Source organism: Ruegeria sp. BG9 (assembly GCF_056538305.1).
Genome location: NZ_JBQFSY010000004.1, coordinates 1 through 230686 on the forward strand (window position 1 = coordinate 1; position 230686 = coordinate 230686).

The 230686-nt window shown below is 56.4% G+C and carries 186 protein-coding genes and 1 tRNA gene (1 of these 187 cut by a window edge); 99 read left to right on the top strand and 88 right to left on the bottom strand.

Annotated elements, in window-relative coordinates:
* Positions 1–421: 421 nt before the first annotated feature.
* The 8 genes from ACR0I8_RS07910 to ACR0I8_RS07945 all read right to left on the bottom strand — a co-directional run bounded on the left by ACR0I8_RS07910 (position 422) and on the right by ACR0I8_RS07945 (position 20939).
* Entirely contained in the window at positions 422–931 is a 510-nt protein-coding gene (locus tag ACR0I8_RS07910) for a hypothetical protein (RefSeq protein ID WP_170693032.1), read from the bottom strand.
* 183 nt (positions 932–1114) lie between these two features.
* A complete protein-coding gene (locus tag ACR0I8_RS07915; RefSeq protein ID WP_170693033.1) occupies positions 1115–1744 on the bottom strand; it encodes a M35 family metallo-endopeptidase in 630 nt (209 codons plus the stop codon).
* Positions 1741–2226, bottom strand: coding sequence for a hypothetical protein (locus tag ACR0I8_RS07920; RefSeq protein ID WP_170693036.1), 486 nt, complete (start codon positions 2224–2226; stop codon positions 1741–1743). The genes ACR0I8_RS07915 and ACR0I8_RS07920 overlap by 4 nt, the downstream gene beginning before the upstream one ends.
* Positions 2227–2625: 399 nt before the next feature.
* The gene (locus tag ACR0I8_RS07925) at positions 2626–8574 is read right to left on the bottom strand and encodes a hypothetical protein (protein WP_480702991.1); all 5949 of its coding nucleotides are present in this window, start codon (positions 8572–8574) and stop codon (positions 2626–2628) included.
* A complete protein-coding gene (locus tag ACR0I8_RS07930) occupies positions 8574–18266 on the bottom strand; it encodes a hypothetical protein (RefSeq protein ID WP_170693039.1) in 9693 nt (3230 codons plus the stop codon). Before ACR0I8_RS07930 ends, ACR0I8_RS07925 begins: the two co-directional genes overlap by 1 nt.
* Positions 18267–18414: 148 nt before the next feature.
* Positions 18415–18975, bottom strand: a complete 561-nt coding sequence (locus tag ACR0I8_RS07935; protein WP_170693041.1) for a hypothetical protein — start codon at positions 18973–18975, stop codon at positions 18415–18417.
* Between the two features lie 825 nt (positions 18976–19800).
* Positions 19801–20259 (bottom strand): putative molybdenum carrier protein, encoded by a 459-nt coding sequence (locus ACR0I8_RS07940; RefSeq protein WP_480702993.1) that lies wholly within the window; start codon positions 20257–20259, stop codon positions 19801–19803.
* On the bottom strand, positions 20256–20939 hold the full coding sequence (locus ACR0I8_RS07945; protein ID WP_480703072.1) for an SOS response-associated peptidase: 684 nt from the start codon (positions 20937–20939) through the stop codon (positions 20256–20258). Before ACR0I8_RS07945 ends, ACR0I8_RS07940 begins: the two co-directional genes overlap by 4 nt.
* Before the next feature lie 201 nt (positions 20940–21140).
* Here ACR0I8_RS07945 and ACR0I8_RS07950 point away from each other — a divergent pair, with 201 nt between their 5' ends.
* Entirely contained in the window at positions 21141–22454 is a 1314-nt protein-coding gene (locus ACR0I8_RS07950) for a hypothetical protein (RefSeq protein ID WP_170690937.1), read from the top strand.
* Positions 22447–23037, top strand: coding sequence for a hypothetical protein (locus ACR0I8_RS07955; RefSeq protein WP_170690935.1), 591 nt, complete (start codon positions 22447–22449; stop codon positions 23035–23037). Before ACR0I8_RS07950 ends, ACR0I8_RS07955 begins: the two co-directional genes overlap by 8 nt.
* A 93-nt stretch (positions 23038–23130) precedes the next feature.
* Here the strand turns inward: ACR0I8_RS07955 and ACR0I8_RS07960 are convergent, their stop codons facing one another.
* Both ACR0I8_RS07960 and ACR0I8_RS07965 read right to left on the bottom strand, forming a co-directional pair.
* Complete coding sequence (locus ACR0I8_RS07960; protein ID WP_170690933.1) at positions 23131–23622, bottom strand: hypothetical protein; 492 nt, start codon at positions 23620–23622, stop codon at positions 23131–23133.
* 54 nt (positions 23623–23676) lie between these two features.
* On the bottom strand, positions 23677–24114 hold the full coding sequence (locus tag ACR0I8_RS07965; protein WP_170690931.1) for a hypothetical protein: 438 nt from the start codon (positions 24112–24114) through the stop codon (positions 23677–23679).
* An 85-nt stretch (positions 24115–24199) separates the two neighbouring features.
* Between ACR0I8_RS07965 and ACR0I8_RS07970 the strand changes: the two genes are divergently transcribed.
* Positions 24200–24424, top strand: coding sequence for a helix-turn-helix domain-containing protein (locus ACR0I8_RS07970; protein ID WP_170690929.1), 225 nt, complete (start codon positions 24200–24202; stop codon positions 24422–24424).
* 61 nt (positions 24425–24485) lie between these two features.
* Here the strand turns inward: ACR0I8_RS07970 and ACR0I8_RS07975 are convergent, their stop codons facing one another.
* The 4 genes from ACR0I8_RS07975 to ACR0I8_RS07990 all read right to left on the bottom strand — a co-directional run bounded on the left by ACR0I8_RS07975 (position 24486) and on the right by ACR0I8_RS07990 (position 28973).
* Positions 24486–24932 carry a helix-turn-helix domain-containing protein gene (locus ACR0I8_RS07975; RefSeq protein ID WP_170690928.1) on the bottom strand — a complete coding sequence of 149 codons (447 nt, stop codon included), beginning with the start codon at positions 24930–24932 and terminating at the stop codon, positions 24486–24488.
* The gene (locus tag ACR0I8_RS07980; protein ID WP_480702996.1) at positions 24929–25330 is read right to left on the bottom strand and encodes a DUF4258 domain-containing protein; all 402 of its coding nucleotides are present in this window, start codon (positions 25328–25330) and stop codon (positions 24929–24931) included. The genes ACR0I8_RS07975 and ACR0I8_RS07980 overlap by 4 nt, the downstream gene beginning before the upstream one ends.
* Positions 25331–26751: 1421 nt before the next feature.
* Positions 26752–28581 (bottom strand): hypothetical protein, encoded by a 1830-nt coding sequence (locus tag ACR0I8_RS07985; RefSeq protein ID WP_170690582.1) that lies wholly within the window; start codon positions 28579–28581, stop codon positions 26752–26754.
* On the bottom strand, positions 28581–28973 hold the full coding sequence (locus ACR0I8_RS07990) for a hypothetical protein (RefSeq protein WP_170690924.1): 393 nt from the start codon (positions 28971–28973) through the stop codon (positions 28581–28583). Before ACR0I8_RS07990 ends, ACR0I8_RS07985 begins: the two co-directional genes overlap by 1 nt.
* Positions 28974–29538: 565 nt before the next feature.
* Between ACR0I8_RS07990 and ACR0I8_RS07995 the strand changes: the two genes are divergently transcribed.
* Positions 29539–29661, top strand: coding sequence for a hypothetical protein (locus ACR0I8_RS07995; protein ID WP_480702999.1), 123 nt, complete (start codon positions 29539–29541; stop codon positions 29659–29661).
* A gap of 616 nt (positions 29662–30277) precedes the next feature.
* Here the strand turns inward: ACR0I8_RS07995 and ACR0I8_RS08000 are convergent.
* The 5 genes from ACR0I8_RS08000 to ACR0I8_RS08020 all read right to left on the bottom strand — a co-directional run bounded on the left by ACR0I8_RS08000 (position 30278) and on the right by ACR0I8_RS08020 (position 33673).
* Positions 30278–30469, bottom strand: a complete 192-nt coding sequence (locus tag ACR0I8_RS08000; protein WP_170690923.1) for a MerR family transcriptional regulator — start codon at positions 30467–30469, stop codon at positions 30278–30280.
* Between the two features lie 75 nt (positions 30470–30544).
* Entirely contained in the window at positions 30545–31174 is a 630-nt protein-coding gene (locus ACR0I8_RS08005) for a hypothetical protein (RefSeq protein ID WP_170690921.1), read from the bottom strand.
* Positions 31171–32454, bottom strand: a complete 1284-nt coding sequence (locus tag ACR0I8_RS08010; protein WP_170690920.1) for a site-specific integrase — start codon at positions 32452–32454, stop codon at positions 31171–31173. Before ACR0I8_RS08010 ends, ACR0I8_RS08005 begins: the two co-directional genes overlap by 4 nt.
* Before the next feature lie 289 nt (positions 32455–32743).
* The gene (locus tag ACR0I8_RS08015) at positions 32744–33034 is read right to left on the bottom strand and encodes a hypothetical protein (RefSeq protein ID WP_170690917.1); all 291 of its coding nucleotides are present in this window, start codon (positions 33032–33034) and stop codon (positions 32744–32746) included.
* A 243-nt stretch (positions 33035–33277) separates the two neighbouring features.
* The gene (locus ACR0I8_RS08020) at positions 33278–33673 is read right to left on the bottom strand and encodes a hypothetical protein (RefSeq protein WP_170690916.1); all 396 of its coding nucleotides are present in this window, start codon (positions 33671–33673) and stop codon (positions 33278–33280) included.
* 363 nt (positions 33674–34036) lie between these two features.
* Between ACR0I8_RS08020 and ACR0I8_RS08025 the strand changes: the two genes are divergently transcribed.
* Together ACR0I8_RS08025 and ACR0I8_RS08030 are read left to right on the top strand one after the other, a co-directional pair.
* Positions 34037–34330: a hypothetical protein gene (locus ACR0I8_RS08025; RefSeq protein ID WP_170690915.1), complete on the top strand. Its 294-nt coding sequence runs from the start codon at positions 34037–34039 to the stop codon at positions 34328–34330.
* Between the two features lie 40 nt (positions 34331–34370).
* Entirely contained in the window at positions 34371–34829 is a 459-nt protein-coding gene (locus ACR0I8_RS08030) for a GFA family protein (protein WP_170690913.1), read from the top strand.
* Between the two features lie 201 nt (positions 34830–35030).
* Here the strand turns inward: ACR0I8_RS08030 and ACR0I8_RS08035 are convergent, their stop codons facing one another.
* Positions 35031–35534 (bottom strand): cupin domain-containing protein, encoded by a 504-nt coding sequence (locus ACR0I8_RS08035; protein ID WP_170690911.1) that lies wholly within the window; start codon positions 35532–35534, stop codon positions 35031–35033.
* A gap of 42 nt (positions 35535–35576) precedes the next feature.
* Between ACR0I8_RS08035 and ACR0I8_RS08040 the strand changes: the two genes are divergently transcribed.
* Entirely contained in the window at positions 35577–36158 is a 582-nt protein-coding gene (locus ACR0I8_RS08040; protein WP_170690909.1) for a TetR/AcrR family transcriptional regulator, read from the top strand.
* A gap of 284 nt (positions 36159–36442) precedes the next feature.
* Here the strand turns inward: ACR0I8_RS08040 and ACR0I8_RS08045 are convergent, their stop codons facing one another.
* On the bottom strand, positions 36443–37126 hold the full coding sequence (locus tag ACR0I8_RS08045; RefSeq protein WP_170642894.1) for a GntR family transcriptional regulator: 684 nt from the start codon (positions 37124–37126) through the stop codon (positions 36443–36445).
* A 238-nt stretch (positions 37127–37364) separates the two neighbouring features.
* Here ACR0I8_RS08045 and ACR0I8_RS08050 point away from each other — a divergent pair, with 238 nt between their 5' ends.
* From ACR0I8_RS08050 to ACR0I8_RS08085, 8 genes are all read left to right on the top strand, one after another.
* Positions 37365–38402, top strand: a complete 1038-nt coding sequence (locus ACR0I8_RS08050) for a TRAP transporter substrate-binding protein (protein WP_425083723.1) — start codon at positions 37365–37367, stop codon at positions 38400–38402.
* A gap of 80 nt (positions 38403–38482) precedes the next feature.
* Positions 38483–39016 (top strand): TRAP transporter small permease, encoded by a 534-nt coding sequence (locus ACR0I8_RS08055; protein ID WP_170375922.1) that lies wholly within the window; start codon positions 38483–38485, stop codon positions 39014–39016.
* A gap of 2 nt (positions 39017–39018) precedes the next feature.
* Positions 39019–40305, top strand: a complete 1287-nt coding sequence (locus tag ACR0I8_RS08060; protein WP_170375920.1) for a TRAP transporter large permease — start codon at positions 39019–39021, stop codon at positions 40303–40305.
* 18 nt (positions 40306–40323) lie between these two features.
* On the top strand, positions 40324–40758 hold the full coding sequence (locus tag ACR0I8_RS08065) for a heme-binding protein (RefSeq protein ID WP_170662655.1): 435 nt from the start codon (positions 40324–40326) through the stop codon (positions 40756–40758).
* 9 nt (positions 40759–40767) lie between these two features.
* On the top strand, positions 40768–41649 hold the full coding sequence (locus ACR0I8_RS08070) for an NAD(P)-dependent oxidoreductase (protein WP_170662653.1): 882 nt from the start codon (positions 40768–40770) through the stop codon (positions 41647–41649).
* Positions 41650–41705: 56 nt separating this feature from the next.
* Positions 41706–42449, top strand: a complete 744-nt coding sequence (locus ACR0I8_RS08075) for a glucose 1-dehydrogenase (RefSeq protein ID WP_170474672.1) — start codon at positions 41706–41708, stop codon at positions 42447–42449.
* Between the two features lie 17 nt (positions 42450–42466).
* Positions 42467–42778 carry a cupin domain-containing protein gene (locus ACR0I8_RS08080; RefSeq protein ID WP_170662651.1) on the top strand — a complete coding sequence of 104 codons (312 nt, stop codon included), beginning with the start codon at positions 42467–42469 and terminating at the stop codon, positions 42776–42778.
* A gap of 5 nt (positions 42779–42783) precedes the next feature.
* The gene (locus ACR0I8_RS08085; protein ID WP_170690907.1) at positions 42784–43695 is read left to right on the top strand and encodes a sugar kinase; all 912 of its coding nucleotides are present in this window, start codon (positions 42784–42786) and stop codon (positions 43693–43695) included.
* A 159-nt stretch (positions 43696–43854) separates the two neighbouring features.
* Here the strand turns inward: ACR0I8_RS08085 and ACR0I8_RS08090 are convergent, their stop codons facing one another.
* The 3 genes from ACR0I8_RS08090 to ACR0I8_RS08100 all read right to left on the bottom strand — a co-directional run bounded on the left by ACR0I8_RS08090 (position 43855) and on the right by ACR0I8_RS08100 (position 45028).
* The gene (locus ACR0I8_RS08090) at positions 43855–44262 is read right to left on the bottom strand and encodes an N-acetyltransferase family protein (protein ID WP_480703004.1); all 408 of its coding nucleotides are present in this window, start codon (positions 44260–44262) and stop codon (positions 43855–43857) included.
* A 324-nt stretch (positions 44263–44586) separates the two neighbouring features.
* A complete protein-coding gene (locus tag ACR0I8_RS08095; protein ID WP_170642888.1) occupies positions 44587–44814 on the bottom strand; it encodes a DUF1127 domain-containing protein in 228 nt (75 codons plus the stop codon).
* Positions 44804–45028, bottom strand: coding sequence for a DUF1127 domain-containing protein (locus ACR0I8_RS08100; RefSeq protein WP_170375908.1), 225 nt, complete (start codon positions 45026–45028; stop codon positions 44804–44806). Before ACR0I8_RS08100 ends, ACR0I8_RS08095 begins: the two co-directional genes overlap by 11 nt.
* Before the next feature lie 131 nt (positions 45029–45159).
* Between ACR0I8_RS08100 and ACR0I8_RS08105 the strand changes: the two genes are divergently transcribed.
* On the top strand, positions 45160–46071 hold the full coding sequence (locus ACR0I8_RS08105; RefSeq protein WP_170375906.1) for a LysR family transcriptional regulator: 912 nt from the start codon (positions 45160–45162) through the stop codon (positions 46069–46071).
* A gap of 268 nt (positions 46072–46339) precedes the next feature.
* On the opposite strand, the gene yghX is transcribed toward ACR0I8_RS08105, so the two are convergent.
* Positions 46340–47227 (bottom strand): YghX family hydrolase, encoded by an 888-nt coding sequence (gene yghX / locus ACR0I8_RS08110; protein WP_170690904.1) that lies wholly within the window; start codon positions 47225–47227, stop codon positions 46340–46342.
* Positions 47228–47317: 90 nt separating this feature from the next.
* Positions 47318–48481: an aminotransferase class V-fold PLP-dependent enzyme gene (locus ACR0I8_RS08115; protein ID WP_170690902.1), complete on the bottom strand. Its 1164-nt coding sequence runs from the start codon at positions 48479–48481 to the stop codon at positions 47318–47320.
* Between the two features lie 132 nt (positions 48482–48613).
* Between ACR0I8_RS08115 and ACR0I8_RS08120 the strand changes: the two genes are divergently transcribed.
* On the top strand, positions 48614–51490 hold the full coding sequence (locus ACR0I8_RS08120) for an FAD-binding and (Fe-S)-binding domain-containing protein (protein WP_170690900.1): 2877 nt from the start codon (positions 48614–48616) through the stop codon (positions 51488–51490).
* Positions 51491–51499: 9 nt separating this feature from the next.
* A complete protein-coding gene (locus ACR0I8_RS08125; RefSeq protein WP_170690898.1) occupies positions 51500–52177 on the top strand; it encodes a GntR family transcriptional regulator in 678 nt (225 codons plus the stop codon).
* A 42-nt stretch (positions 52178–52219) separates the two neighbouring features.
* On the opposite strand, the gene ACR0I8_RS08130 is transcribed toward ACR0I8_RS08125, so the two are convergent.
* The 5 genes from ACR0I8_RS08130 to ACR0I8_RS08150 all read right to left on the bottom strand — a co-directional run bounded on the left by ACR0I8_RS08130 (position 52220) and on the right by ACR0I8_RS08150 (position 56962).
* Positions 52220–53296: an Ldh family oxidoreductase gene (locus ACR0I8_RS08130; RefSeq protein ID WP_170690896.1), complete on the bottom strand. Its 1077-nt coding sequence runs from the start codon at positions 53294–53296 to the stop codon at positions 52220–52222.
* Positions 53286–54158 carry an ABC transporter permease gene (locus ACR0I8_RS08135; RefSeq protein ID WP_170375895.1) on the bottom strand — a complete coding sequence of 291 codons (873 nt, stop codon included), beginning with the start codon at positions 54156–54158 and terminating at the stop codon, positions 53286–53288. Before ACR0I8_RS08135 ends, ACR0I8_RS08130 begins: the two co-directional genes overlap by 11 nt.
* A complete protein-coding gene (locus ACR0I8_RS08140) occupies positions 54155–54964 on the bottom strand; it encodes an ABC transporter ATP-binding protein (protein ID WP_170467807.1) in 810 nt (269 codons plus the stop codon). Before ACR0I8_RS08140 ends, ACR0I8_RS08135 begins: the two co-directional genes overlap by 4 nt.
* Entirely contained in the window at positions 54961–55929 is a 969-nt protein-coding gene (locus ACR0I8_RS08145; protein WP_480514259.1) for an ABC transporter substrate-binding protein, read from the bottom strand. Before ACR0I8_RS08145 ends, ACR0I8_RS08140 begins: the two co-directional genes overlap by 4 nt.
* A 118-nt stretch (positions 55930–56047) precedes the next feature.
* Positions 56048–56962: a fumarylacetoacetate hydrolase family protein gene (locus ACR0I8_RS08150; protein WP_170642883.1), complete on the bottom strand. Its 915-nt coding sequence runs from the start codon at positions 56960–56962 to the stop codon at positions 56048–56050.
* Between the two features lie 141 nt (positions 56963–57103).
* Between ACR0I8_RS08150 and ACR0I8_RS08155 the strand changes: the two genes are divergently transcribed.
* From ACR0I8_RS08155 to ACR0I8_RS08175, 5 genes are all read left to right on the top strand, one after another.
* The gene (locus ACR0I8_RS08155) at positions 57104–57784 is read left to right on the top strand and encodes a FadR/GntR family transcriptional regulator (RefSeq protein ID WP_170375889.1); all 681 of its coding nucleotides are present in this window, start codon (positions 57104–57106) and stop codon (positions 57782–57784) included.
* 194 nt (positions 57785–57978) lie between these two features.
* A complete protein-coding gene (locus tag ACR0I8_RS08160) occupies positions 57979–58662 on the top strand; it encodes a fumarylacetoacetate hydrolase family protein (RefSeq protein WP_170690895.1) in 684 nt (227 codons plus the stop codon).
* Positions 58663–58722: 60 nt separating this feature from the next.
* Positions 58723–60258 (top strand): acyl--CoA ligase, encoded by a 1536-nt coding sequence (locus ACR0I8_RS08165; RefSeq protein WP_170690894.1) that lies wholly within the window; start codon positions 58723–58725, stop codon positions 60256–60258.
* A 4-nt stretch (positions 60259–60262) separates the two neighbouring features.
* On the top strand, positions 60263–61240 hold the full coding sequence (locus ACR0I8_RS08170) for a 2-dehydropantoate 2-reductase (protein WP_170690892.1): 978 nt from the start codon (positions 60263–60265) through the stop codon (positions 61238–61240).
* A gap of 190 nt (positions 61241–61430) precedes the next feature.
* Positions 61431–62099 carry an IS6 family transposase gene (locus tag ACR0I8_RS08175; RefSeq protein ID WP_480703074.1) on the top strand — a complete coding sequence of 223 codons (669 nt, stop codon included), beginning with the start codon at positions 61431–61433 and terminating at the stop codon, positions 62097–62099.
* A 70-nt stretch (positions 62100–62169) separates the two neighbouring features.
* Here ACR0I8_RS08175 and ACR0I8_RS08180 read toward each other — a convergent pair whose 3' ends face one another.
* Entirely contained in the window at positions 62170–63891 is a 1722-nt protein-coding gene (locus ACR0I8_RS08180; protein WP_170690891.1) for an adenylate/guanylate cyclase domain-containing protein, read from the bottom strand.
* Positions 63892–64320: 429 nt separating this feature from the next.
* Here ACR0I8_RS08180 and ACR0I8_RS08185 point away from each other — a divergent pair, with 429 nt between their 5' ends.
* Both ACR0I8_RS08185 and ACR0I8_RS08190 read left to right on the top strand, forming a co-directional pair.
* Positions 64321–64839 (top strand): redoxin domain-containing protein, encoded by a 519-nt coding sequence (locus tag ACR0I8_RS08185; RefSeq protein ID WP_170690889.1) that lies wholly within the window; start codon positions 64321–64323, stop codon positions 64837–64839.
* A 15-nt stretch (positions 64840–64854) separates the two neighbouring features.
* Positions 64855–65592: a hypothetical protein gene (locus ACR0I8_RS08190; protein WP_170690887.1), complete on the top strand. Its 738-nt coding sequence runs from the start codon at positions 64855–64857 to the stop codon at positions 65590–65592.
* 624 nt (positions 65593–66216) lie between these two features.
* Here ACR0I8_RS08190 and ACR0I8_RS08195 read toward each other — a convergent pair.
* Complete coding sequence (locus ACR0I8_RS08195) at positions 66217–66798, bottom strand: TetR/AcrR family transcriptional regulator (protein ID WP_170375877.1); 582 nt, start codon at positions 66796–66798, stop codon at positions 66217–66219.
* Positions 66799–66923: 125 nt separating this feature from the next.
* On the opposite strand from ACR0I8_RS08195, the gene ACR0I8_RS08200 reads away from it, so the two are divergent.
* The 4 genes from ACR0I8_RS08200 to ACR0I8_RS08215 all read left to right on the top strand — a co-directional run bounded on the left by ACR0I8_RS08200 (position 66924) and on the right by ACR0I8_RS08215 (position 71213).
* Positions 66924–67169 carry a hypothetical protein gene (locus ACR0I8_RS08200; protein WP_170690886.1) on the top strand — a complete coding sequence of 82 codons (246 nt, stop codon included), beginning with the start codon at positions 66924–66926 and terminating at the stop codon, positions 67167–67169.
* Positions 67154–68116, top strand: a complete 963-nt coding sequence (gene gntH, locus ACR0I8_RS08205; RefSeq protein ID WP_480703076.1) for a guanitoxin biosynthesis MBL fold metallo-hydrolase GntH — start codon at positions 67154–67156, stop codon at positions 68114–68116. The genes ACR0I8_RS08200 and gntH overlap by 16 nt, the downstream gene beginning before the upstream one ends.
* Positions 68117–68170: 54 nt before the next feature.
* The gene (locus tag ACR0I8_RS08210) at positions 68171–69937 is read left to right on the top strand and encodes a hypothetical protein (protein ID WP_170690884.1); all 1767 of its coding nucleotides are present in this window, start codon (positions 68171–68173) and stop codon (positions 69935–69937) included.
* 85 nt (positions 69938–70022) lie between these two features.
* A complete protein-coding gene (locus ACR0I8_RS08215) occupies positions 70023–71213 on the top strand; it encodes a HupE/UreJ family protein (protein ID WP_170690882.1) in 1191 nt (396 codons plus the stop codon).
* A 310-nt stretch (positions 71214–71523) separates the two neighbouring features.
* On the opposite strand, the gene ACR0I8_RS08220 is transcribed toward ACR0I8_RS08215, so the two are convergent.
* Together ACR0I8_RS08220 and ACR0I8_RS08225 are read right to left on the bottom strand one after the other, a co-directional pair.
* Positions 71524–73167, bottom strand: coding sequence for a N,N-dimethylformamidase beta subunit family domain-containing protein (locus ACR0I8_RS08220; protein WP_170690880.1), 1644 nt, complete (start codon positions 73165–73167; stop codon positions 71524–71526).
* Positions 73168–73171: 4 nt separating this feature from the next.
* Complete coding sequence (locus ACR0I8_RS08225; RefSeq protein ID WP_170690878.1) at positions 73172–75652, bottom strand: CoA transferase; 2481 nt, start codon at positions 75650–75652, stop codon at positions 73172–73174.
* Between the two features lie 286 nt (positions 75653–75938).
* Between ACR0I8_RS08225 and ACR0I8_RS08230 the strand changes: the two genes are divergently transcribed.
* A complete protein-coding gene (locus tag ACR0I8_RS08230; protein ID WP_170690877.1) occupies positions 75939–78071 on the top strand; it encodes an adenylate/guanylate cyclase domain-containing protein in 2133 nt (710 codons plus the stop codon).
* A gap of 138 nt (positions 78072–78209) precedes the next feature.
* Here ACR0I8_RS08230 and ACR0I8_RS08235 read toward each other — a convergent pair whose 3' ends face one another.
* The 11 genes from ACR0I8_RS08235 to ACR0I8_RS08285 form a co-directional block, all read right to left on the bottom strand.
* Positions 78210–79136 carry a DMT family transporter gene (locus ACR0I8_RS08235; protein WP_170690875.1) on the bottom strand — a complete coding sequence of 309 codons (927 nt, stop codon included), beginning with the start codon at positions 79134–79136 and terminating at the stop codon, positions 78210–78212.
* Between the two features lie 130 nt (positions 79137–79266).
* The gene (locus ACR0I8_RS08240; RefSeq protein WP_480703008.1) at positions 79267–80421 is read right to left on the bottom strand and encodes a Gfo/Idh/MocA family protein; all 1155 of its coding nucleotides are present in this window, start codon (positions 80419–80421) and stop codon (positions 79267–79269) included.
* Positions 80421–81476: a sugar phosphate isomerase/epimerase family protein gene (locus tag ACR0I8_RS08245; protein ID WP_170375860.1), complete on the bottom strand. Its 1056-nt coding sequence runs from the start codon at positions 81474–81476 to the stop codon at positions 80421–80423. The genes ACR0I8_RS08240 and ACR0I8_RS08245 overlap by 1 nt, the downstream gene beginning before the upstream one ends.
* Before the next feature lie 27 nt (positions 81477–81503).
* A complete protein-coding gene (locus ACR0I8_RS08250; RefSeq protein WP_170375858.1) occupies positions 81504–82562 on the bottom strand; it encodes a LacI family DNA-binding transcriptional regulator in 1059 nt (352 codons plus the stop codon).
* A gap of 7 nt (positions 82563–82569) precedes the next feature.
* Positions 82570–84192: a dihydroxyacetone kinase subunit DhaK gene (locus tag ACR0I8_RS08255; protein ID WP_170690873.1), complete on the bottom strand. Its 1623-nt coding sequence runs from the start codon at positions 84190–84192 to the stop codon at positions 82570–82572.
* 11 nt (positions 84193–84203) lie between these two features.
* A complete protein-coding gene (locus ACR0I8_RS08260) occupies positions 84204–85196 on the bottom strand; it encodes an ABC transporter ATP-binding protein (RefSeq protein ID WP_170690871.1) in 993 nt (330 codons plus the stop codon).
* Complete coding sequence (locus ACR0I8_RS08265) at positions 85189–86286, bottom strand: ABC transporter ATP-binding protein (RefSeq protein ID WP_170690869.1); 1098 nt, start codon at positions 86284–86286, stop codon at positions 85189–85191. The genes ACR0I8_RS08260 and ACR0I8_RS08265 overlap by 8 nt, the downstream gene beginning before the upstream one ends.
* A 2-nt stretch (positions 86287–86288) precedes the next feature.
* Positions 86289–86477 carry a hypothetical protein gene (locus tag ACR0I8_RS08270; protein ID WP_155150119.1) on the bottom strand — a complete coding sequence of 63 codons (189 nt, stop codon included), beginning with the start codon at positions 86475–86477 and terminating at the stop codon, positions 86289–86291.
* Positions 86474–87412, bottom strand: a complete 939-nt coding sequence (locus ACR0I8_RS08275) for a carbohydrate ABC transporter permease (RefSeq protein ID WP_170690868.1) — start codon at positions 87410–87412, stop codon at positions 86474–86476. The genes ACR0I8_RS08270 and ACR0I8_RS08275 overlap by 4 nt, the downstream gene beginning before the upstream one ends.
* Positions 87409–88356, bottom strand: a complete 948-nt coding sequence (locus tag ACR0I8_RS08280) for a carbohydrate ABC transporter permease (protein WP_170690866.1) — start codon at positions 88354–88356, stop codon at positions 87409–87411. The genes ACR0I8_RS08275 and ACR0I8_RS08280 overlap by 4 nt, the downstream gene beginning before the upstream one ends.
* A 79-nt stretch (positions 88357–88435) precedes the next feature.
* Positions 88436–89755 carry an extracellular solute-binding protein gene (locus ACR0I8_RS08285; RefSeq protein WP_170690864.1) on the bottom strand — a complete coding sequence of 440 codons (1320 nt, stop codon included), beginning with the start codon at positions 89753–89755 and terminating at the stop codon, positions 88436–88438.
* Between the two features lie 396 nt (positions 89756–90151).
* Between ACR0I8_RS08285 and ACR0I8_RS08290 the strand changes: the two genes are divergently transcribed.
* Together ACR0I8_RS08290 and ACR0I8_RS08295 are read left to right on the top strand one after the other, a co-directional pair.
* On the top strand, positions 90152–90931 hold the full coding sequence (locus ACR0I8_RS08290) for an MOSC domain-containing protein (RefSeq protein WP_170375846.1): 780 nt from the start codon (positions 90152–90154) through the stop codon (positions 90929–90931).
* A 798-nt stretch (positions 90932–91729) separates the two neighbouring features.
* Positions 91730–92491 (top strand): YbaY family lipoprotein, encoded by a 762-nt coding sequence (locus ACR0I8_RS08295; RefSeq protein WP_480525557.1) that lies wholly within the window; start codon positions 91730–91732, stop codon positions 92489–92491.
* A gap of 55 nt (positions 92492–92546) precedes the next feature.
* Here ACR0I8_RS08295 and ACR0I8_RS08300 read toward each other — a convergent pair whose 3' ends face one another.
* Positions 92547–94508 carry an amidohydrolase gene (locus tag ACR0I8_RS08300; protein ID WP_170690861.1) on the bottom strand — a complete coding sequence of 654 codons (1962 nt, stop codon included), beginning with the start codon at positions 94506–94508 and terminating at the stop codon, positions 92547–92549.
* Between the two features lie 363 nt (positions 94509–94871).
* Between ACR0I8_RS08300 and ACR0I8_RS08305 the strand changes: the two genes are divergently transcribed.
* On the top strand, positions 94872–96212 hold the full coding sequence (locus tag ACR0I8_RS08305; RefSeq protein WP_170690859.1) for a serine hydrolase domain-containing protein: 1341 nt from the start codon (positions 94872–94874) through the stop codon (positions 96210–96212).
* 59 nt (positions 96213–96271) lie between these two features.
* Here ACR0I8_RS08305 and ACR0I8_RS08310 read toward each other — a convergent pair whose 3' ends face one another.
* The 8 genes from ACR0I8_RS08310 to ACR0I8_RS08345 all read right to left on the bottom strand — a co-directional run bounded on the left by ACR0I8_RS08310 (position 96272) and on the right by ACR0I8_RS08345 (position 107692).
* The gene (locus tag ACR0I8_RS08310; RefSeq protein WP_170690858.1) at positions 96272–97813 is read right to left on the bottom strand and encodes a phospholipase D family protein; all 1542 of its coding nucleotides are present in this window, start codon (positions 97811–97813) and stop codon (positions 96272–96274) included.
* Between the two features lie 614 nt (positions 97814–98427).
* Positions 98428–99849 carry an AMP-binding protein gene (locus tag ACR0I8_RS08315; RefSeq protein WP_170690856.1) on the bottom strand — a complete coding sequence of 474 codons (1422 nt, stop codon included), beginning with the start codon at positions 99847–99849 and terminating at the stop codon, positions 98428–98430.
* On the bottom strand, positions 99842–100687 hold the full coding sequence (locus ACR0I8_RS08320; RefSeq protein WP_170690854.1) for a hypothetical protein: 846 nt from the start codon (positions 100685–100687) through the stop codon (positions 99842–99844). Before ACR0I8_RS08320 ends, ACR0I8_RS08315 begins: the two co-directional genes overlap by 8 nt.
* Complete coding sequence (locus ACR0I8_RS08325) at positions 100684–102003, bottom strand: hypothetical protein (RefSeq protein ID WP_170690852.1); 1320 nt, start codon at positions 102001–102003, stop codon at positions 100684–100686. The genes ACR0I8_RS08320 and ACR0I8_RS08325 overlap by 4 nt, the downstream gene beginning before the upstream one ends.
* Positions 102000–103100 (bottom strand): DUF3419 family protein, encoded by a 1101-nt coding sequence (locus tag ACR0I8_RS08330; protein WP_170690851.1) that lies wholly within the window; start codon positions 103098–103100, stop codon positions 102000–102002. The genes ACR0I8_RS08325 and ACR0I8_RS08330 overlap by 4 nt, the downstream gene beginning before the upstream one ends.
* Positions 103093–105549, bottom strand: a complete 2457-nt coding sequence (locus ACR0I8_RS08335; protein ID WP_170690849.1) for a PEP/pyruvate-binding domain-containing protein — start codon at positions 105547–105549, stop codon at positions 103093–103095. The genes ACR0I8_RS08330 and ACR0I8_RS08335 overlap by 8 nt, the downstream gene beginning before the upstream one ends.
* Positions 105546–106457, bottom strand: a complete 912-nt coding sequence (locus ACR0I8_RS08340; RefSeq protein ID WP_170690847.1) for a UbiA family prenyltransferase — start codon at positions 106455–106457, stop codon at positions 105546–105548. The genes ACR0I8_RS08335 and ACR0I8_RS08340 overlap by 4 nt, the downstream gene beginning before the upstream one ends.
* Positions 106454–107692 carry a hydroxymethylglutaryl-CoA reductase gene (locus tag ACR0I8_RS08345; protein WP_170690845.1) on the bottom strand — a complete coding sequence of 413 codons (1239 nt, stop codon included), beginning with the start codon at positions 107690–107692 and terminating at the stop codon, positions 106454–106456. Before ACR0I8_RS08345 ends, ACR0I8_RS08340 begins: the two co-directional genes overlap by 4 nt.
* 384 nt (positions 107693–108076) lie before the next feature.
* On the opposite strand from ACR0I8_RS08345, the gene ACR0I8_RS08350 reads away from it, so the two are divergent.
* From ACR0I8_RS08350 to ACR0I8_RS08365, 4 genes are read left to right on the top strand one after another with little or no spacing between them, the layout of a single operon-like run.
* Positions 108077–109495 carry a circularly permuted type 2 ATP-grasp protein gene (locus ACR0I8_RS08350; protein WP_170375820.1) on the top strand — a complete coding sequence of 473 codons (1419 nt, stop codon included), beginning with the start codon at positions 108077–108079 and terminating at the stop codon, positions 109493–109495.
* A gap of 2 nt (positions 109496–109497) precedes the next feature.
* Positions 109498–110439: an alpha-E domain-containing protein gene (locus ACR0I8_RS08355; protein ID WP_170690843.1), complete on the top strand. Its 942-nt coding sequence runs from the start codon at positions 109498–109500 to the stop codon at positions 110437–110439.
* Between the two features lie 3 nt (positions 110440–110442).
* Positions 110443–111240 (top strand): transglutaminase-like domain-containing protein, encoded by a 798-nt coding sequence (locus ACR0I8_RS08360; protein WP_170690841.1) that lies wholly within the window; start codon positions 110443–110445, stop codon positions 111238–111240.
* A gap of 11 nt (positions 111241–111251) precedes the next feature.
* Positions 111252–111986: a proteasome-type protease gene (locus tag ACR0I8_RS08365; protein ID WP_170375812.1), complete on the top strand. Its 735-nt coding sequence runs from the start codon at positions 111252–111254 to the stop codon at positions 111984–111986.
* A gap of 534 nt (positions 111987–112520) precedes the next feature.
* On the opposite strand, the gene ACR0I8_RS08370 is transcribed toward ACR0I8_RS08365, so the two are convergent.
* Positions 112521–112808, bottom strand: coding sequence for a hypothetical protein (locus ACR0I8_RS08370; protein ID WP_170552044.1), 288 nt, complete (start codon positions 112806–112808; stop codon positions 112521–112523).
* A 57-nt stretch (positions 112809–112865) separates the two neighbouring features.
* On the opposite strand from ACR0I8_RS08370, the gene ACR0I8_RS08375 reads away from it, so the two are divergent.
* From ACR0I8_RS08375 to aspT, 6 genes are all read left to right on the top strand, one after another.
* Entirely contained in the window at positions 112866–116246 is a 3381-nt protein-coding gene (locus ACR0I8_RS08375; RefSeq protein WP_170690839.1) for a hypothetical protein, read from the top strand.
* 232 nt (positions 116247–116478) lie between these two features.
* Entirely contained in the window at positions 116479–117933 is a 1455-nt protein-coding gene (gene xrtT, locus ACR0I8_RS08380; RefSeq protein WP_170690838.1) for an exosortase T, read from the top strand.
* A complete protein-coding gene (locus tag ACR0I8_RS08385; protein ID WP_170690836.1) occupies positions 117930–120014 on the top strand; it encodes a VIT and vWA domain-containing protein in 2085 nt (694 codons plus the stop codon). Before xrtT ends, ACR0I8_RS08385 begins: the two co-directional genes overlap by 4 nt.
* A gap of 153 nt (positions 120015–120167) precedes the next feature.
* Positions 120168–120851: a response regulator transcription factor gene (locus ACR0I8_RS08390; RefSeq protein WP_170690834.1), complete on the top strand. Its 684-nt coding sequence runs from the start codon at positions 120168–120170 to the stop codon at positions 120849–120851.
* Positions 120852–121615: 764 nt separating this feature from the next.
* Positions 121616–122401, top strand: a complete 786-nt coding sequence (locus tag ACR0I8_RS08395) for an ATP-binding protein (RefSeq protein WP_480703078.1) — start codon at positions 121616–121618, stop codon at positions 122399–122401.
* Between the two features lie 587 nt (positions 122402–122988).
* Positions 122989–124689 carry an aspartate-alanine antiporter gene (gene aspT, locus ACR0I8_RS08400; RefSeq protein WP_170690831.1) on the top strand — a complete coding sequence of 567 codons (1701 nt, stop codon included), beginning with the start codon at positions 122989–122991 and terminating at the stop codon, positions 124687–124689.
* Between the two features lie 99 nt (positions 124690–124788).
* On the opposite strand, the gene ACR0I8_RS08405 is transcribed toward aspT, so the two are convergent.
* Both ACR0I8_RS08405 and ACR0I8_RS08410 read right to left on the bottom strand, forming a co-directional pair.
* The gene (locus tag ACR0I8_RS08405; protein WP_170690829.1) at positions 124789–126420 is read right to left on the bottom strand and encodes a bifunctional aspartate transaminase/aspartate 4-decarboxylase; all 1632 of its coding nucleotides are present in this window, start codon (positions 126418–126420) and stop codon (positions 124789–124791) included.
* A gap of 521 nt (positions 126421–126941) precedes the next feature.
* Positions 126942–127568, bottom strand: a complete 627-nt coding sequence (locus tag ACR0I8_RS08410) for a GntR family transcriptional regulator (protein WP_480703015.1) — start codon at positions 127566–127568, stop codon at positions 126942–126944.
* Between ACR0I8_RS08410 and ACR0I8_RS08415 the strand changes: the two genes are divergently transcribed.
* The 5 genes from ACR0I8_RS08415 (at position 127558) to ACR0I8_RS08435 (ending at position 130737) form a co-directional block, all read left to right on the top strand.
* On the top strand, positions 127558–128016 hold the full coding sequence (locus ACR0I8_RS08415; protein ID WP_170690826.1) for an amidase family protein: 459 nt from the start codon (positions 127558–127560) through the stop codon (positions 128014–128016). The genes ACR0I8_RS08410 and ACR0I8_RS08415 overlap by 11 nt on opposite strands.
* Positions 128017–128018: 2 nt before the next feature.
* On the top strand, positions 128019–128828 hold the full coding sequence (locus tag ACR0I8_RS08420; protein ID WP_170690824.1) for a PhzF family phenazine biosynthesis protein: 810 nt from the start codon (positions 128019–128021) through the stop codon (positions 128826–128828).
* Positions 128829–129025: 197 nt separating this feature from the next.
* Positions 129026–129346: a hypothetical protein gene (locus tag ACR0I8_RS08425; RefSeq protein WP_170690822.1), complete on the top strand. Its 321-nt coding sequence runs from the start codon at positions 129026–129028 to the stop codon at positions 129344–129346.
* 49 nt (positions 129347–129395) lie between these two features.
* A complete protein-coding gene (locus ACR0I8_RS08430; RefSeq protein WP_170690821.1) occupies positions 129396–130112 on the top strand; it encodes a HupE/UreJ family protein in 717 nt (238 codons plus the stop codon).
* A 13-nt stretch (positions 130113–130125) separates the two neighbouring features.
* The gene (locus tag ACR0I8_RS08435) at positions 130126–130737 is read left to right on the top strand and encodes a transmembrane anchor protein (RefSeq protein ID WP_170690819.1); all 612 of its coding nucleotides are present in this window, start codon (positions 130126–130128) and stop codon (positions 130735–130737) included.
* Between the two features lie 264 nt (positions 130738–131001).
* Here ACR0I8_RS08435 and ACR0I8_RS08440 read toward each other — a convergent pair whose 3' ends face one another.
* The 3 genes from ACR0I8_RS08440 to ACR0I8_RS08450 all read right to left on the bottom strand — a co-directional run bounded on the left by ACR0I8_RS08440 (position 131002) and on the right by ACR0I8_RS08450 (position 134507).
* Positions 131002–132297 (bottom strand): O-antigen ligase domain-containing protein, encoded by a 1296-nt coding sequence (locus tag ACR0I8_RS08440; protein WP_170690817.1) that lies wholly within the window; start codon positions 132295–132297, stop codon positions 131002–131004.
* Positions 132297–133778, bottom strand: coding sequence for a GumC domain-containing protein (locus tag ACR0I8_RS08445; protein WP_170690815.1), 1482 nt, complete (start codon positions 133776–133778; stop codon positions 132297–132299). The genes ACR0I8_RS08440 and ACR0I8_RS08445 overlap by 1 nt, the downstream gene beginning before the upstream one ends.
* A gap of 114 nt (positions 133779–133892) precedes the next feature.
* Positions 133893–134507, bottom strand: a complete 615-nt coding sequence (locus ACR0I8_RS08450; RefSeq protein WP_170375793.1) for a response regulator transcription factor — start codon at positions 134505–134507, stop codon at positions 133893–133895.
* Between the two features lie 252 nt (positions 134508–134759).
* Here ACR0I8_RS08450 and ACR0I8_RS08455 point away from each other — a divergent pair, with 252 nt between their 5' ends.
* The 4 genes from ACR0I8_RS08455 (at position 134760) to ACR0I8_RS08470 (ending at position 140226) form a co-directional block, all read left to right on the top strand.
* A complete protein-coding gene (locus tag ACR0I8_RS08455; RefSeq protein ID WP_480703018.1) occupies positions 134760–136133 on the top strand; it encodes a WecB/TagA/CpsF family glycosyltransferase in 1374 nt (457 codons plus the stop codon).
* A 20-nt stretch (positions 136134–136153) separates the two neighbouring features.
* Positions 136154–137035, top strand: coding sequence for a UTP--glucose-1-phosphate uridylyltransferase (locus ACR0I8_RS08460; RefSeq protein WP_170690814.1), 882 nt, complete (start codon positions 136154–136156; stop codon positions 137033–137035).
* Positions 137036–137136: 101 nt separating this feature from the next.
* Positions 137137–137643: a molybdopterin-dependent oxidoreductase gene (locus tag ACR0I8_RS08465; RefSeq protein WP_170690812.1), complete on the top strand. Its 507-nt coding sequence runs from the start codon at positions 137137–137139 to the stop codon at positions 137641–137643.
* Between the two features lie 45 nt (positions 137644–137688).
* On the top strand, positions 137689–140226 hold the full coding sequence (locus ACR0I8_RS08470; protein WP_170690810.1) for an ATP-binding protein: 2538 nt from the start codon (positions 137689–137691) through the stop codon (positions 140224–140226).
* A gap of 1 nt (position 140227) precedes the next feature.
* Here the strand turns inward: ACR0I8_RS08470 and ACR0I8_RS08475 are convergent, their stop codons facing one another.
* Positions 140228–141457 carry a polysaccharide biosynthesis/export family protein gene (locus tag ACR0I8_RS08475; protein WP_170690808.1) on the bottom strand — a complete coding sequence of 410 codons (1230 nt, stop codon included), beginning with the start codon at positions 141455–141457 and terminating at the stop codon, positions 140228–140230.
* Between the two features lie 194 nt (positions 141458–141651).
* On the opposite strand from ACR0I8_RS08475, the gene ACR0I8_RS08480 reads away from it, so the two are divergent.
* Genes ACR0I8_RS08480 through ACR0I8_RS08495 form a run of 4 tightly spaced genes read left to right on the top strand, consistent with a single transcriptional unit; the run spans position 141652 to position 145733 of the window.
* On the top strand, positions 141652–142890 hold the full coding sequence (locus ACR0I8_RS08480) for an oligosaccharide flippase family protein (RefSeq protein ID WP_170690807.1): 1239 nt from the start codon (positions 141652–141654) through the stop codon (positions 142888–142890).
* Complete coding sequence (locus ACR0I8_RS08485; protein WP_170690805.1) at positions 142887–143801, top strand: glycosyltransferase; 915 nt, start codon at positions 142887–142889, stop codon at positions 143799–143801. Before ACR0I8_RS08480 ends, ACR0I8_RS08485 begins: the two co-directional genes overlap by 4 nt.
* Positions 143802–143821: 20 nt before the next feature.
* On the top strand, positions 143822–144808 hold the full coding sequence (locus tag ACR0I8_RS08490) for a glycosyltransferase family 2 protein (protein ID WP_170690803.1): 987 nt from the start codon (positions 143822–143824) through the stop codon (positions 144806–144808).
* A 13-nt stretch (positions 144809–144821) separates the two neighbouring features.
* A complete protein-coding gene (locus ACR0I8_RS08495; protein ID WP_170690801.1) occupies positions 144822–145733 on the top strand; it encodes a glycosyltransferase family 4 protein in 912 nt (303 codons plus the stop codon).
* Positions 145734–145894: 161 nt separating this feature from the next.
* Here the strand turns inward: ACR0I8_RS08495 and ACR0I8_RS08500 are convergent, their stop codons facing one another.
* The 3 genes from ACR0I8_RS08500 to ACR0I8_RS08510 form a co-directional block, all read right to left on the bottom strand.
* Positions 145895–147163, bottom strand: a complete 1269-nt coding sequence (locus ACR0I8_RS08500) for a sensor histidine kinase (protein WP_170690799.1) — start codon at positions 147161–147163, stop codon at positions 145895–145897.
* A 74-nt stretch (positions 147164–147237) separates the two neighbouring features.
* Entirely contained in the window at positions 147238–147897 is a 660-nt protein-coding gene (locus ACR0I8_RS08505) for a response regulator transcription factor (RefSeq protein ID WP_170642565.1), read from the bottom strand.
* A gap of 37 nt (positions 147898–147934) precedes the next feature.
* Positions 147935–148552 (bottom strand): PepSY domain-containing protein, encoded by a 618-nt coding sequence (locus ACR0I8_RS08510; protein WP_480525624.1) that lies wholly within the window; start codon positions 148550–148552, stop codon positions 147935–147937.
* 179 nt (positions 148553–148731) lie between these two features.
* On the opposite strand from ACR0I8_RS08510, the gene ACR0I8_RS08515 reads away from it, so the two are divergent.
* Positions 148732–149847 (top strand): hypothetical protein, encoded by a 1116-nt coding sequence (locus ACR0I8_RS08515; RefSeq protein ID WP_170690580.1) that lies wholly within the window; start codon positions 148732–148734, stop codon positions 149845–149847.
* A 239-nt stretch (positions 149848–150086) separates the two neighbouring features.
* Here the strand turns inward: ACR0I8_RS08515 and ACR0I8_RS08520 are convergent, their stop codons facing one another.
* Positions 150087–150275: a hypothetical protein gene (locus ACR0I8_RS08520; RefSeq protein WP_170375770.1), complete on the bottom strand. Its 189-nt coding sequence runs from the start codon at positions 150273–150275 to the stop codon at positions 150087–150089.
* Between the two features lie 302 nt (positions 150276–150577).
* Here ACR0I8_RS08520 and ACR0I8_RS08525 point away from each other — a divergent pair, with 302 nt between their 5' ends.
* The 5 genes from ACR0I8_RS08525 to ACR0I8_RS08545 all read left to right on the top strand — a co-directional run bounded on the left by ACR0I8_RS08525 (position 150578) and on the right by ACR0I8_RS08545 (position 155786).
* Positions 150578–150997: a hypothetical protein gene (locus ACR0I8_RS08525; protein ID WP_480525628.1), complete on the top strand. Its 420-nt coding sequence runs from the start codon at positions 150578–150580 to the stop codon at positions 150995–150997.
* A gap of 363 nt (positions 150998–151360) precedes the next feature.
* On the top strand, positions 151361–152899 hold the full coding sequence (locus tag ACR0I8_RS08530) for an FAD-binding domain-containing protein (protein ID WP_170690796.1): 1539 nt from the start codon (positions 151361–151363) through the stop codon (positions 152897–152899).
* Between the two features lie 2 nt (positions 152900–152901).
* On the top strand, positions 152902–153033 hold the full coding sequence (locus tag ACR0I8_RS08535) for a DUF2256 domain-containing protein (RefSeq protein WP_170376052.1): 132 nt from the start codon (positions 152902–152904) through the stop codon (positions 153031–153033).
* Positions 153034–153224: 191 nt separating this feature from the next.
* The gene (locus tag ACR0I8_RS08540; protein WP_480703023.1) at positions 153225–154265 is read left to right on the top strand and encodes an FAD-binding domain-containing protein; all 1041 of its coding nucleotides are present in this window, start codon (positions 153225–153227) and stop codon (positions 154263–154265) included.
* A gap of 27 nt (positions 154266–154292) precedes the next feature.
* Positions 154293–155786: a cryptochrome/photolyase family protein gene (locus ACR0I8_RS08545; RefSeq protein ID WP_170690793.1), complete on the top strand. Its 1494-nt coding sequence runs from the start codon at positions 154293–154295 to the stop codon at positions 155784–155786.
* 75 nt (positions 155787–155861) lie between these two features.
* Here ACR0I8_RS08545 and ACR0I8_RS08550 read toward each other — a convergent pair whose 3' ends face one another.
* The 7 genes from ACR0I8_RS08550 to ACR0I8_RS08580 form a co-directional block, all read right to left on the bottom strand.
* Complete coding sequence (locus tag ACR0I8_RS08550) at positions 155862–157358, bottom strand: mannitol dehydrogenase family protein (protein ID WP_170690791.1); 1497 nt, start codon at positions 157356–157358, stop codon at positions 155862–155864.
* Positions 157358–158131: an L-iditol 2-dehydrogenase gene (locus ACR0I8_RS08555; RefSeq protein WP_170690789.1), complete on the bottom strand. Its 774-nt coding sequence runs from the start codon at positions 158129–158131 to the stop codon at positions 157358–157360. The genes ACR0I8_RS08550 and ACR0I8_RS08555 overlap by 1 nt, the downstream gene beginning before the upstream one ends.
* Positions 158128–159132: an ABC transporter ATP-binding protein gene (locus tag ACR0I8_RS08560; protein WP_170375758.1), complete on the bottom strand. Its 1005-nt coding sequence runs from the start codon at positions 159130–159132 to the stop codon at positions 158128–158130. Before ACR0I8_RS08560 ends, ACR0I8_RS08555 begins: the two co-directional genes overlap by 4 nt.
* A gap of 12 nt (positions 159133–159144) precedes the next feature.
* Entirely contained in the window at positions 159145–159975 is an 831-nt protein-coding gene (locus ACR0I8_RS08565) for a carbohydrate ABC transporter permease (RefSeq protein WP_068333782.1), read from the bottom strand.
* A 12-nt stretch (positions 159976–159987) separates the two neighbouring features.
* Positions 159988–160854, bottom strand: coding sequence for a carbohydrate ABC transporter permease (locus ACR0I8_RS08570; RefSeq protein ID WP_170375757.1), 867 nt, complete (start codon positions 160852–160854; stop codon positions 159988–159990).
* Positions 160855–160963: 109 nt separating this feature from the next.
* Complete coding sequence (locus tag ACR0I8_RS08575; protein ID WP_170690787.1) at positions 160964–162265, bottom strand: ABC transporter substrate-binding protein; 1302 nt, start codon at positions 162263–162265, stop codon at positions 160964–160966.
* Positions 162266–162359: 94 nt separating this feature from the next.
* Positions 162360–163385 (bottom strand): LacI family DNA-binding transcriptional regulator, encoded by a 1026-nt coding sequence (locus tag ACR0I8_RS08580; RefSeq protein WP_170552113.1) that lies wholly within the window; start codon positions 163383–163385, stop codon positions 162360–162362.
* Between the two features lie 925 nt (positions 163386–164310).
* Here ACR0I8_RS08580 and ACR0I8_RS08585 point away from each other — a divergent pair.
* On the top strand, positions 164311–164721 hold the full coding sequence (locus tag ACR0I8_RS08585) for a Rap1a/Tai family immunity protein (protein ID WP_170690786.1): 411 nt from the start codon (positions 164311–164313) through the stop codon (positions 164719–164721).
* Between the two features lie 929 nt (positions 164722–165650).
* Here ACR0I8_RS08585 and ACR0I8_RS08590 read toward each other — a convergent pair.
* Positions 165651–166292 carry an NADPH-dependent F420 reductase gene (locus ACR0I8_RS08590; RefSeq protein ID WP_480525637.1) on the bottom strand — a complete coding sequence of 214 codons (642 nt, stop codon included), beginning with the start codon at positions 166290–166292 and terminating at the stop codon, positions 165651–165653.
* Between the two features lie 172 nt (positions 166293–166464).
* Between ACR0I8_RS08590 and ACR0I8_RS08595 the strand changes: the two genes are divergently transcribed.
* The 4 genes from ACR0I8_RS08595 to ACR0I8_RS08610 all read left to right on the top strand — a co-directional run bounded on the left by ACR0I8_RS08595 (position 166465) and on the right by ACR0I8_RS08610 (position 172492).
* The gene (locus tag ACR0I8_RS08595; RefSeq protein ID WP_170690784.1) at positions 166465–169755 is read left to right on the top strand and encodes an adenylate/guanylate cyclase domain-containing protein; all 3291 of its coding nucleotides are present in this window, start codon (positions 166465–166467) and stop codon (positions 169753–169755) included.
* A 102-nt stretch (positions 169756–169857) separates the two neighbouring features.
* Complete coding sequence (locus ACR0I8_RS08600; protein ID WP_419739375.1) at positions 169858–170154, top strand: hypothetical protein; 297 nt, start codon at positions 169858–169860, stop codon at positions 170152–170154.
* Positions 170155–170249: 95 nt separating this feature from the next.
* Positions 170250–171383 (top strand): YcaO-like family protein, encoded by a 1134-nt coding sequence (locus ACR0I8_RS08605; protein ID WP_170678147.1) that lies wholly within the window; start codon positions 170250–170252, stop codon positions 171381–171383.
* Complete coding sequence (locus ACR0I8_RS08610; RefSeq protein ID WP_170690782.1) at positions 171380–172492, top strand: TfuA-like protein; 1113 nt, start codon at positions 171380–171382, stop codon at positions 172490–172492. The genes ACR0I8_RS08605 and ACR0I8_RS08610 overlap by 4 nt, the downstream gene beginning before the upstream one ends.
* On the opposite strand, the gene rnr is transcribed toward ACR0I8_RS08610, so the two are convergent.
* Both rnr and dapE read right to left on the bottom strand, forming a co-directional pair.
* Complete coding sequence (gene rnr / locus ACR0I8_RS08615) at positions 172489–174747, bottom strand: ribonuclease R (protein ID WP_480703028.1); 2259 nt, start codon at positions 174745–174747, stop codon at positions 172489–172491. The genes ACR0I8_RS08610 and rnr overlap by 4 nt on opposite strands.
* A gap of 62 nt (positions 174748–174809) precedes the next feature.
* A complete protein-coding gene (dapE, locus tag ACR0I8_RS08620; RefSeq protein ID WP_170690779.1) occupies positions 174810–175949 on the bottom strand; it encodes a succinyl-diaminopimelate desuccinylase in 1140 nt (379 codons plus the stop codon).
* Between the two features lie 208 nt (positions 175950–176157).
* On the opposite strand from dapE, the gene ACR0I8_RS08625 reads away from it, so the two are divergent.
* A complete protein-coding gene (locus ACR0I8_RS08625) occupies positions 176158–177216 on the top strand; it encodes a transporter substrate-binding domain-containing protein (protein WP_170690777.1) in 1059 nt (352 codons plus the stop codon).
* 80 nt (positions 177217–177296) lie between these two features.
* On the opposite strand, the gene ACR0I8_RS08630 is transcribed toward ACR0I8_RS08625, so the two are convergent.
* Positions 177297–177381, bottom strand: a tRNA-Leu gene (locus ACR0I8_RS08630).
* A gap of 416 nt (positions 177382–177797) precedes the next feature.
* Here ACR0I8_RS08630 and ACR0I8_RS08635 point away from each other — a divergent pair.
* The 14 genes from ACR0I8_RS08635 to ACR0I8_RS08700 all read left to right on the top strand — a co-directional run bounded on the left by ACR0I8_RS08635 (position 177798) and on the right by ACR0I8_RS08700 (position 196249).
* Positions 177798–178220 (top strand): hypothetical protein, encoded by a 423-nt coding sequence (locus ACR0I8_RS08635; protein WP_170375737.1) that lies wholly within the window; start codon positions 177798–177800, stop codon positions 178218–178220.
* A 2-nt stretch (positions 178221–178222) separates the two neighbouring features.
* Positions 178223–180235, top strand: coding sequence for a dynamin family protein (locus tag ACR0I8_RS08640; RefSeq protein WP_170375735.1), 2013 nt, complete (start codon positions 178223–178225; stop codon positions 180233–180235).
* Positions 180236–180243: 8 nt separating this feature from the next.
* Entirely contained in the window at positions 180244–181974 is a 1731-nt protein-coding gene (locus ACR0I8_RS08645; RefSeq protein WP_170690775.1) for a dynamin family protein, read from the top strand.
* Positions 181975–182005: 31 nt separating this feature from the next.
* On the top strand, positions 182006–182407 hold the full coding sequence (locus tag ACR0I8_RS08650) for a hypothetical protein (RefSeq protein WP_170690773.1): 402 nt from the start codon (positions 182006–182008) through the stop codon (positions 182405–182407).
* Between the two features lie 23 nt (positions 182408–182430).
* The gene (locus ACR0I8_RS08655) at positions 182431–183261 is read left to right on the top strand and encodes a hypothetical protein (RefSeq protein WP_170690771.1); all 831 of its coding nucleotides are present in this window, start codon (positions 182431–182433) and stop codon (positions 183259–183261) included.
* Between the two features lie 68 nt (positions 183262–183329).
* Positions 183330–185372 (top strand): dynamin family protein, encoded by a 2043-nt coding sequence (locus ACR0I8_RS08660; protein WP_170690770.1) that lies wholly within the window; start codon positions 183330–183332, stop codon positions 185370–185372.
* Entirely contained in the window at positions 185369–186652 is a 1284-nt protein-coding gene (locus ACR0I8_RS08665) for a dynamin family protein (protein ID WP_170690768.1), read from the top strand. The genes ACR0I8_RS08660 and ACR0I8_RS08665 overlap by 4 nt, the downstream gene beginning before the upstream one ends.
* A 340-nt stretch (positions 186653–186992) precedes the next feature.
* A complete protein-coding gene (locus tag ACR0I8_RS08670) occupies positions 186993–189188 on the top strand; it encodes a serine/threonine protein kinase (RefSeq protein WP_170690766.1) in 2196 nt (731 codons plus the stop codon).
* Positions 189189–189391: 203 nt separating this feature from the next.
* Positions 189392–190468, top strand: a complete 1077-nt coding sequence (locus ACR0I8_RS08675; protein WP_170690764.1) for an FHA domain-containing protein — start codon at positions 189392–189394, stop codon at positions 190466–190468.
* 3 nt (positions 190469–190471) lie between these two features.
* Positions 190472–191257 carry a protein phosphatase 2C domain-containing protein gene (locus tag ACR0I8_RS08680; protein WP_170690762.1) on the top strand — a complete coding sequence of 262 codons (786 nt, stop codon included), beginning with the start codon at positions 190472–190474 and terminating at the stop codon, positions 191255–191257.
* 21 nt (positions 191258–191278) lie between these two features.
* Entirely contained in the window at positions 191279–192541 is a 1263-nt protein-coding gene (locus ACR0I8_RS08685; protein ID WP_170690760.1) for a transporter substrate-binding domain-containing protein, read from the top strand.
* A gap of 45 nt (positions 192542–192586) precedes the next feature.
* Positions 192587–193696 (top strand): LysM peptidoglycan-binding domain-containing protein, encoded by a 1110-nt coding sequence (locus ACR0I8_RS08690; protein ID WP_170375715.1) that lies wholly within the window; start codon positions 192587–192589, stop codon positions 193694–193696.
* Between the two features lie 40 nt (positions 193697–193736).
* Positions 193737–194843: a LysM peptidoglycan-binding domain-containing protein gene (locus ACR0I8_RS08695; RefSeq protein WP_170471522.1), complete on the top strand. Its 1107-nt coding sequence runs from the start codon at positions 193737–193739 to the stop codon at positions 194841–194843.
* A 146-nt stretch (positions 194844–194989) separates the two neighbouring features.
* Positions 194990–196249, top strand: coding sequence for an aminotransferase class V-fold PLP-dependent enzyme (locus ACR0I8_RS08700; protein ID WP_170690758.1), 1260 nt, complete (start codon positions 194990–194992; stop codon positions 196247–196249).
* A gap of 2 nt (positions 196250–196251) precedes the next feature.
* Here ACR0I8_RS08700 and ACR0I8_RS08705 read toward each other — a convergent pair whose 3' ends face one another.
* From ACR0I8_RS08705 to ACR0I8_RS08730, 6 genes are all read right to left on the bottom strand, one after another.
* Positions 196252–197247 carry an ABC transporter ATP-binding protein gene (locus ACR0I8_RS08705; RefSeq protein WP_170471518.1) on the bottom strand — a complete coding sequence of 332 codons (996 nt, stop codon included), beginning with the start codon at positions 197245–197247 and terminating at the stop codon, positions 196252–196254.
* Between the two features lies 1 nt (position 197248).
* Positions 197249–198277 carry a Gfo/Idh/MocA family protein gene (locus ACR0I8_RS08710; protein ID WP_170690756.1) on the bottom strand — a complete coding sequence of 343 codons (1029 nt, stop codon included), beginning with the start codon at positions 198275–198277 and terminating at the stop codon, positions 197249–197251.
* Positions 198274–199113 (bottom strand): carbohydrate ABC transporter permease, encoded by an 840-nt coding sequence (locus ACR0I8_RS08715; protein ID WP_170375704.1) that lies wholly within the window; start codon positions 199111–199113, stop codon positions 198274–198276. The genes ACR0I8_RS08710 and ACR0I8_RS08715 overlap by 4 nt, the downstream gene beginning before the upstream one ends.
* Positions 199114–199123: 10 nt before the next feature.
* Positions 199124–200038, bottom strand: a complete 915-nt coding sequence (locus tag ACR0I8_RS08720) for a carbohydrate ABC transporter permease (RefSeq protein WP_170690755.1) — start codon at positions 200036–200038, stop codon at positions 199124–199126.
* Between the two features lie 64 nt (positions 200039–200102).
* Entirely contained in the window at positions 200103–201353 is a 1251-nt protein-coding gene (locus ACR0I8_RS08725; RefSeq protein WP_170690753.1) for an ABC transporter substrate-binding protein, read from the bottom strand.
* 29 nt (positions 201354–201382) lie between these two features.
* Positions 201383–202264, bottom strand: a complete 882-nt coding sequence (locus tag ACR0I8_RS08730) for an N-acetylmuramic acid 6-phosphate etherase (protein ID WP_480703034.1) — start codon at positions 202262–202264, stop codon at positions 201383–201385.
* 156 nt (positions 202265–202420) lie between these two features.
* On the opposite strand from ACR0I8_RS08730, the gene ACR0I8_RS08735 reads away from it, so the two are divergent.
* The 5 genes from ACR0I8_RS08735 to ACR0I8_RS08755 all read left to right on the top strand — a co-directional run bounded on the left by ACR0I8_RS08735 (position 202421) and on the right by ACR0I8_RS08755 (position 207669).
* Positions 202421–203308 (top strand): BadF/BadG/BcrA/BcrD ATPase family protein, encoded by an 888-nt coding sequence (locus ACR0I8_RS08735; RefSeq protein WP_170690750.1) that lies wholly within the window; start codon positions 202421–202423, stop codon positions 203306–203308.
* Complete coding sequence (locus tag ACR0I8_RS08740; RefSeq protein WP_170638126.1) at positions 203308–204072, top strand: GntR family transcriptional regulator; 765 nt, start codon at positions 203308–203310, stop codon at positions 204070–204072. Before ACR0I8_RS08735 ends, ACR0I8_RS08740 begins: the two co-directional genes overlap by 1 nt.
* 8 nt (positions 204073–204080) lie before the next feature.
* Entirely contained in the window at positions 204081–205112 is a 1032-nt protein-coding gene (locus ACR0I8_RS08745) for an SIS domain-containing protein (RefSeq protein WP_170690749.1), read from the top strand.
* Positions 205109–206266 (top strand): N-acetylglucosamine-6-phosphate deacetylase, encoded by a 1158-nt coding sequence (gene nagA / locus ACR0I8_RS08750; RefSeq protein WP_170690748.1) that lies wholly within the window; start codon positions 205109–205111, stop codon positions 206264–206266. The genes ACR0I8_RS08745 and nagA overlap by 4 nt, the downstream gene beginning before the upstream one ends.
* 86 nt (positions 206267–206352) lie before the next feature.
* Positions 206353–207669: a lytic murein transglycosylase gene (locus ACR0I8_RS08755; protein ID WP_170690746.1), complete on the top strand. Its 1317-nt coding sequence runs from the start codon at positions 206353–206355 to the stop codon at positions 207667–207669.
* A 71-nt stretch (positions 207670–207740) separates the two neighbouring features.
* Here ACR0I8_RS08755 and ACR0I8_RS08760 read toward each other — a convergent pair whose 3' ends face one another.
* Together ACR0I8_RS08760 and ACR0I8_RS08765 are read right to left on the bottom strand one after the other, a co-directional pair.
* Positions 207741–209138, bottom strand: coding sequence for an aspartate aminotransferase family protein (locus ACR0I8_RS08760; protein ID WP_170690744.1), 1398 nt, complete (start codon positions 209136–209138; stop codon positions 207741–207743).
* 75 nt (positions 209139–209213) lie between these two features.
* Positions 209214–209897, bottom strand: a complete 684-nt coding sequence (locus tag ACR0I8_RS08765; protein WP_170690743.1) for a GntR family transcriptional regulator — start codon at positions 209895–209897, stop codon at positions 209214–209216.
* Positions 209898–210039: 142 nt separating this feature from the next.
* On the opposite strand from ACR0I8_RS08765, the gene ACR0I8_RS08770 reads away from it, so the two are divergent.
* The 7 genes from ACR0I8_RS08770 to ACR0I8_RS08800 all read left to right on the top strand — a co-directional run bounded on the left by ACR0I8_RS08770 (position 210040) and on the right by ACR0I8_RS08800 (position 218590).
* Positions 210040–211125 (top strand): polyamine ABC transporter substrate-binding protein, encoded by a 1086-nt coding sequence (locus ACR0I8_RS08770; protein WP_170375682.1) that lies wholly within the window; start codon positions 210040–210042, stop codon positions 211123–211125.
* Positions 211126–211192: 67 nt separating this feature from the next.
* Positions 211193–212320, top strand: coding sequence for an ABC transporter ATP-binding protein (locus tag ACR0I8_RS08775; RefSeq protein ID WP_170375680.1), 1128 nt, complete (start codon positions 211193–211195; stop codon positions 212318–212320).
* Complete coding sequence (locus tag ACR0I8_RS08780; protein ID WP_170376046.1) at positions 212320–213210, top strand: ABC transporter permease subunit; 891 nt, start codon at positions 212320–212322, stop codon at positions 213208–213210. Before ACR0I8_RS08775 ends, ACR0I8_RS08780 begins: the two co-directional genes overlap by 1 nt.
* Positions 213207–214025: an ABC transporter permease gene (locus ACR0I8_RS08785; RefSeq protein WP_170375678.1), complete on the top strand. Its 819-nt coding sequence runs from the start codon at positions 213207–213209 to the stop codon at positions 214023–214025. Before ACR0I8_RS08780 ends, ACR0I8_RS08785 begins: the two co-directional genes overlap by 4 nt.
* The gene (locus ACR0I8_RS08790) at positions 214022–215323 is read left to right on the top strand and encodes an NAD(P)/FAD-dependent oxidoreductase (RefSeq protein ID WP_170375676.1); all 1302 of its coding nucleotides are present in this window, start codon (positions 214022–214024) and stop codon (positions 215321–215323) included. The genes ACR0I8_RS08785 and ACR0I8_RS08790 overlap by 4 nt, the downstream gene beginning before the upstream one ends.
* Before the next feature lie 105 nt (positions 215324–215428).
* Positions 215429–216529 carry an S-methyl-5-thioribose-1-phosphate isomerase gene (mtnA, locus tag ACR0I8_RS08795; RefSeq protein ID WP_170375674.1) on the top strand — a complete coding sequence of 367 codons (1101 nt, stop codon included), beginning with the start codon at positions 215429–215431 and terminating at the stop codon, positions 216527–216529.
* Positions 216530–216556: 27 nt separating this feature from the next.
* Positions 216557–218590: a bifunctional aldolase/short-chain dehydrogenase gene (locus ACR0I8_RS08800; RefSeq protein ID WP_170690741.1), complete on the top strand. Its 2034-nt coding sequence runs from the start codon at positions 216557–216559 to the stop codon at positions 218588–218590.
* A 73-nt stretch (positions 218591–218663) separates the two neighbouring features.
* Here ACR0I8_RS08800 and ACR0I8_RS08805 read toward each other — a convergent pair whose 3' ends face one another.
* The 3 genes from ACR0I8_RS08805 to ACR0I8_RS08815 form a co-directional block, all read right to left on the bottom strand.
* Complete coding sequence (locus ACR0I8_RS08805; protein WP_170690739.1) at positions 218664–221453, bottom strand: bifunctional aconitate hydratase 2/2-methylisocitrate dehydratase; 2790 nt, start codon at positions 221451–221453, stop codon at positions 218664–218666.
* A gap of 154 nt (positions 221454–221607) precedes the next feature.
* On the bottom strand, positions 221608–222915 hold the full coding sequence (locus tag ACR0I8_RS08810) for an HlyD family type I secretion periplasmic adaptor subunit (RefSeq protein WP_170690738.1): 1308 nt from the start codon (positions 222913–222915) through the stop codon (positions 221608–221610).
* Positions 222912–224654 carry a type I secretion system permease/ATPase gene (locus tag ACR0I8_RS08815; RefSeq protein WP_170690736.1) on the bottom strand — a complete coding sequence of 581 codons (1743 nt, stop codon included), beginning with the start codon at positions 224652–224654 and terminating at the stop codon, positions 222912–222914. Before ACR0I8_RS08815 ends, ACR0I8_RS08810 begins: the two co-directional genes overlap by 4 nt.
* Positions 224655–224928: 274 nt before the next feature.
* Here ACR0I8_RS08815 and ACR0I8_RS08820 point away from each other — a divergent pair, with 274 nt between their 5' ends.
* The 5 genes from ACR0I8_RS08820 to ACR0I8_RS08840 form a co-directional block, all read left to right on the top strand.
* Positions 224929–226509, top strand: coding sequence for an ABC transporter substrate-binding protein (locus ACR0I8_RS08820; protein WP_170375664.1), 1581 nt, complete (start codon positions 224929–224931; stop codon positions 226507–226509).
* Positions 226510–226600: 91 nt separating this feature from the next.
* On the top strand, positions 226601–228166 hold the full coding sequence (locus ACR0I8_RS08825) for an ABC transporter substrate-binding protein (protein ID WP_170690734.1): 1566 nt from the start codon (positions 226601–226603) through the stop codon (positions 228164–228166).
* A gap of 106 nt (positions 228167–228272) precedes the next feature.
* Complete coding sequence (locus tag ACR0I8_RS08830) at positions 228273–229250, top strand: ABC transporter permease (RefSeq protein WP_170375660.1); 978 nt, start codon at positions 228273–228275, stop codon at positions 229248–229250.
* Positions 229247–230197 carry an ABC transporter permease gene (locus tag ACR0I8_RS08835; RefSeq protein WP_170375658.1) on the top strand — a complete coding sequence of 317 codons (951 nt, stop codon included), beginning with the start codon at positions 229247–229249 and terminating at the stop codon, positions 230195–230197. Before ACR0I8_RS08830 ends, ACR0I8_RS08835 begins: the two co-directional genes overlap by 4 nt.
* 4 nt (positions 230198–230201) lie before the next feature.
* Positions 230202–230686 carry the start of an ABC transporter ATP-binding protein gene (locus ACR0I8_RS08840; RefSeq protein WP_170375655.1) on the top strand. 1219 nt of this gene lie beyond the right edge of the window, so the window shows 485 of its 1704 coding nt (coding positions 1–485); it begins with the start codon at positions 230202–230204; its stop codon lies off the right edge, out of view.

Below are 230686 nucleotides of genomic sequence, written 5' to 3' on the forward strand. Positions count from 1 at the left end.
AAACCGCGCAGACAGGCCGGACACATGACTGCTTCTGACAAATGCGCAAATCAGATCAAAAATGTCTTGCTAGGAAGGAGCCATCCACACACGCCATTCGCTGCGCAGTGCATCAGTGACCGCTGTGCGGACAAATCGTAAATTCGCTGCGTTTGCGCAAGTGACTGCTTTCGATTGCATTGCGGACCCTCGCTTTGGTCTGAACATGAATCGCACACCTGCAGCGGTTTCGATCTTGATCCGGTGGGTCAGACGGTCCACTCCTCCATCAAAGAAGCGGTGGGGCAATAACTCGCCACTTTTTCTTAGACCATTGTTGGCATCACCATCTCGGGATTGGTCCGCACCGGTCCCATCTCCGACGCCCTATCCGCCCTAGGGCCAACTTTTAGCGCTTCGATCTTGGGCGCGAGCCGCTCGACTATGAAAGCGCCGACGCCCGGTCCAGCACCCAAAATCCGTGCATGCATCCCAACGAGAAGGCAAGCAGTGAAAGAGCCGCGCAATTCACCGAAACGGCTGACCAGCGTCTCACTTTCCCTCTTATATGCTGCAACTCACGAGACTGGCCAGCAGCGGCTGGAAAATAGCTAACATGGCTGTTCAGAAGTAAAATCTTTCCTCTACTTCTTGAGAATGCACCCACCATGAAAGCGATACACCCCAAGACGAACCAAAGCGTGAAAGTCAAACTTTCAAAGCCTTTTCCAATGCCTTCCGTAGTAAGAATCGCCAGCAGTGCTCCACCGTTCAATAGTACGGCGGACCTTGCAAAGGATTCATACGACCTTTCCGACGCTTCATATCTCTGCGCATGTAGCTGCAAAGTAGTCTCTGGTTTCTCTATGAATTCATTGAATTTTCGATTCGCTTCTTCAAGATTCGCTTCATCGGACGTCGGTTCAATCCCTCGTTTCTTTATATCGTTCATTGTCATGCTCCTAATCGTCGTAGAGCGACAAGTTTAGCATCAATGTGCAGCTTCAATGCAGCGTCAGCCGGTTTGCACAATACAGGCTTATCTTGCCACTTCACGGCATTTGAGGGCCCCTCGCAAGCCGTCGATGACCGGAGGGGATTGATCCGCGCGGTACGCAGATGCGCCGCGCCTAGGTCAGATGCCGAACGCGAGGTCTTCGGCGAAGTACTGATAGTTGTCCGCCGTGCTTCGCGCGCGGTCGGCATCGACGCGGGCCAGTTGCTCGGCATTCTCGATCCCGTAATCGGCTTCATTGTCTCCGGTGACGTCGGAGTCGACGACATCGGAGACCGCCGACAAGTGGGACGCCTCGTGGATGATGACACCGGCCCGGCTATCAGCCCCGCTTGTTCCAAGATCGAAGAATGGCGCCATCAGGAACATCTCGTCGACGGCATCGCCTGGCACGAAGGCCCATGTGCCGGGATCGATATCGGGGTCCGGCAGGCTCGTGTTCGGGCACCAGATGCTGGAAAACGAAAGCGAGACCAGAATCCCGGCATATACGTCATGCACCACGGCGTCATACTCGCCATCTGCCCCACCGAACCACCGCTGGAAGCGCGCTCCGCCTTCTGAATTGACCGGGGGTAGGGCATCGAGCGCAGCACCCACGAGGTCACGTGCACGCGCGACAGCAGCCTGGGCCGCGGTTTCCTCTGCCGCCGTGCAGGCGACGCGATATTCGTCGTAGTCATCCGCAACCGCGCCGCCGGCCCAAAGGTAAAGCAACAACGCACATATGCCGCTCCGACCCACCCTCATGATCCGTCTCCCGGAAAGGCCAGCATGCAATCGCCGCAGCGAATGGCCAGGTCCGAATTGACCTCTTCCGCGGCAATCCAGTCGTCCCTCTGGTCATGTGGCCTGTCGCCGTCACAGGCAAAGGCGCGGCTGGTGTGCAGAAGCCAGAAATGGCTGATCTCGCCCGACGTCAGTCGGCCTTTCGAGATACGAAATGCGTCGGTGTCAAGTGGCACGGTCTGCCAGTCGCCGTTGGCCTTGACCTCCTTTATGGTAAAGATGTCGGGCGACTGCTTGATCCGAGCCACGCACATCGAGCCGCGGTCGAGCAGGGCGACAAGCTCGGCAGGGAATTCCTTGGCCAGACGTGCTTTCTTCTCAGCAAGCAGTTCTGTGATGCGCGGATCGTCCTTGCAGAAATCCGGCCCCGAACCGCATGCCGCCATCGCCTGAGTAGAGGCGGTGATGGCCGAGAATGTGATAAACAGAATTAGTCGTTTCATGGCAATATCCTTCAATTTGAACTGTCGCCAAGCATACAACAGGCGGGTCCATCCGCCTAATGCCAAGCGTCCTGTCGGGTTCGTTGCAATATTTGTAGAGGCGCAGACTGAGCCGGGAGTTTTGTCGGTCAAGCTGGCGTTTTCGCTTGGTCGAACAGCGCCCGGACGAAGGCCATCTCGCTTGCGACGCCGGGCTCGTTGCCTGCAATTGGCCTTTGCGAATCGCTCGAAGTGTCTCAGCGCCTTTGAGAGGGCTTCGATGGTGTGTCCGCCCCCCGACGGTATCCTGCGGCAGTCCAAACCGTCAGAGCGCGACGCCGAAACCAACTGGCTGGCGAACAACCTTTCCCGCGCCGGGGACCACGCGTCGGTACACCCGGGCGATAAGGTGCAAGCCACCTAGAGATCTCGCACGCGGCCCAGCGTCACCTTGGCGCTGTATGTCGGACCGGCAGGGCTGAAGATATCTACGTCACCGATATGGAGCTTGTCAGCCGGTAGGGGTTCGATGGGATAGCTCGACACCCGGCGCCATGTGACTTCCTCGAGGAAGAGCACAAGCATATCGTCACCGTCGAGCCCCTCAGGCAGCGTGTACTGCGTTTGCCAACGCGAGAGCCACGCGTGATCTGTTGGGCCCAACCCCTTGAACGGCTTAAGCTTTCGTTCTTCCACTTCGCGATTGTCCCCGATTAGGGCCGGATCGTGCCGCAAACAGGTCAGCAAGTCGGCCTCCGATAGGTCTTCGGCATCGATCGGTGCAGGCTCACCAAGCGGCGTCCGCGTCTTGACGCCGTTTGGCAGCGTCCGTTCGGCATAGAGCCGGACGAGCACCTTGGGCCTTTCGTTCTCGGCATCACGGGCAGCGATGAGCTGTTTGACGTCGTCGGTGTTGCCGACGCTTTCATCGAACGAAACCTCGCCATCCAGACTGTCGTCCAGCAACCGCTTCGCTCCACGTGACGCGATGCCCAGCAGGTCGACCGACAGTTCACGATCATCAAGGTGTACGCTCAGGTGGCGGTCCGGCAGAATCTGCGCCTGCTGGATCACTGGCTGCGACACCTGTAATGCGCGCGTTGTGTTGGGCTGGTACCGGACAAGGCCGAACCGCACGAACGCCTGCGGCATGCCGTGAGTATCAAGGTCTATCTCGACGTACCACTCCTCGTCTTCTGGATCGAAGCGCGGCTCGTAACAGACAAGACCGACCGTTAGCGTCTTGTCGGGTGTCAGCGCGCCCTGTTCTTCCGCATCACCCACCACCGGCATCAGGACGTTGTCGACATACCGCGCTTTCCGAGGATCGGTGTCGGGCCGCTCGAGATCACGATGGAAAGCGTAAGGCGCCAGAAACGGTCCGGGCAGATGCGGCGCGAGAGAGAAGTTCCGCGGCAAACTGTCGAGGACGCCCTCGAGTGCAAGACGGTGCGCCTGTTCTTCTTCAGCCAAGGCGGGATTTTGCCGGATGGTCGGGTCCGCCCCAAGACGAGTTACGAATGCACCGCCGGGGCCGAGATCGCTGTCCTCAAAGTCACTTAGGTCGAGCGTCACCTTCGACTGTTCACTCTGCATTCCCTTGAAAGGCACTTTGAACGCGTGAAACGGCTTCTTCAGGCTCGGATCGATCTCAGGCGGCCAGAGGACGACGCCGAGCTTCTCGCCTTCGCCAGTTGAGTACCACTCTCGGCCCAACCGGATGCGCGTGACGATACGTCGTGACAAGGACAGCCCGCCGGACCGTGTCCGCACGGGATCGTTCTGCACGAACTCCGGCTCAGGCGCCAACGCGTCACAGGCCGCCGGGCGGCGTGTCGCGGGTAGCGCGACCTTCAGACGGTCGCCATCCATACCACGATAAGACAGCCGCGCCGGCATCTCCTCCGCATCGCGGGCGCGGTTCAGACGGTCGATAAAGCGAACTGTCCGCATCAATCCGCTGGTGCGCGAGAACGCCCGGACTTCGAGGTCAAGGAACCGGGCTTTGCCATCCGGAAACACATGTCGCTTGGTGACACGCCATGTGCCCGTCGGATCAATGTCGCTCAAATAGAACTGGCGTAGGTCCAGTGTTGCGTATCCATCGTCTGACCTGACAACGGGACGCCCGATTTGTTCGACACGCAGCAAGGTAAACTCCGCGTCATCGAAACCCACCTGCCCGTTCTCGGCCAGCTTGAACCCGAAGAGATCTCGCGCGGATTGGTAGTAGTCTTCATTGTCCAGCAACTTAAAGCGCGGCCAGTACCCCGCCAAACGCGCCGCAACGCTTCTCCCGCGCGAGCGGTTGTCGAAATCGGAACTCGACGGCAACGCTCCGCGCGCCACGACCTCAAAGCCGTCCGCCGTATCGAGCGCGAGGCGCAGTACGCCGTCCAAAACAAACTCGCGGCTCTCGAAATCGATGGGATCGGAACCCGTGATGAACCCCGTTGGCTCTGGACCAGCGCCCTCAGGAACAACTTGCGCCGCTGTCAACCGATCGCGGGAGGGGCGCAAAACCCTGAGCGGATGGACGTGCCCCACATCGACACCGGAGCGCACTTTCGCCTCGAACGGCTCGAAATCAGCGGGGCGGTTGTCAACCAGAACCGGCGGTCGGACTGGCCGATTGGTGGCGTGGGTAATCTCCAACGTGCGAACGGCCGCGATCTCGGGCAAAGGACGCGTCTTCATCAATTGATGAATGATCTCAGCCAGACATGTCAGGATCGGCTTCGGCGGTGCTAAATGCCCGCCCGGGCCGACGAAAGAGCTTTGCGACGCGGCCGCCTTCAGGCTCTCTTCGGTCAATGCATCCGGGACTTTGGCCAGAGCGGCCTGCATCTTATCGTAGAGTGTTTCGCCCATCAGGGTGCGCAGTCCCGCGAGGATGCCCGTCACATCGACATGCGATGACGCCTCACCGTTCAAGCTGCAATAGATACCGAGCATCTGAAGAAGTGAGAAATTCCGCGCAAGTTTCTCGGCACTTGGTACTGACCAAACGTCAAGAAGATAGCTCTCTCCCGGTGCCAGCCGGGCCACAATGCGCCACACGCGCTCATTTACGGGATCGCCCGGGCTGCGCCCGCCCGTTTCGATGAAGATGCCATTTCGGGGCTTCGACAGAATGTCGTCAAGTTTGGGATTGGCGCGCGGGGTCAACCGGGTGTCGGCCTGCACATCAAGAACAGCCGGAACAAGCCGGGGATAAGGTCGAACGATCGACGACAGCGGGCGCCGGTCGTGCCGCACAGTCAGGTCGGTTTCGCCGGGATTAAGGTAACAATTCGTCCCTGTGCGGCGAAGGCCGAATGCCATCAGATCGGCCGAGGGATCGGGGTAGTAGCGCCCCTGTCCAAATGACCCACCGTTCCGCAAAACCGGGTCGCCATACTCAGTCGTCGTGCTCGGATCCGGCGCGCTCGGCGCTTGCCGGACAGCCCGTCCGGTCAGATAACGCTCGTCGTTGGGCCCTTTGCGGGTTGTCGACACTGTTACCGGAAAGCCGGTCTTTGCGGTGTTTTCGGCGCGGGGAAACATACCGCGCGGGCGGGTTGGCGCGATGTCATCGAAGACGCCGTGCCGCTCCGCTTCCTCGAAGGACGTCGCAGCGGGCATCAGAACGCGGCGCGCCGTTCTTGGACGCGCGCGGTTCTGGAAGGCCGCCAGCTCATCGCCATCACCGTTCTCAGTCAGTGAGCGCACGACGACGCGCGTCCCTCGTTCGGGCGCCATCGGCAGGTTGCGCCGCTCTGCCATCACCCTTTCCAAAAGAACAGTCGGCGGATCTATCCGGTGCTGGCGCAGGAACCGTGAATACGGTCTGCCGTTTGTCGGAACCGCGGGTAGGTGGAGTTGACCGTCCAACCGTGCATCCGACGTCCCGCCAGTGTCCAGCGGCACCGACAGACCGCCTTGATAGACGGTTCTCAACTTGAAGCGGTAGGGCAGCCCGTATCGCAGGCGGGGAGCGAGCAAATCGCGGGCATTCTGACCCGCCCGCGGCAGGGAAATCTCACGCCCGAAGTCGAACGTGTCGAGCGTCACATCCGACGCGGTCACATCGGGCGAGGACGTGTCCGCCCCCATGGGCGATCCGTCCCACTGAACGAAGGCCTCTTCGACCACAGCTTCGACATTCTGCTTGTCGAGCCCTGGGCCCACATTGGCGAGCGGACTGAGCCGGGCCGGCAGCGATTGCAGCGCGCTGTCGAGGCTGATCCGGTAGGCGCCACCAAACCCACCCGTCAGTCCCGGAAGAAGGTCGTCGATGACCGTTCGGGCCACGGGATCACCCGTCGTGCCATAATCGACGATCCGCGCCGTGAGTGATCTCCAGACCGTCTCCGACTGACCGACGACCGGCAAGCCCACATCCATGCGCGTGCCAATGGCGAGATCTTCGGCGTCGAGCACAATATGGGTTTCATGCTCGCATATCAGTTTGGCGTCGACGTCCGGAGTACATGCCCGGGGGCCGTCGCTTGCGGTGACGGTCTTGCTGATGCGCCGCGCCGCTTTCCGCGCCGCTTGGCGCAGCGCCCCCCGATCCAGCAGGGCTAGACCTGCCGTCTGGAACGTTGAGTTGTCCTCGAGGTCAGGCCAATGCCCGGCCTCAATCTGTGAGCTCAATTCGGCGCGCGCGGTCGCATGCTCGGGATGATCCGGGTCCATGAGACGTTCGTCTTCATGCCAGACATCCAGCGATTGCAGGTTCGCCAACCGGGTCTTGCGGCGCTGCAACTCCAACTCGGTCGCAGTCCGGATATCAAGGCTCGTCACTTCAAAACGACGCACCAATGGCCCGCTCTTGTTAGTCATGTTCGACGGCGTCCCGGCACCCATGACCCGGTGCCCGTCAAACTCCGTGAGAGAGTTGGCGTTACAGGGAATGTTGGGGCCAAGATTTACTTCGGCTTCCGTTGCGGGCCAGAACCAAAGATCGTCTTCGTCGATGCGGACTTTCGTGAGCGTCCACGGCAAGGGTCGGTTCGGCGCGGCGGGGCAACTGATGTACAGGAACCCCTCCGACTTCCCGCCGAGGCAGGTTTCGATGCTGGCGCGCATCTCGTCGAGATCAATCTCCACATCGACCGCCAGGCCGAAAAGGCGCGAGATTGCAGGCGTTGATTGCGCGGTAAAGAAGGTGCGGATGCCCTCCTGCCGAATGGCTTTTGCCTCGTCGGTCTCCTGCCTCTGAACACGCGCTTTTTGTCCGAACGTGCCACGCTCTTCACTGTACGTTGGCCATGACGCCAGATCGTGAGCGTCGGCTGCAGCGTCGAAGGCCGCGTCACCTGCCCCGTTGATCGGGGCTACGACACCCTCCGACAGATCGGCCACCTGATCGGTCGCACTACATTCGACCTGGTCGGCCTCTTCCAGCGCGCTATCGAAGTACGACTTGCCCTTTTCTCGAAGCCCCGTGGCCGCCTTCCGAAGCCGTGCGTGCTCTTTAATCTTGGCCTCGCGCAGTTTGCCCTGTACGTCTGGCTCTTGCTCGGCGATCTGCGCTTGAAGCGTTTCCTCATCGAAGCCGGGACTTTCGATATTGTAGGTGTCGGGTTGCGGTACAAAAGCGCCCCGGTCATCATCGGCGTCCTTCTGAACCGCCAACACCTTGTCGACCATGCGGTTGAGTTCTGCCTTCTTGCGCGCGTCTAGATCACCGCAGGCGCAGGAAATAGAGCAGAGCAGTTCTTCGACACGTTGAAACTCAAGGCAGACGGACAAGTCCGCCTGCGGGACGGTGAACATCGAACGCAAGCGGCGGCGGCTTTCCTCAACCACTGGCTTGTCGACCTGGCCATGATCACCGAAAAGCGCTGCATCATGAGGTATCTTGTCCGCCTCTAGTAGATCGGCTTCCATCGCCCCCTGATCGAGAGAGGCGGCAATCGCAGCCGCAAGCGCGGCCCAGTTTTCCCGCGTCGGGTTCTCAAAGATGCCCTTTCGCCAAAGCTCTCCCACGCGCGCGATATCGCGGTCGCGCCTGAGCGTCCGCCCGGCCAGCCGCGCCTTTCCCCGCACAAGAACGGCATCGCCGCAATTTGCGGGCCGGGGCTTCATAAACGTCCCACCATTGCCCTCGACATATGTCACAGGAAGAACAGCCAACGGCAGCGACCATGTCTCAGCAGGGAAGTTCGGCGCACCTACGCCGGTTTTCAGTACCGTGAAGATGTCACTCGTCCAATCGTTGAGCGTGAGGCCTGTGGCTGTTTCCGATCGGTCCGGCGAGAAAAGGAGCGTCGCGCGCAATGTCCCGCCATCTGAACCTGCGGGCACCACGCGTGCGTAGGGCTCGACATGGATGTCTTCTGATTCGGTAGATATCGCGGAATTGGGTGATGTTCTGGCCATCAGAAGACCTCCTCGACCCGGAGGCGATTGTCGAAGTAGCGCCTGTATTCACGCCAACTCTGGGATTTCGGGACCACATCCACCTCAACCTGCGGGACGCGGTCAGTGATGATCAGATCGCTTGCATCGCGTGAAACGAAACTTGCCCCCGCGATAAGGTGCCCGGCAAGTCGCGTTCCCGGCGGAGGCAGCGATGCTTGGCTGCTGGACTCGAAGCCCTTGCCCTCTTGCCGCCAGACCTCCACGGAGAACTCGAAGTCCTTAATTCCCATCGAAAATGAGAAGGTGAAGACCGCCTCGCCCGACATGTCCCCATTGACCATGCCGAGCCGAACATAAAGCGAGGAGCCGAACGAAAAAATCCAGATATTTGCCGAGCCACCGGCGAAAAACGTGCCCGAGATCTCGGTCACCTTTCCTCGGCCCGGCACCTGTGTTTGGCGAACATAGACACCGGCCATCAAACGGCCCTGCCCAGTCAGCGGACCGAATGCGAAGGCCCCCGCGCCGCCGAATTCAAAGGACGCCTCGAAGCCCACGATTCCTTTGGTGTTGGCTTCGATAGCGAAAAAGCCGGAACCGCCATAAGGTGCGATCGAAACCGTGAAGGGCGCGCTCCGTCGCGAGAGCGATCCGCGGAACCGAGCCTCGTCATTGTCGAATGGCAAGCGCGCTGCGGCCGAAATAGCCACGTTGAAAAACGACGCCGTCCCGATGCTGATTGTCCCGAGAGGTAGATCGTATCCCGCCTCGATGCCGATGGGCGAAAACAGCGGCTCGAGATAGAAGCCGGATCCGTCCTTGGGCGTGAAGTAGGATTGTAGTTGCTGAACGAACTCCAGTTCCTTGCCGATCACGTAATCCGAGTAATCCACGTCGAAACGCGGGTCCGCCCCGTTCTCTGTGACGAACCTCGCGCCGTTGAACTTGAGCTTGATCGCGTCGAAGCTGCCGACAAGGTTGATGTCGAACTTGCCCAGCACGCCCTCCGAACGGAAACTAACCTCCGGCCGGCCGCTCCCGATGTCGATGGCTATGACGCTGTTGACGGTAAAGCTCGACCCTTTAAGTGGCTCGAATATACCGGCGGTTGCAGCCTTCATCCCCGGGTTCAGCTTGGCGCCGAACGCATATTTCATCTCGACCTTGGTCGGCACGAGCGCGCGCAACTCCTCCTCGATCTGATCGCGGATCTGGTCGAAGGGGAATTGTTGGATGATGTTGCCGCGAATGAGGTCGGCAAACACTTCTTGCACACCGCGCAGGATCAGAAGCGGTGTACTGTTGCCTTGCGTCCATTCGGTGACGAACGCCTTGAGGAACGCTCGATGCGTTGCATTTGACACAGGCGTCGCACCATCGCCTGCATCGGTGAACGCCGCCTGCAACAAGCGCACATCCTCGGCCAGCCGGTCGTCAAATGTGACGTCGTCGGCAGGTGTCCCGTCACGCTTGTCAACCAGTAGCACCGGCTTCAACAGTGCCGCCGCCGCTTCGTTGTCCTGGAGCACCTTGTTGCGCAAGTCTTGCAGACAGAGGTAAAGTGCCCAGACGAGGCCAAACTTGGCATCCTTGTAGTCCTGACCGAGGCTCGGCTTATCGATAAGCAGCACGTCGCGAAGACCATCAGCCGGGTTTCCGATGACAAAGGTCACCAGCCTGTCCAACTGTTGCTCGATCTCGGCCGTTAGCACGCCGAATGCGCGATCGACGGCTTCCGAATAGGACAGGATGAACTCGGTAATCTGTTCTTCGACCCGATAGAAGATCGAGCGCAGTTCGTCCTCGTCAACGGGCACCCTTTGAACGAAGTTCACCTGCACCCAAAAGGTGGGTACGTCGAGACTCGGCGCAGTCTTGCGTTCGGCCTGTGCCAGCAACAGGTCCATAGCCCTGTCCGGATTCGCCCGCGCCGCCGTTACGTCCCGCTGAAGTGCTGCTTCCAACGCCGTGAAGAACGTCTGAAGTCCGCTGGCAGTCAGGATGATTTCAGCGAACGCGTTCGTTTCGATCTGCACAAACCGGCGAAGGTCCTGGCTGATCGCGTCATACCTGTCCTGAATCTCGCGCGCATGCAGGTTCAACTGCACGACGAGCGCGCGCATTTTCATCGCCAGTTGCAACATCGCCTCAAGCGCGCGAGTCGCATAGTCGGCGATGACCGCATCCACCTGCTCCCGGATGGTTGTGAAGCGCTTCTCGGCTTCGGCCAGAAACGCGTTCAGTTCCGCCACCTGACCACCGGGCGGAACCCGCGCGATGACCGCTTCGATGACTTCCTTGACCAGTCCCGCGATGCCACCCGCGGCTGCGACGGTCTGAACGTTCGGATCCGCTGCCAGTCCTTCCAGCGCCTGCGAAACCTCTGCAAGGTTCCGCATCGTGCGGTCCAGCATCTGACGCCGTCCCCTGAGGAATGCAGCCGTCTGTTTGCTGAGGCGCTGAACGACCGCCGTCGGATCGGTACAAAGGTCGGCGAGGTCGGCAAGTGCGGTCTGAAACGCCTCGCCGAGCCCCTTCAATCGGACCGCATCATCAACCAGATCACAGTGCAAATCAGTCAGCGCGCCGAGCAAGTCATCCGCTGTTTCGTCGATCTTGTCAGCGGCGCGGAGCGCAGTTGCGTTCGCGGCGCGAATGAGTGGCTCAATCTCTGACTTCTGAGCATCGGGGATATCGTCAAATTCGTCGCTCTCAAGGATACCATCGAACGATTCTTGGATCGGGCCTGGAGCAACGGCCGCCTTCACCTCCGCAATCTTGTCGTTCCACCCTTTGAGAGCGGAGAACAGCTCCGGAGAAACAACAGTGAAATTGGGATCATCGAACCCTTCGCAAGGCTCGACCGGAATGGTCCCGATGCTGATCTGATAGAATGCAAGGCGCGACGGATCGAAGGCCTTCGCGACGCTTTCAAGTGCGTCGGCCACGGGCTTCGGTCGACAGATTGACGCGACATCGAAGTTCAGGTCGCCGGTTAGAACCTCCACCGCCTCAAGCGCGTGTTGAAGCGCGAGTTCCACGTTGATCGGCGTCGTCTCCAATGTGTTGGCGACTTTCTGAACGGCGTCGGCAAACCGAAGCAGCGGGTCAAGCTCGCGAACCAGGTGGTCCACGAGGATGTCGAAATACCTGTTGGCTTCCGCCTCGATCAGCGACTGAAGACCGGCAATGGTGCGGGCGTATTCGGCAGCCGTGTCGGTTGCGAACTCCTCAAGCTTCGTTTGCGCGGCCTCCAGACGCTCGTCCAGATGCTCCCGAACCTGATTAACCAAATCCTCCCCTGCCGTTGAGGTGAGTATCTGCTCGAGGTCCAACTTTTGATCGTTTTGTAAGCGCGTGTCTTGCAGGCGCGTCAGGACGATACCCACGAACTCTTCGATAACGCCCCGCACGAAACCGCGCGTCGGGAATGCCAATTCAAACGCTTCCTGAAGGGCCACGTCGGGCGGCCTCGGCAACAGGATCGGAAAGGCGGTGAACGGCGCGTTCGCTTCTTCTCGTCGGAGCGCGACCGCTCCACGCCCGCTCGCTCGCGTTTCAGGCGGTGGAATAAGGAAGAGTGCGATGCGTTGGGCCACCTCGTCTTTCAAGGGATCAAGAACATCTTCAGCAAGCTTCGGCAGCGCATCCGCAAAGTCTACCGTCAGCGCTTGAATGACGTTGACCCGGCTGACAAAGGCGTTCTCGAACCGCTCGACCGGGTTGGTGGCCGTCGCCTGTACAGCATTCAGGAAGCGCTGGCCCGCTTCGTAGACTTCGGACAACGACAGCGCGAACTCGATCCCGTCTTCGATCTCAAGCGATGACTGGACAGCCGCTTGCAACGACCGAAGCCCCGCAAACAGTTCTGGGAAAAGTTCCTGTAGGGTCACGGGTTGAATGACGGCACTGCTTACGTTCTGCAACCGGTGCAAATCCTCATCGATGTCGGTCCAGCTTTCCCGGATGACCGTCAATGCACGGTCCACCGGCCTGAGAACGCTGTCCTTCAGAAAGTTCGTTGCATCGTCGGCCGCTTCGCCCAGTTGCCCAGCCCCATACTGGACCTGTTCGACCAGTTCGGGCGGCCCGTCCTTGCCGTCGCCGCTGAGTTCCATCAAGAGTTTCAGCAGGTCCTTGATCGAGACGAGACCAAGGATCTTCGCATCGCTGTCGAAGATCTCCTGGAAGAATTCGCGAAGCTTCTTCAAGTCTTCCGTCACACCTGCGATCGGGTCTGCCGAACGCGTGGCGGGCACATCTTCGGGACGGGCAATCGGCTTCTTTTGCGGCTTCGCTGTCGGAGGCAGCGCGTCAAAGGCGGCCGCGAGGCTCGGTTGAGCGACATCGGCAATGTAGGCGTTCCCACCGGGTGGCGGGGGTACCGCATGCCGACGCAAGTCAAACGCCGCCACCGTCTTGTCACCGAGAGTGACCGCGCCCTTCGACCTCGAGAGTGCGACGACCTCCCCTTTTGGTCGAAAAACACCGCCGGAATTGTCCCCTTGTGCGCCCATATCCTGAAGCTTCGGGTCGGCGTTGATCAGGAAGATTTGCGAACCGTTGCCGATCGCACGGGATGCGTTTTCGATATCGGCGGCGATCTTTTCCTCCGAAACCTCCGCATCCGGGATGGCAAGCGGCAGACCGTTGGCGATGTAGTGACCGTCAAAGCGCACCCGGACCGAACCGAGCGCCTTGCCTGTCAGCCGCTCGACCTGCCGCAACTGGACGCGCGCAGTGTCGAGCACCGGATAGAACGGCGGCTGATCGACACCCTGAAGCAGCGGTGTAAATGCGTAAGAGGTGTTGTCGAACCCGAAGATGCGAACCTTGCTGCCAGCGGCACCGCCCTTAAACGCTAGATCGGTAGGGGCAAGCCGGTTCTCCCGACCCTCGACCGCCAGCGTCCACGCGTCGGTTTCGATGCTTGCCGACCCCGATGTGATCTCATCGGCGTAACGGATTTTGCTTCCATCGAACCGGATACTCCGCTTGTGACGGATCGGGGCGATGTCCTCGCCCTCGATATCGGGCGAAGGGATTCCGCCTGCAATCTTGGCATTGTAGTAGGACTGCAGAAGCGCCAGCGCCTCCCGGCTGTTGGCCGCAGTGTTGTCAACGAAGATGAGCGGCATGTCGGTGAAGTGCCCAGCGATATCCAACTCGAACCGCACTTCGGCCCCATCGATCAGGGCGGTGCGCGGGAAGAAAGCGAGCCCGGCGAAAGAGCCTAACGTAATCCGCCCGCTCGGCAGCAGCGTCGCCTCGGTGGCGGAGCCCGATTGACCGCCCTGCCCATAATACGGGTCGACGATATCGGGGGTTTGCACGGTCAGCACGCTGATCCGATCGGCTGGCATGCTGCGCCCGCCGTTGGGTTGGCCCACCGCCGGGAACACCTTGAGCGGTTTGCTGCACCTTATGAACATCCGCTGGCGCAGATAAGCCCGCTGGACCCCGTCCGCAGGGTCCACGAAATAAGTCCGTTCTGTTACCTTGATCAGCGACGCACGATGCCCAAGCGGATAAAGGAACCCCTTGTAGACGATCTCTGTAAAGACATCGCGTCCAAGCACTGTCCATTGCTGCCACTTCTCGACAGAAAGCGTGTCGAATAGCTCCGTTCCGTCCAGTTGAAGAGCGGCGACAGGCGGCTCGAACGACGTGTCGAGGCGCAACGAACCGCCAAGCGTCGACAAGGACAGTTCCGACACCTCAAGCGGCGCGGGCCGATAGATCGCGTCGCCGGGCAGCAGGTCCGAAATTGCGAACCCTTCCGACACATCGATCTGCCCGGAATTCGCGATAACCTTCCGATCCTGGGCGAGGCGTCCCGTCACCGGCAGGCCATAGGCGGAACTGAGTACTACCAGTTGATGCCGGTCGTTGGCAGAAAGCGGCGCACGGAAATGGCGGAGATGTTCGAACAGCGCATTCGCCACGGTCCGGTCGAACGTGTCGCCCACGGCACTCCAGCGGCGTAGATAGGGACTGCGCCGACACAACAGCTCAATCAGGCGGGGCATCACGTAGGGCTTGGCGTCGGCTTGCTCGATCACCGCCTTGCAGAAAGCACGCTCGTCCGGGTCCATCGCGAGCAGCGTGTCGAGGCGGGAGAAATTTACCTCGTCCTCATCTGCGCTCCACTCATCCGCGTCATTCGGGTTGCGCGCGATCACGTCCTTTGTGACCTGCAGTGCCTCGGGCGTGATCCCGAGCCCTTCCGTCGAACCGATCATCCAGGGAGCGATATTACCAGCCGGCGGTGGGCTGCCACCGGGCAAGCGATACTTGTCTTCGGACAGTAGTTTGCCTTGCCGCAGCCGCGCGCCGCCCCAGACAAAATCCGGTCTGAAATCCTGGCTGTGGATCGCCCTCAGACCGGGATTGAGCCCATCGGTGTGCAGTCGTGCGGTCCAGAGCCGCCCGTTTTCGGATCGGACGAAATCCGTCTCGGACGCTTCGGTGACCTTGACGTTCGTCTCTTCAAAAATCGCACGGATCACGCCGCGGCGGTTCAGGAAAACCGCCGTGTCCGACGGTGAAAGCTGCAGCCGCGCGGGGATCTCGATCGCTGTCTCGTAGGCGCCCGGCGGGTCCTTCATCGACCGCTCTATGTCGCCAAGCCGGGTGGCGGCATCCACCGAACCACCCTCCCCGGCCTCCGTGTAGCCCAGCGACCGAAGCCGTGCCGCCTCGGAGAGATCGATGGTCCGGCCGCTCCGCGCGTCGAGCCGTCCGCCCGGACCCGGCGAATAGACGTTTGCCGCGCGCTTGACGACCGAGAGTTCCATCGCCGACCAGTCTGTCAGCGCGCGCATCGTGAAGGGCATGCGCGAGCGCCCTAGCCCGAGCGTCTCCTCCGGCACCTGATCAAGCGCGTCGACCAAACGATCGGCTTCGGCGTTGACACGCGCGCGCGCCGCCGCAACCCGGTCCCGGCACGACACCCGGAACGCCAGTCTTGAGGGCGACGCGTTGCGCGCATGTGCGAGGCCAGTCGGGCGCCGGCTGAGCGTCAGGAATTCGCCGAATGCCGCGATCACGCCGTCGACGTGATCGGGCGTCCACAGCGGATGCGGCGCAGCCGCCCAACGGCGCATGTTGTAGGTGGCCCCGTCCCCGTTCTTGACGGGCACGGCATCAACCCCGAACTCGATATTCAATGGGTCCGGTGTGAAGCTCTCAAACCCCGAACTCGCGCTTTGCAAGGCATCGAGCGTCTGATCTCGATAGAAGGAGCGGAACAATTGATAGGACGGCACGGCGGCTTCCAATCGGCCCTCAAGCGCGAGGGCGGCCGAAAAATTCGTCTCGAACCCGCGAATGTCGTCCTCACCCGCTGCGGCGAGGCGACTCGCCTGCTCTCTGACCGCCGCGAACATCGCCGTGACAAGCTCGTCGATCACCGCCGCCTGCAAGTCGCGCTGGATCTGGCGCAGCACGATAGAGGTATCGGGATCGAGCGCGATCGGCCCGATATAGACCTTCTGATCGGCGGGCAACGTGCGCGTGTCGATCCCGAGGAACAAAAGCCTACGCGACATCCCGGGCGCGGTCGCCTTTGACAACTTCGAGTCGATTGCCAAAAACGCCTCGGTATCGTCGGCGGTATCCTTGATCTTGACCTTCGCAACCTCCTCTCGGAAGAGCTTGCGGTCGTTCACGCGCACAAGACGCGACAACGCGACCGAGATCGCCGATTTGTCGAAGGGGTCGACGAGCCATCTTTCGTTGGTGAAATCGCTCTTGGTGTCGGAAGGCATTTGAACCTGGGTCAGCGCGCCATCTCTGCGGTCAAGGAAGGTGCGCTCACTGAGTTGTCCGTCGGGCGTCAGATCGGGCAGCGGCGGCGGCGCGGGCACGAAACATGCCTCTTCCAGCACGTGTTGCGGCGGGAACTCGGCAACCAGGAGCGGCCGCGTGTCGCGAGGACCTTGTTGCGGATCGACCACACCGCCGGTCAAGTCCGGCGCGGTTTCCGTTCCGCAAACCGCCTGTTCCATCACGATTTCATGGTCGCTATCCGTGATGGCGAGCCCAAGGCCCTGAAAGCGGAAATTCATACACGCCATGTCATCGGCGCGCGCCGCGTATAGCTTCGCGCGCGACAGTCCGAAATACCCGCGCAACGAGTTCAGTCCGACCGGCCCAAGCGCAAGGAACGAGCCCTGATATTGCCCGGTCTCCGTCGCGACGGGATTATCCTCGCGGTTGTCCGGCGCTTCGTAGAGAACGCGGAACTCGGTCGGATCAAAGATCAGACGGCTGTAATGGGCATCTGGCAACGCGAAAGCCGCCTCGACCAGTTCAAGGTTCGCTTCCAGCCACTGAAGGATCGGCGCATTCGATGCCCCGATCGTCTGCGAGCGAAGCGCGGCGCGGAATTGCCCGCCGGACAGGTTTCGGAAGAGCGGCTGAACGACGCCTTCCTCCTCCGCCTCGGCCCTGAGACCCAGTGCCACAATGGTGCCGAGTGCAGAGTTGAAACGCACTACATCACGAGCCGTGAAATCGGCACTGAACTCGACCGCATTGTCGAACCGCACCGGATCGCCCGAAATGCCGGAGATCGGCAGCGCAGCGCGCCGCGCAAGTATCCCCCGAAGTCCTTTGAAAGGCCCTGTTTCGACTCCATCGATCTCGACGCGCGCGGTCCAGACAGCCTCGATTCGCATTTCGGACACGCGGGGATAAACGGCTGTGCCCCGTCCCTCGTCCCGGTCAGCCGTCCGCATCACGGCGCGAAGGGGTGACGCGTCCGGGTTCTCCGCCGTTAAACGCAGACTTCGGCCACTGCCATAGGTGATATCGACATCCCCGAAGACGTCGCCGAAGGCAACCACGGCGGACGCGCTGGCATCGCCAAGAGCCACGCACATCGGGTCGTCGTCCGTTTCGCCATCGCTGGTGCCAAGGCACCAACCGACCCGCACCCGTCCGAGCGTCAGGTTGCCGTTCATCGCGCGCACGAACGGCAGGTTCGGCGCGCCACCATAGGTCCAGTCGCCGTTGGGATGCAGACGGAGGAGCGTGTCATCGCCAATCGGCGCGATCAAAGTGTTCGACACGCGGCGGAAAAACCCGGTGGCCCGACTGCGTCTGATGGTCTGCAGGAACGGCGCGTCCTCTCGGACAAAGGCGCGAAAATCCAGGAACCGCCCCGTCGTCGTGGCACCCAGATCAAAGAAAGCGCCGGTCTGGCTGCCGGACCAAACGTTGGTCTCTCCAAGAATGGCCCAGGTCCGTCGACCACCGCGAACGAACCGCTTGAAGCTGATGGTCAGCGTACGGTTGGCCTCGCGACCGTAGCGGATGCCGAGGACCTCCAGCCGGTATTCGGGGCTGGTCTCGATCCCCTCTACACGCACCTCGAACCGGGCCTCCGGGCCGAACTTGCGGGCATCCACCGTCCAGACGACGTCGTCAGCAAACAACCCTTGGCGAAAACGTTGCCATGCTTCGAAACGTTCGCGATCCGTCTTGGCGGTCTGCAAACTCGCCCGAAGCGTCGCCAGATCGCCCATGATGATGCTGACGGTCAGATAGCGCCGATCTTCAGAGAAATCGAAGCTCAGATCAAAATCTTCAGGAATTCCTTGCGCGCCAAGACCGGTAGCCGCCAATCCCCCCGCGGTCGTTCCCAGAAAGGCGCGCCGCGTCAGCGGCAGAGCGCGCGCGACGAACTGCGGGTCTTCATCCTTCATGGAATATGACGCAAGGAAACATTGCCGTCTCCGGACAACCAGTCAAATAAACAGACACTACAAATCCCCCCCGATTTAAAAACGTCAGGCCATACGGCCGATTACTTCTCCCTCAAATACGGATCCCTCAAATACGGATCGGCGCGCATCATGCGCCGTTAGCCTTGGCAAGCTCCGGTATGTAGTCCACTGGCCGCTTCGCGCCCCGATCCGGGACCTTCAAACCGATCTGACCAGCGATGGATTGCACGAACGTGATGCAGTCGTTCTCAAGCAAACGGTACACCGAAAACCGTTCGGCGAGTTGGTCGATATCCCCTTCGAACACCTCTTCGAAGTCAACCTCGCGGGCGGCATCGAGCGCAGTTTGCCAGGCCTCGGAATTGACCAGAACCGGCAGGCAATTCTGGCTGCGATCAGTGAGGATTTCCTCAGAAAATGCGCCGACGGCTGCGTTCGTCGTGAACTTCTTGCCCGCAGCCGGGGCCCAGCCAGTCGCCAGCATGAAATCGGCAGACTTCCCCGGCTCGGCGCGTGTGTAGACGACGAACGCGTGGGTTGGTAGGATATTTCCGTCGGAAAGGCGGGAGCAAAACGCGATGCGGTAGTCGAGAGGTTCCGTTCGTACCCGCTTGTCCACCGCCGCATAGTCAGCAAATGCGGCAGACACTGATCCGATCGAGAAAACAAGGGCTAGAACAAATTTCATCAAATATGACCTAAGAATTTTCAACCTAACGTTAAGCTAGCGGTGTCGATTCGCGCAAGGCCTCTGCGGCTATTACAACTTACCTGGGGACGCGACGAAAGACGGGCATGCTTGCCTTCGGACGACCGGACCGCCGCGATGGACATAACAAGTAGTTGCCGGTCCAAGCCCTCGCCGACACGCATTGTCGCCGTCTAAGCCTCCGTCTACAACCACTTCAACGTCGAGCGCTGCCTTTCTTCGAGATAAATTTGGAAGCTGAACCGAACCACCGCTTTGGTTGAGTCGTGGCAACTTGGTTCTGCGTAAGGGCGTTGATAATGTGATCGCCCCCCGGTGGCATCGGTGTACCAAGCGACACAATCCAAAAGACATGATACATCATAGTGATAAGGGGTCTGAAAGTACGTCCTAGGCGTTCGGGCATCGTTGCCGTGCTTTCGAACATCGGCGCGGGCTTGAGACGCGGTCTCCCAGACGTGTAAATATGCCAAACCAAAAACCGCCCGACAGAGCGCGCCAAAAGGCAACTTAATGTTGCACACACAGTACACACGACACCATTTAACTATTTGACACTAAGCATAAAACCGTCCAATCCATCACGTGATAGCCTTAGTGCCAAAATGAACGGCAGCTTTCACGCGGCCTCGAACACTCATGCGCTCTGCAGCATCTGTCATAGTGGACTCAATATGGTCGTTCGCTGCGCCAGGTTCGATTGCCTGCTTCGCGGACTTTTCGGTCATTGGACCGCAGGAGTTGTTAATACCGTCGGGTTTACCGGTCAGCCCTTTAAGAACTTCGGGCGTGTGAGAAACTGGCCTAGGAGGTCGAAAGTGCGTCGCTCAGGAAAGCAAACGCTTTCGAACATACCCCAGGTGCCTCAGATTCACGTGGTCCGGCAACGTTGAGAACCGAAGGCTTGATCGATGCGACCCATTGCCGAACCCGCTCAGTTTCTAGACGGTTTTTATCTGCAAGCGCGATACGCAAAACCGGTTTTCCTACCTCAATTGCGACTTGATGAGTATAGTTCGTGCCGGGGCTTTCTGATCCATCTGTCAGAATAAGCGCCGCGTCGCTTGAACCGACGTTGAGCCGGGTTCTGACGTCTGGTTTTGGCGAAGGTGCTTCCGTTAGACCTGTGTATCGCTCTGGAATGCGGCCAGCTTCGTTGATGCGACCCTTGGGGACCCAGTCGCCGTAGCTCAAACCGCGTTGGATAGCGAACTCAAGTGCAGCCAAGTCTACGCCAGTTTGCCCACCTGATACGATTTTCACGGCAATCTTCCTGCTGGGTCCGACTTCTCACCTTCGCCAGCCCGGACAATTTGCATTTCGTTCGAATTGAAGGGCTCCAGCAGTTCAAATGCTTCATCCGCGTTGCCATCCATCCATTGCTCATAGTCCTCCGGCTTGAGGATGACGGGCATTCTCTGCGGGTGTATGGGCTTTACCAGTTCATTGGCCGTCGTGGTGATGACGGTGTAGGTTTCAACCTCCTCGGGCCCTTCCTTGCCCTGGTACCGCGAGGTTTGCCACATACCCGCAAATGCGAATGGCGGGCGGTCCTCATCGCCCTTCAGGGCGAACCAGTGGTAGGTGGCAGGGTTTCTTCCTTGAGCCTCACAGAACGAACTCGCCGGAACAAGGCAACGCCTCTCTTCAAAGCTCTGTTTCCACAAACCGTTTGATCGCACCTTGTCATCACGTGCGTTGTTCCAGGCACCCGGTTGAATAATTGCGCCGGTTTTCTTTGACTTCTTTGTCGTACGAAAGCCCCAGCTCAGCGGGACCAACTCACGCTTACCTTCGTCGCCTTTCCTGACCACAGGGGCTAAGTGCTTTGGGTAGATGGCTGGCAATGGTACCGCATTCCCCAGCCTGTCGCGTTCAACGGCCACGTCAAACAGCTGGCGCATCGCTGTGGCCGGGATGGTGTTGGAGTAGAGGTTGCACATAGCCACAAAGGCTAAGCACAAGACCTGAATTGAACAAGGTTGTGCATCTTGGCCTCCCCCAGATCCAGCAATCGGATTGAAGCAATAATCGAATATTGGCTTAAGCTGTCTTCCTTTCACAAGTATTTGGCAGAATTTCAAAAGTTCCAGAAATCATGCAACCCCATATGGCTACTAGGGACTGTTTCTAGGGACGAGCACATGCAACGTACGAGCGCGAAAATTATTGCCGTTGCCGTAGGCGCGGAAGTTCTCATTATCACAGCAGGTCTTTCACTTGCCGCCGCAATCGGTTGGCAGTCTTTCACGGAGCACCAAAACATCACTCTGGCGATGTCTGCGGCGGCTTTTCCGCTCATCCTCGCATGTCTTGAGTTCTTCAAAATACCTGCGGGGTACGCTCTCTACAAATCACGATGGCTCATGAAGCCGTTCGCTCTACTGCTGTTACTAGGTGGCATCGTGGCAACCTTCGAAACGGTTACAATGGCAGGGTCGACATGGTTCCGCTCCGTGCAATACGATGTGCAACTTGCTCAAACCGAACTAGAGGCCATGGAGCAGAGGCATGATGGGCTCGACACGAATGTATCGTTCGAGGCCCAGCAAGCAGTAGTCGCAAGTTTGCAGTCACAGTTGGACAGTTTGACCAACTCCGGTGCCAATAAAGCTCTCAACGCCACTCTTCAACAGACGCGGGATGAGCGAAAAGAACTACTAAACCGAGCATCAGAGATGCGCGACAAATTTGGCGCTGAGTGGGATGCCCAAACTGCAGACAACGAGCGCAGGGCAGCCAGCGACAACCCAGTTATTCGCAGTCAGGGTGAGGTTTCTCAGAGATCTCTACCGACGCGTGCAAATTACATAGCCACTGAAATGGCGCGCTGGCAAGCGGACGAAGGCGATATCATTGCCGCGGAGATTGAGCGAGTTACTGCGACGATAGCAAACATCGAAACAGAGCATGCTCTGCTGGTCAAAACAGAAGGCTACAATCCCGAAATAGATGCGGTTCAAGCACAACTGGCCCAGGCGAATGAGGCTCTTTTGGTTGCACAACGAGCGGCGTCGCAGGCTGTGACCGACAAGCTCACCTTGAGTATCGACATTGAAAAAGCGCGATTGCGCGTCGCGGAGACTGCTAGCGCATCGATCATCTATGATATTGCCGCGAAGTGGTATGCAACGCCGATAGGTCAGGTGACCGAGACGCAGGCCAACGAAGTAACCAAATGGATTGTCGGCGGTGTCGCAGCCGCAGCCGCGCTGTCCACAGGTATGGCCGCCTTTATTGCTGCGCACATTGGATCATCGCCTCCGGCTTTATCGCTAGGCCAAGCATTGCGCCGCTACGTTGTGCGACGCAGGTGGCGGCGGAAACAGACCGTGGAAAAGATCGTCTACCAGGATCGCGTTATCCACAAATACCTGCCCATAACCGAGGGTTTGACCAATTTGAAGGAACGCTCAATCAAACAGGAACTAAAACTGAGGAGCGTTAACAATGAGTAGTGTTACCACAGAGCACGACTTCAGCGCGATAGAGCAAGCGCTAAAACAGAATGAAGCCCCAATGCGTATGCGGGAGCGGATTGGCAAAGGTAGTATGGCGGGGCTCGTCATACTGGCCACAGGTATCGCTGTGACATTGGCTGCGCTCGGCATCGGCAAAGGCATCTTCTGGGCCAAAGAAGAGAAGATCGTTGAAGTCGAAAAAATAGTCGAAGTGCCAGTAGAGAGGATCGTCGAGGTTCCAGCACCAGCACCTGCAATGCCACAAGTCCCACCTCAGGAAGGCGGTACCAAAATCGCACGCAACTTCGTAATCTTCCAAGAAATAAAGGATCAGAAAATAGGCTCGCAAACTTGGGATATTGTTGTTGGGCATCGCTTTGCAACCAGTGAGCAGGAGACGTATGACGAGGCATATTGCTACGCAACGACTTGGGCCGACGATGTCCAGAACCGGATTGATGTTTCGTTCAAACTTCCAAACGAACGCCCAGTCAAAGCGAGTTCTTACTCAGCCGCGAAGAAGCTGAACCTTAAGCAAACCGACATCGACGAGATGACGGACCTGTGCCCATATTTATAGAGAAGAAGCAATGAAGCTCATCAATACAACCTTTTTGATTGCCACACTTGCTGTAACCGTCATTTTTTGGTTTTGGGTCCTGACCGTAGGCAGTTAACCCTCTGCCACAACTAATGGCGGCTCATTCGGAAATGACCTTATATCAAACCACTTGAAACAGGTGCCATCCGGATTGCGTTTGTCGCCCATGTGCAGGAATGAACCTGCGGTCTTGTGTCGGATCAACGCTGCCCTGAACGCTCGCAGGTCTATCAACCACCATTTCAGGATAGTCTGTCCATCTGGTCCTGCATGGCCGTAGAACATCCAGTCTCCGTGGCCGTTCACTATCTTGGACAGTTCGGTTTCTGCTCCGGTTGGCAGCTTTGCTCTGATGGTGAACTGATGCGGGTATCTTGCAGCGTACCCGTGGCGTCTCACCCTAGCAGCAATGCGCATGTCCTTGGCATCTAACATTAACAGGTCTGTGGCCTGAAAGTGGTCCAACGGATCCGGAGCAGCCTGAAGGATGTGGCTGCCAATGATGCTCTTTATCTCAGGCAAGAACTGATCCGACCAATGCCGATTGACGCTGTAGAAACTCATATCCAATCTCACAAAAGAAAACGGGCGCAGAGAATGCCGCGCCCAGCAATGTTGCTAGTTTATGCGGCTTCTTTTTTTGACTTCCTTCAGTGCTTGTTTTGCTGCCTCGACCGTCTGCTCGAGTGGAGCCAAGCCACTGATGTAGGCCTTCATACCAATCTCGATTGCACGAAGTTCTTGCTCGTCGAGCAGTTCCAGATTGTCTGCGATTTGCTGCTCGTTTTTCCGCGATTTCCGGAACGCAACAGCCATGCCTTTCGGATCACCGCACGCTAGCCAGTCGATGGAAATAGCCTCTTCTTTGCACCAACGAAGAAACACATCATCTATCAGGATGTCGCCATCCTCGTCGTAGCGTAGTCCTGGGTCGGGAAGTTCGAACCAATTGCAGAATGCCTGTACTCGCTGCTCGCACGTTGCCAAGTCTTCATGCTCAGCCATGAAGAATTCAGGTTGAGTGCTATCGTTCGCGCGGGCGCGTTCATTGGTCATTGCTATGTCCTCCAAAGATGATATACACTTTTAGTGCATAATTGCATATTTAATGCAATTGCACTTTTGATGCAAGGGAAAAGAAATGAATGGGGCACAATGTAGGGCAGCACGGGCGCTGATCTCGATTTCTCAAGATGAGTTATCGGAGCGCTCCGAAGTCTCTAAGCGCACAATTGCTAGCTTTGAGCTTGGTAGCCACACAGTTGCGGATAGGACTGCTTCAGCGATCCAGGCCGCCCTCGAAGCTGCCGGTGTAGAGTTCATTGCTGAAAACGGCGGTGGGGCAGGTGTGAGGTTGAGGAAATAGCTTTCTTAGCTGGCAAAGGAAAACCCCGCCGGGGCGGGGTTTTGGTGACATCCTAACGGTTTCAAGCAGCCATTAGGTGGTACTCGTCGCCCTCGACTCTGATGTTGATAGGCTGGCTTTCTGCAGTAGGAACGCTGCTCCTTGCCAGATGCTCCAACCCTTCTTCGTACGGCAACAGCAGCTTTTCGATTGCCAAGCTTCGAATGACTGTTTCCGAAGTGCTCTCAATGGCGAATTCACCGCGCTCCCAACGACCAATCGTCTGACGATCAGCGTGAACCAGAGCAGCCAGCTCTGCCTGCGTGTAACCCATTTCGGTACGCAGGAAGCGCAACTCTGCACCGCTCATGCCCTTTTCATGGCGTACGATGCCTTGCGCAATCGCATTATGCAGCCCATTGATTGCAGGAATCTCGATCACCGCATCGCCCTCTTCGTCGATTACTGGTGCCAAGCCCTCAATGAACACATTTTGCAATCCGCATTCTGTGTAGTGGTAAGTGTTCATGGGTTTCCCTCCGTTAGTGTTCCAGCGCGGGTTTCGGTTTCGTCAACCCACATAACTGTCACTAGTTTAATCTTTCTTGTGCTAGCGTTCGGGATGGTAATCAACCGAACCCCACGACCGCCGCTGTTTGGAGTGGCGGACTCTATTGCGTATCGATAGTACCCGCTTGTGCTAGCTGGAATCGGATCCGCGAAAACAAAGCCTTTCTTCAGGACATACAGAATGTCCGAGATGCGCAAGTCCCTCTCTTCCAAACGCTCAGTTGCATGGAGTTTGTACGCCAGCGAAAAAACTGGGTCGGCTGCAATGGCTCTGATTTGTTGTGTCGCATCAGCAGGGTTCCATGGTTCTGGTTTAATTGGCAAGTCGTGAATCATCTGTTCCGTTCGTCTTCTCATGTATCACCGTGTTACACGAGATCAAGTGCTGTCAATTTCAATTTGCAGGAAAATAGCTGCTTTTGAGCACAAATTCTCGTTGCTGCTCGGTTTGTCAAACACATCATATTCCGTCAACAAGCAAGAAAACGTACATTTCTACTACATGTTGTGGGTGTGGCAAAATAACCCTGAAATTTACTGACAATTTGCGGATCGCCACAGTCCAAACACAATTGCACCGGCCCCGCCGGACTGACGTGTTGGTGCTGCACCACGCTCGGACGCGCCTTGTCGGGGTTTGCGTGCCCGCTGCCAAACGGGCTTGCTTCAGAAATGACGAGAGGGCGGCTTAAGCCGCCCCGCCTTCAAAGCACGAATGCCAAGATGGTCAGCAGAAGTGACAACGTCGAAACAATGTCCGAGTAAGTCACCTTGCCCTCTACCTTCAGAGTGATACGCATTGGAATGTCTCCGAGTGCGTCGCTCGTCCGGACGAGCTAGTTAAAACCAGCTCAGTACTTGTATTCCGCCCTAATACCGGCGGTTGGGCGCTCCTATGTACAACTCGTCACACCCGGCGATTTATTGGGCTTAAGGTTGTCGTCGGCCATGCCGTCGATCCATACCCCCAACAACCTTAGCAATAGGCCGCTAAGCCCGTCACACAGCGCGGCTAGGCACTTCTCGGAGAGAGACACAGTCTCGTGTGGCCCCGCCACCTCCGAGCCGACGAAACATATGACCTTTGAAAAACGAAACCAATAGGTTGGGAAAAATTTTTCCAATGGGCAATCTGGGGTTGTGCTTTAGGTGCCAGGGTGGAATTCATTGTGGAGAACGGCGGTGGTGCCGGAGTGAGCAAAGAAACTGAGCAGGAGCCTAAATTGAAGTTCAAAATAAGTATCCGTGAAAGGAATAAAGAAAACACTGCCGATTGGCCTCAAATACACCATTTGGAGAACGAAGACTCACTTGAAATGGCCGCAATCCCCCACGTGGGGGACGTAATTTCACGAGCTGAGATGCACTCCCGCTATAGAATTGTAGATCGCGGTTTCGATTTTCAGAAGAAAAGCTGTGTATTAATCGTAGATAGGCACAACGCGCCTTGGCCTGGCTATTGAGGTGTTGCACCAGCCCCGGTTTTCAGCCGTGCTGGTGCTGCGCCTAACTCTGATCGGACAATATCAACAAATCTCTGGCGTCCGTGAAATACCGATGCAGGCTTTCCGCCTCATTGATTGTGATCACGCTCACCCGGAAGTCTCGGGCCATTTTTGCGAGTTGCTCAGCCGATGCCGCAGCGCGGTCGCACTTCTCTATCGCCTCTTCCTTGGTCGTGACCTCAGATAGATCAATCTCTAGGTATCTGGCGACATCCCCCCTGATGTTGTTCAGGGGTTCCATGCACTCGTTGACTATTCGTTCGCTAAACGGTGTCATACGGCCAGCCCCCGCTTCCTGGCTTTGGACACCGCAGCGACAGCGCGCCGGTCTATAGTTGGCCCATATCCTTCCAGCGCGCGCCGGATTTCCTCACCAACGCCTGCCTGCGCGCCTCTGGCGTCAATACTCCAGTTGTTCACAATGCCCCCACCGGAAAGCATCTGCTCTGTGCGGTTGGCGTTAATGACCTGAGACCCGCGCGGCAGATTGACCAACTCGGGGCCACGTTCCCCGACCAAGGCCATCCCACCTGGGGCGAAGCTCGTGCCAGTTGCGAAGCCGGGAATACCCAGACCGCCCAAGAGTGCCCCGCCAAGCCCAGCCTCTCCAAACAACCCGGTATACGCAGACTGAGCCAGAAGTTTTGCCATGTCCGAAAGCAGAGAGGAAAGCGCGCTCTTAGCAGAGTCCGACCCTTCAGTGATGGACATAAACAAGCTCTGGAACCCGCTCTCAAGCATTTTGGTGGCGTCCGAAACTTCCTCAACACCGTCTTTCAAGGCGTCCAAGGCCCGATTGCGCACTTCCTCGGTGACGATCTCCGGGAACATACGGTGCAGTTCGTTGATACGCTCGACCTCTGCTGCGTACTTCTCAGCCTCGCTGCGGGTATTCTCATAGAGCCGCTGAGCTTCGTGCAGACCATCCGGCAACCGGACAGACCCACCACGCCTTGCGCTACCACCACCGCTTCCGCCATCCGTCAGCGCAGGGGGCAATATTTCCGGGCCGGAAAGCCCCTGTCGATAAATCGGCGTGCCGCTGTTCATCCGTGCGGCCTCGTCTGCGGCGTTGCGGGTAACGGTCATGGCGCGGGAAACGCTGGCATAAGCTGTTGCCGCTGCCTGTGCGATATTGGCAAATGCACCTTCTAGGCGCGCGCCTTCCTCGACAGCTTGGGAAAAGGCCAAAGAGATTTGGCGAACCGCTTCTGCGGCTTCCTCTGGCCCATTGGCGTTCTTGAGTGCGTCCAGGGCGTCGATGATCCGATAGACCTGTGCAGTGGTCAGGCCGAACTCATCCTGCAAGCGCTGCATGGAATCCTTCATTTCTTGTTCCAACGCGGCAATCTCAGAGGGCAGCAATTCCGCAAACCCATCAGAATTGGTGTCCTGCGCCCGCAAGAATTCCCGCTGTGCTTCAGCGAAGTCGCGCAGACCTTGCTCCAGTGCGCCTAGCTCGTCGCCCGCCGCAATCATGGCCTCCTGTACCGAGTTCAGGGCGCGTTGCTGGTTGACCTTCACCAATTCGAGATAGACTTCTCTAACGGCTGCTGCGTTTTCGCCATAGCGCTCGGTGAGTTCATCCATCGTCATCATGCCGATGTTTGCGGTTGCTTCTAGGTCGCCCAAAGCCTTGTCCATGTCCGACACAACGTCAGAAAGCTTGCGCCCCTCGTCAGAAGCCGCCAGCAGTGCCGTGGCAACTGGAAAACCCAGCGCGGCCACAGTTCCCATTAGCGGACCCAAGAGGCCCAGAGAACCGCCCAGAGCGCCGAAGCCGCCCAGAAGTTGCGGCAATTGTTGACTGAGGGCACGACTTGCACTGGTGCCACCCTGCATCTGAACGGCAATATCGCCAATCTGGTTAGCCGTGTTCTGCAACACGAAACGGCCGCGCCCGGAAATGTTCATAAGCCTTTGCAATCCAGTTGCAGCTTGATTGGCGTTGGCTGCGATCTGCTTCCCGCCGCGCTTCCATGCGTTTTCAGCGCCCTGCGCGCCGTTCACAGCCGCCTTGCGCGCCTGCTCCATCTGCCGTTCGAACTTGCGCAGACTCGCCTCAATGCGAACGACAAGCGCATCACTCAATTCCTGTGCCATCATTTGCCCCCCATGAATTGCTCGAAGGGGTTAGCCTCTTCCTGGTCAGCCGGTTGCACAACGTTGGAGCGGGTAACTGGTGTTGCGCCCAAGCTGGAAAGCTGCTGGCGGTGTTCTCGCATCAGCGCTGCGGTGACGTTTGCACCTCCGGTTTCGATCTGCGCTCGTGTAATGCAAGCAAGCTCGACCAACGCTCGATCTGCCCTTTCAAGCCAAAGCAATTCGCCCAGAAACTTGTTCCAGATCTTGCGCTGCGCAGCGTTAAAGTATTCAGGCGGATTGCCCAGAGGACCACCGCCGTCAGGTTCTGTGCGGTCTTTGAACCGCTCGGGATGCGTCTTGATTGCCCCTGTCATCTTGGCCTTTGCCAAGGGTGTTCTATTCCGTGCCATGTGTCTGCCTCGTGGATTTTTGAATTGGAGATACGGGTAAAAGCCTGACCCGCCGGTTATTCCGATAAGAGTTTTGAAGATTTAACTACCCCCCTTTGCCTTGGAGGCACTTTGCCCGCCGCCAAGAGACTTGAAATCATGTGTTCGATGTTCGGCGTTGCCTGTTCACGAACCTGTTGTTGCCGTACTAGTCTCTCAATCTCGGTCACCATTGCCCGACTTCCTTTGCTGCGGGATGTTGGATTAATTGCCCCATACCCCTGGTAGATAAGGATGTGCCCTTAGAGGGAACGTCGGAGGGGTCGACTAGGGGCTGTTCGTGCCCTTTTAGGGAACGTCCTATGCCCTTAGAGGGAACGTGGTCTTGCTGTTCGTGCCCTTTTAGGGAACGTTTCATGCCCTTAGAGGGCACAGGGTTTTGAATTCCATTCTTGCCTTTCGGGTTGTTCGTTCTGACCTCGACGACGGGATAATCCGAACCCTCGCGCCATTTCAGGTAAAGTGCTCTGGGGCGGTCGTTTGGTAGACAAGTGATTTCGGTCAACTCGATTTGATGCGTACGGGCATGGCCAGCCAACCCGAGGTTGGCTGGGCGTGTGACCACGATCCACCCTTTGCGCTGAAGGTCGCGAAAGGCGCGCATTGCTGTCTTGATGTTGCAACCGGCTCGATCAGCGATTTGGCGTAGGGAGAGAGCGATTTTGCCGTTGTTGTTGGCATTCGGACCTTTCCACTCCAACTTGAGCCAAGGGTAAATAGCCTGCGCTGGCAGGGAGAGCGCCCGCCATGCTGGACACTCCATGTGCTGCCTGATCATCTTGGTCCAGTGTTCGTTCCCTTCTCTTGCTCTTGTCATGCGGCCCCCGAGCGCCTGTGCGCCTGTTTGTGGTGCTTGCGGCAAAGCCACCGCACCAACAGGGGTCGGTCATAGTCAGGGTGATGGGCCTCTGCTTTTTTTGCGCCACAGACTTCGCATGGTTTGCGTTGGATGAGACCGCGCCGCAATGCCGAAGCTGTCGCAACCTGCGCCCACACTTTCTTGGGGTTGCGAAGTCGCCAACGTTCCTGCCGGGTCAGTTTTCGCTTATCGGCCATCAGTCAGCCTCCCCATATCAAGGGGGCCAACGCGTTGGCTTGGGCCGCAGTAAGCCCGTGAATGCGCATTAAAAGTTTAACTTGAAGATTCTGCATAGCTCTTGCCTCAAAGGTTTGCCTTCGACGGCGCAGAGTGGTGATTTCGTGTGCAGAGGCCCTGAGAAAGCATCCGTTTTACGAATCCCGCCCGCCACCGCCGGTGGGGTCGTTTAGGCCGCTGCACATTCAGCCTGAGACTTTTCCCAAGCTTCCAAATCAGACAGTTTCCAGCGCGCACAACCGGGTGTCAGCCGTACAACGCGGGGGAATTCCTGTTGTTCACGATGCCAGCGCCATACTGTCGGGCGGGCGATGCTGTAACGATTTGCTACCTCGATATCGGAAAGAAAAATATCTGTCATTGTCGTGCCTGTTTCTGTTTCAGCACAATCAATCTGACGAACATCTGGGAAATCCGCCAAGGGAGTTAAGTGGGGCTATTTCCCACCCTTTTTTCCGAACAGTATTTTGCTTTGGCTTTCCGCGCTTGCCTTAATTCGGAGTGCTTTTAACACTTCGTTAAGAAAGTCGAGCCAAGGTCCACTGGCTTGATTGATCTCAATTCCATTAACAATAGTTGGCTCTCTGCCTGTTGCTTGGGAGTAAAAGCTCGCTGCCATCTCGGTCACTTTGCCTGCGGCGAATTTCTGCGGCGCTCCAAACCGTCCAGAGTCGGACTCAAGTTCAGAAATTGCCCGTAGCGATCCTTCCGGCCATAGACTAAGCTGTTTTTCCAAAGCGAATAGATCCCAGCCTTGGTTATGCAGTGCAGTCACAGCTGGTTTTCGCATGTTGGCAATGTGCCTCAGAAGCGCGTCTGTCAGTTTCGATAGCTTCCGAAGTTCGTCCACACTCCCCTTAGGGGTTGCCTGGCGGTTTCGCGGCAATTCCTCATCCTTGCCGATTATTGAAGCGGAATAAAAGGCATGTGCCCGTACTCTAATTTCATCGTCGGAGAAGCGAACTCCCCCTTCCAATGATCTCATTGCAGATATTAAAGGCTTCCCGATGGGACTATCTTGAAACTCACATGGATACCCGTCCCATCCTATGAAACTTTCACTCATGGTCGCATCTCCATCGGCACAACCTTGGCACCAGTTTCACCACGCAAAAAGCGTCCCCATGCTGCCATCATTGCACGCCGTTTTTCGATCATGTCGCCCCGCCTATAGGCGCGCTCAACTTCTGAGCCAACGGAGTGTGCAAGCGCGATTTCGGCCATTTCACTCTGGTATTCTGTCCTTTCCGCCGCCCAATCCCGGAACGTGCTTCTTAGACCGTGGGGGACGGCAGGGCGGCTAGAGCGCCTGTCCAGGTATCTAGCGGGCTTTGCGGCATGTATCCGCTTCATACAGGCTGACAGGGCCGCATCTGAAAGCATGCCTCCACGTGCTGCAGGAAACACAAACTCACTTCCCTCCATTCGGTCGAGCGTGCTCAGCAGTTTCACAGCCTGACGGGTCAACGGAACTCGGTGTTCATTGCGCATCTTCATACGCTCGGCAGGCACAGTCCAAAGTGCCTTTTCTAAATCAAACTCAGGCCAAACCGCTCCACGTATCTCGCCCGATCTGGCGACAGTCATGGCCATAAACTCAAGTGCCCTAGTCGCAAAACCGGAACGCGATTGCACGTCTTTGAACCAATCAGCGACATCATCAAGATCTAGGGCAGGGTGATGCTTGACCTTTGCCACTTTGGAAGGTTTTGGAAGAATGGCGTCTAAGTTGTTTTTCCATCTAGCCGGATTGTCCCCGGTACGATGCCCCGCAACCGTCGCCCAAGCTAACACGGCCTCAACTCTTCCTCGCAAGCGAGTGGCGGTTTCATTTTTGGACAACCAAATAGGTTCAAGTATTCGCTGAACATCCGAAACCTGGATATCCGCCACTAGCATATTACCCACGGCAGGAACCGCGTAATTGTCCAGAGTCGCACGCCACTGCTTCTTGTGCTTTTTGTTTTCAAATTCTTCCAGCTTACCGACTAGAAACTTTTCCATTGCCTGGGAAAAAGTCATGCCGCGTTTTTGGGCTGCTTCCAGAGCCGCTCTGTTAGCCTTGCGGTGCTCCACTGGGTCTATACCATCCCGGATCAACTGGCGGGCTTCACGCGCTCGTTCCCGAGCCTCTGCTAGCGTTACATCAGGAAAGCCACCCAAGCCTAAGTGACGCCGTTTGCTGCCTATGGTGCATCTGAGCAACCAAGAGCGTGCGCCGGAAGGGGTAATTTGAAGCAGCAATCCATCAATGCCGCCGACCGCGAAAGTTGCGTTGTTTCCATGGCCAGGGTGTTTCAACCGCTTCACTTCGAGAGCCGATAGTTCTTTTGCCTTTTTGGGCATAGTTCGATTCCCGCTCTGTTCAGCCTGCCATCCTACCTGCCATAAAAAGTGACATTGCTCGTTACATATTGCAACGAGTTATTTCAGATAATTCTAATTATCCTATATTTTACAAAGCGAAAGACGATTGATTGATACAGATAGAGACAGGGCGGGGGCGGTTCCTCGGTCCGCCACTGGTTTACCTTGAAAAATAGAGGCTTAAATGGTGTGGCCCACTTGATGGGCCCATGGGCTTTTTACTCAAGGCAACTTTGAGGCAACCGTTCTGGGTGAAAAAAGGCTGTTTTCACCCCAATCCATACGGTCCACCATCCTGTAAATCGCCGAACACTGCCCATGCCTCGTGGCATGCGTTTGCGAGTGCTATGTCAACCTCGGGGATGCTGTCCTTGAAATTGGTATATGCCATTCGGTCGCCCAGGTTCATCAGCACAGTCGCGAGGTGATTGCGTGGAATGAACGCCCGGTAACGATAGTCGCCGCCCGGTGTTTCGATCACTTCACCGTCCATACCATAGTCGCGCAGAAGTTCGGCGTCTTGAGCGCGGCGGAACCGTAGACATACGCGAGACCCCATGTGCGGCCCGCTGGTCTTGCCGTCCTCATCCTTTGCAACGGCCGAGAAAAAAGCCCGAACTCTCGGGCGTCGAGAATGCTACCCACATCTGCAGGTCCTCCTAATTTTTTGGAAAAAGGGGGCGTCGCCTATCAGATACAGTATAGGGTCGTCAACTCGAGGAGGCTTACGTGCGCGTGCGCATGGCCTGTTGGCGCAAACCCAAACCTCTGCACTAGGCAGCCCCTACGAGATGGTTGGAGACTACTCGACGTCATGCAGTTTTGGCTCAATCACCTTCTGCTGAGCCAATCTTTCTGGAAGGCGGTCGCTGATGTCTTTGAGCCGCTGTGTTGGATTGACACTCATGCCGACAGTTCCGCTGTGGGTGTGTGTGATGCTAACGCTATCAGCGCGCCCAAAGGCTCGGTCCTGAGCTAGAGCCAACAAGGCGATTTGTTCTTTGCCAGAGAGTTTTCCCGATACAAATTCGCCGTTCCGATCAATGCGATTGAAGAGCTCATCCATCGACAAAAGATCGTTCATGCGTTTAACAGCGATCTCGCCGTTCGACTGAATCAACTTTCTTGTCTGGGGCTCCAGCTTGGGTCGGCCACCCGGATTTCCGGAATGACCAGGCTTGAAGAGCGGTGTTGGCATAGTGAACTCCTCTGTTCTCAGAAAGTGAATGCACCAAGCAATAACTATATACTATACATAATATAATTCGGTTTGAGTTGAGAATATTGTGCATTTTTCTAAGGGGCTTGGCGGTAGTTAAGTGCCATCCTCGGCTACAGCGGGTTTTTGGTCAGCGTCTGCTATCGTGCTGAGCGACCACTAAATGCACAAAGTTCGACTGTCTGCTGCCGAAAGACCGCTTAGCGGCGCTTAGCCTTCATCAGAAAAAAGGTCGGATGACCGCGTTGAGCCCAAAGCAGACACACCCGCAACAAAATGATATGGTCATAGAACCAGAGGCGCTCATACATTCAGGAACCGTACTTTACGGAGGCCGGACGAATGATCATGCGCATCTTTCAGGTCGTGACTCGGCCAGGAAAAGAGGAAGAGTTCAGCAAGTTCTTCCATGAAACAGCTATACCCTTGATGAGAGGTACTAATGGCATCGTTCAAGTGTTTCCTGGTGCCGCACGTGCTGACACACCACGAGAATTCAGCTTTGTCATGGTGTGGGAAAACCTAGAATCACTAAAGGCGTTTGTCGGCGAAAACTACCAGAGCCCGCATATCGATCCGGCGGAGGCCGAATTGGTCGAGTCGCGTTCTATCAAGCATTATGAGCTGGTCCAATAAGGGCCATGGCTGAACGCTAGGAAACAACTCGGGGGAAATAATGATCAAAGGGAAATGCGGTTGCGGAGCCGTAACCTATCAGATGACATCACAACCCATGTTCGTGCATTGCTGCCACTGTAGCGAATGTCAGCGACAAACCGGAGCAGCCTACGTCTTGAACGCCATCATTGAGGCTGATCGCGTGAAGTGCAAAGGGCCAATCACCGAAAATGAGCTCTCCGCTCCGAGCGGGAAAGGTCAGATTATTACGCGCTGTAGGGATTGCGGCGTCGGCGTTTTTAGCAGCTACATGATCCGCCTTGGAAAGCTAAGGTACGTGCGCGTCGGGACACTGGAAAACCCGGATCAATGTCCTCCAGATGCACAGATTTTCACGAGCAGGAAACAGGCCTGGGTGCCACTCAGCAAGGAAATTCCTATCTTCGAGGAATTCTACAAATTCGATGAGGTGTGGCCGCAGAATTCGTTGGAACGTTTGGAGACTGCTCTATCCTGACGGATCAGTCGTTGAAGCTGAATGGCGGCGTTGTCCGCACAGCGGTCATTGATGCACTACGCCGCCAACGACTGCTTCGAGCCCATTGCGGACGTTGCCAGTGCGGTTCCGAGTGTTTGGTTTGGCACATTTTTCTAACTCTTTACAGAAACGTTAATTCGCGGGCTCCCGTTTCGAAGATGAAGTTCAGGCAGGCTCACTTTATGGCGCCAAAATTGTCATACCAGTCTTTTCGGCTACAGCCATGATGGCCGGAATGTCGGGTGGCCCATCGGGAGCAGGAATGTCTGTGGTGCCGTCTGGCATTGCTTCACCCGCTTCGGTAAAAAATTTATCGTGCATTTCTCCTGGAGCATTGATGCACAATAGGCGACCTGGGCTTTGCCCAATACATGTGAACGCGTGCACGGCGCCGTCCGGGACTTTCACGAAATCACCGATGCTTACATTTTTTGTTTTGCCGTTCAGGAAAAATTCAAACTCACCTTCTAAGACATAGAAGCTTTCATCTTCACCTGCATGATGGTTGGGTGGCGCGCCAGCACCTGGGGCGGTCTTGATCTCAACGATGGTGCAGCGATTTCCGGTTTCAGCAGGAAACGCGTGGAACGTCAGAAGATTACCGAGAAGGTGGTACGTGCGTGGGCGAGACTCTGTCATTTCAACGGCTCCCTTTACTTCGATAAATGTGCCTATATGATACATAAATCTCCTCATGAGACAAGTGTATCATTAAGGACTCGCGATTTGGCTCCTCGAACCAATCAAAAAAACAGAACAAGAGAGGCATTGCTGACGGCGGCACGTGAGCTTATGTCCGAAGGAGAAAACGTGACCCTTGCTAAAGTCGCAGAGCGAGCGAGAATTGGCCGCGCGACGGTATATCGGTACTTCTCCGACCCCGGTGTTTTGGCCTTGGACGCGACCCTCGACGTAGAGGTGACTCCAACTTCTGGACTGCTGGAAGGACTTGAGGACGTACGAAGCCGTGTGCACGCTGTGGCGCGCTATTATCTGGATTTCTCGCGCGAACATGAGGCGTACTTCCGTCAGTTTTTGGCTGAGTCTCTAAAGGCATCACTTCAGGACAGTACTGTCAAAATGCGCGGCGCCAGAAGGGTTACAGCATTTGGCGAGGCCCTTGCACCCGTTCGTGGCTCTATGAAACAGAGCGATTACGATGACCTGACTCTTCGTTTAGCCATGACAACAGGCATGGAACAGTTTGTAGTATTGGAAGACATACTGCGAGTAAACCAGCAGAAAGGGTACCGGTTGCAAGAGGGCCTGGTGGATGCTCTGCTTGATCAATATCTGCCGAAAGTGTGAAACGTACCAGCAAAGCTATCTTGGCTAAACGGACGCTTTTTTCGCAGAGCAGACGTTCTTGCTGGGTGTAGCGAACGTCTGTTGTTCGGGAAAGCCCCAATTCGCTGCCGAGCACCATCACGTTTGTAGAACGTGAGAAAACCGCAGAAACGAAACCGGGCATTGCACATTCGATGATCCCTAACAAGCAAAAAAACTTTAAGATAAATGAGCAGCCGGCAGGCACGATAGGCACATTTTCGGTACTGAATATTGAACCAAATTAGCGGTATGAGTTTCCAAATTCATTCAAAATACTCGGGATGGCGTTCGTGAATAAACGCGATAGTGTCGTCGAGGCGGGATAAGTGTTTTCTGACTGCGTTTTGCGCTTTTGACAGATCCCGCGAGGCAAGCCCATTTGCGATCTCATAGTGGTCTTCCAAAATGGAATTCGCCTCGCGATCTTTCTCAAGACCAAGCATACAGAGACGATCTACTTTTTGTTTGCATTCCAGCATAACTTCGAACGCTAACGGGTTGCCGCCAAGGACGTAGATTAGTTTGTGAAAATCGTAATCGAGCGCGTGAAAGGCAGATAGATCCCCTTGCGTCAGAGCATTCTCCTGAAGGGCTAAGTTTTCGCTTAGCTTCGCATCCCGATCTGAATCCCAAGTCTCAACCGCCATGTAAACTATTTCAAGTTCGACGGCCCTTCGCACCAAACGAGCAAGCTCTAGGCGATCCATTGAAAAGCCACGCACCTCGGTTGCTTTTTGAGGTCGGATAAGTAGCAAATCCTCATTTCCAAGCCTGGTGAAGGCGTTGCGAACAGGTTGGCGAGATACGCCGAATCGACGTGCGACTTCCGTCTCGGACAATTTTGTGCCGGGAAGAATTTCGAGCGAAACGATCTGATCGTGCAGTGTTTCGTAGACGGCATCAGTGGTTGTTCGGGTTCTAATTCCGTCCACGATTTTTTCTTTCATCCTCTGATTCATAATCCTGTCGCCACAGTCTGAGAGGTGGTTAAGGAACTGTTTTATATATTAAAAAGCCACAGTTCGTACGTATTTTGGAAAGGCTTTTTCGGTTAATATCAAAGAGCCTGTAACCATTGAAGTCAAGGCCGTCACATGTTTCAAACGAGTTGTTGACACAACTTGGATACTAGTGTCCTTATTAGTTCAGCAGTGATTCCGGCTCTGGGAGGAAGCAGGAAGTTTTGTGACTTTCATCCTCCAGACGACACATTTTGGCCTGTTGCTGCTCAGAAAAAACGGGAGGAGACCCATGACTTCTACGAAATCGCTTTTTGCAGCAGTAACCGTTGCACTGATCGCCTCTTCAGCATCGGCTGAAAGCTGGCGCGCTTGGAACATTCACAATGACGGCCACCCCAATACGGCGGCGATGGACAAATTTGCTGAGCTTGTTGACACAGCCACAGATGGTGAAGTCACGGTAGATGTTTTCCACGGCGGCGTTCTTGGCTCGCAGCCCGATGCGCTGGAGCAAGTGCGAATTGGAGCCATCGAGGTTGGCAACTTCAACCTTGGCCCGATTGGTCCGATGGTCAAAGAGGCAAACCTTGTATCGCTTCCGTTCATCTTCAAAAGTGTGCCGCACATGTTCCGCGTGATGGAAGGTGAAGCTGGTGCGGTCGTTGCCGAAGCGATGGGTGAGGCAGGAGTTCTTCCCCTTGCATATTTTGATGCTGGAGCCCGGTCATTCTACAGCCAGAAACCAATCAACTCTCCAGCCGATGTGGAAGGTCTGAAGATCCGAGTTATGAACAACGATCTCTACACTTCGATGATTTCGGCTATGGGTGGAAATCCGTCTCCAATGGCTTTTTCGGAAGTACAACAGGCACTGAAAACAGGCGTTGTTGATGGGGCGGAGAACAACTTCCCGTCGTTCAAAAACGTCGGCCATTACGAAGTGACGTCGCACTATTCGCTGTCTGAGCATTTGATCATCCCCGAGTGCATCTGTGTGAATACAGCCAAGTTCAACGCGCTTAGCCCCGAACTACAAGAAGCTGTACGTAGTGCGGCACAAGAAGCGGCTCTTTATCAGCGCGAACTGTGGGCTGTTGGATCTGAGCAAGCGCGCTCTGACGTTGAAGCGGCTGGCATCACAGTCAACGAAATCGCAGACAAGGGTCCCTTCCAGTCCGCGATGGACGTAGTCTATGCCGACTACCTAGCTGCCAACCCAGATATGAAAGCGTTGGTCGAGATGGCTCAGGCCACTGAGTGATTTGCCAAAGCGAATACAGTTAAGCGCGTCCGGTTTCCTTCAAAGAAGCCGGACTCGTAAAACCAAAAAAAGGGGGCGGCATGCAAGTTTCAGGCAAGACATCAGAGTTTCTACGGAGGATGGATTTCTTCCTCGACCTGCTCGCCCGCCTTTGTACCGTGTTGGCCGGCGTCGCCATCGTGACTATGACCGCCATCTTCGCGTGGCTGGTCTTTGGCCGGTACGTCCTCAATGACACGCCCACTTGGGTTGAACAGGTATCGCTTTTACTTGTCATGGTTATTGCCTTCCTCGGCGCAGCAGCCGGAGTGCACAACCATACCCACCTCTCTGTTGTTCTTTTTCGGGGCATGGTGCCCCCGAAAGTACGAACAGTCTTTGTCTGCATCACAGATATGCTGCTGGCCGGATTTGGCGCGATGATGTTCTGGTATGGGCTTGAATTGACCGAATTCAAATGGGGCACGTTGATCCCGCTTATTCAATGGCCCGAGGGCCTGAGATCCCTGCCTATGACAATCAGCGGAGCATTGGTCCTTCTGTTTTCCATCGGTCATCTGATCCGCCTGTTTCTGGGCGAGGATGCGCGTCAAGACAGTATAGATCAGGGTTAATCATGGGACTTGCAGTTCTTCTTGGGGTCTTTGCCCTTTCCGTCATCATCGGCACTCCGGTCGCTTACGCACTCGGGATTTCTGCCTTGGCTGCGTTTTGGTATGAAGGTTTGCCGTTGTTCGTCGGCTTTCAACGAATAGTGGCGGGAATCAACGTTTTTTCGCTAATGGCGATCCCGTTTTTCATTTTCGCTGGCGAGCTGATGTTCCACGGCGGGATAGCCGTTAGATTGGTCAGGTTCGCGCAAGCTGCTGTGGGTGCCGTGCGCGGCGGGCTTGGCATTGTAAACGTGTTTTCCTCTATGCTTTTTGGCGGGATTTCAGGTTCGGCGATCGCGGACATCTCCGCGCTGGGCTCAATTCTCATCCCCGTTATGAAAGACAAGGGATACGATGCTGACTATGCGGTGAATGTGACGGTGACGTCTTCTATCGCTGGGATCATCATTCCACCCAGTCACAATATGATCATCTTTGCTCTTGCAACGGGCGGTGTGGTGTCAATTTCCAAGCTGTTCTTGGCGGGCGTGGTCCCCGGCATCCTGATGTGCTGTTGCCTGGCAATTGCCGCATATGTGGTCGCAGTAAAGCGCGGCTATCAGGCTGAACGGTTTCCAGGATGGACGGCGCTGGCGTACGCGTTTATCGGCTCCATCCCCGGCTTGCTGACTGCCGTCATTATCGTCGGAGGTGTCCTATCAGGCATCTTTACTGTAACAGAGTCCGGTGCATTCGGGGCTATGTATGCCTTTGTTGTCACGCTGATCGTCTACCGCAGCCTGTCATGGGATGCCTTTAAGACTGCTGTAATTTCGTCCGTGCGTACAACGTCGATGGTCATGATCCTGATCGCCTGCGCCGGGGCCTTCGCCTACATGCTAACCTACAACCGCGTACCAACCAAAACGGTCGAGTTCCTTTTGGGGATAACCGAGAACCCGATCCTGATTTTGCTGATGATCAATGCCGTTCTTTTGCTGCTTGGCATGATTATGGATATGGCAGCCTTGATCCTCATCTGCACGCCGATCTTTTTACCGGTGATGAATATGCTGGGGATCGATCCGCTGCAATTTGGCATGATCCTTCTAGTGAACCTTGGTCTGGGGCTTTGCACGCCTCCGGTCGGGACCTGCTTGTTTGTAGGCTGTGCGGTTGGCCAGTTGCCGATGGAAAAAGCCATCAGAACGATCTGGCCTTTCTACCTTGCGATCTTCGCAGCGCTGATGCTGATCACCTTCGTTCCTGCCATCTCGCTCACACTTCCCACTCTCCTAATCGGCCCATAAAGCCCAAAGGACGCCGTTATGCTGAATATCAAACGATTGGACATTGAAGAGGCGCGACGGCTGATCGCGGTCGCTAGGCTAAAAGCCGAAGATATCGGGGTGCCTATGTGCATCGCTGTTACCGATGAGAGCGGTATCCTCATCGCATTTGAGCGAATGGATGGCGCCAAGATTACCAGCGTCAATCTGGCGATCGACAAGGCTTATACCGCATGCGGCATCAAGAAGAGCACGCAAGCCTTGGGTGAAGTCAGTCAACCGGGAATGCCAGCGCATGGCATCGCCTCGGCCTTAGGCGGACGTATGGTGACCGTTGCCGGCGGTCTTCCTGTGCTTTCTGGTTCTGATGTCGTCGGCGGCATTGGCGTTAGTTCAGGCTCGCCTGCGCAAGATCATGACGTCGCCCAAGCCGGGGCCGATGTCTTTTCCAAAATGAAAAACCTAAACGCTTAGGAGGCGCATATGTCGAATCCAAAAATCGGTTTTATTGGCCTAGGCCAAATGGGCAGCAAGATGGTTGAATGCCTCCAAAAAAATGGTTTTGATCTTATGGTTATGGGCCGCAACAAAGCGGCGGTTGCCCAAACCGTTGCGCGCGGCGCGGTCGAGGTGAGCACCCCTAAGGAACTCGCCGAGGCCAGTGATATCGTCATGCTCTGCGTGACAACATCTGACGTGGTCGAAAGCCTGATCTACGGCGAGAATGGTATTCTCGCCGGGATCAAAGAAGGCGCGGTGGTCATAGATTTCGGAACGTCCATTCCAGCGTCAACAAAGAAAATTGGCGCGGAACTTGCGAAAAAAGGGGCGGGGATGCTCGACGCACCGTTGGGGCGTTCACCTATGCACGCCAAGGACGGTTTGCTGAACATCATGGCAGCGGGCGATATCGAAACGTTTGAAAAGGTCAAACCTGTGCTCGACGTGCAGGGCGAGAACGTGTTCCATCTTGGCACACTCGGCGCGGGCCATACGACAAAGCTGATCAACAACTTCATGGGTATGACAACAGCGTGTACCATGAGCCAGGCATTTGCAGTTGCAAAACAAGCGGGCATCGATGGCCAGCAGCTTTTTGAGATCATGTCTGCGGGCCCGTCCAATTCTCCATTTATGCAATTTTGCAAGAATTACGCCGTCGATGGCGTAAGTGATCTTGGGTTTTCGATCAGCAATGCCAACAAGGACATCGCCTACTTCGTTCAGATGATTACTGACATTGGAACGCGCTCCGAAATCGCTGAAGGCACTTCCGCAAATCTTCAAACGGCGCTTGATGCAGGGATGGGCGAAGGCAATGTACCCGAAATCTACGACATGTTCGTCAAACGCGGTGCAGCTTAGGCGACCCACAATGGCACACGACAACTTTCAAAGCTGAGCAAAGATGAGGGATGCCCATGAAACTCGCTGGAAAATCGGCAATTGTAACTGGAGCCGGCCGCGATATCGGTGCAGCAGTCGCTCTCAAGCTTGCCTCCGAGGGCGCAAACGTCGCAATAAACTATTTTGCCAGCAGCGCAGGCGCTGAGGACGTTGTGGCCAAAATCAAAGCAAATGGCGGGACCGCAATCGCGCTTCAAGGAGACCTAACGCAGAAAAGCGACGTTGACGCATTGGTTGCGCGATCTCTCGCGGAATTCGGCAGTATTGACGTTTTGGTCAATAACGCGGGCGGTTTGGTTGCCCGCAAAACAGTTGCAGAGTCCTCACTTGAACATTGGAAGTATGTGATGGACTTGAATCTGACCAGCAACTTCATGATGACGAACGCCTGTTTGGCTCATATGAAAAGCGGTGCGATTGTCAACTTGGCAAGCCAAGCTGCTCGCGATGGCGGCGGCCCCGGCTCAGTTCCCTATGCGACCTCAAAGGGCGCGATCATGACGCTGACGCGGGGTTTGGCCAAAGAGCTGGGCCCGGATATCAGGGTCAATGGGCTGTGCCCTGGGATGATTGATACCGATTTTCATAACATCCACACACCGGACGCAGGACGTCGCGGCTTTGAAGCCGCTGCGCCAATGAAACGTCAGGGCACCATTGAGGATGTCGCAAACCTTGTCCTATTCCTAGCCTGCGACGACAGTGCTTTCATTACAGGAGCTAATGTCGATCTGAATGGTGGAATGCTTTTCTCATAGTGTAGCGGAGGTACACCTTGCCTGAATTTCCAGTTGTCTCGACAGGAGAGAATGTCACACGGCAAGTTCTCTCTGATCATCCCAATCTCATGGTTGTTGCCTTTCGGTTCAGCAAAGCAGGTGCGATAGGCGCGTTGCACAGCCATCCGCATGTCCAGTCAACATATGTCGAAAGTGGCCGGTTCCGGTTCACTTTAGGCGAAAGTGATCAAGAGTTCGGGCCAGGAGACAGTTTTGTCATTCCTTCAGATCAAACCCACGGATGTGTTTGCCTGGAACCAGGAAAGCTCGTAGATAGCTTCACTCCGCGGCGTGACGATTTTTTGTAGAACCCATGCGTATCTTAGCAATCGGCGAGTGCATGGCGGAACTTGCTCCCCTAGGCGGTCCAGGGGAGTTCAAGATCGGGTACGCTGGTGATACGTTCAACACGGCTTGGTATTTAGCGAATATATCACCAAATACAGAGGTCGCTTATTTCACGACAGTTGGTGACGACAAACTGTCTCGCGAAATGCGAGCCTTTATTGACAGAACAGGCATCGATACCTCTCACATTTGCGAAATTTCGGATGGAACTGTGGGTCTCTATATGATCCACCTTTCCAACGGCGAACGCAGTTTTTCCTATTGGCGCAACAGCTCTGCAGCCAAACGGCTTGCTGACGACCCAGATGCGCTTGACCGTGCTATCGAAAAAGCGGATTTGATCTATTACTCAGGAATTACGCTGGGAATTCTTGGTCCTCAATCGCGTGAAAATCTACTTGGTGCTCTCCAAAGGGGTCGCGATGTAGGGAAAACCGTGGCTTTCGATACGAACATCAGACCCAAACTTTGGTCGAGTACCGAAGAAATGAAGCGTTCAATCATGCGCGCTGCTGAGCTCTCGGATATCGTGTTGCCGTCTTTTGACGATGAAAGCGCGTGGTTTAATGACGACTGTCCGACCGCGACTCTTGAACGATATGCAAGACTTGGTGTGGAGCGGGTCGTCGTAAAGAACGGCGAGCATTCTGTGGTTTATAAAGATGGGAATACTAGAGGGGAGGTGCCTACTAAGCCGGAAACTTCCGCTATTGATACAACAGCCGCTGGTGACAGCTTCAACGCTGGCGTTTTGCTCAGCGTATCGGAGAAAAGTGATTTCCGCGCAGGGATATCGTTGGGCTGCAAATTGGCCAGCTACGTGATCCAAGCCAAAGGAGCGCTAGTTCCTGTCGATCCACTGCGTGTTACAGCTTGAGGTGGTAATCCCCGACTTGTGTTTAACGTGGAATAAGCGCACCGCACGGCCACTATCTGCAGAAAGGCAGCTTAAATACTGAAACAATAAAGGCGTTAGAAAAGGTCATTCGCTTGAGTCCAATCAAACGACCGCAATACGCAGTGTGCCATTGGTCGTCTAGGCAAAAAGCAGATGTGAGTGTGCCCTAGTTTCAGCGAAAATCTCAATGGCAATTGACGCGGGCGTCGGCCAGTTGGGGTGCAAGATTGCTTCAACAATATCCGCGTCAGCTACAAACTGCGCGTTATGTTTCGCCGCAAGATAGCGCATGTGGCGGTTTTCCTTCAGGCACATCATTTGGATAGACCGGACGCCTCTGTTCTGCGCCATCGCGTACATCTGTTGAAACAAAGCGTCGCCAATCCCAAGGCCTCGGCACTCGGCTTCGACAGAGAATGCAGCCTCTGGCTTTGATGGTAATGAATGAAAGAGGCCGCGCAGTTCCACAAGGCCCCTCAATTGTCCCCAGACAAACGCCCCACAAGCGATACTGTCATACCGAAGGATGTTCTGTGCGTAGCTCAAGACGTATTTGGCGTTGACGGCTCCACAAAACCGTGCTCGCCGCGTTTCGATATCTAACTACAGAAAATGATTACAGATGTTACTTTGATCGCCGGAACGGAGAGGATGAACGATCGGGTCTTGTAGTGCTCTCCTGACTTTCAGTTTTCGCGTTTCCTGTTTGGCAGGTTGGTATGGGCCAGCATTTTCGGGAGGAGGTGAAAATGCTGGCCCTTTGCGATGGCGCTCCCCGTTGGCTTTTTCGCCGCCGCTTATGCTGGCTTACTCTGGGAGGAGCGAGGACCAGCAAACTTGTGTAATCTTCTGACCTGAAGGCCCACTTCTCTATTCGTCAGCCATTAGTTTTTCGGCATATTCCGGGATCTCAGATCGCGAAATTCCGATCTGAGCGAGTTGGTAGTCACTCATATTCGAAAGCGCAGAGAGCATCCGGGCCATTTTCAGTGCTTTCAAAGCAGCTTTAGTCGTGGATCTGATCCACACCAAGAATGCGATTGATTGGGCGATCGCGTGATCGCGATACGTAGCAGGGGCTTGGGTGTTAACAGCCATAGGCGGCCTCCAACGCAAGATTTTTGATGCTGCTTCTCGAGATACCCAAATCTATTAAGTCACGGTCAGATAACACCGAGAGTTCATAGTAAGTTTCGCGATAAACCCTGCGTTTGGCCTGTGCCTTGCGTATCGTGTCCAGCTTTTGATGAAAGAACGTGCGGCCAGCTTCGAAAACGACATCCAGCGCGCTGTTTGATCGTGTAATTGCCATGATATTGCCTCGTCCATTGCTGCAATGCAGTATTTATGCTGCAATGCAGAGATAAGGGTATTTGGTAGCGCTCACAACTCGCCATTTTGGCAAAGGCCCCATGCCATATTGGAATAGCAAAAGGTCATGACATGGACATTTCTGCGCAAATGCTAATCTTTGCGACGGTTGTCGAGCAGGGCAGTATTTCTGCGGCTGCAAGATCAATGGGCCAGACCCCATCAGCAGTAAGTAAGCAGATCGGGTTACTTGAAGATCAGGTGCACTACCGCCTTCTGAATCGTACCAGAACGGGTGTCTCTCCAACGCGGGAAGGCCAAGATTTCTATGAAAAATGCAAAGCGATGGCTGACAAATTCAATGAAGCCAAAGCGATGATCCACAGCTTTGACGGTGTCCCACGCGGAGAACTCAGGATCGCATCCACTGTTGCATTCGGTAAGTCCCAACTGATTCCTGCTCTGCCAGAGTTCATGAAAGAGAACCCTCAGGTTCAAATGTCTTTGGATTTGACCGACCGAGAAATTGATCTTCGGAGTGAAGGCTTCGATGCGGCGATCTGCTTTGCGGAACAACGCAAGAATCCAGATATGGTCATTAGGCGCGTTATGAAGAGTCGAAGGGTACTATGTGCCTCACCTGAATACCTTGCGCGTTGTGGAACACCGTCGAATTTTGCCGAATTGGCTGAGCACAATTGCTTGAGAGTTGCTGGGAGAAGCCAACGGAACGCTTGGAACAGCATCGAACCGAACGCAGGCGAAAAATTTGAAGCAACGGGCAGCTTTGAGGGGAACAGCACCGATGTCGTCTTTAGAGCCGCTCTGGCTGGTATCGGGATCGCACGGCTGCCCTGCTATATGGCAAACAGGAAGTTTCTCTCCGGCGAACTTGTCCATGTCATGCCGGAGTATGCACCTCCCAGCACGGATATCGTCGTAATGTTTGCCGAAAGGCGGAATCTGGCACCAAAAACGCGCGCGTTTGTGGATTATCTCGCGCGGCGGTTTCGGGATACCGAAGAGAACCAAAGGAACGGTTAACCACGCACAAAAGTGATAATACTTTTGACCCGCAGATGAGCTGAACACTTAACGATGGATCGCTTCACCTAAAACCGCTGCGACAGTATCCATGCATCGTTTCGGCACACTAAAAAAGTTAATAGTAGGCATAACGGGCCAAGACCTTGTCGCGGAATTTCTAACTCCGAAGTTCAAGTTTCCGGGGCTTCCAAGGGCTTGGCCAAGATGGGCCGAGGAATGCTACGAAGAGATATCAATGCATGACTGGCTTGGTAGCTTGTACCAGTTATTTCAGATAGGTGTTGAACCAATCAATTGTGCGGTCCCAAGCTAGGTTTGCCATTTCCTCATCATAGCGTGGCGTACTGTCGTTATGAAAACCGTGGTTGGCGTTTTCGTATATATATGCCTCGTATACTTTGTTGTTGGCCTGCAGGGCGGCTTCAAAATCCGGCCACCCTGCGTTGATGCGCTCATCAAGCTCGCCCATTTGAATCAGTAGCGGCGCCTGAATTTTAACCACATCCTCAGCTGCTGGCTGGCGACCATAGAACGGCACGCCTGCTGCCAATTCCGGGTAGGCCACAGCAATTGCGCTGACTACGCCGCCACCGTAGCAGAAACCCACTGCGCCGACCTTTCCGGTACTGTCATCTCGGTTCAATAGGTATTCAAATCCATTGAAGAAATCGTTCATCAACTCGACCCGGTCCACTGTCTTTTGCAGTTCGCGCCCATCTGCGTCGTTGCCGGGGTATCCGCCCACCGATGTCAGGCCGTCTGGAGCCAGAGCCATAAACCCGGCTTTCGCCAATCTGCGCGCGACATCTTCGATGTACGGGTTAAGGCCGCGGTTTTCGTGGATTACCAGTACCGCAGGCAGGGGTTCTTCAACGCCTGCGGGCCGGACCAGATAGCCCCGTACGTCACCGGTTCCATTTGGTGAGGGATAGGTGATGTAGTCTGCATGGATATCGGGATCGTTAAATGACACCTGCTGCGCTAGGGCATAGTTCGGACTAAGCATGTTCAGCAACGCGACCGCTGATAAACCGCCAACTGCAAATTTGCTGGCACGGTCCAGAAATTGGCGTTTAGTGATTTTGCCATGCGCATAAAAGTCATACAGATCAAGAAGCTCCTGGTCGAAGTCTTTTGCCGTCATACGGGTCATGGTGAAGCTCCTAAAGAGTTTGGTGATCCGGAAGGTTGGTAATTTCCAGTCAATGGGACTCGGTTGCGCTATTGGAGGCTCAGCTTGGATTTACGCGGCCTTGAGATGCTCCAAAGCAGCCTGCGTGCCACCTGCTGTATGAGGCACGCCGCTCTTGGCGAGACCCATTTCTACGCCTGAGAGTGTGGCCATCAACATCAGGTCGTTGAAATCGCCCAAGTGACCTATGCGGAAAACCTTGTCGGCTACTTTGGACAGGCCATTTCCAAGTGAGATATCATAGTGCTCCAGCGTAGTTGCGCGAAATACATCAGCAGAATGTCCTTCAGGTACTTTAACAGCGGTCAGTACGCCCGATTCCTGACCTTGGCGAGCACACAATACCTCAAGCCCCCATGCTTGCACCGCAGCCCGCGTCGCGGCGCCATGGCGGGAATGCCGTGCGAACACGTTCTCCAGCCCCTCTTCGTGCAACATATCGATGGCCTCATTTAGTCCATAGAGGAGATTGGTACCGGGCGTATAAGGGAAGAACCCTTTCTGGTTGGGTTCGATCATATCATGCCAATCCCAATAACTTCGTGGCATATTCACGGATTTTGAATGTTCCAGTGCACGGTCGCTTACAGCGTTAAAGCTCAGTCCAGGCGGTAGCATCAGTCCTTTTTGCGAACCAGAGACACAGACATCAACGCCCCAGTCGTCGAACCTAAAATCGATCGACCCTAGGCCAGAAATGGAATCAACAATGAGGAGCGCAGGGTGCTTTGCCGCATCTATAGCTCTGCGCACTTCCTCAATCGACGAGACTGACCCAGTAGAAGTTTCATTGTGGACGACGCATACCGCCTTGATCGCGTGCTGACTATCTTCGCGCAGGCGGTCTTCGATCTGATTAGGATCCGCACCGCCACGCCAATCTCCTTCAATCAATTCTGGCTGCAATCCCAGTTTTCCTGCCAAGTTGCACCACATGAAGGCGAAATGTCCTGTTTCGAACATGAGAACTTTTTCGCCTGGCGACACACTGTTCACAAGTGCTGCTTCCCATGCACCGGTGCCGGATGAGGGGTAAATAAAGACGTTCTGCTTTGTCTTGAAAATGGTTTTTATCCCACTGAGGGCCTTGTTACCTACTTCAGCAAAATCGGGCCCCCGGTGATCAATGGTCTGTGTGCTGATGGCCTTCAGGATGCGCTCTGGCACAGCACTTGGCCCTGGAATCTGCAAAAAGTGCCTGCCCGCCTGACGCATTTGAAATGATCCTTATGCTGGTGCCAAAAGAGTGGTGCTATTAATCATTGCAAAAGTTAATTATGAATTCATTATTCAGTCAATGGGCAATTAGAGCCTCAATGGGCTTACTGGGAAGGGAAGGCGAACCTGATGGTAAAGAATGGATCGTTGTACCGCCGACTGTTGTCTGATGTGCGGGGAGAGGTGATGTCAGATCCGGCGTCGCTTGCGCGGTACTCGACCGATGCCTCAATCTATCAGATGATACCTGACGCTGTTGTGATCCCCCGATCCACAGAAGATGTAAAAGCCGTGATGTCTGTCGCTCGGGACGAGGGATTTTCGGTCCTTCCTCGCGGTGGCGGCACGTCGCAATGTGGGCAAACGGTCAATCAGGGTATTGTGCTGGACAACACAAAATACTTGAATCGTATTCTAGACATAGACGTTGAGAAACGTATTGCGCGCGTTCAGCCAGGTGTTGTGTTGGATCAATTGAACGAAGCGTTGAAGAAGCATGGCCTTTGGTTTCCAGTGGACCCCTCAACAGCGTCTCGTTGCACTCTTGGGGGGATGGCAGCAAACAATTCTTCAGGCGGAAAGTCTCTGCGGTACGGGATCATGCGAGATAACGTCCATGCAATAAACGCAATTCTGGTCGACGGAAGCGAAGCGCGGTTCAGCGCTAAAACGCCCGCATCTAGCGATTATGCGGATCTTGTTGGCGACATGCGCGCACTTGGACGTCGTGAGGCGTCTGAGATTGACGCCCGTTTTCCCAAGGTCCAGCGCCGTGTGGGCGGGTACAATATCGACGCGCTCGTCGGTAGCGACATCAACATGTCCCATTTGTTGGTGGGGTCAGAAGGCACGCTGGCTTACTTCACTGAATTGGAATTGAACTTGGCGCAGTTACCGGGTGAGAAAGTTACCGGCGTGTGCCATTTCTCGACATTTCGTGCTGCAATGGAGGCCACCCAACACATAGTGACGCTCAACCCTCAGGCGGTAGAATTGATCGACGAGACAATGATCGCGTTGGGGCGCGATATCCCATTGTTTCGCGACACTATAGAGGCCTTTGTCAAAGGCAATCCCGAAGCCCTGCTACTAGTAGAATTCGCCGAGGGCAACGCTGAGGACAATGCCGCAAAACTGGTTAAGCTTTCCCAACTAATCGGAGATCTCGGCTTGTCTTTTACCGGAACGAAAAGCCGGTGGGGTGGAGTTGTTTCAATTACAGACACCAAGCTGCAGAATTCAATCGCCGAGTACCGGAAATCCGGCTTGAATGTCATGATGTCGATGAAGGAGGCAGGCAAGCCGATATCCTTCGTTGAAGATTGCGCTGTTCCGTTGTCCGACCTCGCCGATTACACCGCGGGCCTAAACGAAATATTCGACCGGCATGGCACCAAGGGAACATGGTACGCGCACGCCTCCGTAGGGTGCCTACATGTTCGTCCTGTCCTGAATATGCGGCAGGACAAAGACGTCAGCACAATGCGGGCGATTGCAAAAGAAACATTTGATCTGGTTAAGCGATACAAGGGTTCTCATTCAGGTGAACACGGTGACGGGATCGTGCGTTCTGAATTTCATGAAAAAATGTTTGGTCAGCGTATTATTTCCGCCTTTGAAGAGGTTAAGAACCGGTTTGACCCAATCGGGATGCTCAATCCTGGAAAGATTGTGAATGCGCCCTCAATGGATGATCGCCGTCTATTCCGCTACAGCCAAAACTATTCAGTCCCGGATTTCGAAACAGCGCTGGATTGGTCAGCTTGGCCGGGTACCGGAGGAGGATTTCAGGGTGCCGTTGAGATGTGCAATAACAACGGTGCGTGCCGCAAGCTCAAGGGCGGAGTTATGTGCCCTTCCTTCCGTGCCACCCGAAACGAGCTTGATTCCACACGTGGGCGTGCAAACACTTTGCGTTTCGTAGTCAGCGGGCAGTTGCCGGGCGGTTTAGAATCCGATGCAATGTTGGACGCGATGAAGTACTGCGTATCCTGTAAGGCGTGCGCTCGGGAGTGCCCGACTGGCGTCGACATGGCGAAAATGAAGATCGAAGTACTGTCAGCGAAACGTAAAAAAGATGGGCTAACATTGGCAGATAAATTAATAGCTTACCTGCCCAGATATGCACCAAAAGCTGCAAAAGTCGCGTGGCTTATGAATATTCGAAACAAAATTGGACCCTTGCGTAAGCTATTGGAAAGCCCGACAGGTATTGCCGCGCGACGTGATCTTCCAGAATGGTCTTCCGTTCCGTTCCGAGATGACGAGGCCCAAGATAGTGATCCGCAGGTTCTTCTGTTTGCAGATGTATTCAACCGTTGTTTCGAGCCTGACAATCTGCGCGCCGCGGTCCGAGTCCTGCGTGCGCTAGGGCTGCGTGTCGCCGTAGCACGGGATAACCGCACTAAAAGAGTGTTGGATTGCGGGCGTACCTTGTTGGCTGTGGGTTGTGTGGAAGAAGCGCGACACGAGGCTCAGCGCGTGATTGACGCGACACGAGATATGGTTGCCAAAGGCATACCTGTAGTCGGACTTGAACCTTCCTCTATCCTCACTTTCCGGGACGAGTATTTGGCTCTTTGCCCGGGACCGCAAACGGAGATGTTGGCGAAGGCCACACATACAATTGAGGAATTTCTGGTCGAACAGCCGAGCTTGCCTTTGAAACCGATAGATCGACCGATCTACGTCCATGGACATTGTCATCAGAAGGCACATGACGTCGTCACGCCTATGCTCAATCTCCTGAAGCGTATTCCTGAGGCGCAGGTTAACATGATCGAAAGCAGTTGTTGTGGTATGGCTGGCGCGTTTGGATATGCCCCGGAAACTGTCGATGTCTCGATCGAGATGGCAAAGCTAGACCTATTTCCAGCTTTGGACGCGGCACCAGTAAATGCAATTGTTGTGGCAGATGGGACATCATGCCGGCACCAAATCACTGAGGGTACTCGACGGCAGCCCATGCATGTCGCTCGCTTGTTGGAAATGGTACTTGATGATTAGGACGTGGTTATGAATCTAACGGATGGCATCAAGCGCACAACACTACATGAAGAACTGGTCGAACGCTTGCGCAACCTGATTGTCGAAGATGTTCTGAAGCCGGGAGAGAAAGTGCCCGAGAAACAGCTCTGCGACTCGTTGGGGGTCTCAAGGACACCATTGCGGGAAGCCCTAAAGGTGCTTGCATCAGAAGGCTTTGTGGTACTCCAAGCCAACCGAGGTGCGCGCGTTGCCAGTGTCACGCGAGAAGAATTGGAGAATACGTTTCCAGTTCTTGCGACGCTTGAGCAACTGGCAGGAGAGTTGTCGTGTCAGAGCATGAACTCCACGGAAATTAAACAGATTGAACGTCGCCACGCCGATATGTTGAAAGCCTATAGGTCACGTGATCGACAGGCCTATTTTAAAGCCAATCAGGACATCCATCAGGCACTGATACGTGGCGCGCGAAACGACATTCTTGAAACCCACCACAAGCTGTTGGCGGCGCGGGTCCGCCGAGCGCGTTTTGTGGCCAATCTGTCAGACGAACGCTGGGCGCAGGCAATTCGCGAACATGAAGCCATGATGGAGTTGCTTAAGGCTCGCGATGCAGATGAGCTTGGCAAAACCATGAAGCTACACATGATGAACAAGCTTTCGGCTCTTGTGAAAGCGCTTGAGGCTGAGGATGAGGCGTTTCGCTGACTTCTTTTCCAAAGCGCTTACCAACTTTTCACGGATCGGCCGCTAGTCGGTGCTGAGACTTGGAAATGGGGGTGTCAGCCCACAGTCCAGGGCTAGTTTGTTGAGATCACGACAAAGAGCGGGGTTAAGCCTTACACCGTCTTTACGACGGGCTTCAGCTGCGGCCGTTTTGCCATCTCCGGGCAAGCGCACCGGGTCATGACCGGGCAGTGGGGCTGATGCGCGCATTTCGGAAAAGACGCGGGCCGTATTGGAAGCAAAGTCTTTTTCCATCCCAAACGCTGCCGGACTAAGCGCCATTACGAATTGCCCTGTGTTTGTGGATGAAGTCGTGTCTGAGGTGAAGTTGACCACGTCTGAGCCGAATGCTGCACCGTTCAAAACCCCGGCCATCAATCCGATGGCTACAGAAAGACCGAAACCTTTGGGACCGCCGATCGGCAAAAGAAATCCTTCTGACTTGCGTGCAGGGTCCGTCAATGGGTTTCCATCGCGACCGACCATCCAACCCTCAGGCATAGGCTTACCTTGCTGCAACAGGGTCTTGATCTTGCCCATCGCGGCGACAGTCGTCGCCATATCAAAAACGAATGGATCGGGGCCATCGGCAGGCGCAGAGAAAGCGATAGGATTGGTGCCAAGAAGCAGGTCGCTTCCGCCATAGGGCGGAACGTGGTTCGCGCTGCCCACCGCTGCGGCCATGCCAAGCATCCCAGCCTCGGCTTGTGGACGCACGTAGAGTGCGAGTGGTCCTGCATGGTTGCCGCGTCGAACACCGACCCATCCGACGCCGACCTCTCTCGCCTTTTCTATTGCAAGATCTCGAGCCGCCGACATAGCTAAATGACCAAGTCCGTCATCTCCGTCGATCAAAGCGGTTGCAACAGTCTCATGTTCTACCGTGACTTTTGGCGTAGGGTTAGAACCGCCGCCCGCCAACCGGGCAAGGTACTGGCGCAGGCGAAATACACCGTGTGTGCCGTAACCATAGATGTCGGCCTCCACCATCGTCGAGGCCACCTGAACAGCGTCCGCATTTGGCACACCTCGCGTTTCGAGCGCGCTCGCCACAAACTCACGCAGGGCCTTGCAGTGTATATTCACAGGTTCAGAAGTCATCTCTGCCGACCTGCTCTTTATGCCAGAACACTAGTTTACGCTGTGTCCAAACCACCGTTGCAAAAACGGCCAGGCCGACGAGGCTGAGATACAGGATCAACGAGAACACCCGAGGTGTATTGAGCTGCGAGGCTGCAACACGGATCAGCTCACCAAATCCCTTTCCGCCGCCCAGGAACTCTCCTGTAATTGCACCTGCCATCACGCCAACTGCACCGATCTTGAGACCGGTGAATATCTGCGGCAGGCCAGTTGGCAGTTTCATCTTGATCAATGTCTGCATCCGGCTAGCGCCCATCGTCTTGAACAACATGCGCGCGTTTTCGTCGGCGGCGTGAAGCCCAGCGGCTGTTCCAACCACAATTGGGAATGTCGCAATAAATGCGGCAAGTGCCACCTTGGATTCAATGCCGAACCCCAGCCACGCCACAAACAGCGGGGCGAACGCGACTTTTGGCATGGTGTCGATGGCCACGAGGTAAGGCATCACCGCTTTTTCGCCAAATGCGGTTTCCCCGACTAGCACGCCCAGCGAAAAACCGATCGCGATCGCCAAGGCAAAGCCATAGATGACCTCTTTGAAAGTGATCCAAAGCGCACCCAGCATGTAACCTCCGGTCAAAAGGTTTTGTCCGACGAAAATCATGTCCCTAAGGGTCTCCATCGGGGTGGGCAGGATGATCGGCGATACAAGCCCCAAGCTCGTCACAATCTGCCAAGTGCCTACGAAAACGACGAAAACAAACGTCATCGCAATCCAACGGGGAACCGAGTCGATAAAGTGAACTTTCTGCTCCCATACAGTGTCTTCTGCGGGGTCAGCGTCCTTTACGGAAGGCGAGTAGTCCTGAACTTGGCTCACATTTCTTCTCCCTTATCCAGGAGGCTGCGAATGTAGTCTACAATAGCGCCGAACTTAGGTGTCGTCATCATATCGAGCGTGCGCGGGCGAGGCAGGTCGACTTCAACAATTTCGGCAATCCTGCCTGGACGTGGCTTCAACACGACGATTTCGTCGGACAAAATCACCGCCTCTTGAATGGAGTGTGTCACAAGAAACGCAGTCGCTTCCTGTTCCCGGCAAATCCGCTGCAACTCCATATTCATCATGTCGCGCGACAACTCGTCGAGAGCGCTGAACGGTTCGTCCAACAAAAGCACGGCTGGTTCGGTTATCAGCATTCGACAGATCGACGCGCGTTGTGCCATCCCGCCCGACAATTCGTTCGGATATACGTTTTCAAAACCTTTCAAGCCTACGACATCCAAAAGTTCGTGAGCCTTTGCCATGGCTTGCTTGGCTGCTGCCTTTCCGTCGCGGATCTCGATCGGCAGGACGATGTTTTCCACAGCTGTTTTCCATGGGAAAAGTGTCGCTTGCTGGAACATCATACCAATATCACGGCGGGTCCCAGTGACCGGCAACCCCTGAAGGATCACACGTCCTTTAGTCGGCGGGATCAGACCCGCCATGATCTTGAGCAGAGTCGACTTGCCGCACCCGCTGGACCCGATGACAGATGTGAAGCTTCCTTTTCGAAGAGTCAGATTGATGTCCTCGAGAGCGACCACCAGATTGCGCGCATAGGTCTTGCTTACGTGTGTCAACTCGTAGACCGGCGTGCCTAAGGGCGCGCCGGAAAACTCATGGGTGACTTCAGCGTTCATTTACTGACAGCCTCGTTGCCAATGGCAGCAAACTCATTGGTCCACGCAGCGCTCAGGTCATCAAGTGGTCCCGGAATTTCGCCGCCTGCGACCAGCGCGTCTTGCCATTCTTGCCAGACTTCGGCGGGATACCATCCCAGACCATTGCTTGGATCCGCCGCTATGGTTTTTGAACGCACGGCATCGAAAAGTGCCGACTGGAACTCCTTGTCTTCGCCTTCCTGCGGATTGCCGTCGGCCAGGTGCTTCAACACGGCTTCGCGGTTGGCATCATCGAGCGCAAAGGCATGGCCTCGAGCGAATGCGCGGCTCCAGGCCTCGACCAGTTCCCGATCATTGGCGATTGTGTCGGCCATAGTGGCGATGCCGTTCCCGAAGAAACGCCCAAATTCTGCCGGCGTAATGTCGCGCACTGCCATTCCGCGCTGGTTCAGAATTGCCGTGTCAGCTGTCGATGCGGAATATGCGTCGATTTCACCGTTCAGGAAAGCCGCAGTTGCCGGGCCACCGTCGCCGACAGTCAGGAAAGTGAAGTCTTCACCCTCTTTCATGCCTGCTCCGGTCATCACATTGCGTGCAAAGCCGACTTCCGCGCCATCAGCCGTACCTGTTCCGATAACTTTACCTCGAAGCTCTTCAACACTTTGGATGTCAGAGTCTTCTGGCACGGCGATGCCGAAGTTGCTGCGTGCAGCAACGTTGTAGATATGTACTGCGTCCACATCCCGCGATCGCGCTGCGATTAGGGGGCCAGGTCCGGGGCGACCGAAATGCGCCTGCCCTGCAGACAAAGCCTGAAGCACAGCTCCCGAACCGTTGATCGCCTCGACGGTCACGTCCAAACCTTCGTCTGCGAAGTAACCTTCTCCAATGGCGACAAAAACAGGAAATGAGTTGATCGCCGATGGGCTCGGCTGCACAAAAGTGATCTTACGCAAGTCCTGCGCAAAACCTTTCGTTCCCATTGCTCCCGCTACCGGAACTGCCGAAAGCAAGGACGCTGTGAAAGTCCTTCTGTTCATCATTTTAGTCTTCCTCCCTTGCATGGTTGGCTTCCAGCAGCTTCAGAGATGCAGGAGCCACTTACACGGCGCGCACGGTATTCCTGAGCGTGCCAATTTCTGAAATTTCACAAACCACTGTGTCCCCGTCTTTCAGGAACTGAGGCGGGTCCATTGCGTATCCGACGCCTGACGGCGTGCCTGTCGCAAGTACGTCCCCGGGTTCTAGGGTCAGGCCTTCTGATAGGGATGCGATCAGTGTCGGAATGTCGAAAATCATGTCCGAAGTAGTTCCGTTTTGGCGCTGTTCGCCATTGACGGTTATTCCAATTGACAAAGACTGCGGATCGCTTACCGCATCAGCAGTCACTATCCAGGGACCCAATGGGCAAGACCCATCTAAACCTTTGCCTTTGAAATACTGCCCACCATGTCGGCGTTGGATGTCACGTGCGGTGATGTCGTTGAGGATCGTATAGCCGTATACGTGGTCGTATGCGTCAGCCTTGGCTATGTTTCGTCCCGGTTTTCCAATCACAACTGCCAGTTCCACTTCGTAATCGATGGCTTGTGAGACCGATGGGAAAATCAGAATGTTTGCCTCCGGTGCCACAATCGAGGTTGGCGGTTTTGTGAAGAAAACCGGATGCTCTGTTACACCAATTTTTTGATTTTGTGCCCGTTCGCCCTCGGCAATGTGTTCAGCGTAATTGCGCCCTACACAAAACACGTTCTTACTCGGACTGGGAATTGGCGCCAGAAACGGCGCGTCATCCCAAACCAGTGCGTCCTTTAGACTACCTGCTTCAGCCGATGAAACGAGGGATCTCAAAACTTCAAGTGTATCTTCTCCACCCGCGATCAATTGCTGCATTGAACCGGCGTTCAGCGTTTTGCCAATCATTTGCGCTGCGCGCAAAATGTCCAACTTGCTGCCATCTTCAAGTATTGCCACGCAAACGGCGTGACCCTCTACGGAAACAGTTGCTAACCGCACTCGGCACTCCTCCCTCGTGCTTATGTCAAGCCGTGGTCACGGAACCTGTCCTGCGACTCGTTTCTTGCTTTCCTCTTGCTCTTGAGTTTTTTCCGACTTGGCGTTTCAATCAATCAACCAATCACTAAATTGGGTGGAGATATGAGCGCACCAACCGAACTCGCGCACCGCGTACGCGACCTAATTAACAATGCGGGATACAGGCATAACGACAGGCTCCCACCTGAACGTGAGCTGTGTTCAAAACTTGGGACAACTCGCAATCAGTTGCGAAGAGCGTTGGCAGAACTCGAGGCCCAGGGGCTGATCTGGCGTCATGTGGGGCGGGGAACATTTGTTGGTTCCAGACCGGTTCTCAACCTCACCGACGTAACTTACTTGGGCAATCAAATTAAACCTGAACAGGTTGTGTCGGTGCGATTCACGGTCGAACCGCAGCTTAGCCGGCTGGCGGCACTCCATTCCACTCGTTCAGACCGTGAGCAAATGAGGCTTTGCGCTGACAAATGTCGCACGGCAGAAGACTGGCGCACCTACGAAGCGTGGGACAACAATTTGCACTACGCCATAGCCCGCTCTACTCGAAACCAACTTTTTCTATACTTTTTCGAAACTTTGAATTCGGTCCGTAGGTCGATTGTTTGGGGGCAACCACGCGAAACCCTGAAGCCCGCTGAAAATTACTCCAGTTTTCGGGAGCATGATGCGATCGTATCCGCCATTGCAAAGGGCGACGCTGAACTTGCCGCCAGTGCCATGGTGGATCACCTGAAATCCGTTTATTCGCGCGTACTACCCAAAAGCATGCAATCTGACGGCTGATGTAGAATAAGTGCCCAACCAATTCTAGAAATGGTCGGGCTGCAACGAGGTTGGAGCTCTTGCATACTCACCCCAAATTTGGCGATGACTTCATAGGAAGCCGCGTTTGATCGTATCTGGCGTGGCATCGATCGGAAGGTCTCTGGCCGTTTGGAAATCCGATCATTGGCAATTATACGCTGAGGAGGAAAGCGATGTCCGGTCATGTCATTCCCGCGCCGCAGGTGCATACTATACCCGTAGCGGGGGGCGGCACATTCCCAGTGCGTCGCGTTTATTGCATCGGCCGAAACTACGCCGCACATGCAATTGAAATGGGTCATGACCCTAACCGGGAACCTCCGTTTTTCTTTCAGAAGAATCCTAACAATCTGGATTCCTCGGGTGAATTCCCGTACCCACCGCACAGTTCCGACGTGCACCACGAAGCAGAAATGCTCATTGCGCTCAAGTCCGGCGGTACGAATATCTCGGTGGGCGATGCATTGGATCATGTCTTTGGATATGGTCTCTCGCTTGATATGACCCGACGCGACCTGCAGGGGCAGATGAAAAAAATGGGCCGTCCTTGGGAAATTGGTAAAGCGTTTGAACGCTCTGCGCCATGCGGGCCTATTCACAAGGCATCAGAAGTTGGGCATCTCGACCATGGTCCAATTACTTTGACGGTGAATGGTGACGTTCGGCAAGAGGGTGATTTGAACCAGATGATCTGGAAGGTCCCAGAGATGATCTCCTACCTGAGCGACTACTTTGAGCTCGCTGCCGGAGACGTCATCCTTTCTGGAACACCTTCTGGCGTTGGCCCTGTGAGCCGTGGCGATGTTATGGTTCTGGCCGTCGACAAACTGGGTAGCATAACGGTCAACGTAACTTAGCAAGTACTACAACAAACCCTCTCCGCGAATTAGGCCAATGCTTTTGTGAACGGATCCCGGATGCCCCATCTAGTCGCTGAATTGATTGCTCCCCATTCCGGCACTGCAAATGCTATCGGTGCTCCCGGCCGATCTTGGTTGAACTACCGTGGGCTCCGCGAGCTTTGCGCAAAGGTCAAAGCGGATCTCTACCAGATCGGAGTAGGTCGTGGAGATCGAGTTGCGATCGTTTTGCCCAACGGTCCAGAGATGGCGACGGCTTTCATATCCGTTGCCCAAGTGGCTACGACGGCACCTCTGAACCCTGCCTACACTTATGAAGAGTACGTATTTTACCTCAAGGACCTGCGGGCTAAGGCACTGCTTGTAAGTGAAAACGAAGACGGACCTGCAGTAAAAGCGGCAACCGATCTCGGCATCGCTATATTGCGGGCGTCTTCCGATAGCTTCCCAGAGGCCGGCCAGTTTTCGATTTTGTCCCGCGACCCAATTGGAGTCGCTGATACCTCTGCGCCGCGTGAAGATGATGTCGCCCTGATACTCCACACTTCGGGAACGACGTCGCGCCCAAAGATCGTCCCTCTGACGCAGGCAAATATCTACGCATCTGCGAGAAATGTGGCTTCGTCTTTGACACTGACAATCAATGATCGTTGTCTAAGCATCATGCCGCTGTTCCATATCCATGGGCTGATCGCAGCAGTCGCGGCTTCTTTAGGCGCCGGATCGCAAATTAGCTGCGCCCCTGGGTTCAACGCTCTAAGCTTTTTTTCGCAGGTCGCTGAAGTTGATCCGACTTGGTATACGGCAGTCCCGACGATGCACCAAGCTATTCTGACCCGAGCTGCACGAAACCAATCAATCATTGATCAATCGCGGTTGCGCTTTCTTCGATCTTCCTCTGCTTCGTTGCCCGCACCAGTTATGGAAGAGTTGGTTGCAACATTTAGTGCGCCCGTCATCGAAGCCTACGGCATGACAGAGGCCGCGCACCAAATGTGTTGCAACCCGCTTCCTCCGCAAAAGCAAAAGCCCGGATCTGTTGGAATAGCTGCAGGACCCGAAGTCAGGATTGCACACGAAACGGAAGATGTGTTGATCGCTTCGCGGGATGTCGGAGAAATCGTTATCAGCGGTCCAAACGTGACACCGGGATACGAAAGCAACCCGCAGGCAAATGCAGACAATTTCTTTGAAGCGGATGGAAAGCTTTGGTTTCGTACCGGTGATCAAGGGTCGTTCGACGAAGAGAATTACCTGCGGCTGACCGGACGCCTTAAAGAGCTGATAAATCGCGGTGGAGAAAAAATCAGCCCGCTCGAAGTCGATGCCGTGCTTCTGAGCCACCCGGACGTTGCTCAGGCAGTTTGTTTTGCCGTCCCACACGAAAAACTGGGCGAGGATATCGCGGCGGCGGTGGTACTGTCCGAGGGCGCGGCGATCGCGGGTACAGAGGTCCGGGATTTTGTCGGCGAACGGCTCGCAAAATTCAAGGTGCCGACATCAGTGGTCATTCTCGAAGAGATTCCAAAAGGCGCGACTGGTAAGATACAACGGATTGGGCTGGCCGCTAAACTGGGGCTGACAAGGGCTTAGACACATGAAAGTTTGCATCTTTGGTGCCGGAGCTATCGGAGGTTACGTTGCCGCGAAGCTTGCGCAGACTGACGTCGACGTCAGTGTCATTGCGCGTGGCGCCCATCTGACTGCAATGCAGGAAAATGGGCTGACTCTCCTTGAGGGTGGGCGGGACCCGATCAACGTGCGGGTACGCGCCTCCGGCAATGCCGCCGATCTTGGCCCACAAGATTATGTCTTCATCACGCTAAAAGCGCACTCTGTTCCAGCGGTTGTAGATACAATGCAGCCCCTGATTGGATCCGCGACAACACTAGTAAGTGGTGTGAACGGGGTGCCTTGGTGGTACTTCCACAAACTGGAAGGTCCCTACGAAGGGAAGAGGTTGCGGTCTGTGGACCCGGGTAACGTGCAATGGAATGGTTTCGGGCCAGATCGGGTTCTAGGATGTGTCGTCTACCCAGCCGCAGAAGTCGCTACTCCGGGAACTATCAAGCATGTCGAAGGCAATCGTTTTTCTTTGGGCGAGCCTGATGGTTCCAAATCAGACCGCGCTGCCAAGTTTTCGGCGGCTCTATCCGCTGCTGGGTTACGTGCGCCCGTGAGACCAAGAATTAGGGACGAAATTTGGCTAAAGCTATGGGGCAATCTGTCGTTCAACCCGATTTCCGCTCTTACCCACTCAACACTTGATGTATTGTGTACTGATCCAGGTACACGGTCTGTGGCGCGCGGAATGATGCTTGAGGCTCAGGAAATCGCCGAGAAACTTGGGATCAGGTTTCCGGTAGATGTTGAAAAACGTATTGACGGAGGGGCAGCAGTTGGCGCCCACAAAACCTCTATGTGGCAGGACTTGGAGTTGAGCCGACCAATGGAAATTGATGCACTGGTCACTTCGGTGCAGGAATTGGGGCAACTGATCGGGATCGCAACACCCACAATCGACACTGTTGCATCACTGACAAAACTGAGGGCAAAGGTCGCGGGTCTTTACTAAGCTTCTGCCAGCGACCATCTGGTCTTATCAGAAGTGCCTTGTCAGAAGAACCTTGCTTGAGCGGTTCAGGGGGTCTTGTCAGAAGAACTTGTCTTGAGGCGGGCAGGGGTGTTGCGTAGCTTTTTCCGATGACCAGATCTGCCTTTTTCAGATACTTTAAAATAGTCCCGAGATCCTCCGCTTGGCAGTGATGCTGTACATCCGTTTCCCGCTCTCGCTTCGGAATATCGAAGATCTGCTTCACGAGCGAGGCATCGATGTGAGCCACGAAACCGTCCGATACTGGTGGAACAAGTTCGGCCCGATGTTTGCTGCTGAGATCAGACGAAAGCGTGTTCAGCAACTGCGCGCCTTCTCCAAATGGAAGTGGCACGTTGACGAGGTTTTCGTGAAGGTGAATGGCAAGCGGCATTATCTTTGGCGGGCTGTTGATCACGAAGGTGAGGTACTGGAAGCTCTTGTCACCAAACGCCGAAACAAAACTGCAGCACTGAAATTCCTCAAGAAATTGATGAAGCGACACGGTAAAGCGGAAAACGTCGTCACGGATCGCTTCGCATCGTATCGTGCCGCTTACAAAGAGCTTGGGGCTACCAAAAAACAGCAGACGGGCAGGTGGCTCAACAACCGGGTCGAGAATTCACACCTTCCTTTCCGACGGCGTGAACGCCCGATGCAACGGTTCAGGCGCATGCGAAGTTTACAGAAATTCGCCTCCGTCCATTCCTCTGTCTACAACCACTTCAACCAGGAAAGATCGCTAGCCAGTCGAGACACCTTCAAGCTGACCCGCGCCGCTGCTCTTGGCGAGTGGCTCAACTTTGTTCCGGATAGGTTCGCGGTTTCCGAGGCAAACTGAGACTCATTCGAATTAGTCTGACAGCACCACTGGAGGACATTTGTCACTTAGCAAATTCTTCCAGAAGAATTCAGTCTGGAACGCCTGCGGCAATCAAGACTTGAACAAAGCGCTCTACTTGTTCGCGGTCTCGACCGGGAATTCGTCTTGCATCACTTGCTCTGACGTCCGGCGCAACTGACAGGTAGGCGTCTAACGCCTTGTCTCTCTCCTCAATGCGACCAGAAAGATGTAGCGTCGCCACCAACTGCCTTCTGTAGGTTGGGTTTTCGGGTGCCAACGCCAGTGCACGACGCACCGTCTTTTCTGCGCTTTCGTAGTCCTCTAGGCAAAAATGGGCAAAGTAGACGCCCATCAACCAAAGCGGTGTAAAAACGTCCTGAGGACTTAGTATCTCTGCTCGTTTAACCAGATCCAGGCCCTTTTGGTATGCGCCGCTTATGCAGTATCCGCTTCCACAAAAGCCCAATACAGTCGAAAACGATGGTGCGAGCGTAATGGCGCGATCAAAGAGGTCAACTGCCTCGTCCCAGCGGCCGACAAACATCAAAGACCATCCTTTGATCGCCAAAACAATGGGATCTTGATTGTCGGCTCGCACCGCTGCATCTGCCGCTGCGACCATCGCCGCGGCGGAATTCTCACCGGGTTCTGCCCAACTGTAGAACGCTTGTAGAAAATGTGCGAGAGCCAGGTCGGCGTTGCCAAATGCGCCGCCGGACAGTTCGACTGCCCGTTCAAAATAGCGTCGAGCTTCTGCTGTTTCCGTCTGCCCCAAACGCATGACGAGAGGTCGCCCTCTCATTACACATTCCCAGGCGTCCAACTGCGTCGGATCTTTTGCCCGGGCGCGCCTAGCTTCGGCACTCAAAAATCCTGGCCCGACCGCTGACACTATCGCGTTCGATATTTCGTCCTGAATATCAAAGATGTCAGTGAATACTCGGTCGTAGCGGTTTGCCCAAACCTGTGTTTCAGTCGCCAAGTCAATTAATTGAGTAGTGACCCGAATTCGGTCTCCAGACTTACGGATAGAGCCTTTCAGTACATAGACAACAACCAGTTCTCTGATCGTCGCCGTCAAATCCAGTCCGTTGTCCCTATGGGTCAGTGTGGAATTTCGCGAAATCACATTGAACCAAGGCATACGGCTTAAGTCTGTAATTATATCTTCCGCCATGCCATCGGCAATAAATTCGTTTTCTGGATCAGAGGATCGATTTTCAAAAGGGAGCACTGCTACAGTCGGCTTGGAAACAGTCATCGCAGGAATAACGGCGTCAGGGGGCCACTGGAGGATGTGAACAGGTTCAGATATGTTTTTTAAAGTGCGGGATCCTGCTGGTGCAAAATCCGCTTCAAACTTACCATCAAACTGGCGATGTGCGTCTGCTGAAGTAACAATCGTTGAAGGTTCCGCCAAAGCTTCGAGCCGAGCAGCGATATTGACTCCGTCACCATACAAATCGTCGCCGTCGACTATTACGTCACCAACATGCAAACCTATCCGATAAGCAATGCGTTTAGAGGGATCTATAGACTTCTCGGCTTCCGATACTGATTGTTGAATCGCTACGCAAGCTCGTGCGGCGCTAACTGCCGAGGGAAATTCGATAAATAGACCGTCCCCGCTACTCTTAAAAACGCGACCACTATTTCCAGCAATAATTGGCTCGAATATTTCGGAATTTAGACGTTGTTGCCGCGCTATTGTTCCTTCTTCATCTAAACCCAAAAGACGGGAAAAACCGACCATGTCCATGGCCACAATCGCAGCGAGGCGTCTTTCCAAGTTGTGCTCCATGAAACGTTAACTCCAAGCCTAGGTTGTTCTTCCGGTAGACACGAAACGAATTTCGTCGAGCTGAAAGTCCCTAGGCGATCTTATATGATAGGCGCTTCATGCCCATGGCTTAAATCTGGAAAGCCCTCCAAGGTCCGCGATAGGTTTTGTCTACTAGAACACAGCATTTGCGGCAGACGTTTGGTTGACCATCTTGAATACGCGTGAAGCAGGGGTACTGAAAAACTTGATGGCTGCTCTGTTCGCAACTCGGTCGTTGCTCCAATACTGTCGAACGTCCGTTGTTGTGACAGCAGACGCACATACAGCGCTGACTGCAGTACAAATCGGGCAGACCACCGCAGACTTCGGTCATTTTGGCAAATTTTAAATTCAAATCGACGTACAATACCCCCAACCTAAAAAAGGACTAATCGAATGCAAAACTACAAACCCGCTGTGGGCACCCCCATTGCAAATATCTCTCTACCAACAGTCGGCGGCGGAACAATGACCGTGGGCGGAAAGCGTGAGCGACATCAGTTTTTCGTCGTCTACCGCGGAAAGCACTGTCCTCGCTGCAAGCGACACCTCAACAAATTGCAAAAGATGCTGCCAGAATTCGAAGAAGCAGGCATTGATGTTCTGGTCGCTTCCGCTGATCCGATCGACAAATCTCTCGCGGACCAGGATGAATTCGGCTGGGAGTTTGATTTAGGTTATGATCTCAGTGAAGATCAAATGAGGGAATTGGGTGTCTATGTAACCGATCCTATTTCGCCAAACGAAACGGATCGGCGTTTTGCGGAGCCGGCATCGTTTTTCATTCTTCCGGATGGCACGACGCAGATTGTCATTGTGTCTAACGGGCCTGCGGCACGTCCGGATCTGGAAGAGTTGCTAGATGGAATGAAGTTCAATATCTCCAACAATCGACCGACGAGGGGGATGGCTTGAAGAAATGCGGCCGTTGTGGGTTTTGTAGCCAAAAAGCTGGCGCAGGCTCTTGCCGTGAAATCCGGGGATCAGTTGCGATGGTGTAACGCACAGGGAATTCGTTTCTGGTCGCAGTATTATCGAGGCAATCTCAGCGCCTTGGAAGAAACCGCATATCTGTTGCTGCTGAGGGCCCAGAATGCCGGCAATATCCAGCAGGAAGTTTGGGCACTGAGGTGCAAGGCCCTTTGCCTTCTGCATATCGAGAGGCCGCGCGAAGCTGTGGATATTCTGCGCTTAACCACGTCCGGCATGTCTGGCTCTGTTGATTTGGCGGCCCAGATTTCTGCCGTAGGCGCCCTGGCGCTGGCGCTTACGCGCATCGGGAACCAATCGGAAGGTTTTGATGCCGCGGTTGCAACCCTGAAAGTGCTGGACAAGATGCGCCGACCGTCATCTCACAGTGTAATTGTCGGTATTTCCAGCGTGCTTGAAGTGCTTCTGCGCGGACGCGAAACGGGGTTTTCCGATCGGTACGAAGACTGGAACAGTCTGGAAAAAAGCGCTCTGTCCAAAATGGAAGACTACAGCAAAGCATTTATCGTCGGACAAGCGCAGCTTGGTATGTGGCGGGGCACAAGTCACAGGCTGGATGGAAAATACAACCTTGCCATGGCTGAATGGGCGCAGGCGAAGCAGTGGGCCGATACGCATGGGTTGCGCAAGGACTCGGCTTTGATCGCTGCGGAAATCAGGCGGTGGCAGAACGATTGACAGGAATTTTGATACGGGGCGCTGATGCCATGCAGACCACCCTAAATGCTGGTCTAGTCGTGCTTGACGTTTGGGTCAGAATTGAATGACGTGATTCACGGATTTGTTGAGGTTTCGGCTGCTAATTGAATCAAAGATCAGTGACGTTCCACAGCAAAATAAGCAATAAATAATATCAAAAAAATTGCATTGCCGGTTTTCTACCTGCCAAGTCACTTGCTATGCGGGTTACTGGTGTCAGGGCTTTTAAACTGACTCCAACCTCGACAGCAGCTTGTAACGGCACCTGACTTTTTTCGAAATCTCCGCTATGCCCGAGGCGCGGACAAAGTAGCCTAATGCTGGCGCAGCGGACTATGGGGCCGCGCGCCCGTCAGATCATGGACTATGTCCCGTCAATGCAGCGCGGTTTCCCGAAAGCGGACGTTCAAGCCTGCCAAATCGGCGCAATTCAAATCCGGCCGTGTGCCGCGCGAGTGTCGAGCGTTTGGGTCGCGGAAGACGCGGACCTTGATGGTCACAGACTGAATGTCGGCTCTTGGCACTGTTGCGTTTGACCTTCCTAAAGGGCAATTAACAACTGGCGGTCTAATACGAGGAAACTCACAATGCCGGACAATATTCTTATTCTATCTTCTTCTTTCCGACAAGAATTGCATGTTCCCGCTCTATAACCTTTTCCCAATCGCCTCGCGCTTTCAGACCGGTCGAAGAGTCTCCCATTAGCGAAGTCACCATCAATCTTCCGCGCGCTTTCGCTTCTTCTTTCGAAAACCCGGCCTGTTCAAACATCCAGGCGGCGAAGTGGAACCGTTTGCCGATGGTTCTTTGATACGATTCTTTCACCTTGTTATCGGTATTCGCCCACACTGAGACAGCGTGATCCGGCAAGGCAGCGTCCTCTTCTATGACCTTTTTCATAAGAAGAAGAATGCGGTCTTCCGGGGGACCGCCAAATGTCTTTGCCTGTGCGATCACTTTGTCAGTCAGTTCCTGCTCCCAATATCTGAGAACCTCATCCAAAAGCTCACGGACGTTCTTGAAATGCCAGTAGAAGCTACCGCTTGTCAGGTTCAGTCGCTTTGCCATTGGCACGACTTTTATCGCGGAAACGCCACCCTCGTTGAGGACTTTGTAGGCAAGCAATATCCAGTCTTCCTTGGTCGCGGCGTTTTTGGGTGAGGTTCGGGCGACAGTTTCTGACATTCAGATTATAGCATTCATTATTTGACATAGAGTAGTCTATGGTCGTACCGTAGAGAAGTCTATGGGCAACTGGGAGTTCACGACATCGTGCTCTCAGAAACGCCATGCAGAAAATGGGGGGATCAATGAAAAGCATTATGAATTCCACGACTGGCGCAGTATTGGCTTTGGGATTGTCGTTGGCTGGCACCGCTTCCGCGCAAAATGCGCTGCCGACTGGTCGAACTGCTTCTGCAATAGAAAATGGTGTTTATCCAGCGTCATACTTTCCCAACACTGAAATCCTTGGCGCGGATGAAATGCGTATCACGGCATTGGGGACGGGTATGCCAAACCAAACCAAGGCGCCGTTTCGATTTCGTTTTATGTAGAACTTGGGAATGGGGACGTCTTTCTGTTTGACGTAGGAACTGGCGCAACGGGAAACCTGTTCTCGCTGCGACCGGACTTCGCAAAGATCGACAAGGTCTTCTTCAGCCATTTGCATGTTGATCACGTTGGAGACTTCATGGGCCTCCACGTTGGGGGTTGGCTTTCAGGTAGATATACCCCGCTCCGCATCTTCGGCCCTTCCGGATCAGAAGATGAACTGGGCACTAAAGCCTATGTTGAGGGCATGTCTAAAGCCTATGCTTGGGATTTGGCCACACGTACGGGGGCGCTGCCGGATGATGGCGCCAAGCTCGAAGTCACTGAATTCGATTACATGCAGGAAAACGAGATTGTTTATCAGGAGAACGACGTAACTATCCGTTCCTGGCCTGCTATCCACAGCTTAGATGGCTCGGTAAGTTATTCTCTGGAATGGAATGGGCTGAAATACGTCTTTGGTGGCGATACATACCCTAACAAATGGTATGTAGAATATGCCAAAGGGGCGGACCTCGCTTCTCACGAGGCGTTTCTACCACCGGATGCGCTAGCCCCTTACTTTGGCTGGGACATGAAACAGGCGACTTATGTAGCTACGCGCGTTCATACGGAACCTGCGGCTTTCGGCAAAGTTATGTCCGCTGTCAAGCCACGCATGGCCCTAGGGTATCACTCTGTTCTTTCGCCCGAAAACTTTCAGGCAATCCTGGAAGGTGTCCGTTCGACATACGATGGACCGCTCACGTTGGCGCGAGATCTACAGGTGATAAACGTAACTAAGGATCAGATCGTTGTTCGGGAAGCGAGTGTTGACGAATATGCTCTGCCACCAGCTGTGAGCGACGAATACATCAATGCACCGCGCTCAAAAGAAAAAGAGCCGTCCGACAAAGTGAATGCGGGAAAATGGGAGGGTTACACGCCACCGCCAATGCCGGATAATTAACCTTCAGGGGTGACCAAAATTCCGATTTGGCAGTATCTGCACCGACTATTCCTGATGCTGGGCCTGATGGCCTCAAGTGCACAGGCCGTTTCGGCGGATGTCGTTCTGACAAACGGTTCAGAAGTTGCCCCCAATATCGCTGTCCTTCATGTCAAAGATGATGGGGTCTACGTCGACCTTGAGATCTATGTCGAAGATATTCCATTGTTTGCGGAAATGTTGCCAATAGGATGGTCATCAGATTTCGTCGGAGGTGAGCCGGAGGCTGAACAAGATACCAATCAAGCTTATGCGCAAGCCGAAAGCCGGGCGCTGTCGATTGTTGGAAGCGGCGAACGGGCCCTAAACGCTGATATCAGAAAGGTGGAATACCGAACGCGCATCGACCGGGCCTCGCCGCTTGCAGGTCAGCGCGATCCCTTCTCGGGTCAAATTGTTCCCAGCCCGCCCAAAGATCCGCGTGTTCTTTTCGTCGAACTGTTCTTTCCGTTTCAAAACTCAGTTCCCAAGGAGCTGACTATAGTGCCTCCATCGCGGGATGGCGAACCACTGGTAACTATCGGGATGCAGGTTTTTGACCGTGAGGTTCCGGTCACGGATTTCAGCTTCTTGTCAAAGCCGGCAGAGTTAAAGATTCACTGGCCTGATCCGTGGGATAGCCGCTTTTCTGCTGAAAGCCTGAATCGAAAAGCGCAGGACGGGACCTCCACTTTTCTTTACATCGAACCCCGTGAAGTTCGGCATGAGACGTTGATCCGCTTGCGTGAACTGGCGCCTTGGATTGGTGAAACTTTCGAAGTGGGGCAAACGCTTTCGCCACAGCATAGCGCCTTGATCGTAAATCAGGCGGCGTCCATTTTGGCTTCTCGTAACCCGGTGTCAATTGATGGCAAATTAGTGCAACCGTCAAACGCTACAGCAAAACTTCTGGAGCTCACATCGCAGGGTTTTCAGGTTGTCCAGCCCGGAAAGCAAGTGTCTGTGAACAATGCGTTTATCGGAGCCATCCTGTCTTTCTCTTCGTCGGACCTTCCCGATCAGGTAACGGTCACATGGGATATGTTTGACGAGGAAATTTCCCGCGTTGCGACCATTTCAAACGATATCGCCGGGCCATTCTTTGGAGCTGTGACACCAGCAGACCCTCAGTTTCATTGGCAGAACCACTTGCTCCAATACGAAAGAGCATCTGTTACTCAGATTCCAGTTGAGCAGCAGACACGGCAGAACCCGGCAATGACTTTGATCTCCGGGGTGATCAGTGCCGCCTCACTTGGTTTTTTCCTGCTGTGCAAGGGCAAAGTTGCAAAGCGCGTAAGTTGCGTAACCGTTATTGTCGCTGCTTCGGCAACCCTGGCATTTTCGGGATATTTACTGGAATTACCGTGGAATAAGCCCGAGCCCCCTGAGCCGCAGGTTGCGGAAGATATACTGCGCTCAATGGTCGATAACTTGAGCACGGTGACTCTGGAAGTTTCGCCGGCCGCAAGAAAGTCAGAGCTGGCACATATTGTGTCGGAAGCGTCTCTGGGTGACATCGCAACAGAGGTTGAACGTGGGCTCGCGATCCGAACGCCAGGAGGTAGTCTTGCTACGGTTACTGATATCAGCGAACTGGAATTAGAGCGCATTAACCCAACCCTCACACCGGGTGGATTTAGCACTCTGGCCAAATGGACAGTGAAAGCACAAGGCGGTCATTGGGGGCACGCCCATATGCGCGCCGTTACGTTTCGGGTGCTGGCGGAGGTCATACCTGAGTCAGGCCATTGGAAGCTGGATGGATTAACTGTAATCGAGGCTCGCGATCCAAATGCATGAGCGTTTAAGACCAAAGGTTTTTGCTTTAGGCGCTCTTTTTGTCGGTGTGCTTTTGTCACTGACGCTATCAGCCTCGGCGCATTTTTTGCTTAACCTCAACGTTCGAATTTCGCATGTCGAGCATTCCGAAGACGGTCTACGTATCTACATGCGCACGCCCATGCCTTATCTGGTTGCAGATAAGGTCGGTGATCAGAATGGTGACGCCTTGCCGGACGCTGCACCATTCACGACCAATGCCATGAGCGACGGCCAATTGGTCCACTTTGTCGACTTGCAGGCTGCCATGAGCGATCCTAATGGGCTGGGGCAATTCGCCGAAGGTGGACTACATCTGTTGGTCGACAATCGGCGCTTAAGAGGAACAGTTGAGACCGTTCGCTTGCATCGCGTCGGAAATGAGCCCGGATTCGCAACTTTAGCCGAAGCTCAACTGGCAGTAGACACCGAAACGGCCCTCACGCCACCGCTTTTTGTTGGTGACACAGTTGTCGATCTCCTCCTGTATTATGACACAATCGGCCCGGTGCAATCGTACAGCATTGCCAACGTGCTGGACCCCGGCTTGCCGGATCAGGACCAAACGGCCAACCTCATTCTCGACTACGCGTCAGACACACCTCAGATTTTTCGATCTCGGGGTCTGATGACTGAACCATTGGTGATTCAGAAGAAGGGGTATGGAGGATTCCTCAGTTTCGTCTGGGAAGGCATACGACATATCCTCGAAGGGTTGGATCATGTTTTGTTTGTTGTGTGTTTGGTCATTGGAGCGCAGACCCTCAGGGCGCTATTGCTGCGTGCAACCGGTTTTACCGTTGGTCATAGTGTAACGCTGTCGCTGGGGTTTTTCGGGTTTGTGCCATCGGGCGCGTGGTTTGTTCCTGCCGTCGAAACTGGGATCGCGCTTTCTATCATATTTGCAGCCGTCGCGGCGTTTATGAGTTTTAAGGACAATGCGCGCTCTGAAGTCACGATGGTGCTTCTGACAACGCTGATTGGCCTCTTGCACGGGCTTGGGTTTAGCTTTGTGTTGCACAAGATTTTGCAGGTCACATCTCCAAACATCTGGCAAAGCCTGCTTGCTTTCAATCTTGGCGTCGAGCTTGGCCAGGTCGCCATTATTCTTGCGCTCTGGCCTACCTTGACAATGTGTCGGCGCGTGAACTCCAGTTTGTGGATGTCCCTACGAGTGGGGTTGGCCGGTGGATGTGCGGCTATCGCTTGCTATTGGACTTTTCAGCGAGTTGCCGAGGTTTACTCCACGCTGGCTTAAGGTAATTGCGATGGCGCTTGCCGTGATAGTTAACTGAGAGAAATGCTGACATTCGGCTGTTCCGCAGCGTTAGACAGATTGGGCAAGAAGCAGTTGGTCAGCCCGGTTTGTGCTTGGGCAACTTCTGGAAGACAGAGTTCAGCACGTTGGGCCAAGCCGATGAAATCGCCGGATCACCTCGATTTTCTCAACTTCTGCTTTCGGCGCTGGATTTAATCTTGACACGCTGCATCGACGCGAGTCCGCTCAGAGCCCGAATTGACCGATGCTGCGGTTTGAACAGAGGTCCGCTTCAAGTAAGACGCAGAAGTTACCGTGAGCGCCCCCTCGATTTGCCAAACCTGTTCAAGACGTTGCGTGTGATCTGTTCGACTTGGTCGTCCTGCCGGATCAGGCCCGCGACCCATTCGCAGGTCGCAGCGGTGAATATCTCGCCCTTGCCACGCGGCCACGAGATGATCATTCCGTTGCCGCGTTTGCAGGCGTCCAAGGTTTCGGGCGTGACCTCTCCGAAGAGCACCTGCGCTTTGAACGCCGCGTCCGCTGACCCGATATAAAGCGTTTCACCCCAGATACCGTGATCGGCCTCGATATTGGTTGCGAGCCCCATGGCGAGAATGTTGATTTCGGGCACGGCACCATCCGTGCAAGTCGGAAAGGGCAACCCATCCTCGAAGCGATAGTCCAGCCCGTCAACCTCGTAGCCGAAAATCCGCGAGCGCGCGCCCAGCACGTCACCGTAGCCGAGCCCGGCTCCGTGAAAGGCCCAGTGTTCGTCGCGGTAGATCGTGAAGCCGCCCGCACCGCCGCCAACACAGTTGCCAAGACCGGCATAGACGCCGCGCAGGGCGTTAACACCGAAGGTCAACGCGCCGGGACGGTTCACTGGGTTCACCTCGAACGCACCCGAGACAAGGTGCTCTTGATCAGTCCCCATCAAAGGGTCCTGATCTGCGGTGTATTTGTAGCAGACCTGTGTGCGGCCTTCGTCCTCGATCCGGGTCTGCCACAGGAAATTCCCGGCAAACCGCGCGACATGCCCCCCGGAATCGACATAGGCATCGACAGTATCGCGCATGTCCGCGCTCCAGTATTCGTCATGGCCAACGAAAACGGCACAGGCATAGCGGTTCAGAAGATCAGGGTCGCGGTGCAGATCGTGTTGGGCGATCACGTCGAGCTCATATCCCTCAGTCTCGGCCCAATGCGCGAAATGGCGTTCATAGCTTGCCCAGCCCGCTGAGGCGTATTTCTTGGAATAGCCATAGGCATAGGCCCACTCCATGTAGGGATAGCGTACCATCTCGCTGGGCTTGGTCGGCTGTTCGCGCAACGCACGCGGTGCGCCCTCGGGCAGTTTGCAGAACCCCCGCGTCCATGGCCTCTGTGTGGAGACGATGGGTGAAAAAGCATCGCCATTCGGCCCTGTGATACCCTCATAGTGATTGGACCCGCCCCAGCAATTATAGGCTAGCCAGGTGCCCGTTGCACAAACCAGAACATAGGGCGGTTGCGCAGCATCTGGCGCAGTTCTGATTAGAATGACATGGTGTTCTTCAACCGTATCATCGCCCTTCCGAGCGCGGAAAGTGACCAGATAACCTCCGGGTGCCCAATCATCGGGGATGGTGAAGGCATAGGACTCGGGCCAGCCGCAGCCTTTGACCGAGCAATCCCGCGGCGTTGGATGATGCGCCCCCGACAGGCCGCTCTTGGTCAGTAGTGGCTCATAGAACTGCCCGTCGCGGCCGATCTCAAGCTCCCATTCCGTTGCCGTGGTGGACACGTGCAGCGCAACGCGGTCCCGAGGGGCATAGCTCATTTCTGGGGTGTAGCCCCATATTTCCAGAACCGCCTCGTCACGCGCCGGGCCGATATAGTAGTTATCAACGATATGGCGCGCCTTTGCACGGGTACGCGGCGTGGTCGCCGGTCCGGGGTGGTCCTGTGTCATATGTCTACTCCGGCAAATACTTGTCCGACCAGCTTTCGGCAGCTGCGCCATTTTCGATCATGTGCCCGATTTCCTCCTTCGTATAGCCTAGCCGTGCGAGGATTTCGCGCGTGTCCTGCCCGTATTTCGGAGCAGGTCCGGGGATCGTAATCGAGGCTTTTTCGGGCCGCACCGCATTGGGCGCGACGAGGTCGACCCACCTCCCCATCGGGTGCTGATCATGGCGCACCGCGCGAAAGGTCGACTCGGATATGTCGATCCTGCCGTTGCTTTCGAACTGCAGGCCTGCGTCGCGCGAGTCATGAAGGGAACCAAGAGGCGTGATACCTACCGAGCCCCCTGCAAAGGCACGCATCCAGTCGGCCACCGGTTTTTGCGCAAACCGCTCGGCAAGGGCGGCTTCCAATTCGGTGTCACCCTTGTCGACGAGGTCGGCCACATCCGGCACTTGGCTCAGGGCCGATTCTCGCTCTGTCGGGGCAGCAAAGAACATCCAGCCATCGGCGGCGGCATAACAGCGATAGAACGGCCCCCAACCTCGCACCTCGCGTCCTGAAGGCTCATCGAACGCTGGGCGCTCCTCGAAATTATACATGAATTGGGCCTGGATCATTTCACCTGCCGCGGCCAGTGAGGCGCGGGCAACACCACCTTTGCCGGTAACCCTTAACCGTTCCAGCGCCGCTCCGAGAGCCACGCAGGCACAATGCCCGGTCAGCGCGTCGATCGTACCGAAATGAGCGTGCTCCTCGGGTGTCTTAGGGCCACCACCAAAGCGGGTCATCACACCTGTCGCGGCTTGCGCGAGGTCGTCATAGCCAAGGTGATCCGATTTCGGCCCCCGACGCGGTCCGCCCCATGCATCAAGCTGCACCAGAATGAGACGCGGATTGATTTCCTTCAGTCGCGCTTCGCTCAGGCCCAGTGCATCACGTTGTTGATCGGTGCCGTTCATGGTTATCACATCGGCCCGCGCCACCAATCTCCAAAGCGCCTCCTGCCCCTGTTCCGAACGCAGATCGAGCAACACGCTTTTCTTGCCGCGTTGCGCATGCAGCCCGAATACCACCGCGTTCCACGGATCGACCGAAGGCTGCACGGGCTGGACCAGCGTGACCTGCGCCCCGAACCGCACCAGTGTAGACCCGATGGTCGGTCCGGCAATGACGTTTGTCAGATCCAGCACCTTCAGCCCGTCGAGCCAGAAGCCTTTGCCGTCGCCGCTCATGGGCATTCGCGGCGTCTCTGCAAGAACACCGCTCAGCGCATCCCGAAAGTCGTCCTGCTGTGGCCCTGCGGTTTTATCCATTGCGCCTGGATCATCGGCCAACCAAGCGACGTTGCCCATCTGCCGCATCTGCCCGTGGCGGGGATCGTCAAGCGCGACCACCAGCCCCGAGGTCAGCGCATGGGGGTCGGCCAGCCATTCGGCCGTGCTGCGTTGCGCTGTGGCCGGAGCCTTAGCCGCTCCGAAAAGTTCTTCCCATTCATGCGCAGGACGGGTCAGGAAGGCTGCTTTCATCGCATCAGCCAGTCGCCTGCGATCACCTACCCCCACCGGATAGCTGCGCAAAGCCCATTCCGCGGGCCAATCCGCCTGATCGACATAGACATCAAAATCCGGCAATTCCTTCAACAGATCGCCAAGACCGAGAACCTCCAGCACTCTTTGGGGATGGTTCACGATCGAGCAGGATACGATGTAAAACCCTCGTCCATCGGCACAGGTATAGGTGCGGTAGAACGGATCAAGAAATTCGGAGAGCTCGGCAAAGCTCAGGTTGTTGGGCAGGCCTTCGCGCGCGCGCCGCTCCAACTCCAACTCACGCGGAGATTTGTAGCGCTCGGGGTAGCCCTCGATCTGTTCGCAATTGTAAACCAGCCCCTCCAGCAGGGCAGACGCAAGCGGTACTTCGATGTGGTCGCCTCCCATCCGGGGCCGCGCGGCCAACGCAAATAGGACCGACATCGCACCGAATGCGGCACCATAGGCCGAGGCCAGCCCCAGCGGGGTAAAGGAAGGGTTGATCCCCATCAGCCGACGGTTCAACCCCATGTCGGTAAATTGCCCAGTGCGCGCCGCGATCACCGCTTCCCAGGCTGCCATCCCGGCGAGCTCGGGATCGGTTGACGCAAACCCGGGCAACGAAAGCGAGACGATGTCGGCGTTCACATGCCTGAGCGCCTCCGGCCCAAGCCCCAGCTGCTCCATCACGCCGGGACGGAAGTTCTCGATCACCACGTCAGCGCGGCGAACCAGATCTAGCGCCGTATTGCGTCCGTCGGCTGTCTTGAGATCAAGCGTAAGCGCACGCTTGCCACGCGATAACATGTCGAAAGCCGGGTCCTTCCACTTGGGGCCACTTGGCAGATCGATGCGGATCACCTCGGCCCCGAGATCGGCCATCATCATCCCGACCAACGGCCCGGCCAGAAAATGCCCAAAATCAAGGACACGAATGTGGGAAAGCGGGCGTTTCTGCATGGTTACTGGATCCTGTTCCGACGGTTTACCCCTACAAATCTACGAAATTGTCTGGGCATGTTTCATATTCATCCTGCCAAAAATGAGATCAATTCTGCCAATGCATCCCATCCACGTCTTTGTTTTCCTGTGTAATGCCTTTTCCAATATGGTGCTTGCATGCCTGCTTGAACCGTTGCGGGTGGTGCGCGATCAAACCGGTGCAGGTAACACTATGCTCAAGATACTCATATGTGAGGCAACGAGCGACTGGACTTCTATTGTTACATTTTGACTAATTAAGGGTATGAAAGTACGTCTCCATATCGGCGTTGCGACGTTATTCACGTTCCTCACGTTAGCCGTAACAACAATGCTTGTTGCCATTCTATATTTTGGCAACAAAGAGCTCGCCATTCGTACCGCGAAAGAGCGGATGACCGAGGCCAGAAGCCAGTCAGTCGATGAGATGCTAACCGTGATACGCGGAGCGGGAAGTGTCGTATCTTCTGCATCTGTCTTTCTTTCTAAATTTACGGACTATGCTGGCTCAAGTGCAGGTTTGGACGTGCTCTATTCGCAGATGCAAGGCAATGAGCACTACTATGGCTTGTATTTTGGCGAGGAAGAATCCGGAGACTTTTTTCAGAATATTAACCTCCCAAAACATTGGAAAACTTTTGGTACGAGCGCCTTGCCTGTGCCGGAAGGAGTAGATCGCGTTCAACGGGTAATTTCCGAGCAATTTGGCGAGCGCGTCGAGACTTACTTTTGGTCGGATGGCCGTTCGCTGGCCACACCATTTCTAAGTGGAACCACTGTCTACGATCCTCGAACACGCCCTTGGTATCGCGGGGCGTTAGAGCAAAGCGGCGTTTACGTATCGCCGCTTTATCAATTCGAGAGCACAGGGCGTTTGGGTGCAACGTTCTCAAAAACCGTGGTTGACGACGAAGGTAAATTGCTTGGCGTCGTTGCGCTCGACATAACAATATCGGCACTTTCGCAAATCCTGGATGATATCAGGATTGGCGATCATGGTTTGGTTTTCATGCTAGATCGCGAAGGTCGCCTACTTTCCTACACCAGCACGCGGTCCGAAGGTGGAGAGCCGCGCTTCGTGAGTACCAATACGAACGAGTTAGTTGAAGGTCGTAGCCAAATTATTGACGGTGTCATTGATAAATGGCGAACCAGTCAGCAGGATTTTTTCCGCATAGCTCCAGCATCCGATGAAAGAAACTATATCGCATCTGTGATGCCAATCCCTGAAGTCTTCGGTGCCCAACCCACGCTGGGGCTCATAGTGCCGGAAGATGAGTTTACCGGAGAAATAAAAAGAAACACCACTCGCGCCATGCAAATCGGCGTCCTTGCTTTGGTTCTGGCTGTCTCATTTACCTTTGTTGTCGCCCGTCTGTTGAGCAAAAACCTCGTGCGCGTGGCAACGGAAGCCAGAAAAGTCAGTAACTTTGAGCTAAGTGAGAACTTGAACCTGAAGTCAAATATTCAGGAAGTCGCCGAACTCGGGGCTGCCGTTGCGAGTATGAAAGCCGGTTTGTCGAGTTTCGGAGCGTTCGTACCGAAGGAGCTGGTGCGCTCTATCCTTTCAAAAGCAGAGAGAATTAGCGTTGGGGGAGAGTCGCGCGACGTGACACTTATGTTCGCTGACCTCAAAGGCTTCACGCGACAAACCGAGGGGCTTGAACCCGAAGTACTGATGCCTGCCTTGTCCGAGTATTTCGAAGCAATGGAAAAAGAGATATCCGGCAATCAGGGTACCGTGGATAAGTACATCGGCGATGCCATTATGGCTCTGTGGAATGCTCCGCTCGATGATACTGATCACCCTGTTCATGCTTGCCGAGCAGCTTTGGCGTGTTTGCAGGCTGAGGCGAAACTCAATTCTGATAACGAAGCGTTACCACTACGTCCGTTGCATACACGTTTCGGCCTGCACACCGGTCGCGTAGTGGTCGGCAACGTCGGGTCTCTTTCTAGGTTGCAATACACTGCACTCGGCGCTGCCGTTAATTTTGCTTCCAGACTGGAAGGGTTGAACAAAGTTTACGGCACAAGAATTCTCGTATCGTCAGATGTGGCCGTTCATGTCGAGAGCAAGTTTGTGCTGCGCGAAATTGACTTTGTCGTGCCTGCCGGGACTAGTTTTCCTAGTCGCATCTTTGAACTGGTAGCGGAAAAAGATGATGAGAGTGGTATTTTGGTGAGCGCAGCCAAAAAACGCGAACTCGAAGAATGGCGTGCATGCTATGACTTGTATCAGTCTGGAAAATGGACTGAAGCATCAGACGCCTTAAAGAGGCATCGAGAAATCGCAGCTAACAAGCTTCTTGTAGATGTCTTTATCGAACGCTGCGGCAGTTTTGCGTTTGAAGCTCCGGCCGATTGGGATGGCGTTTACCGTTTCGAGAAGAAATAAATGAGAAGCATCGTAAACTCTCGCCCCGATGGACCAGAGACCAGTCATTCACTCACAATCAAACCGGACCAGTCAAATCAGGCCAACCGAAAATGGGCATTGTATTAATGCCGGCGTATGTCGCCTTCGAACCCAATCCTACCGCCTCGGCGATTTTGCGAGCACGGTAGATACGGTGCGCGTCTTTCTACTTCTTGTGATCGCGATTGCGCCCAGCACTAAGGCACATGCAAAAGCTTGAGGAAAAGAGATGGCTTCGCCAAAAGCAAGATATCCCACGGCAAACATTGTGGGCAATTCGATGCTTCCGACGACCGCAGTTTGGGAAGCCCCAATAACAGGTGAGCATATCGTGTAAATAAGCTGGGGCACGAAAGCAGTAACCAGTCCAATACCAACAATGAAAAGCCAATCGGACTGTTCCCTTGGGAGAAGCTCTCCAACCTCAGCACCAAGTATAAGCGGCCCGAGGCCCAGTACAGACCCCAGAGAAACTGACGCGATACGTGCCAACGGCGCAATCCGTGACAACCTGTGTACCAGGACGCAAATTCCGAAGCCAAACCCAAATGGGGCGGCAAGGGATAGCAGCAGCGTTGGTAGGTATTCCGCAGCCACTGACGCAGGCGAGCCAGCAATGACAGCTGCCACCACAATCAGACCAGCGGCCAACATGGCGCGTCGCGTGGGTGCATCGCCAAATACAGCCCAAGCAATAACTAAGGTGAACACCGGATAGGTCATGTAAAGCACACCCACAGTCGATGCGGGCAACTTCTCCAGCGCCGCTACATATCCGATCCAACCAAGCCCCATTACGGCTCCGGCGGAAAGACCCCAAGTGATCTCTCGCCATGCTTTTCGGTGCACGATGAGAACCGGAAGCAGAAGAAGAGCCGCAATAATGTAGCGGTAGAATGCGACCGCATAGGGTGCAACGCCCTGTTCGGTCAAGCTGCGGCTGAAGTAGGGAACCAGGCCGAAACAGATTGAAGCAAAAAGAACACCAATAACCGCAAATGCGTAAGGGATTGGTGATCGATTTCTCACGGATGTCGTTACCATAATCTGGAGCTTCAGCGACGTTCGTGCTTTGTTGCTCCGGAGAGTTCATCGATAGGTTTCTCGTGCTTCGGTTTTTGGTAGATACCCATGCTGCCTACCAAGATGTATGCCCTACGCCCACAACCAGGATTTAAGTTAAGCTGACCCAAGCCGCATTCCTTGAAGAACTCTGCACGCATGCGGCTACAAACTTAACACCATTGAGTCCATCATGAACCGTTGGATAAACAACCGACGCATCAGGTGAAATACCATTCCGGCAAGCTTGGATCGCCTCAGCAGCCTCTCCATAGATATTGGCGAAACCTTCAAGATATCCCTCGGGATGGCCCGGAGGGACTCTGCTCAACCGATTGGCAACGTCACCAGCTCCGGCTCCATTTCGAGTGATCAGGCGCTTGGGTTCGTTGTATGGTGTGAACCAAAGGTAATTGGGATCTTCCTGGGCCCACTCCAGCCCACCTTTTTCGCCGTAGACCCGCAACCGAAGTGCGTTTTCATTTCCGGGAGCCACCTGAGAAGACCACAGCATTCCACGCGCTCCGCCCTCGAAGCGAAGCAAGACGTGGGCGTTGTCATCGACTTTGCGCCCCGGCACAAAGGCCTGCAAGTCCGCCGCAAGGCTTTCCGCTGTCAGCCCGGTTACAAAACAGGCGAGGTTGTAAGCGTGAGTTCCGATGTCACCGGTTGATCCACCCGCGCCCGAGCGTTCGGGATCGGTTCGCCACTCAGCTTGTTTGAAATCCTGCTGCTCGGTCAGCCAGTCCTGCGGGTATTCAACCTGAACCACGCGGATCTTGCCGATATCACCGTTGGCAACCATTTCCCGCGCCTGCCGAACCATCGGATAGCCCGTGTAATTGTGGGTCAGAATGAACAGCGCATTCGCGCTTTCCGCCGCCTTCACCAGCTTTTTTGCATCGGCAAGGGTCGAGGTGAGTGGCTTATCACAAATGACATGAATACCGCGTTTCAGGAACTCACGTGCGGCAGCATAGTGGACGTGATTTGGTGTGACGATTGAGACCGCCTCGATCCCGGATTTCAACCGGGCTTCGCGGATCGCCATTTGCTTGAAGTCTTCATAGACCCGTTCGAGGCCGAGTGCCTGACCACTTTCAATGGATTTCTCTGGCGTCGACGACAAAGCACCGGCAACCAGCTCGAACTTGTCGTCCAATCGCGCGGCGATGCGATGAACGCCGCCGATGAAGGCGTCGTTTCCGCCGCCAACCATGCCAAGGCGAATGCGTCCTGAAGTTTCTTCATTGCGTCCTGTGACCATCACTCAATCCCCAGCATTTTACGATTGGCGGCTTCGTCAGCGCCACCGTCTGCGAAATCATCAAAGGCTTTCTCGGTTACACGGATGATGTGATCGGACACGAATTGAGCACCCTCGCGCGCACCATCCTCGGGGTGCTTGAGACAGCATTCCCATTCGACCACAGCCCAGCCATCAAAGTCATTCGCGGCCATTTTTGAAAATACAGCCCCGAAGTCCACTTGGCCATCACCAAGCGACCGGAACCGCCCAGCCCGATCAACCCAGCTTTGATACCCGGAATAGACACCCTGCCGGCCGGTCGGGTTGAATTCGGCGTCTTTCACATGGAACATCCGGATCCGATCTTTGTAGATGTCGATATTGTCCAGATAGTCGAGACATTGCAGCACGTAGTGCGACGGGTCGTATAACATGCAGGCCCGTGGGTGGTATCCCGTGCGTTCCAGAAACATCTCGTAGGTCACACCATCGTGGAGGTCCTCTCCGGGGTGGATTTCATAGCAAACATCGACACCGCAGTCTTCGGCGTGATTCAGGATGGGCACCCACCGGCGCGCCAGCTCATCAAACGCGGTTTCAATCAAGCCGGCAGGGCGTTGCGGCCAAGGATAGACATAGGGCCATGCTAGCGCGCCAGAGAATGTTGCATGTGCGGAAATACCCAGGTTTTTTGACGCTGACAGTGCCTTTTTGACCTGGTCTACCGCCCATTCTTGCCGGGCTTTCGGGTTCCCGCGAACGCTTTCGGAAGCAAAGCCATCAAATGCACTGTCATAGGCCGGGTGAACGGCCACAAGCTGGCCTTGAAGATGCGTTGAAAGTTCGGTGACTTCGACGCCATTCTCCGTAGCTTTGCCTTTGAAGTCATCGCAATAGCCGGTGCTGGACGCGGCCTGTTCAAGGTCGAACAACCGGCCGTCCCAACTGGGGACCTGAACGCCTTTGTATCCACAATCAGCCGCCCATTTGGTGATCGCGTCCCACGAATTGAACGGTGCTTCGTCCCCCGCAAATTGCGCAAGAAACAAAGCTGGACCTTTGATCGTCTTCATAAAATTTCCTCCCCAAAACCTAAGCCTCTACGGCGGTAAATTATCCTTCAGATAGATGTCGATACGGATACGTTCCTGCGCTTTGTTGAATGGAACCTTGTCCTTAGTAGCGCGCAATAGACGGACGGCAGAACGAACAATATGCCCGGTGTCTTGCGAGATTAAGGCGTCAAATGTGCCAAGCCTAAGCGCCTCACGACTGAGCGGCGTAAGCTCATGCGCTATGATCACCAGATCCTTGCTGAACCTGTTCTCTGAAAGAAATTGTATCAGGCCCGCATTGCCCGCCGCTGACGAGTATATTCCGACCAGATCTGGATAGGTTTCAAAGATCTCCGGCATCATCTTGTAAATCAGATCCGGGTCATCCCGGCCCTCAACCGACGCCACGACTTGGAGGTGCGGAAATTCCTCGGCCACGACAATGTCAAAGCCTTGGCGACGTTCGAGGTGGTCACGCGCCAAACGAGAGCCTGTAAGAACCAAGACCTTGCCGTCGCGATGGACAAACCGCCCCATCAGCTGAGCGGCGGTTCGTCCTGCCGAAACGTTATCGATTCCCACAAAGTGGTCTCGCTCGGAACTGGGCAAGTCAGATACCAAGGCAACCACCGGAACGCCTTTGTCCCTGAGCCTTTTGACAGCATCGCGGACAGAAGGCGTTTCGGGCCCAAAAACGGCAACCCCATCAACATCCAAACTGTCGACAGCATCCAAAATGTTGACGATATCTTGCGGCTCGAACGGAGCGACCTTCTTTATCGCAATGCGGGTCCGCTCGATAAATTGGTCACGGGATTGTTCTGCGATCTGACTGCTGATTGCCTCCACAAACTCGTTGTCCGTGCCCGGCAGAACAAAGAGGAAGTTGTAAACTCGGTTTCGCGCAAGGTTGGCCGCGGCCGTATCGCGCACATAGCCCAGCTCATCAATTGCCTTTTGTACTTTCTGTACGGTTACGGCACGCACGCCGGGGCGTCTGTTCAAGACCCGGTCTACAGTCGCGAGACTGACACCCGCGACGCGCGCGAGGTCATTGACGGTTGGCTTTTTCACCAATTCTAGTTTTTGTTTTTGGTCTTCCACGTGTTCTTCAGCCCTCAATCTCCCGTGCCAAGCCTTCAAACAACAAAGCAACAGCCTCAGCACCGGGATCGTTATGTCCAACTAGGTTTTCTTCGGGAACATAGGCTGCCCGGCCTGCCTTCGCACGTCGAATATTCGCGGTGTTGTTCGCACCTTCGCGGGCAGCCTCGGCCGCATGCGTCAGGCCAGATGGCAGTGCGGCAAGTGCCGGTGCCAGGGCGTCAATCATTGTCCGGTCACCGACGTTGGCACCCCCAACCTGGCTGACGCGATTCAGACCTTCGACCAGGGACTTTGGCACCGAAGCCCCGCTCGCACAGGCATCTCCAGCTGCGTTGAAAAAGATTGCGAGTATCACCCCGGATGAGCCACCCATAGTCTGGCTCAACTCATTGCCCAACGCCGGAAACAGCTGCGTCAGATCAGCAAGCGGCATGCGGTCAAGGCTACCTTGCAATGCTCTTGCGGCAGTCGCCAGCGTGCTGCCGGTGTCACCGTCCCCGGACTTAGCGTCCAACTCGTTCAGATTCTTCTCTGCGTTGATGAGCAGTTCAGACAACCGGGTGATTGTTTCTCTTGTGGTGGGATTGTTTGAAGGAATTGGATCGATCGGCGTCAGGCCGTCTGGCAATGGTGCTACTTTGATCGGGTCGATGGAATTGACCCCGGGCCACGCGGCCAGATCAACGGGTGCTTCCAGCGCTGACAAATCGTCTTCATCCACGGGCAGAATGGAAACCGAAAACCCGTGCATATCCAACGACGTCATCATTGGTGCCGGGCCAATGATATGGTGGGCGATACCAGTTTGGGACAACGCGTGCGTGAGGACAGCCATTTCTAGCGGAGTTGTTGAACCCAGGTTGTTGATCAGTGCCACGCAGTCCCCATCGCCCACTCTTTGCTTCAGCTTCTCCACCACTGTGGACATGGCCGATACCGCATTCGAGAACTCGACTTGCTGTACGCCGGGCTCACCATGGATACCCAGGCCAAGCTCTGCCTTCCCCGGCGCGATCCTGTCTTCTTTCGGAGATCCCGGAACTGTACAGGTGTCCAGGCTCATACCGATGCTGACAACCTTTGCTATGGTGCTTCTTGCCGCTTTGGTAACGGTATCCAGGTCAGCACCGTTTTCAGCAAGCGCTCCGGCGATTTTGTGAACGAACAACGTACCCGCAACACCACGTGGTTGCGGAAGGTCGGGCAGGGCGATGTCATCATCGACGACGACCATCTCGACCTTGCGACCCAATGCACGGGCGCGTTCCGCCGCAAGGCCAAAATTCAGCCGATCACCGGTGTAATTCTTGACGATCAGCAGGCACCCGGCCTCACCCGTTACCGCAAGAATGCCGGCCAAAACTGCCTCGACCGAGGGTGAGGCGAACACTTCGCCGCAGACCGCGGCTGTCAACATACCGGCGCCAACGAAACCGGCATGGGCGGGTTCGTGACCAGACCCTCCTCCGGATACCAGGGCGACTTTCGACTTGTCCCAATCCGACCGGTAAACAACCTTGATATGCGGATAGCCGTCCAGCCGGGTAAGCTGACCGCCAGAGGAAGCCAGAAGACCGTCTATCGCCTCTGTCACCAGAGTTTCTTTTGTGTTGAGGAACTGGGCCATGCTTTTGCTCCTTAATTCACGCGCGCGCCGGACGCGTCAAAATACAACGGGTTGTTAGGACGGATTTTTATAATCTTTCCAGATGGGTAGTCCTGATGGACATCAATCAGGGTCACAACCGGGTGACCATTAAGGTCCAGGTGCAGCCGTGTTTGATCGCCCAGATGTTCGGCACGTATGACACGCGCTTCACTGCCTTCGCCTTCAATGATGTTTTCTGGGCGCAAGCCAATCTGCGGGCCTTTGTGATCGCCGCCGAACAACTCGGATGGCAGGATGTTGATCCGCGGCAGACCCAACCGGCTGGCGACATAAACACTGCCAGGGTTTTCATAGATATCCCGGGGTGTTCCGTATTGAACCAGTTTTCCGTTTTCCAACACGCCAATATGCGTCGCCATTGTCATGGCTTCGACCTGATCGTGAGTAACATAAAGCAAAGTTGACCCCAGATCGGCCTGAATCCTCTTCAACTCGACCCGCAAATCCGCCCGTAGCTTGGCGTCCAAAGAGCTGAGCGGTTCGTCCATCAGGAAGATCTGGGGATCGCGCACCAACGCCCGTCCAATTGAAACGCGCTGCATTTCACCACCGGACAGTTCGGTGGCTTTGTTGTCCAGTTTGTGCGGAATCTGGAGGATTTCTGAGACTTCGTTGACCTTCCTCGTGATCTCATCCTCTGGCGTCTTCAGGATCGGCGACCGCAGAGGGAAGGACAGGTTCTCACGCACCGTCATATGCGGGTACAGTGAGTATTGCTGGAAGACCATCGCCACGTCGCGCTGGGCAGGTGTATCTAATCCAACGTCACGCCCGGCAATGCGCAACGTTCCTGAATCCAGTTTCTCAAGCCCGGAAATCAATCTCAGCGTCGTTGTTTTCCCCGCACCAGTCGGGCCCAACAACACCACAAAGGCTCCGTTGGGGATCGTCATTGAGATATCATCCACCGCTTTGACGTTGCCGAATGATTTCGAGATATTCTCCAACACGACTTCAGCCATTGCTTAGTACCTCGTCGTTCAGAGCGGACCTCAACGCGCGCCCAGTAGACTTTTCAAATAGGGTTACCGCGGGGGAGCGGAACTCCAATCCCACTGTCTCGCCGGGATTAACGGTCTCGCGGGCATCAATCCGGGCTTTCAGCTCTCCGTTCGGGCTTTGCAGCGTCACGATCTGGGTGGTTCCCAGATATTCTGCCGCCAGGACCTTGGCCCGGTAAGCGCTGTCGTCTGACAGAAAAACATGCTCGGGGCGTACGCCGAAAACCAAGTCACCTTCCGCCCCTTCCATCAGTTTGGGCACGGCTTCGTCATGGCCATTCAGTCGAACCATTTCCGAGCCAGGCACGACCTTTCCTTGAAACGGCAGGAAGTTCATCGAAGGAGACCCGATAAAGCCCGCAACGAACATTGTGGCTGGTTTGTCGTAGATTTCCTGAGGTGTGCCGAACTGCTCAATCACAGCGTTGTTCATCACAACGATCTTGTCGCCCATTTGCATGGCTTCCAACTGATCGTGTGTGACATAAACAGTGGTTGCGCCCATGCGATCATGAAGCGCGCGGAGTTCTTCGGCCATATGCTCACGAAACTCGGCATCCAAGGCACCAAGAGGTTCGTCCATCATGAACGCCTTGGGTTCGCGAACAATCGCGCGGCCCAGCGCCACGCGCTGCCTGTCGCCGCCCGACAACCCACCTACCGGGCTATCGAGGATGTCGTTGATCCCCAGAATGCTTGCGACTTCCTCGACTTTGGCCTTTACGGCGGCGCGGGGCATACCCTGCGATATCAGGGGGTAGCTGATATTCTTTCGCACGTTCATATGCGGGTACAGCGCGAACATCTGGAACACGAAGGCAATGTCCCGCTCTGACGGCGGGCGCTGGCTGATCTCTTCGCCGTCCAGATAAATCTCACCCGACGTTGGAAGCTCCAACCCTGCGATCATACGCAGGGTCGTGGTTTTTCCGCATCCGGACGGGCCCAGCAGCATGAAGAACTCGCCGTCCTCAATCGTGAACGAACTTTCGCGGACAGCCGTGAAATCGCCGAACATCTTCTTTACGTTTTTGACTACGATCTGGGCCATTTCTACTCCGGGAAATGGCTGACGATGATGAACATGACGGTTCCGATCAGCGTGACGATGAAAGAGTAGGTGAAGGCCCAAAGGACAAAGGGTTGCATCAGCATGAAGACACCCAGTGCAATAAGGATGGTTGCGACCATCTCCCATGGGCCGCGGCGGAGCCGTAGTAATCCGGTAAGAAACTCGCTCATTTGCGTACGGCTCCGAATGTGATCCCACGCAGCAAATGTCTGCGCATCAGGATGGTGAAAATCATGACGGGGATCAGGAAGATCGTGGCACCTGCGGCAACAGCGGGCCAGTCCAGGCCGCCAATACCGATAATGGTCGGAATGAACGGAGGTGCAGTCTGCGCATTCGCGGATGTCAGCAGCACGGCAAACGCGTATTCATTCCAGGCGAAGATCAGGCAGAAGATCGCAGTTGACGCGATGCCGGTCGCGGCTTGAGGCAGCACCACTTTGTAGAAGGCCTGAAACCTCGTGTAGCCATCTATGAGGGCGGCTTCTTCGTACTCTCTGGGGATTTCGTCGATGAACCCTTTCAGCAACCAAACCGCCAGGGAGATATTCACGCCCGTATAGAGCAGGATCATCCCGAGATGCGTGTCGCTTAAACCGAGGTTTCTGAACATCAGGAAGATAGGGATAGCAACCGCGACCGGGGGCATCATCCTCGTACTCAGGATGAAGAATAGAAGGTCATCCTTAATTGGAACCTTGAACCTGCTGAAGGCATAGGCGGCCAGCGTACCAAGGAAGATACTCAGGAAGGTTGAGCCAAATCCGATGATAACCGAATTCATAAAACGCTCGCCGAACTTGGACGGGCCGACAATCACCATGTCGTACTGGCGGACGATCTCATCGGCCCAGTTCTGTGGTGGGTTCGCTTCCAGAAATTCCTGCGTCTGCCGTGTGCGCGTGGTGAAAAGGTTGACGTAGCCTTCAAGCGTTGGGTCAAAGACCACTTTGGGCGGGTAGCTGATCGCGTCGGCCGGGGATTTGAAGCCAGTCAGCAAAATCCAGACCAGCGGGATCATCGTGATCAGCGCATAAGTGATGACCAGAAAGCCTGCGATCCACTTGGACCGGTTCGAAGGTTCAGTGACGGAAAAACTGCTCATCTCTGTTTCACCTTGTTCAGGGCTTTGACGTAGATCGACGCAAGGCCGAACACGGTGACGAAAAGGATGATCGCATAGGCTGACGCATAGCCCGTACGCCATTTCTCAAAGGCTTCGCGTTTCAGGTTAATCGAAGTGAGTTCCGTAACAGACCCCGGCCCACCGCCGGTTAACTGAACCACCAAGTCGAACATCTTGAAGTTCTCGATGCCTCGAAACAGCACAGCGAGCATCAGGAACGGCAGCACCATCGGGATGGTAATCGTAAAGAACTGTCGCAGCTTGCTGGCTCGGTCGATCTCAGCAGCCTCGTATATGTAGTCGGGAATGCTGCGCAGACCGGCCAAGCAGATCAGCATCACGAAGGGGGTCCACATCCAGGTGTCGACAATCACGATCGCCCATGGTGCCAACGTGACTGATCCCAGCATTTCAAAGCTCGATGGGTCCTTGCCGGTAAACCAAGACACGATGTAATTGAACAGGCCGATTTGAGGTTGATACAGGAACTTCCAGAAGTTACCGACAACCGCCGGAGACAGCATCATCGGCAGCACGATAATCGTGGTCCAAAGATCGTTGCCCTTGAATTTCTTGTTGATCAACCACGCTAGCGTGAACCCGATCAGGACCTGAAAAAAGATCGTCCAGAACAGGAAATGCGCCGTCGCCTGCATATTCAACCAGGTGTCTGAATCGGTCAGGATACGTTCGTAATTCCGGAAACCGACATCTTTGACTTCACGCCCGATCCTGTTGGCCTTGTAGTTGGTAAAGCTCAGTTGGATGGTCCAGATCAACGGAAAGATGTTGATCGCCAGCAATAGAAAAATCGTTGGGGAGATGAATATCCAGGCGATCGCGCGGTCGGATAATCCCCGGATTTTTCGCGCAACTCGCTCGGGCGTTGCCTGCGCAACGCGATCTACGGTCCTGTCAGACATCTCTTTGCCAGTTCTTGTTGGTTTCGGACTCACGGGTGAAGGTGGAGCGGGTTTTCACCCGCTCCTGCCTGTGTCCGGACTACAGCTTGCCTTCGTCTTCGAAGACTTCCGTCCAATCTTCGATCAGAAGATCCAACGCTTCCTGAGCTGTACCTTGGTCAGCAACCACGTAGTCGTGGATGCGTTTCTGCATTGCCAGCAGAAGCTCAGCATAGGCAGGCTCTTGCCAGAAATCCTGCACACCACCCATTGCTTCCAGGAAGTCTCCGGCAAACGGTTGGCTGTCCACGAAACCAGGATCTTCCAGCACCGAGTTGTGCGCCGAGTAGCCGCCTAGCTCCCACCATTTGGCCTGCACTTCTGGCTGCGCGAACCACTTGATGTACTCAAGTGCAGCGTCCTGCTTGTCGGAGTAGCTGACAACAGAGATACCTTGTCCGCCCAGCGTCGAACCTGCCTGATTTTGAGGTGGGTTTACGAAGAAGTCGATCTTGTCACCACCCGTATTTGGGTCGGCGTAGAGACCTGGGAAGAACGCAAACCAGTTCATAGCCATGGCGACCTGACCGGACTTAAAGGCGTCCAAGCTCTCACCCATGTAAGAGTTGGTATATCCCGGAGGCGTCGCCGTTTCGTAGAACTCCTTGTAGAATTCCAGAGCTTCAACCGCTTCGGGTGAGTTTACCGCGCCTTCCATGTCATATGAGCCCGGGGTGTTTTCGTATTTGAAGCCCCAAGGATACAGCGCTCCGGTCACACCCATGGTGATCCCTTCCGAGCCGCGCTCGGTAAAGATTGCTGCCCCATAGACGGTCTTGCCTTCGATCTCACGACCCTGGAAGAACTGTGCGATCTGCAACAACTCTTTCTGAGACTGAGGCTCACGCAGGTCCTGACCCGTCGCCTCTTTGTATGCGGCTTGAATGTCGGGGTTTTCAAACCAGTCCTTGCGATAGAACCAGCCGTTTGCATCGCCCATCGCAGGCAGCGCGTAGTAGTTTGGTGTGCCCTTAGGCCATGTCGAGTACGCGTAGACAGTGGCCGGCGCGAAATCGTCCATGCTGATGCCTTCAGCATCGAAGAACTCGTTCAGCTGGACATAGTGACCATTCTCAGCGCCACCACCGATCCATTGGCTGTCACCAATCAGCAGGTCGCAAAGCTTACCCCCCGAGTTCAGCTCGTTCAGCATCCGGTCCGCGAAATTCGGCCAGGGAACAAACTCGAAGTTCATCGTATGGCCGGATTCTGCTTCGAATTCTTTCGATAGCTCAACAAGCGCGTTGGCCGGGTCCCATGCAGCCCAACAAAGCGTTAGATCTTCAGCATTTGCCTTGGTAGAAAGAGTAGTAGCGGCAAGGACTATTGCGCTGGCCGAGGCCAGTTTTGTGTAAGTCATCCATTCCTCCCTTTTTGCGCCGTCAATCGAGGATGTGCGAATCGCGGCATACTTCCAAGGCTATTTGAGGTACGCACCTCAAGTCCAGAATTTTTTGAGGTTCGTACCTCAAATAGTCAAAGAAGGTTGTCGACATCGCTTTTTAGTTATTGATTTTATTTAATTTACTCATTTGCGTTGATGCGCATGTATTTTTGACAGTTAGGATTTTTGAGGCCCTGTTGACCAAAAATGGTACAGACCGCAATCGCGGCAATGATGTGTCCAGCAGGTTAAGCGAACACGCTTTTGAGGCACTCACAGATTATTTGGTCGATACCTTGGAGAATTGGAGATAGCGTCAAACAGCACGGACCACGCAGGATCGTGTAAACTCGTTTGGTCAGGTGCAGACGTATGAACATGCTCTCTATCGTCAGATTGAACCGGTACCCAATTAAAGGTTTGAGTGCCGAGCCCATGCAAACCGTAAAGCTGCGAGCAGGAGAGGGGATTCCTGGTGATCGCTTGTTCGGATTCGCGCGCTACAACTCCGGTTTCGATGCGCAGAACCCTCAGCCACTGCCGAAAGATCGCTTTGTTGTTCTGTTGAATGAGGCTGCACTGGCAGGTGTTAAGACGAATTTTGATACTGAGACCCAAACTCTAAAGATCAAAGCAAGCGGCAAAACACACAGCTTTAATATGCAAGCACCAGAAGATCGGATGAATGCGGCAAGTTTCCTGTCTTCAGAGATCGATTTAAAAGATCCCGAACCGCCAAATTTCGTTTCGTCTGCTCCTCATCGGTTTACAGATGTGTCTGTCGTCTCACCTAAAATGATGAATGCGATATCCGTTTTAAATCTGGCGTCTGTGGAGAAATTGGGTGAACAACTGAACGCGGAAATCCACCCAGCACGCTTCCGGGCGAATATTGAGATAGAAGGCTTACCCCCGTTTTCTGAGCTGGACGCAGTTGGATCAGTTCTTAGATTCGGCGATGTCGAGTTAAAGATACTCTCACGTACGAAAAGGTGTGCAGCCACCGAGGTGAACCCGGATACGACCGAGCGGGACTTGAAGATACCCTATCTAATTCGGAAGTTGATGGGTCATATGGACATGGGTGTCTATGTTGAGGTGGCTAAACGCGGCAAGCTGAGCGTGGGCCAAACAGGGCAAGTGTTAAATTGAACACTACTTCCCCAACCAAAGTGGCAGTCCCAGGCGATTTGTCCCGCGTTCTCTCAAATGATTTGTGCCTACTCTTTCACCAGCCGTTTTCTTGCTCGCCCAGCGTAGTGCAGGCAACTCCCGCGAAAAACAATGCTCCAGTTGAAGCAGGTTACTGACCGAACCTAATAAATTAGCCTACATCGTAGCTTGCGAGTCTTTTTGACCTCTTCTTAGGCTTGGGAGGGAAGATGGGCCTATGCGCGCTGACTACGCGATGGAAAGTCTTTGTGTCGTCAATGGGAAAGTTGTTGCGACCGAGATACCTCAGTCAGTGCAAAATTAACGACCTAGCGGTCACCGAAAGGGAAATCTATGTGTCGCCCCGCATAGTTGCTCAACTTCACACGAACCTGACCCAACCGTTGTAGTTGGACCAGAAGAGCGATGAACCCTCGGCATCAGATGGCGCCCTAAGTCAATTTTTTGAATGAAGTTGGATCTAGAGCTGCAGATAGTTTTCTGAAGCTCGAGTTCAGTCTCATATTCTTAGTAATCAGCAAGTCGTCATTTGCGGCCCTTAAGGGACTTTTTCATCAAAAGATCGCTTTGTTTTGCACCTGTTCAGAGACCTTTTTGGTTGGGTGTCACTTGGCGAGTCATCCAATGGTTGTAGTGGCGTGCCATTCGAGATCCCGTCTGGGGATTAGTAAAATGCGCACGGAGCGAGCAGGAGGGCATATATCCAAGAGACTGTCCTTGCGTTTCTAGGATCAGTGCAGTCTGTTGGTTTCTGAACATTTGGGGAGTAATTTCTCAATGCTTAGACCCGTCCTGATTTCGGTATTTTCAGCTGCCCTACTCTCCATCGCTTCGTCTGGAGTCGCCGAGACAATGCATGTGAAGACCACTGTAACCTACCGGGAACGGATCGCGCTGCCGCCTGACGCCGTTTTGGAAGTCGAACTTCTTGACACTTCGCGTGCAGATGCACCTTCGGTTCGGCTGTCTTCCCAGAGGTTCAAACTCATTGCTGTCCCCAGAACGGTTGAAATTGCCTACGACACAGATCTCATCGATGAGCGCCATACCTACACAGTGGCTGCCAGGATCATTTCAAACGATCACGTGATGTTTCGTTCAACGACCGCGACACCTGTGCTGACCCGTGGCGCACCAGATTCTGCTGAACTCGTTTTAGAGATGATGCCAAGGAGAACGGGCGGCAACATTGCTGACGAATCGATCTACGATACGGCTTGGGAAGTTTACGAGATCGCAGGGCGTATGCTCATTGCTGAGAACCCTCCTTCCTTGACAATTGATCAAGACGGCCAGTTTGGCCTGTACGGAGGGTGTAACAGGTTTACAGGAACACTCGACGCAGCCAATGGTAAGTTCAGCATGCCGGACAACTTCGCAGGAACGAAGATGGCGTGCCCTGAGGATCGGGAAAAGCTTGAGGCAGACACGAACAATGCCTTGTCGGCGGCAGTAGGCTACGTGACAAACGGAAACAACCTGGCGCTCAACAACGCAGCGGGTGTCACGGTTCTGCGTCTGCGCAAAATGCCAGGATAAGCACTGCGCCTTTCGAAGCGAGATGGGGCAATCATCCGACTTGTTCTAGCGACAATCAAAGCGAACCATAGGCCGAAATTCCGAGTGGATCATAGACATTAGACTGCGTCGTTTGCGAGTGATCGTGGTAGTGGGCTTTACTGCGTGCGTGGCGTAGTGACGCCATCAGTACACGTTCGGGATTATTGATGAGCTGGCTTGCATCAGCTTCGTCACTGTCTTCACCCGCTGCGGGAGGAGCGGGCTGAAGACGGCCTTCAAGCACAGTGCCCCACACTTTGATATCGGCCAGCGTCAAAGGATCCACAGTTAGCGGATTTTCCTCGAGGATTGTGAAGTTGGCCAGTTTGCCAGGCTCGATGGAACCGATCTCATCCTCCAATTGCAGGGAATAGGCTGCGCCGATGGTGATACCTTCCAAAGCGTTTTCTGCACTGATGCGTTGGTCCGGACCAACGACGCGACCGCTCGCGGAAATTCGATTGACAGCAGCCCACATGTATTTCAACGGTTCCGCAGGAGCCATCGGCATGTCCGAGTGCATCGAAAAGGGGATGCCTGCTCGAATGGCGTCTCCTAAAGGCACCATGCGCTCTGTGCGCTCGCTACCGACGCTGCCTTCGGCATAGCGATCTGCGAGCGTCGGCGTATAAACGGAATTGCCGCTGACAATCGCGCCAAGACGTTTAATGCGTGCGATCTGATCAGGTTGAGCGTAGCCAAAGTGTACAACGACGGTGCGATGGTCATATCTCGGATTGCGCTGCATGGCAGCTTCGAGGGCATCCAGAAGAATGTCCAGACCGCCGTCTCCCAGATTGTGAACATGGACCTGAAAGCCTGCGTCCCAATAAAGGTCGAACACCTGCTTGAAGAAATCGGGCGTCATAATCCATTCACCTTCATGCCCGTCCAGGTAGCCATCGCGCATGATCATCAATTCACTGAAGATCGCTCCATCCAACAGCAGCTTGACCTGCTTAGGTAGGAATTGGGTTCGGCCTTCGCTCCACGCCAGCATGGCTTCGGTTTCGGTTAGTACTTTTTCGGGGCCCTCGGTGTTCAGAAACAAACCGCCAAGCGTCCGACCGTCCGGAATAAAGTAAAAATTGAAAGGTGTGTCGTCTGGCCCGAACGCTTTTGCTACGAGCGCTTGGGCGTTCTGATCCACAGGGCCAGCTGGCTCTGCAAGGGTCGTGATCCCGCTGCGGTGATAATAGTCCTCTGTGAACTCCAGCGCCTCCATGACCCTGTCGATAGACGCATAGACCGGAGCAAACTTCTCAAAGAACACATGCTCCCAGAATGCAGCTTCAAGGAAGAGGCCTTTTTCAAGATTGGCTTGAGACCGGGCCAGTTCGCTTGACCAGCTGGCAATGTATTCTTCGGTGATTTCCAGTTGTTCGAGGGCCACGGAGTTGAAGTACATCTCGTGGGTAGAGCGCTGCCATACAGCCAGCGGAATGTCGGGGGCCAGTTCGTCCAAAATCGTACGGCTCATGCCCCCGTGCCATGACGCGTGATACCCCCAGACCATCAACGGCCGCCCGCTGCTTGGATCATATGTGTTGATGACCTCGGACAGGCGTGCGCGAAACTCCTCCTCGCTATTGGCAAGAGGCGCAAATCCGGCCGGCGATTGCCAGTCTTCGATGGAAATGATGGCATCCGACATCATCGCAAGCGCGCCCAGAAGCGGGTGTAAATGCTGTTCAATGAACCCAGGCACAATGACCTTGTCTTCAAAAATGCGGTCAATTGCATAGCTACCTTCGGGCAGCCGACCCTCGATACCCTCTAGGGTTCCGACGTCGACAATTCGACCGTTTCTAACTGCCACGGCCTCAGCCAACGGGGCGTCCGGATTCATGGTAAGAACTTCTTCACCGACGTAGACAGTTGTGCCGGGAAACTCAGGAAAACGGTCGAAGGCGTCTTGCAAAGAAGGAGACTGCGCAGCGCCGTGAAGCGGCATGAGTGCGAAAGCGAGTATGGTTAGAGACTTAGAGAAACTCATTGATGCCTCCGAATAGGATTGCGGACATTAATAAATTGCTTCGATCAGAGCAGGTTGGTCTGCGATGTGTCAACCTAAGCCGTCAGTCTCAAAACACCGACTGAGCGACATAAATTTGAAAGCCACTTTCGCGGCCCGCTGTGGTTTCGTGGCAGACATTCGCCGAAATTCACAGAATGACTGCAATGCGAACAAAGTGGATATTTCACCAGGTAAGTGAGAGCGGCAGCAATTCTCGAATTCCCGATAAAACGGACTATGCTTTGCCGAGCAAAACTACGTTGTTCAGTTCTTTGAAAACCCGATTTCAACACGCTGGCCGCGGCCATACTTCAGTTGCAACTCATTTGGAGCGATACTGCCATGCCAAACACTTCATTACTTTCAAAGTCCAATTTTCCAGTTTTTGCGCTTATTGGAGGTTTGATTATGCAAAGCCTTGGAACATCTCCTGCACATGCTGAAGACGACCCATACGCTACGCCGCGAGAAGACTTTTCCATCCGTGACCTACGGAATGGTTACACGGCCGAGCAAGCCTACGACCTGAGTTCTGAATGGAATTTGCAGAAGTTTCTCGACATCACCGAAGCCGGGGCGTTTTCATACATGAACCTCGCCGAGTTCCTACCGAGTTCGGTTATTCGCCGCGACGGGGCCGTCGCGATGCTTGCGACAAACCTTAACGATGCCATAGGCGCGACGAGCGTCCAAGGCGCCGATGGCAATGCCGTCTCGCTCGACGAGATGATTAATGCTGATGATTCCACGGTGCAGGGCATTATGGTTCTTCACAACGGCGAAATCGCTTACGAGGCCTACCCAGGAATGCGTCGGACGGACAACCACGTCTGGATGTCCAATGCAAAGATCTTATCGAGCTTGCTGATCGGTCAATTGGAAGATGAGGGTAAGATCGACGTCCAGAAAACGGTTGGAGACTATGTCGAGGGCACCAAGGGAACAGCTTGGGAGAGCATAAAAGTCATCGACGTCCTGAACATGCAGTCTGGTTTGGATCTGGAAGAAAACCCCCTGTCGCGCAAAGGCGATACGCCATATGGGCGTTTTGTCAGGGCTGAGGTTGGTGTTCCGAACGAAGCTGGCGTCCTGCAAACGCATAACGAAGCCCTTTTTGCTATACCCAAGCTACGGGAACCGGCTGAGGCCTTCGAATACTCTTCTGCAAACACACAAATGCTTGGTCTTGTTATTGAATCCGTTACGAACCAGCGGCTTGGTGAAGCGATCACGGAGCGGGTCTGGAGCAAAGCGGGAATGACTGGCGACGCCACTCTTGCGCTGTCACCTCAAGGAAACGGCATCATACACGGTCTGATCAGCAGCCGATTGATCGACATGGCAAAGATAGGTCTGCTCTACACGCCGAGCTGGGACAAGACAGCTTCAGGCCGCATTGTTTCTGAAAAGATGATCGAAATGATCCAAACAGCGGGTGTCGCTGAAAACTACATGAAGGGAACGCTTGGCCCGCACCTTTCTGACGCATTCCGCGAGCAACCAATGGCAAACGCGTACCAATGGGATGCCGTTTTTGCCGATGGCGATTTCTACAAAAGTGGGATGAATGGCCAAGGCATCTATGTCTCGCCAGGAAAAGACGCCGTCGTGGTTTGGTACGCAACCGGAGGTGCCAGTGTCGACATGGAAGCTTACGCCAGGGCCATTGTGACTTCACTGTAGGTCAGATCACGTACTGGTGTCTCTGGCTGCGGGTCAACAGATTGTCGGTCGTTTGATGACTAGAGCATCCATTCGACCGGCAGCCACCTGACAACGGCCGTCAGGGCACGCTGTAAACCGGTGGTTTCCGGGTCTGCTGTGTGAATGGTGACTGTCCCATCCTGCTCTTCTTGCAGCCAGATCATCTCGCCGCTGTCGTTAAGTTCGACGCGGTAAGAAAACTCAGGCCGGTTCAATTGCTCCGCAAGCGACGCAGCAATCGTTGGGCTTTCGATCATAAGGCCCATTTCTGTATTTAGTCGCGCGGACCTCGGGTCGAGGTTGTAAGAACCTATAAATATCCGTTCTCCATCCGATCCAAAGACTTTTGCGTGTAGACCAGAAGCCGATCCAGCCAGCATCTCGGGCAGGCTGCGCTCGCGATGCTCACGCCGCAAAGTTCGAAGCTCAAGCAACTCTATACCACTGTTGAGCAAGTCTTCCCTGTATCGCATATAGGCCGCGTGCACGGGCATCACATCCGTGGCATCCAGTGAGTTGGTTAAGACGCGGACCTTCACTCCGGACTTTGCCAACCCTTCCAGAACCTCCGCGCCTCTTTCCCCCGGAATGAAATACGCAGAGACCAAGTCCAATGAGATTTGAGAGGTTTTGGCGAACTCGATAAGTTGTTCGACAATCAGGTCTTCACTTTCTACTTCGCCCAAACCTTTTGACGGGTCGTCGACAAAAAGAGTGACTTCGCTCCACTCGAACTTCAGATCATGTTCTGCTATCCGGTCGGCCAGTTCGTTATCCTGAATTGCCCTTTGATAGCCTGCGCCAAACGCAGTCTGGCGCGCGGCGTCTGCCTTTGCTTTCAGACTTTTTTCCGACGGAGGTTCCAAAAAGAGCCCAGCGTCGTAAGCGGAGGCACTATTCCAGTATGCGTCGAAGGATTGCGACACCTCATCCACAATCGGGCCGATAGCTATCGCGTCTACATCCAGGTAGTGCGTTCCCGCCCCGTAGTCGAAATAGATGTCACCAATGTTACGTCCCCCAACTATCGTGGCGACCCCGTCTACAGTCATTGACTTGTTGTGCATCCGCCGGTTCAGGCGACCAAAGTCAAATGCATAGGACAGGAGTTTTGGGTTCCTCAAAGTGAAAGGATTGAAAATGCGTACATTTGCATGTGGCAGGGTGTCCAGTTCGGCAAGCAAATCATCCAACCCGGAGATACCGTTATCGTCGACCAGCAATCTGACGCGCACGCCTCGCTCTGCTGCTGCCCTAAGCTCTTCCAGAAGCATCAGGCCGGTAACGTCATCTTGCCAGATGTAGTACTGAGCATCGATTGAGGATGTCGCTTCTCTCGCGAGGATCGCCCGGGCCGCAAAAGCCGCGCGTCCATTGCCCAAAGGCCTTACACCGTCGAGCCCGGGGTTACGCTCAAGAGCATTTCTAATAGTTGCGCCTAATGGCCCGTCCCAATCTGCATATTGTTTAAACGTTGGCTCAGAAAAATTTTCTTCAGGAAGTGGAAAGGTCCACCTTAACCCGACTATGGCCACTGCCATCAGCGCCACCGAAATCAAACATATTCTGATCAGCCGCATTCAGGGTTCCGTTGTTGGCGCGCGGGATTAGCCTTACAGTTGAGATTGGCCTATCGACTGATAGTTTTTCAAGAGCTTAGGTTGGAGCATAAGATTGAGCATAGACTGGTGTCCACTATGGGCTGGATTTGACCGGTCTTTGCAATTGAGATCGAGGCCTTCTGCCAGAAATAAATGAGTGATGGTGCGTGAGCTTCGCAGGGGAACTGACCACTTAAACAGATATCGCTTCACATAACACGGGTTCAGTGACGATAGTGGTTCGGTATGGTGAGGCATTTCAGCCAAAAGTCGTTTGCGCTTGCTTCTGCATCGGGAAACATGCGCACTCTTTCGATAAACCTGCTGGGTGCCTGGCCCGGCATGATGGGTCTCGACGGCTTCGCCGTCTATCCAATCGCCGCGCTTGATCTGCCCCACCGAACGGCGTCTCATACGCTCCCCGTGCTTGATGGGTTCGGTTCCTCAACAAGGGCTCTAGTCGGCCGAAACGACCCAGGAAGTAGAGGCCTCGTATTCGATGATTCTTTAAATGCGGATAAGAATGCGTCATCCAGCAAGGCGAAGGAGCCGTTCAGGTATGGAGCTTTGGCGATTGTTGAGCCGTATCGTGCCTAAGTTGTCAGGCTGCTTTCCAGTTTCGCGCGATCGACTTTGGAGGCATGGCGCTTGTCCATGGGGATGCTCTCAATCGAAACCACATCGGGAACGCCAAACCCAAGCGCAGAACGCTTCCAATCCTCGAGGTACTTTTGTGTTCCTTGGACGCAGAGTGTGGGGCCTACTTTCGTTGTGATAAAAGCGCATCGATCCACGCCCGGCCATTGCTGGGCCGCGACTTCGATCGCAAAGGGGAAAAGCGTACCTGAGGCGACTTCAATTTCGGATCCGATACGCCCCCAAAGCCACAAACGTCCGTCATCATCCAGCGTGCCCGCGTCACCAGTCCGGTGCCAAACAATGTCACCTTCCTTGATTTTGTTTTGTTGTGAGTGACGCGGGTCCAAATACCCTTCATTCACATGTGCGCCGGCGACCTGAATCTCGTTGTCGCGAATGCGGAGCGTGATGTCAGGGACCGGATAGCCCACGAGCAGCCCCTTTCCAGAAGCCATGTCGCGGTAATCCTCTTCCGAGATGTCGAGGGCATTGAGATGCGCGATTGGTTCAGCTTCGGTCGAGCCGTAGACGCACATAACCGATAGCCTGTGCCGGCTTCTCAATGTCTCCACCAGGTTTGGAAACACCGGGCCACCGCCGGTGAATACCGTGTGCAACGGCCCTGTGTCCTCGGATCGAACCAGCTTTTCGCACAGTGATGGCGGGATCAGGGCACGGGAGACGTTCTGCGCGTGAATCCACCGTTCCAACTGCGTGGGCGACAGGCGGTCCAGCTTGCTGAGCCTCCAGTTTGGCAAAACACTTGTGCGCCCAGCCGCCAGATTGATCAGGGTGAATACTGGAAAGGCGACCAGGTCGCGTTCGGCCTTGTCGCTGTGGAGGAGGGGTGCGATGGCGTCGTGCTGTGCCATCAGAAACGAGTGAGAGCGTGGAATGGCTTTGGGCTTACCAGTCGTGCCGGAGGTGAAGGAGATCAGGGCGATATCATACGGTTGAACCTTGTGCGCCGTCGGGTTGATGTGGCCTTCTCGGGGCGTGAGCAAGGGAAGGGTCCAAAGGCTGGGAACCAGAAACTTTAGCAAGGAATACGGGCCCGCCGAACAGAACGCTTTTGGGTTTGTTGTCCGAATGGCGTGGCACAGACCGGCCAGTCCCATGGCCGGTTCCGGTAAGACAACAGTGGCACCAAGGGACCACAGGGCAGCCAGACTGGCATAGAGGTCTGCGTTGACCGGCATTGCCAATAGCACACGATCCCCCGGTTGGATGCCCTTGCCCTGCCACCGACCCGCCAATTGCTGTACGCGTTTGTATAGGGCCTGAAAACTGATCTCGCGCCCCTTGCCGTCCACAATTGCGGTCTGATTTGGAACCCGCTCAACCGCAGCGGCGAAATGGGACAACAGATCAGCCATTCAGCTTGCGCCCAAGCAGGGTATAGCGCCGGAAGATCGTTGCGCCTTCGGCGGCGCTGCGGTCAGCCGAGGTGTTGTCATCATGGATCAGCGCATGAATTGCCGTGTCGTACCCCATTCTCAATGCCGTCTTGTGAAACCTGTGGGCCAAATGTCGACCGGCCCCCTGTTCGAGACTGGCATAGGTCTTAAGGATGGCGGATTTCGGATTGGGGCCTTCGGCATAGTTGGGAATGCCGAACAAAAACCCGGCCAGGGTTCCGTCGTTGCGGCGCGCAAATAGGATCAGGTCGCGCTTCATCATCGGCACAACCGGCAAATACATGGCCAGAAAATCCGCCTCAGAAATTGGCTTGTAGAATGCGTTGTTTGAGAACGCCCGGGTTGAGAGTTCAAAGACCTGACGAAAGAGGGCCTCGGGGTCCGTTCCGTCCCAGGCCTCCACCACGAAGCGGCCGCTATCCGACGGTGCGGTCGCAGCAGCGGCCTGCAGCGCTACACGGGCCGAGAAATACCGACTGATCTCTGCGAAACCTACAGACCGGAACACCTCGAGCTCATGCGGTTTGTTGGTGGGCTCCATAAGGAACGGAGCGGACCCGTCGCTGTCCGAGACGAACCGGTAGCTGTGCCATGTATCGCCCGACATCGGCCCAATAATACGGTCGAGGCCCGCATCTTGCACCCGCTCGATCCCCTCGCGCAGAATCTCGTCACCAGCCTCAGGCGTTTTACAGGAAAATTCACCGAAAGTTGCTGTCGGCGCACCCTCCCAGTTCGGGCCGTTCAGGTAGACGGTCAGTTTTGCATGCGCTGTTTTGATGGTCTCTTTGGTCATGAAATAACCCCTACGCCAAGCGATCCAACAACGCTCCAAAGGTAGTAAAACAAGGGCAGGGTCAGGGCCAACAGCGTGAGTCTAAACACTCTGTCTTTTTCGAACCATTGTGGTCGAGCCAACGGCACTGCGGCTGTAAGAAAGAGTGAAAACAGTGCCAAAGCCGCCAGAGGCTCGGCCCAGTTTGATTGTTCGGAATTCTGGGAAACAACCCAAGCCCGTACGGCGAACAAAACAGCTGCAGCAAGCGGTATCGCGATTGGGCTGGAACGCAGCGCCACCGCAATATGCCCCATGGCCAGCCCCATTGCACTTAGCCCAAAAAAGGAAATCGCATCCCATCCTGTTGCATGACCCATCGCAAGCCAACCAAACCCCAAAAGACCCAAGGCGGCGATGATATCCAGATCGGGGTACTTGCTGTCACAAGGAGAAGCAGTGCGCGCCCACCCATGCGCAGCAAGAACTATGATCGGCAGCACCGTATTTTGCAATTTTGCGGCGGCTAGCAGCAAAAAAACTGCAACAACATAAACACGGGTCGCATGTTTGGTCAGGCCCAGTTTGGTTCCCACCACGCCGAAACTGGCAAGGGCGGCAAAGAACAGGGCAGCCAACAGGGCGAGCTCCGCCAAAGAGCTGTGGTAGTGGCCGTTCAGAAAAATCAACAAGCCAAGCGGCAGGAACAGGTTGTCAAAACCGCGCCAACTTTGCGCTTCGACCAACGTGCCAAAACCCGCCACCATAAGGCACAACATCATGATGTTGGACGGTGGGAGGCTCGACATGAACAAGAAGCAGATGATCGCGACCAACAGCGTTACGACAAAAAACACGACTGAGCCTTCCAAGCTCTTGTCGCCATCCTCCACCACGTAGCGTTTGGTTCCATAGGTAGTTCCGGCCAGCGCAGCAGCGGCATCCGCCAGTGTCAGAACAGCAATCGGCAGGATGTAGAACAGTGTGTTTTCCCCAGCCAGCAGGAAGCAAAGCCCAACCGACAAGGCGAGCAGAAAGTCACCGTAGGACGTACGCTCTACCCCATGCAGAGTCGCGCCCAGACCCGATGAAAAGCGCGGAAGGCGGAGCACCAGCATCACTAGGATTGTGGCTGCAATCAGCATGTAAATCGGCCAACGATCGGGAAAGAGCCAAGGTAAAAGCAGTGCAAAGAGGCCGGTACTGACATGCATAAGTTTGCGCTGTACTTCGGCACTCAACCCCGCCGTTTTGGCCAGATACCGTATGACCATCATGACGCCGATCAAGGCGACCACGGACCCCGCCGCCAACAGGATCTGCCCAAGAACCGTCACGGCTGAACCTCTTCGACGACGAAATCGGAATAGAAGAATGCCATGTCGCGGGCCTTCTGTTGCGTTTCGATGTCGGTCAAGGTGTCTACCCGCTCCCTGTATTCCGGCGGAACCCGCCGGGGTGCCATCATGTTCCAATAGACCAACCGGGCGTTTGGCTCGGCGGCGGTCAGGATAGAGCCGTAGACCTGCGAGAAGGTCTCCGGCGACATGTATTCAAAGATGTCGGACAGGTTGAAGCCGCTTGCTTTCTCACCGGTTGAGACAAAAGCCTCCAACGATCCGAGGCGGATGTCCAGTCGATCCAAACGGGATCGGATCGTCTCATAGTGTTCGCGCCGCCAGGCCATCGGCAGCGCGGTTCCGTGATCGCCTTTGAGAATCCACTGCAAATAGGGATTTCGTGAGGGATCGGTGGTGACCCCAGCATGACGAATACGGCGGGCGACATGTTGGGCGGGGCTGCCCTCGACATGGTCGAAGAACGCACTGTCCCGACCCATGCGTCCCATGACGAAACGCGAGAAGAAGAGGTTCAGCAAAAGCCGCCATCGAACCGTGTTGAACCGTGTGTCGAAAAAGGTCTGGCGCTCTGTCGGCGAGCGGGGGGTGAACACTGCGTCAATGGTGCGGCGAGAATGGACGAGCGGCAACAGCCAGGTTCGAAAGATGCGAAAATAGCGCTCGAACTTGCCGACACCGCCGATACCATGTCTTTCAACCTCCGGGGTCAGCGCCTTCCAGAAGGCGCGCGTCTCAGCATCGGTGGCCTCTAAAACCCGGTTCAGCAGGGCACCCCGTCGCGTACTTGCGCGCGAACCTGTGAGTTCGATGAATTCGGGATGGTTCAGAACCTGATAGGCCGCGATCCGAAGCCTGAGGCAGGCAATCTGCGCCGGTGACAGGTCCAGAACCACAACGCGCGCAGGATCGAGTGTCAGCATCGCCAGCGCATTGTCCCCGGCTGAGCAGATGGACACCAGCGTCTTGCCCGCACACTCGCCCAAGGCTGAGGTGAGGACATCTGCGTCCTCCCACAGTTGGGCATAGCGGATATGGTCGAAATCCGCTTTTGTCTCGATCTCGCTGCTACCCATCGCACCGCTCCACTGCGCCGCTTGCCCCGTCTACACGGATCATCTCGCCATCTTCAATCCAGTGCGTGGCGCCTTTCAGGCCGACAACGCAAGGGATGCCCAACTCGCGCGCGACAATGGCCGAATGTGACAACAGCGACCCTCGTTCAACGACGATGGCGGAGGCGTTCGAGAACACGGCAATCCAGCCCGGGTCGGTGTGGCGGGCGACCAGAATGTCTCCGGGGTTCAGGGCTTCGGTGCGTGGGTCGCGGATCACACGCGCGTGCGCCTTGATCTGCCCCGCAGAACAGCCCGTGCCGTGTTTTACTCGTGCTGTGTCTACCTCGGTTTCCTTGTTTTCGGACCAGACCGGCGCGATGGCGGGCCCGCGGATTTCGATACGTTCGGGCGGGTCGGAGCGTCGGGAGGAGGCGTCATCCTCGCGTTTGCGCCTTGCAACGATGCCTTTCAGGTCGGGTGACAAGCTGTAGCCCTCAACCGCTCCGAGAACTTCATGCGTAGTCAGGAAGAAAATATCCTTAGGTGAGGACAGCAGGTCGCGGGCGGCGAATTCCCGACCGATGCCTAAAAACACACGCCGGGCGTAGCCGAAGATACGCGTGCGCTCAAAGCGCAGGTTTTCCCGGTCGCGCACGCGCGCCTTGGTCCAGCCCAATATCCATTTGGCCAATTGCCGTTTGAGAGGGTTTGACGGAAACACCGCCTTCCAGTCCGGCTCAGCGCCTTCCTGACGCACGGACGGCGGACGTTCGGCGCTGGCTGCAATCGCCAGCAGCAGGCTGGTCGGGTCTTCGCGCAGCGAAACACTTTCCAGTTTGAGTTCCTCCGTACACCGGTCGCCGAACTTCTCAAGATATGCTTCAACCTCGTCTTCGATCTGGGGGTATCCGGACAAAACCGACAGATGCGCACTGGCCTTTAGCGGCTCGGCAAGACCTGCCTGCCGGACCAACTCTCCCATCCTGGCAATGCGTTGCGCGGGTTCCGCTGAAACGATATCGCCTTGCCCGATCATGAGGTCATTGTGCAGGGTCAACCCATCCTCGCCCAGCCACTTTTGCACCAGGTTGCGCGAGCCACCAAAGGCAATCATGCATAGAAAATCGTTGATCAGCGGGGCATCCCACCGATCCAGCAGGGTGCTTTCAATGCGGCGATATTCGGCGGCCAGTTCGGTCGCATTCGAAGCATCCACATCCAGCCCCGCCTGCAAGATATCGTTCAGCCTGCGATAAAAATCACGCCGAGTCCGTGGCAGTCGGATGGCCTGCCAGACCAAGCCGCCCGCAACTTTTGCCAGTTTCGCGTAGTCCACAAGTTTGCGCCAGCCGGTGGTGGACGGCGGGGCAAGAGCATCGGTAACCTCTCGCGGCATCGGTTCAGAAACGCCCATCATCGTTTCCATGTAGTCACGGTTTAACGAAAACCCGGGCAGAAGCGCCAGCGCGCGATACCAGTTGATCAGGTTGTAATAGGCGCGCCCGTCCACCCGTCCGAGTAAGTTGTCAAACACTGTTGGGTTTCGGGCAACCGTATGCCGGGTCACGCCCAACAGCCTAACGAATGCGCGATACACCTGAGAATACACATGCAGGGCAAAGGAATAAGTCAGCGGACTGACAATCCCCGGATAGCTTTCGACGATATTGGAATTGTCGAAAATGGTCAGGGTCTGATCTGCAAGCGGCGCCGGGCGCAGGGTCGTGGTGATCGGTCGGGCCTGCAGAATATGCAGCCCTTGCGCATCGATCGCCCATTCGATGTCCTGAGGGGAACCGAACAGCGCCTCGGCCTTTCGGGCGAGGGCTGCAATGGATTGTGCCTCGGGCAGGGTCAAATGCGCGGGCGTGTCCAGAGTGTTTTCTGGTGTGCCATCCAAACCAATGACCCAGTCTTCTCCGTCCGCTTCGCCTGACACAAGCTGCTCTGCAAGCCCGTTAATGGCCGAGATCACGACCACATTGCGCCGACCAATGACCGGATCGGCGGAAAAGGCTACACCGGCCGCTTTTGCGTCGATCATGCATTGCACGATGATCGCAGGGGCTTCGGCCTCACCGCCGGATTTGACCGCCCGATAAGTCTCAATCGTGGCTGAGAAACCGGATCGCCAGACCTGCTTGGCCGCTGCGATCACATCTTTGCTGGGGACGTTCAGGACCGTTTCGAACTGTCCCGCGTGGCTGTGCTCCACACCATCTTCGGACCTGCCAGAGCTCCGCACCGCGTAAGGCCCGGGTCCGAGCGTTTCAAGCGCGGCGGTCACAGCCGATTGCAGGCCCTTTTGCGCGATGGGTCCTGATTGCCCCATGCGAAATGCATCATTTGTGATGACAAAGAACGCGGGCGGGGAAAACCCGTGCTGCGCCAGATGCGAAAGGGCTGCCGCTTTCCCACCGACGACCGAGGCATCGGTGGCATCCGATTGGGCAATGACGAAACTCATGCAACGGCTCCGATCAGGAAGGGTAGAAAACCAGCCGTAGCATAGCAGAAGAACACCCATAGGCCGGATACTGTGTCCATCCTGTTTTGGGCTTTTGCGGTGGGTGTCTGAGTGTAGCGGAGGGCGGCAATTCCGCAGGGCACAAGTGCCAGCGCGCCGATCAGGGCGGTTAGCCAGCCGACTCCGGTGGCGCTGCCTGTGCCAACAAGTAGGGCGTAGGATACCAGGACGCAGCCGATCCAGATAAATCCCGCCAAACGAGGCCCCCAAAGGCCGGAATAAGTATCGACCCCGGTGATTTCGTTTTCCGGCGCCCACAATTTGCGCCCGATCTCAAGGACGCAACCATTCACAAAGGACAGTGCCAGGAACAGCCAGAGCGAGGGCGCTGCCCCACCTGCTGGCAGCCACTCGAGACCGGTCAGCAAGAGGTCAATCAAGGGCATGATGGCCATATGGCTGAGCAGGTACAGAACCGGTCGGGCTTTCAGCCAGACCGGGACGCCGAATTCAACCGTCATCGTCGCGAGCCAGATCCAGACCGCACCCAACAGCCACAAAACGGGAGGGTGCCAGAACCATGCCGCAGCAAGCGCCAATGGGATGGTGAGCAATCCCAGGCTCAGGACTTCGCCTGGTGAGACCAATCCGCGTGGGATCGGCCTGTCCGGCCTGTACCGCCGGTCATCCTCGGCGTCCTTGAACTCATCGCAGACCCGCATCTGGAAGAACAACGCCATGGCCAGCACAAAACCGGCGGCAAAGGCGGGCCACTCGGGCAGGGGGCGGTCGGCCAGACGAGCGGACACGCAGATGCTGGCCGAGGAAAACACCAGCAGCAGAGGGACGGTTTTCTTCACCGGAAAACGCTCGGACTGGTAAATCCAAAATCGGTTCTGAATGCTCATCTGTGGCGGGCCAGGCTTTCATGGGCGCGGGTGAAATGGCCTGCAGCTATTGCGGCGACAATGGAGATTTCGCCGCAGAGGCATGTGGCTGCGGCCACCTCGGCCAAAGCTGTGCCATTTCCGTTGCCTCTGAGGCCAAGTATGTTCAGCGCCGCTGTCTGGCTGGGCAAACCGGTCCCGCCACCGACCGAGCCGACAAGGATGTTAGGAAGTGTCACCGAGCAGAACAGATCGTCGCCTCTAGGTTCCATGCGCGTTACGCCCATTGCGCTTTCGGCAACGCAGGCCGCGTCCTGTCCGGTTGCGATATAGAACGCCGCCAGCCCGTTTGCATAATGTGCCTGCGCGCCGAATTGGCCCGACAAATGCGCCCCCAGATTGGCGACGCGGCCATAGTCCAGCATCGCTTCGACCGTGGTTCCCAGCGTCTTCTCGACAATCTCGGCCGGAAGCGTGACCGAGGCGCTGACCTTGCGCCCGCGCCCCGTCACCAACCCTAAAGCCGAGGCCTTTTTGTCGCCCGAGAAATTACCTTCGACATACCAGTTTTCAATCGCGACAGGGCAGCTATCTGCGACGGCATGGCACAAGGCGTCGGTGGCGATGGTCACCATGTTCTGACCCGCCGCATCCCCTGTGGTATATCGGCAAATCAGGAAAACGACGTTGGTGTCGATGAACGGCTCCAATGATACAAGCTTGCCATGACGAGTCGTCGCTTCGGCCGCAGACTGGAGCAAATCGACATTTGTCACCACCCAATCCACGAATTGCCCGGCTTTGAGCAGGCTCTCGAATACAAAAGCAGGTGTACGCAGCACTCCTTCGTACAGAACGGCAGTGCTGACACCGCCCGAACGGGTGGCGGCGTAAGCGCCCCGGGCGTAAGACGCGACCAGAGCGGCCTCGGTAGTGGCGAGGGGGACATGGAAATCGCCATTTGCGTTCATCCCGTTCAAGCGCAAGGGGCCGATGATCCCTACAGGCAGCTTAACCGTGCCGATGAAGTTCTCGATATTTGAGCCATAGGTTCCGGCGTTCTCAATCGTCGCCGGATCTGCAATCTGCGCTTGATCCTCTGCGCTGGCTGTGGGTTTCAATTTGCCCCAAAAGCGTTCGACCATCTCTTTGGTCGGCTTGCGGGAGGGGCGCAGTGTAGAAAACTCGGCGTCGCTCGGCGCCATCTGCTGGGGTATCTGATCGGCGTCAAATCGCGCTTTAATGCGTTGAAGCATTTCCCGAACGTGAAAAGGAATGACCAAAGGCGCGCTCCAACAAATTATCCGTACATATGTTTTGCAGCTAAAAACCGATGCGAGGGCAAAGTATCAGCCGCGGGATCGAAATCCAGCCAAATGTTCGCCGATCAAGTGTTTGATCCCAAGGGGTCTCGCATTCGTCGCAGAGCCCGAAGGATAAGTCTGTCAGAGGAAAGGGGGAGCAAGCCTTCTCCTCGATTTGTGCAACGAAGCCGCATGAATTCGAACTAAAAAACCAGCGGCATTGTTCAAATTGGTGGATGCACCAACTCGCTTGAAAAATAGGCGTTTCTTCCAGAAGTGCTTACCAAAAAGGACCGAATGACTTGAAAACCCCGAATTGATCGTCAAACTTCTCGCATGAGTGAGTATTTTGATGAAATGTTCAACAGCGATGGATCGCTCAGAGGTCCATACGAAGAGATCGGTCGTTGGTTTGATGCGGAAGATGTATCACGGCTAAGAGCTAAGCAGCGCGAGGCTGAGGAAGTCTTCAGGCTGACGGGCATAACCTTTAATGTCTACGGAAAAGCGGAAGCAGAGGAACGGTTGATACCGTTTGATATCGTGCCGCGCGTCATTTCCGCACGAGAGTGGCAGCGGCTGGAACGCGGCATCGAACAAAGGGTGCGGGCAATCAATGCCTTTCTTCACGACATCTATCACCGCCAAGAAATCGTAAGGGCCGGACGTGTACCGGCCGAGATGATCGCCGGAAACGAAGCGTTCCTGCCGCAGATGCTCGGTGTCTCGCCGCCCGGTCAGGTTTATACGCATATCGTCGGTGTTGACCTGGTGCGAACCGGACCAGATGAGTTCTTTGTGCTTGAGGACAACGCGCGTACGCCATCCGGTGTCAGCTATATGCTGGAAAACCGGGAAACGATGCTGAAGATGTTCCCCGAGCTCTTCAGCGCCACAAATGTACGAAATGTTTCCGACTACCCGCGAAATTTGAGGCGGTCTCTTGCAGCCTGCGCTCCGGCTTGTGCAGAAGGAGAACCCACGGTCGCGGTTTTGACCCCCGGTATCTACAACTCAGCCTATTACGAACATGCGTTTCTTGCGGATCAGATGGCAGTGGAGTTGGTCGAAGGACACGACCTGAGGGTCGTCGACGGCCGCGTCTGCATGCGTACCACCCGGGGCTATAAGCCTATCGACGTTCTGTATCGACGGGTCGATGACGATTTCTTAGATCCGCTGAATTTCAACCCTGATAGCGCGCTGGGCGTTCCTGGCATCCTGGACGTCTACCGCGCGGGGGGCATCACTATTGCGAATGCTCCGGGCACAGGTATCGCGGATGATAAGGCAATCTACTCCTACATGCCTGAAATCGTTGAATTCTACACGGGCGAAAAGCCCCTGCTTCAAAACGTACCCACCTGGCGTTGCAGCGAGCCAGAGTCCTTGTCATATGTGCTGGACAACCTGTCCGACCTCGTGGTCAAGGAAGTACATGGGTCTGGCGGTTACGGCATGTTGATTGGCCCCACGGCCAGCAAGAAAGAGATTTCAGCTTTCCGTGAAAAGCTGAAGAAGAGACCCGGGAACTATATAGCTCAGCCGACTCTGTCGCTTTCAACGGTTCCAATTTTCGCGCGCTCGGGGCTCGCACCCAGGCACGTTGATCTGCGCCCCTTTGTTTTGGTGTCCCCAGATGGAGTTAACATCACACCCGGCGGTTTGACACGCGTGGCGTTGAAGAAAGGGTCGCTCGTCGTGAACTCAAGTCAGGGCGGCGGGACTAAAGACACCTGGGTTCTGGAGGACTGACCATGCTGGGAAAAACTGCTGGCGGGTTGTTCTGGATGTCCCGCTATCTCGAACGGGCGGAAAACACGGCGAGGCTGCTGGAAACAGGTCAGAGGATGGCGTTGACGCGATCCAAGAACTCTGCCGAAGAATGGGGCTCTGTACTGAAAACGGCTGGCGTTTTGGATGGATACCATGCCAAGTACGATGACATTTCAAAAGACAACGCCGTGGATTGGGTGTTGCGCGATGCCGAAAACCCATCCTCGATCAAGTCGGTCATCAAACAGGCAAGGAACAACGCACGCCTTGTTCGCACCGCATTGACCCACGATGTTTGGAGCGCGGTGAACGCAAGTTGGATGCAAATTGACGAGGCGATGAAGCGCCGTGTGAATGAGCGCGATTTGCCCGCCATGTTGGAGCTTATTCGTCACCAGGCCGCACTGGTCCGTGGCGCCACTTTGGGTACCATGCTGCGCAATGATATCTTCGATTTCACTCGCATCGGCACTTTTGTCGAACGGGCCGACAACACGGGGCGCATCTTGGACGTGAAGTACTACGTTCTATTGCCCACGGCGTTCTCAGTCGGCTCGTCCCTGGACAACATCCAGTGGGAAAGCATCCTTCGTTCCGTCGGTGCTGGTGGCGGCTATCGGATGACACACGGTCAGAAAACAAGACCGTCTGACATTGCTGAGTTTTTGATCTTGGATGAGCGGATGCCCCGCAGTCTTCACTTTTGTTGTAGAAAGATTCAAGAAAACCTGTCCTACCTGAAGAAAGACTATGGCTTTGCGGGGCCGTCATGCGCCACATCAAATTCACTGTACGAGAAATATCTGGACCGGAAAATATCCGATATCTTTGAGTTGGGGCTGCATGAATACATTCAGGATTTTCTGAAAGATCTCGGCAGCTTAAGTCGTCAGATCGAGATTGACTACCGGTTCTATGAGTAGCCCATGAAACTCCATATTCGCCATAAGACACGATACGATTTCGACGCGCCGGTCCCCTTTGGACTGCAGCAGCTTAGGAAAACGCCAAAGTCATTTCGCAACCAGACCATTGAAAGCTGGAGCACCGAAGTCATCGGAGGGATCAAAGAGCTGAGCTTTGAAGACTACCACCGAAACACTGTGGAATTGATCAGTTTCGAAGCAAATACCCAAAGCATTTCCTTGATATCCGAAGGCGTTGTGGAGGTGGAGGACACACATGGAGTCCTGGGACGCCACGAAGGGTCGACACCCCTATGGCTTTTCAATCGTAGCACGCCTCAGACAACGCCAGGAAAAGGGGTTGCTGACGTGATCGGCGCGCTGCCCGAAGGCGAACCGCTTAAGCAGATGCACGCCTTGTCCGAAATTATTCGATCTCGGGTCAGCTACGAAGTTGGAAGTTCGCAGCCAGGCTGGAGCGCTGAAGAGGCCCTCGCAGCTGGGTGCGGCGTGTGTCAGGACCATGCGCATATTTTCACTACCTGCGCTCGACAGATCGGACTGCCGGCTCGCTATGTTTCGGGTTACCTAATGATGAACGAAACCGAGCTGCAGGATGCGACCCATGCCTGGGCCGAAGTGCATTTGGACGGGCTCGGATGGGTTGGATTTGACGTTTCCAACGGAATTTCGCCTGATCATCGCTATGTACGCGTCGCAACCGGTCTGGACTATGCCCAAGCTGCGCCGGTAATAGGGAACAGAATTGGGACAGCGGGCGAGCAATTGACAGTACAGTTGCAAGTCGCACAGCAGTAACGGAGAACTTAATGACCTATGCTGTGGGCATGCGGCTGAACCGCGGACTGGTGTTCATGTCCGATACGCGGACGAACGCAGGCGTCGACAACATTTCGACCTTCAACAAGATGTTCAACTGGACGGTGGAAGGTGAGCGGTCGATCACTCTGCTGACCGCTGGCAATCTGGCAACCACTCAGGCCACAGTAAGCCTGCTTGAGGAGCGCACTAAGGCCCCGGAAGATCGTTCTCCCTCGATCCTGGAAGCGCCGACAATGTTTCAGGTCGCGCAACTGGTCGCGGCTACGCTGAACGATGTCATCGAAGAGCATGCCCGATCTGGGCAACAAGCTGACAGCGCCTTTCACGCAACGCTCATTCTGGGTGGGCAGATTAAGGGCGGGCCGTCTCGATTGTTCCTGATCTACCCAGAAGGCAACTTTATCGAGGCGGGCGACGACACCCCATTCTTTCAGATCGGAGAGACAAAATACGGCCGCCCAATTCTGGTGCGGGCCTACGATCCCGAAATGAGTTTTCCGGAGACCGTGAAACTCTTGCTCGTCAGTTTCGATTCAACGATCAAGGCGAACTTGTCTGTTGGGGCGCCGCTGGATCTACTGCTTTACGATGAAGACAGCCTTGAGGCTGGTACGCGGTCCAGGTTTGAGAGTGACGATCAGTACTTTCGAACGATATCTGAAGGTTGGGGCGACGCCTTGAAGTCTGCCTTGTCCAAACTTCCAGAATACAAAGCGGTGTAAGAGCGAAATAGTCGATCCTCGGCTTAGTCCGCGCCCAGGTCATTGCCTGCTCATAGTTCACGCCCTCGCACTAATGTCTGTTGTTGCGCCTGCCGCCGCAGAAACTTGAATGTTGGACGAACTGCCGCAAAGGGCCGTCGGTGTTTTGGGCCGCATACGCGGTATAATTGCCCCAAAAACGTGACCTTCACCTTAGAGCTGAGCGACATTCCACATCTGTCACCGTTCAGAAGGGGTGCCGTGCCCACGGCTCCAAATGCCGCCCAGAGCGCCGCCGGGGGCGGCATCTGATTGACATTTTGGGGATTTTGGCGCAGAATAATAGCATATTTTATTAACATTAACCCTATTTGAAATTTGCATATCACACTTGGTCGCAATTGGTGCAAAGCGTCCTTTTTGGCGCAATTCCCAAGTGAAATCAGCAGAAGTTCATATTTAAATCGGAGGCTTGTTTCAGCTATGCCTAGTCACTTTCAATTTGTTTTCGGTCGCGTCACTCAGAAGGAAAACGGCCAACCTGTACACGGACTACTAGTCAAGATTCGCGCCGTTTTTGGCAACGCCTGGCACAAGCGAGATGACTGTAAGATCGACTTGGGGTGCGTATTGACGGCCGCTGATGGCCGGTTTGTGCTCACAGTAGATCCGTCGAAAATCCCCGATGATTGCAAATGCGAAGGCCCCATGGAATTTCGGATGAAGCTGCGCGATCGCGATGGAAGGCGCATTCACAAGGCCCGGCTCAAGGTGGAAGACTGTTCCTGCAGCGAAGGCATCAATTTCGACGTTGCCGTTCCGGCAGAAGAATTCATCGGCCACCTGAACCGCCCGTTAAGCTGGGTCGTGCCCGACAAGCCATTTTTACCGGACAGTATCTTGGATGACATAGAGGAAGCACTTGAGCTTGTGGATGCCGGGCGGCTGCAGCGAAAGCGCTTGGACCTCTCTGAGTGCGTTCGACCGACGCTTGCGATCTTCGGCAATGCGCTTGATGACGCATGGCATGTTCTGAACGGCAATATTGCTGCCAAGGGGCGATTTGTGGATGTGCTAAATGCCCTTTGCGCCACGTCGCCAACGGGTTGCGGCTGCAACGGCGCGTCCGGCGAGGATGCTGGCAGCGTGTTGCAGGACATTTTTGACGATGACTGCAACGACGACGACTGCAAACCGGTCAAATCCAAACACAAATCGGCCTGCTGTTCCGACCAAGTCTGTCCGACGGGAAAATCCCTGATCGCCGACGAAGACATAAGCCTGATGGTTTTCGCTGCCATGCATGTGTCCTGCGGTCACCGACCAACAATGGTCAAGTATGTCGGCGCGTTGTTAGAGCAACTATGTCGTTTCCAAGCGTTAACCGCGCTACACGAAGCAGCCGTCAACCTGATCTGCAAAAAACCTCATTCAAAGCGGCATTTTATTGATTTGTTAGAATACGTGCTGTGTATCTGCACTGGTAAAGCCCACTGCGGTCAGGTGCCTTGCTGCCACCTTTGTATACGTCAGCCCATTTTGGATTGCATCACAGATGCCTATCGGAACTGGTGCAGTATCGACTGCTACACCGTGACTGAGATCAACCCCGAGCGTGCTTGCCCTGGTGATACTGTCGCTATTTGCGGATGCGGCTTTGGCGATATTGCTGGGAAAGTGCAGTTCACCCAGCATGGAACGATGAATCCCGGCCCGATCATGGAGCCGACCTCGTGGTCGGACAAACGCATCTGCGTGGTCGTGCCCACCAGTGCGGGGTGCGGATTGACGATCATCCCGCCTGCTCAGACCATCAACGTCTGTGATCGTTTTCTGGACTACCGCATAAGCGGAAAGATGTTGGCTGAGTTCGAAGGCACAAGCGCTGATATCCTCAAGTTCATTGTCAAAGGGCATCAAAATGACGACTGTCTGTTGCCTGGCGAGGTCCTCAAAATTCGTTGGAAAGTCTGTGCCGCAGACACCGTGACAGTTCGCATCGTGAACACCGAAACCGGTGCCGTCATTGCACAGATTGCACCAGCCCCTGATCTGGGGCGTTGGGACTTTGATCAAACCGATTTCAATCAGACGACAAAGGTACGTGTCGAAATCGTCGCGACCGGGCAATGCAAACCAGCTACTGTCAGTCAGGGTCTGGACCTTGTCTTCCAGAACCCACCGGACCTGTCCATTGACGGGATAGAGGTAACGCAGGCGATCCAGTATTACCGTGCCGCCCAGCATCTGACGGATCCGGCTGATCGCGGCCCAGACAACTCGTTGCAACTGGTGGCCAATAAATCGGCCTGGGTGCGAACATATTTGCGCAGCGGGCAGGATCCGAGTTTCGACAACGGGCAGCTCGGCAATGTCGGCGGCACACTTCAAGTGGAACGCCGGGTTGGCGGAGTTTGGTCCTCGGTGGCCAATATCCCGCCGTTCAATGCCCCGATGACGGCCCAGGACAGTTTCTCCAGCTATGACGCAGAGCGCCGCGATATCGATGCGACTCTGAACTTCATCATCCCGGCAAATGTTATGACAGGGCTATTGCGTCTTTCGATCACCGTCTCTTCGCCGGATGATTGCTATGGCGGAAGTGACACCGCCCAACAACTCGTCGACGTCGACCTTGAGCAAGAGTTGCGCGTTGCAGCCGTCACGATCGGCTATCAAGGCCCGCCAATGGGTGGTGGAGCGAATATTACCTTGCCAGCACCCAACGCAGCGCAGGTGGCCGCGGACACCAGTTTTGCGCTTCGGGTCTTCCCTGTGGGCAGTACACCCAACGTGCGGATCATCGACAGTCAGACCACAACGCAGGGGCTGACAAACAATATGTTCCCGGCAGGCGGATGCGATCCCAACTGGACACCAATCCTGAATTTCGTGGCCAATGCGCGCACGAATGACGGCAATCAGGGCGACTGGCTTTACTATGGTCTGGTGAATGCGGCGATCCCGCGTTCGCATGGCAATACAGGATGTGCCAGCGGCGGCAACGGTGCTGGCCTGTCCAACAATCCGGTCACGCTCGCGCATGAATTGGGCCATCAGGCGGGCCTGCCGCATGCCCCATGCGGTGCGGTTGGCACACCGAATGCAAACTATCCGCTGTACGAACCCTACGATACCGGTATGACAACAACCAATTCCAGCGGCAATACAGTCTATTCGGATGCGAGCATCGGCGAATACGGTCTCGACACAAATGACGGAACCATACACCGACCGGCCAACAGCGAGGATCTGATGGGCTATTGCGGCCCGCGTTGGGTTTCGATCTTTACGCATAACTACATGCTGAACCGCGCCGAATTTGACCCGGTTGCACTGGCAACAGGCGTGTCTGGCGACAATGCGACAGGGGCAGGTGACATGGAAGTCGACCGGCAAGACCAGATACGTCCATTCGTGACGATTGTCGGGGCGGTTGACAAAGACATGCAAGCATCGGTCGCAAGCCTCGTGCGGGTTCCAACGCGACCCCTGAGGATGTCTGGCGCGCGCACTGATCTTGTCATCCAATTGCTCGGTGACAACGACGAGGTGATCTCATCTGCGCCCGTCTTCACTATGGATACGCACGACGCCAATGGTGATGGCTGCGGTTGCGGCGGGGGCGGCAAGAAGGATCCGGCTGAACCGCCCTACAACTTCATTGCGGCAATGGGTGATGTCGACCTCGGAACTGCAATTCGAATTTGCGAGGGCGATACGACCCTATGGGAACGCAAACGCCCGGCGCGGCCCATTCAACTAGCATCGGCCGAAGCCAGTATTGGCAAATCTGGTCTAAAGGTTTCCTGGAAAATGAATGGAGCCAAACGAGGCTATGCCCCTGATATTTGGCTGCAATGGTCCGCTGATGGCGAACGCTGGAACGGCCTGACGGTTGGCGTGACGGGCAACTCTGTTGAGATCGACCCAGCCGTCATCCCAGCCGACAAAGTCCGGATCAGGGTTCTGGCGCATGACGGCTATTCCACCGCGACGGCCGATACCAAGCCAGTTAAGCTACCTGCGGTCTCGCCCGAGCTTGCCATCATTCATCCCTTGGAGGGTCAGGTGGTGCGCGCAGACAGACCGCTACACCTCTGGGGCACATTCACAGGGCGAACAACAGTAAAACCTGTTGAATGGTATCTGGACGGTAAAAAGGTCGCGAAAGATCTGGATGCTTGGGTCGACGCATTCAAACCGGGTGAGCATGTTGCAGAACTGCGCGCAAAAGGTGCGAACCCAGTAGCCGTCAAATTTTCTACAAGTGCCCGCTAGTTGACCACCTTTGATGCGCTGCAGAACACAGTGTTCCAATGATCACATCCATTGCTGACGCCTGAAGTCCGGCGCGCTTTAGAAGTGATTGCAGAGCCTACATGGCATAAGGCAATACGCGCAGTGTGCTGAGGACTGAGAAAAGCGACAAAGACCTCACTTGAGAGTGTCTCATCAAAATCTGCACATCTTGGGCAGGGGAAATGCGCATTCGCCGGTCACATCTGGCGGTATGAAACGTTTGACCGCAGATAACTTGGCTTGGTGCACCTTCGCAACCGCCTCCGCAATTCTTGCAGCGCAGCCTTTGCAATGGCTTGCACAAAGCTGGCTTAGTCCGGCTTACGGGTCGCACGGATATATCTATGTTCTGCTGATTTTTGGTTTGGCCGGCATGAGCGTTCTGAGCGGCCGTCCAAATGAAGTGGGCTCTCAGATACCTACGATTGCCTTATTGTTGCTGGCCGCTTTGATCCGATTTCTAGGACAGGTTTTGGCGGTCAATATCCTCAGTGCTTTCGCGCTTGCATTGGATGTTTTCGCGCTGGTTTCGGTAATGCAGCTGCATCGTCGCCCCTTCGCGCTTTCGCCATTCTGGATGGCCACTCTGTTTTTGTTTTCTTTACCAGCCGAGATGGTCTTGCAGCGCACGCTTGGCTTCCCGTTGCAGATGGTTTCGGCGGAGTTGTCCTGTCACATGCTTGGCTCTTTGTTTTCAGGTGTCGTTTGCGACGGGGTGCGCATCACTTTGGAACAGAAAGACATTCTGGTGGACTTGCCATGCTCGGGCGCGTCAGGGCTTTTGTTGTCGCTGGCTTTTGTGGTCACTCAGAACGCGATCATGCGTCCTAAACTGTATGTTGGTGGCCTCAGCGTTTTGACCGTGATCGGATGCGCCGCCTTGGGCAATAGCCTGCGCATTTCACTTCTGGCAATTGGGATTACACATGGTCTGGATGTGATGGCCGAACCTTGGCACAGCCTGATCGGCTTGGTAACGCTTGCTCTGACGGTTGCGCCCTTTGCGCTGTTTTATCGGCCCCGCAATGCGGTTGCATGTGTAGGTCGCCCAAAATCCAGCCGGATCATCCTGCCGAAATCCATCAAAGCTTTTGGCGGGCTTGCTTGTCTAGTCGGCAGCATTGCCATCGTGTCCCTCAAGGCCAATCCAGTGGATGTTTCGGGCAGAGTGGCAACCCCGAACCTTCCCACACAAATTCACGGGCATCTTATGCGAAGCGTGCCTCTGACTGCGATGGAGTCACACTACTTCGAAGCCTATGGCGGACAGGCGCAGAAGGCTCAGTTTGGTCCGATGGGGCTGAATGTGGTCAGCACGCGCGCACCGCTGCGGCACCTGCATGCACCGGAGATCTGCCTGCGGGGTCTGGGTTACAAGGTTCACTTTCTTGGCACACACTATGACAGCGTTCCGAGTGCCTACTATCGCGCGATCGGCCCAAATGGGCACGAATGGCTCGTCGCAGTCAGCTACGTCTCACAAAACGGGCAGGTCACACCCAGTGTGGGTGAGGCGATCTGGCGCTGGCTGAACGGCTCCGGCGGTACCTGGAGCAGCGTGCAAAGGATTACCCCATGGAGTCTGGACAGCGAGCTTCGCGCCCAACTCGACGCTGCCACGATTGCAGCTCTGGACATTCAAGCCATCAAAGGAACGGATATATGATACGCCACTTTGCTTTTCTCTTTTTACTGTTTCCCGGGACCGTCGACGCCCAGCCCGAAGATGAAGTTGCGGGCCGATTGGTCGGTAGTGGCGCGGCGGGTCATTTGGATCTTCCGCTGCTGAAATCGGACCTTTCCGTTGATATTCAGGGCGATATGGCAACCGTTCAGGTGCAGCAGGTGTTCGTTAATCCGTCGGATGATCCGATGTCGGCCGAGTATCTGTTTCCACTGAACCAAAAGGCCGCCGTCTATGCCATGCAGATGCGGGTTGGCGACGAAGTGATTGAGGCTGAGGTTCAGAAAAAGCACGAGGCCGAACAAACCTTTGAAACCGCAAAGCAAGAGGGAAAGGCCGCAGCCCTTTTGACCCAGAATCGCCCCAACATGTTCACTCAGAACGTGGCCAACCTGATGCCGGGGCAGCCGATCACGGTGACGCTGAGCTATGTGCAGGCGGTTCCAAAGATCGATGATGCCTATGAGTTAGTGCTGCCACTGGTTGTCGGGCCGCGCTATCAGGGCAGGATGGACTTTGAACCGACGTCCGAGAATGTCGTGCTGGCGGACTTCCACGAAGAAGAGCTGGACGCCTCCGCCGTGACTGAGATCGATGGCTGGACGGTTTCCAAGCTACCCGAGTACCCGCTGGTTCCAAGCCTGACGAACCCAGATACGATTGAACCCGCACGCGTTTCGCTGGACCTGAACCTGCGTGGCGCTGTCCCCGTTTCCAATCTGACAAGCGCAACTCATGATCTGCAGCTTGAGGAGTCCGATGGAGCAATCAGTGCCACCTTCAAGGACGGACGCGTGATCGACAACCGTGATCTTGTTCTGCGCTACGAACTTGGCGGTGATCAAACAGCGGCCGGAGTGCTGGCGCATCATGATGAGCGCGGCGGTTTTGTGTCGCTACTAATCGAACCCCCAAAGGTTCCGCAATTGGATCAAATCACGGCGCGAGAGCTGGTTTTTGTGCTCGATACCTCGGGATCAATGGGCGGCGCACCGCTGGATGCCAGCAAGCGTTTTATGGAGGCTGCGTTGCACGGTTTGCGTCCCGAGGACTATTTTCGCGTGATCAGGTTTTCTTCTGGCGCGTCCGAATTCGCATCCCAAGCCGTTCCCGCCACACACGGCAACATCCGGTCTGGTTTGCGCTACGTGCGCGACCTCCGCGCTGGAGGTGGAACCGAAATCGATAACGCAATCCGGCACGCCTTTGCGACGCGGCAACCTGAGAATACACTGCGCATCGTCGTCTTTCTCAGCGATGGCTATATCGGGCGTGAAGCGGATGTATTGCGCACAATCCGGCGCCAGATCGGTGATGCTCGGATCTATGCCTTTGGTGTTGGCACTGCTGTCAATCGCTACCTTTTGGATGGGATGGCCAAAGAAGGTCGCGGCTATGCCCGATATGTCGACCCAACTCAGCGCGCGTCAGATGTTGCTGAAACGCTCGCCCAAGACCTGAAATCGCCGGTACTGACGGACATATCCGTCGATTGGGGCAGGCTGAATGTCACCGACGTAGTTCCCCAGCATATCCCTGACCTTTTCGACGGTGGCTCAATCCGGGTTATGGCTCGATACGAAGGTGGCGGGCCTACGGACATCAAGATCAATGGCTTGGTTCAGGGTCGAGACGCGCAAATGCCATTGTCTCCTAACCTGCCATCGAGGCCCACCGCTGAAGATGAAATGCGCCAAGGAACGGCAATCCCATTGACCTGGGCGCGGACGAAAATTGCGGATTTGGACCGCGCGCTGGCGGTTCAGACCGGCAACCCCAGAAAGCTTGAGGCACAGATCACCGATCTTGGGTTGAAGTTCAATCTTCAGACGCAGTTCACCTCATTTGTGGCTGTGTCTAAACAGGTTGTGAATGAAGGCGAGGTACCGGCAAGAGTCACTCCGGTGGTCCTGCCTCAGGTGGCGGGCGTCGGCGCTGCAGCCTATCCCAAAACCGCGTTCAGCGGATCATCCACTCCCGAGCCTCAAGCGATTTTTGGGCTGATCATCCTGGCGGCTTTGGGTGCACTGCGTCTGACCCGAGTTCGGAGGATCACGGCATGAGGCACATACCATACAAATTGCGAACAGATGCCTGGTGGTTGGGGGACGATTTCAAATGGAGCGCACCACGTGTTCAAGCCCCACTTGACCCGGCCAATGGCAGTGTGATCTCTGATCGTGACTTGGGTGAAACTTCGACGGCGGACAGATACCGTGAACAACATTCTAATCGTAGATGATGATGCCCGTATCCGCGATGTCGTACGTTTTGCACTGGAAGATTCCGGTTTTCAAACCACCGAAGCGGGCACTGGTCAGGATGCATTAGAGCTGTTCAGAAAAACCCCGACTGACTTGGTTGTTCTGGATATCGGAATGCCCGAAATGGACGGGTTGGAAACGTGCAAGGAGCTGCGTAAAACTTCAACCGTACCTATCTTGTTTCTGACGGCACGGGATGATGAGATCGACCGCATTCTTGGGTTTCAACTTGGTGGCGATGACTATGTCACTAAGCCTTTCAGCCCGCGCGAGTTGGTACTTCGGATCAAAGCCATTCTCGCGCGCTCGGCAGCCACAAAGGCGCCCGATGGTGTGACGGTTTTTCAGGATCTACGGCTGGATCACAGCGCCCATCGTTGCACCCTAGCGGAAACCGAAATTCAGCTGACCGGGATCGAGTTCTCGGTGCTATCTATCCTCGCCAAGGCACCAAGCAGGGTCTTCGGGCGGTCGCAGCTCATCGAAATGGTCTATGGTCACAACACCTACCTGTCCGGTCGCACAGTTGACAGCCATATTCGCAATATCCGTCAAAAGGCACGGGCGTCGGGCTATCCAGACCTGATCCAGACCGTGCACGGGGTTGGTGTAAAATTGGGCGTTTGTCGGTGCTGACCGTCAAGAAAAAATGGCGGCCTTCGCTCGCACTGGTGATTGCGTTGGTCTGCATCGCATTGGTGACGCTTCCAATCATAAGCGTCCTGGGCGCTCGCTTATCCAGCAACCAGTTCGCGCGTGAAACGGAACGCAGCCTGCTGTCTCAGGCGGTTATCTTTGCCGAGGTGTATGCTGCGGTTTTCTCAGAGTTCCAACATACGCCCGATGTTGGCCACAGCTTGTCCGCCGAACAGATCACGCGGCTTGAGCAGGACTTTCATCCCATAGCACCCAGTTTGGACCTGCTTCGCGGTAAGGTTTCACCGCCCAGACCTGATCCGGTTTCAATAGATGAACCTTTGGCTGCGCCATACGCGGCGATGTCTCAAACGTTGTCCCAGTTGGCCATGTCTGCAAAGAAGACGACTCTGTCGGGATATGTTTTCACTGATCATTCTGGTCGGGTCATTGCCAGCAGTGGATCCGTCACCGGGTCCTTTCTGCATGTCCCGGAAGTGTCTCAAGCTCTGCAGGGGGAAACCATTTCTGTGTTGCGGCATCGGGACAATCCGTCTGAGAGGCATCTTCTGAATTCGATCAGCAGGGATACGTCATACCGCGTGTTCGTTGCACATCCCGTTGTGTTGGGCAATCGGGTTATTGGCTCCGTTTACCTGTCGCGCACGCCCATGGATCTGAGGAAGTTTCTGTTTCAGGAACGGTTCACACTGGGTTCTGTTGCCGTGTTCATGCTGGTGTCTGCGGTCGGGGTCGGTTGGATGATGTGGCGACTGGTCTCGAAGCCAATCCGCGACCTCAGCAGTCAAAGCCGAGATGTCGCAAACGGGTCGAAGCCAACGCCTGACCCGGTGCCACACTATGGGGTGAGGGAATTGGCAGATTTGGGCAACAACGTCGTTTCTATGGCCGCAACCTTGTCAGAACGTTCCACAGCGATTGAAACTTACACGAGCCATGTCACACATGAGTTGAAATCGCCGGTCACCGCAATTCTTGGTGCGGCCGAGCTGTTGTCTGAAGGACCATCTGCTCTACCCGGTGACCGAAATCAGAAACTGGTTCACAACATAAAGGAGGAAGGTCTGCGCATGAACGCTCTGCTGGTGCGTCTTCGCGAACTGGCCCGGGCCAGCATTCAAACTGACGCGACCCCAACGCCATTGGCGGATATTGTCCAAGCCGCATCAGCCGAGTTTTCAGAGCACGTCATTGAGTGTCACGCGCCTTCCGACACGCGCCTACCATTGTCCAAAGATCAGGGGCACATTGTTCTGCATCATCTTTTGCAAAATGCATTCCAGCACGGGGCAACACGTGTCGACATTACATTTGATGCAGCTTCAAACAGCTTGATTGTCGCTGACGACGGCACGGGAATTTCCCCGCGCAACAGCACGCGCATCAGCGAGCCCTTCTTCACGACAAGACGGGATCAAGGTGGTACTGGCTTGGGCTTGTCCATTGTTTCCGCTGTATTGAAACAAGCAAATGCAGTGATCGAGACGATGACCCGAGAACACGGCGCCAGTTTTCGGATCAGGTTTTGAGCCTCATATGAGAGTACTTTTGGCGGGCAACCTTTGGTCGGTGCCGGCTTTCACAACTTGTTGCACGCTCCATTTTTGCAGATCGGAAGACAGCGTTTCACCCAGACTGAAATTTCTGCACCAGTAGCTGAAGAAATCGCGCTAACTCCTGTCAAACTGCGTAACCTTTGGCTCTGTCGCACAAATCGGGAAGAAGAGGCCAAAGACTTAACTGCGCTCACGACGACGCTGTTCTGTACACAGTAGCCAGAGGTTCAATGTTATCGCTTCATTCCTGCAGGATAGGTCGGAAAAACAACCTCCACTCGCTGCAGTTTAGGTGAATATCTGAAAATGGTCGAAGAGAGCATAGGAATCCATCGAAATGGCAAAAGCTCTTTCCCAAAAGGCAAAGAGGGAATGGCGTGATCTACGTTTCGAAAATAGTTTTTTAGATTTCAAGTTCACCCGAATATTTCAAGAAACTGTTCCGAATGGCTTCATAAAGTCCGCACGACGTCGGGTGTCTAAATTTTTTTGTTTTCAATACAGTAGGGCGCTGTATCTTTAGGAGAAATGACCAGCGTTTGAACCCTGGAGATTAAATAATGGAATTGATTACAGAACAGCTTCGCGCCTTCCCGATCATGGCATTGTTTCTTTGTCTGGGTCTTGGATACGGCGTCGGAAAGTTTCGGGTCGGCAAGTTCGAATTGGGGGGCATTGCGGGCACGTTGTTGGTGGCAGTCTTCATTGGCCAGATCGGTGGTATCAACCTTAGCACCGATGTTCAGAATGTATTCTTTTCCCTCTTCATATTCATGGTCGGCTACAACGGCGGGCCTCAGTTTTTTGCAGCCTTGAACCGAACTGCGCTGACCAAGCTACTGGCCGCGTTTATGATGACCCTCTGGGGGTTGTTTTTTGTAGTCGTTGTTGCTCGGTTGGCGGGCTTGGACAAAGGGCTGGCCGCGGGGTTGGCCGCTGGCGGCCTGACACAATCTGCAATCATTGGCACCGCTGGAAACGCCATCGATCTGCTTGGGCTTGCCGCTGATGAGGCGGAAAAACTGAAAACCAACATCGCCGTAGGATACTCGGTTACTTACATCTTCGGCTCAATCGGCCCGATATTGGCAGTTAGCATCATTCCCATCATCATGCGTGTCGATCTGCGGCAAGAAGCGATTAAGTTGGCTCAGAAACTCGGCGGCGGTGGCCCTAAACTAGAGGAAGGAGAATTCCTTCCCATGAACCGGTTTGACGCCCGGGCCTATCAGGTAAATGGCGATGCAAGCATTGCCGGAAAGTCCGTCAAGGACATCGAAAGCGGCTATGATGGCGATCTGATCGTAGAACGATTGCTCCACGATGGCGCTCCTGTGGATCCGACCCCCGAAACGATAGTCAATGCCGGAGACACGGTGGTCGTCTCCGGCCTCGTCGCGACTTTGACCCAGTTCGAGGGGAGCGCCAGTGGTGAAATCGGAGAGTATCCCCCTGAACTGACGGTTGTGGAGGAACGTCGCAACGTCGTGGTCACCAACCGCAAACTGACCGGTAAAACCTTGGCAGAACTGCGCGAAGCTCTGACGGCAGATCAAAGGCGCGGTGTTCATATCTCAAAGATCACTCGCATGGGCCATGATGTCCCCGTCCTGCACAATACTGAGATCCACGCAGGTGACGAGATCAGTATTGTCGGTCACAAGGACGACTTGAACCGAGTTGCCAAGGTTGCGGGCTATGTGCCGCCTTCGGCCTCGGTAACCAATTTCATTGCATTGGGGATCGGTGTGGCCATCGGCTATCTGATCGGAGAGATCAGTTTTGTCATCGCAGGAACGAAGGTGGCTTTGGGGTCCGGCCTCGGTTGCCTGGTTACAGGTTTGATCATTGGCTATTTGCGCATCCGGCAACCCAAGATCGGCGGTATTAACCGTGGGGCCGCGAATTTCCTTCAGAGCTTTGGTTTAGCTGTGTTTGTTGGCGTCGTTGGCCTAAATGCAGGCAAACCTGCACTAGAGGCAATTCAGGAATATGGGATCATACTTCTGCTTTTGGGTGTTGTGGTTACATTGATGCCCATGATCGTGCAGTTCCCGATCAACTACTTCGCCCTGCGTATTAAGAACCCGGTTGAGGCCTGCGCGGTTGTGACCGGATCACGCTCGGGCAATCCCGGTTTTGCGACACTCTTGGAAAAAGCCGGGAACTCGACACCCACACCGGCCTTCACAATGACCTACGCCGTGGCCAATATCTTCCTGACACTCTGGGGACCGTTGGTTGTGGCTTTTGTTCCGTAAGTCAGACCGTACAACAACCAGGGTCTTGGCTTAGAAGGGTGAGATCAGCATGTTTACCGATCATCATGCTGATCCGTTGCTTTGCGCTGTTGCGAGATTTCAACCGTGCAAAGGAAGTCCTTTCGAGGCACGGTAGGCCTGCACGTAGCCTGTGGCCACCGCGCGCACCGCTCTTCCGATCTGACGGTAAGCATTATCATCCAAATTGGCGAAGGATACCCGCGCCGACCAGTTAGGCGCGTCAAAGCCCGATCCATTCAGCAACACGATCCCGTGGTCCTGAGCCAGTTTGAAGGATATATCCAGCGGGTGGACATTCTCTTTGATCCACTCGACAACCTCTTCGCCGACGTATTTGCGAAGCCAGAATTCGAAGTCGATAATACCGTAGTATTTGTCGAAAAGCGGGTTGTCGGGAACTTCGATGCCCATCCCGTCGACCAACTCGTCAAAGCGATGTTTCAGAATACCCCAGCAGAGTTTCTGATAGGCCTTCTCTTCGTCCATAAGCTCGACGAGTGAAAACAAGGTCATCATCACCTGTTGTGGCAGCGACAGACCCGCAGTGTGGTTCAGCGCAACATCGCGGCTGTCGGCGACGATCCGGTCGATGAATTTGAACGAGGATGGATCAGGCGTCAGTGTTTCGTACCGTGCGTTGACGACGGCTTTGGTTTCGTCCGGAGCATCCGCGATCATCTTGTCGAAGATGTTATTCTCAGCCACCAAAATCGCGCCTAGACGCCAGCCGGTGCAACCAAAATACTTGGAGTAGGAATAAACCCCGATAGTGTTCTCAGGCAGATGCCCCAGGATAGATTGAAAGTTTGGAACGAAGGTCCCGTACACGTCGTCAGTCAAAATGATCAGGTCCGGGCGGCGGGTCTTTACGAACTCGACAAGCCGAGCAGAGACTTCGGGGCTGATAGCGACTGAAGACGGATTACCCGGGTTAACCAGAAAGAGTGCTTTGACTTTCGGGTCGGACAGAATTTCGAAATCTTCGTCGTTCAGTTGGAAGTGGTCCTCTTCTTTCGAAGATACATCCACAGTGTTCAGCCCATAATCTTCAAGGACCGGCATCTCCAGATAGGGTGTGAAAATCGGTGTACCCAACGCAATCGTGTCACCGGCATTCAGCAATCTCTGGTTCTTGAGCGCTTTGAAGATATAACACATCGCTGCGGTTCCACCCTCGACCGCGTAGATATCGAACTTCGCATCCGGCCGGTGCCCAGCGCACATCGCCCACATAACGTATTCATGCACAATCGCTTCGTTGTGCTCCATGCAACGGTCGGGCATAGGGTAATGGTCACCGACAATGCCATCGGTCAACTCAAGCACGAAATCGTCTGGCGTAAATCCAAATTTCTCAATCGCAAAATCAACGACTGCCACCAAAGTATCCGCACCGGGAGGGCCGTTTCCTTCAATCGACTTGGCGCAGTACGTTTTGAGCCGATCATAGCAGCCTGGCCCTTGCGGCATGCCAGCCAGACCGACCTCCGGCTCATTCCGATGGCGCTGAGCTTCTGTCATGGCGAACTGCCCCAAAAGGAAAAATGCCTCACGCGCTTTGGTGGCGATCCAGTTTGGGTTCCCTCGACCGGCATTTAGATATGGCAAAGCCATCTGCCGCGCCTCTTTTTGCGCCAACTTGATAAGTTCGTCTTTGATTTGGAAAGGACTTAGGTTTTCAAATTTATGCAGATTGAGCGATTCTGGCATGACTTCAAATCCTTGCGTTAAAACAGATGACGTAGCTCAGCGGATCGCATGCAAGGCAATGTGTCAATGAAAACAACGCTAGTTGTAGGGGTCAGTGCGCAACCGAGGATTGGGTGTCGTCATTAGAAGCTTTGGCTGCAACCTTTTTTGCAAGGTAGTCAGAGTGATAGAAATTGCGCTGAGGCTCTGAGCTGACATGCCGCGAGAAGTTGCAATGGCCGAATAGGGGACGTCACAATCATTCTGCGTGCGTATGATAAACGCCGCTTTCTGAGGGTCTGTCGAGAAGCGTAGGGCAGCGTGCAACTCTACTGAAAGTCGCTTCACAAAACACCCGGGCTGTGAAGTTCTTGTTTACGTTGGTGCCCAAGGTTTAATTCTAGGCGAACAGAAGCGTTTGCTCCTAATGGTTCAGAATCTAACCAGAATGCGGTTGTGCCAATGGGAAAGGCGAGTTGATCTGCCGAAACCTATTTTTCTGAAATTCTAAGAAAACCTTCTACGGCCATTGAGCAATTGGCTCAAAACTCACCTTCTTCTTGCCGTTTCAAAAGATGTGTCTCAATCAGTTGAAAAGCATATCCGATGTAGACTCTCTGCAGAAATCCGACGGCGGCGATGTCTTCACGCTCTAGTGCGTTGGCCAAATCAGAGGTCTCTCGCACCAATGAGTCGTAGGCAACTACGCCAACAATCTGTTCCATGCGATGCCAGACGCTGGACGACTGGAAATATGCCTGGTTCCAGAATTCGCGCAGAGAGTGGTTTCCGATCAGAGATGTGATCAGGGTCTGTAGGCGTTGGTTCAGTTTTACGTATTCCTGAGAGTCCAGCCGCTCGCGCAGCGCGACGGCTTTTTCATGGATCGAACGCGCTTCTTCGCGGTGGTATTTTGTGACAGTGATCGGCGACAAGGCCCCGATCATCTGGGCAAGCTCCATCCTCATTTCGTAAAGATGGCGGACCCGTTCTGCTGAAAGCTCGATGACAACGGTGCCGACACCATTGCGCGTCTCTACCAACCCAAGATGCCCGATGCGCGCGATGGCATCTCTGACGGGGGTTCTGCTGACTCCGAATTCCTTGGCAAGCGCAGCCTCTTTCAGTTGAGTGCCCGGAGGGTAGTGCGCGAAGCAGATGCGCTCCAAGATTTGTTCTTGGATCTCGTCTACGGTTGCCTTTGAGGGCACCGCAATTCCTGAATCTGCGATAGTCACGGTTCTCCTGGCGGAACACTACATCCGGGCCAAGCGCTTCGTAGAACTCTATCGGCAAGAGACCAACGCGTTGTTTGAAGAGGTCGACCTGATCCTGACGCCAGCGACGCCGGAAATTGCGCAAAAGCTGGGAACCGTGAAGACAACCCGTGACGGTGTGGAAGAAGCAGTTGGCAATGCCATCACGCGCTTTACCACCTTCTTCAACATGTCTGGCCATCCTGCGCTGACGATGCCCTGTGCAATGCACTCGGAAGGATTGCCGATTGGGTTGCAGCTGATTGGCAGGTATTTCGAAGAAAGCACGGTTCTTCGTGCCGCCTTTGCCATTGAAAACGACGGGGCGTTCACAATCCCGCGCCCGAATGTTGACGGCTAGGGATGAAACTTCGAACCTTTATCGTCGATGCCTTTTCAGACCGCACGCTCAGCGGAAACCCTGCTGGCGTTTGCCCACTGGATCAATGGCTGCCTGTACAGGTCATGCAATCCATCGCGAGTGAACTGAACCAATCTGAAACGGTGTTTTTTGTTCCGCGAGCAAATGCGCGCAACCGCGCGGAGCATGCCGAATTCGACATACGTTGGTTCACCCCTACGCGCGAGGTGGATATGATCGGGCACGCGACCCTTGCGGCCGCTCAGATCGTATTCTCCAATCTCGAGGTCGGGTTGGAGGCGGTCACCTTCCATTCCAAATCCGCCCGGATGACCGTTCGACCTGGGGAAAACGGATTGCGTCTGGATATGCCCGCACTTGTGCCAGAGGTGGTCGATGTCCCCATGGGGCTGATCGAAGCACTTGGGAAGAAGCCCTCGGCTTTGTTGGCCGCAAAGCACTATCTGGCTGTTTTTGAGAGCGAAAATGATATTCTGAGCTGTGCTCCGGATTTTGCTGCTCTGGCAAAACTACCATTGCCCGCAGTGATCATATCGGCGCAAGGGACAGGGGAATTTGATTTCGTTTCACGGTTCTTTGCCCCGGCAAATGGTGTGCCAGAAGATTCCGTATCAGGCGTTTCACACTGCTGTTTGACGCCATACTGGTCTCGGAGACTGAAGAAAAAACACTTGTTGGCTCGTCAGCTTTCTGCGCGAGGCGGAGTCCTTGCTTGTGAAGCGGATGGCAACCGCGTCATCCTTGAAGGAACTGCTGTTACTTCGTTGGAAGGTTTCTTGGTTGTTCAATAGAGCTACTGCCAACCGACCCTAGGCGCCAAAGAGACCGCAGAGGCTCTTAGGCACGTTTCTGCCGCGTTGTACGTGCTGGATGGCTTGCGAGCATTTGTGGTTTTATCATATAAGTCGGGATAACCCCTGGGGGGGATATAGAAAGCCGCTGAGGCGCTGAAGACGTGAGAGCAGTTCAAAGATATACGCAGAATGCGATGGCAGCTTTCCTCTGCCTGTCTTTGATATTTTGGTCGCTTCAGCCAAACGTGGGCCATGCCCCGACAGTGATTGAAACCGTGCAGGAGCATTTGCTGATCATTGCAGAGCACGGGCATACTCATGGCTTTGAAGAAGATTTGTTGTGGGCGATGCACGGGCACAGTCATGATGGTGCAGATCACGACCACAGCCAAATGGTCATACCGGAACCGGAAAATGCGCTGTCACTGGCCTCGCTCTCAGATGACAGGGCGTTCGACCGAGTGCCGGACGGCCCAACCAAGAACTACGGTATAGACCGACCTCCGCGCGTGTGACGTCGCCCCAATCGGGGTTTTCGACATCACATAACAACGGAGAACATCCATGAATCTAATCTCACGGGGTCTGGACAGGCGCGCGACGCTCCTGCTGGCCCTCATTATAACCAATCTGGCGCTGAGCACGTCTCAGGTGCTGGCTCATAACGTCACTGAAGGCGATGCGGGCTATATCCAGGAAATCTGGGGCGTGAACATCATCCCCTTCATGTATCTTGGCGCCAAACACATGGTCACAGGCTACGATCACATCCTATTCCTGCTTGGCGTTGTGTTCTTTCTCTACCGAGCCAAAGATGTCGGCATCTATGTCAGCCTCTTTGCGATCGGTCACTCGACAACAATGCTGTTGGGCGTTTGGTTCGGCTGGGGCGTAAACGCATATATCGTCGACGCCATTATCGGCCTTTCGGTTGTCTACAAGGCGCTCGACAATCTTGGTGCGTTCCAGCGCTGGTTGGGGTTTCAGCCGAATACCAAAGTCGCGACGCTGATCTTTGGCCTGTTCCACGGCATGGGTCTGGCGACCAAAATCCTCGACTATGATATCGCTCCGGAAGGGCTTCTTGCCAATCTGTTGGCGTTCAACGTGGGTGTGGAACTTGGCCAGCTTACAGCCCTTGCGATCATCCTTATCGTCATGGGGTTCTGGCGCAAAAGCCCTTACTTCTTCCAGCAAGCTTACAGCGTAAACGTCATCATGATGACCCTCGGGTTCATTCTGATGGGCTATCAGATCACCGGCTATTTTGTTGCCGCGTAACGGAGTTCAGAAAATGTTCAACACAGAAAGACCAAGTCTTGAAGAACTGCCAAGCTCGGCTCAGCTTATCCGCTCGACCGTCATTGCAGGTGCGTCTGCCGTCGCGATCCTTGTCACGGTGGTTCTGCCGGCCGAATACGGGATCGACCCGACTGGCGTTGGCCGCGTGCTCGGGCTGCAAGAGATGGGCGAGATTAAATCGCAACTTGCAGACGAAGCCGAAGCAGACCGCAAACTCGAAAGCCAGGATCAGTCGAGCCTGCTGAACGACGTCTTTGGCCTGTTTGTCGGGTCCGCTCATGCGCAGGAGGCCGAGGTCTGGCAGGACGAAACCAGCTTTATACTGACGCCCGGAGAGTCGGCTGAATGGAAGCTGGTCATGGAAGAAGGCGCAACGGCTGAGTACCGTATGGTCGTTACAGGCGGTCGGGTGAATTTCGACCTACATGGTCACGGTGGCGGTCAGTCGATCACCTATGAGAAAGGCCGCGGGTCGACCGGTGCCGAGGGCACGATTGAAGCGGCCTTTGCCGGTGAACATGGCTGGTTCTGGCGCAACCGCGACTCTGGTGACGTATCAGTGATGGTTCAAGTCCGCGGGGACTACAGCGAGATCGTCGATTAAATGAAGTGCCCGCCGCGCAGGTTTTCTGCGCGGCGGATCATTTAGGCGAAGGGAGGTTTCGGGCCTGTAGTGCCGCATTATGTCAGCACACTGTCCTCGCCCGTCTTGGGTCAGGAGGCGACTGCCAATAGCGGTGCAGTCCTCGGGCGCAGCCGAGGGAAAGTTGTCGTCTAACACGGTTGTCCAATCCGCAGCGGCAATACCTCGGCAGGCAGACTCGTGCCCGTCGCGTCCAGTCATACTCAGCAGCGCTTTGGGACAAGGTCATGAGACCCAATCCGATGTGGCATGTAATGGACCCGCCGCTTTGATCTCCCTCAGATGACATCCGAGTGCCAACAAGGACGGCCAGAGTAGATAAGTTTGGATTTCGACGTTCTCTCCAAAAGTCAGCAGGAGAACTGTGAGCAACAGCCCGAGCGGCAGCCTCCCGCGTTCCGACTTTATGGCGTCAAAGGTGACGATTGCGAAATGAACGAGGAAAGGGATGAGAAACGCGGCAAATCCGGTCAGCCCTTTGACGAATAGCAATCCGTACCAGGTGTGATGGCTGCCGATCGGCATGTACTCAACAAGATGCGCTCCTGGTCTGACCGTGCCGTGCCCGAAAACCATTGCGTCTGATTGCCATCGTTCATATGCGACGCGCTGCAGCGTTTCGCGTACGCGGGTACTGTCGGCGCGCGCGGATTTGAAGCTGTAGAGGGCTCGGTTACCGAACTCGACAAAGGCGGCGCCCCAGACGGCTACGGTGGTGGTGACTGTAGACAATAGAATCCACCCCAAGCTGCGGGCAACAAGTGGCAAGAGGCGGGGTGTCAGCGAGCAGACCACCAATCCGACCAAGCCCATGCGGGACTTCGACATCAGGATCATCAGAACTCCGGTAGCCAAACCGATCACCCTCCAGCTGCGGTGCTTTTCTTCAAGGGCAAACAAGACCATGCAGACGCCCAACAGGGCCGCAAATGGTGACCAGGGCGCAAAGAACTGCCAACGCGGTGTGCTGCTGGCCGGGTCGATTGTGTACAGGTAGACCGAGAAATACTCAGGCCCTGGGCCGCCAACTGCTTTCAACGGAGACGTAAAAAGCAGATGCGGCAGTCCGGCATAGGGGGCGACCACTAGCAACGGCAGAAGGCACAAGGTCCAAAGGCCCAGTACGCATTGTCCTCTGACCAGAACCTCGCGCCGGATTGGTAAAACCGCCCCTGCTAGGATAAACAACGGGATCAGCGCCCAACCCTTGGCCCATCCGATGCTCGATTTGATCGTTTTCGTGGTGCCGAGATTCCAATCCGCGTGGCCTGCCCAAAGTGAGACCAGCATCACTAGCATGCTAACGCTCCAGACCCAGACCAAGGCGGGGACGGGGCCGGTTGCGCGCATGTCCGAGCGGATCGCCGGGCCAAGGTAAAGTGACAATCCGGCCATCGCAGCCAACATCCAACCCAGCACTGGACCGACAACATAGAGCGCACCGAGCCCGTAGAACGGCCACGTCCAGATCAGCGTGTACCAGACGATCTTTTCGGCCGGGGTCTGAGGGGCCACATGCATTAAACGGCGGCCTCTTTCTGCTCTTTCAGCAGCCTTGAGATCAGCGGGTTTCGGATCCATGCCAACACCAAGCCCATCAGCAGCATAAGGCTTGCAGCGATCCCGGCGGCAATCGAGATCTTCTTGTTTGGTGAAGACGGGCTAGTCGGCAGAGACGGGTTCTCTAGCACTTGGATCAAAGGGTAGGAGGCATAGACATCGGTCTTTTTCGACTCAGACCGGGCGATGGCAGAGGCGAACACGGCTTCTGCCACGGCGAAATCTCTCTGCCGATCCTCCAGCTCAGCGGCGATGTGGGCGAGGTCTGAGAGGCGCAGAGTTTCCAGACGAATTTGTGCGCGCAGTGTTGCGACATGCTTGTCCAATCCGGCCCGCAAGGCATCTTCGCGCACCAACTCACTAAGTAGCTGCGCCCGTTGCCCTTCCGGCGCGCGATCCAGTCCACCGAGCTGCTCGGCCGTCAAGCCCGTCACCTGCGACGCGCGTTGTAACGCAACTGAACGCGCCCCTTCATAGTCGTTTTGGGCATTCACATAGATCGGGTGGCGCGATCCATAGGTCGCGTCAGCTTGCGCCAGCTTTGCAGCCCCCACCGACACGTCCTCAAGCAACGATAGGTACTGCGCATCGGCATAGAGTTTCAGTGTTGCCGCCGCTGCGTCAGAGGGCAGATTCAACGCGACTTGAAGCGCGGCGACACGTTCCGATTGGCGTGCCAGCTCGCTCTCCTGCTTTCGCAGTTCCTGCTTTGCACGGTCATTAGCGGCGACCTGCTGTTGGTATTGCGCGACTGATATCAGACCGCTTTGCGACTGCAGCTTTTTGATCTCGGCCCGCGTGGCCTGAATTGCGCGCGTGTAGTCTTCGATCGCGCCCGTATTGCTGGCCTCACGGGTGGCAATTTCATCGGCGCGCAGGGCGTCAATCTCGGCGAAAAAGGCGGCCACTAGGGCGTCACCATATTGCTGAGCGTCAGCCGGAGAGGCGGCCTGAAGCTCGATATGGATCAGGCTGGTTTGATCGACCAGTTGTACCCGCGGCTTGCCAAACGCATCCGGGTCAGCCTCTACCGCCTTGGCTGCCGCATCGAGGATGCGATCGGCCGACAACAAACGTTTATACGTCTCGGTCGGGCTGATCGACCCGTTGGCAAAGGCAGAATTCGCATATGAGGATGCCTGACCGATATTTGCCAGATTGACCGATGCCGAAGCGCCAGACCCCGGCAGGATCAGCGAGGCGTGAGAGGTGTATTTGACGGGCGCGGTTGCCAGATATCCGCTGATTGGGGCCCAGATGCAACTCGCCCCCAGAAGGAACAGTGCCACGTAACGGGGCAGGCGGCCTATGTCGCTAAGGCGCCCGCCCTTTACGATGCGACGCCACCCGAGTGTTCTGAAATTGGATCGGGAAATGCGCGCCCAATGCAGAAATTGCTTGTTGTGCGTGGAGTCATAGGAGCTTGAAATCTGTTGCGGCATGGAAAAACCCTTTCTTAAAAGGGTGATACACCGCATCTGATTGCTGATCATTCGCTCAGTAGGCTAGGGGCCGAGGGGATTGGGAGCGCCTCCTATCCATTCGGATAAAGACGCCTAGAACAACCCAGCCTCGCGCGCGGCCAAGGCGGCCTGCGTTCGATTGCTGACACCAACTTTGCGGTACAAAGTCTTCATATGCAGTTTGATCGTCGGCTCTGACAGGTCCAGATCCCGGGCGATTTCCTTGTTGGATTTGCCCTCAGTCAGCCCTTTGAGAACTTGCCGCTCTCGCTCTGTGAGTTTTTGAGCCATAGGGTGGGAGTCTTCCGGCTGCTCTGCGTTCATGAAACCTGCGGGAAGGTACTGTTCCCCCATCGCCATGAAACGGATCGCATTCACTAGGGATTTTGCGGGTAGAGTTTTGGGAACGAAACCGGCCGCCCCAAGCTCCAGCGCGCGTTGTGCCAGATCGCGCGAGGTGTCTCCTGTAAACAGGGCCACATGCTGGGCGCCGTCCAAAGCGATGCAGGTTTCAAGCCCGCTCAACCCGTTCATGCCGGGCATGTTCAGGTCCAGAAGGACCAGATCAAAGGCTCCGTCGTTCTCAATCAGAGTTTTCGCGGCTGGGAAATCCGGCGCCGTTTCAACCTCGATCCCGCCTGCGGCATCAAAAAAGGCGACAAGCGTGTCCAAAATAAGCTTGTGGTCGTCAGCAATAAGAACTTTCATCTCAAATCTCCGTCTGCCCCCAACCACACCCAAATGCGTTAATAAATCATTGAACCCATGGCATGAAGCCTGCCTGACGGACAGGTGAATATCCAATCGGATAGGTCAGCGGGCCGTTTCCACCACGCTATGTGCTGCGGGGTCGTTTGAATAGACCTATTCTCCGATCCCTCTCCGGATGCTCGCCTATCGGTTGCAGGGTCTCATCGGCAGTCTGAAGCCAGAGATTGTCATCGTTGATCGGAGAGTTCCATGCAGTTCCTGTCAGTCCAAGATATGTACAAAGGCGCGCAGCCAACACCCATACCACCTCTGGAAAAGACCGAGATTTTGGGTTTGCCAGTTGTGAATGCCCAATCCGGGCAGGTGATCTCAAAACTGCTGGATGGGACGCGCCGGACGGTATTTTTCCTGAACGCACATTGCGCAAACATACGGGCCCGTAACCATACCTATCGAGCAGCATTGGCCCGGGCAGATATGATCCTACCTGACGGAGTTGGGGTAGAGGTCGCGGCAAAGTTGCAAGGCGTCCAGTTGGCCGAGAACCTGAACGGTACGGACTTTGTGCCCAAACTGCTGAAACGCGCGGCGTGTCTTGGGCAGTCGGTCTACCTGTTGGGGGGGCGTCCCGGAACAGCTCAGGCAGCGGCGGCGCGGTTGCAGCAAATAATCCCCGATTTGGCCGTGGCTGGTGCGCGCGATGGTTATGAAGGTGCAGCGCGGGTTGATGAGGCGATCGACGATATCAACCTGTCCGGCGCCGACATCCTGTTGGTCGCGATGGGCGTCCCGCTGCAGGAGTTGTGGATTACGCAGAACCGCCACCGGCTTGACCCTCGCGTCGCGCTGGGTGTGGGTGCTTTGTTTGACTTCCTGGCCGGGAATGTGCGCCGTGCGCCGCGCATCGTTCGGCGCGCCCGGATGGAGTGGGCATGGCGGTTGGCGATGGAGCCGCGTCGCATGGCCCGCAGATATCTATTGGGCAATTTCGAATTCCTCGGGCGTGCCGCGCACAATTCTGTTCCCAAGGTCTCAGCATGTCGCCTGCTGGACCTCACTTTGGCGGTGGTCGCGCTGTCTCTTCTGGCCCTGCCCATGGCCGCAATCGCCGCATTGGTGCGATTGGACAGTCGCGGCCCCGCTTTTTTTCGGCAGACGCGGATCGGTCGAAACGGCGTGCCTTTCACGATGTACAAGTTCCGCTCGATGACGCAGGACGCAGAAGCGCGGCGTACGGACCTGCTCGCCCGTTCGGACCGTGAGGGCGTGTGCTTCAAAGCTAAAAATGATCCACGCATCACCCGTGTCGGGAAAGTTCTGCGCCGGTGCTCGCTGGATGAACTGCCGCAAATCTTCAACGTGCTGAAAGGGGATATGTCGTTGGTTGGCCCGCGCCCGGCTTTACCCGAAGAGGTTGCCGCCTATCCAGAACAAGCACTGGAGCGCCTTCAGGTGCGTCCCGGTATCACTGGCCTCTGGCAGGTTTCGGGCCGCGCGGGCATCGGCTTTGACCGCATGATCGAACTGGATACGGCCTATGTCCGCGCCCGCTCGCCCCTTCTGAACCTATTTCTCATCGCATTGACCGCACGTGCCGTCGTGTCGGGTAGAGGCGCTTACTGATCAATCCTAGGAGCATTGAAATGACCCGTATTCGCAAAGCTGTTTTCCCGGTCGCAGGTCTGGGCACAAGGTTTCTGCCGGCCACCAAATCGGTGACCAAGGAAATGCTGCCGTTGATCGACCGCCCCTTGATCCAATATGCAGTGGACGAGGCCCGCGCCGCCGGGATTGTTGAATTCATCTTTATCACGTCAACTGGCCAATCCGCGCTGAAGACGTATTTTGGGCGGAACCCGGGGCTGGAGCGCAAACTGAAGGATGGCGGCAAAACCACCCTGCTGAACCGTTTGCGCCGCACGAATCTTGAGGATGAGGCATACAGTTTTATCCAACAAGACAGCCCACGCGGACTGGGCCACGCAGTCTCTCTGGCACGTGACATTGTCGGTGATGAACCCTTCGCGGTGATCCTGCCGGATGATGTGATCCACGCGCAGCGCCCGGTCCTGGCGCAAATGGTCCAGAACTTTGAAGGCAGACACATGATCGCGACCGAAGAGGTTCCATCCGACCGGATCGGTGCCTATGGCGTGGTCGATATCGAGCACAGGACAGGGCAGGTACAGTATCTGAAAGGGTTGGTCGAAAAGCCCTCCGCCGATGAGGCGCCGTCCGAGTTTGGCATCGTCGGGCGATATCTGCTGCAACCTTCGATATTCGATCAACTGAACGGATTGGCACCCGGCGCGGGAAACGAAATCCAACTGACCGATGCGATCGCATCCGATATCGAAAGTACCGGATGCTACGGCTTCGCTTTTCAGGGAGAGCGCTTCGATTGTGGGTCGGTCGCCGGGTATCTTGAGGCAACCACCGTCTTTGCGTTGCAACGTGCAGAACTGCGGGACGGGTTCAAATCCATGTTGCGCCAGCGCATGAACCTGCTGTCAGCCGCCGCATGAGACCGAGGCACCTATCCGTTCGGATAGGTGCGTATCCCCATGCCCATCTGTCGCTACTGACCTCTTTCTTGTTATTTAGGGTCAAAGAAATGGAGACTAAGATGCGTCTGTTTTTTGCGATCCTTGCAGCGGTGTTCACCTTTTGCCTGACGTCTGCGCAAGCCGAAGATTTGGCGACCCCGACAGGTGAGGTTGTCCTAACCATTTCAGGCAACATCGCGCAGACCGGCCCCGACGGGGCGGCGCAGTTCGATATGGAAATGTTGCTGGCGCTGCCGCGGCGTAGCTTTGAAACCTCAACAATCTGGACGGAAGGCGAGACCCGCTTTGTCGGCGTTCCCCTGTCGGTCTTGCTGGAGCTGATCGGAGCAGAGGGCGCGACGATCCGGGCAACGGCGATCAATGACTACGCGGTTGAGATTCCTTTGGAGTCGATTTCGGCGCAGGACCCGATTGTCGCCTATGAGATGGACGGCGCAGCGATGTCCCGCCGGCAGAAAGGTCCGCTATGGGTCGTATATCCCTATGACAGTGACACCAAGTACCAGACCGAGGTGATTTACTCTCGCAGCATTTGGCAACTCGACAGGTTGGAAATCGTTAAATAGCGTGGGGTTACAATATAGTATGAAGTGGGCGATACGGGCTAGACATTGACAAGAAGTTTCCAAAACCACTCGCGGCGCCGGTGGGCTTTCGGGCTCGTCGGCATCGCCGTTCTGGGTGCCCTTGCTTTGGTCGTGTTGCTGTCTGTCAAGGTGATATCCGACCTGCGCGACCGGCAGTCAGCCCGGACAGATAACGTGCAATGGACACTGACGCAGGTCGAGGTCGAGTTTCTTTTCTACCTTAACGCGCTTGAGGCGGGCGTATCGGATGCGAGGCGAAGCACCGAAAACCTGGACCTTGTCCGCCGCCGTTTCGATCTCTTGTACAGCCGTATCGACATTCTGGACACCTCGCGTCTGTTTGAAACGCTGCGAAGTGACCCGAAATTCGCCGAACCTCTGAACGATGTCTCCACCTATCTGGAGGCCTCGGTGCCCACGATTGACGCTGGGGATCCTGGGCTCAGTGCGGGGCTGCCGGATCTCTATGACGGCGCGCAGGAGATCGCTCCGAAGGTGCGAGAGCTTTCTGTCTCGGCGATTTCGTACTTTGCAAGCCAGTCGGATCAGCGCCGTGAGGAAACCGCGCTCAGCCTGTTTCAACTGGCCGTTTTGTCGGGTGGCTTGTTCCTGACGCTGACTGCGGTCAGCGCCTACCTCTTGGCGGTCAACCGCAAAGCTGATCGGCGGGGGCAGGCGATTCAGCAGGCGAACCAACGCATGAATACTATCCTGTCGACCTCATTGGATGCCGTGATCGTGGTAAACGCCGCTGGCACAGTGCTGGAGTTCAACGCGGCCGCACAGGCGATTTTCGGGTATTCCGAGGCAGAGGCCAAAGGGCATTCGATCGGCGAATTGATTGTGCCTTCGCATCTACGCGCAGCCCATGATGAAGGCATGGAGCGGATGCAGAGCGGAGGCGCCCGCCACGTCGTTGGCAAGGGTCGCGTCCAGCTTGAGGCGATGCGCAAGAATGGAGAGGTCTTTCCCGTCGAACTTGCGTTGCAATCTGCCCAGGCCGGGGACGAGGAAATCGTAATCGGTTTCGTCCGCGATATCTCACAAAGCGTTGCGGATCAGAAAGAGCTTGTCTCGGCCCGCGACCGTGCACTTGCCGGGGAAAAGGCAAAGTCGGATTTTCTGACTGTTATGAGCCATGAGATCAGAACCCCGTTGAACGGGCTGCTGGGCAACCTAACCCTACTCAAGAATACACGCACGACCAAACAGCAGTCTCAGTTTGTCCGCAACATGGAGATCTCGGGCCAGGTTCTGCAAAACCATGTGGATGCGGTGCTGGATATTGCTCGGTTCGAGGCCGGCAAGCTGTCAGTCGCGCACGAGCCAACCGACCTGAACGCGATGCTGCAGGACCTAGTGGATGGTCAAAGCGGCAATGCGGCCTCGCGCGGCAACTCAATCTCTTGGCAATGGGTGGGTGGAGCCTATCCGCATGTCGCGACTGATGGGCAAAGGTTGCGGCAAATTCTGCTGAACCTCGTGGGTAATGCGATCAAGTTTACCGAAAATGGCCGTGTTTCTATTGAGGTCGAAAGATGTGAACCTGAAGATCAGGGTAAGGCACATGTATACGAAGTGCGTGTGATCGACACCGGGGCTGGCATCGCCGATGATGAGATCGACGCCATTTTTGATGACTTCTACACCAGCGATCCCTCTATCGGTCGCACGGTCGGAGGAACCGGGCTTGGCCTGGGAATTGCCCGTAGGTTCGCGCAGGCCATGGGCGGTGAGGTCGGGGCGGAAAGCACATTGGGCGAAGGCAGTGTTTTCTGGCTGCGGATACCGTTGCAGCCGTGGGCGCGCGACCAACTGCTAGAAGCTGCTCAGATCAATACCGAGACCGTTCGCCCTCTGAACTTGTTGGTGGTCGAAGACAACGAGATCAACCTCGAGGTCATCTGCAACATGCTGGCGCTGGACGGTCATTGTGTAACGACAGCGGAAAATGGGCAGGTCGGCGTCGAAAAGGCCAGCAGTCAGCGGTTCGACGCGATCCTGATGGATATCAGCATGCCGGTGATGGATGGACCAACCGCTGCACGCCACATCCGCAATGGCCAGGGGCAGTCGACAGATGTGCCGATTATCGCAGTGTCGGCCAATGTCCTGCCAGACGCGGTCGAAACCTTTCGTGCCGCTGGCATGACAGCTTTCATTGGCAAACCAATCTCGCTTGATGCTCTGCGCAAGGCGCTTTCGGTGGTCACCCGAACCGACGGCCAGATTTCAGGGCATGCGCAGCCTGATCCGTTGGCTGAGTTAAGAGACAGCCTCGGGCCCGAAGTCTTTGGCCGTCTGCATGCCAAGTTCATTGTCGAAGGGGATGAGTTCGTTGAACAGCTCGAAACCGGTGAAATTGACCAGTCAGATTTGACCCAAATCGCTCAGGCTTGTCACAAACTGGCTGGCAGCGCGGCAACCTTCGGCGCGGAAGAATTTCGCGAGGCGTTAATTGCGGTAGAGACTGCGGTCAAAGAACACAAAGACATTACTGACAAACTCGCCGCAGTTTCTACCGCTTGGGAGCGGGCGAAAGCATCGCCCGCTCGGGATTGAATTAGGGGGCTAGCAGTGCCGCTGCGCCGACGATGCCAACCGCGCGGGCGACCTCGGTTAGGCCGGTTGCCTTGCTGTCGTAGCAGGCGATCGCATCACCCGGCAAAACATAGGGGTCATAGTCATCCCGATCCCCGCGTCGCAGCAGCTTTTCGATGTTGCGTTCAATGACGATCGAGTTCCCGGTCATCGGGTTACGGGTGAACAGGACCGCGCTGCGATTGGCGTTGGTTGTCTTGGCTCCGCCGACGCAATTGGTATCGACGACGGCCTGCAGGTAGCGCGTGCCATAGGGTACCTCACGCACGTCGCGTCCAATAGCCGACTCTGCGTTGCCAGTTGCAGGTTGTGTGAGGTTGGACATGTAAAGCGTCACGCCGGGCGGGCTGATCGGGCTGGGGCGCATAAGATCATCCTGGAAACACCCTCGGCTGTTGACCACGATCTGATCCCCGGTCAGCAGCATGATGTCGGTCGGGTCTGAGCCTTCGAACACGCCGCGTAGGTCCATCCGGTAGATCGTGCCTTGCCGGTGCAGTTCGACCGCTGACAGATCCGCATCAGGGCGCACACCTCCGGCAGCGCGAATGGCGACCGAGAGGTTGCGCGCCTCGGTCGAGGCGCCCAGCACACCCTGGCGTCCTCGATCCAGTGAGTCGCCTGGGGTGCCTCCGATCTCGACCGAGTGGGGCTCAAACACTGCGCCTTTCACGCCGACAGTAACCGAGGCGAAATCGCTGATGCGCGCCGTGACACGCGGGGTACTGTCATAGAACTGTGCCGCCACTAGAACGCGGGCGACATCCCGCTCTACCTGCTCGGTCGTACGACCCTGCGCACGCACCGGCGGTAGGTAGGGCAGCTTCAGGTCGCCGTCGCGGGATACAACATAGGTGTCGCTGAGAAGCTCATCCCCGTCGATGGTGATCTGCACCATGTCATTGCGCGAGAGCTTCTCGCCCAGTAGAGGGCTAAGGGTTGGCTGTGACCATTTGGCAAAAGCACTTGCACCCTGATCCCTGGTCTGGGGCATACAGGCGCGCCCGTTCATATGTTCCGCTTGCAGCAAGGGCGCATTTGCCCGGCGCCGCAATGGGGCACGGTACTGAGCTTGATAACTGTCGCCCTTTGCGACGGGTTCGATGTTGCGCGGGGTCTTCATGCTGCTGCAACCCGACAGTGCAATCGCGCTGACGGCTCCTAATACCAAAACTTTGAAATGTCGTGTCATTTTGAACTCTCCTGAACTGCGTCCACAGCTACAGCAGTGTCTTGATATGCGTCAGACCGGCATCGGGATTGCCGTTTATCCCATTCGGATAGGGCGCTCACCGGATGGTTCGTCTGGCTGTCCGCCCGCGTCTGGTACAGGGAAGTCGCGGCCAATTAGAACTGATCCCAACACTGTTTTGGACATTTGGCGACATGACTCAGCGATTGGCACATTCCGGTTTCTTGCGGCACTTGCTGGCCTATGCGGCGTCCGAAGTAGCTGCAAAGGCGTCGCGTCTTGTGGTCGTTGTCGTCGTGGCCCGCAGCCTCAGCCCCGAGGCAATCGGTCTGGCTGCTGCCGCCCTTGCGGCAGGGGATATCCTCAAGGCGCTGACCGAGAACGGCGTAGGGCAGAGGATCATCCAAGCCCCTCAGGCCGAGCTGGAACAACGCTGCAACACCGCGCATCGTATCTTCTGGGTCTGGTGCGGGGCGCTGTTCTTGCTGCAACTGGCTATCGCTGCGTTCCTCCACGCGATAGGTCACGAGACGCTGGCGCTGCTGCTCGCAATTCTGGCCGGAGAGTACCTGTTCATGCCCGCCGGTCTGGTGCAGGCCGCGCTTGCGATGCGCGAGGGCAAGCTGCAGCAGACCGCCGCCATTACCGGAGGGCAGGTGGTTGGTGCGAATGTCATGGCGGCGCTACTGGCGCTGCTCTGGGCCTCGCCGCTGGCGTTGGTGCTGCCCCGCTTGCTGGCTGCTCCGATCTGGCTGGTCCTAATGCGCCGCCTCCGCCCTTGGGCGTCGGATACCAAACAAGGATTTGCCGCCCTTCGCCCCTTTGTTGGCTTCGGCTGGGCCGTTCTGGGGGTCGAGATCGTCAAAGTTCTGCGTCTGCAGGCCGACAAGCTTGTCGTCGGCGCGATGCTGGGGGCCGAGAGCCTTGGTATCTACTTCATGGCTTTCAACGCTGGGCTCGGCTTGGCGACATCGTTCACGCAGGCCTTTTCAGTCGTTCTTTTCCCACATCTTTGCGCAGCCCCGGACAAAACCAAGGCGCTGCGTCATGGGCTCGGCACGTCCCTCCTGGTGCTGAGCCCGTTGGTTTTGCTGCAAGCCGCGCTTGCGCCGGTCTATGTGCCGCTGCTGCTAGGGGCGGAGTGGCAACAGATTTCACCGGTGGTCTCGGTCTTGTGCCTTGCCGCATTGCCCAGCGTCATCTGGTCAGCCGTGGCCGGATGGCTGCGGTCCGAGAACCGCGCGGTTACCGAGCTATGGGTCAGCGCGGCCTTGGCCTTCGCATTGATCCTCAACACTGCGATCATGGCGCCTTTCGGGCTGATGCCAGTGGCGACTGGGTACCTGCTTACGAGTGCTGCCGTGATGCTAACGGCCTCTTGGGTGCTGCTGCCTCGGGATCACAAAACAAGAGAAAGGCTCGGCTTCCAATGACCAACTTTACGATTATCGTGCCGTTTCACACCGATGCGGATACAATTGCCGACACGCTGACCAGCATTCGCTCGCAAAGCTTCACGAATTGGGAGGCGATCTGCGTCGGCGACCGTCCTTCAAGCGCGTGCCTGTCCATCGTGCTAGATCACATTGCGCAAGACCACCGTATCCGGGTCGCCAGCAGCCCCTTCGATGGCCCAAGCGCTGCCCGCAACTATGGGGCCGAACTGGCCAGGGGGGACATACTAGCGTTCTGCGACGCGGATGATCTGTGGCACAAGGATAAGCTGGCGCAGCTAGACGAAGCCTTCCAACCCGCCTCGACGGATGCGGTTTTTGGGCAGATCCGGTTCTTCGCCCATCAGCCGGGAGATTCTCGGACAGGCTCGACCGTTCCTGACGCACCCCTGACCATTCAGGACCTGTTGGCCGAGAATCCGGTCTGCACCATGTCCAATCTTTCGATCCGCCGTGAGGTCTTCAACGCGGTCGGCGGGTTGGACATGAGAACGGTGCATAACGAAGACTTGGAACTGCTGATCCGCCTCGCAGGCGAAGGGTTCACCATCAAAGGGGTGGATCAGTTTCAGGTCTGGTATCGCACCAGCGCCCGGGGCTTGTCCTCGGACTTGAACGCGATGCGTGCTGGACGGGCCTACGCGGTGAAAACAGCCGCATCATATGGCGTGTTCCCGTCGCGGTCGTCCGAGGCCGTCTATCTGCGCTATCTCGCCCGCCGGGCGTTGCGGTTGGGGCATCAGGGTCAGGCGCTGTCTTACACACACAAAGGCTTGAGCCTGCATGCGCGCAGTTTCCTGCTGCCCCTGCGCCGAGGACTGCCCACAGCAGCAGGGGCCGCACTGGCCCCGATCCTGCCGCAAGCGATCAAACGCGCGTTGTTTTCATGAGAATTCTGAAGGAGATCACCATGCCCACAGCATCCATCGTCGTACCCGCCTACAATGCCGAAGCAACCTTGGCCGAAACGCTCGCCTCGCTGCAGGCGCAAACCTATGACGATTTCGAAATCATCATCGTCGATGACGGATCGCAGGACGCGACCGCCGGGATTGCCAGCACGCACCAATGCGACCCGCGCGTACGACTTGTCGGGCAAGCCAATCGCGGGCTGGCGGGGGCCAGAAATACCGGCATCGCTGCCGCGCGGGGTACGTTCATCGGCTTTTGCGACGCCGACGATCTGTGGATGCCCGAGAAGCTGGCGGCTCATATTCACCATCTCAAGGCCGAACCGGATGTGGGGGTTAGTTACTCTGGCAGTGCCTTGATCGACGAGGCGGGGTGCGCGATGGGGATCAAACAAGCACCCCGCCTGAAGGATGTGACCGCAGCACATGTTCTGAACCGCAACCCGATCGGCAACGGATCGGCGGCCGTTATACGAAAGACTGTGCTGAAGGCTCTGGCCTACCGCCCGAGCTTTGAAACCGAGCGGGATTGGGTCTTCGATGAGACTTTCCGGCAGTCCGAGGATATTGAATGCTGGATGCGGCTGATGCTGAAGACCGATTGGCAGATTGAAGGCGTTCCGGGGCTGCTGACCCACTACCGGATCAACGCAGGCGGGCTTTCGGCGGCTTTGGATCGCCAGTTGGAGGCGTGGGAGCGGATGGTCGCGAAGCTGCGCCCGCTGAACCCTGAATTCTTCGCCCGGCACGAACCCTCGGCCCGCGCTTATCAGCTGCGCTATCTGGCGCGGCGGGCCATCACCAACCTCGACCGGGACACAGCTTGGGAGTTGTTTGCGCGAAGCATCCAGGAAAGCCCCCGCCCGGTTTTGGAGGAACCTATGAAATCGTTCAGCACTTTCGCCGCAGCCCTTGCGTTGAAAACATTTGGACCCGGCCCGATCACCCGGGTGGCACAAATGAAATCCAAACTGCAATCGATCTGAGAGAGGCGTCATAATGGAACAGAAAAAGATCCTCCACTTGGTAGACGACACCACAGCGGGTGGCGTGATGCGGATGCTCGACCATCTTTTGGCGCAATCAGATCTGTCCGGCGCGGTCGAGCAAAAGGTGTTGAAGGTCAAACGGACCGCATTTTCTTGGGGCAAACTGAATGCGGATGTCATCGTGTCCCACGTCGTACCAAGTTGGAGAAGGCTGCCCGCGTTCTCATCGCTTCGCGCAATGCATCTGGACACTCGACTGGTCCATATCGAACACAGTTACACCCGGGCATTCACCGCCCTGAATGTCCCACACAAGCGCCGGTTCTTCGCGATGCTGCGGGTGATCTATGCCTTCTTCGATCAGGTGGTCGCGGTCAGCCACGCGCAGTCGGATTGGATGAAGGAACGACGCCTGGCTGCTTCGGAAAAACTGGCTGTCATTCCTCCGACCGTTGATCTTGAGCAGTTGTCGCGCAACACTATGCCTCCCAAGTCAAAGACCACAATTGGTGCCATCGGGCGTTTGGAACAGCAGAAAGGGTTCGACATCCTGATTCAGGGTTTTCGGTCAACCCGAACGCCGGGCGCGCGCTTGTTGATCTTTGGTGAAGGCAGTCAACGTTCATACCTTGAGGCGTTGGCAGAAGGTGATCCGCGCATCGAATTTAGGGGCCACGCCGAGGACCCGGCAGAAGCCTATCAAGCCGTCGATGTCGTCGCGATTCCGTCACGGTGGGAGGCGTACGGATTGGTCTTGGACGAAGCGCTCGCCGCCGGGCGCACGGTTATTGCCAGCAAAGTCGATGGGCTGCGTGATCGGGAAGGAGATTCAAGAGTGTCGTTCTGCAATCTTGATTCTGAATCATGGCGACACGCTATCGACGAATGCTTGCGACCTGCCATTGCTGCGACATGCAACTGACGTCAGGTCTGCCATTCGAAGTTCATATTGGGGTGGGGTTTTGCCATTTTTAGATCGTCGCGCTCCCAAACTATTTGCCGAGTATCAGGACCGATCACGTCTCGTTCGAAGGGCTGGCGCCGTGTGGCGACGCGGTAGGACACTGTCGCCACTTTGCTTATCTATTGGCTATGTGTCTCGCGCCCAATATTCACCTCACAGGCCAAGCCCCCCAGGCGCTTCGATGTTCCAAGTTCCAGCGTTCCACCGTAGGCGGCCAATAAATCAACGGAAATAGGCAGCCCCAGCCCTGTTCCTTTTACAGAGGTATCGAGTCGACCGCCGGAACGCAGAACCTCAAGCCGGGCCTCCTCTGGGATTCCGGGGCCGTCGTCCTCGACGCGAAGTTCGATGCCGCTATCCGTTCGCCTCGCAGTGATTTGGAATGTCGTTCGGCTCCACTTGAGGGCGTTGTCGAGGAGGTTCCCGATCACTTCCTCGATGTCCTGTGGGTCCATGCGAACATGAAGACCAGCCTCGCAATTCGAAACAAGCGTCTTCCCCTCACGTTCCGCCATGACCGAGAACAGCCGAGACAGTCGTTCGACCGAGTTCGAAAGGTCTGTCCTGGAATGCGTTAACTCTCCTGTGTTTGATGCGCGCATGCGCGCGAGTGAACGGCTAAGCTGGGCGTCAATTCGGGTTAGGGCTTCTTCCGCGGGTTCCGTATGTGCTCCGGCGTCTGCCAGTTCCGCCAATTCGTTTCGCAAGATGGCCGTCGGTGTCTTGAGCGCATGCGCCAGATCGGCCGCTTGTCTTCGCGAACCTGAGACAATCTCGCGGTTTCGATGCAGCAGTTTGTTGAGATCTTCCACCAGGGGCGAAACCTCTTCCGGGTAGTCTTCGGGGGTCAGCTCATCGCCTCGATCCCAGCGATGGGCGACATCGGCGCGCAATTTCCGGAGCGGGCCAACAATGGCGGACATCAACAAAAGAGAACTTGCCACTCCGATCAACCCAACTAATCCGAAAACTGGGAGAAGGTATCTTTGCGCAGCGCCGCGTTCGTTGATCAATTCGCTCCTGCTTTCGGCGACAGTTACGCCCCACTCCGTTCCGTCTTCGAACGTGATCTTTTGATAGACGCTACGAATGGCTTCGCTATCTGGACCCGAGGTGTTCCAAATGATTGTTTCGTCATTTCCGCGCGGAGGCTCGGCGATCGTTTCATCGAAGAGTGACGCAGATGTATAGATGGCGCCAGAACCGTCCGTTACTTGCCAATACCGCCCCGAATATGGCGTGCTATAGGCCGGGTCGAATACCAACTGCCGCAGGGTTTCAGGGTCATCCGTGGTGGCGCTGAGGCCAACAACAACCTGCGTGTGCCGGTCTTGTAGCGTTGCGTCGAACTGCTCCAGAACGCGCGTATTGATGTAGGAAAACACCATCAGCGTACCGACCCCTACGGACAGCGCTCCCGAAGCGATACCTCCGAGTAATGCCCGTTGGCGCAACGAGAGCATTAGGCGGAATCAATCATATAGCCGCGACCCCGGACGGTTGTGATCAAATCGGAGCCCAGTTTTTTGCGCAGGCGGGTCACAAATACTGCAATCGTGTTGGAATCTCTGTCGCCGTCATATTCGTAAATGTGTTCCGACAGCTCAGTACGCGACACCATGCGACCGATGTTGTGCGCCAGATAGGTCAGAACGGCGATCTCCTGCGCGGTCAAATCGACAGGTATGCCCCCAACGGTGACCCGACCATTCCGCGTATCCAGAGAAACCTCTCCCATCTCTATCACGGGGTTCAACTGACCGCTCTGACGTCGCAAGATGGCCCGTACCCGTGCCGCCAATTCAGGCATGTGGAACGGCTTGGTCATATAGTCATCCGCGCCGGCATCTAGGCCGTCGACGCGTTCGCTCCAGCCATCTCTGGCAGTCAGGATCAAAACCGGTGTCTTGACGCCCGCGCTGCGCCATTCGCGAAGGACCGAAATGCCGTCACGCTCAGGCAGGCCGATGTCGAGGATGATCATGTCGTACGGTTCAGTCGACCCCAGATGCAGGGCATCTGTACCATTGTGGGCCACGTCGACCACGCGACCTTCCGCACCCAATAGCTTTTTGACTTGCTCACAAAGCTGGGGTTCGTCTTCAGCAAGGAGTATTCGCATATCCAGAGACTACAGCTAAATCAGCGCGATCTTAACTCTAATTTTTTCCACCGCCATTGCCGCCACCGTTGCCGCCGCCATTGCCGCCGCCATTGCCGCCACCGTTGCCGCCGCCATTGCCGCCACCGTTGCCGCCGCCATTGCCGCCACCATTGCCGCCACCGTTGCCGCCACCGTTGCCGCCGCCATTGCCACCGCCATTGCCGCCGCCGTTGCCGCCCGCATTGCTTCGACCTGCACTGTTTCCACGGGTGGCAGAGGCACTCTGACCGTTGTTGCTTTTGGATTTGGTTGAATTGCGTGCGGCTTCTGAAATCTCGCGACCGGTACTCGAGCGGTTTGAGACGACTGTGCCGGTTTCGGCGTTCACGATCACGCTGACGATCTTTCCGCCCGGCTTTTTGACCAGAATACGATAGTAGATCTTGTCTGTTTTGAATGCGCGCGCATCAACAGGGGTTCCGCCGTATGCTTTCTTCACGCCTTTGATGACACGGTTCAGCCGTATTGCACTGCCTGACAACGTCGCCATGCGCAGTTCAGACTGTTTGAGTTCGCGTGCATCTGCCGCCGCTTGTCCCCCGGACAAGGCGGTTAGCAAAGCTGCAACCACAAAAAACGCTTTGGCCTGCATAACACCCTCAAACACCTTCATTGAAGACTACTAGGCCAGACATGAACCGATGATGAACAAGCAGTTAGCCCTGCGTTCAAGCGACCTCAAGTTAAATCAGTGGCAAGGGCTTTGATTCGACTGCGAGTCATACTGCCGAAACACTGTGGTCAACCTCAGCACGCTGATTGCCGTTGCTGAAGGTTTTGAGGAGATTGAAAATGAAAACCACCAAGTGCGGACTGCTAAAAGCTTCGACGATCGCGATTGCCTTGTTGGGGTCCACGGCCATTGTAGCCACCGTCGCAGCTCCTGATTTTGCTTATGCCAAACCAGGCAACGGTAATGGTGGCAGCAATGGCGGTGGAAACGGTGGTGGTAACGGCGGCGGCAACGGCAATGGCGGCGGAAACGGCAACAGCGGCGGCAATGGCGGAGGCAATGGAAACGGCGGCGGGAATGGCAACGGCGCTCAGGGAGATCGCGGAGACAACAGCTCGGCTGGAAATGGTAACCGTGGCAACGGGGCCGACAAAAGCCGTGGCGGCACCAGAGTCGGGATATTCGGACAAGGGAAAACAAAGTCTCAGTCTGCTCGGTCAGGTACGAAAAAAGGCGGAGGGTTCTCTCTGAAAGATCTGTTCAACGGGAATGGCAAAACCCGCCAAACGACAACCGTTCGAACGCAAAAGGCCAAGGTGCAAAGAACGGTTCGTCAGACTGTCATTGTAGAAGAGTCCAAGCGCCCTGTTTCCCGCACCAAAGGTAATCGTATGGCTGCGCTGCTTGGTGCACATCCGTCCGAGTTGGGTGCCCTGAACGCGGCCAATGCAAGTCCAACGGCCCTCGCCAATGCTGCGCCCAATTCACGGGTTGGCAGAATTGCCACGTACCGCGACACTGTGCTGGCCGGAGAACCCTTGCGTGAGGAACTGGAAGAACAGTTGGAGTTTCTCGAGGGACTGGAAGAGCCAGATCGTACAGTTCAAGAAATCGAGGATGACTTGGAAGTCGCATTGGGTGAGGTTCAAACCAATCGGGACACAGTCGCAGAGCTTGAACAGGCTTTGGAGGACGCGGGCGGTAGCGACCCGGATATCGAAGCACAGCTAGAAGAGGCCCAAGTTGAATTGGACGCTTCGATCGATGAAGCTCAGACTTTGAATGACGAGAGACAGGCAGCCATTGAATACAATGAAGCCGTTGAAGAAGTGGAAGAGCTGACAGAACTTGTTGAAGAGCAAGATCTGGCTGAACGTGAGGCCCTGGAAGCCGCTGCCAACAAGCCTGTCACCGATGCGGTTGAGGAACAGGTCAAAGCGCTGCTGGGACTGTGACCTGAGGCTTACTGGCCATCGCCCGCTTCCACTTCAGGATGAACTGAAGGCTGGAGCGCCGGCGAGCCTTTCGGATACCAAGTTGGCAGGTCGACCTAGTCGGCCTGCTAGGCGCAAACTCTTGATGATTGCGATGCGCAACAAGAAAATCCCGCCCCAATTTGGGGCGGGATTTGTGTTACAATTCCCATGTTTAGGACGATAATCGAGAATTGTCGGGGGGGTCAGCTGATTTGTCTTCAGACGTTCTGGTGAGCCTCGGATAGCCGCTTGTTTTTTATGATCTCTGTCAGTGCGTTTTCAATAGGAGGGAAGCGGCTATTGCTCGAATTCATTGTGGTTTGCAGGCGCTCTTCAGCAGATTCGCTAGAGGTCCTCATCGCAATTTCAGTGCTGCGATCTTCAGTCATAAAGGCAGGCTTGACCATTTTGTTCCCCTTGTTTTCGTCAAACGATGTACGTCTCGTTCGATCCAACTTAGTCAGTATGCCTAAAGTTGTTTGAACCCACTGCGAATACACTGTTCACGTTCGGTTAATGTTGTTTACGAAATAAGAACAAACGAATTGTCCGGCCGTGCGCTCCTTCAATTACCCCATTCCAACTTTGCGGTTTGAAAGGTCGTCAGGTGAGGCTGTCGTGCCAACGAACCATCGCGTCATAGTGGGAGACTTCAGCGGTAAGCCAGTCTCCGCCTATTGCATTGGCCAAATCCCGACGGGGATCATAAATGGAAGACGCAGTTAAAGGAGGCAAATGGATGAAAACGGCTCTAGCAATCACAGCGACGGTGTTCGTAATGCAAACCGGGCCGGTTGCGAGTGCGAGTTTTGACGTCCAGTCTCTTGATCTTAGAAAGACTGTTGGGTCCCACAATGCTATGCATCCTGTTCTAGTGAAATCAAAAGCAGGACATTGCCCACCGGGCTTGGCCAAAAAAGCAGTTCCGTGCGTCCCACCCGGACAAGTCAAACGATACCGAGCTGGGGATTACATCTACGATGGCTATGTGCGCATCAACGATCCCTACAGATATGGTCTGAAAAGAAACGGATACTATGTGCGGGCCGGAAACTATGTCTACGAGGTAGATCGACGAACGAACGAAGTTCTGAACCTGATCGGTGCAATAGCGGATATTCTCAACTGACTGCCATACGGCTTGTAAAAAAAAACTTGGGAGAATTGGCTGATCCGTTTTCCGTCACGTGCAGCCTTTTCCTGCCATGGGCCAACAACCTCAATTGCTACAATGCGACCCGCCAAAACTGACATTCGTTACACCCGCAAGATTGTGGAGTAAGTTAGGTTGCGGACGCGGGCTAAGCCGTCCTTCCATGTCTGGTAAAGAGCGATTTTGTCGCGCTTTATTGCCAGCGATAAAACTGAGGAAAAGCGCAAAAGCGGGCACTACTTGCAGTCGCCGACCTGCAGGCAAAGATGTCGCGATCGCTCTGCAAAATCAGCACTTTTTCTGATCCGTTGCATCCCATGACGCGTATGCACTCAAGGAATGGCTTGGGTGAGGTGTACGGATTTGCAAGTCGTCTGGTTCAAGCGAGATCTCCGTGTTTTGGATCATGCGGCCTTGGCACATGCGGCCAGGGTTGGCCCGGTGTTGCCGCTCTATGTTGTTGAACCCGAGCTTTGGCTGCAGCCCGATGCCTCAGAACGACAATGGAGCTTTGTTTCCGAGACACTTGCGGAATTGCGGGAGGCGACTGCTCAATTAGGACAGCCACTGGTTGTTCGTATCGGGACGGCGATTGAGACACTTACGGAATTGAAAACAAAAGGTTTTCTGGAGGCCCTATGGTCACACGAGGAGACGGGCAACGATTGGACTTATCGCAGGGATCAAGATGTCGCTGCCTGGTGTCGTGACGCAGGTGTCCCTTGGCATGAGATTCAGAACCACGGTGTTATCCGCCGACTGAAGTCACGAGACGGCTGGGCGAACCATTGGGATTCGCAGATGTCGCGACCAACAGAAAAGGCGCCGCAGCTTGCGCCCTTGCCCATAGAGCTTGGTGCGCTCCCAAGCAGCAAAGATCTGGGCCTTGCAGGGGCCGTATGTAAGGGTCGGCAAAGGGGTGGACGTCAAGTGGGGCTGGGGCTCTTGAAGAGCTTTTTGGACAACAGGAGTATTGACTACCAACGTGCAATGTCCAGCCCCTTGAGTGGCGCGACAACATGTTCGCGGCTGTCTCCCTATATTGCATGGGGCGCGATCTCTGTTCGCGAAATTGCGCAACAGACGGAAAATGCGCGACGCACGCTTCCCGCAGGTGCAGGGAAGTGGCAGAAATCGATGCGATCCTTTTCAGCGCGTTTGCACTGGCATTGTCATTTCATTCAAAAGCTGGAGGACGAACCGCGAATAGAGTTCGAAAACCTTCACCCGCTCTATGATGGCTTGCGCCCCAAGGAACCGGATGCGGCGCTTCTACAAGCTTGGTCAACAGGTGAGACAGGGTATCCTTTCTTGGACGCCTGCATGCGATCTCTGCGCGCGACAGGTTGGTTGAATTTCCGCATGCGAGCCATGGTGATGGCAGTTGCGAGCTATCACTTGTGGCTGCATTGGCGTTCACCGGGCCTGCATCTGGCAAGGATGTTCACCGACTATGAGCCCGGTATCCATTGGAGTCAGGTCCAGATGCAATCTGGCACAACCGGCATCAACACCATCCGTATTTACAACCCCGTCAAACAAGGCCTGGATCAGGATCCGAACGGCATATTCATTCGTCGGTGGGTGCCAGAACTGGCAGAGATACCGGATGCACATCTGCATGATCCATGGAACGCGGACAACGCAGGCGCGGTTCTTGACCGAAAATACCCTGTGCGCGTCTTTGACCATCTGGCGGCGGCAAAGGCGGCGCGAGAAAAGGTGTGGGCAGTGAGGTGCGGGCCGGAATTTCGCGATCGAGCGCACGCAATCGCTACAAAACACGCAAGCAGAAAGGCCGAACGCTCTCGTAAAAGAAAAACCAGAACACTGCGGAATGCAGCTCAACTTGATCTACCGTTCGGAGACCTCACGTGAAGATGCGCAAGAAGGCGGATTTTCCGCAAAAGATTTGTCCGGTCTGCCAACGTCCCTTCGTGTGGCGCAAGAAGTGGGAGAAGGTCTGGGATGACGTCAAATACTGCTCGAAACGCTGCAAGGCTGCTGCATGACTTTGGAGGTTCCTGTAGTGGGTAAGGCTTTTGAACAGCTGCAGTTCGAACCTACGCGCGCCGCAGGCATGAAGCGTTTGGAGCAATTTGTGCCCCGCGCTGGACGCGACTATGCGCAAAGTCGAAATTATGACTTTGGCCCCGACCGACGCGGCAATGTATCCACTCTCTCGCCCTGGCTGCGGCACCGCTTGCTAACTGAGGAAGAGGTTCTGTCACGCGTTCTGTCCGCACATGGTGAAAAGGTTGCCGACAAGTTCATTCACGAAGTGTTTTGGCGCACGTATTTCAAAGGCTGGTTGGAGCAACGTCCAAGTGTTTGGTTTAGCTACCAAAGAAACTTGGTGGCGCAATTGGAGCGTTTGGAAAACGATGCAACATTGAATGCGGCGTATCGGGATGCTGTCTCTGGACATACGGGTATCGAGTGTTTTGATCACTGGATGAGCGAGTTAAACGCGACGGGGTATCTCCATAACCACGTGAGGATGTGGGTGGCCTCAATTTGGATTTTCACGCTCAGACTCCCTTGGGAACTGGGCGCAGATGTCTTCATGCGCCACCTTGTCGACGGCGATCCGGCATCAAATACTCTAAGTTGGCGTTGGGTGGCGGGTCTCCACACAAAGGGAAAAACCTATCTCGCGCGCGCCGACAATATCGCGAAATACACCGATGGACGGTTTCAACCCCAAGGCTTGGCCAACGTTGCCGAGCCGCTGGTTGAAGCGACAGATCATCCGCGCTTCGAAATCCGCCCGCAGTCAGAAAAACCCTTCTCAAAGCCGTATCTGCTGCTGGTGACAGAGGAAGACATGTCCGCAGCAGATATCACATCACTTCGCCCCACAGGAGTGGTCGGTCTGCTGGCCACAGATGGTCGTTCGCCTGGTCAGGTCGATGACTTGCCATTAGCTTTTGTCGAACACGCAATGAATAGCGCACTTTCGCCGTTTGGAGAGATTGGACAAGCCAAGGACGATTGGTCCGAGCCCCTGATCAGGACGGCCCAAACAAACAAAGTTGATACGATTGTCACCCCCAATTGTCCTATCGGTCCGACTCGGGTGCGCTTGGACCGTGCCGAACCAAAGCTGAACGAGGCCGGCATTCATCTGCATCGTATCTGGCGCCCTTATGATGCGCACGCGTGGCCACACGCCAAAGCAGGGTTCTTTGGCTTCAAGAAGAAGATCCCGTCCATAATGCAGCTCCTGAATCTAACCTGCTAGCCGTGTAAACCAAATCGGGAAAACGCCGTGACATATGCTGCAATTGTGCTTCCAAATCAAATTTTTGCAGAACACCCCGCATTTGAAATGCCGCTGCAAAAGGTGATCTTGTTCGAAGATCCGTTGTTCTTCGGGGACCCGCTGTATCCCGCCAAAATGCACAAGCAGAAGCTCTGGCTCCATAGGGCGAGCATGGCCAGGTATCGCCAAGAGCTCGAGATCAAGGGCTTTGATGTTGACCTCTTTGAGTATGAGCGCTCTACCAAAGCTTGCCAGCATTTGTTCGAACGGCTTTCTCTGGATCAGATTTCTCGGGTCGTGATGGCTGATCCCGTCGATTCAGTCGTTGAAAAGCGTTTAAGTGAGGCTTCGCAAGCCACTGGAGTTACCGTTGAATTCCTGCCTTCGCCCGGCTTTCTGAATACGCGTGCCAGCAATCAGGCTTGGTCTGACGGTCGAAAACGTTGGTTTATGGCGGAATATTACAAAAGCCAGCGACGCCGATTGAACATCTTGCTTGAGAACGATCAGCCATTGGGTGGCCAGTGGAGTTTTGACGAAGACAATCGCAAAAAGGTTCCAAAAGCCCTGCTACAAAGCTTGCCTTGGATCGACTGGCCGCAGCACGACGGTGTGGACCAAGCGGCGAAAGACAACGTTCTGTCTGAATTTCCCGACGCGCGCGGACATCTCGATACCCTTTATTATCCAACTTCGCACGCGGCTGCACTGGCGTGGCTTCACCAGTTTTTGGAACGGCGTTTCGAGCAGTTTGGTGACTTTGAGGATGCGATTGTTGAAGGCGAAAGCTGGCTTTGGCATGCCGTCCTTACGCCAGCATTGAACATTGGCTTGATTACGCCAAGGCAAGTCATTGACGCAACTCTGGACCATGCCCAGCGCAAGAATACGCGACTCAACTCTGTAGAGGGGTTTATCCGTCAGATCATAGGGTGGAGAGAGTTCATGCGCGCCACCTATGAAGATTTGGGCGTACGTATGCGCACAACCAATCATTGGCGTCACAAACGACCAATGCCTTCGTCCTTCTATGACGGCACAACTGGGATAGATCCGATTGACGATACGATCAGGCGGATCCTGCAGACCGGCTACTGCCACCACATCGAAAGGCTGATGGTTCTCGGCGGGTTTATGTTCTTGTGTGAAATCAAGCCAGACGACGTCTATCGGTGGTTCGTGGAAATGTTCGTGGACAGCTACGATTGGGTCATGGTTCCAAACGTTTATGCAATGAGCCAAAACGCGGATGGTGGGCTGATCACGACCAAGCCTTATTTTTCAGGATCAAATTACATTCGGAAGATGAGTCATTGGGGCAAAGGCGAATGGGCCGAGATTTGGGACGGCTTATATTGGCGCTTCATTTTCAAACACAAAGACACGCTTTCAAAAAATCCGCGTTGGGCCATGATGTGTCGCACAGGCGATAGGATGTCGCTGGAAACAAAAGAGAAGCATCTGGAAAAGGCCAACTCCTTTCTGGCCGAATTGAACTGAGTGCAACTACGGTTCCGCTCAATGAGCGTTAGGGAAGTTTACGCCCATTGCGCGGCACGACTAGTGTCGCTTTGCCTATGAGGTGGCGTAGTCGGTTACCGCTGCCCGGCAACCAACTTGCCAGATTGCGGTCAGCCAACCGGAAAAAGCTTCTGCAAACCGTGTGTTGTTGGCTAGATCCCCATAGTACTGGCTTTGATCGATCCACATTTTCGGGTCGGACGCGGAGGCCCGAGCAGTGTTTTGCAAATGCTCCCATTTGGGGTCGTTTGGCGTAATTTCCGAACCGTCTTCACGAACGCCTGCGCACATCCGGCACCAGAGCGCTTCGGCCAGAGCCAAACCAGTTAGAGAACGGCCGGAGGCAAGGGCATCGCGCAACGACGGCAGCAAGAACCCCGGATGTCGTGAAGACCCATCAAATGCCACGCGACGTGTCGTGTCGCGGATGGTGCTGTTTGCAAATCGCTTTTCAACCAATCCAAGATATTCAGTTGCCGTGGTGCCTGGAACGGCTTCGACATAGGGCAAGATCTCTACGGATTGAACCTTCTTGAAAAACGCTACGATGTCCGGATCCTGCATGCAGTCTGAAATTGTCGGTACGTTCAGAATTTCCCCAATATTGGCAAGCAGCTGGTGCCCTCCGTTCAGGATGCGCAATTTCATCATTTCATATCCGTGAACATCGTGGGTCATCGTTACCCCAGCCTGTTCCAGGGGCGGTCGCCCGGCACAGAAATCATCTTCGACGACCCATTGCCGAAAATTCTCATGCGAGACCGGAGCGCGATCGTCTATTCCAAGCGCCCTGCATTGCGAAATGACCTGCTCAGTCGTTGCGGGTACGATGCAATCCACCATCGAGTTCGGGAATGCGCCCTCTTGGGCGATCCAGTCGGCCAGGTCCGCGTCGACCATACGTGCCAAACCAACAATGCAGGTTTTTAGAATTGCGCCGTTGCCCTGAAGATTGTCGCAGCTAAGCGCCGTAAACGGGTCCAATCCATTCTCACGTCTTTGCCTGTATGCCTCGACCATCGCACCGAATACTGTGCGTGGCTGGTGCGGGTTCTCGGCGTCGTGCCGTATGTCTTCATGATCCAAGTTGAACATGCCGGTGTTGGCATCCAGAAAATAGCCGCCCTCGGTTACAGTCAGGGACACAATTCGGATAGATGGATCCGCCATCCGGCGGATGAGTGCTGCGTTACCTGCCTCAATCGGCAGATAGTCGATCATCGGGCCTATGACCTCTGCGGATATTCCTTGTGGATCCAACTCGATCAACGTGGTCAGGCAATCCTGCGCCAACAGCCTCTCACGCATCTCAGCGTCGTAGCTGCGCACTCCGGCTCCGATAATGCCCCAATCGTAGGCTTGGCCCTGCTGCAAGAGCTGATGAATGTACCACGCCTGGTGGGCGCGGTGGAAATTTCCAAGACCGATATGAACAATGCCCGGCGTCAGCTCCGAACGCTTATAGTTAGGGGTGCCGACAGTCGCTGGGAGGTCTGCAAGCCTGTCTTGCCGCAGCTGGATCAGAGGGTTTGAGTGTGCCACTGGGTTCATCAGCTCATCCAATTTCCACCGTCGACATTGTAGGTTTGTGCAACGATGTATTTTGCCTCGTCCGAGGCGAGAAACACTGCCATGCCTGCCAAGTCTTCGGCCCGGCCCATGCGGCCATAGGGAACGGCAGCGGCCACTTCGCGTTTCTTCTGTCCCGGCAGTTTACCTTCGTGTTTGGCAAAGAACGCATCGACGCCGTCCCAGTGTTCGCCGTCCACCACACCTGGCGCGATCGCGTTCACGTTGATCCCGTGCGCGATCAGGTTCAGGCCCGCAGATTGGGTGAGAGAGATGATCGCAGCCTTGCTGGCGCAATAAACGGCGACCAGTGGCTCACCGCGCCGCCCAGCTTGCGACGCCATATTGATGATCCGGCCTTTGGTGCCATGTGCGATCATATGGCGCGCGACGGCTTGCATGGTGAACAAGGCACCGGCAACGTTGACGTCAAAGACACGCTCATAGTCCGCGCGCTCAATCTCGACAATCGGGGCGGCGGTGAAGATCGCCGCGTTATTGATCAATACATCGATCGGGCCGAAATGCGATGCCGTGTGGGCAATGGCGCCGTCGATACTCTTTTGGTTCGTCACGTCCATTTCGACGGCCATGGCGGACGCGCCGATTTCGGCTGCCGCCTGTTGGGCGCGTTCGATGTCGATATCCGCGATGGCAACGCGTGCGCCTTCCGCGACATAGGATTTGGCAAAGGCCAGCCCGATGCCGCGCGCGGCACCGGTGATCAGAGCGATTTTGCCATTCAGACGGGTCATTCGATCCGCAGTCCTTTTTCATCGAAGCGGTGGATGACGTCGGCCCGTGGCGTCAGGTGAATACGATCCCCGTGACGGAACCCAACCTCGCCATCGGCGCGAACCGTGATCGTTTCGGCCAGTCCGGTATCGTGGACGTGGAAGAAGGTGTCCGAACCCAGATGTTCCGAGACGCTGACAACCCCGGACCACTCGCCCTCGGTTTCCGAAACAGCGATATGTTCCGGGCGGATGCCGATGGTTTTAGCGCCATGTTTTGCGGCCTCTTCACCCTCGATGAAGTTCATTTTGGGGGAGCCGATGAAGCCCGCAACAAACAAGTTACGAGGTGTACGATAAAGCTCCAGCGGGCTGCCGACCTGTTCGATCACTCCGGCCTGAAGGACGACGATCTTGTCAGCCATGGTCATGGCTTCGACCTGATCGTGGGTCACGTAGATCATAGTGGTCGCTAGACGTTCATGCAGCTCGCTGATCTCAAGCCGCATGCCAACGCGTAGTGCCGCGTCGAGGTTGGATAGAGGTTCGTCGAACAGAAACGCCGCAGGTTCGCGCACGATTGCGCGCCCGATGGCGACCCGCTGGCGTTGGCCGCCGGACAGCTGGCCGGGGCGACGGTCGAGATAATCGGTCAGGTTTAGGACGCTGGCGGCACCTTCGACCCGCTTATCGATCTCAGCCTGATCCAGCTTCGCCATCCGAAGAGGAAAGGCGATGTTCTTGCGCACGGTCATATGGGGGTAGAGCGCATAGGACTGGAACACCATCGCCAGCCCTCGTTTCGCGGGCGGGACATCGGTGGCATCCGCGCCGTCGATGTCGATCGAGCCCGAGGTGATATCCTCCAACCCTGCGATCAGACGCAGCAGGGTGGACTTACCGCAGCCCGAGGGGCCGACGAAAACGGTGAACTCGCCATCTTCGATGGTCAGGTCCAGCGGTGGAATGACCTGTACGTCGCCGAAGCTTTTGGTCACGGACTTGAGTTGAATACGTCCCATGTGTCGTGTTCCTTATTTCACAGCGCCGAAAGTCAGGCCGCGGACAAGTTGTTTCTGGCTGAACCAGCCGAGGATCAGGATTGGTGCGATTGCCATGGTCGAGGCCGCGCTGAGCTTGGCAAAGAACAGGCCTTCGGGGCTGGAATAGCTGGCGATGAACGCTGTCAGCGGAGCCGCGTCGACGGCGGTCAGGTTGAGGGTCCAGAACGCCTCGTTCCACGCCAGAATGAAGTTCAGCAAAACGGTCGAGGCGATACCGGGGATGGCCATGGGGGTGAGAACATAGAGAATTTCTTCTTTCAACGTCGCCCCGTCCATCCGTGCGGCTTCCAGGATCTCACCCGGAATTTCGCGGAAATAGGTGTACAGCATCCAGACGATGATCGGCAGGTTGATCAGCATCAGGACGACGACCAGTCCTCCGCGTGTATCTAGCAGGCCCAACCGAATGAACAGCAGGTAGATCGGGTAGAGAACGCCGACCGCAGGCAGCATCTTGGTGGACAGCATCCATAGCAGGATGTCCTTGGTGCGCTTGGACGGCACAAAGGCCATCGCCCAAGCAGCGGGGACGGCGATGATGACGCCCAGAATAGTCGAGCCCCCGGCTATGATGACCGAATTCCACAGGAACCGCATGTAATCGGACCGTTCCTGCACGATGGCGTAGTTTTCCAACGTCCAGTTGAAGTTCAGGAACAGCGGTGGGCTGGCGATCGCCTGTGCCTCGGTCTTGAAGCTGGTCAGGATGGTCCAGAGGATCGGGAAAAAGATCAGCAAACCAACGGCCCAAGCGAGGGCGGTATTCAGCGATTTGCGGCGGGTTGTGACAGCGCGGGCCATGTTCTTACCTCCTCACGCGTCCAGGTTCTTGCCGACGATGCGCATCAAGAAGATCGCAACAATGTTGGCTAAGATGATTGCGTAGACACCTCCGGCTGATCCGAGACCAACATTCTGGCTTTCCAGCACACGCTGGAAGATCAGGTAGGTGAGTGTACGGGTGCCGAATGCGCCGCCGGTGGTCACGAAGATCTCGGCGAAGATCGACAAAAGGAAGATTGTCTGGATCAGGATCACGATGGTGATCGCGCGGCTCAGATGCGGCAGGATGATGTGGTAGAACCGCTTCAGGACCGGCGCGCCGTCCATCTCGGCCGCTTCCAACTGCTCACTGTCCAGCGACTGGATTGCGGTCAGCAAGATGAGGGTCGCAAAAGGCAACCACTGCCATGAGACGATCATGATGATTGAGGTCATCGACGCCTCGGACAACCATGAGATCGGCTCGGCCCCGAAAAAGCGCCACAGATGGGCCAGCAGGCCGTTTACCGGATCCATGAACATGTTCTTCCAGACCAGCGCGGACACAGTGGGCATGACGAAGAAGGGTGCAATCACAAGGATGCGGACAACCCCTTGACCCCACATCGGTTGGTCCAAAAGCATCGCCAGGAGGATGCCCAGGATAACGGTGATGACCAGAACCCCTCCGACGATCACAAGCGTTGCCTGAACCGCGGGCCAGAAGGAGCTGGACGATACGAACCGGACGTAGTTGTCGAAGCCGACCCAGCCCAGATCGCCACCGCGCAGGGGCAGATATTTCTTGAAGGAAAAATACAGCGTCATCGTCAGGGGCACGAGCATCCAGCCAAGCAGCAGGACCACTGCAGGTGCCATCATCAGGCGCGCGACGGATCGGGAATGTTGAGTAGCCATTACGCAAACCCTCTCTGTTCAGGCGTAGCTTAGCCTGCGAGAAAAATGTGGGTTGTGGAAGGGGTGAGCGGGGGGGCAGCTCTTCTGCCCGCCCGCGTGGGAGGATGCCTCAGTACCCTGCGGCTTCCATTTCTTCGGCGGTGAAGGCCTGCGCTTTGGCAAGTGCTTCCTCAACCGTTTGCTGTCCGGCGTAGACTGCCGAGAACTCTTGGCTGACCTGTGTCGCAATACCCGCGAACTCTGGGATCGCAGCGAACTGGATGCCAACATATGGGACAGGTTTGACCGTTGGGTTGTTTGGATCAGCGGACAGGATCGAGTCCAGCGTCATCTTGGCAAACGGAACCTTCTGGTATTCCGGGTTCTCATACAAAGAGGAGCGCGCGCCCGGCGGTACATTTGCCCAACCTTCGTTTTCAGCAACTAGCTCAATATAGTCTTTAGACGTTGCCCATTCGATGAACTGCTTGGCTGCGTCTTCTTGCTGTGTACCGGCCGGAATGGCCAGTGCCCAAGCCCAAAGCCAATTGGAGCGTTTGCCCAATCCGGTGTCGGGTGCCAGCGCAAAACCAACGCTGTCCGCGACGGTCGAGTCGTCCGGGTTGGTCACGAATGACGCCGCAACAGTGGCGTCGATCCACATGCCGCACTTGCCTTGCTGGAACAATGACAGGTTCTCATTAAACCCGTTGGTAGCATAGCCTGCCGGACCGGATTCCGTCATCATTTCAACGTAGAAGTTCAGCGTGTCAGACCATTCGGGCTGATCGAACTGGGGCTTCCAATCTTCGTCGAACCAGCGCGCGCCGAAGGAGTTGGACATCGCCGTGATGAACGCGCCGCCTTCACCCCAACCGGCTTTGCCGCGCAGGCAGATTCCGTTAATGTCGGCGTCTCTGTCGGTCATCGCCGCCGCTGCCTCTTTGATGAACTGCCAGCTTGGCGCCTCAGGCATTTCCATGCCCGCTTTTTCCATCAGGTCAGTACGGTACATGATCATCGAGCTTTCGCCGTAGAACGGCGCCGCATACAGCGTTCCGTCATGGCTTAGACCGCCCGACATCGCGGGCAAAATGTCACCGACGTCGTACTCGTCGGACAGACCGTCCAGCGGAACCAGCCAGCCATTTGCGCCCCAGATCGGGGTCTCGTACATACCAATGGTCATGATGTCGAACTGACCACCTTTTGTGGTGATGTCAGTCGTCACGCGCTGGCGCAGTACGTTTTCTTCAAGCGTCACCCATTCGACGTCGATACCCGTCGCTTCGGTGAATTTGTCGGTATAGCCCTGCATCCGGATCATGTCGCCGTTGTTTACTGTGGCAATCGTGATGGATTGTGCGTGGGCCGCGGCCGTCGCGACGAACGTCAAAGCTGTCGCCGCACGAAGTGCGTGTTTCAAGTACATCCCTGTCCTCCCTGAGCTTGGATGCTGTGCAGAAAGACTAGTTCAAGATTTGTCGCGGCGTCAATAAAAACTTTACGCGCGTTAATTTTTGACGTTATGCGGATTCCCTGAGAACCAATCGGGCCGGGAAGAGGGTTTCCGTCCGCTTCTCAAATTTCCCTCCGTTTTCAATGAGTTCGAAAAGCGTTTCGACACTTCGGGCCGCCACGTTGTCATAATCATGCGCCGCGGTTGTCAGGGAGGGGCATGTGAATTTCGCAAAAGGATGGTCGTCGTTTGAGGCCACCCGCAGCGCACAATCCTCTTTCCGCCCGACGCGAATCCCCTGCTCAAAACAGGCCGCCAGAAAGCCGATCGCCAATCGGTCATTGCTGCACAAAACCGAATCCGTGCGTAACTTGCGTTCATCCAAAACCTTGAGCGCACCTTGTCGACCAATCTCCTCAAAGGCCCAGCCCGTGCCTTCGATTTTGATCACATGCGGCTCAAAGCCCAAACGCTCCATCACCTCGACATAGGCCTTCCGCCGCTTGTTGGCATTGGGGTTTGCAGGTGTCCGCATTTCGAAGAACGAGGGCGGCTCGCCCGTGCGGGTCATGTATTCCACGGTCTGAGACACAAAGCTGAAATTGTCGGACCCGATAAACGCCGCGCCCAAACCGTCGAGGTTACTGTCGAACAGAACCGTCGGCACACTGGCGCAGAATTTCTCGATCGCTGACTTGTCAGAGATACGCCCCAAAGGCGCCAACAAGACACCCGCAGGTTTCAGGGATTGCAAACCGTCCAGAATTTCGTTTTCCAGCTTTTGTTCCCCGTGAGCGCTGAAAAGGAAAGGCCGATACCCGGCTGCGATACAGCTCTGTTCAAGATACCGAGCGATTTCGGCAAAGAACGGATCAGCCAGATAGGGCACGACGATGCCGATATTCTTGGTCAGCTTCCGGTTCTGGTTCACTGCATAGATATTCGGGCGATAGTCAAACCGCTCCAGCGCCTCTTCGATGCGCGCCCTCGTCGTTGGGCGAACGCTATCGGGGTCGTGGAAGTATTTGGACACCGTGGGCCGCGATATTCCGCTGAGCGCCGCGAACTCTTCCATATTCTTGATTTTGGTCATGCCAGTCTGCCTGCGGATCACAGCCGCTTTGATCTTATCTTACTTTTACATATTCTTTGCGCGCGCTAAAAAGATCAATAGCCAGGCAAGTTCTGTTTGTTTCTGTACGCAAGCGGTTTGAATGTAGCTCGGGATTGATATCGGAGCATCGGCGGTCAAGCTTGTCTGCGCGAATTCGGATCAAATTCTCGCGACGTCCTAAGTGGGAGTCATAACGACTTAACCACACCCCGGCTGGTTAGAGCAGCACCCGGATCTTTGGTGGAGGGCGACCCGCGAGGCATTGCCCCAGCTTTCAGGACAAATCGCGCCGCCTGTGCGGTCGAATGACCTTTGTGCAGTCATTTTCTTTGGCATGTGGGTCGGTTTTCCACCATCGTAGATACACGCGTTTCAAACGCATTCGATCTGTTTGAATGTTTGCAGGAATTGGCACTAAGGACTTTTTTCAACGCAGTCGCCCCGCCTAAAATTCCACTTTGATGAAATTGGCGACGAACTGAAGATATACATGGCGGAGGACCGCAGTGAATTTCGGCAAAGACCCCGTACTGGAAGTGTTGTTGTCCAGCATTCCGCCGACGCAGAGAATTTTCGCCAACCCCACTAGCCGCGTTTTAGGCAAAAAAGCGGCCATTGATTAAGAGTGCCGCGAATTTTAGGCGCTAACGTCCGAATTGCAGAACAAGTTGCCTGATGTTGACGCGGCCAAATTCACTGCTGCATTGCTACGCCGAATAGACTGAAGCAATGCAGCACATTTCCCAAGCGCAGACGTTAAAGGACGTCAAAGTTCCACGAATATGATCTGCGTCAAGGCGGAAATGCCGCGATTATGTTAAACATCTACAACTCGGGATCGAAAATGAGGTCTCCGAGAAATGCCGCTACTTCTGGCAAATGCTTGAAAGTAAGGAGGCGTGAAATGACAGCCAGAATTCTAAACTCAGCCGCAGCAGTGCTTTTATCGAGCATTGTTTCGCAAGCCGCTGCCGAAATGGATGGCCGTACACTTGTTGATATCTGCACTGACGGGGATGCGCTGCAACTGGGCTATTGTATGGGGTATATGGCCGGATATCGCGAAGGAGGAGACACGACTTGGCACACTGTCCGAGCAGCAAAAGGTTTGGGAAGCGAGCCAATTGAGAACACAAAAGAGTTTACTGATCCTCTTCGCTCCGGCAGGTGTGTTTTTCCCAGACTTCCGAACCACCAAATGCGTGAAATCGTGGTGAACTATATCTCGGATCACCCCGAGACATGGGAGGAGAGTGCTGGTTCAGCAATCTCAAAAAGCCTTTGGAGCGCGTTTCCCTGTGAAGAAAATATGTAGCCTTTACAGTAGCTAACGTGGTCAACGCCGTGCAGAAGCACATAGCTCATACGTTTGGCGCAAGCCAAACCGATAAACTGATCTCGACCCGCGGTCGCGAATTGCCAATTGCTAAAAAGAGGTCCACGGACGCTTGCCGGAGTGCCTTTCGCGGTTCTGCAAGACTTCGCGGAGATTTAGAAATCAAAATTGTCTGCGCTGCCCGAAAGTCAGCCGGACCTTACTCACAGCAGAGAATTGTCATCAAACGGTTGTACCGATGATCCGAATGCCCGTCAGCGACTGCATGTTCCACAACTAAGACATCCGACACAAATGCAGCGAACGACCAGTTTCGAGTTAAGCCAATTTGGCAGCTTTCGATGACCGCTTTCGGGAAATGACGCTGCGCCGCACCACTTCCGTATTCTGTGTTGTGGTCGTCGGCAAGCTCGCTGCAGCCGCTACAGGCCGGTTTGCCCGCATAGCTGACGACTGTCCAGAAGGCTCCACGGTAACTTCTTGGGTTAGAAAGGCTTGCCATTTGGCCCAATTTTGCGCGATGGACTGTTCTGGTATGTCCTAGAAAATCTCGCATCGAGAGGTGTGGCTGACAGGCTGGTCAAAGGTGTCAAACACAATCAAGCAGTATTCGGTTGATGAGAAGATCACGAGTGTTTTGACTGGACTTGGTGGAATGATGAGCATTGTCTCGCTGTGCTACCGCTACCGTATTGCCGAAAGCTTGTTTTCCTTCTGATCGAAAGAGCTTCGCGAAGCTGGGAAGAACCGTATGGCGGGTGACATAATCTAACAGGCGCCCACGTCGGGGGCCAAGTAATGGCGATCCGAAGCTCCGGCCCAGACTCGCGGCGGCCGCTATTTGCAATAGACCTTTGAAGCAGGCAGCGCGTCCGAGCCTTCCTGCTTCTCCCGGTATTGAAGCGTTACTATGCGTCTGAGCGCAGGATGACGGGCGTGATCTGGGTGCCTTCGCCCTGAACATAGGCCATCTGAATGATCAACTCGGCCAGAGGTTCCAGATACCGCGCACTCAGCATCGCCCCGCTATCGACCGGGTCATAATTGATGGCACGCACCAACTCGGCCACCGTTTCTTTTGCCCCAGCATCGTCCCCGGCAAGGAACACCTGAGGGCGGATGCCGCCATAGGTTGGATCCGAGTCAACGACATCAGCAAAGATCGCGTTGAAGGCCTTGACGACCGGAACGCCCGGCAGCTTCGACTGGCAAACCTCACCTGCGGATGTGGTATGCCCCAGGGTCAGAGCCATGTAGTCATCGGTCAGAGGGTTGGTGCAGTCGACCACCACCTTGCCTTCCAGCGATCCCAGAGCCTCCAATGTTTCGTCCAGAGCCGTGAAAGGCACGGCGATGAACACAACCTCGGCGTGTTGAACCAGATCGGCTGCAAGGCCGCCTTCAATACCATGTCGGTCCGCCGCCTCGGCCCCTCGCCCGGCATCTCGCGAGCCGATATGAACCACATGATCCGTTGCAGAAAACCGGCGCGCAAGCGCGTTGGCGACATTTCCGGTTCCGACGATAAGCAAATTTCTTGAGTTGGGCACGACGACGTTCTTCCCCTTGATAATGTTGCGATTCCGAGGATAGTGGAATCGGTATCATGATGATAATTGTTTTTTGCGCTCTCTTTCAGATTGCAGCGCTTCAGGCGGGCGGTTGGAGTGTTTCAGTCGTGCCGTAAGTGCCCGTTGGTAGGGTGAATGGTGAAACAACACGATGGCAATTGATCTCGACGATTGGCTGCGCGCGCTTGGAATGGAGCGCTACGTCACGGCGTTTCATGACCATGATGTGGATGGCAGCCTGCTGCCGACGATCACTGCAGAAGACCTCAGGGATATGGGGATCGCATCGGTTGGCCATCGCCGCCAGTTGCTGAACGCGATTGCCTTGCTGCGCAGCGGGCAGGCATCGGACCTGGCAAATGGCCCTTTTGCGGAAAAGGCGGATCGCAGCCACTCGGTCGCGCCGCAACAGCGGCGGCAGCTGTCAGTGGTGTTTACGGATCTTGTTGGCTCGACCCAACTGTCCGAACAACTGGACGCCGAAGAGCTTTCGACCCTGTTGACCAGCTACAAAAGCGCCGTGACTGAGATCGTCGAAGAGTATGGCGGCTTTGTCGCGCAATATCTGGGCGATGGCGTTCTGGCCTATTTCGGCTGGCCTCAGGCCTATGATCATGACGCCGAGCGGGCGATCCGATCGGGGCTGAGCATCGCCGATTCGATGCATTTTCTGGGCCGCCCGCATGGGGTTAAGCTGAATTGCCGCATTGGCATCGCAACGGGCAATGTCGTTGTCGGAGACCTGATCCGCAACTCGTATATCGAAGAGGATCAGGCCGTCGGGCGCGCGCCCAACCTGGCTGCCCGTATCCAGTTGATGGCAAAACCGGGCACCTTGGCGATCTCGGATGAAACCAAGAAGATTGTCGAAGGCAAATTCGATCTGACCGATCTGGGAAATCACAAATTGAAAGGCTTCCGCGGCGAGGTACGTATCTGGCGCGTCGAAGGCGCAACGGACGGCCCCACCCCCGATTTCAAGCGTCGGTCAAAAGAAAAGCTGCCGATCATCAATCGCAAGGTTGAACTGGCCCAGTTGGATGGCGCGTGGGAGCAGGTCGAGCAGGGCGTACCGCGGTCGACGCTCATTTCTGGTGAGCCGGGGATCGGTAAGTCTCGACTGGTGGAAGAGTTCGTATCGCATGTGTTCGAGGTCGAGGGCGACGTTCTGCGCTTTCAATGCTCGCCCTTTCACACCAATGACGCCCTGTATCCGGTACTGAACCAAATCTGGTCTATGGTTTTGGGCGGGGGGCAGCTTTCGGCCGGGGACACGGCCCAGCGGCTGGAACAGATTTTTTCGGCTACAAACCTGGATCCGGGCAAGACAGCCTCATTGGCGGACGCCTTGATGCAGTTTCGCGAACACGGGCGCGACACCACGCTGCCGCTTGATGCGCTGGGACGGAAAGAGATGACGTTTCAGGCGCTGATTGCTCTGTTCGAATGGTATGTGCGCGACAAGAAAGTGCTGGTTGTCTTCGAGGACCTTCACTGGATCGACCCGACCACAAAAGAGCTTTTGGGACGGCTGCTTGAGACGTTCAAAGATGAGCAGGTCATGGTGCTGCTGACCTGCAGGCCCGCGTTTCAAACCGCGTGGGAGGTCAATACGCGCATCGAACTGACCCGGCTGTCCAACGAGGAAATCGGTGAGATTGCGGCGCATGTCTATGATCTGAAACCGGTGCCGATGCCGGTGCTGGAATTGATCGCAGATCGGTCCGACGGGGTGCCGCTCTTTGCCGAAGAGCTTTCCAAGTCGTTCATAGAAACCGGCGTCTTTGACCGAACCGATGGGGGCGGTACCTCGATTGATGAGACGGCGGTACCGACCACGCTGAACGAGTTGTTGGTCGCCCGCCTTGATCGTCACCCCGAATCCCGCCGGATACTGCAGACGGCTGCGGCCATTGGTCGGGATTTTTCCTTCGACGTTCTGTCTGCCGTGATTGATGAATCCGATCATGCGCTGTCGGCTCATTTAAACACGTTGGTATCGGCGCAGATTATTGTTCCCGCGCCGGCTGCGGCCCGTAGATACTCGTTCCGCCACGCCCTGATGCGAGATGCCGCGTATGAGACCATGCTGCGATCCGTGCGTGCAATGGTGCATGCGCGAATTGCGGCTGTACTTGGTGCGCGGTTTCGCAAAATCACGCCCGCCCATGTTCTCGGCAGCCATTGGGGTTTGTCTGGCAACCATGCTGAAGCAACACGGTGCTTCCAGCAGGCGGCGGTGCAGGCAAGTTCGCGCTACGCGAATACAGAGGCCACGGCCTATTTCAAATCCGCGTTGAACCATCTGGAACAGGTCACCCTATCGGACGGGTTGCACCCCGGCACCTTACCGGAACGCGCTGACCTGCTGGAACAGCTTGGCACCGTCCTAACCTTGGTACACGACCTGGACGGCGCGGTTGCGGCTTATCGTGAGGCCGTAGGGTTGGTTCCAGACAACCCCCGGAAAACTGCTCGGCTACACCGTCTGACCGGCAATGCCTTGCAACAGGATCGCGCGGGGTCACTGGCCGAACTTGCGTCCGCCGAGGCCGCGCTGGATCAAACCGCGTGGCGGGACGACGCCGAGCTTCTGCGGGAGTGGATCGACATCCAGCTTAATACGCTCAACGTTCACTATTGGAGCGGGGATGGCGAGGCGATGTCTCAACTGGCGGCTGGACTGGCGCAGGATGTGGGCAGCATGACCGCTGAACAACGCGCCGAGTATTTCGATCAACTGGTGCTGCGCGACCTCAGAATGTCGCGCTATGATCCGACTGAGGACACGATTGAAACCGCATCGAACTATGTGTCTGCGGCTGAGGAAACCGGAAATCTCGCCATAGTTGCCTCAGCCCTGTTTATCCTTGGGTTCGTCAATCTGCACAGTATCCGCCTGCCTCAGGCCCAAGAGGCGATGAGCACAGGATTGGAGGCCGCGCGCCAATCCGGTCACCGCAAGATCGAGTTGCGCTGCATGACTTATCTGTCCCTCGTCTATCGGCGCATGCACAACCCATCCGAGGCCACGCGCCTGTCTCATGAAAGCATCGCGTTGGCGCGGGAACTGCAGATGCATGAATATATCGCATTGGCAACCGCCAACCTGTCGTGGGAGGCATGGCAGCGTGGCGCTGACAGCACCGCTTGCAAGCTGGCCCGCGACGCGATGATTCAGTTTGAGAAGACCTCGATCGCTTACCCGTTTGAATGGTCCGCGCTGTTGCCTTTGATCGCATCCGGCCAGACGCAGAAAGACCTGTCAGAAGTACCCAACCTGTGCGCGCGCCTGCTGGACAGCAGTCAGCAGAACCTGACCGAGACGCTGCGCAATGTCGTGGCAGACATCGCCACCCTGACTGGCACGGATGACGTGCCCCTGATCAAACAACGCATCGCAGCGTTGATCGACGCCGCACGCTATTCTGGGTTCCTCTAACACGGCTCATTTGCGCCAGATTGGTCCGGCCCGAGGGAAAGCTTGCGGCAACGGGTTCGATTTGCTGTAGTGAACGTGCCTGTATTGAGTGGAGGAGACATAATGTCCGAAAGCGATATTGAGAATTTTAGACACGACCTGATTATTGCAAGCGATGATGGCACAGTGCTGCATATCCCGCGTGAGGTCTGGGACAACAAAGCCTATCAGGTTGATCCCGAGAAGTACCAGAACGACAAGGGCTGGGCCTTGGTCCGAGAGCTTCTGGAATGTGGTGTGAACCTTGCCACCATCCCGCCCAAAGACTTCCTGCCGCCTGACAAGTTCGAACCCGAAGGGACCTGCTATCTGGTCAATATCGACGGGCTGAAACAGAGGCACAAATTCACACGCAGCTAGGATCAGCCCCTCTGACAGACATGGGGCAGGAGGGGGAAGACCAGCACCGAGCGCCTGCTCACGCGGTTCCGTCCGTACAGGTTCTGGACCGTGTCTTGCCCCATATGAAACGCCTTGGCGTCACCCGGCTGGCTGAACTGACCGGCCTGGATTGCATCGGCATTCCCGTCTACGCCGCGCATCGTCCGAATGCGCGGTCTCTGGCCGTGACGCAAGGCAAAGGCGCGACCGTCGCGGATGCAAAGGTTTCGGCCTTGATGGAGGCGGTCGAGCTCAGCTGCGCCGAAACTCCGGTTTTGCCCCTGCGTCTGGCATGCGCCGATGACTTGGCGAAGTCGGAAAAAGTGATTGATCTTGAGCGTCTGCCCAGGATCTCAGATCACCCCATTTCGCGCGGCAAACCCGTGCTTTGGGCCGAGGGAAAGGCGCTCTCAGATGATCATTCGGTCTGGGTCCCCTTTGAACTAGTCCACATGGATTACACGCTACCCCTGCAGCCCGGATTGGGGTGTTGTCTGATGTCGTCGACCGGCCTCGCCTCGGGCAGCAGCGTTGATGAGGCTACCTGTCAGGCTCTGGCCGAAACGCTGGAGCGTGATGCGGTGACTTTGTGGAAGCTCAACCCAAGCAACATGGCGTCCTGCCGGGTCGATCTGCACTCCGTCACAGACCCGACTTGCAAAGCGCTTCTTGACAGGTTTGACGCCGCAGGCGTGGCTTGCGCGATCTGGGACGTGACCTCGGACCTTGGAATTCCCGCATTCTTTGCAACAATCATCGACCGTCAGGATGACACGAGACGTGGCTTGCAGGCGGCCTCGGGGGCAGGGTGCCACCCTGCGCGGGGCATCGCCTTGTCTCGTGCCCTGACCGAAGCGGCGCAAAGTCGGCTGACCCTCATCTCAGGCGCGCGGGATGATCGCACGCGCGACTATTATGAAGCACGGCGTAATGCGGAAACGCTCTGGTCGCAGCGCGCCGAGATCGTTGAGGCGGACACGCCACACCGGTTCGATCGAGTGCCGTTTCATCAGGTCCGCTCCCCTCGTGATAGCCTTGACTGCATGCTGGCCGCGCTAGAACGGGCCGGGCTTGAGGTGCCGGTTGCCGTTGATCTTTCGGTTCCCGACCTGCCCGCAACGGTCATGCGGGTCATTGCGCCGGGGCTTGAAGGTACATCCTACGCGCCCGGATACCGCCCCGGAGCGCGCGCGCGGAAGGTGTCATGAGCCAAGGTGACATCGTCCTCTTTGCCGGTCCTTCCCTGCCGCGCCGGTGTGACGTGGAAGACCGGTTGCCGATCCGGCGTCTTGGGCCTGCGGCGCAGGGCGATCTGCTGAAGGCAGCGCTTGCTCGCCCGCGTGCCATCATCCTGCTGGATGGCTATTTCGAGGCCTTGCCTGCCGTCTACCACAAGGAAATCCTGTGGGCCTTGTCCGAAGGCATCCCCGTCTATGGTGCCGCCTCGATCGGTGCTCTGCGCGCGTGTGAGCTTGGCAGTTTTGGCATGGTCGGGGTCGGTGAGATCTTTGACGCGTTCGCCCAATTCCGGCTTGAAGCTGATGATGAGGTCGCCCTGATCCATGCGCCTGAAGAGGTCGGTTTTGCAAACCTTTCCGAGCCACTGGTGAACATCCGCTGGACACTGGATGCCGCTGTCGCCGCGCAGGTTGTTGAGCGGCAGTTGGCGGATGCCCTTGTCGCAGCCGCCCGTCGCAGGTTTTATCCCGATCGCAGCTTTGACAGCCTCTTGGAAGACTGTGCAGCTTTGGACCCGGTCGCCGCAGACCGCCTTGAGGCATGGCTTCCCGAGGGTCGAATTGATCAGAAAAACCGCGATGCACAGGCCTGTTTGAAGCGTGTGGAGAACGACTGGCGGAACGATACGCTTCCCGCCGCGCCAGCGTTCGAGTTCCGGCATACGGATGCGTTCGAAACCCTTCTGACAGGCGTGCTGTCTCATAACCCGCTGAATGATCCTGAGGTCCTTGCGCGATGCATGACCGCCTCCGGTGATCGGTTCGACGCGCTGCGCCTTGCCGCAGAGATCGACGCGCTGGCTCTTGCGCTGGACCAGCACTCCGGGCAACCCGTTCCGGGCGAAGACCTTGTGCTTGCAGTATCAGAGTTTCGGCAGCGGCACGGCCTGCTTGATCAGCAGGCGCTGCAGCACTGGCTGAGTCGAAACGGCGTGGATATCGACGCCCTGTCCCGCAAGTTGGAGGAAAGCGCGCGGATCGCCCGTGCGCGGCAACAGATTGAACCCCACCTGAACGACCGCATGCGTGACTTGCTTGTCTTTGCACAGGGGTCGTCACAACCTGCGGACAACTGCTAGCGCTGACGCCGTTTCCGTTCGATCTTACGCTTGATCTTGTCCTTCTTGCGCTTGGTGCTCACCGCCTTGCGTCTGGTTGCACGTCCCTTCGGCCCGCGTCCACGGGGCAGGGCCTGATCGTCGATGGATAGCAGCTCCAACTCCAAGCCGCCCGTGACCGGTGTCGCCTCGGTTAGTCGCACGGTGACACGTTGGCCAATCGCTATGATCAGTCCGGTATCCGAGCCCATCAGGGTTCCCGCCTCGCGGTCGAAATGGAAGAACTCACGCCCCAGTGAGCGGACAGGCACCAGCCCGTCCGCGCCGGTTTCGTCCATCTTCACGAAGGCCCCGAAGCGCGCGATGCCGCTGATGCGTCCCGTGAATTCATTGCCCACACGTTCGCTGAGATAGGCCGCCAGGTAGCGGTCAGTCGTGTCGCGTTCGGCCATCATCGAGCGTCGCTCAGTGTCCGAGATGTGCGTCGCGGTTTCGTCCAGCCGGGCGATTTCATCCTCGGTCAGACCGTCATCACCCCAGCCATGGCCCGAGATCAGCGCGCGGTGGACGATCAGGTCAGCATAGCGACGAATGGGCGAGGTGAAATGTGCATAGTTCCGTAATGCCAACCCGAAATGACCGAAGTTTTCGGGATTGTAATAGGCCTGCGCCATCGACCGCAGGGTCGTCAGGTTGATCAGTTCCGCATCCTCGGTACCCGCAGCCGCATTCAGCAGGGCGTTCAGGTGACGGGTTTGCAGAACTTGACCCTTGGCAAGGTTCAGGCCAGCGGCTTGGGCCGTTTCGCGCAAGCTTTCCAGCTTTTCAGGCGCGGGTTCCTCGTGGACGCGGAACAGCAGGGGCCGACGTTTCGCAATCAGCGTTTCAGCCGCCGCGACATTGGCGAGGATCATGAATTCTTCGATCAGCCTATGCGCATCCAAACGGTCGCGGAAGGCGACGCTGGTGACCTCACCCGTGTCGGACAGAACGATCTTGCGTTCGGGTAGGTCCAGCTCCAGCGGTTGCCGCGCCGCGCGCGCGGTTTTCAGTGCGGCATAGGCGGCGTAGAGCGGTTTCAGAACCGTCTCCAACAGCGGTCCCGTGCGGTCATTGGGGGAGCCGTCGATGGCCTCCTGCACCTCAGCATAGTGCAGCGACGCGGCCGAGCGCATCAGGCCGCGCACAAAGCGGTGGCCGATTTTGTTGCCCTCGGCGTCGATTTGCATCCGCACAGCGATACAGGCCCGCGGGACGCCCTCGTGCAGGGAACACAGATCGCCGGACAGACGACCGGGCAGCATTGGCACGACGCGATCCGGGAAATAGCTTGAGTTGCCGCGTTTGCGTGCTTCGCGGTCCAGCGAAGTGCCGGGCTGCACATAGGCGGCGACATCGGCAATTGCGACCCAGATCACGTGACCGCCTGGGTTTTTGGGGTCGTCATCGGCATGGGCATAGCAGGCGTCATCATGGTCGCGCGCATCCGAGGGGTCAATCGTCAGCAGCGGCATGTCCCGCAAGTCTTCGCGACCCTTCAGACCAACGGGTTTGGCCTTGTCCGCTTCGGCGATGACCTTGTCGGGAAAATCGTCGGGGATGCCATGTTGATGGATCGCGATCAGCGACACAGCCTTTGGCGCGGACGGGTCGCCCAAACGTTCGACAATGCGGGCGCGAGGAAGGCCCATGCGGGACTTGGGTCCGGCCTGTTCGGCCTCGACCAGCTCACCATCTTTGGCCCCATGCACCGCGCCTTCGGGCACTTGCCATTCGGTTTGGCTGGCCTTGTCGATAGGCACGATCCGCCCACCCTCGGTTCCTTTGCGGAACAGGCCCACAATCTTGCGCGGGTTGGTCCCGATACGGCGGATCAGGCGGGCCTCGTAGTTGTGGTCTTCTTCCTGCACGACGGTCAAACGGGCCAGAATCCGGTCGCCTTCGCCCAACGCGGGATCGCTGGCGCGGGTGATCAGCAGCACGACTGGCTCAACCCCTTCGCCATGCCACTCCAGAGGCCGCGCGAACAGGTCGCCATCCTCATTTGGGGCCTTCACCTGCAGCACGCTGACCGGAGGCAGACGGTCCGGGTCGCGATAGCTGCGCTTGCGCTTTTCCAGATGCCCTTCGGCCTCAAGCTCTTTGAGGATGCGTTTCAGATCAATCCGATCCGCGCCCTTGATGCCAAAGGCCTTGGCGATATCGCGTTTCGAGGTCAGGGTGGGGTTCGCCGAGATCCAGTCGAGGACCTCTTGCTTGGTGGGGATGCGAGTCATGGGTTTGGCCTAGCACGGTGGTGCGACGGCGTCATGACTAAAATCGCAGCCCCCTGACCAAGTCAGTCGAAGTAGTCTTTTAGGATGCGGGTGTAGATCGCCTTGAGCTGCTCGATCTGGGCTACCTCGACGCATTCATCCACCTGATGCATGGTCCGTCCAACCAGCCCGAACTCTACCACCGGGCAGTGGTTCTTGACAAACCGCGCGTCGGATGTGCCGCCCGTGGTCGATAGCTCGGGCGTTACGCCGGTCTCGGCTTTAATGGCGTTAGATACCAGATCGGACAGCGCGCCCGGAGGGGTCAGAAAGCTTTCGCCCGAGATCTTGATCCGGGTCTCAATCTCAACGCCGTAGTCTTGCGCCACCTGATCGGCCTCCTGCAGCAACCAATCGCCGAGGACAGCCCCGGAATGCAGGTCGTTAAAGCGGATATTCACCGCCCCGCTGCATTGCGCCGGGATCACGTTGGTCGCGGCATTGCCAGTGTCGATTGTCACTACGGCCAGCGTAGAGGCATCAAAGTGATCGCTGCCCTGATCCAACTCATGACTGGCGAGCCGATCCATCAGCCGCGCCATCGCTGGCAGAGGGTTCTTCGCCCGCTGGGGATAGGCCGAATGCCCCTGCACCCCGGTCACCGTAAACCACGCAGTCATTGAGCCGCGACGACCGATCTTGATCATCTCGCCCATATGGTTTGGACAGGTCGGCTCACCCACCAGACAGACCGACATCTGCTCATCCGCCTGACCCATGTAGTCCAGCAGAGCCGTCGTGCCGTCCAGCGCGTCGGCTTCCTCATCCCCGGTGATGGTCAGGATGACGGCCCCGTCAGGCGGCGTGTCTTGGACGAAATCAATAGCTGCAGCGGCAAAGGCAGCGACTCCGGACTTCATATCCGTTGTGCCGCGTCCGAACATGACGCCGTCATGCACCTCGGCTCCAAACGGTGGCTTGGTCCATGCGGTCTTATCGCCTACCGGAACAACGTCGGTATGGCCATTGAAGCCAAAACTACGCGGATGCCCCTTGGCCCCCCAACGGGCGAACAAGTTGCAGATGCCGCCGCGATCCACCCGCGTGCAGTCAAACCCCGCATCTGACAGCAGATTTTCCAACAAGACCAAAGCCCCCCCTTCTACTGGTGTGACCGATGGGCAACGGATCAAATCCGCTGTCAATTGAACTGCGTCCGTCATTTCGGGCCTCGGGGTTGGGTTTTCGTTCAGGTTACCGCACAGATTCAACGAATTGGCCGGATTGCCAACCCCAATCCGCCAGATTCCCCCGGTAATTCCCACAATGTGTCGAGTTGAGACGCCAATAAAACATGGTGCTTTACCCTGCGGTGACCTTGCTGTTTTAACCTCAATCGCGCTACAGGGCGGCGAAACAGGTAATTTGACCATGAAACGCGCCTTTTACGCATTGATCAGCCTGACTTTCGCCGTTCTCGCACAGCAAAGCCTGGCCCAAACCTTGAACGTCACCACGGTGACCCGCCCACCGTTTTCCTATGTCGAGGACGGTGCCGAGGCTGGTTTTTCGATGGACCTGCTGGCAGCTCTCGCCGAGTCGCTGGAGTGGGAGTACTCCGTTACCCGGGTCGAGGCTTTCGCAGACATGCTTGGGGCCGTTCAGGATGGTACTGCGGATTTGGCGATCGCAAATATCTCGATCACTGCGCTTCGTGAGACGCAGATGGATTTCAGCCAGCCGATCTTTGAGGCCGGGTTGCAGATCATGGTGCCCTCTGATTCGGCGCGTAAGCCGTCGCTGCTGCAGGCGCTGCTGTCGGCCGAGCTGTTCTTTGCCATCGGCCTGGCCTTTGCCATTCTTCTGGGGGGCGGCATGCTGATGTGGGGGTTCGAACGCCGCGCGCAGCCCTATTTCGATCGGAAATTGAACGAGGCTTGGTTCCCATCCTTCTGGTGGGCACTGAATTTGGTCGTCAACGGCGGCTTTGAAGAGAGGATGCCTCGCACGCCCTTTGGCCGGATTCTGGGCGTTATTCTGGTGGTGTCGTCCTTGTTCATCGTTTCGGTCTTCACCGCCCGGATCACCAGTGTCATGACGGTAGATGCGATCACCGGAAATGTGAACTCGGTCAATGACCTTTACGGTAAAAATGTTGGCACGATCGAGGGATCGACGGCGGCCAGTTTCCTCAACCGACGCGAGATCGAATACGTCGCCTACCCGGGGCTTGATGAAATGTTGGAGGCTTTCAAGGCCGAAGAGCTGAACGCCGTCGTATTCGACGCCCCGGTCCTGTCCTATTTCGCCGCCCATGAGGGTCGCCGTATCGCCACGATGACCGGAGGGATCTTCCTGCGCGAAAACTACGGCATAGCCTTCCCGACGGGATCACCCTTGGTGGAAGAGGTCAATCAGGCGCTGCTGGCTTTGCGCGAAGATGGCACCTATGACGAGATTTACCGTAAATGGTTCGGGTCGCGAAACTAAGAGGCTGGCCTCTGGTTTCACAGTGACTGCCAACTGAGCGGACCAGCTAAAACAGTACAATTATCGCCTGTGGATATCAGTGGTGCGGGTGGAGGGACTTGAACCCCCACGCCTTGCGGCGCCAGAACCTAAATCTGGTGCGTCTACCAATTTCGCCACACCCGCAACCGGACGCTTATGCGTCGGACTGGAGCGCTGGATAGCAAAGCTTTTCCGCCAGCGCGAGGGGTAAAATCCATCCAAAGGCAAGTTTTTGCGCTTGAACAAAACGCCATTGCGATTCGCTGGTATTTGCCAAGCGCTGCGGTATAGTCCGCCAACGTTGCCAATTTGCAGACTATGCGGTTCGTCGCGAGATAGATGTTTTTGAAGGAGAACCCCGTACACGTAGGGGTTGAGGCATTCTTATGAATCGTGCGCCTTAATGGCGCCACATTTGAAACGCCAAAATATCTTATTCGCGCCAAAATAACACCGCCTTGAACGGGCTTCTTGGTCGCGTAGGAGTTAATGAGTCTTTTCTGCCATTTAGGCGCCCTTACGAGTTTTTTTGCTCAACTCCAGTCTTGAGGTTCTTTGCTGTGACCGATCCGAACAACTCCGCTGCCCACGAGCAGGATGCTGTAATCTTTGCACGTGAGAGTTTTCTGGGTGAACTCAAAACCCTGAACCGTGACTACCCCAATACCGGCTTTGGAATTTCACTGCGCACCCATTCGGGCCAGCACTATCTGCTGGCAAACGCGCGGATGCCGCTGCCCGCCAGCAAGTCTGATGGCTTTCCGACCGGGCGTCGTGTGGCCTGTCTTGAAAACGGCGACCGCTTCATCTCGATCGAGGTTCTGGCAGATTCCGAAGGCTACGAAACCATTACACCGCGGGCTGAGGCCGAGATTCTGGGCAACGCCCTGAACCTAATCGCCCGTATCGACACCCTGACCGGGATTCCAGCTCAAGGCGCGGATCACGCGCACCGGATCGCGGCAACAGGAACCGGAGGCTAAACATGGCGCGCAATGACCACCTTTTGTCTGTGGGCAACGAAGCTCTGATGCCGATGACGTCGGCGATGACGTCGTTGACATCGCAGATCGACCAACTGACAGAGGTGGCGGATGCGCGCTCCTCAGCGCGTCTGGCGACGCTCAAAACGCGGATGGAGAACTTCACCGCCAGCGTGACGATGGTGGGGCAGGTCAAAGCAGGCAAGTCCTCGATCGTTAACATTCTGGCAGGCCGTCCGGCGTTGCTACCGTCGGATGTGAACCCGTGGACTTCGGTGGTTACGACGCTGAACATCAATACGCGCCCGCCGGGTGACACAAAATCCAAGTTCACCTTCTTCGAGCAGGAAGAATGGGACAACCTGATGGTGGGCGGCGGTCGTCTGGGCGAGCTGGCCAACCGCGCTGGTGCGGATGACGAAATGGACGATATCCGCCGCCAGATCGGTGAGATGAAAGCCAAATCAGAAGAGCGCCTTGGCAAGCATTTCGACCTGATCCTAGGTCAAAGCCACCAGTACGACTATTTCGACGAAGAGCTGATCCAGCGCTATGTCTGTCTGGGTGATGAGGACGATCCGGATATCGATCCCAAAACCGGACGGTTCGCCGATGTGACGAAATCGGCCGAGCTCTATATGGACATCCCGCAATACCCGATTGCGCTGAAGCTCTGCGATACGCCCGGTGTGAACGATACCTTCATGGTGCGCGAGCAGATCACGCTGCGCAGCCTGCGCGGGTCCGAGGTTTGTGTTGTTGTGCTGGCTGCAAGTCAGGCGCTGACCACGATGGATATGGCGCTGATGCGGATCATCGCTCAGTTCGAAAACCGCCAGATCGTCCTGTTCGTGAACCGTATTGATGAGTTGGCTGATCCGGTGAACCAGGTGCCCGAGATCCGCGACCGGATTCAGGACACGCTGAAACAGAACAATATCGACGCCAACACAAGTGTCGTGTTCGGCAGCGCCCTCTGGGCCGAGGCGGCCTTGACCGGCAACCCGGATATTCTGACCGAGGAATCGCGCGAGACCCTGAACACCTTCTACCTTGCCGCAGGGTTCGGGGATCAGGCGCCGTCACTGGATAAGATCTGGGCGCTTTCGGGCCTGCCCGATCTGCTGTTGGCAATGAACGAACGTATCGCCGAAGGGGCAGGGGCCAGGTTGCTGGACCGCGTGCGCCACCGGGCGCGCAACATTGCCAGCCAGATTCGCGCCACAGCGGTTGCGAAAACCCTGTCCGGGGGTGAGGGTGTCGTCCGTGATCTTGATGGCGCGTCGCCTGAAGATGCGATTGCCGCCGTGTCCGCCGAGTATGACAAAAAGGCCGCTGACCTGACCGCCAAGCTGCGCGACAAGGTGCTTGAGCGTTTGAATTCGGCCGAGACGAGCTTTGTCAAACGGGCTACAGACTCTCTGATTTCGCATCTGGAACAGAATGGCGAGCAGGGCACATGGCAATACGATCCCGCCGGGCTGCGGACACTGCAAAAAGCGGCCTATTTCAGCTTTGCCCGTTCGATGCGCAAGGAAGCCGGCGCGCTTTATTCTGCAGCTGCGGCGGATGTAGAAGCGCTCTATCAGAAACTGCTTGGCAATCATCTGGGTGAGTTCAACATCGAAGCCCCGATCGTGCCCCGTGTACCGCCCCCGCTGGGGATCGGTCGCACCATCGCTCTGGACCTGCAAAGCACATGGTGGCGGCGCTGGTGGCAGCGGCGCAAAGGGTTCGAAGCTTATGCATCCGATTACACCCGTCTGATCGCGTCCGAGGCGAACTCGATCACCAAGGATATCGAGGAAAATCAGGTCGCCGCCGTGCTTGAAAACGTGCGGGCCGTCCTAACCGACTTCCTGCGCGAGCAGAAGGAAACCCTGCTGAATATCTCGGCCACGGCCGAGAAGGATGCAGGGCAGAATCCGGCGCTGATGGCGGGTCTGCAATTGCAGAAATCCCGTGACGAGATTCTGGGCAGCATTCTCAAAGACCTAAGCAACGAAGCGGCGTAAGTAGAAAAATGGCAAAAGATATCCAAAACCGTTTCATCACCCCCAAGGCATGGGAGCGTATCGAGCAGTGGTCGCGCCGTAAGCCGGTTTTCGCCCTTATGGGCGAGTTCAGCGCCGGTAAATCGACGCTAATGAATTTTCTGCTGCGCAAGCAGGCCTTGCCGACGCAGGTCACCGCAACCCAACTCCCACCGGTTTGGTTCAGCTATGGCAATCGCTCGGCTTACGTCAAACGCCATGATGGCAGCACCGAAGATATCTCGCTGGATCAGCTTGAGAGCGTCGGTGTCAACGACGCGCAGTTCATTCGGATTTTCCTTGAAGCCGATATTCTTGAGGCGGTGGATCTGATCGACACGCCTGGTATCTCGGACCCCAAAATCTCGACCGATGTTTGGCAGCGCGCTGTTGGACAGGCCAATGGCGTTCTGTGGTGCACCCATGCGACGCAGGCCTGGCGGGAAACTGAACGTGCGACATGGGTCTCTCTGCCCGAACGGTTGCAGAACAATTCGATCCTGCTGATTACGCGCGCGGACGCACTGGGCCAGAAGGACCGGCAAAAAGTCCTGCGTCGGGTCAACCGCGAAGCGGGGCATCTGTTCAACCGCTCGATCCTGTTTTCTGCCCGCGATGCGATTACCGCGCGCGATAAGACCGGCGACCCCGAGATGTGGGCGCGCAGCGGTGGCGGCAAGATGATCGACTGCTTCTTGGGGATCACCGAGCAGATCATGGACACCCGCGCCGGCCATCTGTCGCGGTACCAAATTGACAAGAGCCAGTCTGACGGCCCGCTGGTGCGCCCGACCCGGCCCAAGCGCAAGGACGAGACCGCTGAGGTCGCGCCGCTGCAACTGGTGGATCCGGTGCCTTCGGAGACCCCGGAGGTGGCAGATCAGGACAGTGGCGTGGTCACTAATTTCCCAGTGCGCCCGTCCCGCGTCGAACGCCGCTCGGACGAGGCCGAGCGGGAGCGGATCAATGCGGACGAGGCCGAGCGCCTGCGCGCCGAAATGGTCCCAACGCCGGACTCTCAACCCGCCGAGACGGAAGAGGACCAGCTGCGCGCCCAGTTCAGAGAAGAGCCCAAAGACCCGCTGGACCTGTCTTCTTTCGCTGATAGCGAGGCTGATCTGGACGTGTTCGAATTCTCGGGCGCGGAAGATGAAGATGAGAATGTCTTTGCCGAAGAGGAGGATACGCCCAGCCCCGCAAATGATGTGGCTGAGGCCGCGCCTGAGGCTGAGGAATCCGAAGACCTTCTGGTGTCGCTCAACAAGACCCTGTCCAACACACCCGAGGTTGCGCCGACGGAGGCCACAGAAGACCAGTCTGATGCGCCCGGGATCGAGGTTTCGGTCTCGTCGATCACGGCATTGATGGCGGAACAGTCGGGCAGCGATGAAGATGACTTTGAACCGGAGCCCGAAACCAACGGTCTGGTCGAAGTGCGTCTGATGCCGCAGCCCGAGCCGGAAGAGGTTGAGGAAGATGCAAACGAGGGGCTGCTGGGCATCTCCACAAGTGAGCTTCCCAGCGCAGCCGCGATGTGGCGAGAGCTTGCCGCCGCCGGGGACCTGCCGACCGATGCCGAGGGGCTTCAACGCGCGTTCTTGGCCTTCCTGGCCGAGTTCGACCAGATTGCCCGCGAGCACGCAGAATCTCAGACGAAAGAGGCGATCAGGTCTATTCCCAAAGCCGGGGAACACAGAGGGGCAGAATGGCATGTTCTGTAGCCCAAAAGATTACAAGAAGGTCAGGAGTTAGATGTCTATTCAAACTGCTCTGACCGCGGCGATGGAGACCATACCCGACTGTGTTGCAGCCGGGTATGTCGACATGGAAACGGGGATGTTGCTGGGCACCAGCGTCAAGGACTCTGATGCCTCGGACGTGCTGGACACGCTGGCTTTGGCCGCGGCGAACCTGTTTCAGGGGCGCGGGGTCGTGGCCTTTGAAGCCATGTTGCGTGAAGCAGGCGGGGATACATCTGAAACACCGGGATTTGGGGAAATCGCGGTGTTTTCCGGCGAAAGGTTGATCATTTTCCAGCGGACCCGGGAATATCCCGAACATGTGGTCTGCTACATCTGCAGCAACAGCGCGAATGCAGGGTTGGCGCTTACCAAATCACATCTCAGCTTAGGGCCGGTTGCGGCCGCAGTCTGAACGGGACCAGAGGGGGTCACGGTATGATGGATACGAACATACTCGACATGCTCGACAATATCGGGCGGTCCTCGGTTGCACGTTTGTCGCCTGCCGTCACGGTCGAGGGCGAGACCTCGGTTGCGCGCCGAGCGGGTGTTCTGCGCGCAATTCGCGGTACCGTTCTGCCGCGCCGATTGGAGTTCACCGCGGCCAACGGCGACGTGCTGGCGATCGAGGTTAGCAATGCCCGCGTGACCGATGTGTTCCGCGTCCGGTCGGGTATGGTGCCGGATTTTGAAACCGAACCACGCGAAGGGCTGATCGGCAAACTTGCGCAGTTGGTGTCGGACATCGCCGACGCGCCCGCGCCGCTGGAGTTTGTCTCGCTGAAACCAGATGCCGAGCTTGAAGCCGATGACGTCGGTGTCACGCTTGGCGAAATCGAAACGGCCTGTGACCAGATCGAACTCCCGGCCGAGCCTATTGTCTCTGTTGTACCGGATGTTGAAGAACCCGCGCCTCAGGCACCGGATGCCACCTCTGCCGCGCGGGGTTTCTTTGACAGTGCCGAGCGTTTCGCGCAGGCGCGTGGTTTGATCGACAGGGGTGACCCTCAGTTCGAGGGGGACGCTGCGCTGCGCCCGGATGCCGATCTTCTGACGCGTTTCATGGCGGATCTGACCGGATGGAACGATGATAGCCAGTCCGAGCTGCAGCAACCTCAACTGATTGTCATGCGTCCTTCGGGGGGTAAGGGAGCCGCCGTGGCGGTGGTGCAGGATCAGGGCCAGACCGCAATTGCCGTGCATGAGGCGCGCAAGCTGGGTGCAGTTGTTAGCCTGTGGACCAAACTTTCCGGGGGTGACTCATGAGCGCCTCCCGATCCTTCAAATTTTCCATCAATTCAAACCAGTGTTTCTTGTTGCCAGGGTAAAAAGTTATGAGTGAAACCAGTCGCCGCGAGCTTATTCGCATTGCCGAAGACATGAACGAGACGAGTAATGACGAAACCCGTCAGTTTATCTCGCGCATTGTCGGAGACCTTTCAGGGTTGAAACCGTCGATCGCCTTTGTTGGGCAGATCAAGGCGGGAAAATCGCGTTTGATCAACGGCTTCACGGGGCAGGCCGAATACCTGCCCTCGGATGTGAACCCGTGGACGACGGTGATCACCGATATGCATTTCGGCCATCCTTCGGGCCGCACCGAAGGGGCAGAGTTCCACTTCTTCGACAATCACCAGTGGCAGGCTCTGATCGCCGAGGGTGAAGAGCTGCGCAACATGTTCCCTGATGAAGAGGACAGCTATAAGCGCGAGATGATCGAAGAGCAGGTCGAGGCGATGAAAACCCGCGCCCGTTTGCGTCTGGGCGACAGTTACGAGCAACTGTTAGGTCAGCACCACGATCTGGAAGACCTGAACTCGGACGATCTGGCCCGCTATGTCTGCGCGGGCGATGATCCGAGCGATAGCGAAACCCACGATCCCGGCTCAGATCGGGGACTTTACAGTGATATCACCCGAAAGGCCGAGGTCTATTTTGACATCGGCCATTTCCCGTTTCCGCTGACAGTTACCGACACGCCGGGCGTCAACGACCCGCTGCTGATCCGCGAGGAAATCTCGCGCCAATACCTCAAGGAATCGGATTTCTTTGTGGTGGTTCTATCCGCACATCAGGCCTTGTCGCGGGCTGACCTAAAGCTGTTCCGCCTGATGCAGGCGCTGGAATTGGGCCAGATCGTCGTCTTCATCAACCGCGTGGATGAGCTGGGCGGCGGGGCCGAGGACGCAGGCAAGGTGCGCAGCGATGTTCTGGACGGTCTGGAACAAGCGCTGGGGAATTCGGACATTGACGTGCTGATGGGCAGTGCCCAATGGGCGCATTATGCGCTGACCGGGGATGAGACCGGCGTCAATCACGATGACGTTCTGGCATGGCTGCGCGCTCATCCCGAGCAGATGAAGCAGTATCTGGACGGTGTGGAAGAGATCAAGCAAGGCCCCGGCCCGATCAGCCGTGAAGGCGTGTTGCGCTTTGCCGCCATGATCGCCTCGGGCCTGCCGGATTTGCGGCGGCATGTGACACAGGCCTTGGCCGATGGCCCTCGCAGTGAACAGTTGCGGATGGCCTGGCAACATCTGAACAGTTTCGCGCAAGGCGAATTGGAACGGTCGCAGGCCGAGCTGCGCGCGCTGGAGTCCGAGGATGACTCGGCCACAGTCGATCTGGATGAAAACAACAAGACGCTTGGTGAACTCAGGGCGCTTGTCGCCGAGAAAACCGAGGTGATGACGCGCGACATGGACGATGTACTGGCCAATCTGCGCGGCGTTATGGATGATACGGTGGCCGAGGCGGTCTCGGCCGTGGTGCGCGGCCCGGATGGCAATTCGCCTCTGCTGGCCAAAGGTGCTGAGACCGAGCTGAACTTTACCCCTCTGCGCGACCGGATGCGCGAGTTGATTCAGGGGGCCACGCAGGTCGTCCGCCAGCGCATGCTGAGCGAGCTTTACGCGATTGACATGCAGGCCAACGCGGCCCTGCGCGCCTTGCCCGGATGGCAGGACCCCGTCGACAACCGCATGAACACCAGCGCGGTGCGGTGGTTCCGTCCTGACACCACGGCGCTCACTCGCGGTATTACGGTTGAGTTGCGGGTGAACTGGCTGTCGCGCCTGATTTCGCGCAAAAGCGTGGTCACGCGCGCAGAGCGGATGATCGTGCAGGAATTCGAACTGATCGGGGATGATCTGATCGACACGGCTCGTGAAAACTTGATGGAGCGGCTGAAAACGGTTCTGGACCACTATGTGGCGCTGTTGGGCGGCTATCTTGAACACCGGACCGGATCGGGTGAAACTAATGCTCAGGCCGAAGCGCAGGATGCGTTCGATCGGGCCCGTCGCATCGCCGATGAACTGGAAACGGTGTTCGGCCCGGTGCGCGCGGATGAAGGACAAGCAAAGGCAGCGGAATGATCGAATTTCCCGGAACCGAACAGGACGTCAGACAGCTTGAGCGCTTTCTGAACGCAACCGAATCCCTGTCAATGGATTCGGCGCTGGAGGATATGCGCGCGAAGGCTCTGGCCCATGCCGAGCGTCTGTCCAACGCGGTCAATATCGGTTTTGCCGGGGAATTCGGGGCGGGTAAGTCCAGCCTCGCCAATATGCTGGCCGGGGCGGACATTCTGCCTACCGGCCCACAGCATCTGAAGCTGCCCCTCGTAATCGTTGCTTATGCGGATGCGCCTGAAACCACCGTCGGCTGGTGGGACAAGGAGCCCAAGACTTACTCGGGGATCGTGCTGGAGAAAGCGGCCGAAGATGAGCCTGATTTCATCTCCGTCGGGTTGAACACGCCCGCGCTGCGCGAGATCTCTCTGTTCGATCTGCCCGGCTCGGGCGCGTTGGATGAGACCTATAAACCAACGCTCGACTTGCTGCGTTTCGTGGACTGCGCCATCTGGTGTACCAACGGCACAAACGCCTGGCGCGAGACCGAACGTCATCTTTGGGCACAGGTCCCGCAGGAATTACGCGACAACAGTCTGCTGGCCGTTACGCATACCGATTTGCCTCACGTCCGAGATGCTCTGGATCGCGTGCTTGCCCGGTTGAACAAGGAAAAAGAAGGCCTTTTCAACGCCGTGGTTCCAATCGGTACGCCTGTCGCTGTGAAAGCTATGGCGCAAGAGCCTGAACCAGATTTTGATCTGTGGGAAAACTGCGGCGGTCAGAATCTGGCCGAGAAGGTGCTTGAGGCGGCTTCCGCTCGTCGGATGCATGACCTGAACGCAGCCCGCAAAGACATTGCCGAGCTGTTCCAGCCGTTTCTGGAAACTCTCGCTGGCCCCGAGCCAGAGCCGGAGACCGAAAGCCCCTCGGTTCAAGCTGCGCTCGGATCGGCCCTGCCACCGTTGAACAACCCGATCCTCGAGGACTGGCTGGCCGCGATTGCCAGCATTTATGAGGACCTGCGTGAATCCTCGGATATCGAACCGGCCGCGTTCCTGCAGAGCTGTCAGGAAATCGTCGAGGACTTTGCCGAACGTCTGGAACAGGGCGGCGAGATCGACCCCGATGCAGATTGGATCCCCGGTGAGTTCGAAAAGGCCACCGACCTTCTGCTGCTACTGCAATTCGAAAGCGGCGACGCACCTCTGCGTGATGCCATCAGTATACTGGCACAGCTGAGCGACAACCTCGCCTGGGCTGGTAGCACTGTGGCGACCGAGCAGTCCAAGACCGGAACCTGACGCTCTCCACCTGGAATTGAGCTGCACTGCGGCGATTCGAGGCCTGTCCAAAACGATTCCCTATTGTTTCGAATTCGTAGACCAACCGCTTGTTTTAGTCGGTTCAGTTTTCGAATTATATATGTGAATTTACCATATCTATGATTGCAAAATGGACCCAACACTATATGTTGATTTAGGGGAAATACGATCCATAGTGAAGCCATGAGGCGGCCCCAATAAAGTCAAATTTGAAACGTCTAACCGGACTTAAGTGTCCTGCGGTTGTTTTTGGTTATGAGTTCGCGGGCTGATTGCCCAGTTTTCTGTACCGCGATTTGAGAAATACGGGCGGATTGAAATGAGCCATAACCAGGCTGTCGGTGCATCGCACGACGAACCAAAAATTGAAGGTCTGCAACCCGGAGCCAAGCTCCTGCGGGGGCAGTATGAAATCCTGAGCTATCTCAGCAATGGTGGCTTCGGAATCACCTATCTGGCCCGTGACAGCCTGGAGCGGGACGTGGTCATCAAAGAATGTTTCCCCGGCGCGCTCTGCCGTCGCGATGGAGACCTGGTCGAAGCCGCTGATCCCTCCTACTCTGAAGACCTGCGCGCGATCGTGGACCTTTTCATCCAGGAAGCGCGTAACCACGCGCGGCTGGTGCATCCCAACATCGTCGACGTGCATCAGGTGTTCGAGGACAACAACACCGCCTATATCGCCATGGACCTGATCCGCGGGTGCGACCTGCTGGACTACATGGACAAGCCCGAGAACGAAAGCGGCCCTGACTTCATCGTGCAGGTGACCGAAAAGATGCTGTCTGCGGTCTCGTTCATCCACCAGAGTGGCATGCTGCATCGGGACATTTCCCCCGACAACATCCTGATCGACGAGAATGGCGATCCGGTTCTGATCGACTTTGGCGCTGCGCGCGAGCAGGCGGCGAACAAGTCGGCGGCGCTGTTGACGCTGCGGGTGATCAAGGATGGCTACTCGCCCCATGAATTCTATGTGCGCGGCGCTGAGCAAGGCCCCAGCAGCGACCTCTATGTGCTGGCGGCAACGCTGTATCACGCGATCAGCGGTGAGCGTCCGATCGATGGTCAAAGCCGCCTGAACGCGTTCAACAACGGTCAGGAAGATCCCTATACCCCGCTGACCGGTCGGTTCGAAGGCTATCCCGAGGGATTCCTGGAAGCGATCGACAAAGCGATGGAGGTTCACGCCACCGACCGCCTGCAATCGGCGCTGGACTGGTTGCGCATGTTCCGCGGGCCGGGGGTGATGTTCGATACATTCGCCTATCGTCCGGTTTCGGTCATCGTCGGCATGGACCGTGAAGACAAAGAGGCCGAGAAAGCTCGGATCAAGGCTGAAAGCGAAAACGCCGAGGCGGTTGTGACCGCTTTGTTGGCGGGCAATTCCGACATTGTCATGGGCAATGAGGACAAGGCCGAAGAGGATCTGTCCAAGCTCTCGCCCCGCGAAGAAACAGCGGTTGCCGTTGATACGGTTGTCAAAAGCGGATCGAGCGGCGGCAATGGCAAGCTATTGGCAGGTGTGGCTGTTGTGGCCATTGCTCTGGCCGCAGGTGGGTATGTGATGATGTCCGGTGATGCGGACAAGGCCGAGACAGCGGCGGCGGTGACCCCTGCGACGGAAGCGGCGGAGCCCGCAACCGCAGCGGTGGAATCCGAAACAGCGGCAGTCGAAACGGCCCAAACAGAAGAGCCTTCACAGGAACTGGAACAAGTCAGCGCTGCAGTGCAGCCTGTTGAGCAGGAGCCGGTTGAAACTGCGGAGACGGTTGCCACAGAAGCAGCCCCCGCAGAAACGGTGACCGAAGACGCAACGCCCGAAGAAACAGCAGCCGCACCCGAAGAAACGGCATCCGCGCCCGAAGTGACCGCGCCTGAGTCTGAGGTCCCTGCAGCTCCGGTCAATCTGGCCGAGGCTCAGGTGGCGTTCTCTCATTGGGATGTTGAGGTTCCGTTTGACACGTCCCGCCGTCGCGCCTCGACCGGCAATATGTTCTCGATCACGGGTGTGGATGCCAATCAGGATATGTCGGTGATCGGCGACTGGGTTCAGCGCGGGGCCACCATCTTTACCTTGAACGGCAAGCCGGTGCGCGACGATGCCTCGTTTGCGGCACAGGTGCTTGAGAACCTGCAGGTGGATCCCGACGGGTATCTGCGCGTGGCCGCGCGCTACCGTCCTCTGGGGGAGACACGGGCGCAGAACGGATTGCTCGCTTTGCCTGCATTCCGCACGATTGGTTTGGAAAACGGCTACGGCTTTAGCGTCAACGGCAACGGGGTCGGTGGCTGGCAGACAGTTGTGACAGAGGTGCCCGAGGGCGCGTCGGGCAGCTTGCAAACTGGGGATGTGCTCGTCAGCGAGGCCGAAACGGGTCTTGCGTTCGAAGGACCGGAAAGCCTCGATGCGGTGTTGGCGGAACTGGTGTCGGGCGAACAGCCTCAGGCGCAGTTTGCGGTATCGCGTAACGGTACCGATGCCAACGCAACCATGCCTCTTGCGCAGGAGTGATCAGACCGGTTCGAACGTAATCTGCCAGCGTGTGTTTGCTGAGGGTGGCCCTCGAAAGAAAGCCACCCTGACGGGATCCGGCCCGACGCAGAAAGGTAAAAAGTTTCCTGGTTTCAAGATTGAAGACCGCAGCGCGAACAGTCGTGATGCGGGTATCGAAACGGCACAGAATTGCGTGCCAACAAGTTGAAGGTGTCGACACCATGTTCAAATACAAAAGCCCTCTCAGCCGGCTTCTAGAAGGTGCCGGCAAAGCCAAAGAAGAAGAAACGACTGAGGCAGCAGCCCCGACCGAGGAAAAGCCCGAACCGATTGCGGATTTCAACGCGCTGCGCGCGGCGCTGGGTGGCGGCAATCTGGCCTCTGAGGCGTATGAAGAGACTTATGACGAAGAGGATGAGCTGACCGCCGAAGGCGAGATGCCCGAGTTTTCGGATGCCGAGGATGTTGCCGAGGACGCTGAGGAAGAGACGTCGATCTTCGCAGAAGAGGCTCCGGTGACCGAAGAGGTGGCCGAGGAAGCAGCGATTGACGAGCCGGAAGCTGACGAGCAGATCGTGACCCTGCATCTGTCCGAAGACGAGCGTGTCGAAGCGCCGGTTCAGGATGAGGTCGAAGCGGCAGAGCCCGAAGTGATTGAACCTGTCGCGGTCGAACCCACTCCGGAACCGACCGCCGCTCTGGTCGAGCCTGAGGTCGAAGTTCAGGAGCCGGTGGCGGAAACCCCCGAACCGCAGCCTGAGCCGCAGCCCGAACCCGAGGTGCAGGCCGCAGCGGTTGAGCCGACACCGACTCCAGCGCCGACTACGGCCCCAGCCGAGGACCGCCGTTCGCGTGTGAAGACCACTTTCCTGGGTTTCGAACGCGCAGATACCCACGTTCAGGACCTGATCGAAACCGCCGAGCCGGTGGCCAAGACCGAAGCCGCGCAAGAGACCTTCCCGGTGGGTTGGCTGGTTGTCACCCAAGGCCCCGGCCGTGGGTCCAGCATCACCCTGACCGAAGGTCTGATGCAGATCGGACGCAATGATGATCAGGCCATCCAGCTGGATTTCGGCGACACTGGCATTTCGCGCAGCAACCATGCCGTGATTGCGTATGACCCGGAAGATCGCAAATGCTATCTGGGTCACGGCGGCAAGGCCAATCTGGTGCGCCTGAATGGCAAGCCGGTTCTCAGCACCGTGGCGCTTTCCAATGGCGACCTGATCCGCATCAGCGAAACTTCGATCCGTTTCTTGGCCTTCTGTGACGAAGGTTTTGATTGGCGGGATTCCTGATAGATGCTCGCGACTCCGGCATATGACGTTGCGCTGATCCTGAACCAGGGTCAGCGGGACACGCAGGAGGATGCCATCGCTGCGCGTATGTTCGACGCAGCGGATGCAGGCTATGTGGTGATTGCCGACGGTATGGGCGGGCATGAGGCCGGTGAGGTCGCCTCAAGCCTCGTGGTTGCCGCCTGGCGCGAGGCGTTGGACGCTGAGCTGGAAAGCGACACTCTGTCGGAACGCGCGGCGATAGATGCGCTGCCTTTGGCGGCCATGCAGGCCAACGCGCTGATTTCGAACCGCAATGAAGAACAGGGCGATGGCTGCAACATGGGGTCCACCTTGCTGGGCACCTTGCTGTTGGGGCAGCATTTGTTCTGGATTTCGATTGGCGACAGCCCGCTCTACCTGTTTCGGGACGGCGGGCTGATGCAGATCAATGAAGACCATTCAATGGCGCCGATGATCGACGCGCAGGTTGCCGACGGCACGCTGACCGAAGCGCAGGCGCGGTCTCATCCGGACCGCAATCAGCTGACCTCGGTCATTATGGGCGGTGCAATTCCCAAAGTGGATTGCCCGGAAGATCCGCTGGCAATGACGGCTGCAGATATCCTCATCCTCGGCAGTGATGGCCTGCAGACCCTGACGGATGACGAGCTTCAGGCGGTCGTAGGCAGCCACGCGCAGGCATTGGCGCAAGAAATCGCAGAGGCACTGCAGCAGGCGGTGCTGGCGAAGAACAACCCTGATCAAGACAACCTCTCAATCGCAGTCGTGAAACTTGCGAAACAATAATAAGGCAAAGCAACGGGACCCATGAAAAACACATTGATCATATCGAGCTTGGCCCTGGCGGCGGCTACAGGTGCAGTAACCGCGCAAGAGGCGTGCTCGAACTACGAGATTCAGCGCGGCGACAGTCTGAGAGAGCTGGCGATTCAGGTCTATGCGACGGAAGATTTCCGCATCATTTTTGACGCCAACCGCGATGTGATTGGATCCAATCCGAACATCATTCGGGTCGGTGACGTGCTGGAAATGCCCTGCCTTGAAGATATCGGTCGCACTCCGGTTCTGGCTGATACCGAGGCCGAGCGTCTGGCCGCCGAAATGGCAGCCGAGCTGGTCAAAGCTGCCGAAGAGCGTGCAGAACAGGCGATTGCCGAGGCCGAAGCCCGTGTAGCCGCCGCCGAAGCCGAGGCCAAGCAGGTCAGTGAACAGGCCGTGGTCGAAGCCAAGGCCGCCGCACGTGAAGAAATCGAGGCCGCACGCGCCGAAGGCGCCGCCCTGATCCGCGATGCAGGGACGGGCGAACGCCCCGAGGTGCGTGACCGTCAGGTGCTGTTGATCACCGGCGGCGACTATCAGCCCTTCACGGACGAAGCACTGCCACACCGTGGCCTCTATACGCACCTGGTGGAAACCGCGATGCTGCGTGCCGCACCCGAGCAGGCCTACAAGATTCAGTTCGTCAACGATTGGAACTCGCATCTGGATCTTCTGATGCCGACGCTTGCGTTTGACGGAACTTTCCCCTGGTCGCGTCCGAATTGCGAAGAACCCGCGGCGCTGTCCGAAAACGACCGCAACCGCTGTGAGACCTACAACTTCTCGAACCCGTTCTACGAAGTGGTCGACACGTTCTTCGCCCGCGAAGGCACAAGCTATGTCGAAGCGCTCAGCTACGCTGATTTCGCCGGAACGACGATCTGCCGCCCCGAAGGTTGGTCGCTGTCACATATGGATGCGGTCAGTCTGTACGAGCCGATCATCACCTTGCTGCGCCCGGAATCGCCGGACGAGTGCTTTGAAGCAGTGATGACGGGCGAGGCCGACATTGTCGCAATCGAAGCGCACCTGGCCGACGGAGCCATCGGTCGGCTTGGCTACGAACACCGCATAGTCGAGAACCCGAATTTGGCGGCGATCAAGTCGCTGAATGTCATGACGCACAAGGACAACCCGGACGGAGAAGCGATTCTGGAAACGCTCAACAAGGGTCTGGCGATCATGCAGCAATCCGGCGAATGGCGAGACATCGTGTCATCCGCTCTTCGCTATCAAATGGAAAACGGCTGAGAAAACTAAAAAGCCATCTCAAATTTTATCTGGAGAAAACACCGAATGCCCAACTTCACGCTCCATAATGTTGCGTTGACAACCGCTGCCGTATTGACGGTCAGTGCCGGAGCCGCTGCCGCCCAACAAGCCTGTACGAATTATACCGTACAGGACGGCGATACCATGGCGTCCATCGCGTTGACCGCGTATGGCACGTCCAACTACCAGCCCATCTTCAACGCGAACCGCGATGCGATCAGCAACCCCAACGCGCTGGATCCTGGGCTGTCTCTGGTCCTGCCTTGTGAGGACGGAAACCTGCCAAACGGTCAGAGCGCAAGCGACATCATCGCGGCGCAGCAGGAGCGTTTTGCAAACTCTGCGCAGAGCAGTGCGTTCAAACGGCCGATCAAACTGGTGACCGGCAATGGCTGGGCTCCGTTCGCGGATGAAACCCTGAACGGTGGCGGGTTCATCACCCGTCTGGGCACCACAACGCTGCAGCGTGGTGGCAATAACGAGCAATTCTCGATCAGCTTCGTGGATGACTGGAACTCGCATATCGAAACCCTGCTGCCGCTGGGTGCGTTCGATGTATCGATGGCCTGGAACATCCCCGACTGCACCAACCGCAGCTATGAATGGTCATGGGAGACCGAGGTTCGTTGCACGCAGTTCCACGCCTCGGCTCCGGTCTATGACATCGTGTTCGGTTTCTACAGCGTGCCCGAGGGCAAATACGCCGGAGCCACCAGCTTTGACGACCTGCACGGCGCCACGATCTGCCGTATGGAAGGCTGGCCTCTGCACGATCTGGAGCAAGAAGGTTTGCTGCGCGACGATACCATGACGGTTGTGCAGCCCGCCACCGCACGGGAATGCCTGGATGCGGTCATCACCGGAACGGCTGACATCGCCACGTTCGAATTGCAGCTGTTCGCAGACGCCATGAGCGAAATGGGCCTGAATGCCAACGACCTGGTCGAGAACCCCTATGTCTCGACGCTGTCGTCCCTTCGCTTCATTACTCACCGGTCCAATCCTCAGGGTCAAAGATACCTTGCCCTGATGAACAAGGGCCTCAACGAAATGCGTGAAACCGGGGAATGGTACGCCATCATCTCGGATAGCCTGAATGAGCATAACGAAAGACTGCTAGACGCAATCAACTGAAACCTCATCTCCACATTCCAACTTATGGGAGGAATAAAAAATGCTAAGAGAAAAACTCAATACCAAAGTGATGACGGCAACCGCCGTCCTCACACTCTCCGCAGGTGCTGCAGCAGCGCAGGAAGCCTGTTCAAACTACACCGTGCAGGACGGCGACACGATGGCAACCATCGCCATCGCAGCCTATGGCACATCGAACTATCAGCCGATCTTCAACGCGAACCGCAACGAGATCACCAACCCCAATTCGCTAGAGCCCGGCCTGGTCTTGGCTCTGCCGTGTGAGGATGGAAGCCTGCCCAACGGTCAGTCGGCACAGGAAATCATCGCGGCGGAAGAGCAGCGTGCGGCCAGCGTGAAACGGTCGAACGTCTATGCACCGCCGATCAAGCTGGTTGCGGGCAACGGCTGGGAACCGTTCACGACAGAATCCCTGAGCGGTGGCGGCATCATGACCCGTCTGGCAACAACCAGCCTGCAGCGCGCTGGCAACAGCCGCGACTTCTCGGTCAGCTTCGTGGATGACTGGTCTTCGCACTTGGACACTCTGCTGCCGCTGGGCGCATTCGACATCTCGATTGCCTGGACGCTGCCCGATTGTACAAACCGCTCTTACGAGTGGTCTGAGGCAACCGAAGCCCGCTGCACGCAGTTCGTGGCGTCTGTTCCGATCTACGACGTTGTTGGTGGCTTCTTCACGCTGCCCGAAAGCGAATACGCCGCCGCAACAGAGTTTTCGGATCTCGAAGGCGCAACCCTTTGCCGTATGGCGGGTTGGAGCATGGTTGTTCTGGAAGAAGTTGGCCTGAACGGCAAAAACCTGAACCTGATTCATCCGAACTCGGCGCGTGAGTGCCTGGACGCCGTTCTCACCGGCACAGCAGACGTTGCTGCATTCGAGGTTGAGCTGTTTGCCTCAACCATGAATGACATGGGTTTGACATCGGACGATATCGTCGAAAATCCCTATGTTTCGACTCTCTCGTCGATGAGCTTCATGGCCCACCGTTCGAACCCGTTTGCCCGCGAATACATCGCGATGATGAACAAAGGTCTGAACGAGATGCGCCAGTCCGGCGAATGGTACGCAATCATCTCAGACACGCTGCGTGAGCAGAACGAAAAGCTGAACGCCGGTTCGAACTGATCCCTCGGTTCAACTAACGCGGAAGGGCCGGTTGTTTCAACCGGCCCTTTTTCTTGTCAAGGGGACAAAACCGGTGTTTGAATTCGATCTGTTCGGCACGCCTGTGCAAGCTGTCCGAACGCTCTGACTTTCCACAGGACTGACTCATGATCCAAGACAACCCCGCGCTTATTGATGCCATTCGCGACAGGTTCGCTCATGTCGAAACTTGCCCGTTTCAGGGCGAACGCATTTTCTTTGAGAATGCAGGCGGCGCCCTGACTTTGAAATCGGTGGCTGAGACCTCAGCATTTTATGCGGCGATCCCGGACAATCCGGGCCGTATCAACCCTGCGGGGCAGGGCACGCAGAATGTGATCAACAAGGCCAAGCAGGATCTGGGCGTGTTCATGAACGCCTCAAGCGGCCAGTTCTTTGCCGGCGAAAGCGGCACCGAGCTATTGTTCCGCTTGATCCGTACCGCGTGTCTGGCCGCACCCAAACGGGCCAAAGTGATCGGGTCCTCCATCGAGCACCCGGCCACCCGCAGCGCCGCGCGCCGCTGGGCCGAGATTGCAGGGCTCGACTATGTGAACGTGCCGCATGACAACGATACGGGTCTGGTCACGGCTGAGGACTACGCCGCACTGATGACCCCGGATGTGGCGGTGGCGACGATCCTGCATGCCTCACCGGTGACGGGCATGGGCATGGATGTGGCCGCGATCTCGGCTGCGATCCGGGCGGTTGCGCCGGATTGCATGATCATCGTCGACGGCATCCAGCACGCGGCCCATGGGCAGCTCGACCTGGATGCCTACAATGTCGATGGCTATGCGATCTCACCTTACAAAGTGTTCTCGCGCCACGGATACGGGATTGCATGGATCTCTGACCGTCTCACCCATACGCCGCACGACATGCTGATCGACGCCCCCGCGACAGGGTGGGAGTTCGGCACCCGCGATACGGGTTCTTACGCGACGGTCTCGGATGTGGTGTCTTATTTCGACTGGCTGGGTGGGCAAGTATCGGGCGAGACCGACCCGCGCGCGCGGATTGAGGCTGCGGGTCGTGCCATTCATGCCTATGAAACCCATCTGACCAACACCGCAATCAACGGCACCGGCAACCTGCCGGGTTTGCGCGATATGGACCACGTCACCATTCTGGCCGGGGCCGACAACCCATCGCGTGAGGGGCTGGTGTCGATTGTGGTCAAAGGCAAGGCATCCGAAGACGTGGTTGAGACGCTGAACCAGCAGGGCATTCGAACCCATACGCGCAAGGCCGACCACTACTCGGGCAATGTGCTGGGGCCATTGGGACTATCGGATTGCATCCGCATTTCCTTCTGTCACTACAACACAGAACAGGAAATCGCCCGCCTCTTGGCCGCCATCAAAGAGCTTGGGGAAGACGCGTAACACTACAGTCTCTGCCCGTCCTCGCCAAAGGCGAGGACGTTGGCCTGATCGAACGCGATCCCTGTCTGCGCGCCCGGCTCAACCCTGTGTTGACCGAAGGCGCGGATCGTGAAGGGTTTTCCGGTTCCGATATCGACCATGATATTCGTATCCGCACCCAGATTTTCCACATGCACCACGGTACCGGATAGGGCCCCGGTCTCGGAATGGGTGGCGTATTCCGGGCGGATACCGAAATAGGTGCCCTTCGGCCCGCCGATCATATCCGCCGGGACAAAGTTCATCGCGGGCGAGCCAATGAACTCGGCCACAAAGCGGTTGGCGGGGTTGTTGTAGAGGTCCATCGGGCTGCCGATCTGCTCCACGCGCCCGTCGCGCAGAACCACGATCTTATCGGCGAGTGTCATCGCCTCAGTCTGATCGTGGGTCACGTAGATCATGCTGGCGTCAATCTGGCGGTGCAGATTGGCGATCTCGACCCTCGTGTTCAGACGTAAGGCGGCATCCAGATTGGACAGCGGCTCATCAAACAGGAACAGTTTTGGGTTGCGCACAATCGCGCGCCCGATGGCGACGCGTTGCCGTTGGCCGCCTGACAGTTCGGCGGGGCGACGCTCCAGATAGTCCTCAAGCGACAGCATCCGGCTGGCCTCGGAAATGCGGCGCGAGATTTCGTCCTTCGGGTGCCCGGCTTGTTTCAGCCCCAGCGCCATATTCCCACGCACCGTGAGATGCGGGTAGAGCGCGTAGGACTGGAACACCATCGCAAGCCCCCGTTTCGCCGGGGGCACTGTGTTGACCTGTTCGCCGTCGATTTCAACCGTGCCCGAGGTCGCATCCTCCAACCCCGCAATCACCCTCAACAAGGTCGATTTCCCGCAGCCCGAGGGGCCGACGAAGACCACGAATTCGTTCTCCTCGACGGTCAGGTCGATGTTCTTCAGCACCTCAACCGGCCCGAAGGATTTACACACTTTGCTCAGCTTCAGGGCGGTCACGTCACGCCTCCTTCAGGTCAACCGGTTGCCCGGTTCGAATGCTTTCATCAGCCGCCAAGCAGATCCGCAGGGATTGCACCGCGTCGCTCATGTGGCGGGTCAGGTCGATATTCTCGGCGATGGCGCGCAGCATGTAGGCTTGCTCTGCATCGCACAGCTCCTGATGGCCCGGTTCGCCGTCCATTTCGATCAGAGTGTCCCCATCCGGGCGATGCACCAGAATGCCGCCCACTTTGGTGTGCCCGTCCACATCGTCCGAAGCGCCTTTGTTGCCCTCGGTGATCGAAACGGCGCCATTGGGCGAGATGATGTCTTTCACGAAGAACGCGGTTTCGGACATCATCGGGCCCCATCCGGCCTCGTACCAGCCGACTGAGCCGTCCTCGAACACCACCTGGAACTGGCCGTAATTATACATATCCGGCGCGATCTCGTCCGACAGACGCAGGCCCATCCCATTGACCCGAACGGGCAGGGCGTCGGTGATCTGGCACATCACATCCACATAATGCACGCCACAATCGACGATGGGCGAGGTGGTCTGCATCAGCGCCTTATGCGTCTCCCATGTCGGGCCGGTGGATTGCTGGTTCAGGTTCAGACGGAACACGTAGGGGCCGCCCAGATCTCGCGCCTCGGATATCAATCGCATCCACGAGGGGTGGTAGCGCAGGATATAGCCGATCACCAGTTTGCGCCCCGTTTCGACCGCTTTGGCGACAACACGGCGTGCATCCTCGACCGTGGTGGCCAGAGGTTTTTCGACAAACACATGCGCGCGCGCCTCCATCGCAGCGCAGGCATAGTCGGCGTGGCTGTCGGAATAGGTCGCGATGACCACCAGATCAGGCGCGGTCTCTGCCAAAGCGGTGTGGAAGTCCGAGAAGGCGGGATAGCCCTGCAACTCCGACTGATCGACCTGGCCCGAGCGATTGACCAACCCAACAATCTGCGCGTCGGGATGGTGGTGATGCGCCAGCGCGTGGCTGAGGCCCATATTGCCCAGACCTGCGATAAGGACTCGGATCATTTGACCGCCCCCGAGGTGATGCCGCGGATCAATTGCCGCGAGAAGATGACATAGAGAACCATGACCGGCAGGATCGCCATGCTGAGCGCGGACAGAACCGCGTTCCAATCGGTGACGAATTGCCCGATGAAGACCTGACTGCCCAGCGTGAGCGTCTTGGTTTCCTCGGCCGGGGCCAGGATCAGTGGGAACCACAGATCGTTCCAGATCGGGATCATGTTGAACACCGCCACCGTCGCCATCGCCGGACGCACAAGCGGCAGAACCAGACGAAAGAAGATTGTGTATTCGCTAAGGCCATCAATGCGGCCCGCGTTTTTCAGATCGTCGCTGACCTGCCGCATGAACTCGGACAGGATAAAGACGGCCAATGGCAGGCCCTGCGCAGTGTAGACCAAGATCAGGGCCATCAGAGTGTTTACCAACCCGGTCGCGACCATCATCTCAAGGATGGCGACCGTGCCGATGCGGATCGGGATCATGATACCCAAAGCCAGATAGAGCCCCATCAGGGTATTTCCGCGAAAACGGTACTCGCTCAGCGCAAATGCCGCCATCGCGCCGAACAGCAGGATGAAGAACAGCGACACCACCGTGACGATCATCGAGTTCTGGAAGTAGAGGAAGAAATCCCCCTGTTTCATCACCGTCTGATAGCCGATCATCGAGAATGTCTCGGCATCCGGCAGGGCCAGCGGCTCACGAAAGATCGCTTTGCGGGACTTGAAGCTGTTGATCACGATCACGAAGACCGGGAACAGCGCGATCAGGGTGTACAGGATCAGCGCGCCATGCATGGCGGCGATATTGAACGGGTTTCTACGGGCTTTGTTCATCCTACCACCCTCAGAACTGATACCGGCGGATGCGGGTCTGGATCAGGAACAGATAGACGCAGACTCCCGTCAGGATGATCGCAAACATGCCCGTCGCAATGGCCGAGCCCATATGCGGATCGCCAAGCTGCAACTGGAACCCGAAGAAGGTGCGGTACATGAAGGTGCCCAGAATATCGGTTGAGAAATCGGGACCCGCCAGCGCGCCCTGCGCGGCATAGATCAGGTCAAACGCGTTAAAGTTCCCCACGAAGGTCAGGATCGAGATGATACCGATCGACGGCAGGATCAGCGGCAGTTTGATCTTCCAGAAGGCGGCCATGCCGGTGATGCCTTCGACCTCGGCGGCCTCAAGGATTTCTTCTGGGATTGACAGCAGCGCAGCATAGATCAGCATCATCGGGATGCCGACGAACTGCCAGACCGACACAAGCGCCAGGGTGGTAAGGGCATATTCCTCTTTCCCCAACCACGGAGCATAGAGGGATTTCAGGCCAACAGCGGCCAGCATGTCCGGTGCAATACCCCAGATCGGCGACAGGATCAGCTTCCAGGCAAAGCCGACGATCACGAAAGACAGGATCGTTGGGATGAAGATGGCCGAGCGGTAGAATGCTGCAAACCTCAGCCGCGGATGGCTGAGCATGGCGGCCAGAGCGATGCCGATCGGGTTCTGCACCAGCATGTGAATGAAAAAGAACCAGAAATTGTTCCCTAACGCATTCCAGAATGCATCCGACCACAAAGGATCGCCAAAAAGCGTGCGGAAATTGTCCAGCCCGACAAAGACGCGGGATTGATTGACCTCGGTGTAAAGTGCCAGCCGCAGCGTGTTGAACAGCGGCAGGATCATTACGGCGGTGTAAACCAGCACGGCGGGTGCAAGAAACACCACTATGTGCCATTTGATCCGGCTGTTGCCCATCTAGTGCCTCGACTGTTCTGGGTGGGTCCGGCCCGAAGGCCGGACCCGTTGGTTTCGTGAGTGGTTATTGGTGCGGTGCGTACCACGAGGCGAGGCCATCCTGCAGGCGCTGACCGGCGTCTTCGGGGCTTTCTTCGCCCTTGATGACCTGAGCCGAGGCATTCCACGTCTCGTTCTCAAGGTTCGGCGTGCCGCGCGACAGGATCTGGTAGGTCGAGCGGATGGTTGAGCCACACTCACCACGCCAGCTTACAAACTCCTGCGCCAGCGGGTCATCCATCGCGACATCAAAGCTCGACAGCGAGAAGAAGCCGGGCAGGGCGTTGGCGTAGATGGTTGCGAACTCTTCCGAGCCAACCCAATCCAGGAAGGTGCGCGCGGCCTCAGCGTTGGGCGAGGCTGCGTTCAGGCCGATGGCGATATCGGTGTGATCCGAGATATAGCACTCATCGCCTGCATTCTGGACCGGAGGCTTAAACGCACCCATTTCGAAATCGGCCAGATTGTTGAACCCGCTAATCTCCCAGCTGCCAGCGGGATAGACGGCTGCGCGGCCCAGAGTGAACAAGTTCTGGCTGTCCGGATAGGTCTGGGCTTCGAACCCGTCGCCCATGTACTCACCCCATTTCGCCAATTGGCGATAGGGAGCGACCCATGCTTCATCCGTCAGCTTTTGCGAGCCTTCGATCAACGCCAGACGCCCCTCTTCACCTTTCCAGTAGTTTGGGCCGATATTGTTGTAGCCCATGGTGGCCGCTTCCCACTGGTCATTGGTGCCCATGGCCATCGGGATATAGGTGCCGTCCTCTTTGATCTTGTCGAGCGCAGCGAAGAACTCAGCCTCGGTTGTCGGGACTTCGATACCCAGCTCGTTGAAGGCGTCCTTGTTGTAGATAAATCCATGGATCACCGAGGCCATGGGAACACAGAAGGTCGCCGCTCCGTCATCAGTCTGCCACGCAGATTTCGCCACGTCCGAGAAATTGGCCATGCCGCCCAGATCGGACAGATCCGTCAGGTGACCGGCCTCATAAAGGCCAAGCGAAGTGTCAAACGGACGGCAGGTGATCAGGTCTCCGGCCGACCCGGCATCCAGTTTGGCGTTCAGGGCGGCGTTGTATTCGGCAGGGGCCGAGGGTGTGAACCGGATCTTGATGTCCGGGTTCTGCGCCTCAAACGCAGGGATGATCTTTTCCTGCCACAGCGCCAGATCGTCATTGCGCCAGCTTTCGATGGTCAGAACCGTTTCGGCATAGGCAGCGCCTGCAAGGGCCGACGACGCCAGCAAAACGGCGCTAAGTGATATCTTCTTCATGGTTTTCTCCCTTGGTATTTTGTTTGGTTTTAAAGTTGTTTCAGCACTGGGCGCAGGTGCCCATTAGATTGCGCCAAAAGCGCCTCGGCCCGGTCTGGGCTGTCGGCGCCTGCGGCCAGCAAGATTGCCTGTTTCACGTTACCAGATGCGCGGCTCAGTGCATCACTGGCCTGATCTGCCGAGACCCCGGCGATTTTTCCAACGATCCCTTCGGCGCGTTGGCGCAGTTTATGGTTGTCGGCGATGACGTTGATCATCATCCCGTCATGCACATGCCCAAGGCGAATGCCCATCAGCGTGGACATCATGTTCAGAGCCACTTTCTGCGCTGTCGCGGCCCCAAGACGTGTTGAGCCTGCAATGGGTTCAGGCGGCGTGTTCAGGTGGACGGCGCAATCTACGTAGTCGAATAGCGGGGCTTCTGCATTGTTGGCGATCCCGATCACCTTGGCCCCCTGCGCGCGTGCGTGACGGGCGAATTCGACGGCATAGGGCGTGCTGCCACTGGCGGAAAGGGCGATCACAGCGTCATCCGACCTCACATTGGTCGCGGCAGTTTGCGCTGCGGCTTCATCATCTTCCGTATGGCCGGGCATTGCAGCGCCCTGTGGTATCCCGCCTGCCATGCAGATTGCCATGGTCTCAGGCGAAAGGCCGAATGTTCCGGATAATTCAGCCCCGTCCGCCAGCCCCATCAGGCCCGACGAACCGGCTGCAGCGTAGTAAATCTTGCCGCCCCGGCGCACAGTCTGCGTCAGAATGGCGGCTCCCTCTGAAAGGGCATCCAAGCAGCCGTCAAGCCCACGCAATGCCGCCTTCTGTGCCTCAAGCAGATAGCCCAGGATGTCGGCATCTGACCTCAGGTCGAGCCCTTCGACCTCGTCGCGCAGCATTTCGGTTTGCGGCAGCATTTGATTCCTCCCCAGATGAGAGTAATACCTATATAATACCTTTTGTCTACCTCTCGTTGGGAAAATATGACAAAAACCCTTGATATGGCCAAAAATTCTCAATTTACATAAGCCGAGGCCTTTTTTTTCTGCAAAAGGTATCTTAAAGGTATCTATATGGATGAGTCCTTCCAATACCTAATTGCAATCGACGGCGGTGGCACAAAATGCCGTTTCGCGATGATCACGCCTGACGGTCGGGTCGAGGTGACATTGGGCAGTGCCAATGCCTTCTCGGATCGTCAGAAAGCGCTGCGTACCCTAGATGAGGGGCTGCAGGCCTTGGCCGATAAGGCGCAATTGTCCCGAGCACATCTGGCCGAGATTCCGACCTACGCGGGGCTGGCTGGGGTGACGAATGCCGTTGTGGCGTCGGAGGTTGCGCGCAGTCTGCCCTCGCGGATTGTCGAAGTCGAAGATGACCGCAGATCGGCGGTTGTGGGCGCGTTGGGCGCGCAGGACGGTTCTGTGATCGGCGTTGGAACGGGATCCTTTCTGGCCCGCCAGGTCGATGGGCGAACGCAGTTTATTGGCGGCTACGGGGCTTTGATCGGCGATCAGGCCTCGGGCAATTGGTTAGGCGTTCAGCTGTTGCAATGCGTTCTATTGGCAATGGACGACATTCAACCGCACAGCGCGCTGACCCGACAAATAAGCACGGAATATGACGACGATCCCATGCAGATCGTTGCATTTGTTGGCCAGGCGAACCCCTCGGATTTCGCAGGCCTCGCCCCCGAGATCATTGCGGCTGCGGCTGGTGGCGATCCCGTGGCGCGAGATCTGCTGCAAAGCGGGGCCGACTATCTGGCGCAGGGGCTGCGCGCCCTCGGTCACACAGATGGCTCGCCCATCTGCATGATCGGCGGGGTCGCGCCGCACTATTCGGAGTATCTGCCGCCCCACATGCAGGCCTGCCTGACCGAGGCCAAGGGCTCGCCGCTTGACGGTGCCCTGATTTTGGCGCGTCACCTGGCCGAGCGCGCAAAGGTAGGGGCAGGCTGATGAGCGACACGATCGAGACATTCCTGAAACCTGCCGATTGGCTGCAGGAGGCGACAGGCCCCCTTTATGTAAGGTTGCGCAAGCGACTTGAGCAAAGCATCGAGGCCGGAGTCCTGGCTGAGAGCGCCCCGCTACCAGGCGAGCGTGAGATGGCCCATCTGACGGGCCTCTCCCGTGTTACCGTCCGGCGCGCGCTGCAGGATCTGGTCGAGCGTGGCATCATAGTGCAACGTCAGGGCTCGGGCAGTTTTGTGGCGGACGGTACGCCTCGGGTCGAACAATCGCTGTCACTGCTGACCTCATTCACCGAAGACATGACCCGTCGGGGGCTGGATTCGACCAGCGAGTGGTTGGACCGGGGCATCCACACGCCCTCACCGGAAGAGGTCATGGCACTGGCCCTGTCCTCGGGCGAAGAGGTGGCGCGGCTGTCGCGCCTGCGCATGGCGAATGACCGGCCGATGGCGATTGAGCACGCGGCCTTGCCGGTCGATATCCTGCCGCATCCAGAAGGCGTAACATCCTCACTTTATGAAGTGCTGGAACGCGACGGCAACCGCCCGGTGCGCGCTATGCAGCGAATTTCAGCGATCAACCTTGAGGCCAACGATGCCGCGGTTCTGGGGGTCGAGCCGGGCGTGGCCGGGCTGCGGATCGTCCGGACCTCATTCCTGTCCAATCGACGTGTGGTGGAGTTCACACGCTCTGTCTATCGCGGTGACGCCTACGATTTTGTGGCCGAACTGCGCCTTGCAAACAGCTAGGAAAGCACATGCAACAGCAGATCACCCGGATGCGCCGGGAAATCGACGAGATACCCGAAGCGGTCGAACGGCTGCTCAGCCGGGGTCAAAAGAACATCACCGCCACGGCCGAGGTCGCCCGGACCCTTGATCCCGCCTTTCTGACGAGCGTGGCGCGGGGGTCGTCGGATCATGTCTGCACCTATCTCAAATACGCGTCGGAAATCCTGTTGGGTCTGCCGGTGGCCTCGGTTGGTCCTTCTGTCGCGTCGATCTACAACGCGCCGCTCCGGCTGCAAAACAGCCTTTGTCTGGCCGTGTCCCAGTCCGGGCAAAGCCCGGATATCCTGGCGATGGTCCGCAGCGCGTATCGTGATGGCGCGCTGACCATCGGGCTGACAAATGACGCGGCCTCTCCATTGGCGGCATCCTGTGCCCACACAATTGATATACAGGCAGGCCCCGAACTGAGTGTGGCCGCGACCAAGACATTTGTGTCCTCGGCCGTGGCGGGCCTTTGGGTGTTGGCCGAATGGGCGCGGGATGAGGCACTTTTGGTTGCCATTCGCGATTTGCCAGAACGGCTGGCGCAGGCTGCGCGTATCGACTGGCCTGAGGTGCGGGCCGCGATCGGGGCTAACCCGTCGCTGTTCACATTGGGGCGCGGGCAGGTGCTGGCCATGTCCAACGAGGCGGCTTTGAAGTTCAAAGAGACCTGCCAGTTGCATGCCGAAAGCTATTCTTCGGCCGAAGTGCTGCATGGGCCGGTCTCGATTGTCGAAGAAGGGTTTCCTGTCCTCAGCTTTGCGGCTGCCGATGCTGCGGAATCCGCGTTGTCCGAGGTCGCCGACACGATCAGCGCCAAAGGGGCCCGCGTTTTTGCCACCACGACCAAGGTCAAATCTGCGTCACCGGTCGAACATGTCCGCACGCTACACCCGCTGACCGATGCGCTGAGCCTGATCGTTTCGTTCTACTCCATGGTCGAGGTTTTCGCCGCCTCGCGCGGCATTGACCCGGATGCCCCCCGGCACCTCAAGAAGGTGACGGAGACGGTATGACTGAGGCAGCCCACGCCCTCATCGGAGCGGATATTCTGACGTCGGACGGCATCGTGAAAAACCACGCGCTGTTGCATCGGGGTGGGCGGGTTTATGGCGTCGTTCCCATGTCGGAACTTGACTTTGGGCATGTGCCAGTCACGCTGGAGGGTGGACTTCTCGCGCCGGGTTTCGTCGATCTGCAGGTCAATGGCGGCGGCGGGGTGATGTTTAACAATCAGCCGGATGTTGCCGCGCTGCAGATCATGGCTGGGGCTCATGCGCAGATCGGGGCGACCTCGATCCTGCCGACCTTGATCACGGATTCGCCCGAGGTCACTGCAAACGCCATCTCGGCCGCGATTGAGGCCGTGCGGCAAGGCGTTCCGGGGATCGTTGGCCTGCATCTGGAAGGCCCACATCTGGCCGTCTCCCGCAAAGGCGCGCATGACGCTGCCTTTATCCGCCCGATGGAAGATGTGGATGTCGCGGCACTGCTTGAGGCCGCCGCCCTATTGCCGGTTCTTAAAGTGACGCTGGCACCCGAAAGCGTCACAATCGCCCAGATTGAAACGCTGACGGCGGCAGGTGTTTTGGTCTCCTTGGGGCATACCGATGCCAGTTATGAGGTCTGCGTTGCCGCCGCAAAGGCTGGCGCGCGCTGTGTGACGCATCTGTTCAACGCGCAAAGCCAGATGCAAGGACGCGCGCCGGGAACCGTTGGCGCGGCATTGGCCGAGGGAAAATTCTCGGCGGGTCTTATCGCGGACATGATCCATGTTCATCCCGCCATGATCCGCAATGCGTTGAATGCCAAGCTGGGACCCGGTGAGATTTTTCTGGTCAGCGATGCCATGGCGACGGCAGGGTCGGATATCCGCGTGTTTGAACTCAACGGCCGCGAAATCCTCCGCGACGACAACCGGCTGACGCTGGCCGACGGAACGCTGGCAGGCGCGCATCTGGAATTGCTGCAGGCGGCGCGGAATCTTACCGAGCAGGTCGGTGTGCCGTTTGAACAAGCCCTGCACATGACCAGCCTTGTGCCTGCGAATCTGATCGGCAATCGTCAGATCGGACGTCTGACCAGAGGCGCGCTGGCACATGTCTTGCATATCGGCCCTGAGGGGGATCTGTTGGCCGTCTGGCAGAACGGGCAGCAAATCCTCGGATGACCCTATCGGCAGAACCGGTCTGCGTACTTTGAAAACCGCCCATTTTGCGCTATCCTGCGCCAGAGCAGTAATCAGGAAAAAACGGAATGCGTAAATGCATAGGCGGCGTCATGACCGCCGCATTGTGGGCATCCATGATGCAGGCAGGTTCAGCAGAAACTTCTCAAGGGTCAGAAAATCGACTTTTGGACAATACGATACAACTGGCCTCGGCGGATGTGGTGATCTCCCTCCGGCCGGTGCCGCGACCTTCGGCTGAGGCCGTTCGGGTGTCGGTAGAAGGCAATGCCCGCTTTCAGGCATGGCTTGGCGCGTTTCAGCGGCGGGCGGTTGCGCAGGGGATCACTCAGCAGACATTGGATCACGCACTGGCCGGGCTTAGCTATGACCAAAAGGTCATCAAACGGGATCGCAATCAGGCCGAGTTTTCAAAGCCGATCTGGGAGTATCTGGACGCGGCTGTCTCGGACACGCGCGTCGCGAATGGTCGCGCGGCATTGGAGCGCCATCGGAAAATCCTGCGGCAGATCGAGGCGCAATATGGCGTTGAAAAAGAGGTCGTGACCGCCATTTGGGGCCTCGAGACCTCCTTCGGGTCCTATCGTGGCAGCAACCAGACGATCCGCTCGCTGGCGACATTGGCCTTCGATGCCCGCCGCGCTTCGTTTTTCGAGACCCAGTTGATTGCCGCTTTGCGGATCATTCAGGCCGGGGACATAAGTGCGGGTCGTATGGTGGGCAGCTGGGCTGGCGCCATGGGGCACACGCAATTCATGCCGACCTCGTATCTGGACCACGCAGTTGATTTCGACGGCGATGGGCGACGCGACATCTGGTCCGAGGATCCGACGGACGCGCTGGCCTCGGCTGCCGCTTATCTTGCCCGGCACGGGTGGACCAAGGGGCAACCCTGGGGCGTTGAGGTGCGGCTGCCCGAGGGATTCGACTATGCGACCGCCAAGCGGGATTACACTCTGATGCCGTCCGACTGGGCGGCACGTGGTGTGGTCGGGCTTGATGGCAAACCAGTGCGCGATCATGGACGGTCTGCGATCTTATTGCCAGCAGGCGGGCAGGGTGTAGCGCTGATGATCTTCGACAATTTCAGCGTGATCGAGGCGTACAATGGCGCGGATGCCTATGTGATCGGCATCGGTCACCTATCGGATCGTCTGAGTGGTGACGCTCCGTTTCAGGCCAGTTGGCCGCGTGGCGACCGGGTGCTGAGTTTTACCGAGAAAAAGGAATTGCAAACGCGGTTGACGCAGGCCGGGTTCGATACTCAGGGCATAGACGGGCGTACCGGGCCGAATACGGTGAATGCAGTGCGGGCCTATCAACTGGCGCAAGGACTACTGCCAGATGGCTACGCGTCCATTCGTTTACTTGAGCGGTTGAGGTAGAGGAGGGGGGCTCTGCCCCCGCCGCCTATCGGCGTCTCCCCCGGTATATTTTCAGCCAGATGAAGGGCGGATCAGGAGGCCGCTTTCATCAGACCCTGCGCGATGATCTCGGCTTGTGCTTCGTCCAGGGACTTGTGGACGCGCACGAACATCTCGTCGATATCCGCCGTCGTCAGGATCAGAGGCGGAGAGATGATCATCCGGTCGCCCACATGCCGCATGATCAGGTTGTTGGCAAAGCAGCGGTCGCGGCAGATATAGCCCACCGTGCCGGGGGCCGAGGCGAATTTGGCGCGGCTGGCTTTGTCGGGGGTCAGCGCGATCGACGCCATCATGCCGACGATCTTGGCCTCGCCCACCAATGGGTGATCGGCCAGCGCCTCCCATTTCTGTTTCAGGTACGGGGCTGCTACGTCGCGGACATGCTCGACGATCTTTTCCTCTTCGAGGATGCGCAGGTTTTCCAGCGCCACAGCCGCTGCGACCGGGTGGCCGGAATAGGTGTAGCCATGGTTAAACTCGGTGCCGCCGATCACCTCGGCGATCTCGTCATTGACGATGGAGCCTCCGATAGGCGCGTAGCCCGAGCTGAGGCCCTTGGCGATGGTCATGATATGCGGCTTGATGCCAACTGTTTGCGATCCGAACCAGTTGCCGGTACGGCCAAAGCCACAGATCACTTCATCGGCGATCAGCAGGATATCGTATTTGTCGCAAATGCGCTGGATTTCGGGCCAGTAGGAATCGGGCGCAACGATCACGCCGCCTGCGCCCTGAACCGGCTCGGCGATGAAGGCCGCGACGCGGTCTTCGCCCAGTTCCAAAATGGCTTCTTCTAGTTCGCGCGCACGGGTAAGGCCGAACTCTTCGGGCGTCATGTCGCCACCTTCGGCCCACCAGTTGGGTTGATTGATGTGGTGGATATTCGGGATCGGAATACCGCCCTGCGCGTGCATTCCGGCCATACCGCCCAGCGAGGCAGAGCCCACCGATGAGCCATGGTAAGCGTTGTGTCGGCTGATGATGATGTTCTTGTCAGGCTGGCCTTTTTCGGCCCAATAGGTGCGCACGAGGCGGATGTTGGTGTCGTTCGCCTCGGACCCGCCAGCGGCGAAGAACACGTGGTTCAGATCGCCTGGGGCAAGCTCGGCCAGTTTGTTGGCCAGTGCAATTGCAGGCACGTGGGTCGTTTTGAAGAAGGTGTTGTAGTACGGAAGCTCGCGCATTTGGCGGGCGGCGGCGTCGGCCAGCTCATCGCGCCCGTAGCCGATATTCACGCACCACAGGCCGGCCATCGCGTCCAGGATCTGTTCGCCTTCGCTGTCTGTCAGATAGACGCCATTGGCGCGGGTGATAACGCGCGCGCCCTCTTTACCCAGCGCTCCGTTGGCGGAGAACGGGTGCATGTGGTGGGCGGCATCCAGCGCCTGCAATTCGGCGGTGGGCATGTGGTTTGTGATCGTGGACATCCGAAAGACTCCTGCAACGGTGGTTGCGAGTCACAATATGATCAAATTATTTCATGTCAATCGAATCGGTGTTTTCTAAAGGTCCGAGGCAGACTCGATCATCAGTTCCATGCCTTGTTCGATATCCTGAGCGGTCGCTTTCGCCACCTTTTCCGCATCCCCGGCGCGCAGCCCTGCGATGATGTCCTTATGGCGATCAGGCAGGCTTTGAGTGCCGAAGCGGCCGCAGACCACACGCAAGGATGGCCCGAATCGGAGCCACAGACGCTCGGCCAGATCGCTCAGAACGGGCGCATCGGCATGTGCATATAGCGTTTCGTGGAATCTGTGGTTGAGATGCAGGTAGCCATGAACGTCACCATCCGCGATCATCTGGTCCAATTGCTGGTCGATTGATTCCAGTTGATCAATGTCGCTGGTGGACATTTTGGCGGTGGATCGCCTTGAAAGCTCTGATTCTATGGCAATTCTGGCGAAGATCACTTGCTCAACATCACCGCTGGACAACAGGGGCACACTGACCCTGCGATTGCCCTGAAACACCAATGCGCCGTCCGAGATCAGACGACGAATCGCCTCACGCACGGGGGTCATGCCGACGCCGAGCGAATCAGTCAGGCCCTGAATGGTGACGGGCTGACCTGGGACCAGCTCGCCGAACATGATCATAGATTTGAGGGTGTGGTAGACCTGTTCGTGCGCGGGCCGTTTCCCGGCGTCAATATTGGGCTTAGGTGCCTTATTTTTGATCAAATCCAATTGGTTTGCCTTGTCTCGATGGGTGCCGACTTGCCGGGCTGTTGACCTTTTGGAACCATAGTTCAGAAAGTCGAAAAACGCAAAACTTGATCAAATCCAAAAAAACGGGACAATACCCACCATAATCGCAGGGAGAACAAAAATGATGTTCAAGACGCTGACACTGACAGCGGTTCTCGCATTGGGGACTTCGGCGGCCTTCGCCGAAGAGGTGCGAGTCTATAACTGGTCGGACTATATCGACGAGGAGCTTCTAACGAAGTTCGAGGAAGAGACAGGGCTGACCCTGATCTACGACGTGTTCGACAGCAACGAATTGCTGGAGACCAAGATGCTGGCCGGTGGCTCTGGCTATGATGTCGTGGTGCCCTCGGGTACATTCCTTCAGCGCCAGATTCAGGCCGGAGCATTCCGGGAACTGGATACGGCTCAGCTGTCCAATGCTGGCAACCTTTGGGATGTCATCCAGGAGCGTACTGCCGGATACGACCCGAACAATGCTTATTCGATCAACTACATGTGGGGCACCACGGGCATTGGTGTGAATGTCGGAAAGGTGAAAGAAGCGCTGGGGGATGACGTTGCGCTGAACAGCATGGATTTGGTGCTGAAACCCGAAAACATGGAGAAACTAGCCGAGTGCGGAGTGCATTTCCTGGATGCCCCCGCTGAAATGATCCCGATGACACTGCAATATCTGGGGGAGGACCCGGATAGCCATGACCCGGACGTCATCAAGAAGGTCGAGGAAGTTCTGACCGGCGTGCGCCCTTACATCCAGAAATTCCACAGCTCGGAATATATCAACGCGCTGGCCAATGGCGATATCTGCGTTGCAGTTGGTTGGTCGGGTGACATTCTGCAGGCCCGCGACCGTGCGGCCGAGGCCGACAACGGCGTTGAGATCGAATACCACCCCTTCGCAGAAGGCTCGCTGATGTGGTTCGACCAGATGGCTATTCCGGCGGACGCTCCGAACCCGGAAGGCGCGCATAAGTTCCTGAACTTCATCCTTGATGCCAACAACATGGCGGCGGCGTCGAACTATGTGTACTACGCCAACGGCAACAAGGCCTCGCAAGAGTTCCTTGAGGAAGACGTGATCGGTGATCCGGCGATCTATCCGGATGATGCGACGATGCAAAACCTCTACATCACGACACCTTACCCGGCAAAAACACAGCGGGTTGTGACCCGTATGTGGACCAAGATTAAATCGGGCACCTGATCCGATTTCGCGCAAGGCGGCGGGGATCGCCTTGCGCCCACTTCCAGATTGTCGAACGGGGGCCGTTTTGAACTCTGACGTCTTTGCGCCGTGGGATGACCCGCAGGCGAAACCCTTGATCCAATTCCAGAATGTTACCAAACGGTTTGGAGATTTCACGGCCATAGACAATCTGTCTCTGGACATTTTTGAGAAAGAATTCTTTGCCCTGCTCGGTCCGTCGGGTTGCGGCAAGACCACGATGATGCGCATGCTGGCGGGGTTCGAAACGCCGACCGAAGGGCACATCATTTTGGGCGGTCAGGACATTGACCCGATCCCGCCCAACAAACGCGCAGTGAACATGATGTTCCAGTCCTACGCGCTGTTTCCGCATCTCAGCATCTGGGAAAACATCGCCTTCGGTCTGCGTCGGGACAACATGCCCAAGCATGACCTTGAGGACCGGGTGGAAGAGATGCTGCGCCTGACACGGCTCGAGCAATTTGCACGCCGAAAGCCACATCAGATCTCGGGCGGTCAACGGCAACGGGTCGCGCTTGCGCGGTCGCTGGCGAAGGCGCCTAAGCTGTTGCTGTTGGACGAACCTCTGGGTGCGTTGGACAAGAAACTGCGGCAGGATACGCAGTTCGAACTGATGGATATTCAAGAGAAGACCGGCACGACCTTTGTGATCGTCACCCACGATCAGGAGGAAGCCATGACCGTTGCCAGCCGCGTGGCGGTAATGGATCAAGGTCGCTTGATGCAGGTCGCCACGCCCGATCGCATCTATGAAAACCCGAACTCGGTCTATGTCGCTGACTTTATCGGCGACGTAAACATCATCGAAGGCCACGCCACCGCGAATGGTGAGGAAACCTATCGGATCGATTGGGCCGAAGGGCAGGCTCCGCTGACGGCAACCTCGGCAAACGGCTTCTCGGAGGGTCAGGCCTGCCATCTGGCGATCCGGCCCGAGAAGGTGACGATATCAACTGACCGCCCTGCCGAGGCAATCAATGCCGTGCAGGGCAAGGTGTTGGATATCGCTTATCTGGGCAACCTCTCGACCTATCATGTCGAGCTGCCGAACGGCACGATCATCAAGGCGCAAACGGCCAATACTCGCCGCATCTCGCGTCGGTCATTCACATGGGAAGACCCGGTCTGGCTGTCCTGGACAGCGACGGCTGCGGTCCTGTTGGCAAGCTGATGCGCCGCGCGCTGCTGATCGCAGTTCCTTATGTCTGGTTGTTGGCGCTGTTTCTGGTGCCGTTTTTCATTGTCCTGAAAATCTCACTCTCGGACACGGAACTGGCGATCCCGCCCTACACGCCGACCTTGGACCTGTCGCAGGGTTGGGCCGGGATCAAGGATTTCTTCAGCCAGCTGGATTTTGAGAATTTCGTCTGGTTGACCGAGGATGACCTGTATTGGAAGGCCTACCTCTCCAGCCTGAAGATCGCTGTGATCTCAACCTTTCTGACGTTGCTGGTGGGATACCCGATTGCCTATGGCATGGCGCGCGCGCCGGCTGAATGGCGCCCGACACTGATGATGTTGGTGATCCTGCCGTTCTGGACCTCGTTCCTGATCCGCGTTTACGCGTGGATGGGGATCCTTTCGAACGAAGGGTATCTGAACCAGCTTCTGCTGTGGACGGGTATCATCTCGACTCCACTGACGATTCTGAACACCAATACGGCTGTCTATATCGGGATCGTCTACACCTATCTGCCGTTCATGATCCTGCCGATCTATTCCTCGTTGGAGCGTATGGACGAGTCGCTGATCGAAGCCGCCGAGGATCTGGGATGCTCGCGTCTTCAGGCCTTTTGGCTGGTGACGATCCCCTTGTCGCGCCCCGGCATCATTGCGGGCTGTTTCCTTGTGATGATCCCGGTAATCGGAGAGTTCGTGATCCCCTCACTTCTGGGCGGCTCGGGAACCCTGATGATCGGCAAGGTTCTGTGGGAGGAGTTCTTCTCAAACCGTGACTGGCCGGTCGCAAGCGCGGTGGCGGTGGTACTGCTGCTGATCCTCGTGGTGCCGATTGTGCTGTTCCAGCGCAACCAGCAGAAACAGGCGGAGGCCGAGAAATGAACAGGTTGAGCTGGTTCAACACGGTTTCCCTGACGCTGGGGTTTGCGTTCCTGTACATCCCGATGATCATCCTGATCATCTTCAGCTTCAACGAAAGCAAGCTGGTCACTGTCTGGGCCGGGTTCTCGACCAAATGGTACGGAGAGCTGGCCCAGAACGAAGCGTTTCTGGACGCGGCATGGGTGACGATCCGGGTGGCGGTGTTCTCATCGACATTGGCAACCATTCTGGGCACCGCCGCGGCCTATGTCCTGGTACGCGGAGGGCGCTTCTTTGGCCGCACCCTGTTCTCGGGAATGATCTATGCGCCGCTGGTCATGCCCGAGGTGATCACAGGTCTGTCCCTGTTGCTGCTCTTCATCGGGATCGGGTTGGACCGAGGGATCCTGACCATCGTTTTGGCCCATACGACCTTTTCGATGTGCTTTGTGTCGGTAGTTGTCTCCTCGCGCCTTGTGACTTTTGACCAGTCGCTGGAAGAGGCCGCCTTGGACCTTGGCTGCTCACCCGCGCAAGCGTTTCGTCTAGTGACCCTGCCGATCATCGCGCCGGCGGTGATCTCAGGCTGGCTGCTGGCGTTTACTCTGTCTCTGGATGATCTGGTGATCGCGTCCTTTACTTCGGGTCCGTCGGCCACGACCTTGCCGATCAAAATCTTCTCGGCCGTGCGGCTTGGTGTCAGCCCTGAGATCAACGCGCTGTCGACCCTGATGATTGCTGTTGTGACCATCGGCGTCATCACTGCCTCATTGGTCACCAAGCGTGCCATGATGCGGCAAAAGCAGGATGAGATGGCCGCCGTGCGCGCCGAATGAAACGGATATTTCCAGACTACACATATGGTGATGGGCCAAGGCAGGGGTGCTGGTGGGACGAAACGATCGCCGCCCCCGACTGGCCTGAACAGCAGGGTGATTTGCAGGTGGATGTTGCCATCATCGGCGGCGGCTTCACCGGAGCTTCGGCTGCACTGCATCTGGCGGATGCCGCCGTGTCCGTCGCAGTGTGTGAAGCCGAAACACCCGGTTGGGGGGCTTCGGGACGCAATGGTGGGTTTTGCTGTCTGGGGGGATCGAAACTCAGCTACAAGGCAACGTGTCGTCGCTATGGTGAGGCTTCTGCGCAAGCCTATTCCGAGGCTGAAAGCGACTCGGTGCAACTAGTCGAAAGCCTTCTGGACCGCTACGGGATCGACGTGGATCGGCATTCAAAAGGTGAGACGCAACTGGCCCATTCCCGCCGCGCGATGGAGGCGTTGAGACGCAATGCCGAAGAGAACGGTATTTTGCATGAAGCCGCTGATCTACCCGGTCTGGGCCTGAACGGGCCGTTTCACGGTGGGTACACAACTCCTGTTGGGTTTGGCCTGAATCCTCGGAAATACCTTTTTGGTTTAACCCAAGCCGCGCAGGCGCAAGGCGCAGTGTTTTTTCAGAACAGCCCCGTTCTGAGCATTGAGAAGACCGCGTCAGGCTTTGCTGTTCAAACACCAAAAGGCCAAATCCGAGCCGACAAGGTCTTGGTCTGCACCAATGGGTACTCCAGCGAAGATATCCCGTCCTGGATGTCGGCTCGTTACATGCCTGCCCAATCCACGGTGCTGGTCACTCGTCCTCTGACGCCGGGCGAGAAGGAGGCGCAGGGTTGGACCTCGGATCAGATGTCCTACGATACGCGCAATCTCTTGCACTATTTTCGTCTGATGCCGGATGGTCGGTTCCTGTTTGGCATGCGGGGCGGGCTGCTGTCCTCACCCAAATCCGAGGCAGCGATCCGCACGCAGGTGCAACGCGACTTCAAGCGAATGTTCCCGGCGTGGTCCGAGGTGGACGTCACTCATATCTGGTCGGGCATGGTATGCATGTCGCGCGATCTGGTGCCTTTTGTCGGGCTTGTTCCTGAACAGATCGGGATGTTCGCGGGCTTTGCCTATCACGGCAACGGAGTCGCCATGGGCACCTATAGTGGCCGTGCCTTGGCGCGGTTGGCGCTCGGCCAGACCAGTGGTTTGCCAAAACTCATGTCCAAGACCGCGCGGCGCTTTCCTTTGGGCCGGTGGCGGCGCGTGCTGATGCCGCCCGCCTATGCCGCCATGGGGCTGGCCGATCTGTGATCCACTGCAAATGGCTTTGCAGAAACAACCCATCGGCACTTGAGGCCTGCGTGAAAATACTGGAACGTGTGGCAGACCCCATGAAACCCGACCGGAGGGCAGAAGATGAAAATAGGCGGTGTTCACTACCACTCGATCTGGCGCGACGCTGAAAGCGGCGAGGTCAGGATCATCGACCAGCGCTGGCTGCCGCATGATTTCCGGATCGCTACATTGTCCTCTCTGGCCGAGTTTGAGGCCGCGATCCGCGAGATGTGGGTGCGTGGCGCGCCTTTGATCGGGGCGACAGCTGCTTATGGGATGGCGGATGCGATGTCCCGTGACCCGTCTGATCAGAGTTTTGAACATTCAGCCTCGGTGCTGAACGCGACCCGCCCAACGGCGGTGAACCTGAACTGGGCGTTGCAGCGCTGCCGGGAGGCCCTGCTGCCTCTGCAGCCCGATCAACGTGCCGCCGCGGCCTGGGCGCTGGCGGACGAGATCTGCGAAGAGGATATCGAGATCAATCGCCGGATCGGAGAACATGGGCTTGCTTTGATCCGCGACATCGCCGCCCGCAAACCCGCAGGTGAGCCGGTGCGTTTGCTGACCCATTGCAATGCCGGGTGGCTGGCCACCGTAGATTGGGGCACTGCGACCAGCCCGATGTATCAGGCGCATAACGCTGGTTTGCCGATCCATGTCTGGGTCGATGAAACACGACCCCGAAACCAGGGGGCCTTGACTGCGTGGGAGCTGGGCGAACATGGCATCAGCCATCAATACATCGTCGACAATGCAGGCGGTCATTTGATGCAGCATGGTCTGGTCGATCTGGTGATCACCGGGACGGATCGGACCACCTCGACTGGCGATGTCTGCAACAAGATCGGCACCTATCTGAAAGCCCTGGCCGCGCATGACAACAATGTGCCGTTTTATGTGGCCTTGCCCTCACCCACCATCGATTGGACGCTTCGGGACGGGGTCGCCGAAATCCCGATCGAGGACCGACCGGACCGCGAAATCTCGCATGTGTTCGGTATGACAGAGGACGGCATCGGTGAGGTTTGCGTGATCCCCGAAGGCTCGGATGTGGGCAACCCGGCCTTTGACGTCACGCCGAACCGTCTCGTCACCGGCTTGATCACCGAGCGGGGCGTCTGCGAAGCCAGCGCCGAAGGTCTGGCGGCCATGTTCCCTGAAAAGGTTGGCCAAGCCGCCTGAGCGCAGAAAGACAAGGATACAAAAGACATGATCGAAAACATGTACAAGGCGCAGGCCGCCGCAGACTGGCGTGCGGCTGCCGGCGCCGATCCGGCTGATCAGGAATTGGCAGAGCGGGTCTACACTTCGCGCCTCATCGGTCAGAAACCGGATCTGCTGATGCATGGCGGTGGCAATACCTCGGTCAAGCTAGAGCGCCCCGATTTGTTTGGCGAGATGCGGCCGGTTCTGCACGTCAAAGGCTCGGGCTGGGATCTGGACACGATCGAAGCGCCCGGACTGCCCGGTGTCTGGCAAGAGCCACTGTTGAAGCTACGCGCACTCGATAAGTTGTCGGATGAAGACATGGTGAACTATCAGCGCTCAAGCCTGCTGAATTCGGCCTCGCCCAACCCGTCAGTGGAAACGCTGCTGCATGCCTTCCTGCCACACAAATACGTCGATCACACCCACGCGACGCCGTTTCTGATCCTCGCCGACTTGCCCAATGCCGAGGAGGTCTGTCGCGAGATTTTCGGCGACCGGCTGGGGATCGTGCCTTACATCATGCCCGGTTTTAGCCTCGCGAAGGCGGCGGCGGATGTGTACGACGCCAACCCTGATGTTGAAGGGCTGCTGCTCCTTAAACATGGTCATTTCGCCTTTGGCACCACCGCGCAGGAAAGCTATGACAAGATCGTTCAGCATACCAATGAGGTCGCGGACTATCTCGGTCTGACCGAACTGACGTCAATTGGTGAACGTCTGCCTGCCAACGGGCTGGACATGTTGCCCGTCTTGCGTGGCGTGATCGCTGAGGTCACTGCGGATCAGGACAGTGCGATGCCTGTCTTTGATCTGAGAAATGGCCCCGCGACACATGCGTTTATGGCGCGTGGCGATGTGGACGCGCTGGCGACTCGCGGCATGGCCTCACCGGATCACGTGCTGCGTACCAAGGGCTGGCCGCTGGTGCTGAAACAGGCGGACCTAACCGACCGAGAGAGCATCAAGGCCAAGGTCGAAGCCTTCGCTGTGGATTACCGCGCTTATTTCGACCGTCAGGCCCCTCAGGCCGCGGAACCCAAGACCATGCTGACCCCTGATCCCAAACATGCGTGGATCGAAGGGATCGGTGTGCTAGGGATTGGGGTGAACGCTAAGGCGGCCTCAGCCTCGGCTGATCTTGCTGAACAGAACATCCGCGTGCGCGCTGTCGCAGAAGATGCGGGCGGGTTCTATCCCATCGGTGAAAAGGACATGTTCGATTGCGAATATTGGTCGTTGGAGCAAGCAAAGTTGGGTAAAGGCACCCCTCCGCCATTTCAGGGCCGGGTCGTCATGGTGACCGGAGGGGCAGGCGCGATTGGTCTGGCAACCGCCAAAGCCTTCGCCGCCAAGGGGGCGAATGTCGTTCTGGTGGATCGGGATCAAGCGGCTCTGGATGCCGCACTATCCCAGTTGGGTCGCTGGCATTCGGCCTGCGCGCTCGACATCACGCAAGCTAACGCTGCCGATACCGCGATGACCGATGCGGTCGCGGCCTTTGGTGGGCTGGATATTCTCGTGTCGAATGCGGGCACAGCCACTGGCGGCGCATTGGTCGAGCTGGAGGATGATGCCTTCCGCGCGGCTTTCGAGTTGAACTTTTTCGCGCATAAGGCCTTTGCCACCGCCGCTGCCAAGCTGATGCAGGATCAGGGGCGTGGTGGGCAGATCCTGTTCAATATCTCGAAACAGGCGGTCAATCCCGGTCGCAACCTGGGCGCCTATGGAACCCCCAAAGCCGCAACAATGTTCCTGATGCGGCAACTGGCGCTGGAACTGGCGGGGTCTGGTATTCGGGTCAACGGGGTCAATGCCGACAAGATACGTTCGGGTCTGCTGACGGATGCGTTCATCAAGGAACGCGCCGCCGCGCGGGGTGTCAGCGAAGAGGTCTATATGGGCGGTAACCTTCTGGGCCGCGAGGTCGAGGCGCATCATGTCGCCGAGGGTTTTGTCAATCTTGCTTTGATGGAGCGCACTACCGGCCACGTTATCACGGTCGATGGTGGCAATACCGAGGCCGAACTGCGCTAGCTTCGCCCCCAAAAAAACCACTGCGCGCGACCGATGAACGGCCGCGCGCATGAAAAACTTGTCAAAAGCGGTGTTAGAAATGCGCCGATTGAGTGGCCGGGTTTTTCGCAACCGGCGGGGCGAACTTGGTCAGGTCGATCCCTTCAACCGAGGCTTTGTATTCCTCGATCGTGGGCGTCCGGCCCAGAATGGCCGACAGGACAACAACCGGGGTCGAGGCCAGCAGCGATTCACCCTTCTTGTCCGGCGCATCTGCCACGACGCGGCCCTGGAACAGGCGGGTCGAGGTGGCCAGAACCGTGTCGCCCTTGGCGGCCTTTTCCTGATTGCCCATGCACAGGTTACAGCCGGGACGTTCGAGATACAGAATGTTCTCGTACTCAGTCCGCGCCTTTTCTTTCGGGAACAGGTCATCGAATTCGAAGCCTGAGTACTTCTCAAGTACTTCCCAGTCGCCTTCTTCCTTCAACTCGTCGATGATGTTGTAGGTTGGGGCTGCGACGACCAGTGGGGCCTGGAACTCGACCTTGCCGGTTTCCTTTTCGAGGTTCTTCAACATCTGGGCCACGATCTTGATGTCGCCCTTGTGCACCATGCACGAGCCGACAAAGCCCAGGTCCACATGCTTTTCAGCATTGTAGTACGAGATCGGGCGGATCGTGTCGTGAGTATAGCGCTTCGAGACGTCGGCGTTGTTGACATCCGGGTCGGCGATCATCGGTTCAACGATCTGGTCCAGATCAACGACTACCTCGGCGAAATATTTTGCGTTGTCATCGGGGCGCAGCGCTGGCTTTTCGCCCGACTTGATCTCGGCAATGCGCGCATCGGCGATGTTGATCAGCTTTTGCAGCATGCCGTTCTCATGCTCCATGCCTTTGTCGATCATGATCTGGATGCGCGACTTGGCCAGTTCCAGCGAACCGATCAAGGTCTCGTCATTCGAAATACAGACCGAAGCCTTGGCCTTCATCTCAGCCGTCCAGTCAGTGAATGTAAAGGCCTGGTCGGCCAGCAGCGTGCCGATGTGAACTTCAATCACACGGCCCTGGAACACGTTGTCGCCGTGCTGTTCCAGCATCTGTGCCTGGGTGGCATGTACGACATCGCGGAAATCCATATGCTCGGCCATCTTGCCCTTAAAGGTCACCTTGACCGATTCAGGGATCGGCATCGAGGCCTCACCTGTGGCCAGCGCCAAAGCAACAGTGCCCGAGTCGGCCCCGAAGGCCACGCCTTTGGACATACGAGTGTGGCTGTCGCCGCCGATGATGACCGACCAGTCATCCACGGTGATGTCGTTCAACACCTTGTGGATCACGTCGGTCATCGAATGGTAGACGCCCTTCGGGTCACGCCCGGTGACGAGGCCGAAGTCATTCATGAACTTCATCAGGCGGGGGGTGTTGGCTTGCGCCTTCGCATCCCACACAGAGGCCGTGTGACAGCCGGACTGGTACGCCCCATCGACGATGGGTGAGACAACAGTTGCCGCCATCGCCTCAAGCTCTTGCATGGTCATCAGGCCGGTTGTGTCCTGTGAGCCGACGATGTTGACCTTGACGCGCACGTCCGATCCGGCATGCAGGGTTTTGCCGGGCGTGGTGCCAACGGCGTTCTTGTTGAAAATCTTTTCAACCGCGGTCAGGCCCTGGCCCTCGTGGCTGATTTCCTTCGACGGCGCAAAGACCAGCGGTGCTTCGACACCCAGTGCCTCGGCTGCGAATGTCTGCAGTTTCTTACCGAAGACGATGGCGTAGGAACCGCCTGCCTTCATGAATTCAACCTTTTGCGGCGTGAAGGACGAGGTTACGTCGACCAGCTCTTCGCCATCTTCGCTCAGCAGTTTGTGGTCCTTGGTGTTGATCTTCAGAACCGTGCCAGTCGCAACCGAGTACTTCTCTTCCAGGATCGGGTTGCCGTCATTGTTGAGGATTGCGTTGCCATCCTCATCTACCTTTTTGACCCAGTTCTTCAGGTCCAGTCCGATGCCGCCGGTCACGCCGACGGTGGTCAGGAAGATCGGCGAAATGCCGTTGGTGCCCGCAACGATGGGGGCGTAGTTGACGAAGGGCACATAGGGGCTGGCTTGTTTGCCGGTCCACAGGGCCACGTTGTTCACACCCGACATACGGGACGATCCCACACCCATGGTGCCTTTTTCAGCGATCAGCATGACGCGCTTGCCGGGATGCTTCAGCTTCAGCGCTTCGATCTCTAGTTGCGCGGTCTCGGAGATCAGGCATTTACCGTGCAATTCACGGTCCGCGCGCGAATGCGCCTGATTGCCGGGCGACAGCAGGTCGGTCGAGATGTCACCCTCGGCAGCGACATAGGTGACAACCTCGATCTCTTCATCGATGTCAGGCAGTTTGGTAAAGAACTCGGCCTTGGCGTAGCTTTCAAGGATGTCTTTCGCGACCGCGTTGCCAGCATCGAGCGCTGCTTTCAGCCGGTCGGTATCCGCGTCATATAGGAAGACTTGAGTCTTCAGAACCTCAGCCGATTTGCCCGCAATCGCTGCATCGTCACCCAATGCCAGATCCAGCAAGACCTTGACCGAGGGGCCGCCCTTCATGTGCGACAGCAGCTCGAACGCGAAATCCTGCGAGATTTCCTCGACATCGGCCTGACCCAGAATAATCTCTTTCAGAAATGCGGCCTTCTCACCAGCGGCGCTAGTTGTGCCAGGCAGGGTATTGTAGATGAAGAAATGCAGCGAGTCCGCGCGATGTTCATTCTGAGGGTCGCGGATTTGGTCGATGATCTCTTTTGTCAGGGCGCCGTCATCGACGGGTTTGGGGTTCAACCCCTGCTCTTTGCGTGTTTCGATCTCGGCAAGGTAATCAGTATACAGGCTCATGGCTATCCCGACGTATTGGCGTTAGAAGGTGCTTGAGGTCCCGGTCTCAGACATGGATCTGACGCCCGGACATGCTCTTTGTATGCGGCGGTATACTAAATCAACAGGGATTGCAAGTCGCGACCCTGGGACAGGTTGCCCCAGGGTTCTTGGCCTATTCCCGGAACGCGCGCGTGAAGTAGTCTGTCAGCGGCTTGGTCAGGTAGGACAGCGGAGTGCGCTCGTCTGTTTTGATCATGGCCTCGACCGGCATGCCCGGAAGCAGAGTTTGACCGTTCAGGCGATCCAGCTGACCATCATCAGGGACCAGTTCAGCCCGGTAGAAGGTAAAGCCTGTACCCTCGTCGGTGAATGTGTCCGCTGAGACATTGATAACATGGCCATCCAGTTCCGGGGTTTCCCGCTGGTTGAAACTGGGAAAGCGCAGGGCGACCTCTTGCCCACGAAACAGCTGGTCCACATGGATCGCATCGACCTTGGCTGCCACAAGAAGCGGCGTATCCTGAGGCACCACATACATCATCTGTTCAGCCGGCTGGATGACCGACTGCAGGGCGAAAACCTGACTGTCATAAACGGTTCCCGAAACGGGCGCGCGAATATCCAGACGCGATAGGCGCTCGGTCAGGGACAGGCGCCGTTCAGCAAGCTCGGCGATGCGCGTCTGTGCGTCACGCAGCGTTGTGATCGCTTCTTCCCGGCGGGTCGCGTTCAGCTCCAGTATTTGGATCTCAGTCGAGGCGATTTGCCCCGTCAACCGGGCGATTGTCGCCTCGAGCCGTCCGATGGCGCCGGTCAGGTTGGCCTCTTCCCGTTGCAAGGCCGAGACGCGGCTGGCTTGTGTCAAGCCCCGCTGAAGCAGGCTTTCCTGATCCTTGAGCTCTTCGCTTATCAATTCCACTTGTTTTTGGGCGGCAGTCAACTGAGCCTGTGTGCCGTCGATTTCGTTTTCGATCTGGGTTTTCTGACGAGTCAATTGCTCGGTCTGTTGTGTCAACGTCTCGTTGCGAGCGTCAAACAGGCGCTGCTGACCAGCGATCAGATCGTCTGGGATGTTTTCGCGTTGCTGTACCTCCTGCAGCTTTGCCGCCAACTCTTCGGAGGTGGCCCCATCGCGTTCCGCTTCCAACCGGGCCTGACGACTGAGCAGTTCGAACAATTGCGACTCGACTACCGTTTTCTCCGAGGCCAGAAACGTATCGTCGAGACGTAATAGTAGATCGCCGCTTTCCACCAAATCCCCGTCGCGCACAAAAATCTCGCCGACGACCCCGCCATCGGGATGCTCTACCACCTGACGGTTGCTTTGCACCTCGATCACACCTTGTGAGATGATCGCACCGGCCAGTTGGGTCCGAACGCTCCAGATGCCGATGCCCACAACAAGGATGAGCAGCGCCACAAAGCCCACAGTTGCAGGGAAGGTTATGCGCCAACTGCGGCGCGCAGGAGGGTTGCTCATTTCTCACCCACTTTATTGAGGTGTCGTTTGATCGCACCGGCATTCTGGACCATCGAGCCCAGAACCTCGTCCCGGCTGCCTGCTTTGACGATCTGGCCTTTCTCGACCACGATCAGGTCATCACATTCGGAAATCGCCTGCGGGCGGTGCGTCATGATGATCGCGGCCTTGCCGCTTTTCTTGAGGCTGCGCACCGCGCGGTTCAGCGCTTCGGTGCCGTCAGCATCCAGGGCCGAGTTCGGCTCGTCCAGAATCAACAAAACAGGATCACCATATAGCGCCCGGGCCAGGGCGATCCGTTGTTTCTGACCGCCGGACAACTGGCTGTCATTGCCTTCCAGAAAGGTGTCATAACCCTTCTCCAAAGACATAATCAGCTCATGTGCGTTGGCCTTTTTGGCGGCAGCAACAACGGCGGCGTCATCGGGTTGTTGCGACATCCGGGCAATGTTCTCAGTCACCGTTCCGTTGAACAGCGTGACCTGCTGCGGCAAATAGCCGATGTAGTGGCCCAGATCATCTGCGGCATATTGGTCCAGTGTCGCGCCACCCAAGCGAATCTCACCCGCTGCGGGGGTCAGCAGACCCAAAAGCGCCTTGGCCAGAGTTGTCTTGCCCGAGCCACTTTTGCCGATCACACCCAGCGCCTTGCCGGGTTCCAATAGCAGCGAGGCATTGCGCAGGGTCGGCTTTTGAACGCCGGGCGGAATGACCGTCAGACCTTTTGCGACGAGACGCGCCTCGGGCACGGGCAGCTTGGTCTTGGTCTGCTCAGGCGGGGTTTCATCGAGGAAGGTGCCAAGACGGGACCATGCGGTTCGCGCATTTTCGATCAGCCCCCATTGGCCCACCGCCATTTCCACAGGTGCCAAAGCGCGGCCCAGCAATATCGAACCGGCGATCATGGCCCCGGCGGTCATCTCGTTGCGCAACACCAGCCAAGCGCCAAGCGCCAACATCGCGGATTGCAGGAACAGGCGCAGCGATTTCGTCAAAGACGTGAAACTACCGGTCCAGTCACTGGCCGAGATGCTCTGTGACAAGGCGTTGCTGCGCTGTGACAACCAGCGCTGCGCAACGTCGCCCTGCATGCCTTGCGACCGTACAACTTCGGCGGCTTGCCGCGCTTGTTCCGCAAAGGCATTGGCCCGGCCTGAGGCAACCTGCGCCTCGGCCACTTTCTGTTTGGTCAGGATCTGGTTGAGCAAGGCGATGACGATCAGCAAGCTACCACCAGCAACCGCCAGCCAGCCGAGCAACGGGTGAAACAGGAAGATCGCGGCCAGAAAAACGGGCGTCCACGGGATATCCATAACGGCGAGGAAAACGGGCGACGCGCAAAGCGACCGAACGGCCTCCAGATCGCGCAAGGCCGTTGCTGGGGCCGAGCGGATCTGCGGATACAGTGCCCGCCGAATGGTTCCGTCAAAAACCCTCTCGTCCAGTGAGGATTGGAATTTGGCCCCGAACCGCGCCACGATCCTGCCGCGCGCGTAGTCCAGCATGGCCATCAGGCCGTATAGTAGCCCCACCAGCAGAAACAGCGCCGTAAGCGTCTCGACCGAGCGCGAACTGAGAACCCGGTCATAGACCTGCAGCATAAACAGCGGCCCGGTCAGCATCAGCAGGTTGACGAAGATGCTGAATAGAAACGCGACACCCAGAAACGATACGCTCTGGTTGCGCACGCTCTGAAGCTCTCGCCTCGGGTTGGGCGGTTTGCGGTTTGTCTGTTTCAAATCAATGTCCCCGACACGATGTCCAGCCTGATGCGGCTACGTTTTTTTACCGCGAACCGAGTCTCGAAGAAAGAGTTAGGGTATGCAACTCGATCGTCAAAGGACCAGCGAAATCCGGCCAAACGGCCAAAATCTGGCCGGTTCCCGTCGGGTCCAGCAATCCAATTAGGCATTGCAAGTTTCAGAATGATTTGGATTATCAAGGGTACGTTGATCGCGCTTCGTCGATCACCCGCCATCCGTGCGGGTTAAAAAAAGAATTGGGGAGACTACAATGAAAGTGAAACACTTGCTGGTCGCAGCCAGTGCCATGGCCCTATTGGCTGGCACTGCCTCTGCGGAAACGCTGCGCTGGGCACGCGCAGGCGACTCGCTGACGATGGACCCGCATGCGCAAAACGAGGGTCCGACCTCAGCCATGGCGCATCAGATCATGGAAACGCTGGTGATGCGCGACCATTCCGGGGCGCTTGTGCCGTCGCTGGCGACCGAGTGGGCCCCGTCTGAGGAAAACCCGAACGTCTGGGTGTTCAAACTGCGTGAAGGCGTGACCTTCCATGACGGCGCCGAGTTCGACAGCGAAGACGTTGTCTTCTCGCTCAACCGCGCGATGACGCCGGATTCGGACTACAAAGAGCTGCTGGCCTCGGTCAAAGAAGTGCGCGCGCCGGACAAATACACGGTTGAGATCGAAACCGACGGTCCGAACCCGATCATGCCCAACAACCTGACCAACATGTTCATGATGGACAAGGCCTGGGCCGAGGCGAATAACGCCGTGAAGGTGCAGGACTATGAAGGGGGCGAGGATACATTCGCCGCCAAGAACGCAAACGGTACCGGCCCGTACAAGCTGGTCAGCCGTGAACCCGACGTGAAAACCGTTCTGACCGCGAACGAGAACTACTGGGGCAAGGATGAGTTCCCCCTGGAAGTGACCGAGATCATCTATACCCCGATCCAGAACGCCGCGACCCGGGTTGCTGCTTTGCTATCGGGTGAGGTCGATTTCATTCAGGACGTTCCGGTACAGGATCTGGCCCGCGTTGCGGATACCGATGGTCTGGACGTGCGGACCGCGCCTCAGAACCGGGTGATCTTCTTCGGCATGAACATGGGTGATGCTGATCTGGGCTCGGATAATGTGGACGGGAAGAACCCGCTGGCCGACGTACGCGTGCGTCAGGCGATGTCCAAGGCCATCAACCGGGATGCTATCAAACAGGTCGTTATGCGTGGCCAGTCGGCCCCTGCTGGAATGATCGCACCGCCTTTCGTGAACGGTTGGGATGAGGGCATGGACAGCTCCTCCACGACCGATATCGAAGGGGCTAAGGCCCTGATGGCCGAGGCTGGATATCCGGATGGGTTCTCGATCACGCTGAACTGCCCGAACGACCGCTATGTCAACGACGAAGCGATCTGTCAGGCTGCCGTTGGCATGCTGGCGCAGATTGGTGTTACGGTGAATCTGGATGCCAAACCCAAAGCGCAGCATTTCCCGCTGCTCTCGAACCTCGAGACCGACTTCTACATGCTGGGCTGGGGCGTTCCGACTTACGATTCGGAGTATATTTTCAACTTCCTGGTTCACACCAAGGGTGAGAAATACGGCTCGTGGAATGCGACCCGCTACAACAACCCGGAACTGGATGCCAAGATCCAGGGGCTGGCCTCTGAAACGGACCTTCCGAAGCGCGACGCGCAGATCGCCGAGATCTGGCAAGTGGTGCAGGACGATCAGCTGTATATCCCGATTCACCATCAGGTGCTGAACTGGGGTATGAAGTCGAATGTCGGCACAATCGTTGAGCCGGAAGATTCTCCGAAGATCAAATACTTCACCATGAACTAAGGTTCAGGATCCAAAAACAGGGCAGGGCGCGGACTAGCGCCCTGTCATTTGGTGTTTCACGACTGTTCACCCATAACAGAGAGGTATCGCCATGACCTTCAAGGCAACGGCCATCGGTTTGGCCTTTTTGGCCGCAAGCGCCGCTCAGGCCGCCGAATTCAAATGGGCCTCGACCACCGATCCGCAGACCATGGACCCGCACGCCGTCAACTCGGCCGCTGTTCTGGGCTTCCTCAACAATGTCTACGAAGGGCTGGTCCGCCGCGGCAAGGACATGAGCGTTGAACCTGCTTTGGCCACCAGTTGGGAACCGATCGGAGACGGCGAAGGCTGGCGGTTCAAGCTGCGCGAGGGCGTGACGTTCCACGATGGCAGCACATTCGACGCGCAGGACGTTTTGTTCAGCTATCAACGCGCCTCGGATGAGGTTTCGGATACCCGCAGTTGGTTCGCACCGATCAGCGAGGTCAGGGTGGTCGATGACTACACCGTCGATTTCATGACCACCGCGCCCAACCCGCTTTTTCCGTCCTCCATTGCCAATTGGATGATCATGGATCAGGGCTGGGCTGAGGCCAATGAGGCCGCTCTGCCCGACAAGGAAACCGGGAACTACGCGACGCTGAATGCCAACGGCACCGGCGCCTTTCAGATCACCGCACGCGAGCCCGGTCTGCGCACCGTTCTGGAACCTTTTGAAGATTGGTGGGGTGAGGCAGAGCACAACATTACCCGCGCCGAATTCAGCCCGATCCAGAACTCTGCCACCGCCGTCGCGGCCTTGCTGTCCGGTGATGTTGATATGATTGAGCCCGTTCCGATTCAGGACGTGGCGCGCCTTCAGGGCAATGATGAGGTCGAGGTCATTCAGGGGATTGAGGCTCGTGTGATCATGCTGGGCTTTGATCATCAGGCTGAGGCTCTGAAATACACCGACGATGCTGGCGAACCGAATCCGTTCAGAGATGCGCGCGTGCGTCAGGCTGTGGCGCATGCGGTGAATGTCGATGCCATCCTCGCCACGATCATGCGTGGCAATGCCGAGGCGGCCTCGCAACTCGTCAGCCCTGCGATGAGCGGTTACTCGGCAGCCAATGCAGAACGCCCCGCCTACGATGTCGAGGCCGCAAAGGCCTTGCTGGCCGAGGCTGGGTACGCGGACGGGTTTTCGTTCGGCCTTAAATGCCCCAATGATCGCTATCTGAATGACGAGGCCGTCTGTCAGGCGATTGTCGGCATGCTCGCGCAGATCGGATTAACTGCCGAACTGGACGCGATGCCGGTGCGCAACTACTGGCCCGAGCTGCGCGAAGACAATTACGACATGTACCTGCTGGGCTGGAGCCCGGGCACGTTCGACGCCGAACACCCCGTGCGCTTTCTGGTCGCGACACCCAACGAAGAGAAAAAGCTGGGCAGCTGGAATTTCGGAGGCTTCTCGAACGCGCGTGTCGATGAACTGCTGCCGCAGATTCAATCCGAACTGGATGAAGGCACGCGTCAGGCCATGTTGGACGAGGTCACCAGCATCATTCAGGATGAGCAGGTCTATGTTCCGATGTATGTGCAACCTCTGGTCTGGGGAACGCGCAGCAATATCGAGCTGACGCAACGGCCGGATAACTTCTTCATCCTGCGGTGGGTTACCGTAGACTGAAAACGCTGTTCAAGGGGCCGGATCGTTCTGGCCCCTGTTTCGTTAGCGGTATCTTGACCATTTGGTCAGACGCGGCTTAGACAGGCCGATCAACCGGGGATTCTGAATGTTCGCATATATTGTTCGAAGGATGTTCCAATCCGTGATCGTCTTGCTGGTCGTGGGTCTGGTCGCGTTCTCGATGTTTCGTTTTGTCGGCGATCCGATCGACAACATGCTGGGTCAGGAACGCACACAGGCCGATATCGACCGGCTGAGGACGGAACTGGGCCTCGATCAGCCGTTTGTCGTGCAATACGCCAAGTTCCTGCAGGGTGCGGTTCAGGGCAATTTTGGAGTGTCCTACCGTCAGGGCCGCCCGGTCTCGACCATCATCGCTGAACGTGCGCCCGCGACGCTTGAGCTGGCCTTCGTGTCAGGCTTCCTCGCCATCACCATGGGCATCGCGTTGGGCGTATTCACCGCGATCCGACGACAAGGGGTGGCGGCGAATATCATCATGACGGTCAGTCTGATTGGGGTCTCTCTGCCCACCTTCCTGATCGGGATATTGCTGATCTACATCTTCTCGGTCGAACTTGACCTCTTACCCAGTTTCGGCAGGGGTGAGACAGTCATGATCGGAGGCTGGTCAACTGGGTTTCTGACCACCTCGGGCCTGAAGGCACTGATCCTGCCCGCGATTACGCTGGGCCTGTATCAGATGACCTTGATCATGCGTCTTGTGCGGTCCGAGATGCTTGAGGTCCTGCGCGCCGACTACGTCCGTTTCGCCCGTGCCCGAGGGCTGTCGGACAGGGTGATCAACTTCCGCCACGCGTTGAAGAACACGCTGGTGCCAGTGATTACGATCACGGGTCTGCAACTGGGCTCGATCATCGCTTTTGCCATCATCACCGAGACGGTGTTTCAATGGCCCGGTGTCGGACTGCTGTTCATCAACGCGATCCAGTTCGTCGATATTCCCGTCATGGCCGCCTATCTGATGCTGATCTCGGTCATGTTCGTGACGATCAACCTGATCGTCGATCTTCTTTACTATGCCATTGACCCGCGCCTGCGTGTCGACGCGAGGGCCACATGACCGATACGATCGAAACCCCGCAACCCGTCTCCAAGTCGCGCTTTGCCAAAGCGTGGGACAGCGATTTCGCATGGTCCTTCCGGCATTCGCCCGTGGCTGTCATCGCCTCGGCCGTCGTGCTGATCCTTGTGTTTTGTGCCATTTTCGCGCCCTTGATCGCGCCTTACAATCCGTTTGATCCGGCGACTTTGAACCTGATGAACGGCTTCACACCGCCGGGCACACCGAATGCGTTTACGCAGGAAACCTTCCTGCTGGGCACGGATGACCAGGGTCGGGACGTATTCTCGACCATCCTCTACGGGCTGCGCATTTCCTTGTTCGTCGGGGCTGCCGCCGTATTGCTGGCTCTGATCATCGGAGTCGTTCTGGGTTTGGTCGCGGCCTATTTTGGTGGCTGGGTCGAAACGCTGATCATGCGGATCGCCGACGTTCAGCTGACCTTTCCGGCCATTCTGGTCGCTATGCTGATCTTTGGCATCGCCAAAGGCGTGACCCCGCCGGAATATCGCGATGAAATGGCGATCTATGTGCTGATCATCGCCATCGCTTTGTCCGACTGGGTACAGTTTGCTCGGGTCGTCCGCGGGGCAGCGCTGGTCGAAAAGAACAAGGAATATGTGCAGGCTGCGCGACTGATCGGTCGCGGCTCGATCCCGATCATGTTCCGTCATATCCTGCCCAATGTCCTCAGCCCGGTTCTGGTGATCGCCACCATCTCGCTGGCGCTGGCCATCATCGCCGAGGCGACGCTGAGCTTCCTTGGCGTCGGCGCGCCTCCGACCCAACCTTCGCTGGGAACGCTGATCCGCATTGGACAGGGGTTCCTGTTCTCGGGAGAGTGGTGGATTCTGTTCTTCCCCGCCTGCACCCTTCTGGCCCTCGCCCTGTCCGTGAACCTGCTGGGCGACTGGCTGCGCGATGCGCTGAACCCAAAACTGCGGTGACCTAATGAGCCTTCTGACCATCCAAGACCTCACCGTCGAATTCCCGACCCGCCGCAGGCTGTTCACTGCGGTGGATCGCGCAGACCTGTCCGTCGAGCCGGGTGAAATCCACGGTTTGGTGGGCGAATCCGGTGCAGGCAAATCCACCATCGGTGCGGCTGTCATGGGGCTGCTGGAACGTCCCGGGCGGATCGCCAGCGGCCAGATCAAGCTGGGCGGAGAACAGATCAGTGGCCTCGATGCCGAAGCGATGCGCGGTCTGCGCGGCAAGAAGATCTCGATGATCTTTCAGGACCCGCTGACCTCGCTGAACCCTTTGTTCACGGTGCGAGAGCAGCTGACCGAAACCATCCTGGCCCATCTGGGTTGCACCGACGCCGAGGCCAATCAACGCGCCCGAGATCTGATTGACCGGGTGGGTATCCCGGACCCCGATACACGCTTGGATCAGTACCCGCACCAATTCTCGGGCGGGATGCGCCAACGGGT

Coding starts and splice junctions, on each gene's coding strand:
- ACR0I8_RS07910 (WP_170693032.1), bottom strand. CDS start 931: ATGAACGATATAAAGAAACGAGGGATTGAACCGACGTCCGATGAAGCG.
- ACR0I8_RS07915 (WP_170693033.1), bottom strand. CDS start 1,744: ATGAGGGTGGGTCGGAGCGGCATATGTGCGTTGTTGCTTTACCTTTGG.
- ACR0I8_RS07920 (WP_170693036.1), bottom strand. CDS start 2,226: ATGAAACGACTAATTCTGTTTATCACATTCTCGGCCATCACCGCCTCT.
- ACR0I8_RS07925 (WP_480702991.1), bottom strand. CDS start 8,574: ATGGCCAGAACATCACCCAATTCCGCGATATCTACCGAATCAGAAGAC.
- ACR0I8_RS07930 (WP_170693039.1), bottom strand. CDS start 18,266: ATGAAGGATGAAGACCCGCAGTTCGTCGCGCGCGCTCTGCCGCTGACG.
- ACR0I8_RS07935 (WP_170693041.1), bottom strand. CDS start 18,975: ATGAAATTTGTTCTAGCCCTTGTTTTCTCGATCGGATCAGTGTCTGCC.
- ACR0I8_RS07945 (WP_480703072.1), bottom strand. CDS start 20,939: ATGTGCAACCTCTACTCCAACACCATCCCGGCCACAGCGATGCGCCAG.
- ACR0I8_RS07950 (WP_170690937.1), top strand. CDS start 21,141: ATGCAACGTACGAGCGCGAAAATTATTGCCGTTGCCGTAGGCGCGGAA.
- ACR0I8_RS07955 (WP_170690935.1), top strand. CDS start 22,447: ATGAGTAGTGTTACCACAGAGCACGACTTCAGCGCGATAGAGCAAGCG.
- ACR0I8_RS07960 (WP_170690933.1), bottom strand. CDS start 23,622: ATGAGTTTCTACAGCGTCAATCGGCATTGGTCGGATCAGTTCTTGCCT.
- ACR0I8_RS07965 (WP_170690931.1), bottom strand. CDS start 24,114: ATGACCAATGAACGCGCCCGCGCGAACGATAGCACTCAACCTGAATTC.
- ACR0I8_RS07970 (WP_170690929.1), top strand. CDS start 24,200: ATGAATGGGGCACAATGTAGGGCAGCACGGGCGCTGATCTCGATTTCT.
- ACR0I8_RS07975 (WP_170690928.1), bottom strand. CDS start 24,932: ATGAACACTTACCACTACACAGAATGCGGATTGCAAAATGTGTTCATT.
- ACR0I8_RS07980 (WP_480702996.1), bottom strand. CDS start 25,330: ATGAGAAGACGAACGGAACAGATGATTCACGACTTGCCAATTAAACCA.
- ACR0I8_RS07985 (WP_170690582.1), bottom strand. CDS start 28,581: ATGGCACAGGAATTGAGTGATGCGCTTGTCGTTCGCATTGAGGCGAGT.
- ACR0I8_RS07990 (WP_170690924.1), bottom strand. CDS start 28,973: ATGGCACGGAATAGAACACCCTTGGCAAAGGCCAAGATGACAGGGGCA.
- ACR0I8_RS07995 (WP_480702999.1), top strand. CDS start 29,539: ATGGCCAGCCAACCCGAGGTTGGCTGGGCGTGTGACCACGATCCACCC.
- ACR0I8_RS08000 (WP_170690923.1), bottom strand. CDS start 30,469: ATGACAGATATTTTTCTTTCCGATATCGAGGTAGCAAATCGTTACAGC.
- ACR0I8_RS08005 (WP_170690921.1), bottom strand. CDS start 31,174: ATGAGTGAAAGTTTCATAGGATGGGACGGGTATCCATGTGAGTTTCAA.
- ACR0I8_RS08010 (WP_170690920.1), bottom strand. CDS start 32,454: ATGCCCAAAAAGGCAAAAGAACTATCGGCTCTCGAAGTGAAGCGGTTG.
- ACR0I8_RS08015 (WP_170690917.1), bottom strand. CDS start 33,034: ATGGGGTCTCGCGTATGTCTACGGTTCCGCCGCGCTCAAGACGCCGAA.
- ACR0I8_RS08020 (WP_170690916.1), bottom strand. CDS start 33,673: ATGCCAACACCGCTCTTCAAGCCTGGTCATTCCGGAAATCCGGGTGGC.
- ACR0I8_RS08025 (WP_170690915.1), top strand. CDS start 34,037: ATGATCATGCGCATCTTTCAGGTCGTGACTCGGCCAGGAAAAGAGGAA.
- ACR0I8_RS08030 (WP_170690913.1), top strand. CDS start 34,371: ATGATCAAAGGGAAATGCGGTTGCGGAGCCGTAACCTATCAGATGACA.
- ACR0I8_RS08035 (WP_170690911.1), bottom strand. CDS start 35,534: ATGTATCATATAGGCACATTTATCGAAGTAAAGGGAGCCGTTGAAATG.
- ACR0I8_RS08045 (WP_170642894.1), bottom strand. CDS start 37,126: ATGAAAGAAAAAATCGTGGACGGAATTAGAACCCGAACAACCACTGAT.
- ACR0I8_RS08055 (WP_170375922.1), top strand. CDS start 38,483: ATGCAAGTTTCAGGCAAGACATCAGAGTTTCTACGGAGGATGGATTTC.
- ACR0I8_RS08060 (WP_170375920.1), top strand. CDS start 39,019: ATGGGACTTGCAGTTCTTCTTGGGGTCTTTGCCCTTTCCGTCATCATC.
- ACR0I8_RS08065 (WP_170662655.1), top strand. CDS start 40,324: ATGCTGAATATCAAACGATTGGACATTGAAGAGGCGCGACGGCTGATC.
- ACR0I8_RS08070 (WP_170662653.1), top strand. CDS start 40,768: ATGTCGAATCCAAAAATCGGTTTTATTGGCCTAGGCCAAATGGGCAGC.
- ACR0I8_RS08075 (WP_170474672.1), top strand. CDS start 41,706: ATGAAACTCGCTGGAAAATCGGCAATTGTAACTGGAGCCGGCCGCGAT.
- ACR0I8_RS08085 (WP_170690907.1), top strand. CDS start 42,784: ATGCGTATCTTAGCAATCGGCGAGTGCATGGCGGAACTTGCTCCCCTA.
- ACR0I8_RS08095 (WP_170642888.1), bottom strand. CDS start 44,814: ATGGCTGTTAACACCCAAGCCCCTGCTACGTATCGCGATCACGCGATC.
- ACR0I8_RS08100 (WP_170375908.1), bottom strand. CDS start 45,028: ATGGCAATTACACGATCAAACAGCGCGCTGGATGTCGTTTTCGAAGCT.
- ACR0I8_RS08105 (WP_170375906.1), top strand. CDS start 45,160: ATGGACATTTCTGCGCAAATGCTAATCTTTGCGACGGTTGTCGAGCAG.
- yghX (WP_170690904.1), bottom strand. CDS start 47,227: ATGACCCGTATGACGGCAAAAGACTTCGACCAGGAGCTTCTTGATCTG.
- ACR0I8_RS08115 (WP_170690902.1), bottom strand. CDS start 48,481: ATGCGTCAGGCGGGCAGGCACTTTTTGCAGATTCCAGGGCCAAGTGCT.
- ACR0I8_RS08120 (WP_170690900.1), top strand. CDS start 48,614: ATGGTAAAGAATGGATCGTTGTACCGCCGACTGTTGTCTGATGTGCGG.
- ACR0I8_RS08125 (WP_170690898.1), top strand. CDS start 51,500: ATGAATCTAACGGATGGCATCAAGCGCACAACACTACATGAAGAACTG.
- ACR0I8_RS08130 (WP_170690896.1), bottom strand. CDS start 53,296: ATGACTTCTGAACCTGTGAATATACACTGCAAGGCCCTGCGTGAGTTT.
- ACR0I8_RS08140 (WP_170467807.1), bottom strand. CDS start 54,964: ATGAACGCTGAAGTCACCCATGAGTTTTCCGGCGCGCCCTTAGGCACG.
- ACR0I8_RS08145 (WP_480514259.1), bottom strand. CDS start 55,929: ATGGGAACGAAAGGTTTTGCGCAGGACTTGCGTAAGATCACTTTTGTG.
- ACR0I8_RS08155 (WP_170375889.1), top strand. CDS start 57,104: ATGAGCGCACCAACCGAACTCGCGCACCGCGTACGCGACCTAATTAAC.
- ACR0I8_RS08160 (WP_170690895.1), top strand. CDS start 57,979: ATGTCCGGTCATGTCATTCCCGCGCCGCAGGTGCATACTATACCCGTA.
- ACR0I8_RS08165 (WP_170690894.1), top strand. CDS start 58,723: ATGCCCCATCTAGTCGCTGAATTGATTGCTCCCCATTCCGGCACTGCA.
- ACR0I8_RS08170 (WP_170690892.1), top strand. CDS start 60,263: ATGAAAGTTTGCATCTTTGGTGCCGGAGCTATCGGAGGTTACGTTGCC.
- ACR0I8_RS08175 (WP_480703074.1), top strand. CDS start 61,431: ATGCTGTACATCCGTTTCCCGCTCTCGCTTCGGAATATCGAAGATCTG.
- ACR0I8_RS08185 (WP_170690889.1), top strand. CDS start 64,321: ATGCAAAACTACAAACCCGCTGTGGGCACCCCCATTGCAAATATCTCT.
- ACR0I8_RS08195 (WP_170375877.1), bottom strand. CDS start 66,798: ATGTCAGAAACTGTCGCCCGAACCTCACCCAAAAACGCCGCGACCAAG.
- ACR0I8_RS08200 (WP_170690886.1), top strand. CDS start 66,924: ATGAAAAGCATTATGAATTCCACGACTGGCGCAGTATTGGCTTTGGGA.
- ACR0I8_RS08210 (WP_170690884.1), top strand. CDS start 68,171: ATGCTGGGCCTGATGGCCTCAAGTGCACAGGCCGTTTCGGCGGATGTC.
- ACR0I8_RS08220 (WP_170690880.1), bottom strand. CDS start 73,167: ATGACACAGGACCACCCCGGACCGGCGACCACGCCGCGTACCCGTGCA.
- ACR0I8_RS08225 (WP_170690878.1), bottom strand. CDS start 75,652: ATGCAGAAACGCCCGCTTTCCCACATTCGTGTCCTTGATTTTGGGCAT.
- ACR0I8_RS08230 (WP_170690877.1), top strand. CDS start 75,939: ATGAAAGTACGTCTCCATATCGGCGTTGCGACGTTATTCACGTTCCTC.
- ACR0I8_RS08235 (WP_170690875.1), bottom strand. CDS start 79,136: ATGGTAACGACATCCGTGAGAAATCGATCACCAATCCCTTACGCATTT.
- ACR0I8_RS08240 (WP_480703008.1), bottom strand. CDS start 80,421: ATGGTCACAGGACGCAATGAAGAAACTTCAGGACGCATTCGCCTTGGC.
- ACR0I8_RS08245 (WP_170375860.1), bottom strand. CDS start 81,476: ATGAAGACGATCAAAGGTCCAGCTTTGTTTCTTGCGCAATTTGCGGGG.
- ACR0I8_RS08255 (WP_170690873.1), bottom strand. CDS start 84,192: ATGGCCCAGTTCCTCAACACAAAAGAAACTCTGGTGACAGAGGCGATA.
- ACR0I8_RS08260 (WP_170690871.1), bottom strand. CDS start 85,196: ATGGCTGAAGTCGTGTTGGAGAATATCTCGAAATCATTCGGCAACGTC.
- ACR0I8_RS08265 (WP_170690869.1), bottom strand. CDS start 86,286: ATGGCCCAGATCGTAGTCAAAAACGTAAAGAAGATGTTCGGCGATTTC.
- ACR0I8_RS08270 (WP_155150119.1), bottom strand. CDS start 86,477: ATGAGCGAGTTTCTTACCGGATTACTACGGCTCCGCCGCGGCCCATGG.
- ACR0I8_RS08275 (WP_170690868.1), bottom strand. CDS start 87,412: ATGAGCAGTTTTTCCGTCACTGAACCTTCGAACCGGTCCAAGTGGATC.
- ACR0I8_RS08280 (WP_170690866.1), bottom strand. CDS start 88,356: ATGTCTGACAGGACCGTAGATCGCGTTGCGCAGGCAACGCCCGAGCGA.
- ACR0I8_RS08285 (WP_170690864.1), bottom strand. CDS start 89,755: ATGACTTACACAAAACTGGCCTCGGCCAGCGCAATAGTCCTTGCCGCT.
- ACR0I8_RS08290 (WP_170375846.1), top strand. CDS start 90,152: ATGAACATGCTCTCTATCGTCAGATTGAACCGGTACCCAATTAAAGGT.
- ACR0I8_RS08295 (WP_480525557.1), top strand. CDS start 91,730: ATGCTTAGACCCGTCCTGATTTCGGTATTTTCAGCTGCCCTACTCTCC.
- ACR0I8_RS08300 (WP_170690861.1), bottom strand. CDS start 94,508: ATGAGTTTCTCTAAGTCTCTAACCATACTCGCTTTCGCACTCATGCCG.
- ACR0I8_RS08305 (WP_170690859.1), top strand. CDS start 94,872: ATGCCAAACACTTCATTACTTTCAAAGTCCAATTTTCCAGTTTTTGCG.
- ACR0I8_RS08310 (WP_170690858.1), bottom strand. CDS start 97,813: ATGCGGCTGATCAGAATATGTTTGATTTCGGTGGCGCTGATGGCAGTG.
- ACR0I8_RS08315 (WP_170690856.1), bottom strand. CDS start 99,849: ATGGCTGATCTGTTGTCCCATTTCGCCGCTGCGGTTGAGCGGGTTCCA.
- ACR0I8_RS08320 (WP_170690854.1), bottom strand. CDS start 100,687: ATGACCAAAGAGACCATCAAAACAGCGCATGCAAAACTGACCGTCTAC.
- ACR0I8_RS08330 (WP_170690851.1), bottom strand. CDS start 103,100: ATGGGTAGCAGCGAGATCGAGACAAAAGCGGATTTCGACCATATCCGC.
- ACR0I8_RS08335 (WP_170690849.1), bottom strand. CDS start 105,549: ATGAGTTTCGTCATTGCCCAATCGGATGCCACCGATGCCTCGGTCGTC.
- ACR0I8_RS08340 (WP_170690847.1), bottom strand. CDS start 106,457: ATGAGCATTCAGAACCGATTTTGGATTTACCAGTCCGAGCGTTTTCCG.
- ACR0I8_RS08345 (WP_170690845.1), bottom strand. CDS start 107,692: ATGCTTCAACGCATTAAAGCGCGATTTGACGCCGATCAGATACCCCAG.
- ACR0I8_RS08350 (WP_170375820.1), top strand. CDS start 108,077: ATGAGTGAGTATTTTGATGAAATGTTCAACAGCGATGGATCGCTCAGA.
- ACR0I8_RS08355 (WP_170690843.1), top strand. CDS start 109,498: ATGCTGGGAAAAACTGCTGGCGGGTTGTTCTGGATGTCCCGCTATCTC.
- ACR0I8_RS08360 (WP_170690841.1), top strand. CDS start 110,443: ATGAAACTCCATATTCGCCATAAGACACGATACGATTTCGACGCGCCG.
- ACR0I8_RS08365 (WP_170375812.1), top strand. CDS start 111,252: ATGACCTATGCTGTGGGCATGCGGCTGAACCGCGGACTGGTGTTCATG.
- xrtT (WP_170690838.1), top strand. CDS start 116,479: ATGAAACGTTTGACCGCAGATAACTTGGCTTGGTGCACCTTCGCAACC.
- ACR0I8_RS08385 (WP_170690836.1), top strand. CDS start 117,930: ATGATACGCCACTTTGCTTTTCTCTTTTTACTGTTTCCCGGGACCGTC.
- ACR0I8_RS08395 (WP_480703078.1), top strand. CDS start 121,616: ATGTGGCGACTGGTCTCGAAGCCAATCCGCGACCTCAGCAGTCAAAGC.
- aspT (WP_170690831.1), top strand. CDS start 122,989: ATGGAATTGATTACAGAACAGCTTCGCGCCTTCCCGATCATGGCATTG.
- ACR0I8_RS08405 (WP_170690829.1), bottom strand. CDS start 126,420: ATGCCAGAATCGCTCAATCTGCATAAATTTGAAAACCTAAGTCCTTTC.
- ACR0I8_RS08415 (WP_170690826.1), top strand. CDS start 127,558: ATGCGCTCCAAGATTTGTTCTTGGATCTCGTCTACGGTTGCCTTTGAG.
- ACR0I8_RS08420 (WP_170690824.1), top strand. CDS start 128,019: ATGAAACTTCGAACCTTTATCGTCGATGCCTTTTCAGACCGCACGCTC.
- ACR0I8_RS08425 (WP_170690822.1), top strand. CDS start 129,026: ATGGCAGCTTTCCTCTGCCTGTCTTTGATATTTTGGTCGCTTCAGCCA.
- ACR0I8_RS08430 (WP_170690821.1), top strand. CDS start 129,396: ATGAATCTAATCTCACGGGGTCTGGACAGGCGCGCGACGCTCCTGCTG.
- ACR0I8_RS08435 (WP_170690819.1), top strand. CDS start 130,126: ATGTTCAACACAGAAAGACCAAGTCTTGAAGAACTGCCAAGCTCGGCT.
- ACR0I8_RS08440 (WP_170690817.1), bottom strand. CDS start 132,297: ATGCATGTGGCCCCTCAGACCCCGGCCGAAAAGATCGTCTGGTACACG.
- ACR0I8_RS08445 (WP_170690815.1), bottom strand. CDS start 133,778: ATGCCGCAACAGATTTCAAGCTCCTATGACTCCACGCACAACAAGCAA.
- ACR0I8_RS08450 (WP_170375793.1), bottom strand. CDS start 134,507: ATGAAAGTTCTTATTGCTGACGACCACAAGCTTATTTTGGACACGCTT.
- ACR0I8_RS08455 (WP_480703018.1), top strand. CDS start 134,760: ATGCAGTTCCTGTCAGTCCAAGATATGTACAAAGGCGCGCAGCCAACA.
- ACR0I8_RS08460 (WP_170690814.1), top strand. CDS start 136,154: ATGACCCGTATTCGCAAAGCTGTTTTCCCGGTCGCAGGTCTGGGCACA.
- ACR0I8_RS08465 (WP_170690812.1), top strand. CDS start 137,137: ATGCGTCTGTTTTTTGCGATCCTTGCAGCGGTGTTCACCTTTTGCCTG.
- ACR0I8_RS08475 (WP_170690808.1), bottom strand. CDS start 141,457: ATGACACGACATTTCAAAGTTTTGGTATTAGGAGCCGTCAGCGCGATT.
- ACR0I8_RS08480 (WP_170690807.1), top strand. CDS start 141,652: ATGACTCAGCGATTGGCACATTCCGGTTTCTTGCGGCACTTGCTGGCC.
- ACR0I8_RS08485 (WP_170690805.1), top strand. CDS start 142,887: ATGACCAACTTTACGATTATCGTGCCGTTTCACACCGATGCGGATACA.
- ACR0I8_RS08490 (WP_170690803.1), top strand. CDS start 143,822: ATGCCCACAGCATCCATCGTCGTACCCGCCTACAATGCCGAAGCAACC.
- ACR0I8_RS08495 (WP_170690801.1), top strand. CDS start 144,822: ATGGAACAGAAAAAGATCCTCCACTTGGTAGACGACACCACAGCGGGT.
- ACR0I8_RS08500 (WP_170690799.1), bottom strand. CDS start 147,163: ATGGTGTTTTCCTACATCAATACGCGCGTTCTGGAGCAGTTCGACGCA.
- ACR0I8_RS08505 (WP_170642565.1), bottom strand. CDS start 147,897: ATGCGAATACTCCTTGCTGAAGACGAACCCCAGCTTTGTGAGCAAGTC.
- ACR0I8_RS08510 (WP_480525624.1), bottom strand. CDS start 148,552: ATGAAGGTGTTTGAGGGTGTTATGCAGGCCAAAGCGTTTTTTGTGGTT.
- ACR0I8_RS08515 (WP_170690580.1), top strand. CDS start 148,732: ATGAAAACCACCAAGTGCGGACTGCTAAAAGCTTCGACGATCGCGATT.
- ACR0I8_RS08520 (WP_170375770.1), bottom strand. CDS start 150,275: ATGGTCAAGCCTGCCTTTATGACTGAAGATCGCAGCACTGAAATTGCG.
- ACR0I8_RS08525 (WP_480525628.1), top strand. CDS start 150,578: ATGGAAGACGCAGTTAAAGGAGGCAAATGGATGAAAACGGCTCTAGCA.
- ACR0I8_RS08530 (WP_170690796.1), top strand. CDS start 151,361: ATGGCTTGGGTGAGGTGTACGGATTTGCAAGTCGTCTGGTTCAAGCGA.
- ACR0I8_RS08535 (WP_170376052.1), top strand. CDS start 152,902: ATGCGCAAGAAGGCGGATTTTCCGCAAAAGATTTGTCCGGTCTGCCAA.
- ACR0I8_RS08550 (WP_170690791.1), bottom strand. CDS start 157,358: ATGAACCCAGTGGCACACTCAAACCCTCTGATCCAGCTGCGGCAAGAC.
- ACR0I8_RS08555 (WP_170690789.1), bottom strand. CDS start 158,131: ATGACCCGTCTGAATGGCAAAATCGCTCTGATCACCGGTGCCGCGCGC.
- ACR0I8_RS08560 (WP_170375758.1), bottom strand. CDS start 159,132: ATGGGACGTATTCAACTCAAGTCCGTGACCAAAAGCTTCGGCGACGTA.
- ACR0I8_RS08565 (WP_068333782.1), bottom strand. CDS start 159,975: ATGGCCCGCGCTGTCACAACCCGCCGCAAATCGCTGAATACCGCCCTC.
- ACR0I8_RS08570 (WP_170375757.1), bottom strand. CDS start 160,854: ATGGCTACTCAACATTCCCGATCCGTCGCGCGCCTGATGATGGCACCT.
- ACR0I8_RS08575 (WP_170690787.1), bottom strand. CDS start 162,265: ATGTACTTGAAACACGCACTTCGTGCGGCGACAGCTTTGACGTTCGTC.
- ACR0I8_RS08580 (WP_170552113.1), bottom strand. CDS start 163,385: ATGACCAAAATCAAGAATATGGAAGAGTTCGCGGCGCTCAGCGGAATA.
- ACR0I8_RS08585 (WP_170690786.1), top strand. CDS start 164,311: ATGACAGCCAGAATTCTAAACTCAGCCGCAGCAGTGCTTTTATCGAGC.
- ACR0I8_RS08595 (WP_170690784.1), top strand. CDS start 166,465: ATGGCAATTGATCTCGACGATTGGCTGCGCGCGCTTGGAATGGAGCGC.
- ACR0I8_RS08600 (WP_419739375.1), top strand. CDS start 169,858: ATGTCCGAAAGCGATATTGAGAATTTTAGACACGACCTGATTATTGCA.
- ACR0I8_RS08610 (WP_170690782.1), top strand. CDS start 171,380: ATGAGCCAAGGTGACATCGTCCTCTTTGCCGGTCCTTCCCTGCCGCGC.
- rnr (WP_480703028.1), bottom strand. CDS start 174,747: ATGACTCGCATCCCCACCAAGCAAGAGGTCCTCGACTGGATCTCGGCG.
- dapE (WP_170690779.1), bottom strand. CDS start 175,949: ATGACGGACGCAGTTCAATTGACAGCGGATTTGATCCGTTGCCCATCG.
- ACR0I8_RS08625 (WP_170690777.1), top strand. CDS start 176,158: ATGAAACGCGCCTTTTACGCATTGATCAGCCTGACTTTCGCCGTTCTC.
- ACR0I8_RS08640 (WP_170375735.1), top strand. CDS start 178,223: ATGGCGCGCAATGACCACCTTTTGTCTGTGGGCAACGAAGCTCTGATG.
- ACR0I8_RS08645 (WP_170690775.1), top strand. CDS start 180,244: ATGGCAAAAGATATCCAAAACCGTTTCATCACCCCCAAGGCATGGGAG.
- ACR0I8_RS08650 (WP_170690773.1), top strand. CDS start 182,006: ATGTCTATTCAAACTGCTCTGACCGCGGCGATGGAGACCATACCCGAC.
- ACR0I8_RS08655 (WP_170690771.1), top strand. CDS start 182,431: ATGATGGATACGAACATACTCGACATGCTCGACAATATCGGGCGGTCC.
- ACR0I8_RS08660 (WP_170690770.1), top strand. CDS start 183,330: ATGAGTGAAACCAGTCGCCGCGAGCTTATTCGCATTGCCGAAGACATG.
- ACR0I8_RS08665 (WP_170690768.1), top strand. CDS start 185,369: ATGATCGAATTTCCCGGAACCGAACAGGACGTCAGACAGCTTGAGCGC.
- ACR0I8_RS08670 (WP_170690766.1), top strand. CDS start 186,993: ATGAGCCATAACCAGGCTGTCGGTGCATCGCACGACGAACCAAAAATT.
- ACR0I8_RS08675 (WP_170690764.1), top strand. CDS start 189,392: ATGTTCAAATACAAAAGCCCTCTCAGCCGGCTTCTAGAAGGTGCCGGC.
- ACR0I8_RS08680 (WP_170690762.1), top strand. CDS start 190,472: ATGCTCGCGACTCCGGCATATGACGTTGCGCTGATCCTGAACCAGGGT.
- ACR0I8_RS08685 (WP_170690760.1), top strand. CDS start 191,279: ATGAAAAACACATTGATCATATCGAGCTTGGCCCTGGCGGCGGCTACA.
- ACR0I8_RS08690 (WP_170375715.1), top strand. CDS start 192,587: ATGCCCAACTTCACGCTCCATAATGTTGCGTTGACAACCGCTGCCGTA.
- ACR0I8_RS08695 (WP_170471522.1), top strand. CDS start 193,737: ATGCTAAGAGAAAAACTCAATACCAAAGTGATGACGGCAACCGCCGTC.
- ACR0I8_RS08700 (WP_170690758.1), top strand. CDS start 194,990: ATGATCCAAGACAACCCCGCGCTTATTGATGCCATTCGCGACAGGTTC.
- ACR0I8_RS08710 (WP_170690756.1), bottom strand. CDS start 198,277: ATGATCCGAGTCCTTATCGCAGGTCTGGGCAATATGGGCCTCAGCCAC.
- ACR0I8_RS08715 (WP_170375704.1), bottom strand. CDS start 199,113: ATGAACAAAGCCCGTAGAAACCCGTTCAATATCGCCGCCATGCATGGC.
- ACR0I8_RS08720 (WP_170690755.1), bottom strand. CDS start 200,038: ATGGGCAACAGCCGGATCAAATGGCACATAGTGGTGTTTCTTGCACCC.
- ACR0I8_RS08725 (WP_170690753.1), bottom strand. CDS start 201,353: ATGAAGAAGATATCACTTAGCGCCGTTTTGCTGGCGTCGTCGGCCCTT.
- ACR0I8_RS08730 (WP_480703034.1), bottom strand. CDS start 202,264: ATGCTGCCGCAAACCGAAATGCTGCGCGACGAGGTCGAAGGGCTCGAC.
- ACR0I8_RS08735 (WP_170690750.1), top strand. CDS start 202,421: ATGGATGAGTCCTTCCAATACCTAATTGCAATCGACGGCGGTGGCACA.
- ACR0I8_RS08740 (WP_170638126.1), top strand. CDS start 203,308: ATGAGCGACACGATCGAGACATTCCTGAAACCTGCCGATTGGCTGCAG.
- ACR0I8_RS08745 (WP_170690749.1), top strand. CDS start 204,081: ATGCAACAGCAGATCACCCGGATGCGCCGGGAAATCGACGAGATACCC.
- nagA (WP_170690748.1), top strand. CDS start 205,109: ATGACTGAGGCAGCCCACGCCCTCATCGGAGCGGATATTCTGACGTCG.
- ACR0I8_RS08755 (WP_170690746.1), top strand. CDS start 206,353: ATGCGTAAATGCATAGGCGGCGTCATGACCGCCGCATTGTGGGCATCC.
- ACR0I8_RS08760 (WP_170690744.1), bottom strand. CDS start 209,138: ATGTCCACGATCACAAACCACATGCCCACCGCCGAATTGCAGGCGCTG.
- ACR0I8_RS08770 (WP_170375682.1), top strand. CDS start 210,040: ATGATGTTCAAGACGCTGACACTGACAGCGGTTCTCGCATTGGGGACT.
- ACR0I8_RS08780 (WP_170376046.1), top strand. CDS start 212,320: ATGCGCCGCGCGCTGCTGATCGCAGTTCCTTATGTCTGGTTGTTGGCG.
- ACR0I8_RS08785 (WP_170375678.1), top strand. CDS start 213,207: ATGAACAGGTTGAGCTGGTTCAACACGGTTTCCCTGACGCTGGGGTTT.
- ACR0I8_RS08790 (WP_170375676.1), top strand. CDS start 214,022: ATGAAACGGATATTTCCAGACTACACATATGGTGATGGGCCAAGGCAG.
- mtnA (WP_170375674.1), top strand. CDS start 215,429: ATGAAAATAGGCGGTGTTCACTACCACTCGATCTGGCGCGACGCTGAA.
- ACR0I8_RS08800 (WP_170690741.1), top strand. CDS start 216,557: ATGATCGAAAACATGTACAAGGCGCAGGCCGCCGCAGACTGGCGTGCG.
- ACR0I8_RS08805 (WP_170690739.1), bottom strand. CDS start 221,453: ATGAGCCTGTATACTGATTACCTTGCCGAGATCGAAACACGCAAAGAG.
- ACR0I8_RS08810 (WP_170690738.1), bottom strand. CDS start 222,915: ATGAGCAACCCTCCTGCGCGCCGCAGTTGGCGCATAACCTTCCCTGCA.
- ACR0I8_RS08820 (WP_170375664.1), top strand. CDS start 224,929: ATGAAAGTGAAACACTTGCTGGTCGCAGCCAGTGCCATGGCCCTATTG.
- ACR0I8_RS08825 (WP_170690734.1), top strand. CDS start 226,601: ATGACCTTCAAGGCAACGGCCATCGGTTTGGCCTTTTTGGCCGCAAGC.
- ACR0I8_RS08830 (WP_170375660.1), top strand. CDS start 228,273: ATGTTCGCATATATTGTTCGAAGGATGTTCCAATCCGTGATCGTCTTG.
- ACR0I8_RS08835 (WP_170375658.1), top strand. CDS start 229,247: ATGACCGATACGATCGAAACCCCGCAACCCGTCTCCAAGTCGCGCTTT.